General features: G+C 37.8%; 137 protein-coding genes and 5 tRNA genes. 73 read left to right on the forward strand and 69 right to left on the reverse strand.

The window, feature by feature from the left end; translation table 11 throughout:
- Positions 1–287: 287 nt before the first annotated feature.
- Positions 288–1436 (forward strand): ATP-binding protein, encoded by a 1149-nt coding sequence (locus ACN0TV_RS12145; protein ID WP_417363189.1) that lies wholly within the window; start codon positions 288–290, stop codon positions 1434–1436.
- Positions 1437–1475: 39 nt separating this feature from the next.
- Here ACN0TV_RS12145 and ACN0TV_RS12150 read toward each other — a convergent pair whose 3' ends face one another.
- From ACN0TV_RS12150 to ACN0TV_RS12185, 8 genes are all read right to left on the reverse strand, one after another.
- The gene (locus ACN0TV_RS12150) at positions 1476–3194 is read right to left on the reverse strand and encodes a GMC oxidoreductase (RefSeq protein ID WP_417363190.1); all 1719 of its coding nucleotides are present in this window, start codon (positions 3192–3194) and stop codon (positions 1476–1478) included.
- On the reverse strand, positions 3187–3741 hold the full coding sequence (locus ACN0TV_RS12155) for a gluconate 2-dehydrogenase subunit 3 family protein (RefSeq protein WP_417363191.1): 555 nt from the start codon (positions 3739–3741) through the stop codon (positions 3187–3189). The genes ACN0TV_RS12150 and ACN0TV_RS12155 overlap by 8 nt, the downstream gene beginning before the upstream one ends.
- A 460-nt stretch (positions 3742–4201) precedes the next feature.
- Positions 4202–4272: transfer RNA gene (locus ACN0TV_RS12160), tRNA-Cys, on the reverse strand.
- 96 nt (positions 4273–4368) lie between these two features.
- A complete protein-coding gene (folB, locus tag ACN0TV_RS12165; protein ID WP_417363192.1) occupies positions 4369–4728 on the reverse strand; it encodes a dihydroneopterin aldolase in 360 nt (119 codons plus the stop codon).
- Positions 4729–4811: 83 nt separating this feature from the next.
- Positions 4812–5777, reverse strand: a complete 966-nt coding sequence (locus tag ACN0TV_RS12170) for a type IX secretion system membrane protein PorP/SprF (RefSeq protein ID WP_417363193.1) — start codon at positions 5775–5777, stop codon at positions 4812–4814.
- A gap of 12 nt (positions 5778–5789) precedes the next feature.
- Positions 5790–20246 carry a T9SS type B sorting domain-containing protein gene (locus tag ACN0TV_RS12175; RefSeq protein ID WP_417363194.1) on the reverse strand — a complete coding sequence of 4819 codons (14457 nt, stop codon included), beginning with the start codon at positions 20244–20246 and terminating at the stop codon, positions 5790–5792.
- A 63-nt stretch (positions 20247–20309) separates the two neighbouring features.
- The gene (locus ACN0TV_RS12180; RefSeq protein WP_417363195.1) at positions 20310–22484 is read right to left on the reverse strand and encodes a PorP/SprF family type IX secretion system membrane protein; all 2175 of its coding nucleotides are present in this window, start codon (positions 22482–22484) and stop codon (positions 20310–20312) included.
- A gap of 6 nt (positions 22485–22490) precedes the next feature.
- A complete protein-coding gene (locus ACN0TV_RS12185; protein WP_417363196.1) occupies positions 22491–24680 on the reverse strand; it encodes a gliding motility-associated C-terminal domain-containing protein in 2190 nt (729 codons plus the stop codon).
- Positions 24681–25026: 346 nt separating this feature from the next.
- Here ACN0TV_RS12185 and ACN0TV_RS12190 point away from each other — a divergent pair, with 346 nt between their 5' ends.
- The 4 genes from ACN0TV_RS12190 to ACN0TV_RS12205 all read left to right on the forward strand — a co-directional run bounded on the left by ACN0TV_RS12190 (position 25027) and on the right by ACN0TV_RS12205 (position 27810).
- A complete protein-coding gene (locus ACN0TV_RS12190) occupies positions 25027–26706 on the forward strand; it encodes a glutamine--tRNA ligase/YqeY domain fusion protein (RefSeq protein WP_417363197.1) in 1680 nt (559 codons plus the stop codon).
- A 169-nt stretch (positions 26707–26875) separates the two neighbouring features.
- A complete protein-coding gene (locus ACN0TV_RS12195) occupies positions 26876–27220 on the forward strand; it encodes a YtxH domain-containing protein (protein WP_417363198.1) in 345 nt (114 codons plus the stop codon).
- Positions 27221–27226: 6 nt separating this feature from the next.
- Positions 27227–27580 carry a phage holin family protein gene (locus tag ACN0TV_RS12200; protein WP_417363199.1) on the forward strand — a complete coding sequence of 118 codons (354 nt, stop codon included), beginning with the start codon at positions 27227–27229 and terminating at the stop codon, positions 27578–27580.
- A gap of 26 nt (positions 27581–27606) precedes the next feature.
- Entirely contained in the window at positions 27607–27810 is a 204-nt protein-coding gene (locus ACN0TV_RS12205; RefSeq protein ID WP_417363200.1) for a DUF6327 family protein, read from the forward strand.
- A 140-nt stretch (positions 27811–27950) separates the two neighbouring features.
- On the opposite strand, the gene ACN0TV_RS12210 is transcribed toward ACN0TV_RS12205, so the two are convergent.
- Complete coding sequence (locus ACN0TV_RS12210) at positions 27951–28877, reverse strand: SPFH domain-containing protein (RefSeq protein ID WP_417363201.1); 927 nt, start codon at positions 28875–28877, stop codon at positions 27951–27953.
- 103 nt (positions 28878–28980) lie between these two features.
- Positions 28981–30534 carry a glutamate--tRNA ligase gene (gltX, locus tag ACN0TV_RS12215; protein WP_417363202.1) on the reverse strand — a complete coding sequence of 518 codons (1554 nt, stop codon included), beginning with the start codon at positions 30532–30534 and terminating at the stop codon, positions 28981–28983.
- A 158-nt stretch (positions 30535–30692) separates the two neighbouring features.
- On the opposite strand from gltX, the gene ACN0TV_RS12220 reads away from it, so the two are divergent.
- The gene (locus ACN0TV_RS12220) at positions 30693–32045 is read left to right on the forward strand and encodes a Gfo/Idh/MocA family protein (protein ID WP_417363203.1); all 1353 of its coding nucleotides are present in this window, start codon (positions 30693–30695) and stop codon (positions 32043–32045) included.
- A gap of 98 nt (positions 32046–32143) precedes the next feature.
- Here the strand turns inward: ACN0TV_RS12220 and ACN0TV_RS12225 are convergent, their stop codons facing one another.
- Positions 32144–33316, reverse strand: coding sequence for an aminopeptidase C (locus ACN0TV_RS12225; protein ID WP_417363204.1), 1173 nt, complete (start codon positions 33314–33316; stop codon positions 32144–32146).
- 168 nt (positions 33317–33484) lie between these two features.
- The gene (locus tag ACN0TV_RS12230) at positions 33485–34447 is read right to left on the reverse strand and encodes an endonuclease/exonuclease/phosphatase family protein (protein WP_417363205.1); all 963 of its coding nucleotides are present in this window, start codon (positions 34445–34447) and stop codon (positions 33485–33487) included.
- Positions 34448–34697: 250 nt separating this feature from the next.
- Between ACN0TV_RS12230 and ACN0TV_RS12235 the strand changes: the two genes are divergently transcribed.
- From ACN0TV_RS12235 to ACN0TV_RS12260, 6 genes are all read left to right on the forward strand, one after another.
- A complete protein-coding gene (locus ACN0TV_RS12235) occupies positions 34698–37988 on the forward strand; it encodes a DUF4175 family protein (protein ID WP_417363206.1) in 3291 nt (1096 codons plus the stop codon).
- The gene (ybeY, locus tag ACN0TV_RS12240; protein WP_417363207.1) at positions 37981–38391 is read left to right on the forward strand and encodes an rRNA maturation RNase YbeY; all 411 of its coding nucleotides are present in this window, start codon (positions 37981–37983) and stop codon (positions 38389–38391) included. Before ACN0TV_RS12235 ends, ybeY begins: the two co-directional genes overlap by 8 nt.
- A gap of 163 nt (positions 38392–38554) precedes the next feature.
- Complete coding sequence (gene mnmG / locus ACN0TV_RS12245; RefSeq protein WP_417363208.1) at positions 38555–40426, forward strand: tRNA uridine-5-carboxymethylaminomethyl(34) synthesis enzyme MnmG; 1872 nt, start codon at positions 38555–38557, stop codon at positions 40424–40426.
- Positions 40427–40491: 65 nt separating this feature from the next.
- Positions 40492–41340 carry a class I SAM-dependent methyltransferase gene (locus ACN0TV_RS12250; protein ID WP_417363209.1) on the forward strand — a complete coding sequence of 283 codons (849 nt, stop codon included), beginning with the start codon at positions 40492–40494 and terminating at the stop codon, positions 41338–41340.
- A gap of 225 nt (positions 41341–41565) precedes the next feature.
- On the forward strand, positions 41566–42075 hold the full coding sequence (locus ACN0TV_RS12255) for an OmpH family outer membrane protein (RefSeq protein WP_417363210.1): 510 nt from the start codon (positions 41566–41568) through the stop codon (positions 42073–42075).
- Positions 42076–42286: 211 nt separating this feature from the next.
- A tRNA-Val gene (locus ACN0TV_RS12260) sits at positions 42287–42361 on the forward strand.
- Between the two features lie 25 nt (positions 42362–42386).
- Here ACN0TV_RS12260 and ACN0TV_RS12265 read toward each other — a convergent pair.
- From ACN0TV_RS12265 to rnr, 3 genes are all read right to left on the reverse strand, one after another.
- Positions 42387–43079, reverse strand: a complete 693-nt coding sequence (locus ACN0TV_RS12265) for a LysE family translocator (protein ID WP_417363211.1) — start codon at positions 43077–43079, stop codon at positions 42387–42389.
- Between the two features lie 155 nt (positions 43080–43234).
- Entirely contained in the window at positions 43235–43912 is a 678-nt protein-coding gene (locus ACN0TV_RS12270) for a head GIN domain-containing protein (protein ID WP_417363212.1), read from the reverse strand.
- A 76-nt stretch (positions 43913–43988) separates the two neighbouring features.
- On the reverse strand, positions 43989–46178 hold the full coding sequence (gene rnr, locus ACN0TV_RS12275; RefSeq protein ID WP_417363213.1) for a ribonuclease R: 2190 nt from the start codon (positions 46176–46178) through the stop codon (positions 43989–43991).
- A gap of 363 nt (positions 46179–46541) precedes the next feature.
- Here rnr and ACN0TV_RS12280 point away from each other — a divergent pair, with 363 nt between their 5' ends.
- From ACN0TV_RS12280 to ACN0TV_RS12290, 3 genes are all read left to right on the forward strand, one after another.
- The gene (locus tag ACN0TV_RS12280; RefSeq protein ID WP_417363214.1) at positions 46542–46784 is read left to right on the forward strand and encodes a DUF2007 domain-containing protein; all 243 of its coding nucleotides are present in this window, start codon (positions 46542–46544) and stop codon (positions 46782–46784) included.
- 589 nt (positions 46785–47373) lie between these two features.
- Positions 47374–47808, forward strand: coding sequence for a ribose 5-phosphate isomerase B (rpiB, locus tag ACN0TV_RS12285; protein WP_417363323.1), 435 nt, complete (start codon positions 47374–47376; stop codon positions 47806–47808).
- Positions 47809–47949: 141 nt separating this feature from the next.
- Positions 47950–48405 carry a GNAT family N-acetyltransferase gene (locus ACN0TV_RS12290; RefSeq protein ID WP_417363215.1) on the forward strand — a complete coding sequence of 152 codons (456 nt, stop codon included), beginning with the start codon at positions 47950–47952 and terminating at the stop codon, positions 48403–48405.
- Here ACN0TV_RS12290 and ACN0TV_RS12295 read toward each other — a convergent pair.
- On the reverse strand, positions 48395–48772 hold the full coding sequence (locus ACN0TV_RS12295) for a hypothetical protein (RefSeq protein ID WP_417363216.1): 378 nt from the start codon (positions 48770–48772) through the stop codon (positions 48395–48397). The two genes, ACN0TV_RS12290 and ACN0TV_RS12295, sit on opposite strands and share 11 nt — an antisense overlap.
- 326 nt (positions 48773–49098) lie before the next feature.
- Between ACN0TV_RS12295 and ACN0TV_RS12300 the strand changes: the two genes are divergently transcribed.
- Positions 49099–49857 (forward strand): hypothetical protein, encoded by a 759-nt coding sequence (locus ACN0TV_RS12300; protein ID WP_417363217.1) that lies wholly within the window; start codon positions 49099–49101, stop codon positions 49855–49857.
- Between the two features lie 7 nt (positions 49858–49864).
- Here the strand turns inward: ACN0TV_RS12300 and ACN0TV_RS12305 are convergent, their stop codons facing one another.
- The 5 genes from ACN0TV_RS12305 to ACN0TV_RS12325 all read right to left on the reverse strand — a co-directional run bounded on the left by ACN0TV_RS12305 (position 49865) and on the right by ACN0TV_RS12325 (position 56503).
- Positions 49865–51481, reverse strand: a complete 1617-nt coding sequence (locus ACN0TV_RS12305; protein WP_417363218.1) for a S41 family peptidase — start codon at positions 51479–51481, stop codon at positions 49865–49867.
- A gap of 88 nt (positions 51482–51569) precedes the next feature.
- Positions 51570–51947 (reverse strand): ribonuclease P protein component, encoded by a 378-nt coding sequence (gene rnpA, locus ACN0TV_RS12310; protein ID WP_417363219.1) that lies wholly within the window; start codon positions 51945–51947, stop codon positions 51570–51572.
- Between the two features lie 81 nt (positions 51948–52028).
- Entirely contained in the window at positions 52029–53945 is a 1917-nt protein-coding gene (locus tag ACN0TV_RS12315) for a M1 family metallopeptidase (protein WP_417363220.1), read from the reverse strand.
- 58 nt (positions 53946–54003) lie between these two features.
- Entirely contained in the window at positions 54004–55635 is a 1632-nt protein-coding gene (locus ACN0TV_RS12320; protein ID WP_417363221.1) for a S8 family peptidase, read from the reverse strand.
- Between the two features lie 10 nt (positions 55636–55645).
- The gene (locus tag ACN0TV_RS12325) at positions 55646–56503 is read right to left on the reverse strand and encodes an MBL fold metallo-hydrolase (RefSeq protein ID WP_417363222.1); all 858 of its coding nucleotides are present in this window, start codon (positions 56501–56503) and stop codon (positions 55646–55648) included.
- A 214-nt stretch (positions 56504–56717) separates the two neighbouring features.
- Here ACN0TV_RS12325 and ACN0TV_RS12330 point away from each other — a divergent pair, with 214 nt between their 5' ends.
- The gene (locus ACN0TV_RS12330) at positions 56718–58757 is read left to right on the forward strand and encodes a cation:proton antiporter (protein ID WP_417363223.1); all 2040 of its coding nucleotides are present in this window, start codon (positions 56718–56720) and stop codon (positions 58755–58757) included.
- A 29-nt stretch (positions 58758–58786) separates the two neighbouring features.
- On the forward strand, positions 58787–59371 hold the full coding sequence (locus ACN0TV_RS12335) for a hypothetical protein (protein WP_417363224.1): 585 nt from the start codon (positions 58787–58789) through the stop codon (positions 59369–59371).
- 43 nt (positions 59372–59414) lie between these two features.
- Here the strand turns inward: ACN0TV_RS12335 and lepA are convergent, their stop codons facing one another.
- Positions 59415–61211, reverse strand: coding sequence for a translation elongation factor 4 (gene lepA / locus ACN0TV_RS12340; RefSeq protein ID WP_417363225.1), 1797 nt, complete (start codon positions 61209–61211; stop codon positions 59415–59417).
- 331 nt (positions 61212–61542) lie between these two features.
- Here lepA and ACN0TV_RS12345 point away from each other — a divergent pair, with 331 nt between their 5' ends.
- Positions 61543–63957 carry an outer membrane beta-barrel protein gene (locus ACN0TV_RS12345; RefSeq protein ID WP_417363226.1) on the forward strand — a complete coding sequence of 805 codons (2415 nt, stop codon included), beginning with the start codon at positions 61543–61545 and terminating at the stop codon, positions 63955–63957.
- Positions 63958–64038: 81 nt separating this feature from the next.
- A complete protein-coding gene (locus tag ACN0TV_RS12350; RefSeq protein ID WP_417363227.1) occupies positions 64039–65235 on the forward strand; it encodes a C40 family peptidase in 1197 nt (398 codons plus the stop codon).
- Between the two features lie 22 nt (positions 65236–65257).
- Here the strand turns inward: ACN0TV_RS12350 and ACN0TV_RS12355 are convergent, their stop codons facing one another.
- Together ACN0TV_RS12355 and ACN0TV_RS12360 are read right to left on the reverse strand one after the other, a co-directional pair.
- Positions 65258–65641 carry a DUF3037 domain-containing protein gene (locus ACN0TV_RS12355; RefSeq protein WP_417363228.1) on the reverse strand — a complete coding sequence of 128 codons (384 nt, stop codon included), beginning with the start codon at positions 65639–65641 and terminating at the stop codon, positions 65258–65260.
- Positions 65619–66413, reverse strand: coding sequence for a HipA family kinase (locus ACN0TV_RS12360; RefSeq protein ID WP_417363229.1), 795 nt, complete (start codon positions 66411–66413; stop codon positions 65619–65621). The genes ACN0TV_RS12355 and ACN0TV_RS12360 overlap by 23 nt, the downstream gene beginning before the upstream one ends.
- 128 nt (positions 66414–66541) lie before the next feature.
- Between ACN0TV_RS12360 and dusB the strand changes: the two genes are divergently transcribed.
- Positions 66542–67534 carry a tRNA dihydrouridine synthase DusB gene (dusB, locus tag ACN0TV_RS12365; protein ID WP_417363230.1) on the forward strand — a complete coding sequence of 331 codons (993 nt, stop codon included), beginning with the start codon at positions 66542–66544 and terminating at the stop codon, positions 67532–67534.
- Here the strand turns inward: dusB and ACN0TV_RS12370 are convergent.
- Both ACN0TV_RS12370 and rbfA read right to left on the reverse strand, forming a co-directional pair.
- A complete protein-coding gene (locus ACN0TV_RS12370; protein ID WP_417363231.1) occupies positions 67531–68748 on the reverse strand; it encodes an ABC transporter permease in 1218 nt (405 codons plus the stop codon). The two genes, dusB and ACN0TV_RS12370, sit on opposite strands and share 4 nt — an antisense overlap.
- Positions 68749–68752: 4 nt before the next feature.
- Positions 68753–69145, reverse strand: a complete 393-nt coding sequence (rbfA, locus tag ACN0TV_RS12375; RefSeq protein ID WP_417363232.1) for a 30S ribosome-binding factor RbfA — start codon at positions 69143–69145, stop codon at positions 68753–68755.
- A gap of 63 nt (positions 69146–69208) precedes the next feature.
- Between rbfA and mce the strand changes: the two genes are divergently transcribed.
- Positions 69209–69622, forward strand: coding sequence for a methylmalonyl-CoA epimerase (mce, locus tag ACN0TV_RS12380; RefSeq protein ID WP_417363233.1), 414 nt, complete (start codon positions 69209–69211; stop codon positions 69620–69622).
- A gap of 65 nt (positions 69623–69687) precedes the next feature.
- Positions 69688–69761, forward strand: a tRNA-Ile gene (locus tag ACN0TV_RS12385).
- Positions 69762–70299: 538 nt separating this feature from the next.
- Here the strand turns inward: ACN0TV_RS12385 and arsB are convergent.
- The 6 genes from arsB to ACN0TV_RS12415 form a co-directional block, all read right to left on the reverse strand.
- Positions 70300–71349: an ACR3 family arsenite efflux transporter gene (gene arsB, locus ACN0TV_RS12390; RefSeq protein ID WP_417363234.1), complete on the reverse strand. Its 1050-nt coding sequence runs from the start codon at positions 71347–71349 to the stop codon at positions 70300–70302.
- 2 nt (positions 71350–71351) lie between these two features.
- Complete coding sequence (locus ACN0TV_RS12395; RefSeq protein WP_417363235.1) at positions 71352–71969, reverse strand: low molecular weight phosphatase family protein; 618 nt, start codon at positions 71967–71969, stop codon at positions 71352–71354.
- Between the two features lie 46 nt (positions 71970–72015).
- Positions 72016–72483: a DUF6428 family protein gene (locus tag ACN0TV_RS12400; RefSeq protein ID WP_417363236.1), complete on the reverse strand. Its 468-nt coding sequence runs from the start codon at positions 72481–72483 to the stop codon at positions 72016–72018.
- A 165-nt stretch (positions 72484–72648) separates the two neighbouring features.
- On the reverse strand, positions 72649–72981 hold the full coding sequence (locus ACN0TV_RS12405; RefSeq protein WP_417363237.1) for an ArsR/SmtB family transcription factor: 333 nt from the start codon (positions 72979–72981) through the stop codon (positions 72649–72651).
- 182 nt (positions 72982–73163) lie between these two features.
- Complete coding sequence (locus ACN0TV_RS12410) at positions 73164–73763, reverse strand: DNA-binding response regulator (protein WP_417363238.1); 600 nt, start codon at positions 73761–73763, stop codon at positions 73164–73166.
- A 23-nt stretch (positions 73764–73786) separates the two neighbouring features.
- Entirely contained in the window at positions 73787–76837 is a 3051-nt protein-coding gene (locus tag ACN0TV_RS12415; RefSeq protein ID WP_417363239.1) for a ligand-binding sensor domain-containing protein, read from the reverse strand.
- Between the two features lie 436 nt (positions 76838–77273).
- Here ACN0TV_RS12415 and ACN0TV_RS12420 point away from each other — a divergent pair, with 436 nt between their 5' ends.
- The 5 genes from ACN0TV_RS12420 to ACN0TV_RS12440 all read left to right on the forward strand — a co-directional run bounded on the left by ACN0TV_RS12420 (position 77274) and on the right by ACN0TV_RS12440 (position 85333).
- On the forward strand, positions 77274–79073 hold the full coding sequence (locus ACN0TV_RS12420) for a hypothetical protein (protein ID WP_417363240.1): 1800 nt from the start codon (positions 77274–77276) through the stop codon (positions 79071–79073).
- 93 nt (positions 79074–79166) lie between these two features.
- Positions 79167–79949, forward strand: a complete 783-nt coding sequence (locus ACN0TV_RS12425; RefSeq protein WP_417363241.1) for a BT1926 family outer membrane beta-barrel protein — start codon at positions 79167–79169, stop codon at positions 79947–79949.
- Positions 79950–80138: 189 nt separating this feature from the next.
- Positions 80139–80438: a hypothetical protein gene (locus ACN0TV_RS12430; protein ID WP_417363242.1), complete on the forward strand. Its 300-nt coding sequence runs from the start codon at positions 80139–80141 to the stop codon at positions 80436–80438.
- Between the two features lie 121 nt (positions 80439–80559).
- Positions 80560–83235: a family 78 glycoside hydrolase catalytic domain gene (locus ACN0TV_RS12435; RefSeq protein ID WP_417363243.1), complete on the forward strand. Its 2676-nt coding sequence runs from the start codon at positions 80560–80562 to the stop codon at positions 83233–83235.
- 148 nt (positions 83236–83383) lie between these two features.
- Positions 83384–85333 carry a M1 family metallopeptidase gene (locus ACN0TV_RS12440; protein ID WP_417363244.1) on the forward strand — a complete coding sequence of 650 codons (1950 nt, stop codon included), beginning with the start codon at positions 83384–83386 and terminating at the stop codon, positions 85331–85333.
- Positions 85334–85393: 60 nt separating this feature from the next.
- Here the strand turns inward: ACN0TV_RS12440 and ACN0TV_RS12445 are convergent, their stop codons facing one another.
- A complete protein-coding gene (locus tag ACN0TV_RS12445; RefSeq protein WP_417363245.1) occupies positions 85394–85786 on the reverse strand; it encodes a DUF1508 domain-containing protein in 393 nt (130 codons plus the stop codon).
- A gap of 187 nt (positions 85787–85973) precedes the next feature.
- Positions 85974–86564, reverse strand: a complete 591-nt coding sequence (locus ACN0TV_RS12450; RefSeq protein ID WP_417363246.1) for a riboflavin synthase — start codon at positions 86562–86564, stop codon at positions 85974–85976.
- A 137-nt stretch (positions 86565–86701) separates the two neighbouring features.
- On the opposite strand from ACN0TV_RS12450, the gene pdxA reads away from it, so the two are divergent.
- The 9 genes from pdxA (at position 86702) to ACN0TV_RS12495 (ending at position 94375) form a co-directional block, all read left to right on the forward strand.
- Positions 86702–87748: a 4-hydroxythreonine-4-phosphate dehydrogenase PdxA gene (gene pdxA / locus ACN0TV_RS12455; RefSeq protein ID WP_417363247.1), complete on the forward strand. Its 1047-nt coding sequence runs from the start codon at positions 86702–86704 to the stop codon at positions 87746–87748.
- Positions 87749–87848: 100 nt separating this feature from the next.
- Positions 87849–88385, forward strand: a complete 537-nt coding sequence (locus ACN0TV_RS12460) for a YceD family protein (protein ID WP_417363248.1) — start codon at positions 87849–87851, stop codon at positions 88383–88385.
- Positions 88386–88394: 9 nt separating this feature from the next.
- Entirely contained in the window at positions 88395–88592 is a 198-nt protein-coding gene (gene rpmF, locus ACN0TV_RS12465) for a 50S ribosomal protein L32 (protein ID WP_417363249.1), read from the forward strand.
- A 177-nt stretch (positions 88593–88769) separates the two neighbouring features.
- Positions 88770–89765 (forward strand): beta-ketoacyl-ACP synthase III, encoded by a 996-nt coding sequence (locus ACN0TV_RS12470; RefSeq protein WP_417363250.1) that lies wholly within the window; start codon positions 88770–88772, stop codon positions 89763–89765.
- Positions 89766–89799: 34 nt separating this feature from the next.
- The gene (gene accB / locus ACN0TV_RS12475) at positions 89800–90291 is read left to right on the forward strand and encodes an acetyl-CoA carboxylase biotin carboxyl carrier protein (RefSeq protein WP_417363251.1); all 492 of its coding nucleotides are present in this window, start codon (positions 89800–89802) and stop codon (positions 90289–90291) included.
- Between the two features lie 86 nt (positions 90292–90377).
- Positions 90378–91736, forward strand: coding sequence for an acetyl-CoA carboxylase biotin carboxylase subunit (gene accC / locus ACN0TV_RS12480; RefSeq protein WP_417363252.1), 1359 nt, complete (start codon positions 90378–90380; stop codon positions 91734–91736).
- A gap of 102 nt (positions 91737–91838) precedes the next feature.
- Positions 91839–92975, forward strand: coding sequence for an NAD(P)/FAD-dependent oxidoreductase (locus ACN0TV_RS12485; protein ID WP_417363253.1), 1137 nt, complete (start codon positions 91839–91841; stop codon positions 92973–92975).
- Positions 92968–93672 carry a monofunctional biosynthetic peptidoglycan transglycosylase gene (gene mtgA / locus ACN0TV_RS12490; protein ID WP_417363254.1) on the forward strand — a complete coding sequence of 235 codons (705 nt, stop codon included), beginning with the start codon at positions 92968–92970 and terminating at the stop codon, positions 93670–93672. Before ACN0TV_RS12485 ends, mtgA begins: the two co-directional genes overlap by 8 nt.
- A 163-nt stretch (positions 93673–93835) precedes the next feature.
- On the forward strand, positions 93836–94375 hold the full coding sequence (locus ACN0TV_RS12495) for a DUF5004 domain-containing protein (RefSeq protein WP_417363255.1): 540 nt from the start codon (positions 93836–93838) through the stop codon (positions 94373–94375).
- Positions 94376–94451: 76 nt separating this feature from the next.
- Here the strand turns inward: ACN0TV_RS12495 and ACN0TV_RS12500 are convergent, their stop codons facing one another.
- A complete protein-coding gene (locus ACN0TV_RS12500) occupies positions 94452–95402 on the reverse strand; it encodes an ABC transporter ATP-binding protein (RefSeq protein ID WP_417363256.1) in 951 nt (316 codons plus the stop codon).
- A gap of 447 nt (positions 95403–95849) precedes the next feature.
- Between ACN0TV_RS12500 and ACN0TV_RS12505 the strand changes: the two genes are divergently transcribed.
- Both ACN0TV_RS12505 and ACN0TV_RS12510 read left to right on the forward strand, forming a co-directional pair.
- A complete protein-coding gene (locus ACN0TV_RS12505; protein WP_417363257.1) occupies positions 95850–96413 on the forward strand; it encodes a helix-turn-helix domain-containing protein in 564 nt (187 codons plus the stop codon).
- A gap of 92 nt (positions 96414–96505) precedes the next feature.
- Complete coding sequence (locus tag ACN0TV_RS12510; protein WP_417363258.1) at positions 96506–98638, forward strand: cation:proton antiporter; 2133 nt, start codon at positions 96506–96508, stop codon at positions 98636–98638.
- Between the two features lie 24 nt (positions 98639–98662).
- On the opposite strand, the gene ACN0TV_RS12515 is transcribed toward ACN0TV_RS12510, so the two are convergent.
- The 7 genes from ACN0TV_RS12515 to ACN0TV_RS12545 all read right to left on the reverse strand — a co-directional run bounded on the left by ACN0TV_RS12515 (position 98663) and on the right by ACN0TV_RS12545 (position 106703).
- Positions 98663–99208 (reverse strand): DUF1697 domain-containing protein, encoded by a 546-nt coding sequence (locus tag ACN0TV_RS12515; RefSeq protein WP_417363259.1) that lies wholly within the window; start codon positions 99206–99208, stop codon positions 98663–98665.
- A 78-nt stretch (positions 99209–99286) separates the two neighbouring features.
- Positions 99287–100837: a M20/M25/M40 family metallo-hydrolase gene (locus tag ACN0TV_RS12520; RefSeq protein ID WP_417363260.1), complete on the reverse strand. Its 1551-nt coding sequence runs from the start codon at positions 100835–100837 to the stop codon at positions 99287–99289.
- A gap of 12 nt (positions 100838–100849) precedes the next feature.
- Positions 100850–102997 carry a prolyl oligopeptidase family serine peptidase gene (locus ACN0TV_RS12525; RefSeq protein ID WP_417363261.1) on the reverse strand — a complete coding sequence of 716 codons (2148 nt, stop codon included), beginning with the start codon at positions 102995–102997 and terminating at the stop codon, positions 100850–100852.
- Between the two features lie 101 nt (positions 102998–103098).
- Entirely contained in the window at positions 103099–104088 is a 990-nt protein-coding gene (locus ACN0TV_RS12530; RefSeq protein WP_417363262.1) for an aspartate-semialdehyde dehydrogenase, read from the reverse strand.
- A gap of 209 nt (positions 104089–104297) precedes the next feature.
- On the reverse strand, positions 104298–104720 hold the full coding sequence (mscL, locus tag ACN0TV_RS12535; RefSeq protein WP_417363263.1) for a large-conductance mechanosensitive channel protein MscL: 423 nt from the start codon (positions 104718–104720) through the stop codon (positions 104298–104300).
- 230 nt (positions 104721–104950) lie between these two features.
- On the reverse strand, positions 104951–106057 hold the full coding sequence (gene alr, locus ACN0TV_RS12540; RefSeq protein ID WP_417363264.1) for an alanine racemase: 1107 nt from the start codon (positions 106055–106057) through the stop codon (positions 104951–104953).
- On the reverse strand, positions 106023–106703 hold the full coding sequence (locus tag ACN0TV_RS12545; RefSeq protein ID WP_417363265.1) for a thymidine kinase: 681 nt from the start codon (positions 106701–106703) through the stop codon (positions 106023–106025). Before ACN0TV_RS12545 ends, alr begins: the two co-directional genes overlap by 35 nt.
- Before the next feature lie 362 nt (positions 106704–107065).
- Between ACN0TV_RS12545 and ACN0TV_RS12550 the strand changes: the two genes are divergently transcribed.
- From ACN0TV_RS12550 to ACN0TV_RS12590, 9 genes are all read left to right on the forward strand, one after another.
- Entirely contained in the window at positions 107066–107788 is a 723-nt protein-coding gene (locus ACN0TV_RS12550; RefSeq protein ID WP_417363266.1) for a hypothetical protein, read from the forward strand.
- 72 nt (positions 107789–107860) lie between these two features.
- A complete protein-coding gene (gene rsmI / locus ACN0TV_RS12555) occupies positions 107861–108532 on the forward strand; it encodes a 16S rRNA (cytidine(1402)-2'-O)-methyltransferase (protein ID WP_417363267.1) in 672 nt (223 codons plus the stop codon).
- Between the two features lie 15 nt (positions 108533–108547).
- Positions 108548–109120, forward strand: coding sequence for a uracil-DNA glycosylase family protein (locus ACN0TV_RS12560; protein WP_417363268.1), 573 nt, complete (start codon positions 108548–108550; stop codon positions 109118–109120).
- Between the two features lie 117 nt (positions 109121–109237).
- Positions 109238–109663, forward strand: coding sequence for an OsmC family protein (locus tag ACN0TV_RS12565; RefSeq protein ID WP_417363269.1), 426 nt, complete (start codon positions 109238–109240; stop codon positions 109661–109663).
- Between the two features lie 93 nt (positions 109664–109756).
- Positions 109757–111436 (forward strand): single-stranded-DNA-specific exonuclease RecJ, encoded by a 1680-nt coding sequence (gene recJ, locus ACN0TV_RS12570; RefSeq protein ID WP_417363270.1) that lies wholly within the window; start codon positions 109757–109759, stop codon positions 111434–111436.
- Between the two features lie 76 nt (positions 111437–111512).
- On the forward strand, positions 111513–111980 hold the full coding sequence (gene msrB / locus ACN0TV_RS12575) for a peptide-methionine (R)-S-oxide reductase MsrB (protein ID WP_417363271.1): 468 nt from the start codon (positions 111513–111515) through the stop codon (positions 111978–111980).
- A complete protein-coding gene (msrA, locus tag ACN0TV_RS12580; RefSeq protein ID WP_417363272.1) occupies positions 111964–112518 on the forward strand; it encodes a peptide-methionine (S)-S-oxide reductase MsrA in 555 nt (184 codons plus the stop codon). The genes msrB and msrA overlap by 17 nt, the downstream gene beginning before the upstream one ends.
- Positions 112519–112546: 28 nt before the next feature.
- On the forward strand, positions 112547–114115 hold the full coding sequence (locus tag ACN0TV_RS12585) for a protein adenylyltransferase SelO (RefSeq protein ID WP_417363273.1): 1569 nt from the start codon (positions 112547–112549) through the stop codon (positions 114113–114115).
- A gap of 15 nt (positions 114116–114130) precedes the next feature.
- Entirely contained in the window at positions 114131–114544 is a 414-nt protein-coding gene (locus tag ACN0TV_RS12590; protein WP_417363274.1) for a DM13 domain-containing protein, read from the forward strand.
- 6 nt (positions 114545–114550) lie between these two features.
- On the opposite strand, the gene ACN0TV_RS12595 is transcribed toward ACN0TV_RS12590, so the two are convergent.
- Both ACN0TV_RS12595 and ACN0TV_RS12600 read right to left on the reverse strand, forming a co-directional pair.
- Complete coding sequence (locus tag ACN0TV_RS12595) at positions 114551–115312, reverse strand: UDP-2,3-diacylglucosamine diphosphatase (protein WP_417363275.1); 762 nt, start codon at positions 115310–115312, stop codon at positions 114551–114553.
- A gap of 52 nt (positions 115313–115364) precedes the next feature.
- The gene (locus ACN0TV_RS12600; RefSeq protein ID WP_417363276.1) at positions 115365–115817 is read right to left on the reverse strand and encodes a 6-pyruvoyl trahydropterin synthase family protein; all 453 of its coding nucleotides are present in this window, start codon (positions 115815–115817) and stop codon (positions 115365–115367) included.
- A gap of 288 nt (positions 115818–116105) precedes the next feature.
- Here ACN0TV_RS12600 and ACN0TV_RS12605 point away from each other — a divergent pair, with 288 nt between their 5' ends.
- The 9 genes from ACN0TV_RS12605 to ACN0TV_RS12645 all read left to right on the forward strand — a co-directional run bounded on the left by ACN0TV_RS12605 (position 116106) and on the right by ACN0TV_RS12645 (position 133541).
- Entirely contained in the window at positions 116106–119429 is a 3324-nt protein-coding gene (locus ACN0TV_RS12605; RefSeq protein WP_417363277.1) for a SusC/RagA family TonB-linked outer membrane protein, read from the forward strand.
- A 12-nt stretch (positions 119430–119441) separates the two neighbouring features.
- Positions 119442–121268, forward strand: a complete 1827-nt coding sequence (locus tag ACN0TV_RS12610) for a RagB/SusD family nutrient uptake outer membrane protein (protein ID WP_417363278.1) — start codon at positions 119442–119444, stop codon at positions 121266–121268.
- Between the two features lie 21 nt (positions 121269–121289).
- Positions 121290–122963, forward strand: coding sequence for a DUF4957 domain-containing protein (locus tag ACN0TV_RS12615; RefSeq protein ID WP_417363279.1), 1674 nt, complete (start codon positions 121290–121292; stop codon positions 122961–122963).
- Between the two features lie 141 nt (positions 122964–123104).
- The gene (locus ACN0TV_RS12620; RefSeq protein ID WP_417363280.1) at positions 123105–125312 is read left to right on the forward strand and encodes a pectinesterase family protein; all 2208 of its coding nucleotides are present in this window, start codon (positions 123105–123107) and stop codon (positions 125310–125312) included.
- 10 nt (positions 125313–125322) lie between these two features.
- A complete protein-coding gene (locus tag ACN0TV_RS12625; protein ID WP_417363281.1) occupies positions 125323–126723 on the forward strand; it encodes a glycoside hydrolase family 28 protein in 1401 nt (466 codons plus the stop codon).
- 9 nt (positions 126724–126732) lie between these two features.
- Entirely contained in the window at positions 126733–128367 is a 1635-nt protein-coding gene (locus ACN0TV_RS12630) for a glycoside hydrolase 43 family protein (protein ID WP_417363282.1), read from the forward strand.
- A 75-nt stretch (positions 128368–128442) separates the two neighbouring features.
- On the forward strand, positions 128443–131088 hold the full coding sequence (locus ACN0TV_RS12635) for a glycoside hydrolase family 3 C-terminal domain-containing protein (protein ID WP_417363283.1): 2646 nt from the start codon (positions 128443–128445) through the stop codon (positions 131086–131088).
- A gap of 4 nt (positions 131089–131092) precedes the next feature.
- A complete protein-coding gene (locus tag ACN0TV_RS12640) occupies positions 131093–132781 on the forward strand; it encodes an alpha/beta hydrolase fold domain-containing protein (protein WP_417363284.1) in 1689 nt (562 codons plus the stop codon).
- Between the two features lie 130 nt (positions 132782–132911).
- Positions 132912–133541 carry a 2OG-Fe(II) oxygenase gene (locus tag ACN0TV_RS12645; protein ID WP_417363285.1) on the forward strand — a complete coding sequence of 210 codons (630 nt, stop codon included), beginning with the start codon at positions 132912–132914 and terminating at the stop codon, positions 133539–133541.
- Between the two features lie 14 nt (positions 133542–133555).
- Here the strand turns inward: ACN0TV_RS12645 and ACN0TV_RS12650 are convergent, their stop codons facing one another.
- The gene (locus ACN0TV_RS12650) at positions 133556–134323 is read right to left on the reverse strand and encodes an enoyl-CoA hydratase/isomerase family protein (protein WP_417363324.1); all 768 of its coding nucleotides are present in this window, start codon (positions 134321–134323) and stop codon (positions 133556–133558) included.
- 37 nt (positions 134324–134360) lie between these two features.
- Positions 134361–135689, reverse strand: coding sequence for an MATE family efflux transporter (locus ACN0TV_RS12655; RefSeq protein WP_417363286.1), 1329 nt, complete (start codon positions 135687–135689; stop codon positions 134361–134363).
- Positions 135690–135805: 116 nt separating this feature from the next.
- Between ACN0TV_RS12655 and ACN0TV_RS12660 the strand changes: the two genes are divergently transcribed.
- From ACN0TV_RS12660 to ACN0TV_RS12670, 3 genes are all read left to right on the forward strand, one after another.
- A complete protein-coding gene (locus tag ACN0TV_RS12660; protein ID WP_417363287.1) occupies positions 135806–136600 on the forward strand; it encodes a universal stress protein in 795 nt (264 codons plus the stop codon).
- A gap of 34 nt (positions 136601–136634) precedes the next feature.
- Positions 136635–136708 (forward strand) — tRNA-Ala (locus tag ACN0TV_RS12665).
- 230 nt (positions 136709–136938) lie between these two features.
- Positions 136939–137649 (forward strand): SDR family oxidoreductase, encoded by a 711-nt coding sequence (locus ACN0TV_RS12670; RefSeq protein WP_417363288.1) that lies wholly within the window; start codon positions 136939–136941, stop codon positions 137647–137649.
- 13 nt (positions 137650–137662) lie between these two features.
- Here ACN0TV_RS12670 and ACN0TV_RS12675 read toward each other — a convergent pair whose 3' ends face one another.
- From ACN0TV_RS12675 to ACN0TV_RS12695, 5 genes are all read right to left on the reverse strand, one after another.
- Complete coding sequence (locus ACN0TV_RS12675; protein ID WP_417363289.1) at positions 137663–138508, reverse strand: alpha/beta hydrolase family protein; 846 nt, start codon at positions 138506–138508, stop codon at positions 137663–137665.
- A complete protein-coding gene (locus ACN0TV_RS12680) occupies positions 138498–141254 on the reverse strand; it encodes a PD-(D/E)XK nuclease family protein (protein ID WP_417363290.1) in 2757 nt (918 codons plus the stop codon). The genes ACN0TV_RS12675 and ACN0TV_RS12680 overlap by 11 nt, the downstream gene beginning before the upstream one ends.
- Positions 141255–141495: 241 nt before the next feature.
- Positions 141496–142845, reverse strand: coding sequence for an OmpA family protein (locus tag ACN0TV_RS12685; RefSeq protein WP_417363291.1), 1350 nt, complete (start codon positions 142843–142845; stop codon positions 141496–141498).
- Between the two features lie 109 nt (positions 142846–142954).
- Complete coding sequence (gene kbl, locus ACN0TV_RS12690) at positions 142955–144148, reverse strand: glycine C-acetyltransferase (RefSeq protein WP_417363292.1); 1194 nt, start codon at positions 144146–144148, stop codon at positions 142955–142957.
- Between the two features lie 125 nt (positions 144149–144273).
- Positions 144274–147411 (reverse strand): UvrD-helicase domain-containing protein, encoded by a 3138-nt coding sequence (locus tag ACN0TV_RS12695; protein ID WP_417363293.1) that lies wholly within the window; start codon positions 147409–147411, stop codon positions 144274–144276.
- 122 nt (positions 147412–147533) lie between these two features.
- Between ACN0TV_RS12695 and ACN0TV_RS12700 the strand changes: the two genes are divergently transcribed.
- Positions 147534–148142 (forward strand): superoxide dismutase, encoded by a 609-nt coding sequence (locus ACN0TV_RS12700; protein WP_417363294.1) that lies wholly within the window; start codon positions 147534–147536, stop codon positions 148140–148142.
- A 145-nt stretch (positions 148143–148287) separates the two neighbouring features.
- Positions 148288–149301: an LLM class flavin-dependent oxidoreductase gene (locus ACN0TV_RS12705; protein WP_417363295.1), complete on the forward strand. Its 1014-nt coding sequence runs from the start codon at positions 148288–148290 to the stop codon at positions 149299–149301.
- A gap of 134 nt (positions 149302–149435) precedes the next feature.
- Here ACN0TV_RS12705 and ACN0TV_RS12710 read toward each other — a convergent pair whose 3' ends face one another.
- The 7 genes from ACN0TV_RS12710 to ACN0TV_RS12740 form a co-directional block, all read right to left on the reverse strand.
- Positions 149436–150272: a 3-keto-disaccharide hydrolase gene (locus ACN0TV_RS12710; protein WP_417363296.1), complete on the reverse strand. Its 837-nt coding sequence runs from the start codon at positions 150270–150272 to the stop codon at positions 149436–149438.
- Positions 150269–151018 carry a 3-keto-disaccharide hydrolase gene (locus ACN0TV_RS12715; RefSeq protein ID WP_417363297.1) on the reverse strand — a complete coding sequence of 250 codons (750 nt, stop codon included), beginning with the start codon at positions 151016–151018 and terminating at the stop codon, positions 150269–150271. The genes ACN0TV_RS12710 and ACN0TV_RS12715 overlap by 4 nt, the downstream gene beginning before the upstream one ends.
- An 18-nt stretch (positions 151019–151036) precedes the next feature.
- Positions 151037–152089, reverse strand: coding sequence for a sugar phosphate isomerase/epimerase family protein (locus ACN0TV_RS12720; RefSeq protein ID WP_417363298.1), 1053 nt, complete (start codon positions 152087–152089; stop codon positions 151037–151039).
- 94 nt (positions 152090–152183) lie between these two features.
- Positions 152184–153332 (reverse strand): Gfo/Idh/MocA family protein, encoded by a 1149-nt coding sequence (locus ACN0TV_RS12725; RefSeq protein WP_417363299.1) that lies wholly within the window; start codon positions 153330–153332, stop codon positions 152184–152186.
- 133 nt (positions 153333–153465) lie between these two features.
- Positions 153466–154599, reverse strand: coding sequence for a Gfo/Idh/MocA family protein (locus tag ACN0TV_RS12730; protein WP_417363300.1), 1134 nt, complete (start codon positions 154597–154599; stop codon positions 153466–153468).
- 118 nt (positions 154600–154717) lie between these two features.
- Positions 154718–155947 carry a nucleoside permease gene (locus tag ACN0TV_RS12735; protein ID WP_417363301.1) on the reverse strand — a complete coding sequence of 410 codons (1230 nt, stop codon included), beginning with the start codon at positions 155945–155947 and terminating at the stop codon, positions 154718–154720.
- 44 nt (positions 155948–155991) lie between these two features.
- Positions 155992–157005: a sugar phosphate isomerase/epimerase family protein gene (locus tag ACN0TV_RS12740; protein ID WP_417363302.1), complete on the reverse strand. Its 1014-nt coding sequence runs from the start codon at positions 157003–157005 to the stop codon at positions 155992–155994.
- 145 nt (positions 157006–157150) lie between these two features.
- On the opposite strand from ACN0TV_RS12740, the gene ACN0TV_RS12745 reads away from it, so the two are divergent.
- Both ACN0TV_RS12745 and ACN0TV_RS12750 read left to right on the forward strand, forming a co-directional pair.
- The gene (locus tag ACN0TV_RS12745; protein ID WP_417363303.1) at positions 157151–158866 is read left to right on the forward strand and encodes a GMC oxidoreductase; all 1716 of its coding nucleotides are present in this window, start codon (positions 157151–157153) and stop codon (positions 158864–158866) included.
- An 11-nt stretch (positions 158867–158877) separates the two neighbouring features.
- On the forward strand, positions 158878–159525 hold the full coding sequence (locus ACN0TV_RS12750) for a gluconate 2-dehydrogenase subunit 3 family protein (protein WP_417363304.1): 648 nt from the start codon (positions 158878–158880) through the stop codon (positions 159523–159525).
- Positions 159526–159759: 234 nt separating this feature from the next.
- Here ACN0TV_RS12750 and ACN0TV_RS12755 read toward each other — a convergent pair whose 3' ends face one another.
- The 4 genes from ACN0TV_RS12755 to ACN0TV_RS12770 are packed head-to-tail and all read right to left on the reverse strand — an operon-like array spanning position 159760 to position 166384.
- On the reverse strand, positions 159760–163227 hold the full coding sequence (locus ACN0TV_RS12755; RefSeq protein WP_417363305.1) for an efflux RND transporter permease subunit: 3468 nt from the start codon (positions 163225–163227) through the stop codon (positions 159760–159762).
- A 3-nt stretch (positions 163228–163230) separates the two neighbouring features.
- Positions 163231–164394, reverse strand: coding sequence for an efflux RND transporter periplasmic adaptor subunit (locus ACN0TV_RS12760; protein ID WP_417363306.1), 1164 nt, complete (start codon positions 164392–164394; stop codon positions 163231–163233).
- A gap of 11 nt (positions 164395–164405) precedes the next feature.
- Positions 164406–165770, reverse strand: coding sequence for a TolC family protein (locus ACN0TV_RS12765; RefSeq protein WP_417363307.1), 1365 nt, complete (start codon positions 165768–165770; stop codon positions 164406–164408).
- The gene (locus ACN0TV_RS12770; protein WP_417363308.1) at positions 165767–166384 is read right to left on the reverse strand and encodes a TetR/AcrR family transcriptional regulator; all 618 of its coding nucleotides are present in this window, start codon (positions 166382–166384) and stop codon (positions 165767–165769) included. The genes ACN0TV_RS12765 and ACN0TV_RS12770 overlap by 4 nt, the downstream gene beginning before the upstream one ends.
- 127 nt (positions 166385–166511) lie before the next feature.
- On the opposite strand from ACN0TV_RS12770, the gene ACN0TV_RS12775 reads away from it, so the two are divergent.
- The 3 genes from ACN0TV_RS12775 to ACN0TV_RS12785 all read left to right on the forward strand — a co-directional run bounded on the left by ACN0TV_RS12775 (position 166512) and on the right by ACN0TV_RS12785 (position 169111).
- Positions 166512–167486, forward strand: coding sequence for a polyprenyl synthetase family protein (locus ACN0TV_RS12775; protein WP_417363309.1), 975 nt, complete (start codon positions 166512–166514; stop codon positions 167484–167486).
- A 137-nt stretch (positions 167487–167623) separates the two neighbouring features.
- Entirely contained in the window at positions 167624–168274 is a 651-nt protein-coding gene (locus ACN0TV_RS12780) for a metal-dependent transcriptional regulator (RefSeq protein WP_417363310.1), read from the forward strand.
- A gap of 12 nt (positions 168275–168286) precedes the next feature.
- The gene (locus ACN0TV_RS12785; protein WP_417363311.1) at positions 168287–169111 is read left to right on the forward strand and encodes a ZIP family metal transporter; all 825 of its coding nucleotides are present in this window, start codon (positions 168287–168289) and stop codon (positions 169109–169111) included.
- Here the strand turns inward: ACN0TV_RS12785 and ACN0TV_RS12790 are convergent.
- The 5 genes from ACN0TV_RS12790 to ACN0TV_RS12810 all read right to left on the reverse strand — a co-directional run bounded on the left by ACN0TV_RS12790 (position 169108) and on the right by ACN0TV_RS12810 (position 173412).
- Complete coding sequence (locus ACN0TV_RS12790; protein WP_417363312.1) at positions 169108–169554, reverse strand: YybH family protein; 447 nt, start codon at positions 169552–169554, stop codon at positions 169108–169110. The genes ACN0TV_RS12785 and ACN0TV_RS12790 overlap by 4 nt on opposite strands.
- An 18-nt stretch (positions 169555–169572) precedes the next feature.
- Positions 169573–170085 (reverse strand): DUF6155 family protein, encoded by a 513-nt coding sequence (locus tag ACN0TV_RS12795; protein WP_417363325.1) that lies wholly within the window; start codon positions 170083–170085, stop codon positions 169573–169575.
- A gap of 160 nt (positions 170086–170245) precedes the next feature.
- A complete protein-coding gene (feoB, locus tag ACN0TV_RS12800; RefSeq protein WP_417363313.1) occupies positions 170246–172345 on the reverse strand; it encodes a ferrous iron transport protein B in 2100 nt (699 codons plus the stop codon).
- Positions 172342–172587 carry a FeoA family protein gene (locus ACN0TV_RS12805; protein ID WP_417363314.1) on the reverse strand — a complete coding sequence of 82 codons (246 nt, stop codon included), beginning with the start codon at positions 172585–172587 and terminating at the stop codon, positions 172342–172344. The genes feoB and ACN0TV_RS12805 overlap by 4 nt, the downstream gene beginning before the upstream one ends.
- Before the next feature lie 147 nt (positions 172588–172734).
- Positions 172735–173412 carry an SCO family protein gene (locus ACN0TV_RS12810; RefSeq protein WP_417363315.1) on the reverse strand — a complete coding sequence of 226 codons (678 nt, stop codon included), beginning with the start codon at positions 173410–173412 and terminating at the stop codon, positions 172735–172737.
- 158 nt (positions 173413–173570) lie between these two features.
- On the opposite strand from ACN0TV_RS12810, the gene rseP reads away from it, so the two are divergent.
- The 6 genes from rseP (at position 173571) to ACN0TV_RS12840 (ending at position 178733) form a co-directional block, all read left to right on the forward strand.
- On the forward strand, positions 173571–174893 hold the full coding sequence (gene rseP, locus ACN0TV_RS12815; protein ID WP_417363316.1) for an RIP metalloprotease RseP: 1323 nt from the start codon (positions 173571–173573) through the stop codon (positions 174891–174893).
- 124 nt (positions 174894–175017) lie between these two features.
- Positions 175018–175091, forward strand: a tRNA-Asn gene (locus tag ACN0TV_RS12820).
- A gap of 133 nt (positions 175092–175224) precedes the next feature.
- Positions 175225–176139 (forward strand): hypothetical protein, encoded by a 915-nt coding sequence (locus ACN0TV_RS12825; protein ID WP_417363317.1) that lies wholly within the window; start codon positions 175225–175227, stop codon positions 176137–176139.
- Positions 176140–176270: 131 nt separating this feature from the next.
- Positions 176271–176567, forward strand: a complete 297-nt coding sequence (locus tag ACN0TV_RS12830; RefSeq protein ID WP_417363318.1) for a helix-turn-helix domain-containing protein — start codon at positions 176271–176273, stop codon at positions 176565–176567.
- Positions 176567–177955 (forward strand): primase-helicase family protein, encoded by a 1389-nt coding sequence (locus ACN0TV_RS12835; RefSeq protein WP_417363319.1) that lies wholly within the window; start codon positions 176567–176569, stop codon positions 177953–177955. The genes ACN0TV_RS12830 and ACN0TV_RS12835 overlap by 1 nt, the downstream gene beginning before the upstream one ends.
- Before the next feature lies 1 nt (position 177956).
- Positions 177957–178733 carry a DUF5131 family protein gene (locus tag ACN0TV_RS12840; protein WP_417363320.1) on the forward strand — a complete coding sequence of 259 codons (777 nt, stop codon included), beginning with the start codon at positions 177957–177959 and terminating at the stop codon, positions 178731–178733.
- 22 nt (positions 178734–178755) lie between these two features.
- Here the strand turns inward: ACN0TV_RS12840 and ACN0TV_RS12845 are convergent, their stop codons facing one another.
- Both ACN0TV_RS12845 and ACN0TV_RS12850 read right to left on the reverse strand, forming a co-directional pair.
- Complete coding sequence (locus tag ACN0TV_RS12845; RefSeq protein ID WP_417363321.1) at positions 178756–179523, reverse strand: hypothetical protein; 768 nt, start codon at positions 179521–179523, stop codon at positions 178756–178758.
- A gap of 19 nt (positions 179524–179542) precedes the next feature.
- Positions 179543–179869, reverse strand: a complete 327-nt coding sequence (locus ACN0TV_RS12850) for a hypothetical protein (protein ID WP_417363322.1) — start codon at positions 179867–179869, stop codon at positions 179543–179545.
- Between the last annotated feature and the right edge of the window lie 274 nt (positions 179870–180143).

The following is a 180143-nucleotide window of genomic DNA, read 5'->3' on the forward strand; positions in this document are numbered from 1 at the left end:
TTTGAACGCTGCAAAGAATATCCTTAAAGAAGGATTAAAAATATATGGTGAGGAACTTGCCATTACAAAGGTGGAGAACCTTAAGACTATTTCGGTAGCTGGTTCGTTGAAGCCCGAAGCCCAACCCATCGCCTTTGGCGTGGGTGGGTAGTTCACAAAGTTAATTTAGTGATCTACAAACCATTTAAGGAAATACCTACACAAAGCAAGTTCACAAAGAAATCAATTTAGATTACATTTGTACACCTAAATCAGAAAGTTTACTTTTCCAAAATAAAGTTACACATATGCTTTTCAATGAAGTTTTAGGACATGCACATCTAAAAAAACACCTCACTCAAAGTGCTGATAGCGGGCGCATACCACATGCACAATTGTTTGTCGGACCAGAAGGCAGTGGTGTCTTACCGCTGGCTATTGCTTATGCCCAATATGTACTTTGTGGAAATTCATCAGAGGAAAATGACAATGGAAATAGTAGTTGCAATCTAAAATGCAACCATTTAACCCATCCTGATCTGCATTTTGTGTTTCCGGTAACCACCACAGATAAAATAAAATCACATCCCCTGAGCAGCAATTTCCTGGAGCAATGGCGCAGTTTTGTACAGGCCCAACCTTATGGAAATTTATTCGACTGGTACAAGATTCTTGAGGTGGATAACAAACAGGGGATCATCGGTGTGGATGAAGCCCAAGAGATTGTCAAAACACTTTCGTTAAAATCATATGAGGGTGGTTATAAAGTCATGATTATTTGGATGGCAGAGCGCATGAATAGCGCCGCTTCTAACAAACTACTTAAATTAATCGAAGAGCCGCCAGAAAAGACTTTATTGATTCTGATCACCGAAGATGAGGCTCAGATCATGCAAACGATTCTTTCGAGATGTCAAATTTTGAATTTCCCTCCTTTGGCCGAGGTTGAAATTGTTCAGGCCTTAAAGGGCCGAGGAATCAGTGAAAACGACGCTTTAAAAATTGCAAACAGCTCCAATGGAAACTTCAATAAAGCGCTGGATTTAATAAATCAAGATTCGGAAGATCTCATTTTTGAAAAATGGTTTGTCAACTGGGTGCGTACTGCCTTTAGAGCTAGAGGAAATAAAGCAGTGATCAGCGAGCTCTTAGCCTGGGGCGAAGAACTTTCTAAAACAGGTAGAGAAACTCAAAAGAAATTCTTGCTCTTTTGTATCGATGTGTTTCGTCAAGCTTTACTAATCAATTACAAGTCTGAAAAGCTCACCTATATGGAGTTTAGTAGTGTGGACTTTAAGTTGGAAAAATTTGCCCCCTTTGTTCATGGAGGTAATATTATGGAAATCACCAAAGAACTTGAGGAGGCTATCTTTCATGTTGAGCGCAATGGAAATGGAAAAATCATCTTCACAGATCTTTCCATTAAATTAACGCGATTCTTGCATATAAAAGAATAACCTACTCAAAATCCTAATAGATTCTATTTTGTTTGCATATTAAAGATTGCCTTTCTTGGATTCCTTAATGGCATGATCACACGCTCTAGCTGTTAAAGCCATATACGTAAGAGAAGGATTTTGTGTAGCCGTTGAAGTCATACAAGCACCGTCAGTCACATATACGTTTTTACACTCATGCAATTGGTTCCATTTATTAAGTAAGGATGTTTTTGGATCATGGCCCATACGTACCCCTCCCATTTCGTGGATATCCAATCCGGGAGCCTTATCTGTAACGTCATTCACATTGATGTTTTTAAAGCCGGCGGCGTCAAACATTTCAGTAAACTGCTCTATATAGTCTGCAATCATTTTTTGATCATTATCGTCATAATCTAAATTGATACGCAGTAGTGGAATGCCATATTGATCCGTCTTTTGAGAATCTAGACTCAAGGTACTTTCTTCCTTTGGAATGGTTTCACCCATCATATGAGACCCTACATGCCAGTTCCCATAGGTTGGTTTCATCAGATTTTCTTTTAGGTCTGCTCCTAAACCATCGGAACGCTGTACAATAGAACGTGAGGCTCCAAAACCTGCAGCATAACCTCTTAAGTAATCGGTTTCTTGCTTATGAACATTTCTAAACCTTGGAATATAACCACTGGTAGGTCTACGCCCAACTGTTGTTTTATCAAGATCACCTTCGTACTCTGCACTCATGCTCACACGATAGTTATGGAACGCAATGTATTTACCTAGTAAACCATTATCATTCCCCAATCCGTTCGGGAAACGATTTGATTTCGAATTCAGTAAAATCATATTGGAATTAAATGCACTGGCATTTACAAAAATCACAGGTGCAAAATATTCGACTGTTTCCTTGGTATGCGCATCGATAACTCGAACACCGGTAGCTTTTTCTTTTTTATCGTCATAGATTATAGAATGTACAACGGAATCATGACGCATGGTTAAATTCCCTGTTTTTTGTGCCCAGGGTAAGGTGCTGGCATTACTGCTGAAGTATCCGCCAAACGGGCACCCTCGACGGCAAAGATCTCGCGTCTGACACATGGCACGCCCTTGTTGAATAAAGATATCCTTATTCTCAGTGATATGCGCACAACGACCGTAAACTACATGACGCTCGTTGTTGTATTTTTTGGCAACGACTTCTTTAAAGTACTTTTCTGCGGCATTTAAACCCATGGATTTTAAAAACTCTCCATCCGGTAATGTATCCAGCCCGTCATATTCTCCGGAAATCCCAACGAACTTTTCAACATAACTATACCATGGCGCCAAGTCTTTATAACGTATTGGCCAATCAACCGCAAAACCATCTCTTGCCGGACCTTCAAAATCAAAGTCACTAATACGTTGAGTTTGTCTTGCCCACAAAAGGGACTTTCCTCCTGTCTGATACCCCCGAATCCAATCGAAAGGTTTTTCTTGTATATAGGGTTGCTCCTTGTCTTTGGTAAAGAAATGCTGTGAGTCCTCAGTAAAATTGTAACACTTTGTCGCTATAGGGTTTTCCTTTTTTATATCATAGGGAACTCGGTTGGCATGTTTAAGCTCCCACGGCATCATATTGGTCGTTGGATAATCCTCAATATGGGTTACCTCACGGCCACGCTCCAGTACAAGTGTTTTCAGACCTTTCTCAGCAAATTCTTTAGCTGCCCATCCTCCACTCATTCCAGATCCTATAACAATGGCATCAAAACTATTTGTTTTTGTACTGTCTATATTAAAATTAGGCATTTGTATTAATTTTCTCGTTAGGGTTAATAGTTAGCGTTTGATACGAAAATGCTCCGGGAATTAACTTATAAGGCATTAAATTGGTGAGGTAATACTCAGTATTCTTATATCCCCATACCGCAGTATTCTTAGTGTTGTTTAAAAAACCGTGAATTGGTTCGGGTGTATCACCCCCTTCTAACAAAGCTGTAAGAATCTCTAAACGTTTCTCTGCATCCAAAGAAATAAAATCATCGTAATACCGCTCTCTAACCAGCCTATTAAAACTTCGCAAACCGGACAAATAAGAAGCTTGTTGCTCCGGTGAAGCACAATCATCCATTTGGATCCATATAAAGTTCTGTACTTTCAGGGCTACTCCTCCCGGAGTATCTGTTTCCGGAATTATGGTATCTATAATGGACTCTAAAAGTATTTCTTCGTCGGTAGTTATTTTGAGCTTATTCAGCACTATTGGAATGCGTTGCGGTGAAAAATTACAGGATGGCATTAGAAGCAATCCTCCAGTAACCAATCCAATATTTCTGAGGGCTGTACGTCTTTTCATAATTATTGGTAAAAAGTTTTAGCGGGAAATCATTTTCCAAGAACGTAAATATATAGAATCTGCGTAAATAATTTAATAGCGTGCCTTTTTTTAACGAATTTCCTATAGGTAGTTTCATTCTATAGAGAAGTATTGATTCTACTAGAGCTCTTCCTAAATTCAAACATTCAGCATATTTCGGTTTATTCAACTTACGGTAAGTATCGTACTTCAAGTAAAAATTCAAATTAAGTGGTATACTTTTGGATTGAAATAAGCACTTTTCTTTGAAAGTGTGTTAGACTACATTAATTCGAAGGAAAAAGTGTAAATCTGTCAAGGGACTCCCTAACTATTGTATGGAAAATGTTGGATTAATCCTCTGTAGTGTGCAATTGTTATGCTTAATTTTACCTGAGAGGCCACAAAACCTTAAGTATACAAATAGAAAAAACCACCTTGAAAAAGATGGTTTCTCTTGAGGCATCGAGCGGATTCGAACCGCTGTACAAGGTTTTGCAGACCTCTGCCTAGCCACTCGGCCACAATGCCATTTTACGGATGGCAAATGTAATAAAAATATCGCTCTTAATCCAAAAGACTCATTTAAAATAATTATAACATTATAAAATGTCGATATTCTTGCCCTTAATCCCTCCCCAAAGTCATGGTAATGGTAACTTGTTCAACATTACCTCCAATGGGTGGGTTAATCTTTGAAACCTCAACAGTAGCCTCATCCGCAATAGCTATTTCGTTTAATATACGGTCGATGATTCTTTTAGCAACATGCTCTAATAATTTAGAACGAATTGCCATTTCTTCTTTGACAATCCTGTTGATCTGAACATAATCAACGGTGTCCTTTAAATGATCACTTACCGCTGAGGGTTGAAGATTTGCATTAACGGCAACATCTACTCTGTAGTCACTGCCTATTTTTCCTTCTTCTACCAAACACCCATGATAGGCATATACCTGTATATTGGTTAATTTAATTACTCCCACACTTTTAATTTTAATGCAAAAATACCATTAAAATTTAATTCTTCAACCAAAGCTTGCTGACGGTTTAAGGTAGTTCTCCTCCACTATCGCATCATACAGCGACAATTACTTATTCCCTGGAAGATATCCACTCCTATGGTCACCATATGGGTCCCTGTACTATAGGCTTGGATTTCATTGGTGATAAGTTGATAAGAATAGGCAAAGTAAAACGCTCCCTTTTTCATACCAACCATAGGCCCGACATTCAATGGCGTAAAAAATTGATCATTCAAGAATCGGTAACTGATTCCTGCCCAGTAATAGTCTTCAAAATCCCAGAACCGCATTTTCATGTTGACATCGGTGGAAGACCTTCCATCACTCTCAAAGAGTTGGTAAAAAACACTGGGTTCCCACTCAAATCTAGAGGTGATTTTCTTTTTGTAACGATATCCCGTATACAAATAATAGTTCCTAAGGGTATTCGGTTCACTGATCGCAAACAAGTCCAATTCTTTGTTTAAGATGTTTGAAGCATTTAAGCTCGCAAAAAAGCCTCCGCTTCTAAAGAGCACACCTACATCAAAGTTATGGTTGGTCGTTGAACGGTTATCAGTGATTCCCGGGTCATTTACACCAGGAGTACCATCCCCATCGGAATCAAATTCGTTAGCCTCTAATCTAAACTGGTTGATATTATAGGAGATTCCGAATGAAAGAAAACGATCGTCTGCATTGTTTAATGTCAAATGGTGGGCAAAAGAAACTCTAGCTCCCATTTGTCGGGTGTTTCCGTTACTATCATTATAAATCAAGCCGCCAACACCGGACTTTTGTCCTAGACGAACATCACCGACTAGGGTTTGGGTATCTGGAGCATCCTTTATCCCTACCCATTGGGTAAGTGCATTACCCCTAATTTTAACGTAATCTCCGATGCCGGCATACACCGGAGATATTACAAATTCATTGTCTGCTAGATACTGCGTGAATGTAGGCAGGGTCATCTCTTGTGCCTGAGTGTATAACCCTGCTGTCATTAGTACAATTGCTATATATTTTTTCATACGGTTCATTATTTATCTGTACAGGGTAAAGTGTCCAACAAATTCTCTATCATCCTTATCTCCGTTTAATTTCATTACATACCAGTAATCACCTGTTGGAAGCTCGGTTCCATTATACCTTCCATCCCAAGTTTTTCCTTTACGTAATTCGGCAACAACACGACCGTAACGATCATAAATTTTGGTGACCAAATTTGGATAGAAGACCCCATAATTAGATGGTGGCCAGTGATCATTATTTCCATCTCCATTAGGAGTAAACACATTCGGAATTTTAATGTCTGTGAAGGTCATCGGAATCTGTGCGATTTGCTGACAACCATTAGCATCGACAATCATCACTTGATACACACCGCTAACCTCAATAACATAGCTCGATTCACTACCCTGAGAAACACCGTCAACAAAGTATTCATAAGGAGCTGATCCTCCACCAGGATACATGGTGAACTCATTGAGGTTGGATTCATTTACAGTTAATGTTAATGGCTGAATGGGTTCAACAGTGAAATCTACCTCACGCTCACAACCAGAATAGGAAACCGTTACAGTGTGATCACCTGGAGCCACATTAGTAAACTTATTGTCAAATTGATCTGCACCTCCGTCCAATTTATAAATGACCTCTTCCAGGCCTTCTTGTGCCAATGTTATTTCAACTTCATTAGCAGCAGAATTACTAATACAAGTCACTCGAACTTCCGCTTTTGGAGTGAGATCTACAGGATCTTTCAAAGAAACCAGTACGCTTTGTTGACATCCGTTGGCATCTCTTACAAAAACCACATAAGTTTCACCTCCTTTAAGACCATCAAACACTTTTCTGTCTTGTTCAAATGCATCATCATCCTGAGTATTGACCGCTGTTGAATACGGTGGAGTCCCACCTTGAATAATCAATTCAAAACTACCAGTACCATCCCCTATACAAAATTCTTCATTCAGAATATTAGCTTTGGCCTCTAATGGTGGTGGGGCTATAATTTCTTCTTTGAATACGAAAGGATTACAACCTCTAGAATCCTGTGCAATAACAGTATAAGTTCCAGGAGCTAAATCTTCAAATACATTTTTGCTTTGGAATTGATCTAGGTTTGGAGAGATCGCATATTGATACTCTCCCGTACCGCCTTCAAGCCCTACCTCAATTCGACCAAGACCATCAGTACATATAGGATTAACAATAACTGGAGATTTCGCAGTTAATTGAACGCCCTGTTCAATCTCAACACGAACTTGTTCATTACAATCCTCACTATCAACTTGAACGTAATACACGCCTGCAGTTAAACCGTTGAAGGTGTTCCCTTCTTGTTTTTCAACCAGTGTTACATTACGTATACCATCAATTAAGGTGTATTTATAATTACCAAGACCTCCCTTAACATCGATCTTAATATAACCTGTAGCATCACCATAACAACTCACATCCGACACCACTGTAGGAGTCAACTCAAGTGGTCGTATTGGAGAAAGTGTTACACTATTTGATACTGATGAAATACACAGGTTGGAATCTCTTACATAATAAGTGTGTGCCTCTTCAGCAGTTATCACCCCAGATATATCAATATCTACCGAATTACCACTTCCAACGGAAGTCCAAGGTCCACTTGCTGAAGTACTGTATTCATATCCGGTTCCTGTTCCTCCAACAGCAGTTAGCCTTAAAGTAGCACCTGTGGTACATGTGTTGCTTTTTAGTAAACCTAATGAAGCTATAACTTGATCAGGTTCTGTAATGGAAACTGGAGTCGTGTCAGAATCACAGCCGTGATTATCAGTAACGGTTACACTATAATTACCAGCACCCAAATTGTAAAACACATTTGACTCTTGAGGCGCAGCACTCGAAATAATAGCGCCACTTTCATCCAGCCTATTTAAAATATATAAATAGTTAACTGATGCATCAAAATCAGGTCTACCACCAGTAGCGGTAACCGTAATACTACCTGTATAATCTCCTTCACAAAGCACATCTATTGATGATGATGTTGCGGAAGTAATGATTGGATCAGGTTTAACGAATGTTACGGTTTCAAAAATCATACAACCTTCAGCATCTTTCACGTATACATCATAAGTACCCGCTGAAATACCGGTAAAGGTGTTCATTGTACTAAAGTCTGCTTGCGTTGGTATTACCCCTGAGTTAACTAGTGCAAATTCATATTCACCCCATCCTCCAGATGCACTTGCAGAAATTTCTGCGGCACTGTTTTCACAACTCAAATCTTCCACAATAGCGACACTTAAGTCTAATGCTTTTATTGGAGCCTTGATTGTCACAGTATTTGTTGTTTCTGGACAGAAAGGGGTCTCTAATGATGTAATTTCAACATAATAATTTCCAGCAGCAACTCCAGCAATTGTAACGGTTCCAGGTGCTGTGCCTGTTCCGGTAACTGAAGTAGAAGTACCAGCACTATTATAAACTTCGTACGTAAAGGCTCCCGTATAATTAGCAACCTCCACAGTGATCTCACCGGTTGCTGTGTTATAACAGTCAATAGGCGAGCTAGCTGTTGCTATAGAAGTTATAAGATCATATGGAGCTACGGTATAGGGTTCAGTAATAAAGAAACAACCCGTAGTCGTATCTGTAATCTTAAACACATAATCTCCAGCGACTGGTAGATCAAAGCTGGCTACCTGTCCTGAAATTGTTTGTGAGGGCCCACTTGGCAGTAATTCTATCACAAATTCACCGGAACCACCGTCAATTTCTACACTGACGCTTTCTGGGTTTGAACAAGTAATCGCTGTAACTGGTGTTACATCTACTGTGTTTATTTTCGGTAGTGGATTGATACTTTGTATTCTAGTATCAAAACATCCATTAGCGTCCTTAACATATAAGGTATATGTTTCAACATTTCCGGTATCAACCACGTCAAACACATTATTAGTTTGATAATTAACACCATCAATACTGTATAGATAAGGCGCGGTGCCAGTTGTTGGATCAACTGTTACTGTAATCTGACCTAAAGCAGTAGTGTTACTTGGATTACACGCAAATTCTGTTGTCACCGTAGCTGTAAAGTCTAAAGCCACAGGTTCAGTAATGGTTACATTCGTCTCATCAAAACAACCTAGATCCGAAGTCACTCTTACCACATAATTACCTGCTGGAAGGTCAGTGAACAATCCATTAGTATTGGTCGCAGTAACAGGGCCGCTTAGGGTATAGGTATAAGGAGGGTTTATAGTTGTAGCCGATGTAACAGTAGCCTTTATAGCTCCATCAGTCGCGCCTTCACAAGAAACATTAATTTGGTTGCTGATCTCAATTACAGGAAGAACCGGAGCACTTAATTCCAAATCAATAGCATCATCACAGCCCTCACTATCGACAACGTTAAAGGTATATGTTCCAACTTGATCTAATCCTGTAAAGCTAGAAACAGCTCCATTGTTGACCGTAGTTCCATCAGGGAATACAACACTGTAAGTGAAGTTTCCAGATCCGCCATTAGCGTTGATAGTCACTTCACCTGCTACATTGTTATTAGAAACATCACATGAAATTACCTTATCAATATCATAGCCTAAGCTTATCTCTTCAAATAGAGTAGCAGTATCGGTAAGGGTAATAGAACAATTCCAATTGTCTGAAATTCTAACCTCATAGGTTCCTGCTCCTAGATTAGTGAAGGTCGTAGTATTTCCAGTTTTTGGAGAACCAAAGTCCAGTCCATCTTTAATCAATTGGAAAGTGTAAGGCCCTCCTGATCCACCAATAACATTATCTACTTTAATTTCACCTACTAATCCTTCACAATTAGGTGCACTTACTGAAATACTACCGGTTATTGCAACTGGTTCAGTAATAGTTTCAGAAGGCAATTGAATTGGACAACCTTTTTGATCAATTACCCAAATTTCATAAGTCCCTGTAGCTAAACCTTCAAAACGAGGGTTATCCACATATTTATTGATATCATTTGAGTCTGAAATAGGTGAAATACCTACATAGTATTTATAACCACCCCATCCACCTGATGCATTAATTACCTCAATAATACCATCATTAAGATCGCAAGTTTGAGGAGTCACAGTTGCTGACGCAGTTAATGCTGCCGGTGGTGTTGCAATTGTAAAGTTTCTGGTCTGACTACAAAAAGGAGCATCATCTTGAACTACTTCCACAGTGTAAACACCTGCATCAAATTGATTTATTGTTATGTCGGTATTACCTACACCAACAGCAGATTTGATTGCTGTTGAACGATCTCCAACAGTTCCTGTTTGATCATAAACATATACAATTACACCTCCGGTGTAAGTTGGATCAACCAGTTCTACAATAATTTCTCCTGTTGCAGAACCTAAACAAACCGCACTTGATACAACATTTAAATTAATATCAAATGTATTAGGATCAGTTAATTCTTCGAAAACTATTAATTCACAACCTGTATCAATATTGATCACCTTAACTTGATAGCTTCCAACTTCTAATCCAGTAAATGTCTCGGTGGTTCCTGTAATAGTTTTCTTTTCTATTTCGGTCCCTGCACTGTCATATAAATAAAATTCTAAAATTTCTGATGTATGTCCTAAATCTAACGAAGCATTTACTTGAATAGTCCCATCACCTCCCATACATGTTGGATTGGTTGGGGTAGTTTCTATCTTTTCTAGTTTGTTATATGCTATAACATCAATATCATCAGTGATAGAACATCCATTTTCATCATAGACGTTTACTACAACATTTCCGCCTAAAGGATTTGAAACATTGAACTCGGTTTTAACACCCTTCTGAGTTCTATCATCGGTAGTGTCCGAGGGAGTCCCATTATCATAAATGAACTCATAGAAATGACCTCCCTCTCCTCCAGTAACGCCAGTAGCAGTTACCGTAGCCATATTTACCGTATTGCCTGTAGTACAGCCAAATTCATTCACATCTAACTTCAAACCAGTTAAATCTGCAGGTTGATAAATCGTGGCTTTAATAGGTAATGATTCACAAGCATTATCCGCAGCAGCAGTAATTATTATTTCATATGTAATTCCGACTTCAGCCCCAACCAATTCTGTGAAAGTTGCTTGATAACCATTTGAACTTTCTGGATCCTTTGCCAGTGGATTTCCATCACTCGATACAATTTTAAAAGTAAATGGTCCTACACCATTGTCTAAAGCAGTTACAGTAATGGTTCCGTCTGCTGCTCCATAACATGTAACATCCGTTGTAATAGGATCTGCTAAAATTTCAGGTATTACTTTTTCAGGCACTTCAATAGTCCTCGAAATCACACAACTAGTTTTGGCATCTCTAAGTGTGATGGTATAGATACCTGCCACATTTGCATCCGTAAACAATTTTGAATTTGGAGGTGTCGAAGTCGCCAACGGTGTTTCTGCTACCGTAGTAAATCCATCAGGTCCACTAATTGAGTAGAATATGTTAGTAGAGGCATCCACTGAAGAACCTCCTTTAATTTCAAAGTATATTTCAGCATTTTCACCTCCATCACTTGCTTTTTGACAATCTAAAGCCTCAGTTACTTCTAATTTGGCAAAAGCTAATGGCTCATAAATTTCAACATCTTCAGTCGCTGAAACGGTACAACCATTACTATCTTTTACCATAATCTCATAAGTCCCTGTAGAAAGATTGGTAAATACATTTTCATCAGCAAGTCCATAAGTTGCACCTCCATCAGTAGAATAATAATATGGTGCCAGTCCGGTACTAGGATCAACATTAATTGTAATACTTGAATTACCCCCACAATTGTCTGGTACTACAGGGTCAATTACGGGAGGTTGACTAATATTTAATGTTACCGGCCCCAAATATTCTTCACAACCGTATTGATCTTTTACTGAAACATCAACAGTAATATTTTTCAATGTAGGATCCAATATATTGTCAATAGAGACTTCCATTGGATTATCGGTGGTGGTGATAAAATCGATAGCAGAATCATAAGAACCATCTCCGTCAATATCAAAATTGGTACTGGACAAAATGTAAGTATACTCACCGCCCCCACCTTCAATATCAGGAACTACTATTAAACCTGGGGTTTCACAAGTGATATCCCTTAATTTCTCTGGAGTTCCTGTAATTGGGTCTTGCTCTTTAATCGTAATATTCTCAGTTGCAGTAACACAAGTATCATTTCCACCTCCATCATGCTGAGTTACTTTCACATAATAGTCTCCAGGAGCTAACTGATTTGGAATAGTATATGTCTCTGGTAATGAAAAAGGAACATCCGATGGACTCGTAAAAATTGCGGTTGGATTTCCTAATTCATAAAGTTCGTATCGAATATAAAGCCCTTCTGTACCATCAGCATCTGTAAGCGTAAAAGATATTTGACCATCATTTGTACCCGCACAAGAAGGCTCATAATTAAGTTCAATAACCATAGGTAGGGTTATTTTATCATTTACATTTATAGTGCTTTGAAGAATACAACCTGTGGAATCTTTTACAAAAAAGACATAAGTTCTTCCAGGTACCAATCCAGTAAAAGTATGTTCATGAGGTCCCGCTTCGGTCGCTGGAGTTGGAGTTGTCCAGCCATTTTCCGGATTATCAGGATCGAAATTGAACACATCCTCTGTATAGGTATATTGATAGCCTGGTATACCCTTGCTTCCTACCACTGTTACCGTTAACATTCTATTATCACAGAACACATCCGTAGATTTAATATCAATACTCAGATCGTCCAGTGGATACGGAATTAAGAATTTGTCAAACTCATAGAAACAGACAACATCACCATTGGCATCTATTGTTCGTATTGCAGGATAAACCACATCTCCAGGATTATAGGTGCGGAATTCATTAGTAGCTGCCCATATCGGTGAAGGATCGTTTACATTATCTGTGTATTGAACAGTTAAACCAGGATAGGTTGGCACATTTAAAATATCAAATCCGAAATCCTTAGCCTCAGCTCCGCAATCGGTAATTGTAGGGACAAGATCACCTATTAATTCCTCAGGATTTATAATAGCTTTTGACTCATTGTCACTACAACCATAGTTATCAGTTACCGTAACTGTATAATTTGCAGCCGGTAAGTTGAAATATGTTACCGATGTTGCGGTGTAGTTTTCCTCAACTTTTATATCATTTGTACCATCATTAACCACAATTTTATAAGGCCCAACACCTCCACTAATTTCAATAAGAATTGAACCCGTTTCATCGTGACATTGAGGTTGTGTTGGTGTTGTTGTAACGCTTATAGCATCAAACGCCTTAACCTCAACGGAATCCTTAAAAATACAGGCACCTGAACCGTCATTAACTTCAATGTCAAAAGTACCTTCACTTCCTGGCAGAACCTCGTAGGTGTTTACAGTATCAAAACTAGCTCCGCCATCAAAACTATATTGATAATTACCATCACCCCCAGTTGCAGTCACTTTAATGGAACCAGCTGTACATGCTATATGTGTTACATCAATACCAGCATCAAGATCTTCTCTTACTAAAACAGTTTTTGTCGCTGCAGAACAGCCGTAGCCATCCTTAACAGTAACCTGGTAAGTTCCTGGATCTAAGTTTTTAAACTCATGATGCTCCTCGTCAACATTTGGCGGGTAAAAAACACCCGTACCGTCACTTAGACTCACCAAATAATCTCCATTACCCTTAGATATTTCTACCTTAATCCCGGGAGTATAAATACCTCCTTCGCAAGCGGTAGCCGCTACTTCAAACTCGATATCTACCGGTGCAGATATCGTTATTGTATCAGTAATATCATCACAACCATTACTATCTTTTGCTCGGACAACATAATCACCAATAGGTAAATCATCAAAAATTCTATTCCCACCATTGGTTACAAAATCATAACCTGCAATTGCATTTTCATTAGTGTCTTCCAACTGATACGTATAACCAGGTGTTCCACCGGTTGCAGTTCTCGCAGTAATAGTAGCAGTAGCTATATTACAAGTGATTTCTGAAGTGATTTGTGCTGTGACCTCAACAGGATCAGGTTGCACAATTGTAAATGGTATTTCATCACCACAATCTAAGGTCGGATCAGCAGTTTGATTATCTATATCTCTAACATAAAGTGTGTAATCCCCTGGTCCCAAATTCACTGGAATTTCTAAGATAGATTCTGTGGAGTTTCCTAAGGTTGTAGCGAAGTTACTATCTAGGCTGTATTCATAACCGCTTGCTCCAAAATTATTCACTGCAATTGTAATTTTGCTATCCGTTAAGGCATTACAACTTACATCGGTAACTCCAACTAATCCAGCATTAAAACCTTGATTTTCATCAACAATCACCTTAATATCTTTAAATAGTGGACATTTTTCAGGGATTTGAGTAACTAGGATATCATCAATAGCTAAGTCATTTCCATCTTCAACTAAAGAATTGGTTTTAATCACCAAATCAAGTTCTGTATGGCCATTAGGATTTAAATCAATCGTAAATTCTTCCCACTTATCAGATTTAGGAATAACCCCGGTCAAATCTTCTGCAATAACAGCATCATTATTACTTGGGTCTACCAACTGAATTACAATATTTGGATCTCCTTTTAGGGGATTTGAAGTGGATTCCATAAGGTTATGCCCCCAAATAGAAACCTGTACATCTTGGTTAGGAAGAAAATCTTTTATAGGTTTTCTATAGATTACACCACCCATTCCGGCAACTCCACCAATGTTAATGGCTATAAAACGGCCTTCCGGATTACCAGTGTGATCTCTAACATCTACCCAGTCACCAAAATCAGTTGCGATTCTTTGTGTTACACTATATTCGCCATCATTAATTCTTGTATCATTTATATCTGATTGTGAGCCACAATTTCCACCAGGCATCTGATCTTCATAGCAATAAATCGAAGAATCAATACTTGGAATACTTGTATTTGGACCAAATCCAAAATCCTCTACCAGTAGAACACTAGGTGTTGCTGGTAGGTTACTAACATAATTAATTCTTACATCGTAAGTCCCTGGAGTAACTCCATTAAATACATTTTCAGATTGTTCCGTACCTCCATTAAGTTGGAAGGTATAGTCAAATGTTGAAGGTGATGCACTTACTGTAATATTTCCTGTACCATCACAATTATAAGCGACCGAAGCCCCAAGTTCAGGATCTTCAGGCCCTTCTTCAACAGTAATAGGCATAGGACCATAGAAACAGCCACTAGCATCTTTTATATACAATTCATATGTTCCCGGCATTAAATATTCAGTTGCTGAAGCCCCATAAGATGATCCTCCATTAAAACTATATTGATATGGTGCAGTTCCTCCTTGTGCATTCGTTATCCTAACATCTGCACCCTGAGTTGGGTTACACTCTACCAAGGCAGCAACATTAGCTGAAGCTGTTAACTCTTGAGGTTGTACTATAGTGTAAAACAACTTCACGTCACAACCCTGAGAATCTTTTACTACGATATTGTAGTTACCTGATAATAGGTTATTAAAGACATTTGAACCTTGGAAAGTTGCCCCTCCATCAATAGAATATCCTGTATAGTTCCCAGAACCTCCACCAGCAGTAATGGTAAGAGTTGATGTTGTACCATTACATAAAATATCTGTGTTTGAAGCGGAAACAGTTAGAGGTGGATCAGTGGTAATACTAATATCGTATTTAGCTTCACAATAACCTGCTCCCCCTATGTGATCCCTTACATATACATCATATTCCCCTGCAGTGGTAATCGTTACGGGATTTGTAGTGGAGAATCCTGTAGGTGTTACCCCATCAGGTACAATAACATATACATAATTCCCATCGCCACCTACTGCCGTTATGGTAACATCAGTAGATGTGCCGCAGGAAGAAATAGGATTCGCTGAAGCACTTACTTTCAATTCCGGATCAACTGTAATTGATTTCGTGTCCTTACAATTATTTTCATCAGTTACAGTAACCGTGTATGTTCCCGGATCAAGATCCTTAAAAATTCCTGTTGTATTGGTTAAACCTCCATTCAAAGAATAGCTTAATACTCCCGAACCTGTTCCTGTTGTAACCGTAGCTGTAATGGTTAACCCTACAGCCTCATTATAGCAAAGATCATTTGCAGTAAGGGTCAACTGCGGAGCAATTGCCGGTTTAATTGTAATTGTAGTAGAGACAACATCACATTGATTGGCATCAGATACTTCAACAGTATAATCTCCAGCAAGCAGTCCTGAGAAAAATCCAGTTCCATTGCTTACTAATAAATTCCCTCCCGTATCATATAAATCATAAGTATAACTACCCCAACCTCCGGAAGCAATGATAGTTATTGTTCCAGGGGATATTGTACCTGTGTTGGTACAACTTTCATGAGTAACCTCTGGTAAACTTAAAATTAATGGTGTTTGCGGCTCTTCAACAGTAACCTCACTTGAATCTGTACAGTTTGTCGTGTTGTCTGTTACTGTAATAGTATATTTTCCGGCAGCTAATCCAGTTAAATCAACGGTATTTCCAATTTGGTCAATCCCATTATCAACTGTTGCACCTGTATCATTAGTGATTGTATAATTGTAATTCACAGAAAAACCACTTACCGTGAATTGAATTTTACCATCAGAACCACCTACACAACTGGCATTGCTAATTAATTTGCCTACAACGTTAATTGGTGTTAAAGCTGGAATAGTTAGATTTTCTTCATAAAAGCATCCTTTTTCATCAGTAACTCTAAATCTGTAGGTAACTCCAGCGGCTAAATCCTCAAAAACAGCATTAGTTTCGTTATCCTTAACCTCAGTAGCCGGACTTATAATTTCGTACTTAATCGCACCCGACCCACCTGTTACAGAAAGACTTACATCTGAGTTGTTCGCAGGACACTGGACCGTACTCATGGTAAAATCAATATCTGTAGGTGGTGTTAATGGGTCAAATGTAATCTCGTCTGATTGTTGTATACAATCCGGGCTATTTTTATCCCTATAACTAGGAGTATATGTGCCTTCGGTTAAACTACCAAACACAGGGCTATCTTGCCAAGTCACTCCGTCAATTGAATATTCAAAGGTACCCGATCCTCCAGTTGCATTGGAGAATGTAATTTCACCAAGAGTTAAACATGTATAATTACTTGATGGACCGGAATCAGCAGAAATTTGAACTCCTTCATCAATGGTTATATATGTTTCAAAATCACAAACTCTATTTCCTTTTTCACCTCTAACAATAACGGTATATTCGCCTGGTGCTAAATTTGCAAAATTTGGTGTTCCAATAAAATTAACACCATCTAAACTATAAGAAACATTATACTTTTGGTCATTAATCATATTTATAGAAATACTACCGTCATTTGAATCAAAGCAAGTTTCATCTGTAGGATTGACCTCAAACTCCATTACTGGTTCAACGATAATGGTAACATGATTTGAAAAACTGTAGCAGTTATTTCTATCAAAAACAACGTAACTATAGGTTCCTTGTTCACCTAATTTAACATCAAAAATTTGCCTTGTTTGCCCAACTCCCTGCATTTCCCCAGCAGGAATATCGTTTACGCTATTATAACTAATCGCTGGAGCGGTTGCCCCTACTGCTGGTTCATAACTCCAAATCGCATAGGTGTGTGGTGTTAGACCTCCCTCAGATTGTACCTGTATATTTCCTTCTTTACAGGTTACATTTTGAGAAACCTCCGCTGTAATAGTTAATGGAGCTGGTGGTATTATTGTATAATCGTGTGAAAAGGTACAGCCATCCTCTGTTGTAACCTCTACAGTATATGTGCCTGGATTAAGGTCGTTGAATTCATGGTGATTGTCATCAACTGCTTCTTGCTTATCAACGATGTCAGCTGTACCTGTGCCATTTTTTAAGACATATGTATACCATCCTCTTACATCTCCTACGTTGATGCTAAAGGATCCTTTATCAGTATTACACGTGGGATTGGTAGTGGTAACTGTAACATTAAAATTACTTTTGGTAATGACTTTATTTTCAAATTTAAATAAACATGGTTGTCTATCACCAGCCTCCACATCTAAATCTGCTTGGCGGATGTAAACATTATAAGTTCCTGGATTTTCAATTTCGAATGAACCGACATCTTGCCAAGTAGCAGAATTAGGATTAAAATTAGCACTAGCCAAGGCTATTGCATACTCATAACCCGAACCAACATTTGTGATATCTATGCTCCCATTTGTTTTACAAATGATATTCTCTGTTGTAATTTTAGGATCAACGGCGTTTTCATAAGCCTTAAAATAATAACGATTAAAACAATTATTTTGATATCGAACCTCCAAACGATACTCACCTGGGCCAGAAAGCAAATATTGGTCTACGGTGCCTACTTCATTCCAATCACAAGAGCTATCCTTAGTAGGACAATTATCTATAATTGAAGTATGTTCACAACTATCATCTAATTTTTGCCAACTAAACTCTATTGCATCCGGAAAACTAACATTAAGCATCCTGTCATCGTTTGTACCACACAAGAAAAATTTAGGTAATTGGGTTCCATCATTTGTACACGTTACAACCTGATCTGCATAGGGAATTAATGGGTTTGTTTCAGTATTTCCTCTATAGACTAAATGAATAATCTCCTCAAAATCCTTGCAGTCCTCAGCATCTGTTTCTTTGGTAACTTTATAGGTGCCAATATTTGTGGCAGTATAGGTCACCCCAGTTTCACCAGTAAGTATTTCAAAAGTTCCACTACCATTATCTTTATACCACTGATAACGGTCATAACCCGCACCTGCCGTTAAAACAGCAGTTTCTCCACATAATTCTAGTGTGCGTTCAAAGCTTCCACACTGACTAAGGTCCGGCAAAAAGTTTGAGGATCCCGGAATTTCGAATAAACAACCTGTTAATCCGAGAATACTTAGGTCATTAGTAATTTCATTGTTATTCAAAACTCCTTGATAGGAAGCATAACCCAGATTACTAATTATGTTGGAACAGGCGTCCCTTAGCTTATCACAGTCGGGCTGTACGCGAACATTCATTCGAATTGTATAGTCCTGTTCGATTGTTACATTATCGTCGCCCCCTCTTTCTTTCTCCACATAAATATCCGGAATTGTAAAAACTATAGTATTGCTATCGAAGTCATAATCATAGGTGATTTCATGCAATACTCCATTAGCCCAAATAGGTTCAGGCAAGACAAGTTGCTCTTCAAGAAAATCAACATTTAGTGGAAGTACATCCCGTATTGTAAAGTTGGCTCCATCATCATTCCCGATATTATCGAAACTAAGGGTATATTGTATGTATTGTCCTAATTCTACCTGTTGACCTTGAATAGAAACATTATCCAAATTATAAACTCCCTTGGCCAATTTGATGTCTGGTTCTATGATTTCTACATCGAAGGAGGTGAAAAATATGTCATATTTATCCTGAGTAGACATTGCTCGCAGTGTAACCCCCGTTTCATCATTGGGAATAACACTATTGTTGGAGTTACTTATTTCAAACAAATCAACATCCCAACCCAGTGTGTTTTCACTATTAGGGTTTCGGTTTGGATTAATTACACCTCCATTACCATTTGTCTCTGATGAAATACTTCCATTGAAAAAATTATTCCAAGGATTTACACTATTGGAGATATTAGTGAAAGTAGACCTACCGTCCGCCTTGATTCCAAGTTGATCACCGCCAATTCCACGATCTCCTTCTAAGGTCATAACCCCCATCTTCGCATTTACCGGAAAGCCCTCAGGTAATGTCCTAAACCCTTTAACCGGGATATCTAATGATTCTTTCGATTTAATCCCGGCATAACCATCAAAAGTTGTAATTTTTTTCCCAACCATAGTTGGGTTTTCGTAGATAATTACCAAAGACCATCCACCTGACATCCCGCCACGAATTCCATAACTAGAATCCTTTGTTTCTCCATAACCTGAGCTTGCTCTAATATTAGCCACAATATACTCACCATTAGGATTGGATAATCCTTGAACTATAGATGTTACATCTTTATAACATGCATAAGGGCTGTAATCTTTAAAATCTGAATCATCAGAACCATCAAAAAGTATCTCCTCAGCAATTAAATTAGTATAATTACCCCCCGGAGTTTTAAATTTTACTTGATTCCAATCGTCCTCTCGTCCACTGTCTTCATCTTTTCCTTCATTGTACTTATAAACGGCGGACCAATAGAGTCCTGCATAAACCACTTTACTACAACCCATATTTGGGATGTCTAAATCCGCGCTACTTGAGCTGAAAGTTGAATTATCCCCATCAATATCAATGTATTGCATATTAAGATCATCATTGCTCTCACTTCCATTGTAGGGTTGATTTGGACGTGCCATTTTTCCCTTATCTCGGTTTATAATATTATTACCAATAAAGGTGATGTCGCCTTTGATGTTGTCCTGGTATCGGACCTCAAAGTCTTTTTTTACTTGTGCAGTTATAGCAAAAATGCCTGCAAAGAATATGCATGCAAAAAGGGTGTAGAATTTCAGTGTAAAGTAGTTTCTTGTCATAGCTTAAGTTTTGGGGACTTGTTACTATTTGTAAATATGTTTTTGTCGAATAACTAAATATGCTTAAGTACTCTTAATAGGCATAATCCAAATGTCATTTTTAAAATTAACGTTAGACTTATAACTCTTAAGCGCACTGCTCCAATTGTCAAATTTCCTTAGGTATACATATTTGTATTTATTTTTCGGGTTTGTATAAATCTCGGCATCATAACCATCCTTTTTTAATTCTGCAATATACCGATCGGCATTTTTATAATTAGCAAATACATTTGCAATGATGTAATATTGTTTACCAGAGTTTGTGTTTAATTGATTGGCAATCTCTGTGTTGCTATATCCTCTCTTGTCAGAATTAAAGATTCTGTTTACATAACGATCTAAGCATTGTGAAAGTCCGTTTTGTAAATAACTAGTATCAAATGCATCCTGTTTGTTATAGCTAGCAAAAGTTTCATCCTTATCATTAGCTAATCGCTGTTTATTCTGACTTCCACTATCTACCTCGGAGTAATCAGCATTGTTCTCACCGTTTGAATTGCTCGCGTAGGCTGAGGTAGAGCTACCTTGGTATGCATCTTTGTCATTATCGATATGAAGCACCCACATATCCCCTTGGTAACGATCCTTAAGATCCGTTTTGTAATTCCTTCTCGCTTCACCTACGGTGTTGTATCGCTCTATATAAACATAGTTTAAGCCGTTGTGAGAGAAACTACCAACATTAATTCCTTTATCACTTAATTCATTTATAAAAGATCGCGTGTTATTATCGTCCTTAAAGACGTTGGCAATCACGTAAGCCCCATCATCTACATTGGTTAAGGTTGTAGCTGTTGAAGCAGTTAATACTTTACTGGAGCCTACGCGAGGCTTGCCAACGGGTTTTGGGGAAACCCTAGTTCGCTTGTTTTGCGATTGAATATTATCGTTTGTATGTGTTTTGCCAGAACCATTAAGATGAACAAAATCAGTTTGATGCTTTTGTTCCGCTGCTGCATAGGCCTTTTCATCAATGTCCTTCAACATATTCACCACATCCTTCTTCACCTGATTCTGGTTCGGATTAGTTTTATTGTCATTAATGTATTTTAAAATGAAAGCAAAACGCTTATTCATGTCATTCTTTCTAGCCTCCTCAATAGAATCCTGGCGAAACATCATTTCATCAATGATCATGTTGTTCTCATCTACTAAGTTTTGAAGCCTTGCAATTTCAGCATCCTTCCCGGTTAGAGAGTCTTTAGGCTCCTCTTCAAGCACCAACAGATTTTCATCATCCAACAAGTCCTGATATACTCTGTTTTCTGTAAGAATAGCCTGGAAGGAATAAGCAAAGTTAATCTCATGAGTTACGCCGAAGTTTGAAATCTGATCACGGATTCCCTTCTCAATTGTATAACCTAATGAAAGTCGTTTGGTTAAGTTAAAACCAACACCTGCTGCTACGCCATAAAAGTCATCATAACCTCCTTGAATCCACCCCAGTTTAGGCATGTCCAAAATTAAACTTCCTGAAAACGCAATGTCCTCATCTCCCATTCTTCTTGCCCTAGTCAAAGCGCTGAACCTGGCGTTCTCCAACATACCCACACCATTTTCAAACCGATTGGTATACATTAGGTGTGCTGTGAAAGTTTTATCACCAAACTCAGTCAAGGTTTCACTAGTTTTAAAATTGTAATCAAAGGCATCCTCCGCGTATAAGCCTACATCAAAACTACCGATGGAAAGGTTAATACCAGGTTGGAACGTAAGTAGTGAACCGTTTTGCAAATCTGCGATAGTCGGGTCATTAGGTTGGTTAGGATTGATATTACTTTTATCCACCCCGCTATTGTAATAAGACAGGTTAAACCCGAAAGTCAAATTGCTTTTCTCAGACAAACGGATCCCATAGGCGTAATTCGCTATAGCACCGAAGTTGGCAATCGTTCCAAACTTTTGATGGTAAATACTTAAACCAAGTCCCGTACGGTCGCCAATTCTACCGGAATAGCTTCCTAAATAGGTTTGGTAATTATCGTCAAAACTAACCCATTGATTACGGTGATAGAGGTTTAAATATGAATTATCCTCATTGACTGTTGAAAAAGTCGGATTGATTAAAAACCTATTGAATTTCAATAGGTTTTGTGAAGGAATATCGATAGAAGCCACAGGAACATCCTCCTGTGCAAAAGCACCGGTGCAATACATAAGTAGCAGTAGGATTATTCTAGATAATGTGGACTTCATTAATTTTTATCTTATAAGGGTAATCGTTCCTTGTTTAAGGGTTTCTTTTCCTTTAGTTATACTGTAATAATATATTGGGGGTTGACCTCCACTTTGGTTTATGCTAGAGGATTCCGGCCAGTTGTTCTGGTACTCATTAGTAGAGTAAATCCTAGTCCCCAGTTGCGAATAAATATTCACAGTCACCTCCTTTTGATAAGCATAAGAGTTAGGTATAATCCATAGATCATTAAACCCGTCACCATTAGGCGTAATTACATTAGGGATTGCATAACTCTCCAAGCTGGACACCTTAAATGTTTTTGTCAGTTGGCATTGACCAACTCCAGCTACCAGAGTATACTCACCTTCCTCTTGAATGGTAATACTTCTTTCACTTCCAATAAGTTCATTCATAGCATCAAACCACTGATATGAATCTCCACCGGAAGCTGTAACCGTTTTGGTTTGACCTTCTGGAATAACAACCAAGTCAGAGACATTAAGTTGTACAACCGAAGGACTTATGTCCTCAATGGAAAAGGAGTTTGAACTTAAAGTACATCCATACGCGGTAATTTCTAATTGATACTCCCCGCTTAGATTTGTGGAAAGTTCGCTGCCTTTTTCAGTAAGTTCTACGCTGTTCCTAAACCAGCTATAGTCGAACTGCTGATCTTTTACAGAAGACTGAATCACGATGCTGTTTCCGTTTTCACAACGTATATTGCTCTCTGCAGTAATATTAACCGTTAACGGCAAACTTAAACTTACTTCAATCGGATCGGAACTTAATTTAATACCGCCTTCGATAACGACCCGAAGTGCGTAGGTCCCATTTTTACGAGCATCTGCAATAGAAAGTGTTCTTTGGGTTGCCCCACTAAGTTCTTTATTGTTATAAATCCACTGATAAGAGAACTTATCAAGCGTGGTCAGTCCAAGACCAAAAGTTTCCTCTCCCTTTACCGCGGTAATGGAGCCCAAACTTAGTTCTGTACTACTGCTTACACATGGCGTATAAGAGCTGGCCTGAATACTTGCGATATATGAGTCAGGTTCTTGTATACTTACCTTATCGGTTGTACGTTTCACTATACAATTGTCATGTTGTGCGATGGTTACATAATAATCACCGGCCACAGTAGCTTCAATGGTTTTGCCGGTTTCGCCTTCTAGTTTAGTTTCATTTCTAAACCATTGAAACGACGGGTTTATAGCGGTTGTTTCCACTGCAATTGACAAAGTTTCTTCCGGAAGCAATAAAGTTCCTTCCGCTAAAATGAGTTTGGATTCAAATGAACCTGCGGAAATGCTGACTTTGGAGGTTGTTTCTTTACATCCACCTTCGCGTTCCAAAACTACATAATAATCACCTGCAAATCCAGGGTCACTACCATCTACCTCCAAGGTATTTTGGTTGTTTCTTTGTAATAATACACCATCCTTATACCAAGCATAGGTAAGTTCGGGATCGTCTAAATCAGTTGTAAGTGTATAGGTTTCGCCCTCACAAAGCGAAAGCTCTTTTGCTCCGATGAGTTCAAACCCTATAGAGTTCTCTATGTTCACCTCAACCATATTTGAAGCCGTACTAGATGAACAATAAGAACCGTAATCGATTTCTGCAAAATAAATTCCAGGTTCAGTGACCTCTAATGAAGGGCCATGCTCTCCAGGTATGAGTTCAGCGTAGTTATACCAATTATATGATGCTTCATTTGGGTAATTATCTACCTCCAAAAAAACAGAGGTACCGTCACAAACAGAGGCTTCTTCGAAATTATTAACCACCAGAGGTTCAGAGACTTTTATGGAGTACGCACCAAAAGGATCACTAGCCGGACTGATCTGTGCCGGACTGGTACTGCGCCAACGCAATCTGTAATTTTCACCCGATACCGTATTGGGTAATCTCAGGTCTGTGATTTCAATTTTAAATGTTGCGTTTTTATCTGATAATGTAGCAATTGTTGTGGGGGAAGTGAAGCTGCCACTGGCATCAGAAAGTTCAATAATGAATTGATTGTCAGAGTTTACAATTGGATTTGGATTCCAAACAAGCTCCACAGGAAATTCATTATGATCTGCTGTTACACAGGCATCCGTAAATCCTAGTGTAGGTTTTTTCAACTCTTGCGCACCGAGTGTCATGCCAGTCACAGTGAGCATCAGTAGGGAGAAACGAATAGATTTTTGGGTAAAAGTTCTATTCATAAGTTTTTGATTTAAATTTGGGTATGTGTCATCATAAAATTCCACAATAGAAATCAAAGTTAGCTGTTTTTTTATACAATTTTAGGAGTTTGTGGTGAAAGCATCATTTATAGATGCCAAGTTCAATTTTGTTATAGTAAGGCGTTTAAAAAGTATAAAAAATACCAATTGGTTTGTTAATAAAGCTGTTGAAAAGTCGGTTTTTAGAGTTTCAAAAACGCTTAAAATTTTGAATTAATAATGCACTTCAATACTTGAATTTTAAGTTTTGTTTTTGTTTATCAATGATAAATACACATTGCTGCAAAAATTCCTTAATTTTGCAGTCTATTTAGTTTTTAAATTTATGGCAGAAGAAGGAAAATCTTTAAATTTCATCGAACATATCATTGAAAATGACCTCAAAGAGGGATTTAGTAAAGATGAATTACGTTTTCGATTCCCACCAGAACCCAATGGCTACCTCCATATTGGACATGCTAGCTCTATTTGTTTAAATTTTGGGTTGGGTGAAAAATACAATGCACCTGTGAACTTGCGCTTTGACGACACAAACCCTGCTAAGGAAGAACAGCAGTTTGTGGATGCTATTAAGCGCGATGTAGAATGGTTGGGATATCAATGGGATGAAGAGCGTTATGCTTCAGATTATTTTGATCAATTATACCAATGGGCTATTGAACTAATCAAACAGGGAAAGGCTTATGTAGATAGTCAAACTTCGGAAGAAATTGCCACGCAAAAAGGTACACCTACTACTCCTGGACAGGAGAGTCCGTTTAGAAACCGTACTGTTGAAGAAAATTTGGAGCTTTTCGAGCAAATGAAAAATGGTGACTTTAAAGAAGGGGAGCACGTATTGCGTGCTAAAATTGACATGAAGGCATCCAATATGTTGATGAGGGATCCGATTATGTACCGTATTCTGCATAAGGCGCATCACAGGACGAACAATGATTGGTGTATTTATCCAATGTATGATTGGACTCACGGAGAGAGTGATTATATCGAGCAAGTATCCCACTCTTTTTGCACCTTGGAATTTGCGATGCACCGAGAACTCTATGAATGGTTTTTAGATCAGGTCTATACATCTTCGAAAGTAAAACCAAAACAACGTGAATTTGCCAGAAGAAATTTAAGTCATACCGTAGTTAGTAAACGAAAATTACTTCGCTTGGTTGAAGAAGGTGTTGTTAACGGTTGGGACGATCCAAGAATGCCTACAATTTCCGGTTTAAAACGTCGTGGATACACTCCTGAATCCATTAAAAACTTTGCCGATACTATAGGTATCGCAAAACGTGACAATTTAATTGATGTATCCCTATTGGAATTTCATGCTCGTGAGGATCTTAACAAAAAGGCACCTCGTATTATGGGTGTTCTAGATCCTTTAAAAATTGTCATCACCAATTACCCGGAGAATCAAGAAGAGTTACTTGAGGCAGAAAATAATCCTGAAGAAGAGGTGCTTACATTCAGAGAAGTCCCTTTTTCCAGAGAACTCTATATTGAGAAAGAAGACTTTAGAGAAGAAGCTAACCGCAAGTTTTTCCGATTAAAACTAGGTGGTGAGGTTCGTCTAAAAAATGCCTATATCATAAAAGCTGAAAAAGCAATCAAGGATGATCTAGGTAATGTTATAGAAGTACATTGTACCTATGACCCACTTAGCAAAAGTGGCAGTGGAACGCCTGAGAGTCAGCGAAAAGTTAAAGGTACCTTACATTGGGTGTCTATTAAACACGCGATTGAAGTTGAAGTTCGCCAGTACGATCGTTTGTTTACCGTGGCAGAGCCCGATAGACAAGGTGAAAAGGATTTCTTGGAGTTTATAAATCCAGAATCATTGAAAATAATCAAAGGATTTATAGAACCTAGTGTTGCCAGTGCTAAGGAAGGAGATCATTTCCAATTCCAAAGACTTGGTTATTTTAACATAGATCCGGAAAGTAATGCAGAAAAACTGGTGTTTAACAAAACCGTTGGACTAAGAGATACTTGGGCTAAACTAGACCAATAGTTCGAAATTATAGATCTTACCATAAGCACGCTTCGGCGTGCTTTTATATTTCTGTTAACATAAGCTGTTAAGAATAGGCTAAATAGGTTCAATTTTTAGTACAATCCCTTCAAATTTCGTAAATTAGGTATCAATAGGGGATTAATTTAATAAATAAAACTTTTTAGCTATGTCAAACCAAACAGGTAATACGTTATTAGCGCTCTTAACCGGAGCCGCAATCGGAGCAGGAATAGGAATTTTATATGCTCCGGATAGAGGGGACAAAACCCGCGAAAAAATAAGAAAAAACGCCAAATCTGCTCAAAAAGAATTGGAAAAACAACTTAAGACTACCAAAACGAAGCTCACCTCTCAAGCCGAGAAAACTAGGGCGAACTTTGAGAACAAATTGGAAGAAACTCTTTCTACTATGAGTTATAAGGCTGATGATATCTTAGTCGCGCTAGAGGCTAAATTAGAAGACCTAAGAACTCAAAACGCCAAGCTTAAGAAAGAGACAACTTCTAAATAATAGTTTATGGCACTGAATAATCTCTCAGAAAATGTTGAGGGGCTCCATACGAGTACTCAGGAGTTCATCGAGAAGAATTATGAGTACTACAGGCTTAGTATTTTTAAAAAATTAACCAAGGGCACCACGTCAATGATCACCTTTATGATCATTGGTGCGCTTTTGTTTGGTGCGCTACTATTATTGACCTTTGCCATCGCCCTCTTTATTGGCAGTTGGCTTGATAACCTAGGTCTTGGCTTTTTAATTTTGGGAGGCTTTTACATTCTTATTGCCGTGATTGTCTATTATGGATTCAGAAAAACCATAGAACGCAAAGTACTCATTAGAGCCTCTAAAGATTTTTTTGATAATGACTGATCCAAGAGATCACTAAACCGGATACCATGAAAATTTACACTTCATTTGATGAAATAGACAGGGATATTAAGGTGCTGAAGTTACAGAAGGAAATTTCTAAAGAAGAAATCAAACTTAGTTATAACAGTTTAAAAGACGATTTTAGCTTTTTAAACGTTGTAAGTAAAACGGCTGGTGCAGTTATCCAAAAAGCCCTAACCTTTAGGCTCTTGAGAAAATTGATAAAATAAGTCTACCACAAATAAGTAAACCCCCCACCTGCTGGGAAGTCTGCGCAGGCTTAAAACAGAAAACGTTGCTGTGAAGTATAATTCAGCAACGTTTTCTGTACTTTATGATAAGGCAAACCTTAACTTACTTTAAGCTTTCTCTATTGTTCGCCTTCTTTCTTTTTGTTGTGTTTTTTCATCGCCTCACCAATTTGGTTACTTGCAGTAAACGAAGCTACCATATTGTTAAGCATATCACTACCTGCCTGAGGAGAGTTCGGTAATAAAATAAGGTTACTGTTGGTCGTCTCTCCTATGGCTTGCAAGGTATCGTAATGCTGAGTAACCACAATCAGCGCTGAGGCCTCTTGGGAATTTATCCCCACCTTGTTCAAGACTTCAACGGACTCTTCCAAACCGCGAGCAATTTCACGACGCTGATCAGCAATACCTTGACCTTGAAGTCGTTTACTCTCAGCCTCTGCTTTTGCTTTTTCAACGATCAAAATTCGAGCGGCATCCCCTTCAAATTGAGCGGCGATTTTCTCGCGTTCTGAAGCGTTAATTCGGTTCATCGCATGTTTCACCTGTTGGTCAGGATCAATATCGGTTACAAGCGTTTTAATGATGTCAAAACCGTAGGCTAACATGGCTTCTTGAAGCTCAGCCTTAACTGCAATAGCAATATCATCCTTTTTGACAAAAACGTCATCCAATTTCATTTTAGGAACCTCTGCCCTTACCACGTCAAACACATAAGAGGTAATTTGCTCATGAGGATATTCCAGTTTATAGAAAGCTTCATAAACTTTTTCCCTAATAACAACGTATTGAACGGATATTTTGAGCTTTACAAAAACATCATCGAGAGTTTTCGTCTCTACGATAACATCAAGCTGCTGAATTTTAAGACTTAATCGCCCGGCAATACGGTCGACGATTGGAATTTTAAGTTGTAGTCCGGAATTTCGAATACTGTGAAATTTGCCGAAACGTTCTAGAGCAACAGCGGTTTGTTGCTTGACTATAAAGAAGGCGCTAAAAAAAACAATAAGGCCAACGAATGCTAACGGAATAAGAAGATACATCTGAATAAATTTTAGGTTAATTGCCGTTAAAATACAACTTTTAAAATTAGAATCTAAGCAAAATTCACTCAGATGTGTCTCTGGGTTGAAACCCTCAAAAAAATTAACCCAATACCTCTACTGCCTCCTGTATTCTAGCAATGGTTTGCTGCTTACCAATTAAGGCTATAATATCAAATACATGAGGACCTTTCATTTCTCCAACAAGTGCTAAACGCAGCGGTGGCATCACTTGACCAAATCCCAGTCCTTTCTCGGAAATCCAAGCTTTTACGGTGTCTTCAATGGTTTGTGAATCAAAGTCCTTAACATTGAAAATCACATTTGATACTTCCACCATATAGCCAGCTGTATGCTCCTTCCATTGCTTTTTTACCGCTTTTTCTTGGAAGGCATCAGGTGCTTTCAAGAAAAAATCGCCCTCTATAGCGAGTTCCTTAACAAAATTCACCCGTTCTTTCAATAGTCCGACTACTGCAGATAGGTAAGTTGTTTCAAGAACGGAGTCATCAAGATCAGCAGGTGCATCGGTAGCATTTTCCAGATAATTGCGAAGTTCAACTGCTAGATCATCATTAGATTTGTTTTGGAGATATTGGTGATTATACCATTTGGTTTTATCCGGGTCGAAACGAGCTCCGGATTTCTGTACCTTCTCTAATTCAAAGGCTTGAACAAGCTCTTCTAAATTAAACAGTTCCTGTTCTGTTCCGGGATTCCAACCTAAAAAGGCCAAGAAATTAACCACAGCCTCGTTATAATATCCTTCTTCTCTATAACCACTAGCCACCTCGCCTGTTTCAGGGTCTGTCCATTGTAATGGGAACACTGGGAATCCTAACTTATCACCGTCTCGTTTGCTTAATTTACCCTTACCAACTGACTTTAGAATCAATGGTAAATGTGCAAATTCAGGGGCATCCCATCCAAAAGCGCGATACAACAAGACGTGTAAAGCCATAGACGGTAACCACTCCTCTCCACGTATAACATGAGTAATGTCCATGAGATGATCATCAACGATATTTGCCAAATGATAGGTAGGCATTCCATCGCTTTTGAATAACACCTTGTCATCTAAAATATTAGTATCAATCGTTATGTTTCCACGAATCATGTCCTTTAACACAAGAGTCTCACCTTGAGGTGATTTGAAACGTATCACATAGGGATCCCCTGCACTAATTCGCTGTTGTACCTGCTCTTCTGATAAAGAAAGTGAATTTGGCAAGCCCTCACGAGAGGTCCAATTATATGTAAACTTGCCACCATCCGTCTCAGATTTTTCTCTTTGTGCATCTAATTCCTCCGGAGTATCAAATGCGTAGTACGCCCAACCACTACTCAAGAGTTGTTCAGCGTAGTTTTTATAGAGTTCCTTACGATCACTTTGGCGGAATGGGCCGTACTTCTCTTGAATATCAGCAGGAGAGTCAGGACCTTGATCATAAGGTATGTTCAACCATTTCAGCGCTTCAATGATATATGTTTCTGCGCCTTCTACATAGCGTTTTTGATCCGTATCTTCAATACGCAGAATAAAATCACCTCCATGTTTTTTGGCAAATAAATAATTGAACAAAGCCGTTCTAACACCTCCTATATGTAAAGGTCCTGTCGGACTTGGTGCAAATCGCACCCTAACGCGTGTACTCATCAGAATAATTTTTGGCAAAGATAACAGTTTTTATAGGGATTCTTAAAGAAGGTTTTTTAGGATTGATTAGTGTTAATAATACATTTTTCAAATGTAGTGGGAACTTTATTGAAACAAAAATAGTATCTTGAAATCCAAAATCGTTAAATCCCAGCAATGTGAAAACAAAAAACACCAGAAGAACATTTATTAAAAACTCCAGCTTGGCCGTAGCCGGACTAGGAATGTCAAACCTTATTACTGCCCAAAGCGCGAATGAACTCTTTAAAAATATTGCACCTAGTGACAGACTTAATTTTGGTGTCATTGGATGTAATGGAATGGGTTGGGCTGATTTGACCGCTCATCTTAAAATACCAGGTGTACAATGCGTCGCAATGGCGGATGTGGATCAAAGTGTTTTAGACAGAAGAGCTTCAGATTTAAAGAAGTTAGGACATAACAACAAAGTCTCCTTATATAAAGATTACCGGAAGCTATTAGAAAACAAGGATGTAGACGCTGTAATCATAGGTACACCTGACCACTGGCATTGTTTAAACTTTGTCGACGCTTGTCAGGCAGGTAAACATGTTTATGTTGAAAAACCGCTAGCAAACAGTATTGAAGAATGCAACCTTATGGTAAAAGCTGCCCAAAAGCACAATACCATCGCACAAGTAGGACAATGGCAAAGAAGTGGATCCCAATACAGAAAGGCAGCCGAATACATAGATTCAGGAGCACTTGGAAACATCCGTTTGGTAAAATGTTGGGCCTATCAGGGATGGATGAAACCAATACCTGTAGTTGCCGATAGTCAGCCACCACAGGGCGTTGACTACAATATGTGGTTAGGGCCGGCACCAAAACGGAATTTCAATCAGAACAGATTCCATTTTAATTTCAGATGGTTCTGGGATTATGCCGGAGGTCTAATGACCGATTGGGGTGTTCACGAAATTGATATCGCTTTAAAAATAATGAAGGTCTCTGCTCCAAAATCCATAATGGCTTCAGGAGGAAAATTAGCCTATCCAAATGATGCTTCAGAAACACCGGATACCTTACAAACTGTTTTTGAATATGAAAATTTCAATTTGCTGTGGGAACACGCAACCGGAATTAATCAAGGAAACTACGGAAGAACAGAGGGTATTGCCTTTATCGGTAACAACGGAACCTTAGTGGTCGACCGTCAGGGATGGGAAGTGATGCCGGAGTACAATTATAAAGATGGTAAACGTGACCCAAAAACATCTCAAATAGAATTGACTAAAAAATCCAATGAAGCACTTGATGATCATGCTCAAAACTTTGTTGACGTAATCAAAGGAAACAGTAAAGAACTTCATTGTAGCGTTGATAAGGGAGCTATTTCTGCGATTAATGCCCACATGGGAAATATTGCCTATAAGACCGGTGAAAAAATTTACTGGGACAAGGAAAAGAATCAGTTTAAAAACAATGATGCAGCTAACGAGCTCGTCAAAGCTCATTATCACAATGGATGGGAGTTACCAAAAGTGTAACTTTGGCATTCAGTGCTAAAACTAAATAAATAACTAACATAAACGGCAGTGTCTCCCTAGTGGAAACACTGCCGTTTACTATTACAAACAAATGCGTTTTACCCTTTTAATATACCCTTTGGTATACCATCTTTGTTTAGGTATAATGAATTGGTTTTTAAAAGAATGTAATTTTTTGTGACATATAAATACCCTTGATGGTCATTCCCGGTACCCCAAGAATTTTTCACTATATAGTACTCTCTATTATTTTGATCCTTTGCCTTTCCAACAATTTGCATTGCATGATCATCTGTAGTGGAATAATTATCAAAAGCTTGATTTCTCATGTCCTCGCTAATGGCCGATTCTGCTTTAGGTCCATTAAACATGGTTTGACGATCCTCAGCACTCATATCTCTATATGATACTTCAGGGACATAAGCGATTCCATTTTTCCAACTAAAATACTTTTCACTTACATCAGCCGCCCAACCTACAGTGTACCCTTCTTCTAAGGCATTGTCAATTATGGAGACAAAGTCGTTCATAGTTACGTTATAAGCGTAATCAAAGCTCCAGTTATCCGGAACAGGAATAAAAACTTCTTGATATAAAGGCTCATGACCTAAAGCGACCAACTCGACAAAAGATTCTGCTTTTACACCAATAACCTCATGTGCAAAGGACTTAGGAGTATATGTTTTCCCTTGATATTCAAATGATTCTGGTACCGCTCCTAAATAACTGTCTAAAATTGCAGTAAAGGCAGTTAGCCAATTTGGCGTTAGAGTTCCATTCTTATTCTGAATGATCCCGTCCAAAAACCCTTTAAGTGCAGATTGCATTTCACCAAAACGGTTGATATCAGTGCCATAATTCAGGCCGGTATAAACTTCCTGCGGCAAGGCACCGTATTGCTGATAAATATTTACAACATCATGTAAAAGTCCTCCATCACCCCAATTCAGATTACCGTGCATTCTCACATAATTCTTTGCCTTTTCAATATACACGCAACGCGCGGTGTAAATCTCTGAAATATCCACCGCTTGTTTTCCTTCGCGAAGCATTTCAGATTCTAGTAGTGCATTTCCGGCATAACTCCAACAAGTCCCACTGCTTCCCTGATTTTTTATAGAAGTTCGTTCCAAATTCATAACGGGTTTAAAAATAAAACCTTCCTTAGCTGCAAGTGAAGTGTTATTCTCTAAGGCATTTATGAGATCGTCCTGAGCGTGAACTCCTAGAGTCAGCAAGGCCAACCCCGCCGCTAAACATATTTTTTTCATCGATTACTATAGTTTAATTTAACGGCCCAATTTACAGAATTATCACAAAAAGGGCTCATAATTTTATAATTTAATTTTCCCTGCGATGTTGATAAAACCATAAGAAATACGGATCTGAGAGAAATTATATGATTGCACAATCAAATCCTAAGGCACACCTGATGCAGTTTACAATTTAAACTCTGCCCAAAGCGGATAATGGTCGGACAACAAATAAGACAAACTGAGCTTCGATATATCTCTATTTGTCAAAGCTTTACCTACAAAATCATAGTTTCCACCATCAATAAATTCAAGCGATAATTTAGGTTGATTCCCAGAGCCGTTAAACCAGGCGATCTGATCGTAGTATTTGGTCTGATTAAAAATGGATCGTGTTGTATTATCATTCTGTAGTTCCGCAGGAATATACAAGCCTTCAGAAAGGAAGGTTCTATCCAATAAATCTCCCCTTTGATCGATATTAAAATCACCCAAAGCGATAAGGTTTTGATGGTAGGCATGTATGTCTGATGACCAATCTGAAAGCCATTTTGCTATTCCCTTTAGTTCCTTAATCCTATCGGATGATTTTTTACCATACAGAATATGCAAAGTAACCAAGATGAAGGTTTGTGTATTAGAGCGGAAGGATACAGCGTAGGGGGTGCGCACAAATTGTTCGTCAAGTGCTTGTTGACTTGCTGTTTGGGTCCATTCATTTGGAACTACCAATTCTCCGGCTAATCCTGAAAGTTGTACACGCCGAGTATCAAATAGATAGGCCATCCGCTCTCCATTTCCTGAATCTCCTTTGGTTACATCTGTTAGTATTAATGACCAGTTATCCCCTAATATTTTCAAGGTATCCCGAAGAGCCCGTATATTGGCCTTTACTTCTTGAATCGCAATAACATCAAATCTTTGAATAATCTCAGCGATACATAAAATCGATTGTAAATCCCGTTTGGGACTGTCCTCTTCTTCACTGACCCACTTTCGGGTAAGATTACCGAATGCACGAATGTTCCACGTGGCGATCAACAAGTTTCTGTCCAATTCCTTGAATGGAATTTTAAGGTCAAGATCTTGTTTCAACAGCTCAAGGTTTTGCTGAACTTCAATTGGTGGGATATCAAATATAGTTGGCATCTTATAAATTTACACTTTTTTGACGTACCTAAGTGATACTGATGTATTTAAAGCATAATTCATCGCTAAAATAACATGAATTAAACGAAAACTTAACAAACCCGTTGCCTTTTAAGATCCCGGGAGGTTAATTGATAACGTTAAAACTTCTTTGATTTCCCTCAATAGAATCCGAATCGAATACCAACAATGCCAAACAAATTGTATTTTTAACTTCTAATGTCTAAACTTATACGTTAAGATTCTATAAATGAATACATTAAAAGAAATACACCATAAATTATCCTTGTTTTTACGCAAGTACTACTTCAATGAACTTTTGAAAGGTCTCTTTCTGTTTATATGTGTGGGTTTGTTGTATTTCATAGCAGTTGTGTTACTGGAATATTTTCTTTGGTTAGATACTACTGCACGACTCCTTTTATTCTGGACATTTGTGGGCATTGAATTTCTCTTGTTTATCAAATTCATCTGTATTCCACTATTGTATTTATTCAAACTCAGAAAAGGGATTGACTATAAAGAAGCTTCTAAGATTATAGGAAATCATTTTCCAAAGGTAGGCGACAAACTTTTAAATCTATTACAACTCGCCGAGGACAAGAAACAATCAAATTTATTACTGGCCAGCATTGCGCAAAAGGGCGAAGATCTAAAACCCATCCCATTTCAACGCGCCGTCAGTTATAAGAAGAACTTAAAATATGCCTATTACGCCGCCATTCCGGTTCTTAGTATTCTGGTGGTAGTGCTTATTGGAAAAATCAACACCTTCACGGATAGTTATAAACGAGTTGTCGACTACCAAACCGCGTATATCCCTCCTGCTCCCTTTGAATTTTTGATTGTTAATGATTCCCTTAAAACCCTAAAAGGAAAATCTTTTACCCTAGAAGTGCAAACTACGGGAAGTAAGATTCCACAGGACATACAAATTGTCATCGGTGATAAGCAATTTTTTATGGAAAAAGCCAGCAGTGGCAAGTACCAATACAGGTTTCAACAACCCGTAGAAAACACTAAATTTGAATTACTGGCCACCGATGTGACTTCCCTGCCCTATGAGCTTGAAGTCATTCCGACACCAAGTTTACTGTCGTTTAAAATGACCTTAAATTATCCCGATTATACAGGTAAAAGTACTGACACCATAAAGAGTACCGGAAATGCCACCGTTTTAGAAGGAACAGAGATCCATTGGGCCTTTAATGCGGAAGATACAAAGTCTGTTTCTATAGCTCTTCAAGACAGCACCCATATCTTATCCAACAGAAATCAGCATTTTTCGTTAAGCAAACAAATTTTCATCAACTCCTCTTATACGGTGGCAACAAGCAATGAACATCTCAAAAACTTTGAAAAGCTAAACTTCAACATCGCAGTAATAAAGGACAAACATCCCTCCATAAAGGTTGAAGAGCATATTGATAGCAGTGCTATAAATCGAAAAATCTACACAGGTGCTATAAGTGATGATTATGGTATTGGAAAATTAGAGGTTCACTACAAAAACCTGGCTAACGATAGTCTGTTTACGGCAGACATTCCTGTTATGGGACAAACCGTTGATCGTTTTGTATACGAATTTCCAATGGGCCTAAAGATTAAAGAATCCGAGGACTATGAATTCTATTTTCAAGTAACTGATAACGATGCTTTAAGAGGTGGAAAAGTAAGTAAAAGTCAACGCTTTCACTATAGAAAATTAAGCAACAGCGAACTTCAGGATAAACAATTGGAAAATCAAAAACAAACCATTGACCAATTGCAAAACACTATCGAAGAATCCCAACTACAAAAGAAACAGTTAAATGAAATTAACGACATTAATAAGCAAAAGAATCAACTTAACTTCAACGATAAGAAAAGAATAGATCAATATTTATCTCGTCAGCTTCAACAAAATGAAATGATGGAGAAGTTTCAAAACAAGCTCAGTGAGAACCTCAGTCAATTTCAAAAAAATAATGATGAAAAGTCTGAATTCAACAAGCTACTTAAGGAGCGATTGGAAAGACGACAGCAGCAACTCAAGGAAAATGAGAAAATGATGGAAGAGCTCGCAAAACTTACCGATAAAATCAACAAAGAAGAACTCAGCAAGCGCCTAGAAGAAATGGCCAAAAATCAGAACAACAACAGTAGGAGTTTAGAGCAAATTCTTGAACTGACTAAGAGATACTATGTACAGGCCAAGGCTGAAAAACTAAAAAAGGATATTCTTTCAACTGCCAACCAACAATCAGAGTTGGCAAAGAAAGAAAATAGCCAAAGCGCAGACCAACAAAAACTCAACTCGCAATTTGAGCATATTGAGCAGGAGTTGGATCAACTTCAAAAGGAAAATGAAGCGCTGAAGAAACCCATGGAAATAGGAAGGGATAAGACTCTTGAAGAACAAATTAAAAACCATCAAAGGGAGGCAATTAAACAATTGGAGGAGCCGAACTCAAAGCAAAATGCACAAGAATATCAAAAAAAGGCAGCTGATAAATTAAAGGAATTGGGTAATAGCATGAACCAAAATATGCAGTCTGCAAACCAGGACAGTTTACAAGAGGATACTAAAATGCTAAGACAAATTTTGGACAATCTTGTACTGTTTTCTTTAAAGCAAGAAAGCCTAATGAAAAGCATTGGAGTCCTCAAGGAAACAAACACAAACCTATCGGTATATTTAAAGCAGCAGAACGATCTAAAATCTGTATTTGAACATGTTGATGATAGTCTCTTCACCCTTTCACTTAGACAGCCAAAACTTACAGAACAAATTAATGCTAACGTCAATGATGTGTATTATAATATTGACAAGGCTCTAGCGGAATTTGCAGAGAATCGTTCATACCAAGGAGTATCCTATCAGCAATATGCGCTTACAGCAACGAATACCTTAGCGGACTTTTTGAGTGATCTCTTAGATAATATGCAAGAAACTTTATCTATAGGTTCCGGTAATGGTTCTCAAGATTTTCAATTGCCGGACATAATCCAATCACAAGGACAATTAAACCAAGAGATGAAAAATGCCATAGAACAACAGCAGAAAAATCAACAAAGTGGCAAGGAAGGATCTCAAGGAGAAGCAAAAGGAGAAAACCCTACTGAAGGTCCAGGTGGTGAAGCCATGTCCGAAAAATTATTTGAAATCTACAAACAACAACAATTTCTTAGAAATGCTTTAGAACAGCAACTCGACAAGTTCAATAAACCATCGGATAAGCTTACTTCAAAAAAATTAGTTGAAACCATGAAGCAACTAGAAGAAGATTTAATAGAAAAAGGATTTACCAAAGCCAATGAACAAAAAATGTTGCAACTTCAGCATCAATTACTAAAATTAGAAAATGCTGCCGTGCAACAAGGTCAAAAACCAGAACGAGAAAGTCATACAACCGAGCAAGAATTTACCAATCCTACAAAAAAGTTAAGCCCTGAACTTCAACAATATTTAAATGAAGTTGAAATATTAAACAGACAAAGCTTACCTTTGCGGCGAATTTATAAAGAAAAGGTGAACACCTATTTTAAAACAGATGATTAATTTTCATTACGAAACAGATTTTATAATTGACAATCCAGTTCAGTATAGTAGTTGGATAGAAAATATCATTTTGTCAGAATCCAAAAATTCTGGAGAAGTGAATTATATTTTTTGTGATGATGATTACCTCTATAAAATAAATGTAGATTACCTAGATCACGACACACTTACAGATATCATTAGTTTTGATTATTCTGATCACACCACTATTCAAGGAGATATATTTATTTCCATACAGCGTGTTAAAGAAAATGCCGAGGAATTCAATGTGACTATAGAGAATGAACTTCGAAGAGTTATGGCTCATGGCATCCTACACTACTGTGGATATAAGGATAAAACCGAAGAAGATACTAAAATAATGCGACAAAAAGAAGAAGAAAAAATCGCCTTATTTAAATAGACTCCCCAATCAATCCCATATAGAACAAGGCTTACCCCAGCTGTTTCACGTGGAACAACAAAAAAACAACTATGGAACAAAACATCCTTTGCGCCTCGCATTGGATACTGTTTTAAATTTCGTTTTTTTGCAAAACAAATAGAAAGTAAAAAAACCCAAATTTATGTTTGATAAAGAATATGATGTAATTGTTGTAGGTGCAGGTCATGCCGGTTCAGAAGCTGCCGCAGCTTCGGCAAACATGGGCGCCAGCACCCTACTGGTAACAATGAACCTTCAAAACATAGCACAAATGTCTTGTAATCCGGCCATGGGTGGAATTGCTAAAGGACAGATTGTAAGAGAAATTGATGCCATGGGTGGATATTCTGGAATTGTTACTGATAAAACAGCAATACAATTCAAAATGCTCAACAAATCAAAAGGTCCTGCGATGTGGTCTCCAAGAGCACAAAGTGACCGTATGCGATTTGCAGAACAATGGCGTTTAATGTTAGAACAAACACCAAATGTAGATTTCTATCAAGAAATGGTGTCAGGTCTTATAATAGAGAAGGATATTATAAAAGGCGTTCGAACTTCATTAGGAGTTGAAATAAGATCTAAAGCCGTTGTACTTACAAACGGAACTTTTTTAAATGGACTTATCCATATTGGAGATAAACAATTTGGAGGTGGTCGTGCAGGTGAAAAAGCCGCAACAGGAATAACCGAAGAACTCGTTAGATGTGGATTCGAATCTGGCAGAATGAAAACTGGAACACCCCCTAGAGTAGATGGTCGTTCTTTAGATTTTAGCAAAATGGTTGTACAACCAGGTGATGAAAATCCAGAAAAATTTTCGTACACAGATCTCACAAAACCCCTAACTCATCAACGAGATTGTCATATGACATATACTAGCCCCCTAGTTCATGATTTACTTAGAGAAGGTTTTGATCGTTCGCCAATGTTCAATGGAAGAATCAAAAGTATAGGACCGAGATACTGTCCATCCATAGAAGACAAAATAAACAGATTTGCAGATAAGGATCGTCACCAAATGTTTATAGAACCAGAAGGATGGGATACGGTTGAATATTATGTCAATGGTTTCTCAACTTCATTACCAGAGGAAGTACAATTCAAGGCGCTAAGATCTGTAGTAGGATTCGAAAACGTGAAGTTCTTTAGACCAGGTTATGCTATAGAATACGACTACTTCCCTCCTACACAATTAAAGCATAGTTTAGAGACTAAACTGGTAGAAGGTTTATATTTTGCGGGTCAAATTAATGGTACTACCGGATACGAAGAAGCAGCTTCTCAAGGTTTAATCGCTGGAATAAACGCAGCTCTAAAAGTTCAAGAAAAACCAGAGTTTATATTACAAAGGAACGAAGCTTATATAGGAGTATTAATAGATGATCTTATTACAAAAGGAACTGAAGAACCATATCGTATGTTTACTTCTAGGGCGGAATATCGTACCCTACTTAGACAAGATAATGCTGATTTACGTCTTACTCCTAAAAGTCATGAAATTGGACTAGCGTCAGAAGAACGATTAAAACGAATGGAAGAAAAACAAAAAGCTTCCACTGCATTTGTACACTTTTTTAGAGAAACAAGTGTTAAGCCTGAAGACATAAATCCAATATTAGAATCAGTCGATTCATCCACGATGAAGCAATCAGATAAGATGTTTAAAATCTTTGCGAGACCAAATATTACTCTTGATCTTTTAAGAAAATTAGATACTGTAGAAAACTATATTCAACAAAATAATCTGGATAGTGAAGTCTTAGAGCAAACAGAAATCCAAGTTAAATATGCAGGCTATATAGATAAGGAAAAAAACAATGCAGATAAGTTAAACCGTCTAGAAGATATCAAAATCCCAGATCATTTTAATTATGATAATCTAAAATCATTATCATTTGAAGCTAAAGAAAAATTAAAAAAGATTAGACCTATAACACTTTCACAGGCCTCCAGAATTAGTGGAGTTTCACCGAGTGATATAAGTGTTATGCTCGTTCATATGGGTAGATAATTATAAAGGGTTCCACGTGGAACCCTTCTTATTTGAATTAATACTATCTTGCAATCTTTTTATACATGAAAACAAAATCTACACACATAATGTGCAAGGATCACCTAGTTAGCGGTGAAGAATTCCAGATAAAAGAAACATCTAGAAAGGGTATTTTAAAAACACTTCCTGTGCCTGAACCAAACAAAATTGGTGACTATTACGCTAGTGAATCTTATATTTCACATACAGATTCAAAGGATAATTTCATTGATAAAATATATCAACTGATCAAAAAAATTTCCATCAAAAGAAAGTATAGAACCATACTTAAATATAAAAAGGATTCCAAAACGCTCCTCGATATTGGTAGTGGGACAGGGGATTTTTTAAATGTCTCTAAGGACTATAATATAAGTTCAATAGGCACAGAACCAAACGAACATGCAAGAGAATTGTCACGGAAAAAAGGCAATACCATAGTTGAGTATTTGGATCAAATCCAGGATAAAAAGTTTGATGTAATTACAATGTGGCATGTACTTGAACATGTATATGATCCAACAATGTATTTAAAAAAAATACATAATTTATTACATCGAGATGGTTTACTTCTAATTGCCGTCCCCAATTATAAATCTTATGATTGTAAATATTACAAATCAAATTGGGCGGCTTATGATGTACCACGTCATTTATGGCACTTTAGTAAAAGTGGTATGAAACAATTAGTAGAAGAGCAGGATTTTAAAATTACAAAATTAAAATCCCTACCATTCGATTCATTTTATGTAAGTCTATTATCAGAAGAAATTAAAAGCGGAAAGAAAAATATCGTCAAAGCATTTTATATTGGCCTTTTGTCAAATTTAAAAGCCCTTAGTACTAAGGAGTACTCTTCAATACTCTATATAGTAGAAAAAAATACGAAATAAAGCTTTAGAAGACATTTAAGAGTATTACATACGTAAGATATATATTGATAATGATATTACATTTAAAGTGTTTTAAATCGCTTTAAATAAGCTTAATTCTAATAACTAAAACCTATTCAATGTTTAATTATTATAAATTGTATAAATACTAATAATTTAATCGTTCTAAATCAAAAATTCCAGTTTGTTTTCTATTTTTGCTATCAACATAAATTTAAATAAAAAATGAAGAAAATAATTCTAATAATAACCGTTGCCCTGGCATCTATTTCTTGCCAACAAGACAAAATTGCTTTTGTCGACAATACCAAACTTCTAAATGAATATCAAGAGAAGATTGACATTGAAGCAAAATATAAAGGTAAGTTTGAAATTTTTGGTAAAAAGAGAGATAGTATAACTCAAGTTTTCCAAGGTGAAGCACAAGCGTTTCAACAAGAAGCTCAAAAACTTTCTCAAAGTGTAGCTCAGGAAAAATACCAAACGTTAATGCAAAAGAGTCAAACGATTCAACAACAAGTTCAAATGGAAGAACAACAATTAGCAATGGAAAGTCAAGGCGAAATTGATAGTCTTCTTAAAAAAGTTAAAGTATTTGTAGAGGACTATGGTAAAACTAACGGTTATACCTATATCCTTGGAAAAAATGATGCTGGTAGTGTAATGTATGGAGAAGATAGCAAAGATATTACTGATGAACTTCTAAAGGCATTAAACGATGCTTACAAAAAATAAGTGATTCGTTTACAATACAATTTAAAGACGCTTTACAAAGCGTCTTTTTTTATGCCCCTAAATTAAGGCTCAAAATATAGTACATATCATTTGTCTCGATAAATTACATAGGAAAAAATAAAATGTCCAACTGTTGAAAAATTAAAATAGATCATTACATTTGCAACCATCATCCTATCGGATATTAGTACGTAATATCCTAGCTTGAAATGGGTCATTAACTCAGTTGGTTTAGAGTGTCACCTTGACAGGGTGGAAGTCACTGGTTCGAGTCCAGTATGACCCACAATTTTCAACTTTTCAAACACTATTTACTGCTGTTTGTTCTCCCGAATGTTTTCAATAACATTCTTTATCTTTTCTTTCTCCCCCGGGAAAAATCCTTGAAGGATTAGTACAAATCCAAAGAAGATAATAATCAAACTTATTATACGCTTGATTTTGAATATTCTACGAGGTGTAAGTTTGGTTCTTAATTGCTTCGCCAATAATATTTTAAAACAATCTATGATTAAATAAGTAGCAAGAATACTGCTCATGAAGATAAATATACGCTTATCATCCATTTCCAATTTTGGTCCAAAAATAAAGATGATTCCTAACCAAAAACCAAGCACACCAATATTGATAAAATTTAAAAGAAAACCCTTGATAAATAATCTAAAGTAATTACGTTTAACGGTAACTTGATTAATAACATTTCGGATGTCCCGTTTAAAATCCGTTTTACATTTTCGATAGGACACATATCCATAAGCAATAAGGATAATACCTCCAAAAATAAATAAAGAAGGTTCATCCTTAATCTTATGTAATATTTTATTAGTACTGAAATAGGCAATTAGAATGAATAAGAAATCTCCTAATACCACCCCTAAATCAAAGGCAAGTGCAGCTCTAAAACCCTTTACAGCTCCCGTCTGTAACAAAACAAAGAAAACAGGTCCAATGGTAAAGGCTAACAAGATTCCAAGCGGTATAGCCGTAAAAATATCTTGAATCATTTAACTATAGATCAATAAACAGTTTAAGGTATCCCAAAATAATGAGACCGAACAAAACAAAGGTACACAATGCTAATCATTCTTCTCATATTGAAAACAAAAAGTATACTCCCCTAAACATTAAGCAACTTAAACCTAATCAAGAATTGTCCTTATTATTTTTCATTAATAGTACCACCGATAAAGGTTTGTTTTTCCAAAACCTTTGGGTTACCATATACATTAATCGTACCTCCAACTCTAACTTTGGCATCAGCATAATCACTGGCCAAAATATCAGCCGAACCACCTGCTTTTACCATAACCCTAGTCTGAGAGGATTGCAATTCTTTTCCATTAAATTGACCTCCGGTGTTTACATCAACATCCTGATTGGAGGCGGTTCCTTTTAAACTTAAAATACCACCTGAACTTGCTTTGGCTTCCAATCTTTCTACGTCTAAGGACAACTCAATTTCCGCCTTCTCTTGAACACGTAGGTCTATATCAATTTGTGAAAAGGTATCCTCACTGGTAATGAATGAATTTTCGTTAGCATCAATAGCATCAATCATACCTTTGGTATACAAGGTAATATAGGTAGTATAACCGTTGAATACCTCATTGATATTCATACGAATTTTCAACTTTCCATTCTTATTAACAAGTACAACTTCAGATGTATTTTTTCCAGAAATAATAGCTTTATTCTTATTGCCTTGGATCAAGGTAACTGAAAGACCATCATATACTTTTACTTGGTGAAATTCACCAAGATCCTTTGTTAAATTATCTTGGGCCACCAAAGAAGTTGCACCACATAAAAACATAAATATCACTAAATACTTTTTCATTGCTTTTTGGTTTAAATTAAAAAATTAAAGGTAAGTGAGAATTTAAATTTCAAAGAATTCTAAAACCCAAAAAATGTTAATTATTAAGTTTTTTTCCAGTGATCACAAAATCGAGATGACGCTTTTGCAGATCAGAACTTACCATTTTAACGAAAACTTCGTCACCTAATTGGTAGCTTTTACCAGTTGATTCTCCAACCATGGAAAAGGTTTTAGGATCAAAATGGTAATCATCATCCCTCAAACTTTGTGCCCTAACCATACCTTCGCATTTGTTTTCTATAATTTCAACATAGATACCCCATTCGGTAACTCCAGAAATAACACCCAAAAACTCATCTTCAAAACGATCCTCCATATACTTAATTTGCATGTACTTAATAGAATCTCGTTCAGCATTAGTGGCTAATATTTCCATATCAGTAGCATGCTTACATTTTCTTTCAATCTTATCTGCCTCCACTGCCGAACCACCATCTAAATAATGCTGTAGTAAACGATGCACCATCACATCAGGATAACGACGAATTGGAGAAGTAAAATGGGTATAATAATTAAAACCTAAACCATAATGTCCAATGTTCTCAGTACTATAGATAGCCTTACTCATAGTTCTTATGGTCAAGGTATCTATTAAATTTTGTTCCTTCTTACCTTGTACGTTTTCCAATAAGCTATTTAAAGACTGTGTAAGGCTCTTTTTGCTCTTCATATCGAGGCTATATCCAAACCGAGATATAACGCCCTGTAACTGCATTAATTTTTCCTCATCCGGGTCGTCATGTATACGGTAGACAAATGTTTTTTTCTGTTTTCCAATATACTCGGCAACCTTACGGTTAGCCAATAACATAAATTCTTCAATAAGTTTATTGGCTTCTTTAGATGATTTGAAATAAACACCAATAGGTTCGTTTTTATCATTTAAGTCAAACTTAACTTCAACTTTATCAAATGAAATTGCACCGGCATCCATACGTCTTTCACGCATTATCTTTGCAACTTCATTCAATTGTAAAATGGCATCTGCAATAGGCGCTTCCACTTCGTATTCTTCTCCGGTTAATGATAATGTTTTGGGAACCTTATTGGATTGGGTATCTATCATGACTTGTGCTTCCTCATAAGAGAACCTGGCATCTGAATAAGTAACAGTTCTTCCAAACCATTGGTTAAGAATTTGACCATCTTTATTCATTTTGAAAACAGCAGAAAAAGTATATTTTTCTTCGTGAGGTCGCAATGAACAGGCATTGTTAGAAAGTATCTCGGGTAACATAGGCACTACCCTATCAACCAAATACACCGAGGTAGCTCTTCTGTATGCTTCTTCCTCTAAAATAGAATCCGTATCAATGTAATAAGAAACATCAGCAATATGGACACCAACTTCAAAATTCCCATCTTCAAGAACTTCAAAAGATAAGGCATCATCAAAATCTTTTGCATCTTTCGGATCTATGGTGAAGGTAAGAGTCTTCCTCATATCACGCCTATTTTTTATTTCTTCTTTGGTTATCGAGGTGTCCAATTGATTGGCGTAATGACTAACCTCTAATGGAAAATCATAAGGTAATCCATATTCCGCTAAAATGGCGTGCATTTCAGTTTCGTGTTCACCAGGTTGTCCAAGGACTTCAATAATTTTTCCAATAGGGGAATCTGCCTTTTTTGGCCAGTCTGCCAACTCAACAATAACAAGTTCACCGTTTTTAGCCGTACCGACATTTTCCAGAGGAATATAAAAATCAGTTTGCATTTTGCTATCAGAAGGTCTTACAAAACCAAACTTATCCTCCATTGCCAATTGACCGACAAAGGTTGTTTTCTTGCGTTCCAGTATTTTGGTAATTTCTCCCTCCGGATTTCTACCGTGCTTACGACGCGGGAAAATATAAACCTCTACGAAATCCTTATCAAAAGCTTTATTAATGGAATGTGAAGGAATATAAACATCCTCATTCATATCGTCTAAAATCACATAACCATTCCCTGACGAAGTTAAATCTAATGTACCCTGGTAATAATTCTTTTTGACAATAGCTTTATACTTTCCTGTTTCAACCTCAAGTATTCTTTTTTCATTTTTAAGCTTACCCAACCGCTTGATCAACTCATTTCGACTTTTAGTATCGGTTAATCCTAATTTGGAAGCAATTTGTTTGTAGTTATAACTTTTGTCACGATCTGATTCTAGGACCGTAAATATTCCTTTAGTTAGCTCATTCTTAAACTGTTTATGAGCTCTTTTTTCTCTTCTTGACATATATTATTTTTGATTCTTTAAAGTACAAATAAATCATTTATACCGAATTCTTTTTTGTAGAACGTTTAAAATTCCCGGTGATTTGGAACCACATTATTAATTTAGTGGGTTATATAAATTATATAATATATTGATATTAAGCTATTTAAATATATTATCATCTATAGTATCTGTGGTTTCAATATACGGATAAGTACTCCTGCAGTTATGTAATTAAGCTTTGAACAGCGCAAGTAATAGTTCATACGATAGGCTAAAAGTAAGAAACTAAAACAATAATCCTTGTTTTACCTGCAAATGTTAACGCAATTTTAAAGAAAAAAATAACTACTTTTAACTAGCAGGCATACAAAAAATGATGTGATGAAAAATTTTATCTTGGTTGCTACCTTCACTTATCCGCATGAATGTTATGTGCTCAAACACGTACTTGACGATCAGGATATCCCCTTCTACCTTGAGAATGAAACCATGGTTGGTATTTCTCCTTTTTATTCAAATGCACTGGGCGGCATAAAACTATTCGTTCACAACGAATTTGTAGAAGAGGTACAAGAAATTATTAAAGAACTGGGAGATTCAAACAATCATTTAAAAATTGTTTAATAGCCTACGTACTTAAAATCTATTGTCAAAACTTCACTTTTAAAAAGCAGACAAGTTTTAAACTTATTAACTATTATAAACATATAAATCTTTTTCTTTTAAAATTTAAAAATAAAAATGATGGTTATGATGGTGTGTTAACTTCTACTACAACTTTTTTAGTTATTACTAGGATTTAAAACTTATCCTTACTTATGCACAGCTATTAACAATTTGTTTTTACTATAATGGCTTGAACTTGAATAAAAAATGAAAATTTCTCCACAGTTGTCAACAACGTAATTAACACTGTTTTCTTAATAAGTAATTCTATATTTCATTGTTGATAACTACCTAAAAGTGGTTGATGAAATGTCAACTAAAAAGCAAAGAATCTGCTTGCATTATTCAAAAATATTTACAATCTGATTTTTTAAATGACTTAACCAAATAAACTTAGTAGTTTTAAGTACATACATATCAACAATTTGAACTATATAGTAATGAGTTGATTGTTAAGTTATTGTAAATTTAAATTAACATGGGTGTTCATAAAGTTAAAAACATAGTATTTGTTAACTTTGTATCAGATCAATTACACAATAAAAATATGAAAATAGCAATTGGAAATGACCATGCCGGTACCGAATATAAAGCGGCTGTTGTAGAATTTCTTCAATCAAAAGGTATAGAGGTTTCAAATTTTGGAACAGATGGTCTAGAAAGCGTTGACTATCCAGATTTTGTACATCCCGTGGCCTCGAGAGTAAACGATAAACAAGTTGATCTTGGTATTTTAATCTGTGGAACGGGAAATGGTGTCGCCATGACTGCCAACAAGTATCCAAATGTTCGTGCAGGATTATGTTGGAACAAAGAGATTGTACAATTAATAAGAGAGCACAACAATGCCAACATATTATGTATACCTGCGCGCTTTACTTCTATTCCCCAAGTTATTGAAATGGTAAGAGTATACCTAGATACCGAGTTTTTAGGTGGTAGGCATACCAATCGTATTGAAAAAATTCCATTAAAATGCTAAGTTTTAGCTAAGAGTAAAATGGAAAGCGAACCACTTGACAATCTTTAGTGGTTAGATCTTATAGCGACACTGTATCGTTAAGGTGGTTTTTACGCTAAGATATACAATGGACCCATAGGTGGATTAAATCGTACAGGACAAATGGATACTAAAAACTTTACAATTAAAGTCAAGACCTTTGAGCAACTGAGTAAGCAAGAATTATACGAACTCTTAGCCCTACGAACGGAAATTTTTGTTGTAGAGCAGCAGTGCGTTTATCAAGATTTGGATTTTAAAGACCAAAAGGCATTACATATTTTGGGCAAAAAAGGAAATAGTTTAGTGGCATACACCCGCGTTTTTAATGCGAATGATTATTTTAAACAAGCCAGCATAGGAAGAGTTCTTGTAAGGGACCAGCATCGAAAGCAAGCCTATGGTCATAAAATTATAGAAGCTTCAATTGAGACTATCTATAACCACTTTAAACCGCAACAGATACTACTTTCTGCACAGCAACATCTAAAGCAATTTTATAAAGCACATGGATTTACGCAAGTTGGGCAGGGCTACCTAGAAGATGGAATTCCTCATATCAAGATGATTAAGGATTGATTTTAATTGTCTTCTTATCCATATTTAAATCATCAAGCATGGAATTGGTAAATTTATAATGCCCCTTGGTCGTTATAATTTTAAATCGATAGGATTTCATCTTACTTAGAACATCTAGAAACATCCATTTAGACTTCAGAAGATTGGGTTTTTCAGATTTTAAACCGATTTCAAAAAAGTGTTTAATTCCATTTTTATCAGCTACTATATCTGGAGTAATGACCACATCACTTCCTTTTTTTGAAAAGGATTTAGGTGTCTGATACCCTTCTAAATCAGCCTTAATATTGTCATATCCGCGATTCTGTAGGTACTGAACGGTTCTATTTAAAAAATCTGTGTGGTTTATTTTTTCTTTTTTTATCATGCTAATAAGGTAATGAATATTTGTTAATTATCAAACTATCAACAAGTTAAAATTTTTATAAAGGATATATTACAAACTATTTAGGTTACTATTTTCCTCTATTCCTTTAGTGAAATTTCGTTAATATCATTGTTGATTTTTCCAACTGGATTACTTTAAATTCTATTCATTTGTTACGGAATGTAGGTTCTGTGGTATATTAAAATTTTCTTAAGGAGTAAGGGTTTAATTCCAAAATATTTCCCAAAATGCACGTAATGAAAAGTTAAAAAATTCTTGAGGTCCATTGTGTTGGTTTAACTTGGTGCAAACTAATACCAACCACTATGATAGGACTTCGTAAAATAGTATTGCAGTCCGGATGCTTTTTGGCGTGTTGTACTTCTACCCTGGCTCAGGATTTAGAATTGAAACTTTTTGTGTATAAGAATGATAAGCCTGTAGAAAAATTTGGAATTGCAAATATCAGCAGTAAAGTAGAAGGTGAATTCGTCAATGGCTATCATCTTATCAAGGCGGAAGAAGGAGATGAATTATTTATAGCCTCTGTTGAATTTAATAATTTTCACAAGATTGTTAGTAAAGCGGATATTGAACAGGGCTATATCGAAGTTTATTTTAAGGATGATGTTATTGTCTTGGATGAAGTTATATTAAACCATAATACGTTGTCCTATGGAAGATTTACCTCAAACAATCCCAAAACATATACACCCGCAGAAGCTCGCTTAAAAGCCGCTACTAAAATATATTATAAGGACACCATTAGTAAATATGCATATGAAGAACCCGCAATTAGACTAGCTTTAGATCCTCTAATTAATCTGATTAGTGGTCGTACCAAGCGATTGAAAAAAGAGCTCAAAGTAGAGCAAAGTGATATAATCGTATCCTTTTTGCATACTTATTATAGAAGATTTATTTTGGAAGAATTGAAGGTTCCAAAGACGTATTACCACCTATTCTGTTATTATGTTTCGGATAACAACAAAGGAATTCACAAAATCAACGATACAAAGCGAGTTGAATTTATAATTCGCAGGTTATATCTGAAATTCTTGGACCAAACAACTAGTGAATTTTAGCCGCTGACTAATTCAAAATTTGTTGGTAATGAGCTGAATCAGTCAACACTGCAGTTGCTTCAGTAATGGCCTGGTCGTTTTTAAGATAATAATCATATAGCCCATCCCTATAAAAATAACGGATGATGAGTTCATCTTCAATATTTTTTTGAATGCTTTGTTTGTACTGATCTAAGGAGCTTAATTTAACGGTCTCTATATCCTCAAGGAGTGTTTGATAATCTGCCTTAATCTGTGATCCAAATTCATTGATTTCTTCGCTTCGCATGATGTCTTTTAAAGCCTTTTCTGTGTTGGTTTCGTAAGAAAAGCCGTGAGATTTAACAAAGGTTTTAAACTGCTCATAATCAGTTGCAGTAAAATTAAAATCAGCGATATTTTCTATTGGATGTTTGTAATAATAATTGGTAGCAAAATCGAAAATTACTTGATTTTCTACTAATGCAGAAGTCAATCCATTATCCTTTAGATGATCCAGCGCAATATCAGGAGTAACGCCACCCCCATCATAAACCTTGCGTCCGTTAAGAGTATGGAATTCATTAAAATCTTTTTTGATCACGGCCTTACCCTCTTCATCTCTATTCCAGTAGTCGGTGGACTGTATGCAGCGACCACTAGGGGTATAATATCTTGAAATTGTCACTTTTAACTGGGTTCCATAATTCAACTTTATGGGCCGTTGTACCAATCCTTTTCCAAAACTCTTGCCCCCTACAATTACAGCGCGATCCAAATCTTGTAAAGCACCGCTGACAATTTCACTGGCTGATGCACTTCGTCCATTGATTAAAACCACTAATGGGATTTCTGTATCAACAGGATTTTTTCTGGTGTGATATTCTTTGTTGAATTTTTTCACCTTGGATTTTGTACTGACAATGAGCTGATTTTTATGCACAAATAAATTACAGACATCAATGGCTTCAGTCAACAACCCTCCTGGATTATTCCTCAAATCCAAGATAATCTTCTTCGCTCCTTTTGATTTTAAGTTCTCGAGTGCATCTTTAGTTTGTTTTGATGCTTTGCTGTTAAATTTAGACAAAACGATATAACCTGTTTGTGCATCGATCATATTGAAATACGGTACTGCGTCGATTTCTATTTCTTCACGAGTAACTGTGGTGGTTTTAGATTCTCCTTGTCGTTTAAACCCAATTGTAACCTCACTTTTATTTGAACCTTTTAGAAGCTCTGTGGCGTCTTCTTTAAGTTCACTAACATTGGTGTTCCCAACCCGAATTATTTCGTCTCCTGCTTTTAAACCAGCCTTATCGGCAGGATATCCTTTATAGGGCTCGACAACCACTAACTTGCCTTCGAAATTTCTAACCACAGCACCGATACCGGAGTACTCCCCTGCAGTATTTATTTTAAAGCCCTCCACATCTTGTTCGTTCATGAATTGGGTGTAGGGATCTAATTCTTCCAACATGCTCTTAATAGCTGTATCCATCAGCTCGGCAGGATTGGTTTCATCGACATAGTTCATGTTGAGTTCCTTGAACATTGTGGTGAAAATCTCAATTTGCTTCGCAATTTCAAAAAAATCATTTCTAAAACTACTGGACACTAGTAGGATCACTAGGGCTAGGATAGGGATTATTATTTTCTTTTTCATCGTGAACCGTTTTTTAGGGCTAACTAGGGCTTTAAATTATGGAATAATTATTCATTTTGGTTATTTGACTCCTAAAACAATCCTTTTTCTACGGCTTTAACTGCTGTTTGAATTTCTCGGAAAGCCTGACTAGAGTGTTCTGCAGATCATCAAAAATCGGCACCTCTCTTCCAGTATATAAAAAAATAAAAGCATAACTTTCAGAGTCCGTTTCCCGGATAAACAAGTCTTTGTTCAGACGATAGACTTCTCGAACCAGCCTTTTAATACGATTTCTATCTACAGCCTTTTTGAAGGATCGTTTCGAAACAGACACTGCTACTTTTACAGGGGTATCCGAATTTTGTTCTGTTTTCAGATACACTAACCGCAACGGATATTTGGACACCGAAGACCCTTGGGAAAATAATTTTCCAATGAGAATTTTGTTCTTGAGCCGTTGTTGATTACCAAAGGATTGATCCATACCATTTATTTCGAGTGTAAAAATAAGAAAACCTCCCTAAGGAGGCTTCTTATTTTAACTTAATGTAATCGCAATGTTGGGTTAATCGAACTGAACAGTATTGTTTGCCCGATCTACATCGGCCATAAGTTCAGATGGGTCAATGACAATTGCTTTAATGCTACTCTTAGGTTTTTGAATTTTAAAACTATAGTTTGGATCACCCCATACCCAGTCCTGTAGCACGGTACGTTTTACTTGGAAAGGATTACTTTTTTCGCCATACATCATCTGTAAGGGGATATAGAAGTATTCCATAGAGCCATCTTTATAAAACACCATAATATCAATAGGCATCGGCATAAGACCAATACGGTTAAGTTTTACGGTTGTGCTTTGATCAGCAGCTGTAACCTCCTTAATACCGTAGTCTATGGTATTGGTGGTTTTTGTCCAATCTGTTAGATACCAATTTAAGTTTGTACCGGAAACTTTTTCTGCTACTCTTGTAAAATCAGTTGGTGTTGGGTGAGTATATTTGAATTCGTCATAATATTTATGAAGCGTTTCCATTAATTTATCCTGCCCGATTACATACCCTAACTGAGAAAGAAAGATGCTTCCCTTACTGTATGCGGCAACAGAATATGCCGCATTATAAGCATAGCGATCCGCATGGGTACTCAGTGGTTGTTCTTTTCCAGATTCTACGATGTATTGGTATCCTCTATAAGAACCCTTAAAAGGGTTTGGTTCATTGTCACCGCTGATTTGATTCTCTGCCAAAGTGGAGATAAAGGTTGTAAAACCTTCGTCCATCCATGGATGAGCCAACTCATTAGTTGCTAAAAGATGTTGGAACCATGCATGTGCAAATTCATGAGCGGTTGTTCCAAATAGACTTCCATAATTTTCACCTCCTGTAATCAACGTACACATGGCATATTCCATTCCACCATCACCTCCTTGGATAACGGAGTATTGTTCCCACGGATAAGCACCAATATTTTTAGTAAAGAAGGTAAGAAGTTTTGCTGTTGGCTGTTGTACTTTTTTCCAATTTTCTACAACCTTATCATTTCCTTTGTAAAGGAAGTGAAGGGTAACACCTTCCGGAGTTTCCATCTTATCATGGATATATTCAGGGTCTGCAGCCCATGCAAAGTCATGAACATCATGTGCTTTAAAATTCCATGTCAAGGTTTTTCCTCTATGTTTTTTAACCTTTACGCCTTGATCTTGGTAACCATATCCAATTTCATTGGCATTTTGCAACACTCCGGTTCCACCGATGATATAGTCTTTGTCAATAGTGATATTTACATCATAATTTCCCCAAACTCCATGAAATTCTCGAGCAATGTACGGATCAGCATGCCATCCTTCAAAATCATATTCTGCCATTTTAGGATACCATTGTGTCATAGAAAGGGCAACTCCATCATTATTATTTCTACCGGAACGTCTGATTTGAGCAGGGACCTGTCCTTTGAATTCCATATCAAAGGTTACTGTTTCTCCAGATTTTATAGGAGTGTCAAGGGTTACTACCAAGGATGTTCCTTCCTCTGAAAACTGTACAGTTTTTCCATCTTTAGTAAGGGAAGAAACTTTTAAATAACCAATCTCAGCTGGACTTAACTCTGCAATTCGACTTTGGTAGTTAGGATTTTCTTTAGTTCCTAGGTTGTTGACCATTCGTCTGTCCGGATCTGGTATGGTTTGCAAACGCATATCCATTTCACTTCCCGGTTGAAAGGCATTAAAATACAGATGATAAAAAACCCGATCCAAATCATCAGGAGAATTATTGGTGTATTTTATTTGCTGTGTACCGGTGAATTGAAACTTTTCGACATCCATCTCAATGTCCATTTTATAATCGGCACGTTGTTGCCAATAGGACTCATCAACTACAGCCGAGGATTGGTTTTCCGACTGGGGATCAATACTAGGAGAATTTGCCTGTGCGTAAAGCGTTAGCGTCAATGCGGCTACAGTTAAAATTGCTCGTTTCATTTGTTTTGAAGTTTAGAAAAGCGTCCCTAACAATACAGTTAAAAGGACGCTTAGTTTATTATAGTTTGATTTTACCACTGGCCACTTTGTCGGCTAGAATTATGGCATTGTATAGGTTTACCATTTTACCTGATTTGGAAACTTCTCCAAAAGGTTTGGTTTCGTTAGGGTTTCCACCTAAACTTACATTTATGTTTGTAGTAAGACCAGATTGCATAATGATCTGTTTTACTTGAGCTGCTTTTAATTTTGGGAAATAAGAACGAATTAAAGCGGCAACACCAGCAACTTCAGGAGCAGCCATGGAAGTTCCTTGTAAATACTCATATTCGTTATTTGGTGTAGTAGCATAGATTTTAACCCCAGGAGCAAATACGTCTACATTATCCTTACCGTAGTTAGAAAATGAAGCAATAAGGTCAGTTCCGTATTTGTAATTTAGAGCACCAACAGTTAAGAAGTTATCTGAAATTTCTTCACCATTATTTTCATTATCGTTGGGATAAACGTTGTTCTGATCCAAATCTAAAGACTCATTTCCGGCTGCTTTTACAATCAGAACATCTTTCGATGCAGCATATTTAATAGCATCCCATACCCATTCTTTGTGAGGTGAGTAATATTTCCCAAAACTACCGTTGATTACTTTTGCACCATTGTCCACTGCATATCGAATAGCTAAAGCAACATCTTTGTCGTACTCATCACCGTCAGGAACTGTACGAACAGACATGATTTTAACGTGCTCTGCAACACCGTTCATTCCAATACCGTTATTACGTTGGGCAGCTATAATTCCCGCAACATGAGTTCCGTGCTTAGCGTGTTCTTTATCACCGGTAACATCGTTATTTCCGTAGTTGGTATCTTCGATGTTTTCAGGGTCATCCCCTACGATTGAACGACCATCGTAATCTTTGTTAAGATTGTAATTAAGTCGGCCAGCGAAGTAGTCGATACCTCCTTTGATTTCTTCTTTAACCGCTTCTACCGAATCCGCGAAACTTAGCATTTGAGTCATGGCGGCTTTTGCTTGAACAACTTTTTCATCCTCGGATTCTAGCTGACTTAAATCTTCTTTAGTATAGGTTTTTTTACCTAACTCTTCTTGAAGTATTGCATCAGCCGAAGTAACTGATTGCATAATCTGCTCGTAACGATTCTTGTTTTTTAATGTTTTGTCGTACTCCTTTTCGTATTCTGCTTTAGCACGTTTGTACAAATCAGAACCATCATCACCTTTACTCAAAATACGGACGTATTCTAATTGTTCATGGTTAGCTTCCCCAAGGAAGTTCCATCCGTGAACATCATCGATAAAACCATTATTGTCATCATCGATATTGTTGCCTGGAATTTCATCTTCATTGGTCCAGATAACATTTTTTAAATCCTCGTGCTCAATATCTACACCGGAATCCAAGACACCAACGATAACTGTAGTTGGTTTGAGTTCCTTAATGGTATTAAAAATAGCCTCATATGCTTTATCAACACTCATTCCGGGAATGGTATCTGAGACTAAATCACTATGTCCCCAATGCTTTAACTGGGCATCACTTAAAGTGGTTGTTTTTTGTGAGGTTGCAAGAGTATTGACCTCAGGTGATAGTAAAATAGCAGGAGATCCGCACCCTACCAAAAGCGTCGTAGTTATTGCCCCAAGAGCAAAGGATTTTTTAATATTCATCGTTTAAAATTTAATTAAATAATTCATTAAATGTGAAGGTATTATTAAGTCTTACCCCCTTTTCGGTTTGTTGAAGTGTGCAAACTTCATTATGTGCGTCGTGCTGAAATACGATATAATAATTATTTGTAACGGCTTTGTTCAAAAACTTGTCTTTTTCTTCTAATGTGAGCAATGGTCTGGTGTCGTATCCCATCACATAAGGCAATGGAATATGCCCTACTGTGGGCAGTAAGTCCGCGGCAAAGACGATAGTTTTTCCCTTATAAGTTAGATGTGGAATCATTTGTTTGTCTGTATGCCCGTTAACCATTAGTACATCAAAACCGACAGGCGTATTTTGAATATAATCTGATTTGCCGGTTTCTATAAACTTTAACTGTCCACTTTGCTCTAGTGGGAGGATATTCTCCTTAAGAAAGGATGCCTTCTCCCTAGCATTGGGTTTAGTTGCCCATTCCCAGTGGGGCTGATTAGTCCAGTAAACTGCATTCTTGAAAGCAGGTTCGTATAAGCCACTCTCACTAAGCTGAATACTACCACCACAGTGATCAAAATGTAAATGTGTCATAAAGACATCTGTGATATCATCTCGATGAAAACCGTGCTTCTCCAGAGAACTATCCAAATGATGAGGCCCCCAGAGATGGTAATAACTAAAAAATTTATCGGATTGCTTGTTCCCGAGTCCCGTATCTATTAAAATGAGCCTATCGCCATCTTCAATAAGAAGGGATCTTGCTGCGATATCGATCATGTTATTAGCATCGGCAGGGTTTGTTCTATTCCAGAGGGATTTTGGAACCACGCCAAACATTGCACCTCCGTCCAACTTAAAATTCCCTGTTTCCACGGTATATAGTCTCATAAAACGTATTTATGTTTGAATCCTTTCGAAACTCTCCAAAAATAAGGAATACTTCATATAATCGTCGGTCCTTTATTTAATATTATGGAATCTTTAACAAAGATAGCAGGGCAAACCAATTGTTACGACAATTTTTACCAAGATAAACCAAAATACTAGCAATTGTTTTTTAAATTATTTTATTTTAGCATAGAAAGTAAAACAGTACGGACGAATGGATCAATTTTTGGAGGTTTTAAAGCATGAATTTACCTTACCGCTGGGGAATCCGGTTTTGGTGTTTTCTCTTATTTTATTTATCATTTTAGTCGCACCACATTTATTCAAAAGATTTAATATTCCGGGGATTATAGTTTTAATTATTTCTGGAATTATTATAGGTCCATTTGGGCTTGGTATTTTAGAAGAAAATGCTGCCATCGAATTGTTTTCAACGATCGGGTTAATTTACATCATGTTTATTGCCGGCCTGGAGCTGGACATGAATGAATTTAAAGTCAACAAACACAAAAGTTTACTTTTCGGTGTTTTTACCTTTGTGCTACCTCTTGCTATTGGTTTTCCAGTAGTACATTATTTGTTAGGCTACGATTTTAACACCAGTTTTTTAACTGCAAGTATGTTTGCTACCCATACCCTATTGGCTTATCCGGTAGTAAGTCGCTTAGGGGTTTCTAAAAATCAGGCAGTTGCGATTACTGTTGGAGGTACTATTTTGACCGATACCGCGGTGTTAATAGTGTTAGCCGTTATTTTAGGAAATGCTCAGGAAGGTGGACTAACCATGGACTTTTGGGTTCGCTTAGCGATATCCTTGGCCATATTTTCGGCCATTATTTTTATGGTAATCCCCAAGGTTGCCAAGTGGTTTTTTACCACCATGGAGAAAGATCAACACTCCCATTATATTTTTGTTCTAGCAATGGTGTTTTTTGCATCCTTTTTAGCAGAATTGGCAGGGGTAGAACCTATCATCGGCGCGTTCTTAGCGGGATTGGCACTCAACGGTCTTATCCCTCACTCATCTGCCTTGATGAACCGAATTGAATTTCTGGGAAATTCCCTCTTTATACCCTTCTTTTTGATTAGTGTTGGAATGTTGGTTGATATCAGTATTATTTTTAGTGGTTGGAGCGCGATTATTGTAGCTCTTACCTTATCCATTGTCGCCATTTGCGGTAAATGGACTGCAGCATTTTTAACTCAGCAGGTATTCCGTTATTCTGCTTTACAACGAAAACTTATTTTTGGGCTTAGTAGTGGTCATGCCGCTGCAACACTGGCTGTTATTATGGTGGGATACGAAGCTGAAATTTTAGATATTACCATCTTAAATGGAACGATTATTCTAATTTTAATTACTTCTATAGTTTCAACATTGGTGACTGAAAATACCGCTAAAAAACTAGTTAAAGAGGAAGAAGAAAATGCAGATTTGAATGCTGCCGGAAACGGCAAGGCATTCAAAAAAGAGAGTATTTTGTTGCCTATTGCCAACATTGTTAACTTCGATAAACTCTTAGAATTTGCAATTTTAGTTAAGGACAAGGCATCTAATAGTCCGGTACGGATCTTGACCGTTGTACCCAATAATGAAGAGGCGGAACTCAATATTGCACAAGCCAACAGTAAATTAGAAGGTTTTGTTAAGCAGGCCTCTGCCTCAGAAACAGAAGTTAAGATCATATCGACTATTGATCAGAGTATTTCAGTTGGGATTTCAAGAGCATCTAAAGAACATATGGCGGATCTGTTGATTCTAGGTTGGCCTAATACATCAGGAATAATTAATCGTGTTGTTGGAAGTAAAATGGAAAAGATAATCCGTTCGACCAACAAGACAATTTTTATATGTCATTTGTTACAGCCATGGGGTACTCATAAACGATTATATGTTGCTGTTCCTCCTTTGGTTGATAAGATGACCGGATTTGAACTCTGGTTGAAGAAGAGTATTCGTCTGTCTAAAGAATTGAGTGCCGAAATGATCGTCCACTGTGATGAGCAAACCAAACAGAGCATCGATGGGATGATCAAAAAATTAAACTTAAAGGCACCAATAATGTATAATGCCTTTGATGATTGGGATGACTTTTTGTACCTGGCCAAGGATATGCAAGAAGACGATGTTTTGATGGTGGTTTCGGCAAGAAAGTCCAGCCCATCTTATCACGCTTATTTTGAAAAGTTACCTGGTAAATTAGACAAGTATTTTAAAGAAAACAGCAAGATCATTGTCTACCCTCAGGATTAAGGATGCATGTGTATTAATAACTTAAAAGGATGTACTTTAAAAACAACGTAAAAGGAAGTGTCAAACGATTGCTTATAGTAAGCGTTTTATTGCTGAGTATTGTACTTTGCTCTGTCAGTGAAATTCGATTAGACCAACAGTATAACTTTTCTAAGGAGCTTCCAATACTGAGAGATGTTACGATGAGTGAAATTGAAATTCCCGAAGGATTGGTAGATATAGAGGTAGACACCCTTTTAACCAATGATTTTAGAATAAACATTCACAACATGACCACTGACCAAAGAATTTACCATGTAGAGAACAAGGAAAACACTGTTGTAAAAAACATCTACAAAGGCATTGAGGCTGATTTAAAGATCTTTTACAAAAGACAGCTAATCTTTGACCAAAATATAAATAAAAGCTTCTTTAAGCAGCAGGAAGAGTCATCCTTTTGGGACAAGGCCATACTGCAGACTGTAGAAGTCGACGAGTTAAAATCTATTGATAAACCACTGATCTGGATACGCTTTTACAATCCCACATTAGATGTGTCTAAGGCCTATGAAATTCAAGTAGATAGCAAAGGAGTTTATACCTTACAAATTATCGACCATACCCATATCTCGTAAATTGAAGGCCTGGTTAACAAGGCGTATCAACCAAAGCATACGATTAATCATTTAGCTTCAACACGGCCATAAATGCTTCCTGAGGAATCTCTACGTTTCCGATCTGACGCATACGTTTTTTACCCTTTTTCTGCTTCTCAAGCAGTTTTCTTTTTCTGGAAATATCTCCACCATAACACTTGGCAGTTACATCCTTACGAAGGGCTTTTACAGTCTCTCTTGAAATAATTTTAGCTCCGATGGCAGCTTGTATCGGAATATCGAATTGTTGTCTTGGAATCAGCTCTCTTAGCTTCTCCACCATTTTCTTTCCAATGTCATAGGCATTGTCAGCGTGGACAAGCGCGGAAAGGGCATCAACCGAATTCGCATTGATAAGGATATCTACTTTTACCAATTTCGAAGCTCGCAACCCAATTGGTGAATAGTCAAAGGAAGCATAACCTTTAGAAACCGTTTTTAAGCGATCATAGAAATCGAATACGATCTCTGCAAGAGGCATATCAAAATTTAGCTCCACACGTTCAGGAGTCAAATAGGTTTGATTTGTAATGGCTCCTCTTTTTTCAATACAAAGCGACATTACCGGACCAACATAATCAGCCTTTGTTATAATGGATGCCTTGATAAAAGGCTCTTCAACCCTGTCCAGTTTGGATGGATCTGGTAAATCTGACGGGTTGTTAACCACGATAGTTTCTTCGACATTCTTTTTCGTGTAAGCGTGGTAACTTACGTTGGGAACGGTAGTGATGACCGTCATATCAAACTCACGCTCTAAACGCTCCTGAATAATTTCTAAATGCAACATCCCTAAAAATCCACAACGGAATCCAAAACCTAAAGCTGCGGAACTCTCAGGTGCAAATACCAATGAAGCGTCGTTGAGTTGCAGTTTTTCCATTGCGCCACGAAGTTCTTCATATTCCTCTGTGTCCACCGGGTATATACCGGCAAATACCATAGGCTTAACATTTTCAAAGCCAGCAATCATGTTCTGAGTAGGATTGACTGCATCGGTGATGGTATCACCTACTTTGACATCTCTGGCGTCTTTTATTCCAGTAATCAAATAACCTACATCCCCTGATTTGATACTTTGTCTTGGGAATTGTGTAAGTTTTAGAGTTCCTACTTCATCAGCAAAATACGTTTTTCCAGTAGCAAGGAACTTGATCTTCTGTCCTTTTTTTATCTCGCCGTTGATCACCCTAAAGTAGGTTTCTACTCCTCTAAAAGGATTGTAGACTGAATCAAAGATCAATGCTTGTAATGGTTCATCAAGATTGCCTTTAGGGGCTGGAATTTTATGGATAATGGCGTCCAAAATTTCCTGAATTCCGAGACCTGTTTTTGCACTTGCAGGAATAACTTCCGAAGGATCACAACCAAGTAAATCTACGATATCATCAGTTACTTCTTCCGGATTGGCACTTGGTAAATCCACTTTATTCAACACCGGAATGATTTCTAAATCGTTCTCCAGAGCGAGGTATAGGTTTGAAATAGTCTGTGCTTGAATACTTTGTGCAGCATCTACAATAAGTAGCGCCCCTTCACAAGCTGCAATAGATCGTGAAACTTCATAAGAGAAATCAACGTGACCGGGAGTATCAATTAAGTTTAAAATGTAGGTTTGACCCTCATGTACATACTCCATCTGAATAGCGTGACTCTTTATGGTAATACCGCGCTCGCGTTCCAAATCCATACTATCTAATAGTTGGTCTTGTTTTTCACGATCGGTAATTGTCCCTGTAAAATCCAATAGACGATCCGCCAGTGTACTTTTACCATGGTCAATATGCGCGATAATACAAAAGTTTCTAATGTGCTTCATAATAATTACCTATACCCTTTAAAATTCCGGGAAATTAAGTTTGCAAATATAAGTTATTTTAGTAGGTATAAATAAGATATTGAAGATATTTGAAAACGGGAAGAATCTATAAGTTCTTTCAGTATTTCGGGGATTTAAGGGTTTTCTCTAACCATTTGTCAAAACAAATTCTTAAATTTAGTCTCAACAGCGATTTTAATCATCTTACGCTTTTACAGCATCCTCCTCATCTACAGATTAGTTCTTATAAAAGAGATTGGCCTAAAACAGGGTTGAATTTGTTAAATATCGGTAAAAAATTCTATATTTATGCACTAAATGTTACTAGAGTATGTCCCATGTCAAACTAATTCTAATTACACTTATACTGTTTCTCAGTTATAATACTTATGCTCAGGAAATTAAATTAAATGGAAGGGTTGTGGACGCCGCCCAAAAACCGATTTTCTTCGCAAATTTGGTGTTGTTAAATCAAAAAGACTCTGTGTTTGTCAAGGGAACTTCAACCGATGAGGACGGAACGTATAGTTTTAACTCCTTAAAGCCTGGAAATTATATCATCAAAGCTAGCTTTATTGGGTATACCTCTTATTCACAAGCAATCACCCTTGAACAAGATACCGAATTCACGGAGATTATATTACATGAGAAAGCCCAAGAACTCGAAGGTGTTGTGGTATCAGGGGATCGACCAATTTTGGAAAAAACGGCTGGAAAGTTGGTGTTTCACGTAGCAAATACCAGCTTAAGCGCTCTTTCCTCTTACGAAATATTGCAACAGACTCCAGGGGTACTTACCATTGGAAACAGTATATCTATAAAAAACTCTAAAACTACGGTTTACATTAACAATAGAAGGGTGTATTTAGATGACGCGGAATTGAAATCTTTTCTAGAGAGCTATTCTGGATCAAACATTTCTGATATTGAAATTATTTTAAACCCCTCAGCTAAATATGATGCTGATGGCGGATATATTTTAAACATACATACTAAAAAAGCAGTGTCGGTGGGATATAAGGGTTCGGTTGAAGGCACCTATAAACAGGGTGTTTTTTCAAAATATGAACTCGGTACGGATCACTATTACAAAAACAATTTTTTAGATATTTATGCTGGATACACTTTAAATCAACACAAATGGTACAAAGAGGACCAAGGGTATATACAATTCTTTGACGATCAACAATTGGATGATTATTGGACATGGGACCTATATAAAACAACCAAGTATACTTCTCACCACATCAATACCGTTTTCGATTTTACCTTGGACGATAAGAATTATTTGAGCGTGAGCACAAATCTAAATTTATATCCTAATAGAGCAATGGCTAACGATGTAAAAACCAAGACGTACACTAGCGCTAAAGAAGAAACTGGAAGGAATAATGCCATAGGAGATGTTGAAAATGAGAACACAAATATTGCGCTTAATGCAACCTATACCCGAGAGATAAACGCTCAAAATAGTCTTTCACTACAGGCCAATTATGTATACTATCACGACGCTGCCGCTCAGCTATTAACAACCACCTATTTTGATGCTAATGGTGATTTTGAAGACGAAAATATTCTTGAAACCGACGCTGACCAAAGCAATTCTATTTTCACAGCTCAAGGGGATTATAGTGTGAATTTACAAAATGAAGGAATGCTAGAGTTTGGTGCTAAATATGCTACAATAGACTCCGAAAGTGAAATGTTGTATGTGGGACAGTTTACTCCAGATAATGCTATGGATGATCACTTTAATTACCAGGAAGACAACCTAGCCATTTATGCCAATTATTCAAAAGATTGGGAAAAGTGGTCGCTTCAAACGGGATTGAGAGGGGAATCAACAAGTACTACAGGTATTTCACAAGCCCAAGGAGAGATCAATGGACAAGATTATTTGGAAGTATTTCCAAATTTTGCACTACAACGGCAATTAGGCAAAAATCATAAATTAGGGGTGTATTATAAACGGGGAATTAATAGACCAAGATATCAAAGTCTTAACCCATACCGTTACTACGTCAATGAATATAATTTCATCAGCGGAAACCCGAATTTAACCCGGGCCATTGAAAACCGGGTAGGCATAGATTATACCTTCAAGGGCAGCTTTATATTTGATGTGTACTATCAACATATTAAAGGCGACTTGAATGGATTTAGCTTCCAAGACAACCAGAATAAGTTTTTATACAACGCTTACTTCAATGCAGAGCAGTTTTATCAATATAGTTTTGATTTTATACATTACAGGTACTTAACCAAGAATTGGTTTGTTAGTCTTTATAGTTCAACATATTATTATTTTATTGAATTTGAAGCTATAGAGAGTTCTAATGCCGTAGAGTCCTTAGATACCTTTGGATTTTTTGGGAAATTAAACAATTGGTATACCCTCTCTAAAGACAGAAGTTGGACAGCCACTGTTAATTTCGAATTGCTGACAGGTTTTTATTTTGGAAATTATTATTTAAACAACCGATTTAGAACCTCCATTGGGGTTCGCAAAACCATTTTGAAGGGACGTGGAGAATTTAACCTGAATCTATCCGATTTATTTAATTCGATGAACGTGCCTGTAAAAATCGATTATCTAAATCAGTATAATGGGTACACGGCTAGACCAGAAACGAGAATACTTTCCCTGAGCTTTAAATATAATTTTGGAAATTTTAACCTAAAAGATAATCAAAGAGAACTTGACCTGAAAGAACAGGAACGACTACATGAAGAAAAGCAGTTATAAACCATAACCCGGAAAACACCGCAAACATGGGACAAGTTCTTAATTATTGAGTATTTTGCAGTTTTAAAAGCGGCTATTACAATGAAGAATTTTAGATTAAACACAGCGATAATTTGTGTAGGGATATTGACACTAGTGGGTTGTCAAAATGGATCTGATAAGGCGAAGACCTCCGAAATAGAAGAGTTATACACCGCAGTAAAAACAGAATATGCGCCAGATTCTCGTGTAGCTATTTTTGATATAGAAACTACAGCATTAAACAATTCTTTTGTTTTAAAGGGCATGACAAATCTCCCGAAGGCCCTAAGTACATTTAAAAATCAATTAGCGGACAATGACATAACATTTGTCGATAGTGTCCAAGTATTACCATCCTCAAAGCTCGATGGTAAAACCCAAGGTATTATTGCACTATCAGCAGCAAACCTAAGGTCAAAACCTAAGCATTCAGCCGAACTGGTTACCCAGGGCACTTTAGGAATGCCGGTTACCATATATAAAAAACAAAATGGTTGGTATTTAATTCAAACACCGGACCAGTACATTGCCTGGGTGGATTCAGGCGGGGTAGTTGCTATGGATAGTAACACATACACTCAGTGGACGCAGAGCGATAAACTCATCTATACACAAACCTTTGGAAGTTCCTTTGCTGAAAAGGATGCGGCTGGTGCAGTGGTTTCAGATTTAGTCGCTGGAAATGTGCTTAAACTTATTGAGGATCAAGGAGATTTTTACCAAGTGGAATTTCCTGATAAAAGAATCGCTTTTATACCCAAGACCCAGGCAATGCCATACCAGGATTGGTTAGCGTCCTTGTCTCAAACAAAACAAAGTCTTGTGGAGACTTCAAAAACTCTTATGGGACTTCCATACCTATGGGGAGGAACCTCTCCAAAAGGGGTGGATTGTAGTGGATTTACAAAGACTGTTTTTTTCTTAAATGGGTTGATTATACCCAGAGATGCTTCACAACAAATTCATCAAGGAATTTTAGTTGACCAGGACAAGGACTTTTCAAAATTACAACCAGGGGATTTATTATTCTTTGGTAAGAAGGCCACGGAAACTAGCAAGGAACGCATTATTCATGTCGGGATGTGGATCGGAAATAATGAATTTATCCATTCAGCAGGAAGCGTTCATATCAGTAGTGTGGATAAAGACGCTCCAAATTATGATCTGTATAATATCAACCGATATATCCGGACAAAAAGATTGCTGAACCAGGACACTAAAGGTATTATAGATCTTCAAGAGACGAAGCTATTTTAGCCCGATACTAAAGGAGTTTTAACTACAAAACAAGGTCCTCAAAAAGAGCGTTTAGAGTCACTTCTAAGTTCTCACTATAACCTGTGTGCGGTCTAGAGGTTTGAATACTTGAGCTACGAACAGCAGTGAGCCAGCGAAATCGAGATGCAACATCCATAGCGGCGATACGTCCACCGTCTTTACCGGCGTTTGATATCTTTTCAAACGACTGCAGGTGCATTTCAACATCATCCAAGTCAAGTTCTGTGCAAACAAGCTTCAACTTTTCAACTGGAATATGGTATTTGACGGCCAAGTATTTTTGCTGCTTACAAAACAGGATAATTCCAACGTTTGTAAATTCCTCGCGTTCTACTCTTGGAACTACGCGAATTACAGCATACTCATATAAGTGTTTGCCTTTCATGCTGTGCTTGTTTTACAAAAATGTCAGAATTTTTTAATCGGGTATTCAAAAACTCAAAATATATTGTCCTGAGCTGCTCAGGAGTGAGTTCGGTTTCCCGCCATTGTAACCACTGATCAGGAATTAACGCCACGAGATCCTGCAGTATTGATTCATTTAAAAGGGATTTAAATTTTTCATCAGCTTTTTCTATAGCATTAGCCTGAGGCAACAATACATGGTCTTTAATTAAAGGAAAAGCGGTCAATGCCTGCTTTTCCCAATTGGTAAAGGCATGATGAAAATAGAATGAAGCACCGTGGTCGATGAGCCATAATTCCTTGTGCCAAATCAACATATTGGTATTTCTAAAGGTGCGATCCACATTGGTGATAAAAGCATCCAACCAAACGATTTCAGAGGCCAAACTTGCAGGTACTTCCATAACCAAAGGATCGAAATTAACGGCTCCTGATAGAAAGTGCATCCCTATATTAAGTCCTTCGCTAAATTTTAATAAGTCCTGGATTTCTTCATCACCCTCAGTACGTCCAAAAGCTTCATCAAAATTTGCCAAGACCAACTCAGGCATTTTAAAACCGAGAATCCTTGCCAGTTCTCCACCGAGTAACTCAGCGATTAATGCCTTTTCTCCATGTCCGGCACCTTTGAATTTAATGACATATTTGAAGCTGTCATCTGCTTCCGCCAGGGCAGGTAACGAACCACCTTCTCTTAGTGGCAGTATGTAGCGCATGACATTAACGGTTCTAAGCTCAGCTATAGTTTTCATGAATTCCTGTATTCAAAAGAAACAAAGGTATAGAATTTGGAACGATCAATAATATAGCAACAACAAGAGTATTGTGATTTTCCACTATTTAGAAATCCTTATCTTTGTAGCGAAAAAAACAAAAAGTAGTGGCTAAGATTGGATCAATAGATGTAGGAGATTTCCCTTTGTTACTAGCACCCATGGAGGATGTTAGTGATCCGCCTTTTAGAGCCTTGTGTAAAGAACAAGGTGCTGATGTGGTATATACGGAGTTTATTTCGTCGGAGGGACTGATAAGAGACGCTGCAAAAAGTGTTCTTAAGTTAGATATATACGAAAAGGAACGCCCGGTTGGGATTCAGATATTTGGAGCGGAACTCGATTCCATGTTACAGGCCGTTGAGATCGTTGAAAAATCGAATCCTGATATTATCGATATAAACTTTGGATGTCCTGTTAAAAAGGTCGTTTGTAAAAATGCCGGGGCAGGTATTTTAAGAGATATACCATTGATGGTAAAACTCACCGAAGAAATGGTGAAACGTACCAACCTCCCAATTACCGTAAAAACGAGACTTGGTTGGGATAGTGATTCTATAAAAATTGTAGAAGTTGCGGAACGCTTACAAGACGTTGGGATTCAAGCAATATCTATTCATGGACGCACCCGAGTTCAGATGTATAAAGGAAACGCCAACTGGGAGCCTATAGCTGAGGTGAAAAACAACCCACGTATGCATATCCCTGTTTTTGGTAATGGAGACGTAGACACCCCTGAAATGGCGGTTAAAATGCGTGATCAATATGGTCTGGACGGCGCAATGATCGGAAGAGCAAGTATTGGATACCCTTGGTTTTTTAAAGAGGTTAAACATTATTTTAAAACAGGAGAGCACTTAGCACCACCTACAATCCTAGAGCGCGTCGAAGCAGCGAGAAGGCACTTACAGATGGCTATAGATTGGAAGGGTGAAAAATTAGGTGTATTTGAAACCAGAAGACATTATACAAACTACTTTAAAGGTATTCCTCACTTTAAGGATTACCGTATGAAAATGGTAACCAGTGATGATGCTGTAGATGTGTTTGCGGCCTTTGCAGAGGTAGAGGAAAAGTTTGCAGACTTTCAGTTTGCTTAGTTAAAGGCAATTAGTTTTTTGTTAATTCTGCCGGCAGCAATTTTTGAGGCTATAAACCCTAATACAAAAATCGTTATAAATACGACCACAAGGTTACCAAATTGAAATTCTACAGGGTAAGCTAATGTTGGTGTAAGCTTAATCCATTGAAACTGCAGTTGCGTCCAAACGATCAAGGAAGCTAGCAAAATACCTATAAGTCCTCCTACCGAGGTTACTAAAAGTCCTTGAAGGAAATAGGTTTCTCGTAGTTTTTTGATGGACACTCCCATACTGTATAGCGTAGAGATATTGGCCTTTTTGTCTAAGATCATCATGATGATTGCTCCTACTACATTAAAGAGAGCGATAATTAGAACTAAGGTAAAAATAAGATATATGGCAAGGTTCTCCATATTGAGCATTTTGTACAAGGAATCATTCAATTGAGCTCTCGTTTTAATACTAACCTTATCGCCAAGTGCGTTTTTAATATGCGCGGCAACGACATTCAAATCAGCTCCAGGTGATAGTTTAAAATTAATTCCGGTAATCTGGTCAGGCTCCTTTTCTAAAAGTGGCTGAATTGTGGAGAGTTTTGCAAAGACATATTTTTTATCCAAATTATCTTCAATAGCATACACCCCTGATACCGTTACAGACAAATCATTATACGGTCTACTGGCAGTACTCATACCTGAGGTAATACTTCCCTTTCCAGGTTTTGGTGCAAGAATTTTTAATGGATTTCTGTAGTCGTTAATCCCCAAGCCAAGTGCATTGGCGATACCTGCCCCAGGTACCACTTGATAGGGATTGTTATTCATCCAACCGCCATAATACATCAAGCTATCCACATCGATAACCCGAACATAATTACTGTCTACCGCCTTTATATAAGCAATAAAGTTTTTCTGTTTGTGGGTTAAAAATATACGCTCCTCTACTTCCTGAGAATAAGCGTAAATGCCATCCATTGCATTTAATTTATCAACATCTTCCTCACTTAATCTAAAATACTTCCCTTCTTTGGCATTAGCCATAAGGTCCGGATCCGAGAAATTTGAGAAAGAAAGACTCAGAGTCTTTAATCCGGCAAAAGCAGAGAGCACAATAAAAAGTGAAGCGGCTCCTATGACAATAACCAAAAAGCTGACAAAATTAATAATGTTGACTGCATTTTGACTACTTTTTGAAACCAAGTAACGCTTTGCTATGTAGAGTGCTATGTTCAAAAGCTTAAGACTTCTTTCTTTTGTCTAATAAATCAGGATTTTCAATAGGGTTTTCGCTTCTTTTTAGGGATTGATCGATCTTATCGATATATTCTAATGAGTCGTCGAGAAAGAAGCTCAATTCAGGCACTCTCCTGAGTTGGTTTTTGGTACGCTGTGATAATTCGTGTTTGATGAGTGGTTGATTGGAACGGATTCCTTCGATAAGTTCTTCAGCATTTTTAATAGGAAAAATACTGACAAAAACTTTAGCCACCGATAGGTCAGAAGTTACATGAACCTTGGTTACACTAATTAAAGTGCCACCTATATTTCCATCTTTTGCTGCCCGTTGAAGAATCTCTGCGAGATCTTTCTGCAATACACCACCAATCTTTTTCTGTCTATTTGTTTCCATAGTGCAAAAGTACAAGAATAATAGTTACAATTTAAAGTATTATTTTTGAACAAAACACGACTCATGAATAAAATTGAACATCTCGGGATTGCTGTAAAGGACCTAGAGGCTTCTAGTACCCTTTTTGAAAAACTTCTTGGAGTTGCACCCTATAAGACGGAAGAGGTGGAGGCAGAAGGTGTCAATACATCATTTTTCAACACAGGTAACAGTAAAATTGAACTTTTAGAGGCTACCAAGGCAGATAGCGCAATCGCTAAGTTCATCGAAAAAAGGGGAGAAGGAATACATCATGTAGCCTTTGATGTATCGGATATTCATTCGGAAGTCAAACGCTTAAAATCAGAAGGTTTCACCATATTAAATGAAACCCCAAGAAAAGGAGCAGATAATAAATGGGTTGTTTTTCTTCATCCTAAGAGTACAAATGGTGTGCTTATAGAATTATGCCAGGAAATGGAAAAAGAAAAGCATTAGAACAAAAGCGAAAAAACCCTTGCAGTGCTTAAAAAAAAGTGCTAATATTGCATCCGCAAATTCACGGTCCTATAGCTCAGCTGGTTAGAGCACTTGACTCATAATCAAGGGGTCCCTGGTTCGAGCCCAGGTGGGACCACTAGTAAAAAAAGCCTTACATCTATGTAAGGCTTTTTTTTATGTTCGCCTAGTATATGGTATCAATTCGGTGGGGAAAGTCCACTATGGGGGTTTGTAATCGCCAACCATTAGCCAATAACAAGGGTGTCCATCTCGTGGTGGAATCTGAAGATTATTGCGATTGGAAAATGAGCAATACTAAGCAAACTCCTAGCCTGACGAACATAAACTACATATAGGGCCAAAGTTGTCAGGGTAAGGTTGCCTATAAGTACCAGTGCTTTCCACTGCACAATCCAGTTAAACGGGGTTCTTCGTCATTATTGATGTATATTCCGCTGAAACATCCGCCGGAATGGCAGTGCTGAAAATGACCACCAATAGGGGGGTCAACATGCTCCAGTGTATCCAATCTTGGAGATTAATCAAGTATTGATTTGAAATGGAATGCAGGTGCTTATTTGTGACCGAAATATAGCACTACCTTATACTGTGTTTAAGGTTTAATTAATAGATATCCTATCAGATAACCTCTTATCTCAAGACACCTTATTAACCTAGGCTGGTTGAGCCTTTTTGAAATACTTTTTTCGAAGCCAAAAAGACACTTTTACCAAAAATATTAAGGCAGGTACTTCAACAAGAGGTCCAATTACCCCTGCAAAAGCTTGTCCTGAATTGAGTCCAAAAACAGCGATGGCCACTGCAATAGCTAATTCAAAATTGTTTCCGGCTGAGGTAAACGCCACTGAAGTTGTTTTATCATATTCTGCCCCCATGGCTTTGGTGACAAAAAAGCCAATGAAAAACATCAAGGTAAAATAAAGTAATAACGGAACAGCGATGATTAACACATCCATCGGAATTTCAACAATTAATTCTCCTTTTAAGGAAAACATGATGATGATAGTAAACAATAGCGCTATAAGTGTTATCGGAGATATTGTCGGTATAAACTTGTTTGTGTACCAGTCTTCTCCTTTAAGTCTCACTAATACTTGTCGACTTAAAATACCCAATAGAAATGGAATTCCCAGATAGATGGCTACACTTTCTGCAATGGTTCCAATAGAGATATCCACAATGGCTCCTTCAAATCCAAAATAGGGTGGAAGCACTGTAATAAAGATCCAAGCATAAAAGCTATAGGCAAAAACCTGGAAAATACTATTTAAGGCAACCAATCCAGCCCCGTATTCACTGCTTCCTTCGGCAAGATCATTCCACACCAATACCATCGCAATACATCGAGCAAGGCCGATTAAAATAACGCCAACCATGTATTCTGGATAATCTCTTAAAAAGATAATGGCCAAAACAAACATTAAAACCGGCCCTATTATCCAATTCAAAAGAAGGGAAATGGAAAGTATTTTGGTGTTTCTGAATACTTTGGGCAACAAGGCATAATTTACTTTAGCTAGGGGGGGGTACATCATCAGAATCAATCCAATAGCAATAGGAATATTGGTAGTTCCCACGTTGAAGGTGTTGAGGTAGTCAGGAAAATTTGGAAAAAAATATCCCACACCAACACCAATAGCCATGGCTAAAAAGATCCATAAAGTGAGGTTTTTATTTAGAAAACTAAGTTTTTTTGCAGCCATGATTAAAATTTAATTTTAGAAAACACATAAAACATTTCTGTTGCGATTTGAAGACTTCTCTCACCATACTTTTCCGCTTGTTGCGGCGTGTTGTCAAATGCTTTTGGATCCTGATAGGTGATCGGAATACGCTTTTCAGCCCCCAAAACAAAAGGACAGGCCTCGTTGGCCGAATCGCAAGTCATAATCGCAGCAAATTCTGATTGTGGATTGAAATCACTTTCGATCAGTTTTGAAAAACCAATAATTGAATGCTGATTTTTTGCGTATTTGATTGCATAAATCGGATTCTCTCCTTCACTGAGCTTGTCAATTTGAAAGCCTGTAGCGATTAGAGTCTCTACTATCATTGGGAAAAGAGCCGTACGCTCCGTCCCGCCGGAATAGCAATCTACCGATCTTAACTTGAAATGACAGGCCATCACCTGTGCCCAAACCTGACAAAGATGACTCCTTCTGGAATTATGGGTACAAATAAAATGTAGTCTAACCGACTCATCTTGATTTACTTTTTGTTGAATAAATTCCGTTAGAGGTTGAAGTGCTTCTTTGCGCTCATCTGAAATTGTTTCTATAGTTAAGCTTGAAATAAAATTGCGAAGTGCGTCATTCATGGGCATGGTTCTTAAATGGTAAGTACTTTCTGGTATGGGTATTCCTTATTTATTAACAACAACCGGAATCTGGTGTACAACAACCAGCGCTTTGTAATTCAGACAATTTCACCTTTGGCTTCTCTACTGGAACACCGCAGCTATCTTGGGCTAGACAGGCCGTAGCCTTGCTAGTTAACACAAAGTTTTTTCCATTAAATTCTAAGCCAAATTTACCAATGGTAACTTGTTGGTACTCTACTTCAATTTCATAATCTTCAATGCCTAATTTTTCTTCAGACAATTTAATGATGTTGAGTAATTTATTTGGTTTTAAGCGATGTTCAAAATCGTTGGCATCCCATAATTGAAAGTTGACTGCTTTTTCAGTGCGAGTGACGCCACCGCAATCTATAAAGTGTTTGCTAACCACTCCTACCTCTGTAACGTGGAAGTGCTCTGGGACAAAAGTTCCGTTTTCCAATTGAAATTCAACATTGTCTAATGTTGGAAGAATTTCTTTTATTTCTGATAGTTTCATCTGTGTAATTTTTAATTGATTTTTATGTGTATGGCCCTTGGCTAAATGTGTTTTAAAAGTATGATAGGACTAATTAAAATCGCCTGCAGGCTAGATTTGTTCTATGTTTAACTATATATTTCTCCATTGTTAATCGTAATATTACAATTGAATAGATCAAATGTTTTAACAACATTCGTCATTACATCCAACATCTTGCCCTATAAATCCAGTCAAAACACCTTTCATTTTCATCCAATTGTCCTTGTCGATGCAATAACACACGCTAGTACCCTCAACAGTTCCTTTAATTAACCCTAGTGTTTTAAGCTCTTTAAGATGCTGTGAGATGGTTGGTTGAGCAAGTCCTATAACCTCTACTAAATCCCCACAAATACATGCATTTATCTTAAATAAGTGCTGAATAATAGCCACTCTAGCCGGGTGGCTAAAAACCTTTGCAAATAATGCAATTTCATTTTGGGTATCTGAAAATATTTCTGTTTTGGTAGCGCCCATGATATAATTCTATATTGCAATATTACAATAAAGATTATTTAACATCCAACTATTTTTTATTTTTTTTTATTTTTTAACTAAGGAACTTTATGACTTGCAATGTTTTGTAGAAATCTATGTTACGAAATAAGACCTGTGATATTATAGAAAATGTGGCCTAGTAGAGACCGCTAATGTGGAATTCAGGTCCAATTCATTTGTTTTGCGATAGCAATAAGTTCAATGGAATTCTTAGCATTTGTTTTACCCAATATGTTTTTTCGATGTGTAGAAACTGTCAATGGACTTATGTTTAGATTATCCGCAATTTCCTTGGTGGTTTTTCCAAGGGACATATGTTCTATAATTTCTAATTCTCTTCTGGTCATCTTGAAATCAGTGGTATCCTGTATTACATCTGTGGGAATGACGCCGGATTTAGTCGAATTTTTTAAGGCTAGTTTTAGTGTTAGAATGAGTTGATTATTATTGAAGGGCTTTGTCAAAAACGCATACGGAAAGGTGGGTTCCACCCTTTTAATGGTATTGATATCACTATAAGCCGTTAGAAAAATTACAGGGACTTTTCCCTTTATAATCTTTTTTACAAAGTCAATTCCATCATGAGTCTGTTTCAGATTAATATCACAAATGGCAGCATCAAAACTGTTCTGTTCAAATAGCTGAACCGCTGCGTTGAACCGAGTCGAAATTTGAGGTTCAAATCCGTTATCTTTTAATCCAATTTGAATACTTTTTGCGATGACTATGTCATCCTCTAATACAAGAATTTTATCTTTCATGTTAGACCGGCTTTTGCTATACCTCAGTTAGAGTTTAATTGTGTGTCAGGGTTCACTACTTTTTTCATAAACCTAAAACAACTACCATTTTTACCATTTATTTCTAGCTCCATTTCTAGTTCTTCAGTCAATAATTGAATTAGACTTAGCCCCATGGTATCAGCAGTCTGTAGCTCAATACCTGAAAACCCCTTACCATTGTCCCGATATTCAATGATCACCTCCTGGTCAATTATTTGTAAAGAGATGGATATTATTGGATTTGGGTGGTCTTTTTCAAAAGCATGCTTAATAGAATTGGTAATGAGTTCATTTAATATAAGTCCGGCGTAGGTCAGCTGATTAGATGGGACTTTTAATGGTGACAAATGCGTTTCTAGTTTGATATATGAACCAGTAAATGATAGGATATCTAAAGCGAGTTGTATTATAAACTTATCCAGACGGATCTCTTCTGTATTAAAGTCTTGTTGATTGAGAGAATCGTGAATTTTGGCGATTGTAAATATTCGAGACTGCAGCTGTTTCAGTTGTTGTCTATGCTCAGGACTTTTTGAAGTGACATTCTGAAAGTCAATAAGACTGGTCATCAATTGGAGATTATTTTTAACCCGGTGATTCAGTTCACGCATCAAGTAAGAAATATTTTCCTTCTGTTTTTTGGTGATTTCCAGGGTAGACTGAAGTACCAAGTTTGACTCCGACAAGGAATGGGTACGATCCTTTACCATCTTGGATAGTTTATTATTGATTCTCTTTTGTTGCCAGTGTCGATGTACCATGAACCCTATAACAGCCATGGAAACTAAGAACGTTACTAGAAGTTTAAACCACAACCGCTGATACCATGGGGTGTTAATTACAATTTTAAAGCTTTCAGTATTTCCCCAAACCATTTCATTGTTACTACCGCGTACTTTGAAGGTATAAATGCCTGGATTAAGGTTGGTATAGGTCGATGAATTTTCATTAGTTACAGGTCGCCACTGTTTGTCAAACCCTTCCAATTTGAAGCGGAAAAGATTCTTATTTGGCCATAGATAGCTCAAATTTGTAAAATTAAAGGTAATTACATTCTGCTCATGGGAAAGGATGAGTTCGTTTTGATATGGAATATTCTTGTTGATTGATTTACCAAATAATTGAATGTCTTCCAGGATGGTGTTTCCAGGTATTTTGTTCATTGGAATACTGTCAACATTAATAATGTTAAACCCGTTCATTCCTCCAAAATACAAGCGTCCCGAACTATCTTTGTAAGCTGCCTTTCCATTAAATTCATTGTTTTGAAGTCCATCTTGTTCTGTGTAATTGGTAAAGGTTTCAGTAGCGGGGTTAAATTGAGATAAGCCGAAATTGGTACTTACCCAAATATTCCCGTTGTGGTCTGACTCTACGCCATAAATAAAGTCATTTGGCAGACCCTCTTGTTGGGTGAAGTGTTCAACTTCACCTGTAGTGACATTTATCTTATTAAGTCCTTTGGCAGTTCCTGCCCAGATATTTTTTTTTAAATCCTCTGTAATGGAAAATACCCTTTCATTTGAAAGAGATCCATAATAGGTCGTTTTATTATTGTGAATTTGATAAAGACCATTATCACTTGCGAGCCATATATCACCTGAAGAGTCAATAAAACTGTTTCTTGAACGAAGAAGGGATTTACCGTTGATTGTTTTTCGTTTTACTTTGTAATCGTTGACATTTAGGGCATAGATACCATCAGACCATGTGTGTACCCAAATGGAATCTTTTGAGACAGGAGTAATTTGGATAACCTCGTTATCAGTGATAGGCAATGGAATTTGATCAAAAGTATCATTCTTGCGGTTGTATTTTAATAAACCATCCCCGAAGCCACCGGCCCAGAGCGTACCTGATTGATCCTTTGCTAAGGTATAATCAAGATTATTGGACAAATACAATTTATAAGATTTCTTGTTCATTAGGTAGCGCACCAATCCAAATTCTGTGGCCATCCATAAAGTATCCCCTTCTTTTAGGAAATTGAAAATACTTATAAAATCTTTTTTGGGAGCGTTGTCTACGGTAATACGGTGTGGTACAAACTTTTCTTGGAAGGGATGATGGTATAAAACTCCACGTCCTTCTGTTCCTAGCCAGATTCCTCCTTGAATATCTTTTTTTACGCTCCGAATGGTCGTACCTATTGATTTCCCCTTTTCATCTAAGAATCTAATTTCTTTACATTCAAAAGCATCATTGATCAGGTAATTACGATTCGCTGCGGTGACTAGGACCTGGTTTTCATCCCAAATAAAAAGCCCTGAAATCTCACCATTTTGAATTGGAGTTTTAATTGGCTTAAGTTGTTTTAATGTCGTGTTGTAAAGGAATAAGCCTGTTTCTGTACCTAACAAGATATGCTCAGAATCTTTCTTAAGTATAGTGTTTACTGATTTGTCACCTGCAACATGAAGCGGCTTCAGGCTTTGCTCTTTAAAATCAAAGATATAACAGCCTTTATAGTTTGTTGAAAGTAAATAAGAACTCTCCTTTAATGGAACTATGGCAGTAATGTATTCATTTTCCATTTCAACGGTGATAGGAAACTTTTTGAATGTCAGAGTTTTGCGATCGATAAGCACCAAATTATTGATGGTCCCGGCGAGCAGGTAACGTTTATTTATAGGCGTAATATTATAGGCAAATTTTAGCGATGGAATTGTTTCATAATCGAGCTTGTCTTTAAAACTGATAAATCGATCTTCCTTAAGTAAATAGGCACAGATTGCATGAGTATTTGTGGCGAGCCACAAAGTGTCATTACTATGATACATATCTCTTATGTGATCATCGGGTAAACTCCCGGGCTGGGTTCCAGTTTTAAACACCTTCATTTGGTCACCATTAAAACGATTTAAGCCATTTTCCGTACCTACCCACAAATAACCTAGACTATCAAACTCTAGAGATAGTGCATTGAGTTGTGAGAGTCCTTGCCGTTGCGAAATTTCTTTAACCTTGATGGTGTCTAAAGAAGGCTCCTGTGCTTTTAAATCAAATAAAAACACATTTAGGAGTATAGAATATAGAACTAGGTATTTTAACATAGTTTTTAGGATAGCGAAAATTAGTATTTAATGGTGGTTTTTCAAAGAAAACTCGAAAATATACCCATAAATAGGTATACAATGTCTTTTCAGCCCTAAAAATGTACCGTTAAACGATGGAAAAAACAGGTGAAAATCTGAGGACTTTATAAAGTAATGAATACTTTAAAGTCCATATAAATATGGTACTTGTATCATTATGTTGAGATTCTATTTGCCTTTTAATAGTAGGAGAAGTTGTGCAAGTATGTTTTTCGTGTAATAAAAAATGCTGATAGTAGTTGAATCTAAGTTTTTTACTTTTCATTGACTTTTCTAAACGATAATTTATGCGAATATGTATAGCCTTTTGCTAAAATATACTCATAAATAGGTATTGTATACTATGAGCGAATGCACTCATTTTGTAGTGTTAAGAAATTTAAACTCAATACCTATGAAAAATTTTAATTTAAGTCTTAGAAAAACGTATCTGTTTGCCTTAATGGGAACATTGATACTAACATCATGTTCAACTGACGACACACCATCAGAAGACGTCTCTGCAATTAGACAGGCAGAAGCAGCAAATTTGAATGCTAATGCTCAAGTTGCCGCTGCTCAAGCTGCGCTATTAAATGCGCAGGTGGAAGTTCAAGTCGCTCAAGCGGAACAAATTAAACTTCAAAATGCGCTTATTGCAATACAAAACGCCACAGCGCAAGCGGAATCAGATCTGACAATTGCTGAAATTCAAGCTCAAATGCTTGCAGCAGAAGCAGCAAGGGTTGATGCACAACTTGCATTAAATATTGCCATGAATACTTTAGATGCAAGTATGGCGGAAATGCAAGCGGATGAAGTAAGAGAAATAATGTCCAAACTTTCTTTGGAACAAGGTAAATTAAGTGATTTAATGTCTGATCGAAACACCCTTGTTAAGGATCTAAATATCGCAAATTTTAACCTTGAATTTGGTGTAGATTATTCTAATGAAATGTCCTTAATCACTTTGCAAAGTACATTAGAGTCTGACAATCAATTTCTGGGAGAACTTGAGTCTCAATTGACTTTATTAGAAGAAGATATTGATGGCGCACAAGATGTGGCAGAAAGATTAAGTACTTTGAACTCTGAGAGAATAATTAACCAAAACAAAATCGATAGTTTAACCACTGTTGATAGAGAATACAACTCAGAACTGAGTCCTTTATATTCTCAGAGAGGCGATCTTTTTGATTTAAAATTCGCTTATGAGAACGCAGTTATTATTGCCACAAATTATGAGGCTAACTTAGAAAGTAATCAGGCAAATTTGGCATTATGGAATGAGCAACTTGTTTTTATTGAAAATCAATTGTCATTAAGTTCCGCTGCCCTTGTCGAGGCAGAAGGAAGATTGGATGCTGCAAATGTGGAATATAGTACAAGAGTTGAGGCGACTGCAGTAGCTGAAGCCGTTATTCCTGGATTAGAGAATGCCGTGGAGGATGCTGAATTAGCATACAATATGGCTGTAGCAGCGAGAAATGAATATACAGGTACTGATTCTACTGTAATAAGTGAGTTAGACCTTGCCATCACCGATGCTGATACAGCATTGACCGATGCTCAAACTGCTCTTTCTGACGCAAACGCTTTGCTAAATGACGCACAAATCTTGGAAAACGATTATTTCAATAGTGTTGTCGCTCCTGAAGAAAGCACCGTTGTTAATCTTAATATTCAGATAGACAATCTTCAAAATGATATAATGAATATCACAAGGTCTATTAAAGATAATGAAATATGGATGATTGAACAGGCTGATAACGTTTCAGAGGCACAAATATATATTTCAGAAAACAAAGAAGCTTATGATCAAATTTCTGCGGATTACGAGATTTTATTAGCTGAGATACAAGAGTTGGAAATGAAAATTTCTGAGGTAAATGATCTTAGAAATAATCTATGGATGTTGAATAATAATATACAAAGTCTAATTGTTTATTATGACAATATTACAGATAATAATACATGGTATACTAATCAAGTGAATAGCTTAGAAGATCAAATAGCTTATGTGGAACTTGGTATAAAAACGACCGAAACGGACATAAAAAGAGTTGAGAACAATATGATTATAGTGGCTGAAGATTTACAACAAGAAGTAGACAGATTAACTGATGAAATTGCTGTGATCGATGTGCAAATTGAAGGTCAGACTGGAATTGTTACTCACTATGAAGACTTACTTTCTCAAGCATTAGCTGAATAATGTGATCGGGTATTGTAAAGCGGGCTATTTTCTAGTAGTAGTTAGTAGCCTTCTTTACCAACTATTTAACTATAAATTTTAATACTCAAGATCATGAAGAGATATATATATTTAGCCGTATTATTATTGTTTGCAATAATGAATACGAATGCACAACAGGTTGTTGATGAAGTAACAGGACCTACAAAAGGTGATTTTACCGGTTCTATATTGCTGGGTAGAGGAAGATTTTTACAATCAGGTTTAACAGTGCCTCGTCCAGTTCCACAGAATGTTTCCGGGGATGCACCATACCTCAGCACGGTGAGTTCTAACGATAATAAAATCACCAATATGATCGGTGCAGAATTTCGTTATTTCGTATCGGATCGTATCGCCCTTATGATTAGTGGAGGTGCTATTATCAGAAACACCCCTGGCATGACAAATATTCCGGGTGTAACAACGAACAGTAATGCGTCCTCTATTCCAGAGTTTGAATCTATCGTAGAGACCAACCAGGTAGATTTAAATGTGAATGTTGGATCACAGTATTTTTTCCTTAATAACTATAAAAGGGTTCATCCTTATTTGGGTTTGTCGATTCCTTTTTATTATGCAGAACGATCAGAGTTTGATCCTGCGATTAATGGAACTGAAGTTGTTGATATTAGTGAAAGAAGAGTCTCACTACTTGGCGTTGGGGCTCAAACCACCGCTGGAATAGACTATTATTTTGGAGAAGCTTTTTTTTTAGGTTTAGAAATTAAAACTATAAACTATGTTTTTGCGAAGTCGACCAAATATGCTGGTCCAGGATTTGGAGAAAGATCTGCTCAAACGTCTACGATATCATTTTTTTCCCAACCATTTATTCGTATAGGATTTAAGTTTTAAATTTCAATAACTTTGTGGTTGGATTAGTGTGAGGCTGCCTTTTTTGGTAGCCTCTTTCATTTGTAGTTATGTGTGAAATTCAATAGAAGTGACCTATTCTATAATCTAGATCTATGGAATTTCTCTATCTTTAGCACAGGAAATACCATAGCGCGGCAATGAACGCCTCAGAACAAAAAACTTAGAAAAATGGTCATAAAAGAAGTTAAAGATAAGCTCAAAACATCAAAAGGGCCGGTAGCCTTAGCCCTTCATCAAGGGACAGGATTTAAAATCCTTGTAATGGGGTTCAATAAAAACATGGTTTTAAAGGAGCACAAAGCCTATCTCAAATCAAAATTAACTGTTTTGGAAGGTGCTGTTGTTTATCAAGAGCAGGGTAGAGAAGTAACACTTAAGCAATATGAAGAAGTGGATATACCTGTTGAGGTACCTCATTGGGTTGTAGCATTAGAAGACAGTTTATGCCTGTTGACGCAAGGAAACTAATAAGTATTTTAGTTGGGTTTAAAGGAACCATAAGACCGGTTTATCGCAGTTAGGTGATTTAAAGGACTGTTTGTATTGTCGTTGGACAATTTAATAACTACTTTTAAATTTCAAACTTAAGATGATGCGATATTTGCTTTCGATACTGCTAATAGTTTTTACGGCCTGTACGCAATCCTACCAAACACAACTTACCGAGCTTAAGGTCGAACATTTGGATCGACCTCTAGGTATGGATGCTACCCATCCAAGGTTTACTTGGAAGCTTCAAAACTCACCATTAGGGACAATTCAAAAGGAATACCAAATACGTCTTGCAACGGATTCTATGGAGCTGATAAAAGGCAAGGACTTGTTGTGGCATAAACAAGGGTCTACTGGTAAAAACGCCATCACTTATGATGGTGAACCCTTAAAACCTTTTACTAAATATTATTGGGGCGTTTCTGTGAACGCAAATTCAAATCAAGAAAGCCAATTCGCCATTTCCACTTTTGAAACAGGAATGATGGGATCCGAGCAGTGGAAAGGAACATGGATTACCGATACGGAGGATATTGATTTAAAACCGGCTCCTTATTTTAGGAAGGAGTTTGATCTTGAAAAAAAGGTTGTCAGAGCCAGAGCCTACATTGTTGCTGCAGGTTTATATGAGCTCTACATCAACGGAGAAAAGGTTGGAGATCACCGATTGGATCCGGTATATACACGCTTCGATAAAAGAAACACTTATGTCACCTATGATGTGACCCAGGACTTTAACCAGGCTAAGGTTGCCATTGGGGTTATACTTGGCAATGGATGGTATAATCATCAATCCACAGCGGTATGGCTGTTTGATCGTGCAAAATGGCGAAAAAGACCGCGATTTTGTCTCAACATCAAACTTACTTATGACGATGGTACCACCGAGCTTATCGCTACAGATAAAAGCTGGAAAACATCCTTAGGCCCATTGGTGTTGAATAGTATTTATACTGGAGAACATTATAATGCCAACTTGGAACAACCGGGGTGGAATACCGTGAATTTTGATGATGCTTCGTGGAAAGCTTCACTCGAGGTTGCTGCAACCTCTAATACCATTGTTGCACAAGCTATCCCACCTATCAGAATTGTTAAAGTGCTTCAACCGGTGCGTATGACAAAAATGAGTGATAAGCGCTATATTTTTGATCTTGGACAAAATATTTCTGGAGTTACCAAACTTCGTGTTAGTGGTGAAAAGGGGAGTGTTATTCGTGTGACACATGCTGAACAATTAGATTGCCTGGGAAATTTGGACTTATCCAATATAGATGTGCATTACAGACCTAAAGACACCCTAGATCCTTTTCAGACAGATGTCTACACTTTAAATGGAGCAAAGGATCAAGTGTTTGAACCCAAGTTTAATTATAAGGGATTTCAATATGTAGAAGTTAAAAGTACTACTGCGATTGATCTAGACAAAAATGATCTTTCAGGATTATTCATGCATACGGATGTTGAGGCCATTGGAAGTATTCACAGCTCTAACCAGCTCTTGAATAATATTTGGAAAGCGACCAATAATTCCTATTGTTCTAATTTATTCGGCTACCCTACGGATTGTCCACAAAGAGAAAAAAATGGATGGACCGGTGATGCGCATATCAATATAGAAACAGCACTCTACAATTATGATGGAATTAGCGTTTATGAAAAATGGATGAAAGACCATAAAGATGAACAACAGGCTAACGGTGTGCTGCCTTCCATTATTCCAACCTGGGGAGGATGGGGTTATGATTGGGGAAATGGTCCAGATTGGACAAGTACAATCACGATCATCCCTTGGGAATTGTATCAGTTTTACGGCGATGACCATGCCTTAAAAATGATGTATGAACCCATGAAAAAATATGTGGATTACATTCGTTCTATAAGTTATGATGGAGGTCTGACCAATTGGGGACTCGGAGATTGGGTCCCGGTAAAATCAGTGACACCAAAAGAATTGACATCATCAATCTATTACTTTGTCGATGCTAGTATTATGGCAAAAACGGCGCTTCATTTTGGAAAACAAGAAGATTTTAAAACCTATGCTGCTCTTGCAAAACAAATTAAAGATGCAGTAAATGATAAATATCTCAATCCTAAAACGGGCGTCTACGGACAGGGGTTTCAAACAGAGCAAAGCGCGGCGTTGTACTGGGGTCTGGTACCCGACTCTTTGAAAGAAAAAGCTGCTAAACGCCTGGTAGAGGCGGTTTCAAAATCAGATAATCATATCGATGTTGGATTGTTAGGCACTCGGACTATTCTAGGCGCCCTGAGTCAAAATGGCTATGCAGACTTAGCTTATCAGGTGGCTACTCAAGATACGTATCCTTCTTGGGGATGGTGGATAAGAAATGGGGCGACCACACTTTATGAAAACTGGGATATACACGCCAATTCCGATTTATCAAAAAACCATATTATGTTCGGTGCCATTGGTGGATGGTTTTACTCAGGCCTTGGAGGAATTCTACCAGACCCTGAAAAACCGGGATTTAAGCACATTATTTTGAAACCTAATCTAGTAGCTGGTCTCGATCAGTTTGAAGCAAAATTTCAAAGCCCTCATGGGGAGATTATTTCGAGTTGGGACACCAATACTGACGGGACTGTCAAATACGAGGTTCGGATCCCTAATAACAGTACCGCGACCTTATACCTTGATGTTGATACAGTTGAGTTTCAGGGTGAGGCTATTTCTTTTACCAATGTGTTCACTAAAGAGCTGAACCCAGGCGTATACCGTTTTGTGGTGACTAGAACAAGTAAATAATCCCTAAGACATGGAGTCCTAATAAAATCAGCTGTAAAAGCTCCTTCATGATTCCTAACAGTATGCAAAAAAGTTTGCCATACAACATAACGTTCATTAGATTTGTAGGTTAAGAATTTATTTTCAGGCTAATTTTAATAGAGTACATATGATGAACACAAAAAGGTATCAAGGAGGGATATTCTTATTTCTTTTCCTTGCATTCACGAATGCTGCCATTGCTCAAGTGGTAGAACGAAATCAGGAGGAATTTAGTGAGTTTATGGACCGTTCAGGGAATCGCTATCGTTCCGCCTCTGGGGTCCCAGGACCGGATTACTGGCAAAATCAAGTAGATTATGTCATTAAGGCAAGTCTTGATGATAAAGCACATACATTAACCGGTGAAATTACAATTACTTACACAAATAATAGTCCAGATGCCTTACCTTTTATTTGGTTGCAAATGGATCAAAACCGGTTCACTGCAGATTCAAGAGGAACTCTAACTACTCCAATTGAAGGAAACCGCTACAACGGAGAAGTTGATGGGGGGTATGAAATATCAAACCTAGAAGCAAAAACTCAGCGTACAGTATCTGATAAACATATCGTAAGCGATACCAGAATGCAGGTGTGGTTTAAAAAACCGATACAGCCTAATGGTGGAAAAGCAACTGTCTCTATGGATTTTAAATTTAATATCCCAGAGCGAGGAATGGATAGAATGGGTAGAGTAGACACTGAAAATGGGACCATTTATGCCATGGCACAATGGTATCCAAGAGCAGCGGTTTACGATGATATTGAAGGTTGGAACGTTGAGCCTTATTTAGGAGCAGGTGAATTTTACCTTGAATATGGTAATTTCGATTACCAAATTACGGCACCTTACGATCATATCGTAGTAGGGTCCGGAGAGTTAGTCAATGCCAATCAAGTCATGTCTTCAGTGATGACAGAGCGTATGGAGAAAGCACGTAAGAGTGACGAGACTGTTTTTATTGTAAAACCGGAGGAAGTTAATGACAAATCGATAAGAGCGAAGCAAAGCGGAACCTTAACCTGGCACTTTATAATGAAAAATTCCAGAGATGTTGCCTTTGGTAGTTCAAAAGCATTTATCTGGGATGCAGCAAAAATAGACCTTCCAAGCGGGGCAAAAGCTTTAGCTCAATCGGCTTACCCTATTGAAAGTAGTGGTGATGAGGCTTGGGGTCGCTCCACAGAATACTCAAAACACTCCATAGAGAACTATTCGAATAGATGGTATGAATACCCATATAAAGTGGCCACTAACGTAGCTGCAAATGTCGGAGGAATGGAATATCCCGGTCTTAACTTTTGTAGCTGGAAAAGTGCTGGGGCAAGACTTTGGGGAGTTACGGACCACGAATTCGGGCACAATTGGTTCCCTATGATTGTCGGTTCTAATGAGAGAAGATACCCATGGATGGATGAAGGTTTCAACACATTTATCAACTACTATAGCACAGTGGATTTTGGAGAATATCCAGCATCATTGTCTAAAACTAGAAATATGATTTCTTGGTTTCAAAACGATACAAGAGAAGGGATTGATACCTATCCAGATGTTGCAAATTTGAGAAATCTTGGAATGATAGCATATCGTAAACCAGGTATTGGTTTACTGTTACTTAGAGAATATATTTTAGGGAAGGAGCGCTTTGATATTGCGTTCAAATCTTATATAGAAGCATGGGCGTATAAACACCCACAACCAGCAGATTTCTTTAATCATATGGAAAATGTAGCTGGAGAAAATCTTTCGTGGTTCTTTAAGAACTGGTTCTACGGTACAGGAAACATTGACCTTGCAGTTGTAGGAATTCGTCAGACTCCAGAAAAGGATGCTTTCATGGTGACCGTCGAAAATAAGGGAGATATCCCAATGCCGGTTAAAATGAAAATTACGCATCGTGATGGTACTGTTGAGGAAAAAACATTACCAGTTGAAATATGGCAACGTGGAGACACATGGAGCTTTATACTTGAAACTGAGGTGCTACCAAAAAGCATTGAAATTGATCCGGATAAAATATTACCAGATGTTAACCCTTCCAATGATTCTTGGCCGGGAACTTCTTTCTACGACTAGAAGGATTATATAAAATTAAAGATTTTGTAGCAATAGACTGTCTGATTCTGATCAGACGGTCTATTGTTCTTTATAGCCCTTGTTGGATTCGCTAACCAAGGAGTCTTCTTCCTTAAAGACATCGTCATTTTCTGAAAAATCCAAGGTCTCTGCCTCCGGGAGGTATTTTAAAATTTCATCGATTCCTTTACTAAGCATTAATGGAGTGGAATATTTACGACTTGTGGCAAGTACAAAACCATCCTTGATAAGTCTGAAGTAATGTTTGCCAGAAGGGGTTGATTTTTTCCTGAAACTGAATTGGTGAATATGCTCAGCCAAGCCAGTAATCATAGATTCGCAGTCCTGCTTTTTTTTGAGAGCGATACTGGTGAAAATTGTTTTTCCTTTTCTGGAAGTGAACACAAATTTATAATTTCCGTTTTGTCGTTTGCTAATAACAAACATTCCCATAGGTTCAACTAATTTTTAGTTTTAAGAATACAAAGCTAAAATTAATTAGATACAGTGCATCATAATTTTGGCCGCATCACTTTTAAACTAAAAAAACTGTAATTCAACTAAAAAAAGTGGATAGCTGAGGATGGTTTATGATATTTGTGGATAGTGGACTTTAAGGTGTCCCCCCGACCTAGCTATGCTATTCCTTAATTTTCATTAGTCGAGAAACATATTTCCCGATCACATCGAATTCTAAATTAACGATACTACCCACTCGATAATCTTTGAATCGAGTGTGGTCGTAGGTGTAGGGAATAATAGCGACACTGAATTGACTTTCCTTGGAATCAACTACGGTTAAACTTGTTCCATCAATTGTAATAGATCCTTTTTCGATGGTGACATTATTTAAGGAAGGGTCGTATTCGAAGGTAAATCGCCAACTACCATTTTCATCTGTTATAGCAATGCATTTACCGATTTGATCGACATGCCCCTGAACAATATGTCCGTCAAGCCTGGTGCCCATTTTCATGGCACGTTCTAAATTGACCACTTCACCAACGGAGAGACCTCCTATAGCGGTCTTATCTAGGGTTTCTTTAATAGCAGTAACTGTATAACTATTATCATTGACTGATGTCACCGTTAAGCATACGCCATTGTGGGACACACTTTGGTCAATCTTTAATTCATGCGCAATGCCACTCTTTATAGTAAAGAGTAGATTCTCCTCTTGAGACTCTATTTTTGTGACAATTGCCAATTCTTCTATTATTCCGGTGAACATATGTATAAATTATTAGTTAAATTTGCATTCAAGGTATCGCGCTGTGGTGTTGGTCGTTATTATTATAACAAACCTACTAAATAGTGCAACAACTGCCAATAAACAGTGTTTGTAAAAAATCTAAAGCATCCAAAAAGATGAAGAATGGTGAAAATATCCGATTGGGAATATCAATAGGAGATCTCAACGGTATAGGCTGTGAAGTAATACTTAAAACCTTTGAAGACCCTAGAATGCTCGAGTTTTGCACTCCTGTGATCTTTGCTTCGACAAAGGTTATTAATTATCAGCGAAAGATGCTTGGGATGAATATAGCATATAATGGAGTTGATACTGCCGCTAAAGCGGTAATTGGAAAACTAAATGTCGTTAATGTTTGGAAACAAACCCCGAATATTGAGCCGGGCAAAGAAACTGAAGAGGGTGGTACATATGCTTTGCTATCTCTTAAAGCTGCAGTTGAGGCACTCAAGAATGATGAGGTGGATGTCTTGGTTACTGCTCCAATTAATAAGCACAATATTCAATCAGAGGAATTTAAGTTTCCCGGACATACGGATTATCTGGCACAGGAGTTAGAAGGACAGGCACTTATGTTTATGGTTACAGAAGACTTGAAAGTTGGCTTGCTTACCGATCACCTTCCTGTCAAAGAAGTTAGTGATGCCATTACTCCTGAATTGGTGGAAGCTAAGATCAATAAGATTTATGAATCACTGATAAAAGATTTTAGAGTTCGTAAGCCGAAAATAGCGGTTCTGGGTATAAACCCACATACAGGTGACAATGGTGTCATCGGTACCGAAGACGATCAAGTTTTAAGACCGACCATTGCAAAATTAAAGGAATCAGGAAAATTAATTTACGGTCCTTATGCCGCAGACAGCTTTTTTGGTTCAGGATCACATCATAATTTTGATGCCATTCTAGCCTCCTATCACGACCAGGGACTAATCCCTTTTAAAACACTATCATTTGGAAAAGGAGTGAATTATACGGCGGGCCTTTCTAAGGTTAGAACATCACCAGATCATGGTACTGCATATGAAATTGCAGGAAAGGGTGAGGCAAATCACAGCTCCTTTGCGGAGGCTGTATTCACGGCATTACGTATTTATAATAATAGAGAAGAGTATAAAGAATTAACCAAAAACCCACTTAAAAAGAGTAGCGGAAAGTTATAAACAAAAAAAAGTTAATAAGATTATTTTCATAAATAAAAATTTATATCTTTGCACCCGCCTTATTATTAAGTGATAAGGTTTGTAAAAACTGATGTTGAAAATGAAGAAACTTAAGGACTTTGATATTCCTTTTGTCGGATTGAAACAAGGGAAACACCAGTTTGATTTTGAAATCAAAACAGCGTTCTTTGATGCTTTTGAATATGATGATTTCAATGATGCTGACGTAAAGGCCTCATTGATATTGGATAAAAAGAGCAGTTTGCTGGAGTTGTCCTTTGAAGCTCAGGGTTATGTGAATGTGAATTGCGATGTTTGCAATTTGGAGTATGACCAGGAGGTGAAAGGAAAACTTAGCTTGGTGGTAAAATTTGGAGATGAGTACAATGATGAAAATGAAGAAATTCTCATTATTCCACATGGAGAGTATCTGATAAATGTAGCACAATACATTTATGAAATGATTGTACTTTCCGTTCCTTTAAAAAGGATACACCCTGGTGTAAAGGACGGGACGCTATCGACAGAGATATTAGATAAGCTGGAGAAACTCCAGCCAAAAGAAGAAAAGGAACATAAAGACGGTGAAACGGATCCTAGATGGGATCAATTGAGAAAACTATTAACGGATAAATAAGATTTAAAAATGGCACATCCTAAAAGAAAACAGTCTAGTACTAGAAGAGATAAAAGAAGAACGCATTACAAGGCGACTGCTCCTCAAATAGCTACAGATCCAACAACTGGGGAACAGCATGTTTATCATAGAGCGCACTGGCATGAAGGAAAACTTTATTACAGAGGTCAGGTTCTTATTGATAACACAGTTGAAGAAGTTGCATAATGATGTTTTGCAATTAAAAGACTTTAGAACTCTCACGAGAAGTGAGAGTTTTTTTATTTAAAATTTTTCTATAAATCAAAAACACCCTATTTTGCACCACTAATCGGACAAAAATTAGTAATTTCGATTAATTTTTGATCGCATTTTTGCACGTTTTTGATAAAAACTAAGCGAATTATGAGTAAACTTAAAGCAGCTATTACTGCTGTAGGAGCTTATGTGCCTGACTTTATTTTAACCAACAAGATGTTGGAAGAAATGGTTGATACAAATGATGAGTGGATTACTACTAGAACTGGAATCAAACAAAGGCACATATTAAAAGAAGAAGGAAAGGGTACTTCTTTTATGGCCATTAAGGCTGCGGAGGAACTGCTACAAAAAAGTGGAGCAGATCCTAAAGAGATTGATTTGGTGATTGTCGCTACTGCTACCCCCGATTTACTAGTAGCAGCAACAGCCGCCTATGTAGCTACGGAGATTGGTGCAGTAAATGCATTTGCATATGATCTTCAGGCAGCGTGCTCTAGCTTTCTATTTGGAATGTCTACTGCTGCCAGTTATATCGAATCAGGAAGATATAAAAAAATACTATTGATTGGAGCAGATAAGATGTCTTCAATTTTGGATTATACAGATAGGACAACTTGTATTATATTTGGAGACGGTGCAGGAGCAGTTTTATTTGAACCAAATGAAGAGGGATTAGGACTGCAAGATGAATATTTAAGAAGTGACGGTATCGGAAGAGAATTTTTGAAAATAGATGCAGGTGGTTCTATACTTCCAGCTTCACTCGAGACTGTCAAGAACAAACAACATTATGTATTTCAGGACGGAAGGACTGTATTTAAATTTGCTGTTTCTAATATGGCTGATGTAGCTGAAAAGATGTTAGTTCGAAATAACCTATCCAAGGATGAAATCCAATGGTTAGTGCCACATCAAGCTAATATGAGAATAATTCAGGCTACGGCTAACCGTGTTGGGTTGGATCCGTCTAAAGTAATGATAAACATTCAAAATTACGGAAATACAACTTCAGCGACCTTACCGCTATTATTAAGTGATTATGAAACCCAATTAAAAAAAGGGGATAATTTGATATTTGCTGCCTTTGGGGGTGGCTTTACTTGGGGCTCCATATATTTGAAGTGGGCCTATAATAGTTAAAAAACACAAAACTCAAAACTAATAAGACGCAATCATGGATTTAAAAGAAATTCAAAGTTTAATCAAATTCGTGGCAAAATCTGGAGCTAGCGAAGTGAAGCTTGAGACGGATGATGTGAAAATCACCATTAAAACTGGTTCAGAGGACAAAAAAGGTGAAACGACAACTTATGTTCAACAAATTCCTGTGAATCAGGCGTTACCAACTCAGCAAGTAACACCTCAGGCTTCTGCGGCAACAGATGCAGCACCTGCACAAGGACAAGCGGCAGAAGAGGATAGCAAATACATTACTATAAAATCTCCTATTATTGGAACTTATTACAGAAGACCTTCCCCTGACAAACCAAATTTTGTAGAGGTTGGTGATACCATTGCTAAAGGTGATGTGCTTTGTATTATTGAGGCGATGAAACTGTTCAATGAAATTGAAGCTGAGGTTTCAGGTAAGATTGTAAAAGTGTTGGTTGATGATTCTTCTCCTGTTGAATTTGATCAACCTTTATTTTTAGTTGACCCATCATAAGAAATTTTGAATTCTGTTTTTTAAAGGGGCAAAAGTGCCTTTAAAATGATTTAAAATTTAGAATCGATAATTTAAAGTTTCAAGAGATGTTTAAAAAAATATTGATTGCAAATAGAGGTGAAATTGCACTTCGTGTGATTCGAACTTGTAAGGAGATGGGGATTAAAACCGTTGCGGTATATTCCAAAGCTGATGAGGAGAGTTTGCACGTTCGTTTTGCTGATGAGGCTGTTTGTATAGGACCTCCTCCAAGCAAAGATTCCTATTTGAAAATCTCAAATATTATAGCGGCGGCAGAAATTACCAATGCCGATGCCATTCACCCAGGATACGGGTTCTTATCTGAAAATTCTAATTTTTCAAGAATTTGTAAAGAACACGGCATTAAATTTATAGGTGCTGGCCCTGAAATGATAGATCGTATGGGAGATAAGGCCTCAGCTAAATCGACCATGAAGGAGGCTGGAGTTCCTACAGTCCCCGGTTCTGACGGTTTGTTGGACTCTATCGAACACGCTAGAAAACTGGCCAAAGAAATGGGTTATCCGGTGATGCTTAAAGCAACTGCCGGAGGTGGTGGAAAAGGGATGCGTGCTGTTTGGAAAGAAGAAGAACTTCAGAAAGCCTTCGAGAGTGCAAAACAAGAAGCCGGTGCTGCCTTCGGAAATGATGGTATGTACATGGAAAAACTCATTGAAGAACCACGACATATTGAAATTCAAATTGTGGGAGATCAATTTGGAAAAGCATGTCACTTATCAGAAAGAGATTGCTCAATACAACGGCGTCACCAGAAATTAACGGAGGAGACACCTTCTCCTTTTATGACTGATGATCTTCGTGAAAAAATGGGTAAAGCGGCTGTAAGAGCTGCAGAATATATTAAATACGAAGGAGCAGGGACTGTAGAGTTTTTAGTGGATAAACACCGAAACTTCTACTTTATGGAAATGAATACTCGTATCCAGGTAGAGCACCCAATCACTGAACAGGTTATCGATTATGACTTGATTCGTGAACAGATTTTAGTAGCTGCAGGAGTTCCAATCTCCGGGAAAAACTACTTCCCTAAGCTACATTCAATCGAGTGTAGAATCAATGCTGAAGATCCTTATAATGATTTTAGACCTTCACCGGGAATAATTACAACACTACACGCTCCAGGCGGACACGGAATTCGATTAGATACGCACGTGTACAGCGGATATACTATCCCACCAAACTACGATTCAATGATTGCCAAATTGATTACTACAGCGCAAACGCGTGAGGAGGCAATCAACAAAATGAAACGTGCCTTAGATGAATTCGTCATCGAGGGAATTAAAACAACGATTCCTTTCCACAGACAACTTATGGATCATCCGGATTATGTAGCGGGAAATTATACCACTAAATTCATGGAAGACTTCCATATGGATCCTCCAGTGGAAGAGGAAGATTAGATTTCCTCAAAAATGATCTTAATGACACTACATCGGCTTGCAATTTCTGCAGGCCGTTTGTCGTTAGTAACAATACCAATCCAATTTTAGTAACTTTAAAATATGGGGAACTTACTTTCATATTGGGAGCAGAAAATGTATTTTTCTAATGTAGACTTCACCGTTGTGGGTGCAGGTATCGTAGGGCTGCATTGTGCCTTAAAGTTAAGGACGGAATTTCCAAAGAGCTCTATTGTAGTCCTTGAAAGAGGTCTATTGCCTCAAGGTGCTAGTACTAAAAACGCGGGATTTGCTTGTTTTGGAAGCGTCTCAGAGCTTTTAGACGATTTAAACACACATACAGAGAGCCAAGTTCTCGAACTCGTTGAAAAACGCTATAAGGGGCTGCGACAGCTAAAAGCGACGCTAGGAAGTCAGCAAATCGGCTATAAGCATCATAAAGGCTTTGAGTTGTTTCTTAAGGATGCTCCAGAGATTTACCGGCGATGTATGGATAAGTTTGCTGAGATCAACAAACTGCTCTATCCCATTTTTAATAAAGAGGTTTTCACAACTCAGAAAAATAACTTCTCCTTCAAAGGGGTTTTCGACAATTATTTAGTCAATGATTTTGAAGGACAACTCGATACAGGTAAAATGATGCATGCCTTGTATAGAAAGTGTGTACAGAATGATATTACCATCTTATACGGACTGCATGTAAATGGGTATGAGCTTAAGGGAGGTGATGTACTCATAAAAACAGCGCTTTTAGATTTCAGATCAACAAAACTTTGTATAGCGACCAATGGTCTCTACGATGGGCCGGCTGTGGATCAGCAGAATGTCAAACCTGCTCGTGCCCAGGTATTGATTACAAAGCCAATCCCAAACTTGCACCTCAAAGGTACATTCCATTTGGATAGAGGGTTTTATTACTTCAGAAATATTGACAATCGAATTTTACTTGGCGGTGGAAGAAATTTAGATATGCAAACGGAACAAACTACTGTATTTGACACCACTAAGGTCATTCAGGATAAATTAGATCAACTCCTTAGGAATGTAATTCTACCCAATACTGAGGTTGAGGTAGATTCCAGATGGAGCGGTATTATGGGTGTTGGAAACTCAAAACACCCCATCGTTAAAAAAATAGCAGACAATGTGTTCTGTGGCGTTCGACTCGGAGGAATGGGTATAGCTATCGGTTCACAGGTAGGTGAGGATTTGGCAAATTTAACAATGAAGTATGTTTAAAAAGATAACTCGTTTTTTCTTAAAACTATTTTTTTGGTTTGTAGCCATGACAGTGCTTTGGGTGCTTTTCTACAAATGGGTGGCAGTTCCGGCTACACCGCTGATGGTTATTCGCAGTGCTCAACAATTACAACAGGACGAGGGTATTCAGTGGAAACATCAATGGGTGCCTTTAGAGAAAATTTCAAAGAATTTGCAACTTGCAGTCATATGCAGCGAGGACCAAAAATTTACTTCCCATCGGGGTTTTGACGTTGAAGCCATCGAAAAAGTTATTGATAATTATTCCACCGATGAGCGTCTTAGGGGTGCAAGCACCATAAGTCAACAGACTGCAAAAAATGTCTTTTTATGGCCACAAAGAAGCTGGGTTCGAAAAGGTTTTGAGGCCTATTTTACTTTTTTAATTGAGATGCTGTGGTCCAAACCAAGAATAATGGAGGTGTATTTAAACAGCATTGAAATGGGGCAGGGAATCTACGGAGCCCAGGCCGCTGCTCAGCACTGGTTTCATAAAGACGCTGCATTGCTTTCTAAATATGAAGCTGCTGCGATTGCTGCCATTCTTCCCAATCCTTTACAAATGAAGGCAGATCCCGCAACTTCTTATATTCAAAAACGAAAAGAATGGATACTTCAACAGATGGGTTTTTACGGTCCCCTAAATTTAAAGACAATTCCTTCAAAAAATAATTAAAAAATATGGAATTAATACCCAATTATTTACCAAGGATTTAAGTATGGCTAAATACTTCAAATCTGTTGGATATAAGCACAAGGATCAAAATTCTTTTCTTACTCACGCAACCTTTTTACTGTTTTTACTTCTATTAGGTATAATAAACACTAAATAGCAAAAAATGAAAAAACAGAAATTGATGGCAGTTGTTCTACTTACTGCTCTAACAGGGTTGTTTGTAGGTTGTAATGATGATGACACTAGCAGCTGTACACCAGATTATATTGGAGCGCTAAGCGCAGAAGAAACTGCATTTGCAGGGGAATGGACCTTATCTGCCATTGTATCCGATAAAGAAGTAGACCTTACGGACGACGAAGAAGATAATGCAAGCACTGACATTTACGCGCAACAATCAGAATGTCAAAACGATCAACAATATATTTTTAAAACTGATAGATCTTTCGAAATCCAAGGCGGTGAGAACGCTGCGGATTGTGACCCAGTTCAATCTATAGCCGGAACATGGAAGTTGGGAGGATCTACCCTTGGATTGATCTACTTCTGCTCAGAGAATATTCAAGCCATCGAGTTCAATACAGAAAAGACTAGTTTTTCTTTCAGCAGTGATTTAATCATAACTGATTTAGCTGGGAACAAAATAGACGCAGAGGTGACTTTCACTTATTCCAAAGCACCAGTCGCTGAAGAAACAGAATAAGATCATAGTACAATAAACAAGTTTTAGGTTTTGTGTAAGGCCGATGTGTTCTAATTCATGAATGCATCGGTCTTTTTTAGCTGAAATTTGATTTTAGAACCACCTCTTGATCAGCCTCAATTGCGACAGGATGATTGAAAAACACTGTTTTTGATCTCAGGGAACTTTCTATTAAATAATGGCTCCCTTGAAAATAAGAATTTTTAACCTTAACCTTTAGGGTACCATTTTCGGTTAACTCCAATTGATGAGGGTAGCACACTATTTTTTTATTGGATGTTGAATTGGGTATGAGCTGCTTTTCGAAGAGCTCATTTACCTCTCCAAAAAGAGAAGCTACATACTTGTTTTTAGGGCTTTTGTATAATTTTTTAGGATCATCCACGCATACTATTTTTCCATCCTTCAACACCATGGTTTTATCTGCATAAGCCAAGGAATCCATATTGTCGTGAGTGGCTGTAATACAACTGATGTTTTGTGATTTCAAATAAGAAAAAAGTTCACGTCTCAAACTGTTTTTCTTGAAATTATCTATATTTGAAAAAGGCTCATCAAGTAAGAGAAGTTTTGGCTCCTGTGCGAGCGCTTTTGCAATGGCAACACGTTGTTGTTGTCCTCCACTTAGATCAGTGGATTTCGTTTTAGCATAGGCAGTCAAACCTACAAGTTCAAGTAATTCCGCGATACGTTTACTCTTTTTTCTGGGATAGAAATTAGAAAGGTACTTACCCACATTTTCTTCTACAGTAATGAAGGGCATTAGATCATAATCCTGTGCTACATATTTAATAAACTCTTCACCAGGGACAAGATTGAAATTTGGTCCAAGTAGCCGAGTGTCACCCCAAAAAATCTTTCCTTTTTCAACGTGATATAAGCCGTATATAATCTTTAAAAGTGTGCTTTTCCCAGAGCCACTCTCACCGATAATGGAGAGTTGCTTTCCGGGATTTAATTCCATGGAAATATTTTTGAGAACTACTTTGGTATCATACTGAAAAGTAACATTTTGAACTCTGAGCATTTGCGATCAATTTTGACACCCAAAGTTAATGAATATGGCTCGATATCGGCATGTACACTATAAATTAGATGCTTTTTATAAGAAATTACTCTTTTGAAATCCTCCCTTTTTTGTAGTAAAGAAGAAGGTTGAAGAAATGAACGACAAACCCCAATCCAAGTAGGATCAAGCCAAAGGTGTCACTTTGTAGAACATAAATCAGTACAATACTAACGACGGTTAAGATTGTCCCTAAAAAAAAGAGCAAAATAAAAGTGGGTTTGTAGAGTGGGTTCATGCTTGTTGTTTTACAATTATGAAGAATTAGACTTAAAGTTAAACAAAAAGATTTAGAGCTTCAAATTTTGCTGTTTAGATCTGCTATATTAGTTGAGCAGATGGTGTTAATTGTGCTACTAAAGTAATTCGTATTCTATATCTTTGTGTAAATGGTTAAGTTAGAAGTTTATGGATTCAATTTTTATTAAAAACATGGTTTGCAACCGTTGCATAATGGTGGTGCAAAATGAATTGGAAAAGTTGAATTTGGATGTTAATTCGGTCAGCCTGGGCAGAGTCGATTTAAACAGTCTGCTATTGGAGACTGATAAAAATAAACTCAAACAAGCATTACTTCCGTTGGGATTTGAGGTTATAGATGATAAGAGAAGTAGAATTATTGAATCTATAAAAAACATCATAATCGATGTTGTTCATCATCAAAACTCTGAAATTAAAATCAATTTATCCGAGCTGCTCAGTAGCAAACTACGTCTTGACTACGGTTACTTGTCTACCCTCTTCTCAGAGGTGGAAGGGACTACTATTGAAAAGTATGTTATTGCCCAAAAAATTGAAAGGGTGAAAGAATTACTGGTCTATGATGAATTGTCCCTAAGCGAAATTGCTTTTCAACTTAACTATTCCAGTGTTGCATATTTGAGCAATCAATTTAAAAAGGTAACTGGCCTTACCCCAAGCCATTTCAAGCAGATAAAAGAACAAAAACGAAAACCATTGGATGAAGTTTAATTCCTTTTATCCGTTTTTGTAGACGAATACCTAGCTTCACATCGTTGGTTATTTTACTTTTTATGTATATTAGTTAGCCAAAAGCGTAGCGCATGGATGCAATATTAAACACCCAATTGCCGCTAGTAGACCCGGTATTAAAATTTTTAGTCATCTTATTAATTATTTTACTGGTCCCTATAGTGTCCGATCGATTAAGACTTCCACATTTATTGGGAATGATCATTGCTGGGGTTATCATTGGTCCCTTCGGCCTGAATTTACTTGCAAGGGACAGCAGTATTATACTATCCGGAACCGTAGGACTGTTGTATATTATGTTTTTGGCAGGCTTGGAGATTGACATGAAGGATTTCAGGTCAAACGCTATTAAAAGTACTTTATTGGGCCTGTATGGCTTTTTTGTTCCTATGATATTTGGAATATTGGTAGGTCTATATGTTTTGGAGTTCTCTTTAATGACTTCAGTGCTACTTGCCAGTATGTTTGCCTCTCATACGTTAATTACCTACCCCTTGGTTAGTAAATTGGGGGTGACAAAAGATTTGTCAGTTAATATTTCAGTCGGCAGTACACTCATAACGAATATATTAGCTCTTTTAGTCTTAGCTGTTGTCGTGGGGATGAGTACAGGTGATATCGATCATAATTTCTGGTTTGAATTGGCAGCTTCTTTTATTGTTTTTACACTGGTGATCACCTTTATATTTCCAATTATTGGGCGTTGGTTCTTTAAACGTTACCAAGATAATGTCTCGCAATACATTTTTGTTCTGGTCATGGTGTTTTTAGGGGCCGTACTTTCTCAGCTTGCAGGGATAGAACCAATCATTGGTGCGTTTATGGCAGGATTGGCTTTGAATCGGCTTATTCCCCATACCTCACCACTTATGAATAGAATTGACTTTGTCGGTAATGCTATTTTTATTCCCTTTTTTCTGATCGGAGTAGGAATGTTAATTGATTTTAGGGCTTTTACGAATTCCCAAACCCTGGTCGTTGCGGTTGTCATGTCAGTGGTGGCAACACTATCTAAACTTTTTGCGGCCTGGGTCACTCAAAAGAATTTCAAACTAAGTAAGGATCAGCGCTTACTCATCTTTGGGCTAACCAATGCCCAGGCAGCGGCAACACTTGCAGCCGTACTTGTGGGTTACAACATTGTTTTGGGTGAAACTTCGCAAGGAGAACCTATTCGTTTGTTAAATGACAGTGTGTTAAATGGAACCATTATAATGATTCTTGTGACCTGTACAATCGCCTCATTTGCGACCCAAAAAGGGGCTAAAAATATAGCCATATCTGAACATACCGAAGAACAGCCTAGTGATGTAGAGGAAAGGATTCTAATTCCTTTAAGTAATCCCGATACTATAGATGCGCTTGTCGACTTGAGTATCAACATTAAATCCAAATACAACACCAATGGACTCAGGGCTTTGAATATTATTAAAAATGACGCAAATCAAACCGATACTTTGATTAACGGTAAGAAAATTTTGGAAAAAGCTCAGATAAGTGCAGCGGCTACGGACACTCCCGTGAAAACAATTTTGCGCTATGATTTGGATTTGGTCCATGGTGTAACCAATGTCATTAAAGAAGAAAATATAACCGATCTTGTATTGGGTCTTCATTTAAAAACAGGAGTTTCTGGAAGTTTTTTAGGGAATCTAACCAATGGGATCTTAGAAAAAAGCAATATCACCACCTTTATTTATAACCCACAACAATCCATTGCGACTATTAAACGACACCTGATCATTGTCCCGGAAAATGCAGAACTTGAAAGCGGATTCTCCTTCTGGTTGTCAAGAATTTGGAATATCGCTCTAAATACTGGTGCTCCCTTAATTTTTTATGCACCTAAGTCGACCATAAAGCTCATTAAGAAAATTCATTTAAAACATCCTATCGCAATTGAATTTGAAGTTTTCTCCAACTGGGCTGATTTTGGAAAGCTCACCAATGAACTAAAAGAAGATGACAATTTAATAATTGTACTGAGCAGGAAGAATCTGCTCTCTTATCAAGAAGGGATGGCAGAGGTTCCGAACTATCTAGAAAAACACTTCAAAGACATGAATTTCTTATTGGTATATCCTTCACAGTCAACATTTACCGTTGATGGGATGGTAGATCTCACCAATCCTTCCTTGCTACATGCTATAGAAAAACTGGATGTCATCGGTAAAACCATAGCTACAATATTTAGAAAAAAGTAAAGATTGCAAAGGTTAGTTTCTTTTTCAGCTTGAAGACAATTCCAAAAGTTTGTTCATGGTCTTCCAGTTGCGGGTAGTCCCTTGAATTTTTAGTTTTTTCTCCACAAAGGGGTTATTCACTTTGGATTTACCATAACCTATATGGTAACAGAAATATAGCAGTGCTCCATCGAATACAAATTCCTCATCTTCAGAGTTATATTCTAGTAAAAGCCGTTGAGCTTCCAAATCAGGCTTTTTTTCCAACAAGGTACAGTACAGTTTTTCTATGGGGAATTGGCTTTGAACAAAGGGATTTTTTTGGATTATGTGTTCTAATTCTGAAGAATTCAGGACTAAAACGGTAACCTCAAATCCGTAGGTTTCTTTGATCAGCCTTTCGATTTGCTGCTTCACTACTGTCTTTTTTTGATCGCTCTTACAGAGGATATTGCCACTTTGAATATAGGTCTGGACATTTTGAAAACCACTATTTAATAGTAGTTGTTTAAAATCAGCCATTTTAATTTTTCGATGCCCTCCAACATTGATGCCTCTAAGTAATACAATATGGGTGTTTAAGTTGGTCATAATTAAAATATTACCGTAAAAATAAAAAAACTCCAAGAAAAGTTCTTGGAGTTTTAATCTAATTTTTTAAAAGGAAGTTTAGTTTGCGCCCCCTCTACGCTCTGGTTGTTTTGGAGTTGGCCAAACCGCAGGCTCTCCAGTTCTTCTGTCTATAGGCAATACACTTTTTACCCTTGATGTACGATCAGGATCTTCACTAGCCATATAGGTCAGAATCACTGTTAGAATTACGTTGTTTCTGACGTCGTCAAATACGATTTTATCATAGGTATCTAAATTGGTGTGCCAAGTGTAGTTCCAGTATGCCCAACTCAGTGAACTCAAAGAGAACGCCGGAGCTCCGGCAGCTACAAATGAAGCATAATCTGATCCACCTCTAGCAGGGGTCCCTGGAAAATGAGTTTCAATATGCTTAGTGACATCTTCAGGAACTACATTTAACCAGCTTCCTAGGTATTCATAGGCATTTAAAAATCCTTGTCCTGACAAGTTAACGACTCTACCAGTACCATTATCCTGGTTGAATACGGCCTGTACATTTTCAACGATTTCAGGATGATCTTCTACATAGGCTCTAGAACCGTTTAAACCTTGTTCTTCACTGCCCCAAAGTCCAACAATTATGGTTCTTTTAGGGTTAGGATATATTTTTTTCAAAATTCGAGCCGCTTCCATCATAGTGATGGTTCCTGTACCGTTATCGGTAGCTCCTGTTCCTCCATCCCAAGAGTCAAAATGTGCAGAAAGAATTACATATTCTTCTGGTTTCTCAGTTCCTTTAATTGTAGCAATAGTATTGAACGTTGGTACCATCCCCAAATCTTTGGACTCAGCAACTATGCGAAGTTTTGGTTTTGCGTTGTGTTCCACCATCCGATAGAGCATTCCATAGTCTTCTAAGGAAACATCAACCATAGGGATTTTTTTGGTGTAAGCACTAAAAATTTTATTAGCACCAAAACCTTCTGACCAATACGATTGAACTATCCCTGCCGCTCCTGCTTTTTCTAGAGCTTCGACGATAGTTCTTCTGTTATAGCCTGTATTTCGCATATTTTCTTGCCACTTGGTTTCAGCCTCTTCCTTTTCTTTTTTCATTTTTTCAAAGGACTCTTCTGTGGCATATTCCTTCCAGTTCGCCTCTGGTCTTCCTGTAGGCTGTTTCATGGATACCATGACTATTTTTCCTTTAACGCTAGGCAACCAATTTTCAAAAGCTGCGGCGTTTTCTACAATTGGAAGAATTACCAATTCAGCGGTAACCCCTTTCTTTGAGGTACTTGGATTCCATGCAAGTTGTGTTCCATTTATGGTTTCTACTCTAGGGTAAACCATGTCGATATGGGTTATTCCTCTTTCCCATCCTTTCCATTCGCCCCACTGCTCATTTTCAGCAGTAATACCCCAGGAATCAAATTTATCTACAGCCCAAGAATGTGCTTGTTGCATCTGAGGCGTTCCTACTAGACGAGGACCTATACCTTCTAGTAGCTCATAAGCAAGTTCTTCCAGTTGTGAATTTTCAGAGGCCTCTTTAACAAGGGCGTCTACTATTTCTTTTTGAGTTTGTGCTTGTACAAGTGCAGTAATTGAGAAGAGTACTGCAGCACATGTAATTTTAAAATTCATGATATACTTGTTTTAGTTTTTAAGTTTTTCAGTCGGCAAGATGGTATACCCCATATTGTAAAGGGTAAATCCGAAAATATCGGCATATTGTTCAATTGTCTTACTCACAGGAGTACCAGCGCCATGTCCGGCATTGGTCTCTATTCGAATAAGCACTGGATTATCACCGTTCTGTTTTTCCTGCAGTTCTGCGGCAAATTTGAAGCTATGTGCAGGAACAACACGATCATCATGATCCCCGGTAGTAATCAGAGTTGCTGGATATTCTACACCGGCCTTAACATTATGTACAGGAGAATAACCCAGGAGATATTCAAACATTTCTTTGTTGTCATGTGAGGTACCATAGTCATACGCCCAACCTGCACCAGCGGTGAAGGTGTGATAGCGAAGCATATCTAATACTCCTACTGCAGGAAGTGCTACCTTGATGAGATCTGGTCGTTGGGTCATGGTGGCGCCCACTAGCAACCCTCCATTGGATCCTCCACGAACGGCTAAATAATCTGAGGAGGTATATCCTTTTTCAATAAGGTATTCACCTGCGGCTATAAAGTCGTCAAAAACATTTTGTTTCTTTAATTGTGTACCAGCATCATGCCATTGTTTACCGTATTCTCCACCACCTCTAAGATTGGGTACTGCATAAACGCCACCTTGTTCCATCCATACAGCCATTGGGGTGCTAAAGGACGGTGTCAGGCTAATGTTAAACCCACCATAACCATATAAAATGGTCGGATTCTTACCATTGAGCTCAAGTCCTTTTTTATACGTAATGATCATAGGAACCTTTGTGCCGTCTTTGGAGTTGTAAAAGACCTGTTCTGATGTATACTCGTCTGATTTAAAGTCGATCGCAGGTTTCCAATAAACTTCTGAAGCTCCAGTTTCTGGATTAAAGGCATAGGTCGTTCCAGGGGTGTTGTAATTGGTAAATGAATAATAAAGCTCTTTGGCTTCCTTCTTTCCAGAAAATCCTCCAATACTTCCAAGTCCAGGTAACTCCACTTCTCGAACTAAGGTACCGTCATACTTATATTGTTTAACCTTGGATACCGCATCAATCATATATTCGGCAAAAATATAACCAGATCCAGTTCTTGGACTTAGTACGTGCTCTGTTTCCGCAATAAAGTCTTCCCAGTTTTCTGGACTTGGATTTGATGCGTCAACGGTTACTATTTTGCCGTTAGGTGCGTTCAAATTGGAAACCAAGTATAGTTTAGAGCCTACGTTTTCAAGAACATAGGTGTCGCTTTCAGTCGTCTCCATTATAGGGGTTAGAGGCGCATTTTCCTTAGTAAGATCCTTTATGAATAATTTGTTTCCTGAGGTTGAAACTGAAGCACTTATAATCAGATAGTGATCGTCTTCAGTAACACTTCCACCTACGTAACGATGTTTTTCCTCCTCGGTACCTCCGAAGATTAGTTTATCATCGGACTGTGAGGTGCCAAGTTTGTGATAGTACAGCTTGTGTTGGTCGGTCTTTGCTGAAAGCTCACTTCCTTTTGGCTTATCATAGCTGGAATAATAGAATCCTTGGTCTGCTTTCCACGAAACGCCACTAAATTTTACATCCACAAGGGTGTCTTCTACGATTGTATTGGTTACTGCATCTAAAACGATGATTTTTCGCCAATCACTTCCACCTTCAGAGATGGAATAGGCTGCTAGATTACCGCTTTTGGAAAAGCTAAGTCCGCCTAAGGAAGTGGTACCATCTTTGGAGAAGGTATTTGGATCTAGAAAAATTTCCTCCTGATCTTGATCGTCTTTTTTGCGATATAGTACACTTTGATTTTGTAACCCATCATTTTTATAGTAGTAGGTGTAATCACCTTCTATGAAAGGGGCACTAATTTTTTCGTAATTCCATAGGGTTTCTAAACGTTGTTTTAATTGATCCCGAAAAGGGATCTTATCCAGATAATTGAAGGTAACTTCATTCTCCGCTTTAACCCATTGGGCTGTTTCTTCAGAACGGTCATCTTCTAACCATCTGTAGGGGTCTTTTATTGCAGTGCCAAAATAAGTATCCACTGTATCGACCTTTTTTGTAATAGGATATTTCAAAGGATTTGAATTTTTAGTTGGTGTGGTTTCACATGATTGTAGAATACCAGTAACCACCGCAAAAGCGATTAATTTTTTCATGTTGAGATTTTGATTATAATTAGCAGCGCTTAAAATAATGAAAAAGCCCTTGAATATGGCTATCCAAGGGCTTAATTTAACATATTTTTGGTCAATCAGTCTTAAACCAGTTTGTTTTCAACCAGATATTCCGCGATTTGTACTGCATTGGTGGCAGCACCTTTTCTTAAATTGTCTGCTACAACCCACATATTTAAGGTGTTGGGCTGTGATTCGTCTCTTCGGATTCTACCGACAAACACATCATCCTTATCATGTGCGTAAATAGGCATTGGATAGGTATTGGTGTCTGGATTGTCCTGAAGGACTACTCCTGGTGTCTCATTTAATAATCTGCGAACATCGGTGAGTGTAAAGTCATTTTCAAATTGTACGTTCACTGCCTCGGAGTGTCCTCCGGAGGTAGGAATACGAACTGCTGTTGCAGAAATTGCAAAGGAATGATCATTAAATATTTTTTGAGGCTCATTAGCGAGCTTCATTTCTTCCTTGGTATATCCATTGTCCTCAAAAACATCACAATGTGGTAATGCATTTTTATTAATAGGATAAGGATACGCCATTTCACCTTGGACACCTGCAAGTTCGTTTTCCAGCTGTTTAACGGCCTTTACGCCAGTACCAGATATACTTTGATAGGTAGAAACAACTACCCTTTTCATTTTGTATTTCTCGTGTAGCGGAGCCAACGCCATTACCAATTGTATGGTAGAACAATTAGGGTTTGCTATAATTTTATCTTCCTTAGTCAATTCACTTGCATTAATCTCTGGAACCACCAATTTTTTGGTAGGATCCATTCTCCATGCTGAAGAATTGTCAATCACGGTTGAGCCTACTTCAGCGAATTTGGGAGCCCACTCTAGTGAAGTACCTCCTCCAGCGGAAAAGATGGCAATATCTGGTCTAGCATCGACTGCATCTTGAAGACCGATAACCGTGTAATTTTTGCCATTAAATTCTAATTGCTTACCTACAGAACGAGGGGAGGCAACTAACAATAATTCATCAACAGGAAAATTACGTTCCTTTAGAACTTTAAGCATTACTTCGCCTACCATTCCGGTAGCTCCTACAACTGCTATTTTCATTTTAAATAATTTTGATGTCTTAATCTGGTAAATAATCAAGTACAAAAGTAATTAATATTCACGTCATTATTGGATAAAATAGTACAAAATATATTTTTGTAACAAAATGTTATAAAAGTTGAATAATAAAAAAATAACCACGCGGTTAAACGTGGTTTTATTTGTATTAATTGTGTAGCGGTAGCTCCTCGTTGATGAGGGATTCCTTACTATTTCGTATTTTGTTTTTTCAGTTCATCACGAATTTCAGCAAGTAGATCTTCAGTTGACGGTCCAGCAGGTGCCGCAGGGGCTTCTTCTTTTTTCTTTTGAGATTTTTCATAAGCCTTTAACACCATGAAAATACAGAAACCGATGATAACAAAATCAATAACGGTTTGGGTAAAAGATCCGTAATTGATACTGACAGCTTCAGAGACCACAGTTTCACCGTCAATGACAGCGTCTTTTAGAACATATTTTAAATCATCGAAATTCACACCACCCAAAAGGAGACCTATCGGAGGCATTAAAATGTCATTTGTAATGGAGGTTACAATTTTACCGAAAGCCCCGCCGACAATTACCGCAGTGGCCAAATTGACAATGTCGCCTTTAAGTAAAAACGACTTAAAATCTTTTAAAAATCCCATAGCTTTTGAACTTAAAATTTATAAATTAGTTTTTGTTTAGTACTCTTAAAAATCGAATTATAGTCCCATTTTGGTGTAATGAAAAACTAATAATATATTCTTAAAAGTAATACCTGAGTATCACGAATATACAATTTAATTTTAAAAATAATAGATTATTTTGTCCCTTCTCCTCCTAGTATACTTACAATGATAATGACGATTTTCCTCATGTTGAGATGGAAAAGCAGCTATTTGGATATTATCTTTCTTGTAATTCGCTGTGATATCGCAGTGATAAGCTCATATGAAATTGTAGAGGCAGTACTCGCAAACTCAGCAGCAGTGGGGTGTTCCCCAAAAATGATGACTTCATCGCCTTCTTGACATTCCAATCCGCTAACATCGATCATCAGCATATCCATACAGACATTACCCACAATAGGGCATTTCGTTCCTTTTAGGGTAAGAAACCCTTTCCCCTTCCCGAATTGCCGTGATATACCATCGGCATGTCCTATTGGAATGGTGGCTGTAGTCATGACTCTGTCAGCGATATGACCTTTGTTGTATCCGACACTTTCCCCGGGTTGTAAATGATGTATTTGTGATATAACACTTTTTAGGCTAGCTATTGGTTTTAAAGTGTCATCAAATCGCGGATCATTTCCAAAACCGTACAAGCCGATTCCACTACGGACCATATCGAATTCTGCCAGGTCTCTGTAGTTTAATATTCCAGAGGTATTTAACAGGTGAAATAAAGGTTTGTAGGGCAGCCTTGATGTAATTTCATTTTTAATTTTCTTAAACGCATCAATTTGTCCAAGACTAAAGCTTTTTTCATTTAAATCTTCAGATGCGCCTAGATGTGAAAATACGGATGCCACTTTAAGCTGCTCCTGTATGTTCAATTGCTCTAATAACTGCTCAAGATCATCGGCATTAAAGCCTAAACGGTTTAATCCCGTATTAAACTTCAAGTGTATAGGATAGTGCTCTTGATCTTCTGAGGCCCTTAAAAAGGAACCCAAAACTGAAAAACTATAGATGCTAGGCTGTAGTTGATATTTGATAATATCCTTGAAGTGAACCTGAAGTGGATGTAGTACCACGATAGGTGATTTTACTCCGTCTTCCCTTAGTTTGATGCCTTCTTTCGTATAAGCAACGGCAAAATAGTCTACACCTAATTTTTCCAAATACAATGCTAATTCACTGGCATCGCTTCCATAGGCAAATGCTTTGACTACGGCCATGAATTTGGTTTGTGGACTTAGTTTTGAACGTAAATGGTGGTAATTGGCTTTAAGTGAAGGCAGGTTAATTTCCAGTGTTGTTTCCTGAATTTTCGTCATCCTCTTTATTTTTTTTAATGCGGTCGGTCACCTCTACCACATCTTTGACTTCCATTTTATTCAATTTTTCTCTGAGCATGGCTTTAAAGTATGCAGCTCTGCTCAATGGTTCGTACTCTTCGGTTTCTCCTAGTAACACCAAATTTTCATTGGAAGATTTTCTAAAGCTGTAATTGGCCAAATTCCCAGTTCTGGTGCATACAGCATGTACCTTCGTAACATATTCAGCTGTAGCCATTAGTGCCGGTATGGGGCCAAAAGGATTTCCTTTAAAATCCATATCCAAGCCAGCGACTACAACTCTAACCCCTTTGTTCGCCAGATCATTACATACTGAAACAATTTCCTCATCAAAAAATTGAGCTTCATCAATACCAACCACATCACAGTCATCTGCCAATAGTCTGATATTGGCTGCTGCAGGGACAGGGGTTGATCGAATTTCATTCGCGTCGTGTGAAATCACCATTTGATCATCGTAACGGTTGTCAACACTAGGTTTAAAGATCTCGACTTTTTGTTTGGCAAACTGTGCACGTTTCAAACGACGAATCAATTCCTCAGTCTTGCCAGAAAACATGGAGCCGCAGATAACTTCTATCCATCCAAATTGTTCTTTATGATTTACAGTATTCTCTAGAAACATGTTGTAATATTCTTGGGGTATTCAAAAGGAAAATTTCGCTTTAGCATACGTCAAACAAACTTACATAATTAATTTTTTTGGACTGCGGATTAAAATAAATAATATCAACAAATTGCTGTTTTTTCAAATCATTAACCCTCAAGGGGGTAATGCTAAATTCTCGGTCTTTTTTTTAATGATGTCGAGAAGAGGTTTTGAGATGAATTCCTTATCTGTATGGTGCATCTTGTAAGCCAGTGTTTTAGCTGTAATTTTAGAATTTGTCTAAAGTTTTTTAAGAGAATTTAAACGGACTATTATTAAAAAAATGGCTATCTTTTAACCGTCCTAATCATTGTGGTTTAAGGCAAAGTAATTTGATCGTGGAATCGTTTAAAATAGAAATGATGAAAAAGCAATTGGAAGAAGAATTGAAGTTGTTAGCGCAGAGGGTGTTGAACAAACAAGGTGCGGGGGATGTTCTTGTTTTACATGCCCAGGCACAAAAACTTTATGAAAAACTAACACTTTTAAAGTATGTTGAAACTTATTTTGGAGAGTTACAGACTAGTGAGAATAAACACGAAATTGCGGATCGGTTTGAAATCATGGCCAATGAGGTGCTAAGGGGAAATACTGATGTTCCGGAATCGAATCCCAACGCTGATGAAGAGGATATTATGACACCAGTCATGGAAACTATCAAGGATTTGGTGGATGAAATGCCAGAAGAAGAAACCTTGGAAGACTTATTGGCGGGTATACTTCCTCAGCCAACATTTGTCAAGAGAGATTCGGAATCTGTGACACCAAAGTCTTCGGAAGTGGATACCATTATCGCTAATAATGTCTCAACTCCTAGAGAATTCTCGGCTCAGGGCGGATTCAAAATTGGTCTAAACGACAAAATAGCCTTTATAAAGCACCTCTTTAATGACAGCAGTGAGGATTATGTAAGAGTGGTGTCTCAAATCAATACCATCGATTCTTTTGAAAACGCCCAGCAGTTTATCGACTCTATGGTAAAACCGGATTACAATCATTGGGAAGGTAAAGAAGCTTATGAGACACGCTTTATGACCATAATAGAACAGAAGTTCTCATAATTTATCGATACCAAAAATTTTAAGAGAAAAGTCCTCAAAATTATTGAATTTTGTAGTCTTTAAAAGTGCGATATGGCAAAACTTTACATTGTTCCAACCCCTATTGGAAATTTAGAAGACATTACACTAAGGGCAATTCGAATACTCAAGGAGGTTGATTTAATTCTTGCAGAGGATACACGTACCAGTGGAAAATTATTGAAACATCTTGAAGTTCAAACGCCCATGCAAAGCCATCATATGCACAATGAACACAAAACGGTTCCCAATTTGGTAAACCGTATTTTAGGGGGACTTACTGTGGCTTTAATAAGTGATGCAGGAACACCCGCAATATCTGATCCTGGTTTTTTGCTCAGCAGGGCATGTGTGGAAAATAATATTGATGTTGAATGTTTACCAGGAGCCACGGCATTTGTTCCAGCACTTGTAAACAGTGGATTGCCAAACGATCGATTTATTTTTGAAGGCTTCTTGCCGGTTAAAAAGGGTCGTCAAACGCGCCTAAAGTTTTTGGAAGAGGAAACTCGCACTATGATATTTTACGAGTCTCCTCATAAGATTTTAAAAACCTTGGGTGATTTTTTAACCTATTTTGGGGCAGATCGACAACTTTCGGTATCAAGAGAGCTTACCAAACTTCACGAACAAACCATTAGAGGGACAGTAACTCAGCTACTAGAGCATTTTGGGCAAGTGGCTCCACGAGGAGAGTTTGTGATTGTGGTAGCAGGAAAATCTTAAAAATGTACAATTGTCGTGAGCACGCTTCTGGAAGAGATTAAGCAATGTGAAATTTGTGCGGCCCATTTACCGCTTGAGCCTAATCCTATTCTTCGATTTACTGAAAAATCTAAAATAATGATTATCGGCCAAGCGCCTGGAACTATAGCCCATCAGCGTGGTTTGGACTTTGATGATGCCAGTGGAAATAAGCTTCGATCTTGGTTAGGCGTAGATAGAGAAACATTCTACAACACTGATAATTTTGCAGTGATTCCTATGGGATTTTGCTACCCGGGAAAAGGGAAAACTGGAGACCTACCTCCAAGACCGGAGTGCCGACCGAAATGGCATCCGAGCATTTTAGAGGTCATGAAAGAAGTTCAATTAACCATCCTCATAGGGGCTTATGCGCAAAAGGCTTATCTGGGGGATAAAATTGAAAAAAACCTGACAGAAACCGTTCGAAACTATCATAAGTACCTTCCGTTGCAGTTCCCTATTCCCCACCCATCACCAACAAATCGGTTTTGGATGGCTAAGAACAAGTGGTTCGTCACGGACGTCCTTCCAGAACTAGACCAAAGAGTAAGGAGGATTTTAAGTTGAATTCGACGGAGTTTTCCTTTAATATTCCTTATTTTTGATGCTTTAAATCACTTTAAAAAATATGATTTTTCTAGTGATTTAGTCTAGTTTACTATCCAACTATATAAAGCACTTTTTATGGCAAATACAACGACAGTCGTAACGACTTGGAAAAAGAACATGCAGTTTCATTCAACCAACCCTGCAGGAGAATTGAATATTGATGCAAGCCCTGAGGATGGCGGTGATGGCGAAGGTCTACGCCCGAAGGCACTGATGCTGTCGGCACTTGCAGGATGTTCAGGTCTGGACGTAGCATCACTGATGAGAAAAATGAAACTCGAGGTCGATGATTTTAGAATTGACATTGTTGCAGAGCTTACGGATGAACATCCAAAATATTATCACAAAGTTAGGGTTGAATACCATTTCTATGGGTCCAATTTGGATCAGAATAAACTGGATAAAGCAGTCGATCTATCTGTAGAAAAATACTGTGGCGTGATGGAGATGTTTAGAAGATTTGCAGAGATGGATATTCAGACCATTTATCATAATTCATAATTCATATACCAAATTCAAATCGAAAACAAGATTAACAATTCTAAATTCCGATGGAACCTTCTAGCCGCACCTGCAAATGACGATGTTGAGCGATTGACTAGCGCTTTGGGTGTTGAAGAAGGTATTGCCAGGCTACTGCTACAAAGAGGAATTCTGGATTTTGATCAATCTAAGGCTTTCTTTCGACCATCCCTCGATGATCTCCATGATCCTTTTTTGATGAAGGATATGCAAAAGGCTGTGGAGCGCATTCTAACGGCAATTGAAAAAAAGGAACGTATTTTAGTCTATGGTGATTATGATGTTGATGGTACGACATCGGTAGCATTAGTTTCTAGCTTTTTGACTGAAACCTATTCTGATGTGGACACCTATATTCCAGATCGATATAAGGAAGGCTATGGCGTATCATTTGCCGGAATTGATTATGCCCAGGAGCATAATATCAGCCTTATAATTGCGTTGGATTGTGGAATTAAGGCCATAGACAAGGTTGCCTATGCCAAAGCAAAAGGTATAGACTTTGTTATTTGTGATCACCACAGACCAGGAGCTGAGGTTCCAGATGCGGTTGCCGTATTAGATCCTAAACAAGAGGATTGTGCCTATCCGTATAAAGAATTATGTGGATGTGGAGTTGGTTTTAAACTAATTCAAGCTTTAGCAGCGCTAAGAGGAAAAACAATAACAGACCTAACTCCTTATTTAGACCTTGTTGCCACTGCAATAGGTGCTGATATTGTTCCCATAACAGGGGAGAATAGAGTATTGGCCTATTATGGAATGATTCAAATCAATGATCGCCCTAGAGCAGGATTTAAAGCGCTAACACCAAATTTGAAAAAGGCCGACTTAAGCATGACGGATGTCATATTTAGGATTGCCCCTCGAATCAATGCGGCGGGAAGAATGGAGCATGGGAAATATGCCGTTGGTATATTGGTTGAAAAACGGCTAGACAAAGCCAAGGAAATGGCTGAAGGAATTGAAAACTATAACAGTGACCGTAAAAAATTGGATCAGGAAATTACTGCGGCGGCATTGGAGCAAATAATTAAAAACAATGAAGAGGCTCATGTTACCACAGTGGTGTATGATTCTACTTGGCATAAAGGAGTAATTGGTATTGTTGCCTCTAGACTAACAGAGGTCTACTACCGTCCTACACTAGTGTTTACAAAAAGCGGTGATAAGCTGGCAGCCTCTGCTAGAAGCGTTAAGGGATTTGATATTTACAATGCCTTGGAGGCTTGCACAGATTGTTTGGAACAATTCGGCGGTCATATGTATGCTGCCGGACTTACCATGTCGGAAGAACAATACCTTCCTTTTAAGGAGAAATTTGAAAAGGTAGTCCAGGAGACTATCGACCAGCGCCTGTTAACCCCGGAAATTAAGGCGGATTTAAAAATTGATTTTCACGAAATTAACGATAGGTTTTATCGTGTTCTGAAGCAGTTCGCTCCCTTTGGGCCCGGGAATACAATACCAGTATTTTTATCACAGAATCTAAAAGATACCGGTAGTAGTAAAGTTGTTGGAAAGGACAACTCACATTTGAAAGTCAGTCTCTGTCAATCGGACGGCGTGATTCTTGAAGGTATAGGATTTAGTATGGGTGATAAATTATCCCTGTTAAAAAGCGACCAAGCCGTGGATATCTTGTATACCTTAGATGAGAATCATTTCAATGGTAAAACCATGCTACAGCTCATCATAAAAGACATCAAACCCGCAAACCTTAACGAATTGGCGAGTGGGAGCGATCTGTAAAGCTGTTAGGAAAGTGAGCTAATTTCGACTACACTATCGCAATATCAATGTTGTTTAATTTAATATGTAAAAGGATATGCTTAATTGGAAAGACGTTATAAATTTTGCTCAAAATGGAAGCCCAGCTCCTAATAAGCGAGTAGAGAAAACTCCTCAGCAATGGCGAGAAATACTCAGCGAAGATCAGTTTCGCATTACAAGACAAAAGGGGACAGAAATGGCTCATACAGGAGCTCATTGCACAACACATGAGCCCGGTAAATACCACTGCGTGTGTTGTGGCGAAGCTCTTTTTGATTCTGGGATTAAATTTGAATCAGGAACCGGTTGGCCAAGTTTCACCCAACCAGTTGCCGAAAATGCCATTAAGTATGAGAAGGACATATCCTATGGCATGGTGCGTGTTGAGGTCATGTGTAATGCGTGTGATGCGCATTTAGGGCATGTGTTTCCAGACGGACCGGAACCTTCAGGATTGCGCTATTGTGTTAATTCTGCCTCAATCGAATTAGAAAAGCAAGAGGAGTATGAGTCAAAACAATAAACAGACAGTAGCCACCCTTGGAGGTGGATGTTTTTGGTGCGTGGAGGCAGTATTACAACGTCTAAAGGGTGTAAATACCATAGTCTCAGGCTATACTGGAGGTAATGCTCCAGGTCGTCCCACCTATAGGGAGGTATGCTCTGGACTCACAGGTCACGCAGAGGTGGTACAAGTAAGTTTTGATCCACAAGAGATAAGCTTTAAGGATTTACTGACCATTTTTATGACCAGTCATGATCCTACAAGCCTCAATAGACAAGGTGGAGATATCGGAACCCAATACCGTTCTGTTATTTATTATCATGATACCGAACAACAAGAGGTGGCTCAGGAAGTTGTTAGGGAATTAGCCTCCTATTACGCTGATCCTATAGTAACAGAAATCAGTCCTTTGGAAACTTTTTACCCTGCGGAGGACTATCACCAAGATTATTATAATAACAATCAATCTCATGGGTATTGTTCGATGGTGATCACACCAAAAATAGTAAAGCTCAAACAGCGATTTGCCGACCGATTAAAACCCTTGGAGTATTAATAACAAGGGGACAAACAAAGCTATATCGATGAAATTAAATTTAAATATTGACAATAGTTTTACGCGAGAACTCGCTGCAGATCCTATTGTCGAAAATTACATTCGTCAGGTTCAAAACGCCAGTTATTCCTTTGTAGATCCACAAAAGAGCAGTCAACCAGAACTCATCCATGTTTCAAAGGATGTAAGTACTCAAATTGGTTTAACTGAAAAGGATCTACAAAGCACCCAATTTTTAAATTTGGTCACAGGAAATGATTCCTTATCCGATAGTAAACCTTATGCCATGAATTATGGTGGGCATCAGTTTGGACATTGGGCAGGGCAATTGGGAGATGGAAGGGCGATCAACATCGCGGAAGGAGTTCACAAGGACAAACGCTTTGTTTTACAAATAAAAGGTGCAGGTAAAACCCCATATTCTAGAAGGGGTGATGGGAGAGCTGTACTTCGTTCATCGATTCGAGAATATTTATGTAGTGAGGCGATGTATCATCTCGGGATTCCTACCTCTAGAGCACTGTCGCTTGCATTAACAGGAGATAAGGTTCTTAGAGACATCCTTTATGATGGTAATCCTGCCTATGAGCCGGGAGCCATTGTAGCAAGGGTCGCACCGAGTTTTATACGATTCGGGAATTTCGAGCTCTTCTCGCAAAGAGGTGATATGGAGAGCCTTAAATCATTGACAGACTATACTATAAATCATTTTTACCCCCATTTAGGTGCACCCTCTAAGGCGACTTATATCGCTTTTTTTAAAGAGGTGATGGATCGCACATTGGATACAATAATTCATTGGCAACGGGTGGGATTTGTCCACGGTGTGCTAAACACGGATAATATGTCTATCCTAGGACTTACTATTGATTACGGTCCTTATGGATGGTTGGAAGCTTACGATCATAGTTGGACTCCTAACACCACCGATTTGCCGCAAAAACGTTATCGATTCGCAAACCAGCACAATGTTGGATTGTGGAATTTATACCAATTGGCCAATGCGCTTTATCCTTTAATCGAAGAGCTAGAGCCTCTAGAAGAAATCCTAGAAAGCTATGGACCTGAATTTACTAAGAAGTACCTCCAGATGCTAAAAGGAAAGCTAGGACTTGAAAAAGACCAACCCGACGATATCGAGCTCTTAGATGAACTGGATCAGGCTTTAACACTCACAGAAATCGACATGACACTGTTTTATAGAAAATTGAGTACCTTTAACAAGAACAAACCTTTGCAAGGTCTAGATACGATTAGGGATGCATTTTACGTTAATGGTGATCTTGATCAAGGCATAGTGGAAAAGTGGGATGCCTGGTTTGTAAAGTACAGTCAGCGTTTGGAAGTGGAAACCGCCTCCGATGAAGTGAGAAAACAAAAAATGAATAACACAAACCCCAAATATGTGTTGAGAAACTATATGGCCCAGCTTGCAATAGATGCGGCTGAGCAAGGAGATTATAGTTTAATAGACCAATTATACATCATGTTAAAAAACCCATATGCAGAACAACCGCAGTTTGAAAAGTGGTTTGCAAAACAACCACAATGGGCAGCACATAAAGTGGGCTGTTCAATGCTATCCTGCAGTTCGTAACCAAAAACCAAACTTATGAAAATCAAACTATTAACGCTATTGTTATTTATAACATGTCCTTGTCTGTTGCTCGCTCAAGAAGGGGACCAATGGTCGGATAAAGTCTATTCTGTAGAAGGAAAGTGGAAAATACAGGAAGATTCAGGAGTACTTTATTTTGAATTAGGTAGTGATTTCATGACCCTTGCCGGACCAGATCTTAAAGTATACCTGTCTCCAATAGCAATCCAAGACATTGACGATAGAGATGCTATTGACAAGAAAGGAGGTGTGATGATCGCTGGATTAAAATCAAATAAAGGTGCTCAAAAGTATCCCATTCCAGAGGGAATTCAGCCTAGTGATTATAAATCCTTAGTGATCTTTTGTCCTAAGTTTTCTGTGGTATGGGGAGGCGTCTCTCTAGAGACAGAAAGCAAAGTGGAGTAAACGGCCTTATGATTGTTCAAAAGTCTTGAGTTCCATGGAGACCCCGTCAAAGACGGCATAGGTATAATAGTGAATCCAATCACCAAGATTTATATAGTGACTGTCATCTCCCAGAGGAATTTCCAGGGGTAGATGTCGGTGTCCAAACACGAAATAGTCACGATGCTTTTGCTCCAATTTTCGTTTGGAATATTGCACCAACCATTCTTTGTCCTCACCTAAGAAGGTAATGTCTTCGTCCCCGGAAATTAATTTATTCTTTACCGAGAGGTATTGAGCAAGACGAACTCCAAGATCTGGGTGCAACCATCTAAAAAACCATTTTGCCACAGGGTTGGTAAACAACTTTTTCATACGCTTATATCCTTTGTCTCCCGGACCTAAACCATCGCCATGACCTATAAAAAAGGTTTTGTCATTAAAACGGAACTCTTTAGGTTGATGAAAGACAGGAATATTGAGTTCCTCTTCAAAGTACCCTTGCATCCAGAGATCGTGATTACCGACAAAATAGTAAACTGGGATTCCGCGGTCCGTTATTTCTGCAAGCTTTCCAAGAGTTCTGGTAAAGCCTTTAGGTACCACCGATTTATATTCAAACCAAAAATCAAACAAATCACCCAGAAGAAAAATAGCCTCAGCATCTTGGCTTATGGTATCTAGCCAATTCACGAATTTTTTTTCGCGAACCAAACTCTCCTTTTGTGTAGGTGCCCCAAGGTGATTGTCGGAGGCAAAATATATTTTTTTACCCTTTGGAATTTGCATTCGGTGTGTTTTGTCGTAAAGATATAATAATTAGTGAACTTGAAGATCCGTATTAACCATTATCACTGGCGTACCATTCCGCATACGAGCTTTCTGTTTCTTGAAGTTTAAGCGCGAATAGTTTGATATGCTTGGGAAGTCGTTTTCGGATTTTAGCCGCAAAATGAACAACCATATTCTCACTTGTAGGCTGGTAATCCACTAAGATCACATGATGACCTCGATCTGACAACTCTTTTGCAAGTTCTTTGTGTGGCGTATTTTGATTAAATACAGTAGCGTGATCAAAGTGATCGACAATTTCTTCTTTTACGATTTTCTTCAAATCCCCAAAATCAATTACCATACCTAGTTTGACATCTTTAGGATCGGTTATTGGACTCCCGATAACGGTCACTGATAGCTTGTAACTATGTCCGTGTACATTTCTGCACTTCCCGTCATAGCCATAGAGTGCGTGCCCGGTTTCAAAACTAAATTGCTTGGTAATTCTGATTGTATCCATCACATAAAAATTTGTGCAAAGATACTACAGAATTTCTAGCCTGACAGCACGAATTAAAATGTTATCGATTACATTCTATTGATGATTTATGCATAATCCATCCTCAATCAAATGGTATTTTACCTTCAACATCAAATAATAGGTAATATTTGATGTCCTAAATTACAAATACGCATAAAATTTAACTTAAAATTTGGATATTTATAATTTATAAATATATTTGTGTAATCGATTGCATTTTACAATCGTTTAATTAGCAGTACTAAACAACTACTTAAAACCAATTTTATGAAACACCGAAGTTCTTCAAATGCCTCAGATCATTGTTTGAATTTGAGTGATCTTATACAGAAGCCTCCAAAGCAATGGCAATTATCTGTGGTTTTGCTTTTTTTTGCTCTCTTTACTACAACGATTTCGGCACAACAAATTCAAGTTGCCGGTACCGTTGAAGCCGGTGACGGTGGCGGTCCGCTTCCTGGGGTAACTGTGATAGAGAAAGGTGTAAGCAACGGAACCTCTACTGATTTTGATGGTGTATTTTCACTAAGCGTTTCTAGTCCGGAATCTGTTCTAGTATTCTCTTATATTGGGTACGCTTCTAAGGAAGTCGCTGTAGGAAATCAAACCACTATTAACGTCGTGCTACAAGAAGATATCAATCAGCTGGATGAGGTTGTACTTATCGATTATGGTTATGGCAAGGTGAAACAATCGGATATGACTGGTTCTGTAGCCACGATGACTAGTTCTGAAATTTCTAAAATACCCGTAGCCAGTGCGGCTGAGGTTCTCTCAGGGAGATTACCCGGGGTGAATGTCACTACTGCAGACGGTGAGCCGGGAGCTGAAATTCGCATTCGTATTCGTGGTGGAGGATCCATAACACAGGACAATTCTCCGCTTTTTGTGGTTGATGGATTTATTGTGAGTAGTATAACAGACGTTCCACCTAACGATATCCAAAGTATTGATGTTTTAAAAGATGCTGCAGCTACTGCTGTTTATGGAGCTCAGGCTTCTAACGGTGTGGTGGTTATTACTACCAAATCCCCTAAAGTGGGAAAGGTGTCTATCTCTTATAACAATTATTTTCAGTTTAGTGAATTGCCAAAAGACAGGCGTTATGAAGTGCTTTCACCTTATGAATATGTGATGGCAAATTATGAGTATGCTAGGCTACAAGGTCAAACTGTGGTGGATGACTTTGAAAAGTATTTTGGAAAATATGATGATTTAGAATTGTATAAATCCAAGCCAGCAACAGACTGGCAAGAAGAGTTGTTTGGCGGCCCTAGAATGTCTCAATATCATAATTTGAGTGTTAGTGGTGGGACTGAACAAACTAAAATGCGATTGAGTGTTACCCGTAACAATGACGAAGGACTCTTAACCGGATCGGCATACCAGAGAACTTCTATCAATTTTAAATTAAATCAAAAGCTGGCTAATCCACTGTATCTAGATGTTTCTGCTCGAATCACTAATACAGAAATCGACGGTGCCGGTACCTCAAATAATGCACAATTAAAAATTAAAGACGCAGTACAAGCTAGGCCTGTTAATGGTATCGCGGATGAATTGGACATCGATTTAAATAGTCCGAATTCTGACAACGATTATCAACAATTTTTATTGAGTTTGGTCGATCCTACAGAATTGGTCAAGCAGGATTGGAGACAACGAAGCACCTATAATTATGTGCTTAACGCAGGTCTAACATGGTCGATTACTCCAGATTTGGACCTCAAAACGGTCTACACCGATCAGCGCAGATTCCGAGAGGACTTACGATTTTATGGACCACTTACAAGTGAATCTTTTAACAACGGAGGAAGTATGCCTCTTGGACAAAAGGATGATCGTGACAATACTTCTTACCGATGGTTATCGACCTTGAATTATAAAAAACAATGGTCGTCAGATTATAAATTGGACTTCTTACTTGGTTTTGAAATGTCATCTTCTTCCGGGAAACGCTCTTTTATCCGAGCAGAAGATTTTAGACTGTCTATTACACCTGAAGAATTATTCGCCAATATGGCATTTGGACGTGTGGATAGACTTTCTACCTCGGAAGATACCGATATTAACAGACGCTCCGCTTTTGGTCGTTTGGATTTCCAGCTTTGGGAGCGGTTCATTTGGACTTTGACTTTTAGGGCTGATGAATCGAGCCGATTCTCCGAAGGTAATAGATTGGGTGTTTTTCCTGCCTTGGCTTTTGCCTGGAAACTTAAGAATGAAAAATTTATGGAAGATGTGGATTTTGTCGATGACCTAAAACTAAGAGTTACTTATGGAGAAACAGGGAATGATCGGATTGATGCCACTGCAACTCAGTTTTTATTTTCGGCTACAACCAATCGCGGGCCAGGTTTTGGAAATGTAGACAATGTGTATTATACCCCTAGCAGTGATATTTTGTATAACCCTGATTTAAAATGGGAAACTACAGTTACCAATAATATAGGTTTGGATTTTACGCTGTTTAATCATAGGTTAAGAGGAAGTCTTGACTATTATAAAAACGAAACCAGGGATCTACTTTTGGCCTCTGCCATTCCTAATAATACAGGGTTTTCAGAACAGTGGGATAATATTGGTTCCACTTCAAATCAAGGTGTTGAATTTGGGGCAACAGGCTACATCATAGAGCATAAGGATTTTAGCCTCTCTGCTAATTTCAATATTGGTGCCAATACCTTCAGAATTGAAGAGCTTGACGGAACTACGGAGCGCTTTCAGCGATCCAACTGGGCCAGTACAGATTTGAATAATATTAATGATTACTACCTTCAAGTAGGAGGAAAAATTGGAGATATATACGGTTATGTGACTGATGGCATGTATACTGTGGATGATTTTGAGCGCTATGATGAGGTCTCTGGTGAATACATTTTAAAAGAAGGAATCCCGTCTTCCGGTTCTGTGGTAGGAAATACCGACACCCGTCCTGGTTTTTTAAAATTAAAAGACTTGGACGGCAATGGAGAGATAAATGCTGATGATCGTAAGGTCATTGGAAATGCACTTCCTGATTTTCAAGGAGGGTTTGGGTTGAGTGCACGATACAAAGGCTTCGATTTTTCTATTTTCTTTAATTATCAATATGGTAATGATGTATACAATACAGGTAAAATTCAATACAATCAGTTTAGAAGGGTGACTTATGGTAATCTTTTAAACACCATGAGCATGGACAATCGTTATACATATATCGATGTCGATGGACAACTAACTGGTGTAGCTGGAGGTGTGGTAACGGATTTAAATCAGCTAGAACAATTAAATGGGGACAAAAATATATGGTCTCATAGTAGCCATGGGATTGCAGGAGCAGTAGTACACTCGTGGGCTATAGAGGATGGTTCTTTCCTACGGCTTAACAACTTAACTGTAGGATATAACTTGCCAAGAAAATGGATATCCAAGCTTGGAATGACACAATTTAGAGTTTATGCCACTGGTAGAAATCTAAAATTATGGACTAATTATTCAGGATATGATCCTGAAGTGAACTCTTCAAATAACGGACTGACTCCAGGAGTGGATTATTCTTCCTTCCCTAGAAGTCGTTCCTACACCTTCGGTCTAAACCTAACTTTTTAATCCTTTTGAACAATGAAAAATATAACAAGTTTATTTAAAATAGGATTTACATCATTTAGCCTGATACTATTACTTTCGGCCTGTAGTGATGACTTCATGGAACCTGACTCTATTTCAACCTTCGATGACGAGTACATCTATTCCAATGTAGATGATGCGAGAAACGGAGTCAATGCGGTTTACTCTTACTTTAATCAAGATGCCTTTCGTTCGCGTTTATCGAACAACTTTACTGGAAATACGGATATTGAACATCAATCTGGATGGTCAAGTAATTCGGATCGTTATCAAATATGGAACTTAGATGCTCTTCCTAGCAACAGGGATTTGGATATTGTGTGGACCTATGCTTATAGAGCTATCAGGGATGCCAATATCGCTATTGAAGGTATTACGATGAGTGGTAATCTAGAAAATCAAGATGAAACCATTCGAAAAACTTTTCATCAGCTATTAGGAGAGGCCTATACACTTAGGGCTTATTGGTACAGTATGCTTATTTATTACTTTGGAGATGTTCCATACGTGGTCAAAGCGCCAAAGGCAGGAGAAGAATTTAATTTACCCAAAACACCAAGAAATGAAATTCTAAGTGGTGAGATTCAGAATCTAATTAATGTTGAAGAACAAATGTTATGGGCGGACCAAACCACCTATGGTGTAGAGCAGGTCAACAGAGAATACACCTTAGGAATGATTGCTCGTTTATCCTTGCAAAGAGGGGGACACTATCTTAAACCAAATCTTACTCTTGGTCGAGAAAGCGATTATCTTGATTATTATCAGATTGCTAAGGAGTATACACAAAAGTTGATCACACTTAAGGATCGTCCTCTTCCAGAGGATTTTGGACAGATATTTCTCAACAACGTAACCTTTCAAACTCCCACAAACAGTGAAATCCTTTTCGAGGTTCCTTTTTCACTTAACAGTGGAGATGTGGGTTGGAACATAGGAATTGAGGTAGAAGGCGGACCAACGTCTTCACATGCATACGGTTCAGGAAATAACTATATGGCTATGCCAGTAACCTACTACTTCTCCTTTGATACCTTAGATATTAGAAGAGATGTTACCTGTGGGTTATACAGAATAAACAAAGATTTTGAAGCTGAGTTTATCAACGGTCCGATGAATATTTCTCAAGGAAAGTGGGGGCGTCATTTATTGAAAACACCTCCAGGAGCTTCAACGGCAAAGAGTACTGGCATTAACTGGCCTATGATGAGATATGCCGATGTATTGTTAATGTTTGCAGAGGCCGAGAATGAATTAAACGGACCTACTGCTCCTGCACAAGAGGCCTTAAAGCGTGTTCGTCAAAGAGCTTTTAACAGTGAAAATTGGGCAGAGAAAGTAGATTTGTACGTTACAGAAGTGTCTATGAATAAATCCAGCTTCTTCAATGCAATTGTCGATGAACGTGCCTGGGAATTCGGGGGAGAGATGATTCGAAAATATGAACTCATTCGCTGGGGCATATATTCGGATAAAGTAGCAGAAACAGTTGAAGGATTAAAAGAATTAGCCGATCAGGCCTATAATGGAACTACAGATTTACCGGATTATATGTATTGGAAATTAGATCCAGAAGGAAAATTCACCATTTTAAATCCTAATACTAAAGTTATTGCACCACCAGATGATACTTGGAATCAAGTGCAATTTTTATTGGATCTTCACGATGAGACTACCACTTATGATGAATGGATTACTAGGGATTGGGAAAACTATATAAACGGGCCTCAACCAGGAATTGTACGCTATATTTTCCCGATACCCACATTAGCAGTGGAGAACAGTCAAGGAACATTAAGCAACGATGGATACGGATTTTAGATCAACTAAAAAAAAACTAAGATGAAATTCAACAAAAGTATATTTAACAATCGGCTCCTGATTATGTTGCTTCTAGGCACCGGGTTTTTTATTGCCTGTAGTGATGATGATGCGGCTGAGCTTGAGAAAACAAGATTATTTCGTCCAGTGCTAAACGAAGAGTTGTACGCTGAGGGCAATAGTATAATCGTAGATATGGGTAGCTTAAAAGCAGCTGAGTCGTATAGCTTGGAAGTTAGTAGAGATACATTTGCTACTCTGGATTACAGCTTTAAAACGGACACCAGTTTTGTGACCATTGATGAAAAATTGGTAGGTGAAGAATTGTTTTGGAATACCTTATACCAGGTAAGGGTCACCGCTCATGCTTCGGATCCCCAATACGATTCTAAGGTATCAGATTTGGGGAATGTGCGTACGCAGCGTTTCCCCACGATTTTGAATATTCCAAAGGTTTATGATGTTACTGATGTAGCTGCCCGGGTAAGTTGGACACCAACTGGAGCGGCGGTGACCTCTATTCAGGCCTTTGCAGCTGAGGATTTAAAATTAAGCACACCACTCTTTGATCCCGTTCTAGTAGAGTCAGATCAGCAAGAAACGGGGGAGAGTTTTGTATATGGACTAGAGCCGGAAACCGATTATCAGATAGCCATTTACAGTGGTACTGAAATTCGAGGTTGGGTAAATTATAGTACCAAAGTAGCAGATATTGATCCGAGTTCACCTAATGTGATTGATCTTACGCAGAATGAAAGTCCTTCTGCAGTGGCTGACGCTGTAGCATCAGCGGCTGATGGAGCAATAATACTGGTTAAACGTGGTGTCACCTATGATTTACCACAGGATGATTTAACCAAATCTATCACCATTCGTGCTGCCTACGGTTTTGGTCCACAGAAAGCTAAATTGTATACCACCGGAAACTGGAATATTGCTGAGAACAGCAATATTGATCACATTAAGTTTATCGATTTAGAAATTAGAGGTGAAGATTTCAGCGGGGATTATGTCTTTAATCCAAACACCGATAATGTATATGTTCGAGAGTTGAGTTTTGAAAACTGTGAGATAGGTACCTTTAGGGGGATCATGAGAATACGGGGAACTGTAGAAATTGATAACTATATCATAAATAACAGTGTCGTTGACAGTATTGGTGGCTATGGAATCATTACAACCGATACAAGCCCAAGTGATCCTATGACGGCACATGTTAACAATATTGTTTTAAGTAACAGTACGTTTAATAAAATTGACACCGGAATTCAGTCCCAAAATAATTCACAATCACTGACTATAGAGGGTTGCACCTTTGCCAACTTCATCGTACCTGGTGGTCGATTACTTCGCTATAGAGGTGGCGAGGGAAATAATAATATTATTAATGGAATCACTATTAATAATTCCATTTTTGGACATAGTTGGGATCAGTCTGGATTAGGTGAATATGGTGGTATTCAAGGAATAGGAGAAGGTTTGGAAGCAACGAATATATCGCTGTTAAACAACTATAGTACTCAGAACTTTACCTTTGCGGAAGGAAAAGAGATTCCTGGTTTTAGCGTCGGTAATTACAGTAATACACAAGAAGATTTATGGATGAACCCGGAAGTTAATGACTTTAATTTTAAAGACACTGGTTTTTCTGGAAAATACACAGCTGGTGATCCTCGTTGGAGAGCCAAGCTGTAAGCAATGGAATTGAATTGTTTTAGTTTGTTTGTAGTTAAATTTGCATTAAGCTGAGAAACGCACCGGTATATGTACCGGTGCACTACTCAGTGCAGCATTATACAGACAAGCCACACAAGTGAATCATATAAAAAATAACGTATGCGAATTGGCAGTTGTCAACTAGTAATTGGGTGTTTATTATTATTTAGCATCGCACTTCAGGGTCAAACCCCGGCGTTTCCCGGGGCAGAAGGTTTTGGCCAAAATGCCACAGGCGGTAGAGGAGGACTCGTTTATGTAGTTACCAATCTAAACGATGATGGGGAAGGTAGTTTGAGAAAGGGAGTGCGAAAGGACGATCCAAGAATCATTGTATTTGCAGTCTCAGGAACCATTAATCTAGAGTCCCCTTTAGATATCAATCATGGGAGTTTAAGTATTTTAGGACAGACTGCCCCTGCACAAGGGATCACTCTTAAGGGATACCCTTTAAACGTAAAAGCAAACAATGTCATTATCAGATACCTCAGATGTCGAATGGGCGATATTAATGGTATAGAGTCTGATGCCTTAGGCGGTCGGGATATAAAAGACGTCATCATAGATCACTGTTCCATCAGTTGGGCTGTAGATGAAAATGTCTCCTTTTATAGAACAGAAAATTTCACCATGCAATGGTGTATTGTGGCCGAGGCACTGAATAATTCTGTGCACCCCAAAGGCGCACATGGATATGGCGGAATTTGGGGAGGCGTTAATGCTTCATTTCACCACAATCTAATTGCCAACAACAATAGTAGAAATCCTAGGTTTAGCGGCTCTAAATCTACGGTAAATAATAAAGCCGAATTTGTCGATTTTCGCAACAATGTCATTTATAACTGGGGATTCAACAGCGTTTACGGAGGAGAACTAGGCAAATATTCCATGGTTAATAATTATTATAAACCAGGTCCTGCAACCACCAAACCTGACCGTATTGTAAATCCTTCTAAGCCTTATGGGAAATTCTATGTTGACGGTAATTACGTTCAAGGCTTTGAAGCCATAACCAAGGACAATTGGGATGGAGGTGTTCAGTGTGACGATCCGGAATCAGCAAAACTCGAAACAGCACCAAAAGTTGAGAATGTTACAACACACTCCCCAAAAGAAGCTTATAGACTAGTGCTTCGTGGAGCTGGCAGTAGTCTGTATCGCGATGTTGTTGATCTTCGCATTATAAAGGGAGTAAAAACAACTACAACTTCCTATAAAAATGGAATTATTGATTCTCAAAATGATGTTGGAGCTTGGCCTGATCTTCCAAAAAACAGTATAGCGAAGGATACGGATTCGGATGGGATTCCAGATTTTTGGGAAGAAGAAAATGGGTTGGATAAAACCAAAAATGATGCGGGCTTAAAATCCCTGGATGATCACTATGTCAACATTGAAGTGTATGCAAATTCACTGATAACAAAGGCCTATGATTATACAGTAGCACCAGACGGAAGTGGCGATTTTTTAAAGGTACAGGACGCCATAGATGCCGTTCCAGATTTTCGTAACAACCGCACCCTCATTTATATAAAAAATGGAGTGTATAAAGAAAAATTAATACTCCCAACCAGCAAAACAAATGTGAGTTTGATTGGACAAGACAAAGAAAAAACCATAATCACCAATGACGATTTCGCTTCTAAAATGAATGAATTCGGGGAAGAAATGGGAACCACAGGTTCTAGTACGTTTTTTATTTTTGGAGAAGGTTTTTATGCCGAGAATTTAAGCTTTGAAAATAGTTCCGGTAGCGTTGGTCAAGCAGTTGCCGTTAGAGTAAGCGGGGATAAGGCGGTATTCTATAAATGTAATTTTCTTTCGGATCAGGATACCCTATATCTGCAAGGCTCAGATAGTCGACAATATTATAAAGATTGCTATATTGAAGGCACCGTGGATTTTATTTTTGGAGCCTCAACTGCTTTTTTTGACCACTGCATCATCAATGCCAAATCCAAGGGATATATTACGGCAGCGTCCACCACAGAGCAGACCGAATATGGGATGGTTTTTGAAAATTGCAAGCTTAAAGGCGATGCCGGCAAGCAAAGTGTTTATCTGGGGCGACCTTGGAGGAATCATGCCCAGACCGTATGGATCAACTGTTCTATGGGTGAGCATATAAAGCAACAAGGTTGGCACAACTGGAATAAACCCGATGCTGAGAACACTGTTTTTTATGCAGAATACAACTCTAGTGGTCCCGGAGGTGATGGAAAACGCGTGGCTTGGTCAAAAAATTTAACCCATACGGAAGCCTTGAAGTATACCAAAGAGAAGGTGTTAAAAGGAAATGATAATTGGAATCCAACTATAAACAATTGATTTACTAACTATGAAACAGATTATTTTTAGTCTCATGATTTTCGGCCTTTTGATAGGTTGTAAAAAAGAACCTAACAAGCAAACCATCCAGGAAAAAGATGCTGCGGATTTAATTATTGAATCCATAGTAGTCCCAGAGTTCCCAAATAATAATTTTAGCATTATGGATTACGGGGCTGTCGGGGACGGAAAAACGGACAATACCCAGGCCATAAAAAATGCAATCTTGGCTTGTGTTGAGGCAGGAGGCGGAAAGGTTATTATTCCAAGTGGAAAGTTTTTAACAGGCCCAATTCACCTTAAAAGCAACGTGAATCTTCATCTTGAAAAAGGTGCTGAGGTATTGTTTACCAGAGATAAAAAAGCATACCTGCCCGTGGTTCGAACCTCCTATGAAGGTGTAGAGCTTATGAATTATTCTCCAATGATTTATGCCTATCAACAAAAAAACATAGCGGTTACCGGGAAAGGAACATTTAACGGTCAGGCTGGTAAGGATAACTGGTGGCCATGGAGTGGTGCGCAGCGCTATGGTCATAAAAAGGGAGATCCACATCAAAGGGATTCTGTAAATCTTCCAAGGCTTAGAAAAATGAACGAAAATGCTACTCCGGTAGAGGAACGAATTTTTGGTCAAGGCCATCATCTACGTCCAACATTCTTTGAACCATTTGATTGTGAAAACGTTCTTATAGAAGGTGTTACTTTTATCAATGCACCCTTCTGGGTTATGCACCCAATTAAGTGTACCAATGTAACCGTCGATGGAGTCACCGTAAGTAGCCATGGTCCTAATAACGACGGTTGTGATCCGGAGTACAGCAAAAATGTACATATCAAAAACTGTATATTCGACACCGGAGATGATTGTATCGCCATTAAATCTGGTAGAAATGACGAGGGCCGAAGAGTGAATATACCTAGTGAAAACATTGTGATTGAAAACTGTATCATGAAAGACGGCCATGGCGGTGTTGTAATGGGTAGTGAAATCTCTGCAGGTGTACGTAATGTGTATGTCAGAAATTGCAAGATGGATAGTCCTAATTTGGATCGCGCAATTCGCATCAAAACAAACACCTTAAGAGGAGGCTTTGTAGAAAATGTCTTTGTGAAGAATATTGAAGTAGGTCAAGTCAAAGAAGCATTTTTGAAAATTAACACCTACTATGCGATTTATGACAAACAAGAAGGGGAACATATCCCAAGGATAGCAAACATTCATATCGAAGACGTTACTGTTGAAAACGGAGGGAAATATGGAATTTTGATTCAGGGACGTGAAGAAAATCCTGTGAAAAATGTGAGCTTTAAGAATGTGACAATAAAGAAGGCTAAAATGCCAATGCTCATTGAAAACTCTGAACCTATTCAATTTACAAATACCACAATTAGTGGTCAAAAATACTAAGTTCCAAGTATGAGATTCAACCTTATTCCCCTTTGCTTTTTAAGTTTAGTTTGCGGTATATTCCAGTTGGTAAATGCGCAAAACCCATATCAATCTAACGTCTGGCAGAGTGATCAGGGTGACGGGACGTACAAGAATCCTATTTTGTACGCCGATTATTCTGATCCTGATGTGATAAGAGTAGGTGAAGATTATTATATGACGTCTTCAAGCTTTAATTGCGTTCCTGGACTCCCGATCTTGCATTCCAAAGACATGGTGAACTGGCAGTTGGTGAATCATGCCTTGCCTGTTCAAGTTCCACAGGATCATTTTAAAGCAGTTCAACACGGAAATGGCGTTTGGGCACCGAGCATTCGATTTCATAACGAACATTTTTATATCTATTGGGGTGATCCTGACTTTGGTATTTATATGGTCAGGACAAAAGATCCTTTTGGCCGGTGGGAACCACCAGTGCTTGTAATGGAAGCCAAAGGCGCTATCGATCCTTCACCTTTATGGGATGATGATGGAAACGCCTATCTAGTTCATGCATGGGCAGGGAGCCGTGCCGGGGTGAAAAGTTTGCTAACCGTTCACCGTATGAATGAAGAGGGAACTAAGGTATTGGATGCGGGTAAACATGTTTTTGATGGACATGATGCACACCCTACTGTTGAAGGTTCTAAATTTTACAAGCGGAATGGCTATTATTATATATTCGCTCCTGCGGGTGGTGTTGCCACGGGATGGCAGTTGATTTTAAGATCAAAAGACATCTATGGGCCATATGAAGAAAAAATAGTATTGGAACAAGGGAGCACTGCAGTTAATGGACCGCATCAGGGTGCTTGGGTAGACACCCCTGATGGGACTTCGTGGTTTTATCATTTTCAGGATGTAGATCCCTATGGTCGTCTAGTACATTTACAACCCATGCAATGGAAAAACAATTGGCCGGTGATGGGCGAAGATTACGATGGAAATGGTATTGGAGAGCCTGTTACACAACACAAAAAGCCATTGAGTAATGTGAATGATCCCAGGCAACAACCATTTGAAACCGATGAATTTGACTCGGATAAGTTAGGGTTACAATGGCAATGGCAGGCAAATCCAAACGTATTGTGGAGCGCACAAATTCGCGGAACCACATATTTAAGATTGTTTGCTATTAAAACTTCTGAAGATGCGAAAAATCTATGGACAGCACCTAACCTCCTATTACAGAAATTTCCGGCACCTGAGTTTACAGTGACTACCAAAGTAAGCTTGTATCCAGAAGAAGCAACTTTTGGTAAAAGAGCGGGATTGATTGTGATGGGTATGGATTATGCAGCCTTAAGTATTGTTTATGATCAAGGGCAATATTACATCCAACAATCAGAAAGTATTGGAGCCATTGAAGGCGAAAAAGAAGTGGTCTTGGATAAGAAATTAAGCAAATCAAATCAGGTCTATTTTAGGGTACAAGTCGTTGGCCCTAAAGGAGTATGCCAATTTAGTTATAGCGAAAATGGTAAGAGATTTAAAGCCATCGGAAAACCATTTTATGCCCAACCGGGAAAATGGATCGGTGCTAAGGTGGGTGTTTTTACGATAAGCTCCCCCGCGGCTAAACGCGGCGGATATGCTGATTTTGATTGGTTTAGGGTAGATTAACACAGAAAATCATTTTTAGTTTTGGAATATTGGGATTAATTCCATTGCTTTAAGTGTTAATTAAACACCAATAAAATGAATACTATCAACCCACTAAAGAAATTATTTTTTATAGCATTTATGCTAGCCGTGTCTACATCTTATGGGCAGCAATATCCCTTTCAGAATCCTGATTTAGACGATTCAGTTCGTGTAGCGGATCTTGTTGGGAGACTTACTGTTCAGGAGAAAATTGACCAATTGTTATACACCTCTCCTGCCATAGAGCGATTAGGTATTCCGGAATACAATTGGTGGAATGAATCTCTACATGGAGTTGCAAGAGCTGGTTACGCTACAGTGTTTCCACAATCAATTACCATTGCTGCGGCTTGGGATAGCGACCTTCTAAAGGAAGTTGCTGACGCGATATCGGATGAGGCTAGAGCAAAACATCATGAATACCTTAGACGTGGACAACATGGGATCTACCAAGGGCTTACCTTTTGGTCACCCAATATCAATATTTTTAGAGACCCTAGATGGGGGCGAGGACATGAGACCTATGGGGAGGATCCTTATTTAACCGGAGAGTTAGGGATTGCTTATGTTAAAGGTCTTCAAGGGGATGATCCTAATTATTTAAAGCTCGTGGCAACAGCCAAGCATTTTGCTGTCCATTCAGGACCTGAACCTCTTAGACATGAATTTGATGTGAGTCCCAGTAAACGTGATTTATGGGAAACATATCTCCCTGCATTTCGTGCCTTGGTAAAAGAAGGTCAGGTACAGTCAGTAATGACCGCTTACAATCGTGTATACGGAGAAGCGGCAAGTGCTAGTGATACCCTTTTCACTATCTTAAGAGATTACTGGGATTTTGACGGTTATGTAGTTTCAGATTGTGGTGCGATTACAGATATTTGGAAAACCCATAAGGTTGCAAAGGATGCTGCAGAAGCATCGGCTATGGCAGTCATCGAAGGTTGTGACTTGAATTGTGGTAATTCGTATGAAAAACTTAGTGAGGCTTTCGAGCAAGGTTTGGTTACTGAAAAAGATCTAGACGTGGCACTAGGCCGCTTAATTGAAGCTCGTATCAAACTAGGTATGTTTGATCCACAGAACCTAGTACCTTATGCAAAGATCCCGTTTAGTGTCAACACTAGTGAAAAACACAATCAATTGGCACGAAAAGCTGCCCAGGAGAGTATTGTGCTTTTGAAAAATCAAGATGATTTATTACCGCTTTCTAAGAATTTAAAAACAGTAGCGGTTATAGGACCTAATGCTGATAACGTGCAATCCTTGTGGGGAAATTACAACGGCGTACCTAAGGAACCGGTTACTGTTTTACAAGGAATCAAGAAAGCCCTTCCTTCTGAAACAACTGTTTTATATGAAGAAGGAAGCCCCTTAGCCAATGGGATACCTAGTATGGAAATCATTCCTTCTCAGTACCTCAGTACTGAAGATGGAGCTCAAGGATTAACAGCGCAATATTACGATAACACCAATTGGGAAGGAACTCCAGTAATTGATAAGGTGGATTCAACCATTGATTTTCAATGGGATATAGAAACACCGGATCCCCGCTTGAAAATGGGTGATTACAGCATTCGTTGGAGCGGTTATATCACCCCTCCAAAAACAGGAACCTACTCTTTTAGTGATTGGGGGAAACCATTTATGGAATTTGAGATCGCCAGCCAGATTAAAGGAGGTGGAGATCACCAACATCACCCTACCATTATCACCAAGGATATTTATATGGAGAAGGGTAAGAAATACAAAATTGAAGTAAAGTACAATAACTACTATGGAAATTCTACAGCAAAAATGTTATGGGGAGCTCCTAAAGAACATCAGTTAGAAAAAGCGGTAGAGGCTGCAAATAAAGCTGAAGTGGTGGTCTTGGTATTAGGACTTAACGAGCGCCTGGAAGGTGAAGAAATGAAAGTAGAAGTAGAAGGTTTCGCAGGAGGTGACCGTACAGCTTTAAAGTTGCCTGAAGTTCAGAGAACACTTATTAAAGAGATTGCTAAAACTGGGAAACCTATTGTTTTAGTACTACTCAATGGAAGTGCAATTTCAATAAATTGGGCTGCGGAGAATGTCCCGGCTATTATGACTGCTGGATACGCAGGGCAACAAGGAGGTAATGCGGTTGCAGATGTTTTGTTTGGAGGGTATAACCCGGCAGCAAGACTTCCGGTTACCTACTATAAATCTGTTGATGACTTGCCTGATTTTGAAAACTATGATATGGAGGGTAGAACCTACCGTTATTTTGATAAAGAACCACTTTATCCTTTTGGTTATGGACTCAGCTATACAACATTTGACTATTCAAATTTTAAACTACCCTCCAAAATAGGGATGAATCAACCAATACAACTCAGCGTTGATGTAACCAATACTGGTGCTCACGATGGTGATGAGGTGGTTCAGGTATATATCACAGATGAGAAGGGTAGCACACCAAGACCTATTCGTGAATTGGTCGGCTTTAAACGTATTCATTTGAAAAACGGAGAGCGACAAACAGTTGAATTTATCATCGAGCCTAGACAGCTTTCTATGATAGACAGTAATGGAGATTTGGTCATCGAGCCCGGTGTGTTTAGCGTTAGTGTCGGTGGAGAGCAACCTGGATTTAAAAAGGAATTAAGCTCAAAATCAACTACAACAATGTCTAAAAAGATTAAGTTGATTGGATCCAAAGTAAACTTAGAGTATTAAAATTATGGGAAACATTAGGAAGCGTGTTATAGTATTTAGAATTTTCCTAATTGTTTCCTGTTTTATGGGGTCATTCGCCTGTTCAGCACAAGAGAATGACCCTATTTCTATCTACCTCATTGGTGATTCTACCATGGCGGACTATAGTGATAACTATGAGCCCGGAAAGGATTATATGGAGACCAGGTATCCCATAACCGGATGGGGACAGGTATTCCAACCCTTGTTTACCAAAGAGAGTTTGGGGTCACTCACAAGCTTTATAAAATGTGATAGTGTTGTGGTTCAGGATAGAGCTCGCGGAGGAAGGAGTACACGAACTTTTTTTCAAGAAGGTCGATGGCGGGCAGTGTATGAGGTATTAAAACCAAATGATTTGGTATTGATGCAATTTGGTCATAATGATGCCGCCAAAACCAAACCTGAGCGTTACGTGGACATTGAAGGTTATAAAGAATTTCTGCGACTTTTTGTTTCTCAAACCCGTCAAAAAGGGGCCATTCCGATTATTCTCACGCCGGTTCCACGGAATTACCCATGGGAAAATGGCGTATTAAATGACGTCCACGGGGAATATGATCTTGCTCCTAAAGAGGTAGCATCCGAATTGGGTGTTGCACTGATTGATCTGAATGCTTTGACCAGAGCTGAGTTTACCAAAAAAGGAAAAGCTTATGTTAGCGAAAATTATTTTATGAACCTACCTCTCGGCGTATATAAGGCCTATCCGGAGGGTGAAGATGACAACACCCATTTTCAAGTTGAAGGAGCCAAGGTGGTAGCTCAAATTGTTTTTGATGCCTTAACAGAATTATCAAAAGAAATTATTTCACCAAAACCCTACACCATTGCGACCACCTATGCTAAATTAAAGAAAGAATATCCCCAAATACGTCCTGTCACCCCACTGGAAAACCCTAAGAGTATTACTGTTAATAACATTCCTTACAGGGAAACGGCACAGCAAACCTTACTAGCAGATGTATTTATACCAAATTCCGGGAAAACAGAGTATGGCGCTGTATTACTTATTCATGGTGGTGGATGGATCTCAGGAAGTAAAGAGAATTTAAAGCCCTTAGCTCAACGGCTTTCGGAAAATGGTTATGTGGCTGTTAGTGTGAACTACAGTCTAAGTACCCAGGCAGAATTTCCTGCTGCGGTTATTGATTTAAAAGAGGCCGTTAAATGGATGCGGGCACATTCAAAAGAATTTAAAATAGATCCGGATCGCATTGCAATACTCGGTGCCTCTGCAGGGGCACAGTTAGCCACTTTAGTAGGAATGAGTTCTTCGGATCCTTTATTTTTTGACGGAAATAAAAAGTTTAGTGATAAGGTGCAAGGGATTATTAATATTGATGGAATTACGTCTTTTATTCATCCTGAAGCACAGGAAAGTGAAATCGCAGGAAAGTGGTTAGGAGGACTTAAAGATGAGAATTATAAAAATTGGAAACTCGCCTCTGCTCTGGAATATGTCGATAAAAATAGCCCACCTATTGTGTTTATAAACAGCTCGCAAGATCGCTTTCATGCGGGGAGGGATGATATGATCCAACAAATGGAGGCTTATCAAATTTACACGGAAGTTCATACTCTCAAACAGAGCCCTCATTCATTTTGGTTGATGCACCCATGGTTTGAACCAACCTTAGAATATTGTTTAAGGTTTTTGAATCGAATATGGTGATTCCTTGGATTTACTTCACCTTAAATGCAGTTCTAGTGAAAAAAATTAAAAAAACTTCAAGTTTGATTGTATAAAGTGGAACAACATATTCGATTTAGAATTATATTTGCGCACTTTTTAATTTGCACCTATGGCAGAGTTGTTTGATCAACTTGAATTTGTGGAAGATCCATTATTTGAAACCATTATTAATGATCTTTTACAACAGAATTACAGTGTGATAGATAACTTCTTTACAGAAGATGAAGTCGTATTGTTAAGAAATTCACTTTTAGTTAAATACCAAGAAGATAGTTTTAAAAAAGCCGCTATTGGAAGTAAGTTTGACGAGCAAATTGTAAGTGCGGTACGAGGTGATTTTGTATTGTGGATGGAGGAAGGCCGTGCTAATCCTACGGAAAGGTTATTTTTCGATAAGATCAATAGCATGGTCAATTATCTAAACAAAACTTGTTTCCTTGGAATTTTACACAAAGAATTCCACTATGCGGTATACCCAAAAGGCACTTATTACAAACGACATTTAGATACTTTTCAAAATGACGATCGGCGAAAATTATCATTAGTTTGTTACCTGAACGATTTGGATTGGAAGGAGGAAAACGGAGGTGAATTGGTAATTTATGCTAAGTCGCCAATTGTCTTACACCCTTTGCCGGGACGTATTGTGATTTTTGAGAGCCAGGTGTTAGAACATGAAGTCAAACCTGTGTTGGCATCAGAACGCTATAGCATTACGGGTTGGTTAAAGACGCGATAGCAGGCAATTGTCTTTTATTTTTTAAAGCGCTCTAAGGCTTTCTTTGTGAATTCTGAAAGCACCAAAGTCCCAGAAGTTTCAGCTTGTTGTAGAAGGAAGGTATCCCAATGATCTGTTCCTTCCCAAAGGGACTTTTTCACGGCAGTCAAAGCCAAGGGATTATAGGAGGCTAAGTGAGAGGTGAAAATGTCTACTTCCTTATCTAAATCTTTTTGTGTTTCAAAAACTCTAGCGAAAAGACCTTTTTCTTTGGCCCAATAGGCATTTTTCCATTGCGTAGGATCCAAAGTAAGTTCTGCAAGCCCACTGACGCCTATTTTGTGTTTTACCACAGGAGCGATAACAAAGGGTCCTATTCCAATGCTGAGTTCAGAGAGCTTAACAGATGCTGATTCTGCGGCTAATGCATAATCACAAGCAGCGATTAAACCAACACCACCACCAACAGATTTTCCCTGTATTCGTCCAATAATAAGTTTGCTACAACTACGCATCGCATTGATGAGTTTGGCAAAACCACTAAAGAAAAGCATGCCCTCTTCTTTGTTAGAAATCGCTATTAGTTCATCAAAAGATGCTCCTGCGCAGAAAGTTTTATCGCCTTCGCTTTTCAGTAAAATCACGGATACGTCTTTATGCTCCGATAATAAATTGATTTCATTGGTTAAGCGTTCTAGTAAAACACCTGGAAACGAATTGCTGGCAGGATGACCAAATTCGACGGTCGCTACTTTATTGTCAATTGATGTGTACAAGCTTCCATTTAAACGATCTGTGCCCATAGTGGTTGAATTATTGTTTGTATCAAATTTAAGTATTCTAGATGGCATTCACATATTTTCTCTTGAATTTGATCACCAGTGCAATAGATCTCACGAGCATCCAAACAAAGAAAGCCACCCATATCGCATGCAATTTCCAACCTATAGAATCAAATAAGAGCAAGGTAGGGGTGAAACCTAGAAAGGTAGCTGCTAACAAGACATTTCTTAAATACACTGCTTCACCTAGCCCTTTAAAGATACCGTCAAACATAAAGGCAATAGCATTGACAGGTTGCATGAGTAGTACAATCCAAAACGCTGAAGAGAAAAGTGCCAATACAACCTCTTGTTTGTTGAATAATAGTCCGATGTTATCGTAAAAGACAGCGCAAACTCCCATGAGAATTAGAGCTATTATAATGGCATATTTGGAGATATCTATACTTAAAAACCATAACTTTTTGTATTGCTTTGCACCGAGTAATTTTCCGGAGATGGCATTTCCTGCATTAGCATAACCATCGATAAAAAATGAGAAGAACAGCCATATGTTCATCAGTACACTCTGTGCCGCTATGTAGGTGTCGCCATATCCAGTGGCATAGGCATTGGCTAAATAAATGGCAAAGTTCAGTGATGCAGCTCGGACGAATAAGTTCAGACTCATTCCCAGGAGTCTTTTCATTTGAGGATTGATTTTAAGCCGCAAAGACAAACCAAAAGGAGTTTTGGTGAAAAAGAAGTACAACGCCATTAGAAGCATGACTAATTGCGCAACCAAACTAGCATATGCTGCCCCTTTAATGTGCATAGATGGAAAGACTCCATCAATACCATAAACCAAGGCATAATCGAGAACAACATTAATCACCGCACCGGTAATACTGCATTTCATGGCCCAAAGGGTGTTTTGTAAACCTCTAAAAACTCCAAAAATAGCAAAGGTGACTAAAGTAAGCGGATAGCCAATTGCGCGTATGGTATAATATTCTTTAGCATAATCTAGGAGCTGCCCTTCGGCATTATAAAGACTAAAAATTTCTTCAGCCAGTAAACTGGTACTGATGTATATAATAATACTAAGAATAAAATTAAAGGCAAGTGCCTGTGGGATCAGTGTCTTAACGGCGTTTAAGCGGTTTGATCCAAGGTGCTGAGAAACAATTGCAGAAATCGCAGTTTTTGTTTGTGCAACAATCCATATAATGGCGGATAAAAAAGAGCCTACGATACCTGCAGCCGCCATGGCTTCGACAGGATTCTCCTTTACATTACCAATAACCGCAATATCTGTCAGCGAAATTAAGGGCTCAGCTATCCCTGCAATGATAGCAGGGATGGCGAGTTGATTGATCTCTTTAAAGCTTATTTTAGTTTTTCCCATACGTTGCCTCCCCGAAATTCAAGCAATGGTCAGATTTTAATTTTTTTATGTAAATTTAAATGCAAATGTACTGAAGCAAAGTACAACATAACACCAAACCTTAATTTTTACCCTTTATGAAAAATGTCTTAGTTCCAATTGGTACCTCAGCTAACGCCGTTAACACATTACAGTACGCTATCGATTTTGCTGAATTTATGGGTTCAAATGTGTATGTAATGCAGGCGTTTACCCTGGTCACTAAAGCTGGAAGTCTTGCCAATGTGGAAAAGATCGTTGCCGAGTCCACCACACATCAGTTGGATGAGATTGTCAGTCAAGTAGACAAGAGAGACGTATCTGTGACTATTACGGCCTATAACGGCGATGTGGTCGATGGTGTTAGGGCTGTTGATGAGCAATACGGTATTGATCTTATTATATTAGAACCCAAAACGACCGATATTCGGGAGGAAGTATTTTTAGGACATACCTCCGGTAGTATTATTAAACAAACCAATATTCCCTCGCTTATCATTCCGGAAGGAAATACATTCCATGCTTATAAAAATGGATTGGTTGCATTTAAATCAGGGATTGTCAATCACGAGTCGATCCTTGATACTTTAATACAGTTTAAAAATGCATTTAAACTGTATTTAAACCTATTATTAGTTAAAACACCCCGTTATAAGCCCGAAGATTTAGTCTTAAATCCAATCTTAGAAAGTTTGAGTGATTCACTTCAAACCACTGAAAACACTACTACTTTCGAAGGTGTGCTCGAGCATATTCAGACCAATCACCCCGACATTTTAATTGTTTTTAGAAGAAAACGTGGATTTTTTACCAAGTTATGGGAAAAAAATATAATTTTGAAGCGCGAATTTAGATGCTCAATTCCATTACTGGTATTAAGTGTGAAAAAATAAGCAAAGCATAATTTTGATAACAAAATAGCTTTTCGGGGCATTAGCTCAGCTGGCTAGAGCGCTACACTGGCAGTGTAGAGGTCATCGGTTCGACTCCGTTATGCTCCACATAAGAAACCCGTAAGCACATAAAAATAAGTTGTTTACGGGTTTTTTGTTTTTTTGAAATGTACGATTTCAGTATGATTGGACTTACATAGGAAAAGCAAATAGGGACAATTAAACTGAAACTAAAATCAGCAAACTTCTTTCTATCAATTCTCATATTTTAGAAAACAATAACATCGCTTATTTTCTTTGATGGGTTATATATTTTACCTTTAACAAAAAGAAATTTTATGGAATTAAAAGGAAAAGTTGCCTACATAACCGGAGGCACAAAAGGTATTGGTTATGGCGTGGCCAAAGTATTGTTAGATCAGGGAATGCGAGTTGCCATTAGCGGCCGAAACGCTGAAGATGCTAAAAAAGCAGCTGCATCACTAGGAGGTTCAGATGTTGTGCTTGGATTCGGATCTGACGTTGGAGTATTGGAAGATGAAATCAATGCTGTAAAGCAAATCCTTGCAACTTGGGGACAACTCGATTTAGTATTAGCCAACGCCGGTGTTGGTCATTTTGCGCCTATAGACGAGCTTGAGACTGATAAATGGAAGCAGATGATAGACACGAACCTCAACGGAGTCTACCATAGCTTAAAAGCCTCCGTAGAGGCCTTAAAAGCTTCGAAAGGGTATTATATCACCCTAGCCAGTTTAGCAGGAACGAACTTCTTTGCCAATGGAGCAGGTTATAATGCTTCTAAATTTGGAGTGGTTGGATTTACACAAGCAGCTATGATTGATTTACGTAAATACGATATCAAGGTTTCAACTATTATGCCCGGTTCTGTTTCCTCTCATTTTAATGATAATGATCCTACAGATTCTGATGCTTGGAAAATTCAACCTGAGGACCTTGGTGACCTGGTGGTAGATTTATTAAAGATCAACCCAAGAACACTACCAAGTAAAATTGAGGTACGTCCTTTGCGACCGGACAAAAAATAAGCGTTCTATTAATTTATTCTAGAACAAACCCTATAGAAGCTTCCACTACCTCTTGCATGTGTTGTGGGAGCTTTTCACTTTCCCAAGGATGTTTGCCTCCAAAAACATGATTGGCGCCTTCTATAACTAGGAATTCTCCCTTCGAACTCCATTGCTTTATTTTTTCACCTTCAGCAATTGCTACTGTTGGATCTTCTGTTCCATGAATCACTAGGTTTGGAATCTTTAGATTCTGTACAGCATTTTCAATGGTAAAGCGTTCTGTGTTGTTTACAAAATCCTCGTAGAATTGATAGTAGTGTGGCAGTTGTTGTTTTGTCCTGCTATTTTCTACATAAATAACGCCCCTTTCTTTCCAATACGCTCTGGCTTTTTCATCAGCAAAACGAGCTTCAAAGTCGCTTACACTAGCCCAACTAACTACTTTTTTTACTCTTTCATCTTCTGCTGCTTTGATATACACTATACCACCTCCTCTTGAATGTCCGATAAGACTGAGGCTATTTGTATCTATAGACTCATGGTAAAGAAAATCAGGGCCGGTACAGTGATCGATCATCACTTTTAAATCATCCAATTCAATGGTGAAATTATTGGTAGCGAAGGCTTCTAAATCCGGAAAATCAATAGGCTCATTAATCGTACCTCCATTGTGTGAAAAATTGAACTTCACAAAACAAATACCATTTTTTGCAAATGCTTTGGCGACCAGATCCCAATACCCCCAATCTTTAAAGCCTTTATAACCGTGGCAAAATATTACCAGTGGGGCATTCGTTGTTTGTTGTTCAAAATAGATATCGTAAAGTATCGGCTTTTGATGTTCGCCTTGTAGGATTTGATTTCTTCTAGTATGCATATTTTTCTATTTCTTTTTCTTGAAGCGCTTGATCTTTATCAAATAACTCAACGATGAGCTTTTCAAGTACTTTTGAAAATGTATGTAATACTTCTTGATCGATGACAGTCTCCTTAATAGCTCTGTTTCCTCTTTTGTCTTTTGTTGCGAATGAGATGATTCCAGCTTTGAGATTTTTAAATGAAATGATACCTCCTGTAAAGGAATTTAGTCCTGTTTCTTTGTGAATAAGAAGCGCGTAACACAAAATCTGGAAGGCTTTATTATAAGTGGCATCTTCAATGAGTTCTGGCCAATCCACTATTTCAACATTTTTGGATTCTGCATTACCTGTCTTGTAGTCGATTATTTGAATGCGATCATCTACCATTTCCACGCGGTCTACTTTTCCTTTTAAATATACTTTAAAGTCTAGCCCGGAAACCGGAATTTCAGCTTTGACATTGCGTTCAATGTGCAGGATTTGGATCTTTTTACCTTTCTTCAACCGTTCTTCTTCAAACCTCAGGAAATTCTCAATATAGCGTTTGGCAATATGGTAGGAAATTAAATTCCTGCCCTGAAGTTTATCGACACTTGTATAGGTCTCTGAAAAGAAATTTTGGACTTTATCGTCTACCATAGCGCGCATGTTTTTCAGATGCTCTATGGTTAAGAGCTGTCCTTCCAATGGCTTGTAGAAAAACTCAAGAGTGTCATGAACTATGGTGCCTAAAGTATTGGCCGCAATGGTCTCTTCTACTTCTTCGACCTCCCTTATACCTAATATGGATCGGCTGTAAAAATCTAATGGATTTCGGATGTAATTGGTTAAAGAGGTGGGAGAAAACCCGTTTTGTGCTACCTTTTTAAGAGCCTCTAACAATGTTGAGTCCTTCTCTATGCTTAGCAGTTCAGTCTTCTCATTATTAATTTTTGCCACCGCAACTTTTTCAATAATGTTATGCTTAGCCTCCGGCAACATGGTGAGCTGATGTATGAGTCTACTCTTTTCACCACCCTCCAATGAATTGGGTTCTGTGTTGTATAAGACATAAACCTTTTTTGCTCTTTGTAAGAGTCTATAGAAGTGATAGGAGTATATCGCATCCTTTTCCTTAAATGTAGGAAGTCCGAAGGCCACCTTTAAATCCAGGGGTATAAATGAATTGTGAGTTTTACCTGCAGGTAAAACACCTTCATTAACCGAAGATATAATGACACTTTCAAAATCTAAATTACGACTCTCCAACATTCCCATGATTTGAAGACCTTGTACAGGTTCTCCTTTAAAGTCAATTGTCTGTAGTTGAACTGTAGCGGAGTAAACTTTGCGAAGCGATTTTATATCTGTAATACTTCCGTAAGTAGTGTTGAATTGTTGGAGTTGATTGAATACCTGGTAGCAGCCAAAGAGGTATTCTAAGAAAAGAGCATTTTTTTCTTTTTTGTAACGATCCCTTAACTGATTTATAAGTTCTAAACAGTCATCAATGACCTGTGACATTACAGGCTTTTTTACTCTTGGAAACAGTAACTTTAATTCAGAGATACCGGTCAGGTGGTGGTCAGGGACATATACTGCGTTCTCTTGATTTATAGTGCTGAGTAAGGAATCAACTTCTTGTTTTTTGTGGTCAAGTAACATTTGTGTTACAGGATTGCTAAACACGGCGATAAGGTCTTTGTAATACCAAGTTCCTGCTGATTTGTTTTCCCAAACCTCCAGTAAGGTTTCAAAAAAAGTACCTAGGGGAGTTAAGGCTAAGGGGAATCCGCTAGTGATGTTAGCTACCTCTATGGAATCAGGTAGGCTACTTATTAGCGGCGTTAGCAGGCTTTCATTAGCCAAGACAATTGCAGTCTTGGAGGCCTCTAGTTCATTGCTCTCCAAAATATGCCCGATATACTTCGCTTGGCCTACATTTTTTGGTGTGCCTATAATTTCTATAGATTTCTCTTCAGTGTAGTACTCCGTAACATAATCAAACGTATTGGTCTTGTAATATGGCCAAGTGTTTTTGTACTTTCTTAAAAACAGTCCAGCGTCATGAACAGGTTCATCTAAAAATTTCTTATCAAGATCCCAATATATTGTAGTGTTTCCAGCTTCAAGAAATGCTTGAAACATATTTTGTTCAGCGGTATTTAAGGCATTAAAACCTATAAAGTAATATTGCTTATCAGCATTCTTTTGAATGTAGGCTGAGCAATTCTCATGCGCCTCTTTGTAGAGTGCACCTTGATAGGCGAGCCCCTGTTTGGAAAGATGCTTGTTTAACTCTCCATAGTACAAGTGCATCTTCTTCCAAAGCATTAAGTAATTCTGCTGCAGATTGGTTTTGTCGGCTGTATTGGTCCAGTGAAACTGGTCTAATTCTTTGATGTTGAAGAGATGCGTAAAGAAAGAATCGGATGCTATGAGATACCGATCAATTTCATTGAAGTCTTGTAATAGTGTTTGTGCCCAAGATATAAAATGGTAAAAATCCTCCTGTTGATCTTCTGGGGTAAGTTGTTTATACAGCTGATAAAATTCAAACAGTAGATGAATGTTCCCAACCAGTTTTAAACTGGCTAATTCTTGTATAAAATCCTCTATTCCATAAATCACTGGAGAAATGCTTGTGACGTTTACAGTGTTGAGGAATTCGTTTTTAAGGATGGTAGCTGCCCGTTTACTAGGAAGCACTAGGATCACATTGGCTAAGTTATCATGATGTTTGCTATAAATGGCTTGGGAGACTTCAGATAAAAATGATTTCATAGCGATATGATGCGTTTTATGGTATCGTTAGATCGTTGATATATACGTTAGGAATAAGAATAATTATCAAGATTAAAGATAATCAAAAGTCTTAGATAATCGAAAAGTCCTATGGCTTTATAGGACTGAAATTATCTAAGTGGAGCAGAACTATGATTGGATCCGATAACAGAAAAATATAAGCATAAAAAAAACGCCCCGATTTCTCGAGGCGTCTTCTATATGATTTGAATTAATCTAATTATTTAACTAGGTTAATTTCAACTCTTCTGTTTTGAGCTCTACCAGCTCTTGTTGCGTTAGAAGTGATAGGTTTGTCTTCACCATATCCGTGAGATTCTAATCTGTTAGTAGAAATACCGTGCTCGATTAAATAAACTTTAACTGAACCAGCTCTTTCTTCAGACAATCTTTGGTTAAGTGAATTACTACCTGAACTATCAGTGTGTCCGTCGATAGTGAACTTAGCATTTGGATATTCGTTAAGAATTCCGATGATATCGTCCAATACTTTAGCAGACTCAGTTTTGATAGTTGCTTTACCTAAGTCGAACAAGATAGTTTTAGCATAGTCGTTCAATGCTTTTTGAACAGCTTCAGTTACTTCAGGACAACCATTGTTTGCAACAGTACCAGCAACATCTGGACACTGATCATCTTTGTCAAGAACACCGTCACCGTCTTTGTCTGGACAACCGTTAGTTGCAGCAGGACCAGCAACATCTGGACACTGATCGTCTTTGTCAGCTACACCGTCACCATCAGAATCTGGACATCCAGCTAATTCTTTAAGACCTGGAGTTTCAGGACATTCGTCTACGTTGTCAGCTACACCGTCACCGTCAGAATCAGGACAACCGTTCATTGCAGCAGTACCAGCTTCGTTAGGACATTCGTCTTTAGAATCTTCAATACCGTCACCGTCAGAATCAGGACAACCGTTGAATTCTTTTAAACCAGGTACTTCAGGACAAGCATCGTCTTTGTCATAAATACCGTCACCGTCTGTGTCAGTACCACCAAATTTGATCGCAAGACCAGCTAAGTGTTGGAAATGAGGAGCGCTGTAATCTTCGAATACATGCTTGTAGCTAGATTGTACTGTCAAACCTAAGTTTTCAGTAAACCAAACATTGAAACCAACACCTCCGTTAAGAGTACCAGCTCCAATCTCATCTATCCAAGTGTAACCACCACCAATTTCAACAAAAGGATCGAAAATAGTTCCTTGAACAAAATTGTACTTGATTGTACCGTCAACACCGTAGTAAGATAGATCATCTACACTAGTATCTCCTTGTTTGTCAATTTTGTTAAGTGACCCACGAACTCCTAAAGAGATTCCACTTCCTACATATTTAGAAACAGATACGTAAGAAATAGAAGGTAGAATGTTCCAGTGATCACTCGCGTTGAAATACTCGTCAAACCAAGCTTCTGAAGCATATGGTCTATCAGAATTAGTTGGGTATGCATCAACTGCATTCGCCCCAAAACTGATCTGCCATGGATTGTTCTGGTCTTGAGCATTCATGTTGCTAATCCCTACAAATAGGAACGCAGCAACTAGTAATTTGCTAAGATGTTTCATGTTCAATTATTTAATTTTAAGTGTTAATTTAATGACAAATGTAAGTTGTTACAACTTATTAACAAAAACAAATATATAATTTTTTAGTTAAAATGAAAAGAGCAATGCTTTAAACTACCCCAAGATTTTTGCCAACCTCTGTAAATGCCTGTATTGCTCTATCTAAGTGTTTGCGGGTGTGAGCGGCTGATAGCTGTACTCTTATTCTCGCTTTTCCATGAGGAACTACGGGATAGAAAAAACCTATTACATAGATACCTTTTTTAAGAAGTTCATCGGCCATAGTCTGTGACAATTGTGCGTCATATAGCATAACTGGTACAATCGCGGCATCTCCATCGATGATGTCAAAGCCTGCTTTTTTAATGCCTTCCTTGAAATATCGGGTGTTTTCTTCCAATCGGTCCCTAAGTTCAGTGTTGTTGGATAGCATCTCAAATACTTTTAATGAGGCTCCGACAATGCTTGGCGCTAATGAATTTGAAAACAAGTAAGGCCTTGAGCGCTGTCGTAACATTTCAATGATTCCTTTCTTAGCTGTTGTGTAACCTCCCATTGCACCACCCAATGCCTTACCAAGCGTTCCGGTAATGATGTCGATCCGATCCAACACCCCTTTTTCTTCCAATGTTCCTCTACCCGTTGCGCCTATAAACCCTGCGGCGTGACATTCGTCGATCATGACCAATGCGTCATATTTTTCAGCTAAATCACATATTTTATCCAAGGGTGCCAATAGACCATCCATTGAGAATACTCCATCGGTAACTATGATTTTGAATCGTGCTTGATCTTCGTTGGCCTGTTGAAGTTGCTTTTCAAGGTCATTCATGTCATTGTTTTGATAGCGATATCGTTTTGCCTTACACAGGCGCACTCCATCGATGATAGAGGCGTGGTTCAAAGAATCTGATATGATAGCGTCTTCAGCGGTCAATAAGGGCTCAAAGACACCTCCATTAGCGTCAAAGGCTGCAGCGTATAGAATTGTGTCTTCCTTGTTGTAAAAATCAGATATTTTTTGTTCTAATGCTTTATGGATATCCTGAGTACCACAAATAAATCGTACTGATGACATTCCAAAGCCATGTGTGTCCATGGCATCCTTCGCCGCTTGGATAACTTCTGGATGAGAAGAAAGTCCAAGATAATTATTGGCGCAGAAATTCAATACTGTTTCACCAGTACTTATAGTGATTTCTGCACCCTGTGGGGAAGTAATGATACGTTCTTTTTTATAAAGCCCTGCGGCCTTAATTTCTTCGAGTTCGTTTTCTAGGTGTTGTTGAATTTTACCGTACATCAGTTCTAATTATTAGTTATAATTCACAAAGTTATGAGATAATTGTTCAGTAAGGGAATGTATGTTCAAAAATTACGAATTATTTTTGTTTTGAAAGATTATGACATAAAACGCTAATATTTAACTTACGTTTCTAGTATTTTTATTTCTTCATTAATATAAACAATCAATTTTCTTTCGACTTCATAACCTATTTGGATTAAGGCATTGGCATAGGTCTCGATTTGAATACGGTGCTGTTGAGAATGGCTTCCGGTTTTATAATCGATGATATATGCTTTTTTCCCACGAAGCATAAAGCGGTCCGGCCTTAAAACAATTCCGTCCTGGGTGTACAAGTCGCGTTCGATATAAACCTCATAGTGATCCGAGTAGAATTCCTCCAACTTCGGGTTGTGGACTAATTCTAATAGATATGAAGCCACTTGCTTTCTATCACTTTCTGATAATAAACCATTGTTTATTGCGGCATTTACCGTTGGCTCCAAATCAGTTTTGTGTATGATTTTAGATAAAAGGTGGTGGTAAAGGTTCCCTCGATCAATAGCTTTTTCTAGTTCAGTGCCCCAAAGCGAACCTGCTTTGGTGATGATTTCAAAAGAATCATTCCATGACATTTTGCTGTGAAAGGGAATTTCTTCAGCTTTAACTGTTTCATCCTCTGGCTCCGTTGTGATGACCCGATTGGGATCTCCGATACTTATAGTTTCCATGGAATCATTCCAGAGACCGGTATCTTGTAAATAGCTAATAAAGAGCCCTGCAAAGGTCTTGGTGTTGGCCACGTCGTTTTTGATATCTCTTTTACAAATCAGGTGGAGTTGCTGTACAGCCCTTGTTAATGTAACATACAATAGGTTGTAGTTGTCTAGCCTCAAAACTTCCTTGTCTTGTGCTACCAATGCAGCACCCTGCTCACTATAAGATTCAATGACACTGGTTTTGTCAAAAAGCGCAAAAGGAATGCCATAGGTTTGCTCGTCAACAGGTAGCCATCTTTGATCGTTCTTTTGGTATTGAGTGTCCGTATTGGCATATGGAAAAATAACCACGGGGAACTCTAGGCCTTTAGATTTATGGATACTCATAATGCGCACCGCATTAGAATCTTCAGGAGCCGCAAGACTCAGGCGTTCTTGATTCTGGTCCCAATAGTTCAGGAAATTACTTAAACTCCCATTGCTGTTTTGTGTAAAACTCAATATTTCATCTAAAAAGAATTGTAAATACGCATCCGATGAGGCCGCTAACTTAAATTGTATGATTGCATATTCCACTGCTGTGTACAGTGGTAGTTCAAGGAAGGTTTCTTCCTTAAAATCGTAACTATTAAAAACAGCCGCAAGGTTATTGAGGTTATCGTGAATAAATGGATGAACCCCTTTGGTTCGCTGTTTCTCGGCTAAATAAATTAAGATTTGATAATTGACCTCAAGATCATTTGGATGAATCAGGTGCTGTAGTAAGTTGATTATGAAGGCTATTTTCTTATTGTTTTTTAGTAATAAGCTTTCCGAAGATATAATGGGAATTCCTTGTTGGGTCAGGTAATCAGCGAGTAAGAATCCGTCTTTATTTTTGCGTGTTATAATACAGATATCACCGTATTCAAATTTTTGATTTCTTAGCTGTGTTATGATCTCATGGGTTTTTAGTTGATAGAGATCGTTATCTGATTCCTTGTTTTCTTCTTGATCGATAAAGTTAAAACTTAGGAAACCTCCTTTTTTGGAATTGGTCTCTTGAGAACTGTATACTTCGAAAAGTGCTCTATATGTTGGATGCTCTAGATGTTGGGCAATAAACTTGAAAAAACCATTGTTGAAATTTATGATTTCATCGTAACTCCTATAGTTTTTTGGTAAATTTTCAACTGATTTTTGTGCCTGAAAGGGACTTTCAATCTCTTCATTATACAGGTCGATAAACTGCTCTGCTTTCCCCCCTCGCCAGCGATAAATTGCTTGTTTAGCATCCCCAACTATAAGTATTGAACCCGTTTTACCACTGGGTAACTCTGCCTCAAGAGCATTTGACACCAAGGGTTTTAGGTTTTCCCATTGGAGTATTGAGGTGTCCTGAAACTCATCTATAAAATAATGCTTGTACTTTTCTCCCAAACGCTCGTAAATAAAGGGCGCAGGTTGATCTGCAATTGTTGTCGATATGAGTTTATTAAATTCAGAAATCAACAAAATGTTTTTTTCTTCTTTAATAATGTTGAGTTCCGTATTAATTGCATTAAGCAGTGATAAGGGTGTAAGATTTTTATGGAAATTCTTTAAAAAGTTTATCTCGAGGATTGTGTTTTTTAGTACTTCAATCTCCAATGCGATATGTGGCTGTAATTCATCTAAAATAGCAGCCTTGTCCGCATTGTTCTTTGCAAATGACTTAGTGTATAATGGTTCGGTTGTCATTTTCTTATACCAAACATACTCCCAATGAACATCAAAATTTTTTGAGATAATTTTCTTGATACGATTGTAGAGTGATCCACGATTAAAGCCGGATTCTCCAATTTCTTTTGAAGATAAAAGATCTAATAGTTGCTGTGCTGATTGTGTAGTTTTGACTTCAAGAGTATTTATCTGCTTAAGTAATTTTAGGCCTAAGTCTCTAAAAAACTCTAAGGGTTTATCTTCCAGTAATTTTATAAAAGCGACGTGATCTTCTTTTGACAAGAGCTCCGCTATATCTCTTAAGTCTCTAGAAATATCCCAACTTTTGTCTTGATCCGCTTTGGATAATGCATAGTCGACTAGGATGTTGGTAAGTAGTTTATCAGATCCGGCGCGAAAAATTAAATTATCTACGGCCTCAGCCAGCAATGCTTTTTCGTCTAAGGAAACCTCAAAATTGGTAGATAGCTTTAAATCGAAGGCGAAGGTTCTGATGATCCGATGGTTAAATTTATCAATGGTTAGAATGTCAAAAAAAGCATAGTTATACAGAATTCGATTTAAAATTTTGATGGCACGCCTGTGTAATTCTTCTGCTTCTAGATGTAATTCTGATTGCAGGTCTTGGAATATGGAAGAAGGCTCTTCAAGAATCTTTTCTTTTGAAAACTCATAGAGGTTTTTCAAGACTCTTTCCTTCATTTCATTCACCGCTTTATTGGTGAATGTGATGGCCAGAATCTGCTTAAAACCATCCAAATGTTTTGTGCTTAATAAGATGGATAAATAGCTTTTGACCAGGCTATACGTTTTTCCAGATCCCGCAGAGGCATTGTAAATTTGAAAATTAGCTGCTTCCAATTCTTTAGTTTATTGCAAAATAAGAAATCTCTATGGGTTCTTAACAAATAATTGACATGATTTCGATTGAATTTCCTTAAATTTGAGAAACAATATATTTATTAACTAAAAAATACAAAAAAATGGCTTTTGATTTACCAAAATTACCATATGCGTATGATGCTTTAGAACCACATCTAGATGCGCGTACTATGGAGATCCACCATACAAAACACCATCAAGGATATACCTCTAAGCTAAATGATGCGATTAAAGACACAGACTTGGATGGAAAATCGATTGAAGATATCTTAGCAGGATTGGATATGAATAATGGCGCCGTTAGAAATAACGGAGGTGGTTTCTTTAACCACAGCTTGTTCTGGGAAATTATGTCTCCAGAAGGAGGAGGAGCTCCAACAGGAGAATTGGCATCTGCTATTGACAGTGCATTTGGATCTTTCGATAAGTTCAAAGAACAATTTTCAGCTGCTGCAGGTACACGTTTCGGGTCCGGATGGGCTTGGTTATGCGTTCATAAGGGTGGTAAACTAGAAGTTTGTTCTACTCCAAATCAAGATAATCCTTTAATGCCGGATACTGGTTGTGAAGGGGCACCTATTCTTGGACTTGATGTCTGGGAACATGCTTATTATTTAAATTATCAAAATAGACGTCCGGATTATATCTCGGCTTTCTTCAACGTGATTAATTGGGATAAAGTATCTCAGTTGTACACTCAAGGGAAATAATCAACAGTCTCAAAATATCTGTAAGGTCACTCTGTCAAAGGAGTGACCTTTTTAATTTCAGGCATAACCAAAACTTAAAATACCTATTCTGACTTCCTTGTAAGTAAAGTAACTTTACTTCGTCCACTTACTAAAAAGAATTGTTATGACAAATAAAGGCACATTTGCCAATACTCAATTTTCCGTCTTAGATTTAGTGCCCATTGCATTGGGAAATTCAAACTTACAATCCATGCAAAACAGCCTGGACTTAGCAAGAAATGCAGAAAACTTTGGATACAAGAGATTTTGGGTCTCTGAGCACCACAATACCAATTCCCTGGTTAGTTCAGCTACAGTGGTTCTTTTAGGTTATTTAGCACAAGGAACTTCAACGATCCGTATTGGTTCTGGAGGGGTTATGCTTCCAAATCATGCCCCTTTAATAGTGGCTGAACAATTTGGAACTTTGGAAACGCTTTATCCCAATCGTATTGATCTAGGACTAGGGCGGGCTCCCGGAACAGATCAACTTACTGCTCATGCGCTAAGGAGAGGGAAGCACGAAAGCGTTCAAGATTTTCCGAACGATATAGAAGAATTACAGACTTATTTTTCCATCGAGAATCAAGATGGTAGTGTACGCGCCATCCCGGGAGAAGGATTGGATATTCCTATCTATTTGTTAGGGTCAAGTACCTTTAGTGCCCAGTTGGCTGCTAGAAAGGGACTGCCATATGCCTTTGCAAGCCATTTTGCACCTACACATCTTAAGGAGGCTTTAGATTTGTATAAAGGTGGTTTTACGCCTTCAAAGTATTTGGATAAACCCTATGCCATGGCTTGTGTAAATGTATTTGTAGCAGATTCAGATGAGGAAGCTGAATATTTAGCGACTAGTTTTTATCAAATGGCTTTGGGTATTATTACCAACGCTAGAGAACCCTTACAGCCACCAGTTGAGGATATGGATGAAATCTGGAATTATCAGCAGCAGGCAATGGTGAAAAACATGATGTACTTCACCTTTAAAGGGACTAAGGAAACTGTTGAAAAAGAATTAGGAGAATTTATACGTACTACCGGGGTTGATGAAGTTATAGTGACATCACATATCTACGATCATCAGGCTAGAATAAAATCATATAGGTTACTTAGTGAATTGTTCAACGAAAAGTAGTTGATCGGAAAATTCAATAGAGTACATCCTATCATAAATAATAAACACCACTGCCACTTGTTAGAGTGGCAGTGGTGTTTAAAATCGTTTGTTCTTTGATAAACAAACCTCTTGAACTAAAATTCTTCCCTAATCTAGTTTAAAGGACGAACCCAAATATTTCTGTAACCTACTCTACTGTTGTCGCCGTGATCTTGTAAGCGTATAGGAGCCTCTCCGTGAGCCTCATTTTTCGGCCAACCGATGTAGGGAGTTGTCCCTTTGACCTCTGTATGATCTTGAATCAACACGCCGTTATGAATAATGGTTACTGTGGCAGATTTTATTTTACCCCCGGCCTCATTGAACTCGGGAGCGTGGTAAATAATATCATATGTATTCCACTCTCCAGTTGGAACTGAGGCCATTGCCAAGGCAGTTCCTTGTTTGTAAAGCGTTCCAACCTGACCATTGGTATAGGTGGGATTGTCGTTGTTGTCCAGTATCTGAATTTCATAGCGATTTTGTAGAAAAACACCGCTATTTCCACGACTCTGTCCCTCTCCTTGAACTTCCTCCGGAGATTTCCATTCAATATGAAGCTGCATGCTTCCAAAGCTTTGTTTGGTCTGAATATCTCCAGTCCTATTTTTTACCGTCATGCTTCCATCGTCATTAATGGTCCACTTTGCAGCCGTACTGTCTGCACTACTAATCCACTGATCTAAATTGGAACCGTCGAATAAAATAATGGCATCACTTGGTGCACCATCCTTTGCATATGGTTTAACCTCCGGAACTGCCGGTTTGTAGAACTCGGTTTCTTCAGGCTTGGTAGGTTCACTGCCACTGTATTCCTGGTAGGTAATAACAGCTGGTCCTTTTGGAGCTTGTTCTACCGTTGTTGTTTCGCTCTTGTCTTGACTTTTAGACTGCTGGCAACTTGCTAAACCGATTACCAGAAAAAGGCTTAAAATTGAGTTTCTGATCATTTGGTAAGTTCTTTAATCTTAATGTTTCTAAAGGATACTTTATCGCCGTGATATTGTAAACCTACTTTTCCTGTTTTGTACATTCCGAATCCTTCCCAACCTTTGAATTTTGAATCAGCAATCATAGCCTCCCAAGCTTCTCCGTGTACTGGAAACTCAACAATTTTAGTACCGTTCAAGGTAACAGATCCTTTGTTGGTGATATGGTTGATTTCTAAAACAGAATTGTTCCACTGACCAGCTGGCTTAACTACTTTTTTGCTTGGCGCGATCATGTCATAAAGTGCCCCAGATTGATGCGTAGTACCTGCCTTTGCATCAGGGTGACGCTCATCGTCAAGTACCTGGATTTCTGGTCCGGTTTGATAAGGTTCATGGTATTTTTCATCTTCAACCACACCCCAGAATATACCACTGTTTCCTCCTTCTGAAATCTTCCAATCCAGAGATAAAACAAAATTTGTATACGCTTTGTTTGTGACGATATTTCCTGCTAAATCTCCTGGAGTCAATACCATTGCTCCGTCCTCGATGGACCAAGCTGCTGATACCGGTTTACCGGTATTATACATATGCCAAGAATCAAAATTGCTACCGTCAAATAGCACTTCCCAGGATTCTTGAGCGGGTTTTTCTTGAGTCTGCTCTGCTACAGGCTCTGATTGATCTTTATTTTCTTTTTGGGTGTTTTGTTTGCAAGACATTATGAGTAATGTAGCTGCAAACAAATAACTGATTGTTTTCATCGATTGTGTTTTAGTTGTTTATATTCCTAAAATATTTTTTAATTTATTTTCATCTATTTCAGCACCTGCAAAATCATCAAAAGCTCTTTCTGTAGCTTCTATGATATGTTTTTGGATAAAAGGTGCTCCTTCTCTAGCACCTTGCTCAGGGCTCTTAATACAGCATTCCCACTCCATAACTGCCCATACATCACAGCCATATTGTGTCAATTTTGAAAAGATCGTTTTAAAATCGATTTGTCCATCACCCAAAGATCTATATCTACCAGCGCGATCTCCCCAATTGTTATACCCACCAAAGGCACCTTTTTTTCCGGTCGGGTTGAATTCTGAATCTTTTACGTGGAAGGATTTTATGAACTCATGATAATGATCGATATAAGTGATATAATCTAACTGTTGAAGTACAAAATGCGATGGATCGTAGAGGATATTCACTCGTTTGTGATTTCCGGTGGCGGCCAAGAAGCGCTCAAATGTATCTCCGTCGTGAATGTCTTCACCGGGGTGTACTTCATAACAAACATCTACACCATTTTCATCAAATACATTCAAAATAGGTAACCAACGTTTGGCTAACTCTTCAAATCCCATTTCTACCAAACCTTCCGGTCGTTGTGGCCATGGGTGGAAGGTATGCCAAAGCAAGGCTCCTGAAAATGTTGCATGCGCTTTAAGGCCTAAATGATTACTGGCTTTAGCAGCTTTCTTCAGCGTCTCAACAGCCCATGCCGTTCTCGCCTTTGGATTGCCGTGCAAATGCGCAGGAGCAAAGTTGTCAAACATCAAATCATAGGCTGGATTTACTGCTACCAATTGTCCTTGCAGGTGCGTTGACAATTCGGTGATTTCCAGGCCGTAGGAGTTAATGGTACCTTTGAGTTCATCACAATAGGTTTTACTTTCCGCTGCCTTATCTAAATCTATCAAAAAGCTTTCCCATGTTGGGATTTGAATGCCTTTATATCCTAAATCCGCGGCCCATTTACACATACCTTCAAGAGTGTTGAAAGGTGCTTTATTGTCTACAAATTGAGCCAAAAAAACTGCAGGCCCCTTAATTGTCTTCATTTGTTATATTTTTATTGGTCTATATTATGTCTTCTAGTCTAAGCAAGTTATTTAGAAATCTTCGTATTGGAAAACAAATGCTTCTAAATTATCCTTAAAAATCAGCTGGTTTTGTCCAGGCTGCGTTGTTTTTATCACTCTCTACGGCTGCATAAATAAACTGAACGCCTTTTACGCCATCGTGAACGGTGGGATAATCAGGTTTTTCTATTGTTTTATTTTCTAAAGCAGTATAGAGGTGTGTTCCAAAATTTTTATAAATGTTGGCGAAAGCTTCTAAATATCCTTCAGGGTGTCCTTTAGGGACTCTTGAAACTTCTCTAATGTTATCGTATATACCATAACCATCAGGAGTATAGATTTGCTCGGGCTTGCCAATGAATTGAACGCGTAGTCGTGTAGAATTCTCTTGTTCCCATTTGATACTACCTTTAGTCCCATAGACGCGTATCGCAAGGTCGTTCTCCTCACCCACGGCAACTTGTGAAATGGTCATACTGCCTTTGGCGCCGTTTTCCATTCTAAAAAGTAGGTTGCCATCATTATCTAGGGTGCGCCCTTCTCCGATGCGACCCAAATCCGCAGCAATTTCTGTTATGTCCATTGCGGTGATGTATCGAATGAGTTGATCTGCATGTGTTCCAATATCTGCAAGGGAACCGCCAATTCCGGATTTTGTAGGATCAGCACGCCAAGGTTTAATTGAAGCTTGCTCATCAAGCTCATCAGCCATCCATCCTTGCAGGTAGTGTGCCTGTACTTTGATAATATCTCCTATGTCCCCGTTTACAATCATTTGACGCGCCTGTTTAACCATGGCGTTTCCAGAGTAATTATGGGTTAAAGCGAATAGTAGCCCTGTTTCTTTTGCTAAACTTTCAATAGTCTTCGCTTGTTCAACAGTTAGAGTCATTGGTTTATCACATACCACGTGAAAACCATTTTCCAAAGCCATTTTAGCAGGTTCAAAATGTAGGTGATTTGGCGTGACAATGGTCACAAAATCGATACGCTCACCAAGAGGAAGTTGCTTTTCTTTTAGGATCATTTCTTCAAAGCTTCCATAACAACGGTCCTCGTTTAAGTAAAGCGATCTTCCTGTAGCTTTGCTTTTTTCCTCGGTGCTGCTGAAGGCTCCGCCAACAAGTTCAATCATTCCGTCCAATGCAGCGGCTTTACGGTGAACTCCTCCCATAAATGATCCGAGTCCGCCACCAACCATGCCCATTCTTAATTTTCTCATTAGTATACTCCTTTTAATTGTATTTAATAACGTTAAAATACTTAAAAAAATTCTGAATAAAGATTATTTAACTGTTAATCAAATAAGGCTGTGATTGTTGCACAGCCCTATTTTGAATCTCCTACTGGTAAGGTTATAATTTTACCCAAACATTCCCCTTTTGGTGGGATTCAACAACGCGTTCTATAAAGTTCATACCTCTAAAACCGTCATTCATTGTTGGAAACTCACCGGGATGATATTTTTCTTTTCTGATAGCTTTTGCCACCCCTTTGTAGATATTCCCCATAGAATCAAAAATACCTTCCGGGTGTCCGGGAGGAAGTTTTGTACCGTCTAGTGAAAACTCACTGTTGTAAGCATGGCCTGGTTTAAGCACTCTTACCGGTTGATCTTCTGTCAGGTGATATAGGAAATTAGGGTTTTCTTGTTCCCACTTTAAACCACCTTTTTCTCCATAGATGCTAACGGTGAAGTTGTTTTCTTCTCCAGTTGCAATTTGAGAGGTACGCAACAATCCTTTAACATGTTCAGAAAAGCGAAGTAACACCGTTCCGTCTATATCCATTTTGTTGTCGCTATACATATAGTTCAAATCTGACAAAATGCTTTCTACTTCAAGACCGGTAAGGTATTCAATCATATCGTATCCGTGAGTACCAATGTCTCCAATACAACAGCTGATTCCACCTTTTTCAGGATCTAATCTCCAAGTATTTGCTCTTTTTTCTGCATCGTGGATAATAGGGTTAATCCATCCTTGATAATACTGTACATCAACTTTTTGGATTTTACCAATTACCCCGGAGGCAATCATTTCTTTCATTTGTCGCACCATTGGATAACCTGTATAGGTATAGGTAACGGCAAATAACACATCTGATTTATCAAGTGTTTCTTTAAGGATTTGCGCTTCCTCAAAAGAAGTTGTCATAGGCTTTTCACAAATGACATTAAACCCAGATTCGATTAGCTTTTTAGCCATCGGAAAGTGTAAGAAATTTGGCGTTAGTACAGAGACGACTTGCATACGCTGATCTTCCGGAAGTTTTAACTCTTCCTCGATCATTGTATCAAAGTCTTTATAAACTCTACTAGTTGCGATTCCAATATGCTCCGCAAACCCTATATTTTCTTCCGGGACTGGATTGAATACACCTCCAACTAGTTGATAGCTATCGTACATAGAAGACGCAATTCTGTGTAAAACGCCAATAAGCGAATCACCACCGCCTCCTAAAATTCCCAATCGTATTTTCTTGCTCATTTTGCTTGTTAAAAAGTTAAATAGTTAGTACGTGAATTTAAGATAATAATCGGTAATATTAAAACGCAAAAGGCCTTGGTAAATTTCTTTACCAAAGCTCCTTTGCGGTTATTTAGTTTTACTGTTGTTGGTACTCTACCTTTTCGTCCTTGAATAAAAGAGCGAATAGTATAGCTACAGCTAAGGCAAATCCGGCTGGATAGACCCAAATGTCTTGCCAACTGTGTACGCCTTCACTGATTTGAAACTTATCTGTGATAAGTCCTGCAACATAGAAACCAATTAACATACCTACACCATAGGTAGCCAATGTAATTAATCCTTGAGCTGCACTTTTAAATTTCGGTCCCGCCTTGGTGTCGGTGTAAATTTGACCCGAGACGAAAAAGAAATCATAACATATACCGTGTAATGCAATTCCGATAATTAGCATAAAGAGTAACTCACCGGAATCTCCGTAGGCGAATAATAAGTATCGAACTGTCCATGCCAACATACCCGCTATTATAGTCTTTTTAAATCCAAACTTCTTGAAGAAAAATGGAAGTAATAACATAAAGAGGACTTCGGACATTTGTCCAATGGACATTTTGAAAGTTGAATTTTCGACTTGAATTTCTGTCAAGAATGGACTTGCATTTTGATAATAAAAAGCAAGTGGAATGCAAATAAGTACAGAAGCGACAAAGAACAATAGGAAGTTCCTGTCCTTTAATAGACTCAATGCATCTAAACCTAAGATGTCAGAAATATTCATTTTTTCACTCTTGTCTACTTTTGGTGGAGTTTTTGGTAGTGTGAAACTATAAACACCAAGTAGAGCAGATGCGATAGCAGTCATTAAGAAGGTGTTTTTAAGAAGTCCCTGGGCAATTCCTTCTGTAGCATCCCATCCTAAATAACTGATTAGTGAACCTGCAACAATCCATCCGATGGTTCCAAATACTCGGACAAAGGAAAATTGTTTGGCTGGATCAGTCATTTGATTAAATGAAACAGAGTTTACTAAGGCCAAGGTAGGCATGAATACGATCATATAACTAAGCACATAGGGATAAAACACTCCAAAGTCTGTGCTTTGGTACATCATGTACATAAGTAGTGCTCCTATAAGGTGTAGGACTCCTAAAATACGTTCAGCATTAAAATAACGGTCTGCAATGAGTCCGATGATGAATGGTGCAATAATGGCTCCCCATGATTGGGTGGAAAAGGCCATTGCTGATTGTGCCCCGGTGGCTTCAAGGTTACTCCCTAAAAAGGTGCCTAGTGTAACGAACCAACCTCCCCAAATGAAAAATTCTAAGAACATCATTAAGGAAAGTTGAATCTGTGTCTTCTTGTTCATGTTAGCTTGCGTTTAAATTTAATATTTGTAAAATAGTTAATAGTCTAGCTTGTTAATGCTTTTGTTACTTGGATCAAAAGAGCTTTTGTGGCTAAAATACCGTCCTCTTCTGAAAGCTCGTCTCCCTCATACTCAATACCGACATATCCCTTATAACCTGCATCTTTGACAATGTGCATCATTTTTAAAAAATCGATGGTGGTCTCCTGACCTTTGTTGTCAAAGTTAAAAGATTTTGCACTCACACCTTTAGCATAAGGCATTAATTCTTTAACTCCCTTGTATTTGTCATACTCCTCAATACAAGGCGTACTCCAAAGTTCATTTTCTTTTCTTTTAAGACAGAAATTGTCAAAATCCGGAAGTGTACCACAGTTTGACATATTTACGCCCTTCATAACCTTGACCATTAGGGCGCCATTGGACGACAAATAACCGTGATTTTCAACAATGACATTGATATTCTTTTTGGCCGCGTATTGGCAAAGTTCCTTTAGAGACTGCACTGCACCGGATACAAAAAGGTCTTCTTCTAAACTGCCAAAGAGACTCACTCTCATAGAATGGCAGCCTAGTACAGCTGTAGCGTCTGCCCATATTTTGTGATTTTCAACAGCCTTGCGTCTATTGGACTGATCGGCGGATGCCAGCAGTGCTTGCCCATCGTGAAGATCTACCATCATAATTTGGTTGTGCATCCCTAGTGCATCACTTTTTTCTTTGAGCTCCGTTGCAATGTCCATTATCGCTTGGTTGGTATTTCCCCTTTTCTTAATTTCTGGAATATACAATTGACTTACATATTCTAAAGCTTCAAAACCGAGTTCTTTTGCTTTTTGTGCAAAATCCATCGGATTTAAAGTGTTATTTACTATCATTTTGTGTAGCGACCATTGTGCGAGTGATAATTTAACAGTCGGTGTGATTTCAGAAATTAACTTATCCTTATCATTTAAGGATACTTGATTGGAGTTACTTTGTTTGCATGCGTACATTCCTAATAATGAGACTCCAACGATGGAGCAGGTTGCGTTGCTAATAAAGTTTCTTCTCTCCATTTTGACAAAAATAAGGGGTTAAATTTGTTAATTCTTTAATGTTAATATTTCTGTTATATTAAATTCTTAATTAAAAGATTCGTCTAATGTAAAAAATTAATTTATATATTTGGAAAACTACTATAATAAACAAGCGAAAAGTATCATGAGTACATTTTATTACAACTCCCCTGTTGAAGAGTATGACGCCATTGTCGTTGGTACTGGGGTTTCTGGTGGTTGGGCCGCAAAAGAACTTTGCGAGCAAGGCCTTAAAACACTAGTATTGGAACGTGGTCGTATGGTGAAACACCGTGAGGATTATCCAACTGCAAATTTGGATCCTTGGGACATGCCAAACGGCGGAGCTGCGACAGCCGAGGTTAAAAAAAGGAAATATAAACAAGCGAGAACTGGCTATACTGTAAGTGCTTCCAGTGAGCATTTCTTTGTGGATGATCTGAAGCACCCATACAATGAAGATAGGCGTTTTGATTGGATGCGTGGTTATCATGTTGGAGGACGTTCTCTGATGTGGGGAAGACAAAGTTATCGCTTGAGTGATATCGATTTTGAAGCCAACCTAAAAGATGGAATTGCTGTAGACTGGCCGATTCGATATGCTGAAATCAAACCTTGGTATGATAAAGTCGAGAAATATATAGGAGTTAGTGGTGAAAATCTAGGATTACCACAATTGCCGGATGGTGAATTTTTACCACCTATGGACATGAACTGTGTAGAGGATCATTTTAAAAATAAAATTGCTGAGAAATTTACGGATCGTTTGATTACCATTGGTAGGGTCGCTCATATTACTCAAGGAACCAAACCTGGTGATGGAAGAAGTTCTTGTCAGTATAGAAACAGATGTATGAGAGGATGTCCTTTTGGGGCATACTTTAGTAGTAACTCATCTACACTTCCAGCAGCTGAGGCGACAGGAAATATGACTCTCCGACCATTCTCAATTGTACATGAAGTTATGTACGATAAAGAAAGCGGTAGGGCTACAGGAGTTCGAGTAATCGATTCAGAAACTAAAGAAACTTTCGAGTTCAAAGCAAAAGTAATTTTCCTTTGTGCCTCTGCAATTGCTTCTGCTTCTATTTTATTACAATCAAAGTCAGAACGTTTTCCAGACGGAATGGGTAATGATAGTGGAGAACTAGGTCATAACTTAATGGATCACCACTTTAGAGTAGGTGCTAGCGCTAAGTTTGATGGTTTCCAAGATAAGTACTATAAAGGAAGAAGACCAAATGGAATCTACATACCTCGCTTTAGAAACTTAGGAGGAAGTAGCGATAGAAGTGATTTCCTTAGAGGATACGGATATCAAGGTGGTGCCAGTCGTGGAGATTGGTCTGAAGCGATTCAAGAATTGTCTTATGGACAAGAGCTTAAGAAGGCGGTTATGGAGCCAGGTGGATGGACCATGGGTATGACTGCCTTTGGTGAAACATTACCAGATCACAATAACCGTATGTATATGGATTACGATAAAAAAGACGAGTGGGGTCTTCCTACTGTGACTTTTGATGCGGACTTTGGTGAAAACGAACATGCGATGCGTGTTGATATGAAAGAACAGGCTGCTGAAATGCTCGAAGCTACCGGTTTTAAAAACATATCCACTTACGATAGTATAGGAGGAATGGGACTTGGAATTCATGAAATGGGAACTGCACGTATGGGTAAAGATCCTAAAACTTCGGTATTAAACAAAAATAATCAACTTCATGATGTACCAAATGTTTATGTGACAGATGGTGCCTTTATGACCTCTTCAGCTTGTCATAATCCATCTTTGGGTTATATGGCCTTTACAGCAAGAGCTGCAGCCCATGCTGTTGAAGAACTTAAAAAAATGAATTTGTAATACAAGTAATTATGGACAGAAGAAGAGCACTCCGAAATATAGGATTAACAACAGGATTTGTGGTTGCATCTCCAGCGCTTTTGAGTTTACTCCAGAGCTGTACTGCTGAACAAGCAAGTTGGATCCCAGAATTTTTCACTCCTGAAGAAGGAATGGTTTTGACTAATATTGTAGATATTATTATTCCTAAGACCGACACGCCTTCTGCAAGCGAGGTTAATGTTCCACAATTTATCGATAAGTACATCGTAGAAGTAGAATTTGAGGAAGATCAAAAACGTTATAAAAAACGTATGGCAGGTCTAGTGAATCAATTAAAATCCAAATACAGTCAGGACATCGCAGACATTACTCCGGAGCAATACGAAGAGATCGTCGCTGAAAACTTAAAAGTATCAGGTGATAAGCGTGCTGACCTTAACAAGCGTATTAGTATTGAAGGCAATGAAATTAGCATGGATAATGCCGAAAACGAAGAGCAAGATAATGAAGCTTTAGCTTTTGGTATGATCAACGATTTGCGTTGGACTACAATTAACGCCTTTAAGAACAGCCAAAAAATTGGAGAAGAAGTTTTAGCTTATGATCCAGTTCCAGGTGTTTATAATGGATGTGCATCACTAGAGGAATTAACTCAAGGTAGAGTTTGGTCTCTATAAATTAGATAAGAATTTTATTTAAATTTTGTGTCAAACCTCTTCTTTTAGCAACTCGATAATCGTTTAATTTATTAAACCTTATGGAGCTAAGAGAAGAGGTTTTCTTATAGTAGTATATATGGTATATACAAAACTAGATATCCTTAAGTGCCATTAAAAAAGCGGTGAGATCCTTATGACTTCACCGCTTTTTTAATGGTATTGAATAGCGTTACTACTCTTAATTGTCTAGTTTTATCCCCCTATATTTCTGAACCTAAGTTTTAATCCATGAATCAGATAAAATAGCGATGGTACTATAACCAGTGTGAGGAATGTAGCGACAAATAATCCGAAGATCACTGTCCATGCTAAAGGTCCCCAGAATATAACATTATCACCACCCATATAAATATCAGCATCAAACTTAGAAAACAGTGAAAAGAAATCGATATTTAGTCCTATAGCGAGCGGAATCAGGCCTAGAATTGTGGTGATTGCCGTCAGTAAAACGGGACGTAAACGTGCCCGTCCTGCCTCAACTAATATCTGCTGAATTTCTGCTTTAGGTAGTAAATACTTATTGTCATGTATTCCAAGTGCTATTTTTCTTCTGTCGATCAAGATATCAGTATAGTCTAGAAGTACAACTCCGTTATTTACTACAATACCCGCTAAGGAAATGATACCCATCATGGTCATCATGATCACAAATGGCCACCCAGTGATGATTAATCCTCCAAAAACTCCCAAGAAGCTCAGAAATACAGCTAGCATAATGATGGTCGCTTTTGAAATGGAGTTAAATTGAAAGATCAGAATGAACATAATCAATCCAAGACCTGCAAAGAAAGCCGTGATCAAAAAAGACATTTGTTTGTTTTGCTCTTCAATTTGCCCGGTGTAGTCAATATGAATGTTTTGAGGCACATCGAAACTTGTCATTTCCTTTTGGATCTTTCCAACTACAGCACCTGCATCTGTATAGCCGGCAGTCAACCCAGAATAGACTGTTACGACCCTTTTTAAATCTCGATGCTTTATAGCACTGAAAGATGAGGTGTTTTGTTTGGTGGCAACTGCTGATACTGGAATTTCCTTAATTTCTCCACTGACTTGATCCCTGAATATGATATTTTGATCAAACAAGGCACTTGGGTTGTACCTGAGTGACTTGTTAAAACGCACATAAATATCGTAATCTTCGCCACCTTCTTTATAGATTCCTGCTTTTTCACCAAAAATAGATCGTCTTAACTGGTTTCCAACCTGCCCGGTTGATACGTCGAGTTGTCCGGCTTTTTGCCGATCAACTTTAACAATCATTGCCGGCTTACCTTTGTTGACATCAATTTTAAGTTCATCTACTCCTGCAACGTTTCGACTGTTGATATAGTCACGCATTTTTTCCGCGGTAGCGATAAGCTCATCGTAATTATCACCACTTAATTCAATATTAACTGGATAGCCCACTGGAGGGCCAACAGCATCCTTTTCTACTGAAATGGCCACACCTGGGTAGATGCCTTTCACAGCTTGTTGTACTTTTTGCCGAAGGATCTCACTGTCCATACCACGTCTGAATTTATATTCTCTCATGGTAGCAGTAATCTTTCCTTTATGGGGCATTTCTGCACTAGAACCACCATCGGTTTGTGGGTTTCCAGCGCCTTCACCTACTTGGGACACGGCAGACTCTACCATAAAGTTATATCCGTTGTCCATATACTGCTCATCATTTAAGACGGCATAGACTCTCTTTTCAATGTCTTTGGTGATAGCATTGGTCCTGTCAATATCTGTACCCTGTGGATATTCGATATAGACAATAATTTGATTTGGCTTGTTGTCTGGAAAGAATTCTACCTTGGTCCTTCCAGCACCTAATGATGCTCCAAATCCCATAAAGACTATAATCAATATGATAAAAGTTCCTAAGGTATAATAAAAAGGTCTTCTTCCTGTTATTGTTTTTTGTAAGAAGTTTTTGTAACCATTTTCCAAACGGGTAAGGGTGTGTTCTTGAAAATAATCAGCAGCCCCTTTTATCCAATATCGATAGCACCAGAACATGATGGCTGTCGCGATCATCACCGTTCCTAAGCCTCTTAGTTCTCCTCCGAAAATCAAAATTAAAATCCCTGGAATTATCAGAATGAAACTTAGACGTATCAGTTGCTTTCTGGTTAAGCGCTTTTCACTGGTATCCATAAACTGTGAAATCAATACTGAGTTCATGAAAATGGCTACCACTAGAGATGATCCTAGCACCACTGAAAGCGTTATTGGAAAAAATTTCATGAATTCACCCATCATACCTGGCCACATACCAAGAGGAATGAATGCCGCTACAGTTGTTGCCGTGGAAATGATAATAGGAAAGGCAATTTCTCCAATTCCTTTTTTTGCTGCTTCTATTCGTGATTTACCTTCTTCATCCATCAAACGGTAGACATTTTCCACTACCACAATTCCGTTGTCCACCAGCATCCCTAATCCCATGATTAAACCAAATAGAATCATGGTGTTAAGGGTATAGCCCAATAATTGTAGTATCATAAAGGACATGAACATGGACATTGGTATAGCAAACCCAACAAATAAAGCGTTTCTAAAGCCTAAAAAGAACATCAAAACCCCGACCACTAGGATGATACCGAAAATAATATTATTGACAAGGTCACGTACTTGATTTAGCGTTTGTGAGGACTGATCGTTTGCGATGCTAATGCTTATATCCGGTGGAAGTTGATCGCTTTTTTTGGCTTGCTCCAGAATCTTGGCGATCTTTTCTGAGGCCTCAATCATATTTTTACCAGCCCTTTTTTTAACATCCAACATGACCACACTTTCTCCAAACTCTCTTGCAAAAGTAGTTTTGTCTTCTTCCTGGAATCTAACAGTGGCAATATCTCTTAGATACACCATTCCACCATTAGATTTTACGACGAAATCATTGAGCTGCTTTGGATCTTGAATTTCGCCCAAAATGCGAATAGTTCGTCTTTGTCCACTTACAACCATGTTCCCGGCAGAGGTGGTCACATTACCATTACGAATCGTATTTAGGACATCGTCAAAGTTAATTTGAGCTGCCATCATTTTATAGACATCTACCGCTACTTCAACTTCTTTTTCCTGTGCGCCTCGGATATCTACTTGTTTTATTTCTGGAAGCGACTCTATTACATCTTCTAAATACTCTCCGTATTCTTTTAATTTCTCAACGGGATAATCACCTTGAATATTAATATTCATAATAGGCATCTCCTCAGATAAATTCAAATCAAATACATTGGGCTCCACTTTGGCGCCGTTAAATACAGGCCAATCCTCACCTGCTTTTTCCGCATCTACCTCATCTTTTACCTTTTGTTTTGCTGACTCCACAGATATATTTTCATCAAATTCCACTGTGATAATCGCGTAATCTTCCTGAGAAGTTGAAATGATCTCAACTACATTGCTGAGGTTTCTGAGTTCCTCCTCTAGTGGGTCAGTTAATAAACGTTCAATATCTTCAGCAGTATTCCCCGGATAGGGTGTGCTGATATAAATTTTAGTTTCTTTAACTTCTGGAAAGGACTCTCTTGGCATACCGAGATACGCGGAAACTCCCATAAAAAGCATTAATGCTATGACAACATAAATAGTTGTTTTGTTTTCAATTGCCCATGAGGATAATTGAAATTCCTTTTCTGCATTCTTATCTACTGAGCTCATGGACTACTGTTTTAGTATTTTTACCTTCTGGCCTTCTTGTACACTACGAGCTCCTTCTTTAATAAGATAATCGCCAGCTTTAATACCGCTAATAATTTCCACAAGATCTCCCTGGGTTTTACCTGTTTCCACTATCGCCTGATGCACTTCTGCCTGACCATCATCTTGAATTTCGGATGCAATATAAAGGTATTGTTGACCATCTGAATTTTCAGATATGATACTTTGAGGGAGTAGAAAAGTACTGTTGTTGGTGTAATCGTTAATCACTACTTTAGCAGTGAGATTTGGCTTTATCATACGGTCTTTGTTAGGCACGTTAATCTCTATTTTAAAAGTCCTATTACTCGGATTGATATAATTGCTCACCTGACGTATTTCAGTGTCCACCTTTTTTCCCAATACCGGAAAAACAGCAATAACATCAGTGCCTTTCTCAATGCTTGGTAAGTATCTTTCCGGAACCTCAGTTTCTATGTACATCTGATCAAGACTTACAATTCTTAGGATGGGCGTTCCTATAGAGATATTAGACCCTTGCTCTGAGGTAATGTGTTCTATGGTTCCATTGAAAGGAGCTACGACTCTAGCTTTAGACAATTGCTTCTCCAATTGGGTTACGGCACTTTTATTGGACTCATATTGCGTTTTAGCTTGTAGGAACTGAATTTCAGAACCTATATTTTGATCCCATAATCTTTTTTGACGCTCGAAGGTGGTCTCAGCTAAATTTGATTGTGCTTTAAGCTGAGCTAGTTGTGCTTCTAGCCCACCGTCATCAATTTGTGCAAGGAGCTGTCCCTTTCTTACTTTTTCTCCTTCGGTCACAAAAACACGCTGTAGCGTACCAGAGTATTCTGCATTGACAAGGATATTTTCTTTTGTAGTGACATTACCCTGTAATTCAATAAAGTGTTTAAACAGGGTGTCTTTAGCCTTAATTGCAGTTACTAAAGTTAAGTTTACTGTGGTGTCCAAGGCCTTGGCAGCGGCACTCAATTTTTGTATATCCATGCCCAACTGGTCATGTTGTTCAGTCAAGGCATCTAATTGAGCTCGTATTTCTTTTAAATTTCTATTTTCAATAGTCTCATCTACTGAAGGATTCTTACTGCCACAAGAAATAAGGAAAAGTGTTGATATGAATATTAATGAAGCTTTTTTCATCAGTGCTTTTTTTAGTTTTGATCTGTTTTGTTGTTGAGTAAATCTGGTTCGTTAATCACGGTTTCTAAAGCCACCTTGGTGTCAATGACCTTTTTCATAGAGTCGATATATTCCTGCTGTGCAGTGTAGAGCTGTATTTGAGCCTGTCTTAGTTCGAAACTGCTACTAATTCCTTCTCTGTATTTAATTCTATTTTTCTTTTCTATCCCTTCTGCTAATTTTAAATTTTCTTCTGAAGTATGATAGTTTTCAATGGCGTACTCAAAATTACTTTGAGCTCGATCCAACTCTAGACGGATTTGTTGTGAGGTATACGTAAAGTCTGTTTTGGCTTGATCCAGGGCAATTTTTGCTTGCTGGGTTCTGGCACTACGCTGTAGGGAGCTAAAAATAGGAACTTCCATGCTCACACCAAATATAGAGGACTGATACCAAGAAGTTTCACTGTCAAAGAATACAAAATCATTGTCAAAAGCGCTGGTACCGTAATTTACAAAACCGCTAATTCTAGGTAATGCTTTACTTTTTTCTAGTTGGACCTCAAGTTCTCTTTGTTTGGTGAGGTTTTTTGCGATACGATAATCTACATTATTCTCAAAATTGAATTGTTGCTCTTCAAGCAGCATTCCGATACTCTGCTCTGCGAGTGATTTTAAGTCATCTTCAAGAGCGGCTTGAGCATCTACCGGAATACCTAGAGAAAGGTTAAACATCTGCTTCGAGATTAATTCCAAACGCTTGGCATTTCTCAGGTCGTTAGTAATTTGGGCGGTTGTAATCTGCAATTGTTCTACATCCTCAGCTTCCACTAAGCCATTTTCATACATCGCCTTGGTCTCATTGAGGTTAGAAGTTATTGTCTTCAAGTTGCTTTCTAAAATTCGGATACCCTCTTGTGCTACTAAAACACCGCCATAAGCGTTTATGACCCCTTCCCTTACCTGAAGTAAATTCTTCTCGTTTGCATTTTCATTGTATTCGACAAAAACCTTGGAAGCTTTTAATCCTACTAGATAAGATCCGTCAAAAATCAATTGAGTAAGTGTGGCCGTAAGTGACATCTGTTGTTTAGTTCCGAAATTAACAGGAACAAATGTTCCGGGTTCACCTCCGGCTATTTCGCCGGGAATTAATGTTACGGGTTGTTTCAACATGTTTTGATAATCCACTACTCCATTAATTTGAGGCAGACCGGCAGCAGTAGTTTCCCATTTACTTTTTAAAGCCTTGGCTATTTCTCTTCTTGAATTTACCGCAGTATAACTACTGTCTAATGCAAATTCAACAGCTTCTTCCAAAGTGAAGCTATAGTCACGCTGTTGGGAAAACCCTAGGGTAGTACATAGTGTGATACTTATGATGATTAATGCTCTCATCGATTTGATTGATTTGTGTTTTCGTTACTAAAATCCTTTAAAATTTCTAGTCCTAAATCTGTGGCTATGGCTCTGATGTGATATTCAAGAAATTTATGAGCAAGGTCACTAGGGGCGAACATTTCCACTGGAAACAGGTCTGTGTCTTTAATGCCCAACATACCATTAACATAGATGCGTGTTGCAAAAGCTACATCTATTTCAGCACGGTACATTTTACATGAGATACCTTTTAGAATGTTTTGTTGCAAACAATCAGCGATCACCTCAAGTTGTTTGTAGTATAATCTATTATAGATCTTAGGGTAGTATTTTTTGAGTTGGAACTGGGGTGAAGACTTTTCATCCTTGAGATAATCACTGACGAATTTTTTAATCTGAAAAAGCTCCTCAATAGGATTATCTGTGGCCTCACAAATAAAGTTGATTCCACTACTGATGGACTCGAACAAATAAAAAGTAGCAGATTCTACTAACGCAGTTTTGGTGTTAAAATGCTGATATATTGTTTTTTTGGAAATGCCCAATTCCAGTGCAATGTCGTCCATGGTAACGCTTTTAAATCCTAGATTTAAAAACATTTCTGTTGCTTTATCTAATATTTTATCCTTCATAATCAGTGGCAAATATAAAACGGAAACTTTAAAAACCAAAAAAGTTTCCGTAGTATTAAAAGAATTTAACATTACAATTTCAATCGCCCCTTTTTTAAATATGGTATTTTAGCAAAAAAATTACCTTATGTTATCTATTGATGCCTACCGTGACATATTTTTAAGTCATTTGAAACAAGAAGTTATTGTTCGGGATCCTGAAAATTTGTATCAACCAATTGATTATATCTTAAATCTTGGTGGTAAAAGATTAAGGCCAGTACTTACCCTAATGACGGCTGACTTATTTGGAAGGAAGCATCAAGAAGCGATGAAGGCTGCCATGGCTATTGAGATTTTTCACAACTTTTCACTAGTGCATGATGATATCATGGATGATGCCCCACTGCGTAGAGGAAAACAAACGGTACACGAAAAATGGGATCTAAACACTGGTATTTTATCTGGCGATGCCATGCTTATTGTGGCCTATCAGTTTTTTGAGCATTACCCTGCAGAAACTTTTAAGGAATTGGCCAAATTATTCAGTAAGACAGCTATTGAAGTCTGTGAAGGACAACAGTATGATGTAGACTTTGAAGCTAGGGATGATGTCCAGATAGATCAGTATTTAAAAATGATAACTTTCAAAACAGCCGTTCTAGTTGGGGCTGCCATGAAAATGGGAGCTATTGTGGCTAAGGCTTCACCGGAAGATGCCAATGCCATCTATGACTTTGGTTTAAATTTGGGAATCGCTTTTCAATTGATGGACGATTATTTAGATTGCTTTGGTGACCCAGAAACCTTCGGTAAACAACTAGGAGGGGATATCATTGAAAACAAAAAGACATTTTTATATTTGAAAACATTGGAGAATTTGCCTTCCGCTCAGGCTATGCAACTACACCATTTGTTTTCTATTACTCCTGAAGATACTTCAGATAAAATTCAAGCTGTAAAAGAACTTATGGTCTCCAGCGGTGCAGCGCAGCAGACTCAAAAAGAAATTGAAAGCTATACACATAAGGCACTTCAAATTCTTGAAGGTATGACCATAGAGGCTTCTAAAAAGGCCATATTAAAGGACTTTGCTATCGCCTTAATGAATCGAGAAATTTAATAACAATTCGAATTAAGTACTGCTAATCAATAATTTGTTTATTAGAATATGTGTTTTATTGTTTTAAATTATTAATTTAGCCTAGTCTAAATATTTATTTACGTATTGTAAAATATATTTTTTCTAACTAATAAACTATGACGTACTCAGAGGAGGATTATATCAAAGCGATCTACCATTTATCAAAAGATCCCAAGAGCTATGCTTCCACCAGTGCTATTGCAGCTCGATTGGACACAAAAGCTTCTTCTGTCACTGATATGATTCAAAAATTATCCGACAAGAAGGTAGTTCATTATAAAAAGTATCAAGGGGTTCGACTCACCGAAAAGGGAGAGGTTTATGCTGCTTCCATTGTTAGAAAACATCGTTTGTGGGAGTATTTCCTAGTGGAGAAACTTAATTTTTCTTGGGATGAGGTTCATGATGTTGCTGAAGAACTGGAACATATTAAAAGTGATAAACTAATCGAGCGTTTAGACGCCTTTTTGGATTACCCAAAAAGGGATCCGCATGGAGATCCTATTCCTGATGAATTTGGTAAGCTACCCGATATTAAAAAGGTGTTACTCTCTAATTTAAATGCCGATCAATCCGGAATTGTTATTGGAGTTAAGGACTCCTCTTCAAAGTTCCTTAGATATCTGGACAAACTTGATATCGCCTTGGGAACATCTATTAGGGTTCTCGATAAAGAAGCCTTCGATAATTCCATGACTATTTTGATTGATGAAAAAATAATTAACATCTCTGCGCTTACCGCAGCAAACATCTTTATAAAAACATAATTTTAAAACTATATGTTTGATTCTCTAATACAATTCTTTGAAGAAATAGATCCTGTGGTGGGAGCCTTATTGGCGACTACTTTTACTTGGTTAGTTACAGCGGCTGGTGCTGCCTTGGTTTTCCTGTTCAAGGAGATGAAGCGTGCAGCTCTAGATGGTATGCTGGGTTTTACTGGTGGGGTAATGGTGGCCGCAAGTTTTTGGAGCCTTCTAGCTCCCGCTATAGAAATGAGTGATGGAGAAGGTTTTGCGAAAGTTGCACCAGCTGCTATTGGATTTGGACTTGGAGCGTTATTCCTTTTTAGCCTAGATAAAATCCTACCGCATTTGCACATAAATTTCAAGCCCAATGAATCTGAAGGAGTGCCAACCAAGCTTAATCGTACCATGTTATTGACCCTTGCCATAACGCTTCATAACATTCCTGAAGGATTGGCTGTTGGAGTGCTCTTTGGTGGTGTAGCTGCTGGTATTCCGGAAGCTTCTATTGCCGGGGCTGTAACCCTGGCAATAGGAATTGGAATTCAAAATTTTCCAGAAGGAATTGCAGTTTCCATGCCTTTGCGTAGACAAGGACTTAGCCGGAAGAAAAGTTTTTTCTACGGACAACTTTCTGCTATTGTAGAACCCATCGCCGGGGTAGTTGGAGCTCTGGCTGTAACCTTTTTTACGCCAATCCTACCATACGCTTTGGCTTTCGCCGCAGGTGCTATGATTTTTGTTGTTGTTGAGGAAGTAATACCGGAAACACAGCAGGATCGCTATACAGATATCGCCACTTTAGGGTTTATGGGAGGATTTATAGTGATGATGACTCTTGATGTGGCTTTGGGTTAATTTGACCCGGATGTATGGTCACTAACGATAAGCCAACTTTGGTCGAATTTTTTCCAATTTAGGGTGAAATAACCACTGAGGTCACCAATGCTTCTTTTAAGGTGAAACTTTCCAATCATTTGGGCTACACCTTTTGAAAGTGATTCTAATTTGATCACTTTAAAGGTTAATTCTCCCATAGCAGTAGTATCTGGATAGCCTTTTAAATAACGTTGCTTGGTGTCTTCCCATCCGAAAATGGGACCGGAAGATCCGTTAAAGACCAGTTGTTCAGACTTCCAATAACCTTCCATATATTCCTGTATGTCACCTTGATTCCATGCCAATCGCTGATCCTCAAGTACCTTTAAAATTGTATTTCTGTCCTCGGGAGAAAGGGAATCTTGAGCAATGCCCATATACATTCCAAAAAGGCTTATAAATGTGAGTAACAGTTTTTTCATAACAATGCGTTGGTCTGCTTAATCGAGTAAATCTAGTGAACGTTCCATGGAATATAATTCTGGCCAATTTTGCAGTTGTGCCTGCTTATAGACCTCTAGTAATCGATCTTTATAATCTTGAATAAGTCCGTGGGCTGTGCTGTATTTTACCGCTTCATCAAATGAATTGGCCATACTTTTGTAAAAGGCTGGTTGTTTTAATTGGCGGTGTTCATTGTAGGTTTGTGCTATCTCTATATTAAACCACATCACATCAGCAATTAGCATAGGACTTACCCCAATATCGATAAAATGTTTGATGAATTTTTGTGCAATGGATCTTCTGGCTCTAGCTTTTCGCCGTTTAACCGGGAAATATTCATTGGCAATCTTGGCTTTCGCCTGATCAATCAGTTTATCTTCCTGTGGGTTAAACGCAAAATCATAAAATACTTTGACTTCCTTAAACCTTGCGTAAAGGTCGATTATTTGAAGTTCAAGTTCCTTTTTTTTGAGCGTTGCTACATATTTTTTTAATTCTCGTTTGGACATACTAGTGACAACCGTTGCACTCGTTTCCACCACAAGAATTGTTTCCTTTCTTACCTAGAATTGTTGCTAGGACTTTTGGAAACGCATATTTTAATAACAAATATCCAAATGCTAACAAAACGATGATATAGACTAAGATGGTTTGAATATCCATGATGTATTATTTTAAAAGTTGATATGCTATTAAAGCAGTAATATAAGCAAAACCAGTCATAAATACTAATTGTAGTATTGGCCATTTCCATCCGTTGGTCTCTTTTTTCACAATGGCTATTGTACTCATACATTGCATTGCAAAGGCATAGAACAACAGTAGTGAAATTCCGGAGGCTAGGTTAAATACAAGCTGATTAGTACCTGGATGTACCTCCTGAGCCATACGGCTTTTTATAGTTCCTTCTTCCTCACTGCCTACACTGTAAATGGTCGCAAGGGTGCCTACAAATACTTCTCTAGCCGCAAATGAACTTATTAATGCGATCCCGATTTTCCAATCATAACCCAGTGGAGTGATGACAGGTTCAATAGCATGGCCGGCAATTCCTATATAAGAATTTCGTAGCTTATAGGAGCTGATATTTGTTAGGAGTTCATGCTCGCTTATGTTTTGACTTTCGGGCTGGGCTTTAACGATAGACTCTGCCTTATCAAAAGTATTTGCCGGACCATTTGTTGCCAAGAACCAAAGTATTATGGATATTGCCAAAATGATCTTACCTGCACCAAATACAAAGCTTTTGGTTTTTTCAATTACCGTAATGGCTACATTTTTGAGTAAGGGGAGTTTATAGTTTGGCATTTCCACTACAAAAAAAGATCTGCTCTTAACTCGCAAGACCTTATTTAATGCCCATGCCGAAAGTACGGCAGTTAAAAATCCAAGTAGATACATCACCATTAAGGTCAAACCTTGTAGGTTCATTCCTAGAAATTCCTTATCAGGGATAACAAGCGCAATGATGATAAGATATACTGGTAATCGAGCAGAACAGGTTACAAATGGAGTTACCAAAATAGTTATTAAACGTTCCTTCCAATTTTCTATGTTTCGAGTTGCCATTACTGCCGGGATAGCACAGGCAGTACCAGAGATTAGAGGTACAACACTTTTTCCTGACAAACCAAATTTTCTCATAATTCTATCCATCAAAAACACCACCCTACTCATATAGCCGGACTCTTCGAGTATGGCAATAAATAGGAATAAAAAGGCGATCTGCGGGATAAAAATAACTATACCCCCAAGTCCGGGAATGATTCCTTGTGCAATAAGATCAGTAAGTGCACCTGCTGGAAGTATATCGTTTGCCCATTCGCTAAAACTGGCAAATAACCCGTCAATGAAGTCCATAGGGTAGCTACTCCAATCGAATATGGCTTGGAAAATGAGTAACATGATTAAAAAGAAAACCACGTATCCCCAGACTTTATGTGTCAATACGCGGTCAAATGATGCTCTTAATCCTTTGGCTGATGTAGCGTCAATAGTATATCCTTTTTGCAGTACATGATTTATAAACTGGTAACGCTTCACCGTTTCTTGGTGTTGCATTTTTTTGAGTTCTGATTCAGATTTTGTCGAAAACGCTGAAGTGTCATCTACAAGTTTTCGGTCGAGGTTCACAAAATTGACATCCTGGGTTATCACTAACCACAACTTATAAAGATTTTGGTTTGGAAAGGCATTTTGTAATCCTTCAAAATACTCAGGAGCGATGGTTTTAATGTCTATACATTGATCTGAAGGGAGATCTCTATAATTTGCTATTAATTCTTTGAGTTGGTTAATACCGGTGTTTTTACGGGTACTTATAACAGCGATTTTAGTATGGAGTTCTTTTTCGAGGCGTTCTATGTTTAGGGAGATCCCTTTACGCTTCATACGGTCTGCCATATTTATAACAAGAATGGCAGGTATTTTTAGATCCTTGATTTGGGTAAATAGGAGTAAGTTTCTTTTGAGATTCTCAACATCACTAATAACTACGGCAACATCGGGATAATTCTTGTCATTTTTATTGAGCAATAACTCAATAACAATGTTCTCATCTAATGAAGTTGCATTTAAACTGTAGGTTCCCGGCAAATCAATGATGTGTGCTTTGGTACCTCTTGATAATTTGGAGAGTCCTTCTTTTTTTTCAACAGTAATCCCAGGATAGTTTCCAACTCGTTGATTTAAGCCAGTCAAAGCATTAAAAATAGAAGTCTTCCCGGTATTAGGATTCCCTATAAGGGCAACATTTATTTGTTTACTCATAAGGAACCATTTTCTTTGATCTTATCAATTTCTATTTCAAGGGCTGTCGAACGACGAATCGTTAGAAAAGAGCCGTTGATATTGAGGTATAAAGGGTCTTTAAATGGTGCAATTTGCAAGAGTTCTACTTGATTACCGGGTAAGCAGCCCAGTTCAAGTAGTTTTATTGGAATAACATCAGTGGAAAATCCTTTTATTATGGCACTTTGGCCTTTTTTCAGATGTGCTATAGTTAATTTCAAAACCTTATTTAGATTGAATTTAAGTAAGCAAAAGTAGCACAAAAAAAAGGTTTAATGAAATAAATCAAACTTGTTTATACTTTTGTGAAGTTAAAAGTTTTTGAATGTCGTCTTAAAGCCTTTGTGGTAGGCTCTTGGAGGGTGTTGTTAAGATTTGCTGTAATGCTTTTCGAGTACCTTTATATCGTGAAGTAATTTATCCATCTCATCAGAGTTGGTACCATCGTAAAAGCCTCTTATCTGCTTATCTTTATCAATTAAAATAAAGTTTTCCGTGTGAATCATATCAAATGGACCACCGTCACCAGTAGTTTTAACTGCCAGATAACTCTTTCTAGCTAATTCGTAAATCTGTTTTTTATCACCGGTTACCATATTCCATTTGCTGTCTATAACGCCTTTTTCTTTGGCATATTTTTTTAGTTGTGCAACGGAGTCAATCAGTGGAGTTACAGTGTGAGACAGTAGCATGACATCGGGATTGCTTTTGATTTCTTCTTGTATGAACACCATGTTGTCGGTCATTATCGGACAAATGGAAACACAGGTGGTGAAGAAAAAGTCTGCTACATAAATTTTATTTTTATAGTCTTCCTGGGTGATGGTATCACCATTTTGGTTAATTAGTTTAAAATCTGCAATTTTATGATCCTTACGTATGTATTGTATGCTTTCGTCAACTAATTCAGGTTGAACCATGGAGGGCTCATAGATGGTTAATCTTTCTTCTGGTTTAAGCGCTTGATATATCAGACTTATTATGATGGCTGAAAGAATTAAAAGGGTGATAAATAGGTGCTTATATTTACTGAAAAAATGTAGCATATTAGGGTGTTTATTTGCCTACAAAAATACAACATTCCACATACTAATTAGAATTTTAGTCTTAAAACCATCATAAAAAGCCCTTGCTAAAGTCTTTTGATTGTGCTAGATAATTTGAAAACATTACTTTTGTGCGATTTGAAAAAGAAACTGTATTTATGGACCCAATTTTTATAAAGGCTATCCAGCTTGTTTTAAGCTTATCTATATTAATTGTTTTGCACGAAATGGGGCACTTTATCCCAGCAAAAATTTTTAAAACACGAGTTGAGAAATTCTTCTTGTTTTTTGATGTGAAATTCGCATTGCTTAAAACAAAGATTGGCGAAACCGTTTATGGTATTGGCTGGCTTCCGCTAGGGGGATATGTCAAGATCTCAGGAATGATAGATGAGAGCATGGACAAGGAACAGATGGAACAACCTCCTCAACCATGGGAGTTCCGATCCAAGCCAGCTTGGCAGCGGCTGATCATTATGATTGGTGGGGTTACTGTCAATTTACTATTGGGATTCTTTATTTATGCCATGGTCTTATTTGTTTGGGGAAGAACTGAGATATCGAATAATGCCTTCCCAAATGGCTTTAATGTAGCTAAAGAATTGGAGCAATATGGATTCCAGGATGGGGATAAGGTGCTTGAGGTCGATGGAGAAGAACCAGGGAATATTTTAGACGTTAGCCGTATGCTGGTGGTTCGAGGTGTAGAAGAAGTGAAGGTTCAGCATGCTAATAAGGAAATTGAAGTTTTACAACTTCCTGATAGTTTAGGAACCTATTTATATGTTTCCGGAGCTTTACGCCCATTTGAGCCTAGAGTAGATGCAGTATTGGACAGTGTAGTGCCTGGAGCCCCTGCTGATGTGGCCGGCCTACAAAAAGGTGATAGACTTGTATCTGTAAATGGAGCTGCGATTACGTTCTGGGATGAATTTACCAATGTAGTTAAAGAGAATCAAGGGAATCCGATAGATCTTGTGGTAGAACGAAACAAGGCTACTGAAATAATTTCTATTACTCCTGTAGATCAAAAAGTCGGTGTTTTTGTTAAGCTACCTGATTATTCAAATGCCATTCATAAGAGAACTTATTCATTAGCTGAGGCAATTCCTGCTGGAATTAGTTATGGGTATTGGACCTTGATGGATTACGCTAGTTCAATGAAATTCCTTTTCACTAAAAAAGGAGCTACTGAAGTAGGTGGTTTCGGTACCATTGCAAAACTATTCCCTGACACTTGGGATTGGCAGGGGTTTTGGCTTTCTACGGCCTTTTTATCTATTATCTTGGCATTTATGAACATACTACCCATTCCTGCATTGGATGGTGGACACGTGATGTTTCTGTTGTATGAAATGATCACTGGAAGAAAGCCAAGTGAAAAATTCTTAGAATATGCACAAATGGTTGGTTTCTTTATATTAATTGCACTACTTTTGTATGCCAACGGAAACGACATATATAAGGCGATTTTCAAATAAAATAAAAATTAATAATTTTTGTTTGGCATAATGAAAAAAACATATATATTTGCATCCGCAAAAAAGAGGTAAATCCTTTCAAAGCGTCCTAAATAAGGGAGCTGACGAAAGCCAAACATAAAATTCCTCCTTAGCTCAGTTGGTTAGAGCATCTGACTGTTAATCAGAGGGTCCTTGGTTCGAGCCCAAGAGGGGGAGCTTAACAACAGAAAGCCATTCAAGAAATTGAGTGGCTTTTTTGATTTCAACAGGTACAACATAGGTACAACTTTTTTTAAAAAACTCATCATTATAAAATTCTTCTTAACTTCTGTTTTTCTATTTTTGAAATGTGAAACAAGAACAAGAGCCTTTATCATTTTTTGAAGAATTACTTCAATATAATAAACTTTCTTTTTTAAAAGATGAGTTTATTAATCGTTTTGTAGATAATGACGGTATGGACATTGAATCTATAGATGCTAAAACAGGTATAATAAAGTATGTAAGTGCATTTAGCAACCCTCCTTCTATAGAACCTGTCTATGCTATAACCTCTATTAGTTTCCAAAAAGAGTTTCATAAAGAAATAAACACAGAATTTCTAAAAGCCAAAAAAGCTATTGATGATTTTGCTACTCATATAACACAGCAAGGGAATAATCCCCTAGAATATATTACTCTTCAACATAATTATATAATTACCTTAAAAGAAAAAGCCATATCTGTATATCCTGAAGCACCTATTGTAAAAAGTGCATTAACATCCCTACTTCAATATATAGAGGAAAAATATAATCTTAATAATAATATCAAACACATACATACAGTAGCTCCTTCTATTGAAAATCCAGAAGATTACTCTCCACATTCATTTCTATGGGATGCTTTGGATAATGAAACACGAGAAGCAAACCTTTCCAAATTATACGACTTACTTACCATACAACCTAAATTAATTGAGTGCCAAAAGGAGGAATTTATCAACGCATTTTCTCAAAAGGTTGTTTCTAATGGCATTAAATGGCGCGTTAAGGGCAAGAATGGTCAAATCTCAAAATCTTCTCTTTTTTATTTTATAACCTCTTTAAATCAAGGTTATATTGTTGAAATTCCTGACACAGAACTTAATAAAAGAGTTAGTTACACTTTTAGAAATGCTGAAGGACAACCTTTTATAAATATCCGCCAATCTAAAAATAATGTTTCTGCCAATCCTGAAGGCAAAGAACGAATAGACCAAATTCTTAAAGACGTCTTGCGATAATATTTCATTAGATATAAATACAAATACCTATACACTACCGTATAGGTATGGTAAACGTTTCCCCTGTACTTCTGTATTTTCTTTGTGGTGGGTTTGGGATAGTCCCATTCTATAATCAAAAAAATAATTTTATGGAGAACACCATTTTTAAAAAAGAATTAGGAGTAAAAGAAGAAGCTCCTACAGAGAAAAAGGGTTGGCTTGCCAAAGAAGTATTGAGCTTCAAGGAAGCGTTAGCCATGCTGGATATATCTGCCAGTACGCTGTACAAGCTAACTCACAAAAGGGCTATCACTTACTACAAGCCTAGTGGTAAGATGATTTATTTTAAAAAGGCTGACCTTATGAATTGGATGCTGCAAAATAAGCAGCCATCAACCAAAGAGGTAAAGGAGAATATGTTTAACCAATTAAATTTAGTTAAGTAATGGACATGGATAATGAAAAATTTTATGCCGTTAGGGACTCCAAAATTGTAATTAGAAAAACAAAACTATTAAGATTTTTGGAGAATTTGGGTTATAGAAAGTTATTGACCAGTACCAATGATTTTGAATTAGTTAAGGTTTCCAAGGGCAGTATAGTAGAAAAAGGCTATGACCATATGATGGCGACAGATATCAGAAAATACCTGGAAGAAAAAGATGAAGAAAGGGTTTTTGAGGAAATATTAGGTAAGGATTATACCTCAAAAAGCTTATTGAAAAACTTAAAATCTGTTTCGATAGAATTCAGTCAAGGGAATAAGAATGAATCTATATTCTTCTATAAAAATGGAGTAGTAAAAATCACAGCGGATAACTACAGAATAATACCATACGATGAATATGAAGGGTTTTTATGGAAAGAACAAATTAGTGAAAGAGATTTTACTCCAAATAGTAAGTACAGAAGTGCTGCATTTGCAAAGTTCGTTTATAATTTATCTGGAAAAGATATAGAAAGATTTAAAAGCCTAAGAAGTATTATTGGATATATGCTCCATTCTTATAAAGATCAAACTTTTAGTCCAGCAGTTATTCTATTAGATGAAGATGTTGATGTTGATAATGAAGAAGCCAAAGGAGGAAAAGGTAAGTCGTTACTGGTAGAAGGAATTGGTAAAGTGGTATCGTATTATTTTAAGGATGGTAAAACCTTAAAAAATAAAAATCAGTTTCAATTTTCTGGATATCAGAGGTATCAAAAAATAATCTCTTTTGACGATGTGAACCCAAACTTTGATTTTGAATCTTTATTCTCGGTAATAACTGGACATTTTTCGCTAGAAAAGAAGTATGAAAATGAAAAAATTATTCCATTTAGCGAATCCCCAAAATTTATAATAAGCTCAAATTATATGCTAGATGGAGTAAGAGGATATTCTTCTGATAGAAGAAAAATTGAATTTGAAATTTCCAGTCACTATGGGAGACATCTCACCCCAATAGAAGAGTTTGGCTGTAGATTTTTTGATGATTGGGATATTGAAGAATGGAGCAAATTTGACTCTTTTATGATAATGTGTGCTAAAGAATACCTTAGTAGTGGGTTAACAATACCGCAATCAATAAATCTAGTAGAAAATAAGTTAAGAAAAGAAACCCACCCAAAATTTATTGCATTTGTAAAAGAAGAAATCAAAAAATCAGGCAGATATAATAAAAAAGACCTTTTTGAAAAATTTAGAGAACAATACAGAAAAGAAGTATTTGGAGTATCACCCCACCAATTTACAAAATGGATTAGAATTTGGGCTGAGCATAATGGTCATTTTTATGATATACAAAAATCAAATAGTAAACAATATATAGAAGTTAAATTAAAAGGAAATTAATATGATAAGTAAAACAGGAATACAATGGACTGGGGGCACATATAACCCATGGTATGGATGCAAAAAAATATCTGAAGGATGTAAGTTCTGCTATATGTATAGAGATAGAGACGAGGGAGGGGTTGACCCTTCTCTCGTTATAAAATCCAAAAAAGAAACCTTTGAAAGACCTTTGAAAATGGAAACTCAGACCTTGATTTTCACATGCTCTTGGTCTGATTTTTTTAACCCCGAAGCAGATGAATGGAGACCTGAAGTTTGGGAAATCATAAAGAATACACCTCATGAATATCAAATCCTAACCAAAAGACCTGAAAGGGTTTTACAATGCCTTCCAGATGATTGGGGTGCTGGTTATGAAAATGTTTGGCTAGGAGTATCAGTTGAAAATCAAGCTAGATTAAATAGAATTGATATTTTAAAGAGTATTCCTGCAAAAACCAAATTTGCTAGTTTTGAGCCGCTAATAGGTGAAATCAATATATCTCCTGCACAGATAAAGGTTTTGGATTGGGCAATCATTGGAGGGGAAAGTGGAAATTTGGAAGGGCCTTATGGTTTTAGGGAATGTAAATTGTCTTGGATTGAAATTTTAGTGGAAGATTTAGAAGAATACAATATTCCAATTTTTGTAAAGCAATTGGGAACCCATATTGCTATTGAGTACGATTTAAAGGATATTAAAAAAGGTGGTAATATAAAGGAATTTCCACCTCACCTCCAGATTAGGGAATTTCCAAATGGACTAAGATATGTGGATAATCAAATCTATTTGTAAAAAGTGATAAAGTGAACTTTTTTTAGGAAACTATTTTTTTAGAAGAGGTGCTCTTTTTGCACCTCTTCTTTTTACTGGCGCTCTCTTTCATTAAAAGGATGTTTTCAAGTACAAAAATGTAATCTTTGATTTGTTCTCTCTTAACTTGTTTACTGTCAAAATAAGCTTTTTTAAAAATATGCTCCCATACAAAAGCCATAATAGCCGCCATTAAAAGAATTGTTATTATAATTCCTAAAAGAGACGTCAAATTTTCAGAGGTTGAATCCGCTTTATATAAAAAAAGAAATACTGCAATCAACACAATCAAAAACTGTTTACCAATAAACTCTAATAGCTTATCAAAAAATTTAAATGGATTATTGAGAGGTTCACTTATTAATTCTTTAGCGATCACAATTCTTTTTTTAATATTAGGGTTATCAAGTTCTGAGTACTTCTTAAAAGCTTTTTTTATTCTTATATCTTCCAGTTCATCAGATTTCCATTCCCAGAACACTTTTGAGCATGGAAGTCCTTGTGATTTAAGTTCTTTCCTTGCTCTATAGGTTTTAATAATAAAAACGTAAATAATTACTGGTAATGCTGGAAAAATCATGAGTGAATACCCTATCAATTTATACTGACTAAGATTAAATATTATTCCACCAGAAATAATACTAGCAAAAAAGAATACTCCATACCAAAGATAATATTTGTCATCTTTTTCTGAATAAGTAATTGGAACGTAAAGGTTCACATAGGAATATCTTTTGTTGAACTCTTTGAGTTCTTCATTAAATGTTTTCATCGTATTTAATTTTAAATTTCTACGAATGTAGTAGAAAGAATGCTATATGAGGCTGTAGCATAGGACTTGAAATATAAAAATACTGATTAATTTGGGTATATCCATGCTCTTTTAGCATCTCGAATTTGGGTATGTCAGATTCCTTGAAAGATAGGATTACAGCAGCTAATATGTCCAAACCGAATATTAATTCAATTTGTAGTGGTTTTATATTTAATACTGTTATTTCCCCTAGATAGATAAAACCATCATACCCTTTAATTCTGTCTTTAGGAGCTATTTCCAAATCAAACTCCCAATTCTCATATTGCATACCTATTTTAAAAGGTAAATCTTTATAATCCATAATTATTGGGTATAAAAAAACCACCTAATTAAGATGGTTTATATTATTGAGATTAAATTTTCTTAGCTATTCTACATGGTAACTATCTTCTGAAATGTTATATATAAATGTCTTATTATTTTGAACTTCTATAGCTTTATATAATACTCCCCAAATTTAGGACAGGAAATTAAGTTGTAATTTTAACCCTGTCAATATGAAAACATCAAGAAGAAAATTCAGCGCATCCTTTAAGGCCAAAGTAGCCATTGAAGCGATAAAAGAGCAGACAAGT

The organism is Galbibacter sp., from assembly GCF_048266365.1.
Taxonomy (GTDB): domain Bacteria; phylum Bacteroidota; class Bacteroidia; order Flavobacteriales; family Flavobacteriaceae; genus Galbibacter.

Excerpts from the sequence above, each read along its gene's own strand:
- ACN0TV_RS12145 (WP_417363189.1), top strand. The coding sequence starts at position 288 with ATGCTTTTCAATGAAGTTTTAGGACATGCACATCTAAAAAAACACCTC.
- ACN0TV_RS12150 (WP_417363190.1), bottom strand. The coding sequence starts at position 3,194 with ATGCCTAATTTTAATATAGACAGTACAAAAACAAATAGTTTTGATGCC.
- ACN0TV_RS12155 (WP_417363191.1), bottom strand. The coding sequence starts at position 3,741 with ATGAAAAGACGTACAGCCCTCAGAAATATTGGATTGGTTACTGGAGGA.
- ACN0TV_RS12170 (WP_417363193.1), bottom strand. The coding sequence starts at position 5,777 with ATGAAAAAATATATAGCAATTGTACTAATGACAGCAGGGTTATACACT.
- ACN0TV_RS12175 (WP_417363194.1), bottom strand. The coding sequence starts at position 20,246 with ATGACAAGAAACTACTTTACACTGAAATTCTACACCCTTTTTGCATGC.
- ACN0TV_RS12180 (WP_417363195.1), bottom strand. The coding sequence starts at position 22,484 with ATGAAGTCCACATTATCTAGAATAATCCTACTGCTACTTATGTATTGC.
- ACN0TV_RS12185 (WP_417363196.1), bottom strand. The coding sequence starts at position 24,680 with ATGAATAGAACTTTTACCCAAAAATCTATTCGTTTCTCCCTACTGATG.
- ACN0TV_RS12190 (WP_417363197.1), top strand. The coding sequence starts at position 25,027 with ATGGCAGAAGAAGGAAAATCTTTAAATTTCATCGAACATATCATTGAA.
- ACN0TV_RS12195 (WP_417363198.1), top strand. The coding sequence starts at position 26,876 with ATGTCAAACCAAACAGGTAATACGTTATTAGCGCTCTTAACCGGAGCC.
- ACN0TV_RS12200 (WP_417363199.1), top strand. The coding sequence starts at position 27,227 with ATGGCACTGAATAATCTCTCAGAAAATGTTGAGGGGCTCCATACGAGT.
- ACN0TV_RS12205 (WP_417363200.1), top strand. The coding sequence starts at position 27,607 with ATGAAAATTTACACTTCATTTGATGAAATAGACAGGGATATTAAGGTG.
- ACN0TV_RS12210 (WP_417363201.1), bottom strand. The coding sequence starts at position 28,877 with ATGTATCTTCTTATTCCGTTAGCATTCGTTGGCCTTATTGTTTTTTTT.
- gltX (WP_417363202.1), bottom strand. The coding sequence starts at position 30,534 with ATGAGTACACGCGTTAGGGTGCGATTTGCACCAAGTCCGACAGGACCT.
- ACN0TV_RS12225 (WP_417363204.1), bottom strand. The coding sequence starts at position 33,316 with ATGAAAAAAATATGTTTAGCGGCGGGGTTGGCCTTGCTGACTCTAGGA.
- ACN0TV_RS12230 (WP_417363205.1), bottom strand. The coding sequence starts at position 34,447 with ATGCCAACTATATTTGATATCCCACCAATTGAAGTTCAGCAAAACCTT.
- ACN0TV_RS12235 (WP_417363206.1), top strand. The coding sequence starts at position 34,698 with ATGAATACATTAAAAGAAATACACCATAAATTATCCTTGTTTTTACGC.
- ybeY (WP_417363207.1), top strand. The coding sequence starts at position 37,981 with ATGATTAATTTTCATTACGAAACAGATTTTATAATTGACAATCCAGTT.
- mnmG (WP_417363208.1), top strand. The coding sequence starts at position 38,555 with ATGTTTGATAAAGAATATGATGTAATTGTTGTAGGTGCAGGTCATGCC.
- ACN0TV_RS12250 (WP_417363209.1), top strand. The coding sequence starts at position 40,492 with ATGAAAACAAAATCTACACACATAATGTGCAAGGATCACCTAGTTAGC.
- ACN0TV_RS12255 (WP_417363210.1), top strand. The coding sequence starts at position 41,566 with ATGAAGAAAATAATTCTAATAATAACCGTTGCCCTGGCATCTATTTCT.
- ACN0TV_RS12265 (WP_417363211.1), bottom strand. The coding sequence starts at position 43,079 with ATGATTCAAGATATTTTTACGGCTATACCGCTTGGAATCTTGTTAGCC.
- ACN0TV_RS12270 (WP_417363212.1), bottom strand. The coding sequence starts at position 43,912 with ATGAAAAAGTATTTAGTGATATTTATGTTTTTATGTGGTGCAACTTCT.
- rnr (WP_417363213.1), bottom strand. The coding sequence starts at position 46,178 with ATGTCAAGAAGAGAAAAAAGAGCTCATAAACAGTTTAAGAATGAGCTA.
- ACN0TV_RS12280 (WP_417363214.1), top strand. The coding sequence starts at position 46,542 with ATGAAAAATTTTATCTTGGTTGCTACCTTCACTTATCCGCATGAATGT.
- rpiB (WP_417363323.1), top strand. The coding sequence starts at position 47,374 with ATGAAAATAGCAATTGGAAATGACCATGCCGGTACCGAATATAAAGCG.
- ACN0TV_RS12290 (WP_417363215.1), top strand. The coding sequence starts at position 47,950 with ATGGATACTAAAAACTTTACAATTAAAGTCAAGACCTTTGAGCAACTG.
- ACN0TV_RS12295 (WP_417363216.1), bottom strand. The coding sequence starts at position 48,772 with ATGATAAAAAAAGAAAAAATAAACCACACAGATTTTTTAAATAGAACC.
- ACN0TV_RS12300 (WP_417363217.1), top strand. The coding sequence starts at position 49,099 with ATGATAGGACTTCGTAAAATAGTATTGCAGTCCGGATGCTTTTTGGCG.
- ACN0TV_RS12305 (WP_417363218.1), bottom strand. The coding sequence starts at position 51,481 with ATGAAAAAGAAAATAATAATCCCTATCCTAGCCCTAGTGATCCTACTA.
- rnpA (WP_417363219.1), bottom strand. The coding sequence starts at position 51,947 with ATGGATCAATCCTTTGGTAATCAACAACGGCTCAAGAACAAAATTCTC.
- ACN0TV_RS12315 (WP_417363220.1), bottom strand. The coding sequence starts at position 53,945 with ATGAAACGAGCAATTTTAACTGTAGCCGCATTGACGCTAACGCTTTAC.
- ACN0TV_RS12320 (WP_417363221.1), bottom strand. The coding sequence starts at position 55,635 with ATGAATATTAAAAAATCCTTTGCTCTTGGGGCAATAACTACGACGCTT.
- ACN0TV_RS12325 (WP_417363222.1), bottom strand. The coding sequence starts at position 56,503 with ATGAGACTATATACCGTGGAAACAGGGAATTTTAAGTTGGACGGAGGT.
- ACN0TV_RS12330 (WP_417363223.1), top strand. The coding sequence starts at position 56,718 with ATGGATCAATTTTTGGAGGTTTTAAAGCATGAATTTACCTTACCGCTG.
- ACN0TV_RS12335 (WP_417363224.1), top strand. The coding sequence starts at position 58,787 with ATGTACTTTAAAAACAACGTAAAAGGAAGTGTCAAACGATTGCTTATA.
- lepA (WP_417363225.1), bottom strand. The coding sequence starts at position 61,211 with ATGAAGCACATTAGAAACTTTTGTATTATCGCGCATATTGACCATGGT.
- ACN0TV_RS12345 (WP_417363226.1), top strand. The coding sequence starts at position 61,543 with ATGTCCCATGTCAAACTAATTCTAATTACACTTATACTGTTTCTCAGT.
- ACN0TV_RS12350 (WP_417363227.1), top strand. The coding sequence starts at position 64,039 with ATGAAGAATTTTAGATTAAACACAGCGATAATTTGTGTAGGGATATTG.
- ACN0TV_RS12355 (WP_417363228.1), bottom strand. The coding sequence starts at position 65,641 with ATGAAAGGCAAACACTTATATGAGTATGCTGTAATTCGCGTAGTTCCA.
- ACN0TV_RS12360 (WP_417363229.1), bottom strand. The coding sequence starts at position 66,413 with ATGAAAACTATAGCTGAGCTTAGAACCGTTAATGTCATGCGCTACATA.
- rbfA (WP_417363232.1), bottom strand. The coding sequence starts at position 69,145 with ATGGAAACAAATAGACAGAAAAAGATTGGTGGTGTATTGCAGAAAGAT.
- mce (WP_417363233.1), top strand. The coding sequence starts at position 69,209 with ATGAATAAAATTGAACATCTCGGGATTGCTGTAAAGGACCTAGAGGCT.
- arsB (WP_417363234.1), bottom strand. The coding sequence starts at position 71,349 with ATGGCTGCAAAAAAACTTAGTTTTCTAAATAAAAACCTCACTTTATGG.
- ACN0TV_RS12395 (WP_417363235.1), bottom strand. The coding sequence starts at position 71,969 with ATGCCCATGAATGACGCACTTCGCAATTTTATTTCAAGCTTAACTATA.
- ACN0TV_RS12400 (WP_417363236.1), bottom strand. The coding sequence starts at position 72,483 with ATGAAACTATCAGAAATAAAAGAAATTCTTCCAACATTAGACAATGTT.
- ACN0TV_RS12405 (WP_417363237.1), bottom strand. The coding sequence starts at position 72,981 with ATGGGCGCTACCAAAACAGAAATATTTTCAGATACCCAAAATGAAATT.
- ACN0TV_RS12410 (WP_417363238.1), bottom strand. The coding sequence starts at position 73,763 with ATGAAAGATAAAATTCTTGTATTAGAGGATGACATAGTCATCGCAAAA.
- ACN0TV_RS12415 (WP_417363239.1), bottom strand. The coding sequence starts at position 76,837 with ATGTTAAAATACCTAGTTCTATATTCTATACTCCTAAATGTGTTTTTA.
- ACN0TV_RS12420 (WP_417363240.1), top strand. The coding sequence starts at position 77,274 with ATGAAAAATTTTAATTTAAGTCTTAGAAAAACGTATCTGTTTGCCTTA.
- ACN0TV_RS12425 (WP_417363241.1), top strand. The coding sequence starts at position 79,167 with ATGAAGAGATATATATATTTAGCCGTATTATTATTGTTTGCAATAATG.
- ACN0TV_RS12430 (WP_417363242.1), top strand. The coding sequence starts at position 80,139 with ATGGTCATAAAAGAAGTTAAAGATAAGCTCAAAACATCAAAAGGGCCG.
- ACN0TV_RS12435 (WP_417363243.1), top strand. The coding sequence starts at position 80,560 with ATGATGCGATATTTGCTTTCGATACTGCTAATAGTTTTTACGGCCTGT.
- ACN0TV_RS12440 (WP_417363244.1), top strand. The coding sequence starts at position 83,384 with ATGATGAACACAAAAAGGTATCAAGGAGGGATATTCTTATTTCTTTTC.
- ACN0TV_RS12445 (WP_417363245.1), bottom strand. The coding sequence starts at position 85,786 with ATGGGAATGTTTGTTATTAGCAAACGACAAAACGGAAATTATAAATTT.
- ACN0TV_RS12450 (WP_417363246.1), bottom strand. The coding sequence starts at position 86,564 with ATGTTCACCGGAATAATAGAAGAATTGGCAATTGTCACAAAAATAGAG.
- pdxA (WP_417363247.1), top strand. The coding sequence starts at position 86,702 with ATGAAGAATGGTGAAAATATCCGATTGGGAATATCAATAGGAGATCTC.
- ACN0TV_RS12460 (WP_417363248.1), top strand. The coding sequence starts at position 87,849 with ATGAAGAAACTTAAGGACTTTGATATTCCTTTTGTCGGATTGAAACAA.
- rpmF (WP_417363249.1), top strand. The coding sequence starts at position 88,395 with ATGGCACATCCTAAAAGAAAACAGTCTAGTACTAGAAGAGATAAAAGA.
- ACN0TV_RS12470 (WP_417363250.1), top strand. The coding sequence starts at position 88,770 with ATGAGTAAACTTAAAGCAGCTATTACTGCTGTAGGAGCTTATGTGCCT.
- accB (WP_417363251.1), top strand. The coding sequence starts at position 89,800 with ATGGATTTAAAAGAAATTCAAAGTTTAATCAAATTCGTGGCAAAATCT.
- accC (WP_417363252.1), top strand. The coding sequence starts at position 90,378 with ATGTTTAAAAAAATATTGATTGCAAATAGAGGTGAAATTGCACTTCGT.
- ACN0TV_RS12485 (WP_417363253.1), top strand. The coding sequence starts at position 91,839 with ATGGGGAACTTACTTTCATATTGGGAGCAGAAAATGTATTTTTCTAAT.
- mtgA (WP_417363254.1), top strand. The coding sequence starts at position 92,968 with ATGTTTAAAAAGATAACTCGTTTTTTCTTAAAACTATTTTTTTGGTTT.
- ACN0TV_RS12495 (WP_417363255.1), top strand. The coding sequence starts at position 93,836 with ATGAAAAAACAGAAATTGATGGCAGTTGTTCTACTTACTGCTCTAACA.
- ACN0TV_RS12500 (WP_417363256.1), bottom strand. The coding sequence starts at position 95,402 with ATGCTCAGAGTTCAAAATGTTACTTTTCAGTATGATACCAAAGTAGTT.
- ACN0TV_RS12505 (WP_417363257.1), top strand. The coding sequence starts at position 95,850 with ATGGATTCAATTTTTATTAAAAACATGGTTTGCAACCGTTGCATAATG.
- ACN0TV_RS12510 (WP_417363258.1), top strand. The coding sequence starts at position 96,506 with ATGGATGCAATATTAAACACCCAATTGCCGCTAGTAGACCCGGTATTA.
- ACN0TV_RS12515 (WP_417363259.1), bottom strand. The coding sequence starts at position 99,208 with ATGACCAACTTAAACACCCATATTGTATTACTTAGAGGCATCAATGTT.
- ACN0TV_RS12520 (WP_417363260.1), bottom strand. The coding sequence starts at position 100,837 with ATGAATTTTAAAATTACATGTGCTGCAGTACTCTTCTCAATTACTGCA.
- ACN0TV_RS12525 (WP_417363261.1), bottom strand. The coding sequence starts at position 102,997 with ATGAAAAAATTAATCGCTTTTGCGGTGGTTACTGGTATTCTACAATCA.
- ACN0TV_RS12530 (WP_417363262.1), bottom strand. The coding sequence starts at position 104,088 with ATGAAAATAGCAGTTGTAGGAGCTACCGGAATGGTAGGCGAAGTAATG.
- mscL (WP_417363263.1), bottom strand. The coding sequence starts at position 104,720 with ATGGGATTTTTAAAAGATTTTAAGTCGTTTTTACTTAAAGGCGACATT.
- alr (WP_417363264.1), bottom strand. The coding sequence starts at position 106,057 with ATGACGAAAATTCAGGAAACAACACTGGAAATTAACCTGCCTTCACTT.
- ACN0TV_RS12545 (WP_417363265.1), bottom strand. The coding sequence starts at position 106,703 with ATGTTTCTAGAGAATACTGTAAATCATAAAGAACAATTTGGATGGATA.
- rsmI (WP_417363267.1), top strand. The coding sequence starts at position 107,861 with ATGGCAAAACTTTACATTGTTCCAACCCCTATTGGAAATTTAGAAGAC.
- ACN0TV_RS12565 (WP_417363269.1), top strand. The coding sequence starts at position 109,238 with ATGGCAAATACAACGACAGTCGTAACGACTTGGAAAAAGAACATGCAG.
- msrB (WP_417363271.1), top strand. The coding sequence starts at position 111,513 with ATGCTTAATTGGAAAGACGTTATAAATTTTGCTCAAAATGGAAGCCCA.
- msrA (WP_417363272.1), top strand. The coding sequence starts at position 111,964 with ATGAGTCAAAACAATAAACAGACAGTAGCCACCCTTGGAGGTGGATGT.
- ACN0TV_RS12585 (WP_417363273.1), top strand. The coding sequence starts at position 112,547 with ATGAAATTAAATTTAAATATTGACAATAGTTTTACGCGAGAACTCGCT.
- ACN0TV_RS12590 (WP_417363274.1), top strand. The coding sequence starts at position 114,131 with ATGAAAATCAAACTATTAACGCTATTGTTATTTATAACATGTCCTTGT.
- ACN0TV_RS12595 (WP_417363275.1), bottom strand. The coding sequence starts at position 115,312 with ATGCAAATTCCAAAGGGTAAAAAAATATATTTTGCCTCCGACAATCAC.
- ACN0TV_RS12600 (WP_417363276.1), bottom strand. The coding sequence starts at position 115,817 with ATGGATACAATCAGAATTACCAAGCAATTTAGTTTTGAAACCGGGCAC.
- ACN0TV_RS12605 (WP_417363277.1), top strand. The coding sequence starts at position 116,106 with ATGAAACACCGAAGTTCTTCAAATGCCTCAGATCATTGTTTGAATTTG.
- ACN0TV_RS12610 (WP_417363278.1), top strand. The coding sequence starts at position 119,442 with ATGAAAAATATAACAAGTTTATTTAAAATAGGATTTACATCATTTAGC.
- ACN0TV_RS12615 (WP_417363279.1), top strand. The coding sequence starts at position 121,290 with ATGAAATTCAACAAAAGTATATTTAACAATCGGCTCCTGATTATGTTG.
- ACN0TV_RS12620 (WP_417363280.1), top strand. The coding sequence starts at position 123,105 with ATGCGAATTGGCAGTTGTCAACTAGTAATTGGGTGTTTATTATTATTT.
- ACN0TV_RS12625 (WP_417363281.1), top strand. The coding sequence starts at position 125,323 with ATGAAACAGATTATTTTTAGTCTCATGATTTTCGGCCTTTTGATAGGT.
- ACN0TV_RS12630 (WP_417363282.1), top strand. The coding sequence starts at position 126,733 with ATGAGATTCAACCTTATTCCCCTTTGCTTTTTAAGTTTAGTTTGCGGT.
- ACN0TV_RS12635 (WP_417363283.1), top strand. The coding sequence starts at position 128,443 with ATGAATACTATCAACCCACTAAAGAAATTATTTTTTATAGCATTTATG.
- ACN0TV_RS12640 (WP_417363284.1), top strand. The coding sequence starts at position 131,093 with ATGGGAAACATTAGGAAGCGTGTTATAGTATTTAGAATTTTCCTAATT.
- ACN0TV_RS12645 (WP_417363285.1), top strand. The coding sequence starts at position 132,912 with ATGGCAGAGTTGTTTGATCAACTTGAATTTGTGGAAGATCCATTATTT.
- ACN0TV_RS12650 (WP_417363324.1), bottom strand. The coding sequence starts at position 134,323 with ATGGGCACAGATCGTTTAAATGGAAGCTTGTACACATCAATTGACAAT.
- ACN0TV_RS12655 (WP_417363286.1), bottom strand. The coding sequence starts at position 135,689 with ATGGGAAAAACTAAAATAAGCTTTAAAGAGATCAATCAACTCGCCATC.
- ACN0TV_RS12660 (WP_417363287.1), top strand. The coding sequence starts at position 135,806 with ATGAAAAATGTCTTAGTTCCAATTGGTACCTCAGCTAACGCCGTTAAC.
- ACN0TV_RS12670 (WP_417363288.1), top strand. The coding sequence starts at position 136,939 with ATGGAATTAAAAGGAAAAGTTGCCTACATAACCGGAGGCACAAAAGGT.
- ACN0TV_RS12675 (WP_417363289.1), bottom strand. The coding sequence starts at position 138,508 with ATGCATACTAGAAGAAATCAAATCCTACAAGGCGAACATCAAAAGCCG.
- ACN0TV_RS12680 (WP_417363290.1), bottom strand. The coding sequence starts at position 141,254 with ATGAAATCATTTTTATCTGAAGTCTCCCAAGCCATTTATAGCAAACAT.
- ACN0TV_RS12685 (WP_417363291.1), bottom strand. The coding sequence starts at position 142,845 with ATGAAACATCTTAGCAAATTACTAGTTGCTGCGTTCCTATTTGTAGGG.
- kbl (WP_417363292.1), bottom strand. The coding sequence starts at position 144,148 with ATGTACGGTAAAATTCAACAACACCTAGAAAACGAACTCGAAGAAATT.
- ACN0TV_RS12700 (WP_417363294.1), top strand. The coding sequence starts at position 147,534 with ATGGCTTTTGATTTACCAAAATTACCATATGCGTATGATGCTTTAGAA.
- ACN0TV_RS12705 (WP_417363295.1), top strand. The coding sequence starts at position 148,288 with ATGACAAATAAAGGCACATTTGCCAATACTCAATTTTCCGTCTTAGAT.
- ACN0TV_RS12710 (WP_417363296.1), bottom strand. The coding sequence starts at position 150,272 with ATGATCAGAAACTCAATTTTAAGCCTTTTTCTGGTAATCGGTTTAGCA.
- ACN0TV_RS12715 (WP_417363297.1), bottom strand. The coding sequence starts at position 151,018 with ATGAAAACAATCAGTTATTTGTTTGCAGCTACATTACTCATAATGTCT.
- ACN0TV_RS12720 (WP_417363298.1), bottom strand. The coding sequence starts at position 152,089 with ATGAAGACAATTAAGGGGCCTGCAGTTTTTTTGGCTCAATTTGTAGAC.
- ACN0TV_RS12725 (WP_417363299.1), bottom strand. The coding sequence starts at position 153,332 with ATGAGAAAATTAAGAATGGGCATGGTTGGTGGCGGACTCGGATCATTT.
- ACN0TV_RS12730 (WP_417363300.1), bottom strand. The coding sequence starts at position 154,599 with ATGAGCAAGAAAATACGATTGGGAATTTTAGGAGGCGGTGGTGATTCG.
- ACN0TV_RS12735 (WP_417363301.1), bottom strand. The coding sequence starts at position 155,947 with ATGAACAAGAAGACACAGATTCAACTTTCCTTAATGATGTTCTTAGAA.
- ACN0TV_RS12740 (WP_417363302.1), bottom strand. The coding sequence starts at position 157,005 with ATGGAGAGAAGAAACTTTATTAGCAACGCAACCTGCTCCATCGTTGGA.
- ACN0TV_RS12745 (WP_417363303.1), top strand. The coding sequence starts at position 157,151 with ATGAGTACATTTTATTACAACTCCCCTGTTGAAGAGTATGACGCCATT.
- ACN0TV_RS12750 (WP_417363304.1), top strand. The coding sequence starts at position 158,878 with ATGGACAGAAGAAGAGCACTCCGAAATATAGGATTAACAACAGGATTT.
- ACN0TV_RS12755 (WP_417363305.1), bottom strand. The coding sequence starts at position 163,227 with ATGAGCTCAGTAGATAAGAATGCAGAAAAGGAATTTCAATTATCCTCA.
- ACN0TV_RS12760 (WP_417363306.1), bottom strand. The coding sequence starts at position 164,394 with ATGAAAAAAGCTTCATTAATATTCATATCAACACTTTTCCTTATTTCT.
- ACN0TV_RS12765 (WP_417363307.1), bottom strand. The coding sequence starts at position 165,770 with ATGAGAGCATTAATCATCATAAGTATCACACTATGTACTACCCTAGGG.
- ACN0TV_RS12770 (WP_417363308.1), bottom strand. The coding sequence starts at position 166,384 with ATGAAGGATAAAATATTAGATAAAGCAACAGAAATGTTTTTAAATCTA.
- ACN0TV_RS12775 (WP_417363309.1), top strand. The coding sequence starts at position 166,512 with ATGTTATCTATTGATGCCTACCGTGACATATTTTTAAGTCATTTGAAA.
- ACN0TV_RS12780 (WP_417363310.1), top strand. The coding sequence starts at position 167,624 with ATGACGTACTCAGAGGAGGATTATATCAAAGCGATCTACCATTTATCA.
- ACN0TV_RS12785 (WP_417363311.1), top strand. The coding sequence starts at position 168,287 with ATGTTTGATTCTCTAATACAATTCTTTGAAGAAATAGATCCTGTGGTG.
- ACN0TV_RS12790 (WP_417363312.1), bottom strand. The coding sequence starts at position 169,554 with ATGAAAAAACTGTTACTCACATTTATAAGCCTTTTTGGAATGTATATG.
- ACN0TV_RS12795 (WP_417363325.1), bottom strand. The coding sequence starts at position 170,085 with ATGTCCAAACGAGAATTAAAAAAATATGTAGCAACGCTCAAAAAAAAG.
- feoB (WP_417363313.1), bottom strand. The coding sequence starts at position 172,345 with ATGAGTAAACAAATAAATGTTGCCCTTATAGGGAATCCTAATACCGGG.
- ACN0TV_RS12810 (WP_417363315.1), bottom strand. The coding sequence starts at position 173,412 with ATGCTACATTTTTTCAGTAAATATAAGCACCTATTTATCACCCTTTTA.
- rseP (WP_417363316.1), top strand. The coding sequence starts at position 173,571 with ATGGACCCAATTTTTATAAAGGCTATCCAGCTTGTTTTAAGCTTATCT.
- ACN0TV_RS12830 (WP_417363318.1), top strand. The coding sequence starts at position 176,271 with ATGGAGAACACCATTTTTAAAAAAGAATTAGGAGTAAAAGAAGAAGCT.
- ACN0TV_RS12835 (WP_417363319.1), top strand. The coding sequence starts at position 176,567 with ATGGACATGGATAATGAAAAATTTTATGCCGTTAGGGACTCCAAAATT.
- ACN0TV_RS12840 (WP_417363320.1), top strand. The coding sequence starts at position 177,957 with ATGATAAGTAAAACAGGAATACAATGGACTGGGGGCACATATAACCCA.
- ACN0TV_RS12845 (WP_417363321.1), bottom strand. The coding sequence starts at position 179,523 with ATGAAAACATTTAATGAAGAACTCAAAGAGTTCAACAAAAGATATTCC.
- ACN0TV_RS12850 (WP_417363322.1), bottom strand. The coding sequence starts at position 179,869 with ATGGATTATAAAGATTTACCTTTTAAAATAGGTATGCAATATGAGAAT.